At 68.2% G+C, this 226,485-nt stretch carries 212 protein-coding genes, 1 tRNA gene and 2 riboswitches (2 of these 215 running past the window's edge); of the genes, 102 read left to right on the forward strand and 111 right to left on the reverse strand.

The window, feature by feature from the left end; genetic code table 11:
* The 6 genes in view from FIV50_RS04900 to FIV50_RS04925 are tightly spaced (at most 14 nt apart) and all read right to left on the reverse strand, a layout consistent with a single transcriptional unit that may run on beyond the window.
* Nucleotides 1-532, reverse strand: partial view of an HpcH/HpaI aldolase family protein gene (locus tag FIV50_RS04900; protein ID WP_140036457.1) — the 5' portion only. It extends 278 nt beyond the left edge of the window; the window shows 532 of its 810 coding nt (coding positions 1-532); it begins with the start codon at nt 530-532; its stop codon lies off the left edge, out of view.
* Nucleotides 517-1,302 (reverse strand): 2-keto-4-pentenoate hydratase, encoded by a 786-nt coding sequence (locus tag FIV50_RS04905; RefSeq protein ID WP_140036458.1) that lies wholly within the window; start codon nt 1,300-1,302, stop codon nt 517-519. The genes FIV50_RS04900 and FIV50_RS04905 overlap by 16 nt, the downstream gene beginning before the upstream one ends.
* An 11-nt stretch (nt 1,303-1,313) precedes the next feature.
* The gene (gene hpaD / locus FIV50_RS04910; RefSeq protein WP_140036459.1) at nt 1,314-2,477 is read right to left on the reverse strand and encodes a 3,4-dihydroxyphenylacetate 2,3-dioxygenase; all 1,164 of its coding nucleotides are present in this window, start codon (nt 2,475-2,477) and stop codon (nt 1,314-1,316) included.
* A 14-nt stretch (nt 2,478-2,491) separates the two neighbouring features.
* Nucleotides 2,492-3,988, reverse strand: coding sequence for a 5-carboxymethyl-2-hydroxymuconate semialdehyde dehydrogenase (hpaE, locus tag FIV50_RS04915; RefSeq protein WP_140036460.1), 1,497 nt, complete (start codon nt 3,986-3,988; stop codon nt 2,492-2,494).
* Nucleotides 3,985-4,671: a GntR family transcriptional regulator gene (locus FIV50_RS04920; RefSeq protein WP_140036461.1), complete on the reverse strand. Its 687-nt coding sequence runs from the start codon at nt 4,669-4,671 to the stop codon at nt 3,985-3,987. The genes hpaE and FIV50_RS04920 overlap by 4 nt, the downstream gene beginning before the upstream one ends.
* Nucleotides 4,668-6,158, reverse strand: a complete 1,491-nt coding sequence (locus tag FIV50_RS04925) for a fumarylacetoacetate hydrolase family protein (protein WP_140038636.1) — start codon at nt 6,156-6,158, stop codon at nt 4,668-4,670. Before FIV50_RS04925 ends, FIV50_RS04920 begins: the two co-directional genes overlap by 4 nt.
* A 155-nt stretch (nt 6,159-6,313) precedes the next feature.
* Between FIV50_RS04925 and FIV50_RS04930 the strand changes: the two genes are divergently transcribed.
* On the forward strand, nt 6,314-7,693 hold the full coding sequence (locus FIV50_RS04930; protein WP_140036462.1) for an MFS transporter: 1,380 nt from the start codon (nt 6,314-6,316) through the stop codon (nt 7,691-7,693).
* 114 nt (nt 7,694-7,807) lie between these two features.
* On the opposite strand, the gene FIV50_RS04935 is transcribed toward FIV50_RS04930, so the two are convergent.
* Nucleotides 7,808-8,509, reverse strand: a complete 702-nt coding sequence (locus FIV50_RS04935) for an IclR family transcriptional regulator (protein WP_140036463.1) — start codon at nt 8,507-8,509, stop codon at nt 7,808-7,810.
* A gap of 132 nt (nt 8,510-8,641) precedes the next feature.
* Between FIV50_RS04935 and FIV50_RS04940 the strand changes: the two genes are divergently transcribed.
* Both FIV50_RS04940 and FIV50_RS04945 read left to right on the forward strand, forming a co-directional pair.
* Entirely contained in the window at nt 8,642-10,513 is a 1,872-nt protein-coding gene (locus FIV50_RS04940; RefSeq protein ID WP_140036464.1) for an FAD-dependent monooxygenase, read from the forward strand.
* A 162-nt stretch (nt 10,514-10,675) separates the two neighbouring features.
* Nucleotides 10,676-11,056: a VOC family protein gene (locus FIV50_RS04945; protein WP_140036465.1), complete on the forward strand. Its 381-nt coding sequence runs from the start codon at nt 10,676-10,678 to the stop codon at nt 11,054-11,056.
* Between the two features lie 22 nt (nt 11,057-11,078).
* Here the strand turns inward: FIV50_RS04945 and FIV50_RS04950 are convergent, their stop codons facing one another.
* Genes FIV50_RS04950 through FIV50_RS04960 form a run of 3 tightly spaced genes read right to left on the reverse strand, consistent with a single transcriptional unit; the run spans nt 11,079 to nt 14,208 of the window.
* The gene (locus FIV50_RS04950) at nt 11,079-11,513 is read right to left on the reverse strand and encodes an NUDIX hydrolase (protein WP_140036466.1); all 435 of its coding nucleotides are present in this window, start codon (nt 11,511-11,513) and stop codon (nt 11,079-11,081) included.
* A 34-nt stretch (nt 11,514-11,547) separates the two neighbouring features.
* Nucleotides 11,548-12,402, reverse strand: a complete 855-nt coding sequence (locus tag FIV50_RS04955) for a PhzF family phenazine biosynthesis protein (RefSeq protein ID WP_140036467.1) — start codon at nt 12,400-12,402, stop codon at nt 11,548-11,550.
* A 27-nt stretch (nt 12,403-12,429) separates the two neighbouring features.
* Nucleotides 12,430-14,208: a thiamine pyrophosphate-binding protein gene (locus tag FIV50_RS04960; protein WP_140036468.1), complete on the reverse strand. Its 1,779-nt coding sequence runs from the start codon at nt 14,206-14,208 to the stop codon at nt 12,430-12,432.
* A 203-nt stretch (nt 14,209-14,411) separates the two neighbouring features.
* Here FIV50_RS04960 and FIV50_RS04965 point away from each other — a divergent pair, with 203 nt between their 5' ends.
* The 4 genes from FIV50_RS04965 to FIV50_RS04980 are packed head-to-tail and all read left to right on the forward strand — an operon-like array spanning nt 14,412 to nt 18,405.
* Nucleotides 14,412-16,085 carry a circularly permuted type 2 ATP-grasp protein gene (locus FIV50_RS04965; RefSeq protein ID WP_140036469.1) on the forward strand — a complete coding sequence of 558 codons (1,674 nt, stop codon included), beginning with the start codon at nt 14,412-14,414 and terminating at the stop codon, nt 16,083-16,085.
* Nucleotides 16,079-17,005, forward strand: coding sequence for an alpha-E domain-containing protein (locus FIV50_RS04970; RefSeq protein ID WP_042539371.1), 927 nt, complete (start codon nt 16,079-16,081; stop codon nt 17,003-17,005). The genes FIV50_RS04965 and FIV50_RS04970 overlap by 7 nt, the downstream gene beginning before the upstream one ends.
* Entirely contained in the window at nt 17,002-17,847 is an 846-nt protein-coding gene (locus tag FIV50_RS04975; protein ID WP_140036470.1) for a transglutaminase family protein, read from the forward strand. Before FIV50_RS04970 ends, FIV50_RS04975 begins: the two co-directional genes overlap by 4 nt.
* 48 nt (nt 17,848-17,895) lie before the next feature.
* Nucleotides 17,896-18,405 (forward strand): phosphoribosyltransferase, encoded by a 510-nt coding sequence (locus tag FIV50_RS04980; protein WP_140036471.1) that lies wholly within the window; start codon nt 17,896-17,898, stop codon nt 18,403-18,405.
* Nucleotides 18,406-18,412: 7 nt separating this feature from the next.
* Here the strand turns inward: FIV50_RS04980 and FIV50_RS04985 are convergent, their stop codons facing one another.
* From FIV50_RS04985 to FIV50_RS05020, 8 genes are all read right to left on the reverse strand, one after another.
* The gene (locus tag FIV50_RS04985) at nt 18,413-19,936 is read right to left on the reverse strand and encodes an ATP-dependent DNA ligase (protein ID WP_140036472.1); all 1,524 of its coding nucleotides are present in this window, start codon (nt 19,934-19,936) and stop codon (nt 18,413-18,415) included.
* Between the two features lie 79 nt (nt 19,937-20,015).
* Entirely contained in the window at nt 20,016-20,786 is a 771-nt protein-coding gene (locus FIV50_RS04990; protein WP_140036473.1) for an enoyl-CoA hydratase/isomerase family protein, read from the reverse strand.
* 10 nt (nt 20,787-20,796) lie between these two features.
* Nucleotides 20,797-21,978: a 1,2-phenylacetyl-CoA epoxidase subunit PaaE gene (paaE, locus tag FIV50_RS04995; protein WP_140036474.1), complete on the reverse strand. Its 1,182-nt coding sequence runs from the start codon at nt 21,976-21,978 to the stop codon at nt 20,797-20,799.
* On the reverse strand, nt 21,978-22,469 hold the full coding sequence (gene paaD / locus FIV50_RS05000; protein WP_140036475.1) for a 1,2-phenylacetyl-CoA epoxidase subunit PaaD: 492 nt from the start codon (nt 22,467-22,469) through the stop codon (nt 21,978-21,980). Before paaD ends, paaE begins: the two co-directional genes overlap by 1 nt.
* Nucleotides 22,466-23,275, reverse strand: coding sequence for a 1,2-phenylacetyl-CoA epoxidase subunit PaaC (gene paaC, locus FIV50_RS05005; protein WP_375137402.1), 810 nt, complete (start codon nt 23,273-23,275; stop codon nt 22,466-22,468). The genes paaD and paaC overlap by 4 nt, the downstream gene beginning before the upstream one ends.
* A 5-nt stretch (nt 23,276-23,280) precedes the next feature.
* The gene (paaB, locus tag FIV50_RS05010) at nt 23,281-23,586 is read right to left on the reverse strand and encodes a 1,2-phenylacetyl-CoA epoxidase subunit PaaB (RefSeq protein WP_056308954.1); all 306 of its coding nucleotides are present in this window, start codon (nt 23,584-23,586) and stop codon (nt 23,281-23,283) included.
* Nucleotides 23,586-24,587 (reverse strand): 1,2-phenylacetyl-CoA epoxidase subunit PaaA, encoded by a 1,002-nt coding sequence (paaA, locus tag FIV50_RS05015; protein ID WP_140036477.1) that lies wholly within the window; start codon nt 24,585-24,587, stop codon nt 23,586-23,588. The genes paaB and paaA overlap by 1 nt, the downstream gene beginning before the upstream one ends.
* Nucleotides 24,588-24,674: 87 nt before the next feature.
* Nucleotides 24,675-25,094, reverse strand: a complete 420-nt coding sequence (locus FIV50_RS05020) for a pilus assembly protein CpaE (protein ID WP_140036478.1) — start codon at nt 25,092-25,094, stop codon at nt 24,675-24,677.
* A 115-nt stretch (nt 25,095-25,209) separates the two neighbouring features.
* On the opposite strand from FIV50_RS05020, the gene FIV50_RS05025 reads away from it, so the two are divergent.
* Nucleotides 25,210-27,330: a RecQ family ATP-dependent DNA helicase gene (locus FIV50_RS05025; RefSeq protein WP_140036479.1), complete on the forward strand. Its 2,121-nt coding sequence runs from the start codon at nt 25,210-25,212 to the stop codon at nt 27,328-27,330.
* A 27-nt stretch (nt 27,331-27,357) separates the two neighbouring features.
* On the opposite strand, the gene FIV50_RS05030 is transcribed toward FIV50_RS05025, so the two are convergent.
* Genes FIV50_RS05030 through FIV50_RS05065 form a run of 8 tightly spaced genes read right to left on the reverse strand, consistent with a single transcriptional unit; the run spans nt 27,358 to nt 34,881 of the window.
* A complete protein-coding gene (locus FIV50_RS05030; protein ID WP_258184423.1) occupies nt 27,358-27,678 on the reverse strand; it encodes a HepT-like ribonuclease domain-containing protein in 321 nt (106 codons plus the stop codon).
* 34 nt (nt 27,679-27,712) lie between these two features.
* Nucleotides 27,713-28,207 (reverse strand): nucleotidyltransferase domain-containing protein, encoded by a 495-nt coding sequence (locus FIV50_RS05035; protein WP_140036481.1) that lies wholly within the window; start codon nt 28,205-28,207, stop codon nt 27,713-27,715.
* A gap of 52 nt (nt 28,208-28,259) precedes the next feature.
* Nucleotides 28,260-29,555, reverse strand: a complete 1,296-nt coding sequence (gene paaK / locus FIV50_RS05040; RefSeq protein WP_140036482.1) for a phenylacetate--CoA ligase PaaK — start codon at nt 29,553-29,555, stop codon at nt 28,260-28,262.
* A gap of 38 nt (nt 29,556-29,593) precedes the next feature.
* Nucleotides 29,594-29,977, reverse strand: a complete 384-nt coding sequence (gene paaI / locus FIV50_RS05045; protein WP_140036483.1) for a hydroxyphenylacetyl-CoA thioesterase PaaI — start codon at nt 29,975-29,977, stop codon at nt 29,594-29,596.
* A gap of 5 nt (nt 29,978-29,982) precedes the next feature.
* The gene (gene paaZ, locus FIV50_RS05050) at nt 29,983-32,064 is read right to left on the reverse strand and encodes a phenylacetic acid degradation bifunctional protein PaaZ (RefSeq protein ID WP_140036484.1); all 2,082 of its coding nucleotides are present in this window, start codon (nt 32,062-32,064) and stop codon (nt 29,983-29,985) included.
* On the reverse strand, nt 32,061-32,969 hold the full coding sequence (locus FIV50_RS05055) for a 3-hydroxyacyl-CoA dehydrogenase family protein (RefSeq protein ID WP_140036485.1): 909 nt from the start codon (nt 32,967-32,969) through the stop codon (nt 32,061-32,063). Before FIV50_RS05055 ends, paaZ begins: the two co-directional genes overlap by 4 nt.
* Complete coding sequence (locus tag FIV50_RS05060) at nt 32,966-33,697, reverse strand: enoyl-CoA hydratase/isomerase family protein (RefSeq protein WP_140036486.1); 732 nt, start codon at nt 33,695-33,697, stop codon at nt 32,966-32,968. The genes FIV50_RS05055 and FIV50_RS05060 overlap by 4 nt, the downstream gene beginning before the upstream one ends.
* Nucleotides 33,694-34,881 (reverse strand): thiolase family protein, encoded by a 1,188-nt coding sequence (locus FIV50_RS05065; protein WP_140036487.1) that lies wholly within the window; start codon nt 34,879-34,881, stop codon nt 33,694-33,696. The genes FIV50_RS05060 and FIV50_RS05065 overlap by 4 nt, the downstream gene beginning before the upstream one ends.
* A 111-nt stretch (nt 34,882-34,992) precedes the next feature.
* Here FIV50_RS05065 and FIV50_RS05070 point away from each other — a divergent pair, with 111 nt between their 5' ends.
* Complete coding sequence (locus FIV50_RS05070) at nt 34,993-35,613, forward strand: TetR/AcrR family transcriptional regulator (RefSeq protein ID WP_140036488.1); 621 nt, start codon at nt 34,993-34,995, stop codon at nt 35,611-35,613.
* Here the strand turns inward: FIV50_RS05070 and FIV50_RS05075 are convergent.
* Entirely contained in the window at nt 35,610-36,377 is a 768-nt protein-coding gene (locus FIV50_RS05075; protein ID WP_140036489.1) for an IclR family transcriptional regulator, read from the reverse strand. The genes FIV50_RS05070 and FIV50_RS05075 overlap by 4 nt on opposite strands.
* A 160-nt stretch (nt 36,378-36,537) precedes the next feature.
* Between FIV50_RS05075 and dhaK the strand changes: the two genes are divergently transcribed.
* The 4 genes from dhaK to FIV50_RS05095 all read left to right on the forward strand — a co-directional run bounded on the left by dhaK (nt 36,538) and on the right by FIV50_RS05095 (nt 42,085).
* Nucleotides 36,538-37,530, forward strand: a complete 993-nt coding sequence (gene dhaK, locus FIV50_RS05080; RefSeq protein WP_140036490.1) for a dihydroxyacetone kinase subunit DhaK — start codon at nt 36,538-36,540, stop codon at nt 37,528-37,530.
* Nucleotides 37,530-38,171: a dihydroxyacetone kinase subunit DhaL gene (gene dhaL / locus FIV50_RS05085; protein ID WP_140036491.1), complete on the forward strand. Its 642-nt coding sequence runs from the start codon at nt 37,530-37,532 to the stop codon at nt 38,169-38,171. Before dhaK ends, dhaL begins: the two co-directional genes overlap by 1 nt.
* Nucleotides 38,171-40,633: a phosphoenolpyruvate--protein phosphotransferase gene (gene ptsP, locus FIV50_RS05090; protein ID WP_140036492.1), complete on the forward strand. Its 2,463-nt coding sequence runs from the start codon at nt 38,171-38,173 to the stop codon at nt 40,631-40,633. The genes dhaL and ptsP overlap by 1 nt, the downstream gene beginning before the upstream one ends.
* 162 nt (nt 40,634-40,795) lie before the next feature.
* Nucleotides 40,796-42,085 carry a sensor domain-containing protein gene (locus FIV50_RS05095; RefSeq protein ID WP_181164339.1) on the forward strand — a complete coding sequence of 430 codons (1,290 nt, stop codon included), beginning with the start codon at nt 40,796-40,798 and terminating at the stop codon, nt 42,083-42,085.
* 56 nt (nt 42,086-42,141) lie between these two features.
* On the opposite strand, the gene FIV50_RS05100 is transcribed toward FIV50_RS05095, so the two are convergent.
* From FIV50_RS05100 to pdhA, 4 genes are all read right to left on the reverse strand, one after another.
* The gene (locus FIV50_RS05100) at nt 42,142-43,461 is read right to left on the reverse strand and encodes an MFS transporter (protein ID WP_140036494.1); all 1,320 of its coding nucleotides are present in this window, start codon (nt 43,459-43,461) and stop codon (nt 42,142-42,144) included.
* 156 nt (nt 43,462-43,617) lie between these two features.
* Complete coding sequence (locus FIV50_RS05105) at nt 43,618-44,994, reverse strand: dihydrolipoamide acetyltransferase family protein (RefSeq protein ID WP_140036495.1); 1,377 nt, start codon at nt 44,992-44,994, stop codon at nt 43,618-43,620.
* Nucleotides 44,991-46,019, reverse strand: a complete 1,029-nt coding sequence (locus tag FIV50_RS05110) for an alpha-ketoacid dehydrogenase subunit beta (RefSeq protein WP_258184426.1) — start codon at nt 46,017-46,019, stop codon at nt 44,991-44,993. Before FIV50_RS05110 ends, FIV50_RS05105 begins: the two co-directional genes overlap by 4 nt.
* Nucleotides 46,016-47,116, reverse strand: a complete 1,101-nt coding sequence (pdhA, locus tag FIV50_RS05115; RefSeq protein ID WP_140036496.1) for a pyruvate dehydrogenase (acetyl-transferring) E1 component subunit alpha — start codon at nt 47,114-47,116, stop codon at nt 46,016-46,018. The genes FIV50_RS05110 and pdhA overlap by 4 nt, the downstream gene beginning before the upstream one ends.
* A gap of 150 nt (nt 47,117-47,266) precedes the next feature.
* Here pdhA and FIV50_RS05120 point away from each other — a divergent pair, with 150 nt between their 5' ends.
* The 3 genes from FIV50_RS05120 to FIV50_RS05130 all read left to right on the forward strand — a co-directional run bounded on the left by FIV50_RS05120 (nt 47,267) and on the right by FIV50_RS05130 (nt 50,742).
* A complete protein-coding gene (locus tag FIV50_RS05120; RefSeq protein WP_140036497.1) occupies nt 47,267-47,704 on the forward strand; it encodes an Lrp/AsnC family transcriptional regulator in 438 nt (145 codons plus the stop codon).
* A 132-nt stretch (nt 47,705-47,836) separates the two neighbouring features.
* Nucleotides 47,837-49,282, forward strand: coding sequence for an aldehyde dehydrogenase family protein (locus FIV50_RS05125; RefSeq protein ID WP_140036498.1), 1,446 nt, complete (start codon nt 47,837-47,839; stop codon nt 49,280-49,282).
* Entirely contained in the window at nt 49,279-50,742 is a 1,464-nt protein-coding gene (locus FIV50_RS05130) for a GMC family oxidoreductase (protein ID WP_140036499.1), read from the forward strand. The genes FIV50_RS05125 and FIV50_RS05130 overlap by 4 nt, the downstream gene beginning before the upstream one ends.
* 252 nt (nt 50,743-50,994) lie before the next feature.
* Here the strand turns inward: FIV50_RS05130 and FIV50_RS05135 are convergent, their stop codons facing one another.
* From FIV50_RS05135 to FIV50_RS05145, 3 genes are read right to left on the reverse strand one after another with little or no spacing between them, the layout of a single operon-like run.
* The gene (locus tag FIV50_RS05135; RefSeq protein ID WP_140036500.1) at nt 50,995-52,641 is read right to left on the reverse strand and encodes an amidohydrolase; all 1,647 of its coding nucleotides are present in this window, start codon (nt 52,639-52,641) and stop codon (nt 50,995-50,997) included.
* Nucleotide 52,642: 1 nt separating this feature from the next.
* Complete coding sequence (locus FIV50_RS05140) at nt 52,643-53,482, reverse strand: molybdenum cofactor biosynthesis F family protein (protein WP_140036501.1); 840 nt, start codon at nt 53,480-53,482, stop codon at nt 52,643-52,645.
* A 33-nt stretch (nt 53,483-53,515) separates the two neighbouring features.
* The gene (locus tag FIV50_RS05145; protein ID WP_140036502.1) at nt 53,516-54,973 is read right to left on the reverse strand and encodes an APC family permease; all 1,458 of its coding nucleotides are present in this window, start codon (nt 54,971-54,973) and stop codon (nt 53,516-53,518) included.
* A gap of 244 nt (nt 54,974-55,217) precedes the next feature.
* On the opposite strand from FIV50_RS05145, the gene FIV50_RS05150 reads away from it, so the two are divergent.
* The 3 genes from FIV50_RS05150 to FIV50_RS05160 all read left to right on the forward strand — a co-directional run bounded on the left by FIV50_RS05150 (nt 55,218) and on the right by FIV50_RS05160 (nt 58,634).
* Nucleotides 55,218-55,964, forward strand: coding sequence for an SDR family NAD(P)-dependent oxidoreductase (locus FIV50_RS05150; RefSeq protein WP_140036503.1), 747 nt, complete (start codon nt 55,218-55,220; stop codon nt 55,962-55,964).
* Between the two features lie 52 nt (nt 55,965-56,016).
* Nucleotides 56,017-56,832 carry an SDR family NAD(P)-dependent oxidoreductase gene (locus tag FIV50_RS05155; RefSeq protein ID WP_140036504.1) on the forward strand — a complete coding sequence of 272 codons (816 nt, stop codon included), beginning with the start codon at nt 56,017-56,019 and terminating at the stop codon, nt 56,830-56,832.
* Between the two features lie 185 nt (nt 56,833-57,017).
* Nucleotides 57,018-58,634, forward strand: coding sequence for an HNH endonuclease signature motif containing protein (locus tag FIV50_RS05160; RefSeq protein WP_140036505.1), 1,617 nt, complete (start codon nt 57,018-57,020; stop codon nt 58,632-58,634).
* 159 nt (nt 58,635-58,793) lie between these two features.
* Here FIV50_RS05160 and FIV50_RS05165 read toward each other — a convergent pair whose 3' ends face one another.
* The 8 genes from FIV50_RS05165 to FIV50_RS05200 form a co-directional block, all read right to left on the reverse strand.
* The gene (locus tag FIV50_RS05165) at nt 58,794-59,444 is read right to left on the reverse strand and encodes an HAD-IA family hydrolase (RefSeq protein ID WP_140036506.1); all 651 of its coding nucleotides are present in this window, start codon (nt 59,442-59,444) and stop codon (nt 58,794-58,796) included.
* Between the two features lie 46 nt (nt 59,445-59,490).
* Nucleotides 59,491-60,183 carry an ABC transporter ATP-binding protein gene (locus FIV50_RS05170; protein ID WP_140036507.1) on the reverse strand — a complete coding sequence of 231 codons (693 nt, stop codon included), beginning with the start codon at nt 60,181-60,183 and terminating at the stop codon, nt 59,491-59,493.
* Entirely contained in the window at nt 60,180-61,952 is a 1,773-nt protein-coding gene (locus tag FIV50_RS05175; RefSeq protein ID WP_140036508.1) for a branched-chain amino acid ABC transporter ATP-binding protein/permease, read from the reverse strand. Before FIV50_RS05175 ends, FIV50_RS05170 begins: the two co-directional genes overlap by 4 nt.
* The gene (locus FIV50_RS05180; protein ID WP_140036509.1) at nt 61,939-62,799 is read right to left on the reverse strand and encodes a branched-chain amino acid ABC transporter permease; all 861 of its coding nucleotides are present in this window, start codon (nt 62,797-62,799) and stop codon (nt 61,939-61,941) included. Before FIV50_RS05180 ends, FIV50_RS05175 begins: the two co-directional genes overlap by 14 nt.
* 72 nt (nt 62,800-62,871) lie before the next feature.
* Entirely contained in the window at nt 62,872-64,041 is a 1,170-nt protein-coding gene (locus FIV50_RS05185) for an ABC transporter substrate-binding protein (RefSeq protein ID WP_140036510.1), read from the reverse strand.
* 38 nt (nt 64,042-64,079) lie between these two features.
* Complete coding sequence (locus tag FIV50_RS05190; RefSeq protein WP_140036511.1) at nt 64,080-64,469, reverse strand: nuclear transport factor 2 family protein; 390 nt, start codon at nt 64,467-64,469, stop codon at nt 64,080-64,082.
* Between the two features lie 29 nt (nt 64,470-64,498).
* Nucleotides 64,499-65,290, reverse strand: coding sequence for a MoaF C-terminal domain-containing protein (locus tag FIV50_RS05195; RefSeq protein WP_140036512.1), 792 nt, complete (start codon nt 65,288-65,290; stop codon nt 64,499-64,501).
* A gap of 210 nt (nt 65,291-65,500) precedes the next feature.
* Nucleotides 65,501-66,457, reverse strand: coding sequence for a helix-turn-helix domain-containing protein (locus tag FIV50_RS05200; RefSeq protein WP_140036513.1), 957 nt, complete (start codon nt 66,455-66,457; stop codon nt 65,501-65,503).
* Between the two features lie 112 nt (nt 66,458-66,569).
* On the opposite strand from FIV50_RS05200, the gene FIV50_RS05205 reads away from it, so the two are divergent.
* The gene (locus tag FIV50_RS05205; RefSeq protein ID WP_140036514.1) at nt 66,570-67,676 is read left to right on the forward strand and encodes a DUF998 domain-containing protein; all 1,107 of its coding nucleotides are present in this window, start codon (nt 66,570-66,572) and stop codon (nt 67,674-67,676) included.
* Nucleotides 67,677-67,686: 10 nt separating this feature from the next.
* Here FIV50_RS05205 and FIV50_RS05210 read toward each other — a convergent pair whose 3' ends face one another.
* A complete protein-coding gene (locus tag FIV50_RS05210; protein ID WP_140036515.1) occupies nt 67,687-68,541 on the reverse strand; it encodes a MurR/RpiR family transcriptional regulator in 855 nt (284 codons plus the stop codon).
* A 79-nt stretch (nt 68,542-68,620) separates the two neighbouring features.
* Here FIV50_RS05210 and FIV50_RS05215 point away from each other — a divergent pair, with 79 nt between their 5' ends.
* Together FIV50_RS05215 and murQ are read left to right on the forward strand one after the other, a co-directional pair.
* Nucleotides 68,621-69,547 carry an N-acetylglucosamine kinase gene (locus tag FIV50_RS05215; protein ID WP_140036516.1) on the forward strand — a complete coding sequence of 309 codons (927 nt, stop codon included), beginning with the start codon at nt 68,621-68,623 and terminating at the stop codon, nt 69,545-69,547.
* Nucleotides 69,537-70,472 carry an N-acetylmuramic acid 6-phosphate etherase gene (gene murQ / locus FIV50_RS05220; protein WP_140036517.1) on the forward strand — a complete coding sequence of 312 codons (936 nt, stop codon included), beginning with the start codon at nt 69,537-69,539 and terminating at the stop codon, nt 70,470-70,472. Before FIV50_RS05215 ends, murQ begins: the two co-directional genes overlap by 11 nt.
* A 79-nt stretch (nt 70,473-70,551) precedes the next feature.
* Here murQ and FIV50_RS05225 read toward each other — a convergent pair whose 3' ends face one another.
* Both FIV50_RS05225 and FIV50_RS05230 read right to left on the reverse strand, forming a co-directional pair.
* A complete protein-coding gene (locus FIV50_RS05225; RefSeq protein ID WP_181164341.1) occupies nt 70,552-72,531 on the reverse strand; it encodes a primary-amine oxidase in 1,980 nt (659 codons plus the stop codon).
* Nucleotides 72,532-72,684: 153 nt separating this feature from the next.
* Nucleotides 72,685-73,269, reverse strand: coding sequence for a TetR/AcrR family transcriptional regulator (locus FIV50_RS05230; protein WP_140036518.1), 585 nt, complete (start codon nt 73,267-73,269; stop codon nt 72,685-72,687).
* Nucleotides 73,270-73,336: 67 nt separating this feature from the next.
* Between FIV50_RS05230 and FIV50_RS05235 the strand changes: the two genes are divergently transcribed.
* The gene (locus tag FIV50_RS05235) at nt 73,337-73,870 is read left to right on the forward strand and encodes a hypothetical protein (RefSeq protein ID WP_140036519.1); all 534 of its coding nucleotides are present in this window, start codon (nt 73,337-73,339) and stop codon (nt 73,868-73,870) included.
* 63 nt (nt 73,871-73,933) lie between these two features.
* Here the strand turns inward: FIV50_RS05235 and FIV50_RS05240 are convergent, their stop codons facing one another.
* Together FIV50_RS05240 and FIV50_RS05245 are read right to left on the reverse strand one after the other, a co-directional pair.
* Nucleotides 73,934-74,257: a DMT family transporter gene (locus tag FIV50_RS05240; RefSeq protein ID WP_140036520.1), complete on the reverse strand. Its 324-nt coding sequence runs from the start codon at nt 74,255-74,257 to the stop codon at nt 73,934-73,936.
* Nucleotides 74,254-74,625, reverse strand: coding sequence for a DMT family transporter (locus FIV50_RS05245; RefSeq protein WP_140036521.1), 372 nt, complete (start codon nt 74,623-74,625; stop codon nt 74,254-74,256). Before FIV50_RS05245 ends, FIV50_RS05240 begins: the two co-directional genes overlap by 4 nt.
* Nucleotides 74,626-74,829: 204 nt before the next feature.
* Between FIV50_RS05245 and FIV50_RS05250 the strand changes: the two genes are divergently transcribed.
* Both FIV50_RS05250 and FIV50_RS05255 read left to right on the forward strand, forming a co-directional pair.
* Nucleotides 74,830-76,278, forward strand: coding sequence for a glyceraldehyde-3-phosphate dehydrogenase (locus FIV50_RS05250; RefSeq protein ID WP_140036522.1), 1,449 nt, complete (start codon nt 74,830-74,832; stop codon nt 76,276-76,278).
* A gap of 34 nt (nt 76,279-76,312) precedes the next feature.
* Nucleotides 76,313-77,359 carry a winged helix DNA-binding domain-containing protein gene (locus FIV50_RS05255; protein WP_140036523.1) on the forward strand — a complete coding sequence of 349 codons (1,047 nt, stop codon included), beginning with the start codon at nt 76,313-76,315 and terminating at the stop codon, nt 77,357-77,359.
* A gap of 13 nt (nt 77,360-77,372) precedes the next feature.
* On the opposite strand, the gene FIV50_RS05260 is transcribed toward FIV50_RS05255, so the two are convergent.
* Nucleotides 77,373-78,815, reverse strand: a complete 1,443-nt coding sequence (locus FIV50_RS05260) for an XRE family transcriptional regulator (protein ID WP_140036524.1) — start codon at nt 78,813-78,815, stop codon at nt 77,373-77,375.
* A 109-nt stretch (nt 78,816-78,924) separates the two neighbouring features.
* Between FIV50_RS05260 and FIV50_RS05265 the strand changes: the two genes are divergently transcribed.
* Nucleotides 78,925-80,787, forward strand: a complete 1,863-nt coding sequence (locus FIV50_RS05265; protein ID WP_140036525.1) for a phosphoenolpyruvate carboxykinase (GTP) — start codon at nt 78,925-78,927, stop codon at nt 80,785-80,787.
* Nucleotides 80,788-80,939: 152 nt separating this feature from the next.
* Here FIV50_RS05265 and FIV50_RS05270 read toward each other — a convergent pair whose 3' ends face one another.
* The gene (locus tag FIV50_RS05270) at nt 80,940-82,823 is read right to left on the reverse strand and encodes an ABC transporter ATP-binding protein (RefSeq protein ID WP_140036526.1); all 1,884 of its coding nucleotides are present in this window, start codon (nt 82,821-82,823) and stop codon (nt 80,940-80,942) included.
* A gap of 78 nt (nt 82,824-82,901) precedes the next feature.
* On the reverse strand, nt 82,902-83,108 hold the full coding sequence (locus FIV50_RS05275; RefSeq protein ID WP_140036527.1) for an AsnC family protein: 207 nt from the start codon (nt 83,106-83,108) through the stop codon (nt 82,902-82,904).
* 94 nt (nt 83,109-83,202) lie between these two features.
* On the opposite strand from FIV50_RS05275, the gene FIV50_RS05280 reads away from it, so the two are divergent.
* On the forward strand, nt 83,203-84,234 hold the full coding sequence (locus FIV50_RS05280; protein WP_140036528.1) for a S66 family peptidase: 1,032 nt from the start codon (nt 83,203-83,205) through the stop codon (nt 84,232-84,234).
* A 63-nt stretch (nt 84,235-84,297) separates the two neighbouring features.
* Here the strand turns inward: FIV50_RS05280 and FIV50_RS05285 are convergent, their stop codons facing one another.
* Complete coding sequence (locus FIV50_RS05285; RefSeq protein ID WP_140036529.1) at nt 84,298-85,758, reverse strand: MFS transporter; 1,461 nt, start codon at nt 85,756-85,758, stop codon at nt 84,298-84,300.
* Nucleotides 85,759-85,907: 149 nt separating this feature from the next.
* On the opposite strand from FIV50_RS05285, the gene FIV50_RS05290 reads away from it, so the two are divergent.
* Both FIV50_RS05290 and FIV50_RS05295 read left to right on the forward strand, forming a co-directional pair.
* Nucleotides 85,908-86,405: a metallophosphoesterase family protein gene (locus FIV50_RS05290; RefSeq protein WP_140036530.1), complete on the forward strand. Its 498-nt coding sequence runs from the start codon at nt 85,908-85,910 to the stop codon at nt 86,403-86,405.
* Nucleotides 86,402-86,923, forward strand: coding sequence for a GAF domain-containing protein (locus tag FIV50_RS05295; RefSeq protein WP_140036531.1), 522 nt, complete (start codon nt 86,402-86,404; stop codon nt 86,921-86,923). Before FIV50_RS05290 ends, FIV50_RS05295 begins: the two co-directional genes overlap by 4 nt.
* A gap of 9 nt (nt 86,924-86,932) precedes the next feature.
* On the opposite strand, the gene FIV50_RS05300 is transcribed toward FIV50_RS05295, so the two are convergent.
* From FIV50_RS05300 to FIV50_RS05320, 5 genes are all read right to left on the reverse strand, one after another.
* A complete protein-coding gene (locus FIV50_RS05300; RefSeq protein ID WP_308810389.1) occupies nt 86,933-87,226 on the reverse strand; it encodes an HNH endonuclease in 294 nt (97 codons plus the stop codon).
* A 109-nt stretch (nt 87,227-87,335) separates the two neighbouring features.
* The gene (locus FIV50_RS05305) at nt 87,336-89,078 is read right to left on the reverse strand and encodes a glycoside hydrolase family 35 protein (protein WP_140036533.1); all 1,743 of its coding nucleotides are present in this window, start codon (nt 89,076-89,078) and stop codon (nt 87,336-87,338) included.
* A 64-nt stretch (nt 89,079-89,142) separates the two neighbouring features.
* On the reverse strand, nt 89,143-90,498 hold the full coding sequence (locus FIV50_RS05310) for an ABC transporter substrate-binding protein (RefSeq protein WP_140036534.1): 1,356 nt from the start codon (nt 90,496-90,498) through the stop codon (nt 89,143-89,145).
* Nucleotides 90,499-90,566: 68 nt separating this feature from the next.
* The gene (locus FIV50_RS05315) at nt 90,567-91,457 is read right to left on the reverse strand and encodes a carbohydrate ABC transporter permease (RefSeq protein WP_181164342.1); all 891 of its coding nucleotides are present in this window, start codon (nt 91,455-91,457) and stop codon (nt 90,567-90,569) included.
* Nucleotide 91,458: 1 nt separating this feature from the next.
* A complete protein-coding gene (locus FIV50_RS05320; RefSeq protein ID WP_140036535.1) occupies nt 91,459-92,376 on the reverse strand; it encodes a carbohydrate ABC transporter permease in 918 nt (305 codons plus the stop codon).
* Between the two features lie 160 nt (nt 92,377-92,536).
* Here FIV50_RS05320 and FIV50_RS05325 point away from each other — a divergent pair, with 160 nt between their 5' ends.
* Complete coding sequence (locus FIV50_RS05325) at nt 92,537-93,523, forward strand: LacI family DNA-binding transcriptional regulator (protein WP_140038640.1); 987 nt, start codon at nt 92,537-92,539, stop codon at nt 93,521-93,523.
* A gap of 25 nt (nt 93,524-93,548) precedes the next feature.
* Here the strand turns inward: FIV50_RS05325 and FIV50_RS05330 are convergent, their stop codons facing one another.
* The 6 genes from FIV50_RS05330 to FIV50_RS05355 all read right to left on the reverse strand — a co-directional run bounded on the left by FIV50_RS05330 (nt 93,549) and on the right by FIV50_RS05355 (nt 102,581).
* Entirely contained in the window at nt 93,549-95,171 is a 1,623-nt protein-coding gene (locus FIV50_RS05330; protein ID WP_140036536.1) for an MFS transporter, read from the reverse strand.
* The gene (locus FIV50_RS05335; protein WP_258184429.1) at nt 95,168-95,920 is read right to left on the reverse strand and encodes an ion channel; all 753 of its coding nucleotides are present in this window, start codon (nt 95,918-95,920) and stop codon (nt 95,168-95,170) included. The genes FIV50_RS05330 and FIV50_RS05335 overlap by 4 nt, the downstream gene beginning before the upstream one ends.
* A gap of 9 nt (nt 95,921-95,929) precedes the next feature.
* Entirely contained in the window at nt 95,930-97,354 is a 1,425-nt protein-coding gene (locus tag FIV50_RS05340; RefSeq protein WP_140036537.1) for a DUF2252 domain-containing protein, read from the reverse strand.
* The gene (locus FIV50_RS05345; RefSeq protein ID WP_181164343.1) at nt 97,351-98,808 is read right to left on the reverse strand and encodes a hypothetical protein; all 1,458 of its coding nucleotides are present in this window, start codon (nt 98,806-98,808) and stop codon (nt 97,351-97,353) included. Before FIV50_RS05345 ends, FIV50_RS05340 begins: the two co-directional genes overlap by 4 nt.
* Before the next feature lie 14 nt (nt 98,809-98,822).
* Nucleotides 98,823-99,947, reverse strand: a complete 1,125-nt coding sequence (locus tag FIV50_RS05350; protein WP_258184430.1) for an AI-2E family transporter — start codon at nt 99,945-99,947, stop codon at nt 98,823-98,825.
* A gap of 63 nt (nt 99,948-100,010) precedes the next feature.
* Complete coding sequence (locus FIV50_RS05355; protein WP_219846262.1) at nt 100,011-102,581, reverse strand: LuxR C-terminal-related transcriptional regulator; 2,571 nt, start codon at nt 102,579-102,581, stop codon at nt 100,011-100,013.
* Between the two features lie 159 nt (nt 102,582-102,740).
* Here FIV50_RS05355 and FIV50_RS05360 point away from each other — a divergent pair, with 159 nt between their 5' ends.
* Nucleotides 102,741-102,998: a hypothetical protein gene (locus FIV50_RS05360; RefSeq protein ID WP_140036540.1), complete on the forward strand. Its 258-nt coding sequence runs from the start codon at nt 102,741-102,743 to the stop codon at nt 102,996-102,998.
* 44 nt (nt 102,999-103,042) lie between these two features.
* Nucleotides 103,043-103,420: an SHOCT domain-containing protein gene (locus FIV50_RS05365; RefSeq protein WP_140036541.1), complete on the forward strand. Its 378-nt coding sequence runs from the start codon at nt 103,043-103,045 to the stop codon at nt 103,418-103,420.
* 64 nt (nt 103,421-103,484) lie between these two features.
* Here the strand turns inward: FIV50_RS05365 and FIV50_RS05370 are convergent, their stop codons facing one another.
* Complete coding sequence (locus FIV50_RS05370) at nt 103,485-104,537, reverse strand: DUF998 domain-containing protein (RefSeq protein ID WP_140036542.1); 1,053 nt, start codon at nt 104,535-104,537, stop codon at nt 103,485-103,487.
* 108 nt (nt 104,538-104,645) lie between these two features.
* On the opposite strand from FIV50_RS05370, the gene FIV50_RS05375 reads away from it, so the two are divergent.
* Nucleotides 104,646-105,731, forward strand: a complete 1,086-nt coding sequence (locus FIV50_RS05375) for an ATP-binding protein (protein WP_140036543.1) — start codon at nt 104,646-104,648, stop codon at nt 105,729-105,731.
* A 16-nt stretch (nt 105,732-105,747) separates the two neighbouring features.
* Here the strand turns inward: FIV50_RS05375 and FIV50_RS05380 are convergent, their stop codons facing one another.
* The 7 genes from FIV50_RS05380 to FIV50_RS05410 form a co-directional block, all read right to left on the reverse strand.
* Complete coding sequence (locus FIV50_RS05380; RefSeq protein WP_140036544.1) at nt 105,748-106,107, reverse strand: Fe-S protein; 360 nt, start codon at nt 106,105-106,107, stop codon at nt 105,748-105,750.
* Between the two features lie 55 nt (nt 106,108-106,162).
* Entirely contained in the window at nt 106,163-106,636 is a 474-nt protein-coding gene (ribH, locus tag FIV50_RS05385; RefSeq protein ID WP_056376023.1) for a 6,7-dimethyl-8-ribityllumazine synthase, read from the reverse strand.
* Nucleotides 106,633-107,901 (reverse strand): GTP cyclohydrolase II, encoded by a 1,269-nt coding sequence (gene ribA / locus FIV50_RS05390; RefSeq protein ID WP_140036545.1) that lies wholly within the window; start codon nt 107,899-107,901, stop codon nt 106,633-106,635. The genes ribH and ribA overlap by 4 nt, the downstream gene beginning before the upstream one ends.
* The gene (locus FIV50_RS05395) at nt 107,898-108,527 is read right to left on the reverse strand and encodes a riboflavin synthase (RefSeq protein ID WP_140036546.1); all 630 of its coding nucleotides are present in this window, start codon (nt 108,525-108,527) and stop codon (nt 107,898-107,900) included. The genes ribA and FIV50_RS05395 overlap by 4 nt, the downstream gene beginning before the upstream one ends.
* Nucleotides 108,527-109,561, reverse strand: a complete 1,035-nt coding sequence (gene ribD / locus FIV50_RS05400; RefSeq protein WP_140036547.1) for a bifunctional diaminohydroxyphosphoribosylaminopyrimidine deaminase/5-amino-6-(5-phosphoribosylamino)uracil reductase RibD — start codon at nt 109,559-109,561, stop codon at nt 108,527-108,529. Before ribD ends, FIV50_RS05395 begins: the two co-directional genes overlap by 1 nt.
* Nucleotides 109,562-109,633: 72 nt before the next feature.
* Nucleotides 109,634-109,779: riboswitch (FMN riboswitch) on the reverse strand.
* Between the two features lie 54 nt (nt 109,780-109,833).
* Nucleotides 109,834-110,697 (reverse strand): Fpg/Nei family DNA glycosylase, encoded by an 864-nt coding sequence (locus FIV50_RS05405; RefSeq protein ID WP_140036548.1) that lies wholly within the window; start codon nt 110,695-110,697, stop codon nt 109,834-109,836.
* Between the two features lie 46 nt (nt 110,698-110,743).
* On the reverse strand, nt 110,744-111,307 hold the full coding sequence (locus tag FIV50_RS05410; protein ID WP_140036549.1) for a GNAT family N-acetyltransferase: 564 nt from the start codon (nt 111,305-111,307) through the stop codon (nt 110,744-110,746).
* An 80-nt stretch (nt 111,308-111,387) separates the two neighbouring features.
* Here FIV50_RS05410 and mfd point away from each other — a divergent pair, with 80 nt between their 5' ends.
* Entirely contained in the window at nt 111,388-114,951 is a 3,564-nt protein-coding gene (gene mfd, locus FIV50_RS05415) for a transcription-repair coupling factor (RefSeq protein ID WP_181164345.1), read from the forward strand.
* A 10-nt stretch (nt 114,952-114,961) separates the two neighbouring features.
* Here mfd and FIV50_RS05420 read toward each other — a convergent pair whose 3' ends face one another.
* A complete protein-coding gene (locus tag FIV50_RS05420) occupies nt 114,962-115,843 on the reverse strand; it encodes an SDR family oxidoreductase (protein WP_140036550.1) in 882 nt (293 codons plus the stop codon).
* Between the two features lie 153 nt (nt 115,844-115,996).
* On the opposite strand from FIV50_RS05420, the gene FIV50_RS05425 reads away from it, so the two are divergent.
* The 3 genes from FIV50_RS05425 (at nt 115,997) to FIV50_RS05435 (ending at nt 121,318) form a co-directional block, all read left to right on the forward strand.
* Complete coding sequence (locus tag FIV50_RS05425; RefSeq protein ID WP_140036551.1) at nt 115,997-116,623, forward strand: gamma carbonic anhydrase family protein; 627 nt, start codon at nt 115,997-115,999, stop codon at nt 116,621-116,623.
* A complete protein-coding gene (locus tag FIV50_RS05430; RefSeq protein WP_258184431.1) occupies nt 116,620-119,727 on the forward strand; it encodes an aminotransferase in 3,108 nt (1,035 codons plus the stop codon). The genes FIV50_RS05425 and FIV50_RS05430 overlap by 4 nt, the downstream gene beginning before the upstream one ends.
* 157 nt (nt 119,728-119,884) lie before the next feature.
* A complete protein-coding gene (locus FIV50_RS05435; RefSeq protein WP_140036552.1) occupies nt 119,885-121,318 on the forward strand; it encodes an APC family permease in 1,434 nt (477 codons plus the stop codon).
* A gap of 69 nt (nt 121,319-121,387) precedes the next feature.
* Here the strand turns inward: FIV50_RS05435 and gdhA are convergent, their stop codons facing one another.
* Both gdhA and FIV50_RS05445 read right to left on the reverse strand, forming a co-directional pair.
* Complete coding sequence (gdhA, locus tag FIV50_RS05440; RefSeq protein ID WP_140036553.1) at nt 121,388-122,758, reverse strand: NADP-specific glutamate dehydrogenase; 1,371 nt, start codon at nt 122,756-122,758, stop codon at nt 121,388-121,390.
* Between the two features lie 150 nt (nt 122,759-122,908).
* Complete coding sequence (locus FIV50_RS05445) at nt 122,909-125,596, reverse strand: phosphoenolpyruvate carboxylase (protein ID WP_140036554.1); 2,688 nt, start codon at nt 125,594-125,596, stop codon at nt 122,909-122,911.
* A gap of 88 nt (nt 125,597-125,684) precedes the next feature.
* On the opposite strand from FIV50_RS05445, the gene FIV50_RS05450 reads away from it, so the two are divergent.
* The 4 genes from FIV50_RS05450 (at nt 125,685) to FIV50_RS05465 (ending at nt 129,834) form a co-directional block, all read left to right on the forward strand.
* On the forward strand, nt 125,685-126,851 hold the full coding sequence (locus FIV50_RS05450) for a Na+/H+ antiporter NhaA (RefSeq protein WP_140036555.1): 1,167 nt from the start codon (nt 125,685-125,687) through the stop codon (nt 126,849-126,851).
* 85 nt (nt 126,852-126,936) lie between these two features.
* Nucleotides 126,937-127,551, forward strand: coding sequence for a MazG family protein (locus FIV50_RS05455; RefSeq protein WP_140038644.1), 615 nt, complete (start codon nt 126,937-126,939; stop codon nt 127,549-127,551).
* 65 nt (nt 127,552-127,616) lie between these two features.
* The gene (locus FIV50_RS05460; RefSeq protein WP_219846286.1) at nt 127,617-128,867 is read left to right on the forward strand and encodes a histidine--tRNA ligase; all 1,251 of its coding nucleotides are present in this window, start codon (nt 127,617-127,619) and stop codon (nt 128,865-128,867) included.
* Between the two features lie 154 nt (nt 128,868-129,021).
* The gene (locus FIV50_RS05465) at nt 129,022-129,834 is read left to right on the forward strand and encodes an SGNH/GDSL hydrolase family protein (protein ID WP_140036556.1); all 813 of its coding nucleotides are present in this window, start codon (nt 129,022-129,024) and stop codon (nt 129,832-129,834) included.
* Here the strand turns inward: FIV50_RS05465 and FIV50_RS05470 are convergent.
* Nucleotides 129,803-130,327, reverse strand: coding sequence for a VOC family protein (locus tag FIV50_RS05470; protein ID WP_140036557.1), 525 nt, complete (start codon nt 130,325-130,327; stop codon nt 129,803-129,805). The genes FIV50_RS05465 and FIV50_RS05470 overlap by 32 nt on opposite strands.
* A gap of 91 nt (nt 130,328-130,418) precedes the next feature.
* Here FIV50_RS05470 and FIV50_RS05475 point away from each other — a divergent pair, with 91 nt between their 5' ends.
* Nucleotides 130,419-131,225, forward strand: a complete 807-nt coding sequence (locus FIV50_RS05475; RefSeq protein WP_140036558.1) for an AraC family transcriptional regulator — start codon at nt 130,419-130,421, stop codon at nt 131,223-131,225.
* On the opposite strand, the gene FIV50_RS05480 is transcribed toward FIV50_RS05475, so the two are convergent.
* On the reverse strand, nt 131,226-132,452 hold the full coding sequence (locus FIV50_RS05480; RefSeq protein WP_140036559.1) for an APC family permease: 1,227 nt from the start codon (nt 132,450-132,452) through the stop codon (nt 131,226-131,228). It lies immediately after the preceding gene.
* 48 nt (nt 132,453-132,500) lie between these two features.
* Entirely contained in the window at nt 132,501-132,971 is a 471-nt protein-coding gene (locus FIV50_RS05485) for a PaaI family thioesterase (RefSeq protein WP_140036560.1), read from the reverse strand.
* A 98-nt stretch (nt 132,972-133,069) separates the two neighbouring features.
* Here FIV50_RS05485 and FIV50_RS05490 point away from each other — a divergent pair, with 98 nt between their 5' ends.
* The 11 genes from FIV50_RS05490 (at nt 133,070) to FIV50_RS05540 (ending at nt 143,327) form a co-directional block, all read left to right on the forward strand.
* Nucleotides 133,070-133,420 carry a GntR family transcriptional regulator gene (locus tag FIV50_RS05490; protein WP_140036561.1) on the forward strand — a complete coding sequence of 117 codons (351 nt, stop codon included), beginning with the start codon at nt 133,070-133,072 and terminating at the stop codon, nt 133,418-133,420.
* Nucleotides 133,417-134,436, forward strand: coding sequence for a DUF1648 domain-containing protein (locus tag FIV50_RS05495; RefSeq protein ID WP_140036562.1), 1,020 nt, complete (start codon nt 133,417-133,419; stop codon nt 134,434-134,436). Before FIV50_RS05490 ends, FIV50_RS05495 begins: the two co-directional genes overlap by 4 nt.
* A gap of 35 nt (nt 134,437-134,471) precedes the next feature.
* Entirely contained in the window at nt 134,472-135,404 is a 933-nt protein-coding gene (locus FIV50_RS05500; protein WP_258184432.1) for a CPBP family intramembrane glutamic endopeptidase, read from the forward strand.
* Between the two features lie 49 nt (nt 135,405-135,453).
* On the forward strand, nt 135,454-136,113 hold the full coding sequence (locus tag FIV50_RS05505) for an O-methyltransferase (protein ID WP_140036564.1): 660 nt from the start codon (nt 135,454-135,456) through the stop codon (nt 136,111-136,113).
* A gap of 100 nt (nt 136,114-136,213) precedes the next feature.
* Nucleotides 136,214-137,494 (forward strand): phosphopyruvate hydratase, encoded by a 1,281-nt coding sequence (gene eno / locus FIV50_RS05510; protein ID WP_140036565.1) that lies wholly within the window; start codon nt 136,214-136,216, stop codon nt 137,492-137,494.
* Nucleotides 137,495-137,547: 53 nt separating this feature from the next.
* Nucleotides 137,548-138,108, forward strand: a complete 561-nt coding sequence (locus FIV50_RS05515; protein WP_258184434.1) for an FtsB family cell division protein — start codon at nt 137,548-137,550, stop codon at nt 138,106-138,108.
* Between the two features lie 68 nt (nt 138,109-138,176).
* Entirely contained in the window at nt 138,177-138,719 is a 543-nt protein-coding gene (locus tag FIV50_RS05520) for a DUF501 domain-containing protein (protein WP_140036566.1), read from the forward strand.
* Nucleotides 138,720-138,730: 11 nt separating this feature from the next.
* Nucleotides 138,731-140,011: a S8 family peptidase gene (locus tag FIV50_RS05525; protein WP_258184435.1), complete on the forward strand. Its 1,281-nt coding sequence runs from the start codon at nt 138,731-138,733 to the stop codon at nt 140,009-140,011.
* Nucleotides 140,012-140,050: 39 nt separating this feature from the next.
* On the forward strand, nt 140,051-141,520 hold the full coding sequence (locus FIV50_RS05530) for an NAD(P)/FAD-dependent oxidoreductase (RefSeq protein WP_140036568.1): 1,470 nt from the start codon (nt 140,051-140,053) through the stop codon (nt 141,518-141,520).
* 287 nt (nt 141,521-141,807) lie between these two features.
* Nucleotides 141,808-142,623, forward strand: a complete 816-nt coding sequence (locus tag FIV50_RS05535) for a cation-transporting ATPase (RefSeq protein WP_140036569.1) — start codon at nt 141,808-141,810, stop codon at nt 142,621-142,623.
* Entirely contained in the window at nt 142,620-143,327 is a 708-nt protein-coding gene (locus tag FIV50_RS05540; RefSeq protein ID WP_140036570.1) for a DedA family protein, read from the forward strand. Before FIV50_RS05535 ends, FIV50_RS05540 begins: the two co-directional genes overlap by 4 nt.
* Before the next feature lie 13 nt (nt 143,328-143,340).
* Here FIV50_RS05540 and FIV50_RS05545 read toward each other — a convergent pair.
* Nucleotides 143,341-143,413 (reverse strand) — tRNA-Leu (locus FIV50_RS05545).
* Nucleotides 143,414-143,756: 343 nt separating this feature from the next.
* Between FIV50_RS05545 and FIV50_RS05550 the strand changes: the two genes are divergently transcribed.
* From FIV50_RS05550 to FIV50_RS05560, 3 genes are all read left to right on the forward strand, one after another.
* On the forward strand, nt 143,757-145,004 hold the full coding sequence (locus FIV50_RS05550; protein WP_140036571.1) for an alanine racemase: 1,248 nt from the start codon (nt 143,757-143,759) through the stop codon (nt 145,002-145,004).
* Nucleotides 145,001-146,314: a D-arabinono-1,4-lactone oxidase gene (locus tag FIV50_RS05555; RefSeq protein WP_140036572.1), complete on the forward strand. Its 1,314-nt coding sequence runs from the start codon at nt 145,001-145,003 to the stop codon at nt 146,312-146,314. Before FIV50_RS05550 ends, FIV50_RS05555 begins: the two co-directional genes overlap by 4 nt.
* 88 nt (nt 146,315-146,402) lie before the next feature.
* Nucleotides 146,403-146,969, forward strand: coding sequence for a LemA family protein (locus FIV50_RS05560; RefSeq protein WP_056508667.1), 567 nt, complete (start codon nt 146,403-146,405; stop codon nt 146,967-146,969).
* A gap of 72 nt (nt 146,970-147,041) precedes the next feature.
* On the opposite strand, the gene FIV50_RS05565 is transcribed toward FIV50_RS05560, so the two are convergent.
* Together FIV50_RS05565 and FIV50_RS05570 are read right to left on the reverse strand one after the other, a co-directional pair.
* Nucleotides 147,042-147,533, reverse strand: coding sequence for a hypothetical protein (locus tag FIV50_RS05565; protein WP_140036573.1), 492 nt, complete (start codon nt 147,531-147,533; stop codon nt 147,042-147,044).
* Nucleotides 147,530-148,792, reverse strand: a complete 1,263-nt coding sequence (locus FIV50_RS05570) for a winged helix-turn-helix domain-containing protein (protein ID WP_140036574.1) — start codon at nt 148,790-148,792, stop codon at nt 147,530-147,532. Before FIV50_RS05570 ends, FIV50_RS05565 begins: the two co-directional genes overlap by 4 nt.
* An 80-nt stretch (nt 148,793-148,872) precedes the next feature.
* On the opposite strand from FIV50_RS05570, the gene FIV50_RS05575 reads away from it, so the two are divergent.
* Both FIV50_RS05575 and ilvA read left to right on the forward strand, forming a co-directional pair.
* Nucleotides 148,873-150,069 carry an AI-2E family transporter gene (locus FIV50_RS05575; protein WP_140036575.1) on the forward strand — a complete coding sequence of 399 codons (1,197 nt, stop codon included), beginning with the start codon at nt 148,873-148,875 and terminating at the stop codon, nt 150,067-150,069.
* Nucleotides 150,066-151,295: a threonine ammonia-lyase gene (ilvA, locus tag FIV50_RS05580; RefSeq protein WP_140036576.1), complete on the forward strand. Its 1,230-nt coding sequence runs from the start codon at nt 150,066-150,068 to the stop codon at nt 151,293-151,295. The genes FIV50_RS05575 and ilvA overlap by 4 nt, the downstream gene beginning before the upstream one ends.
* 81 nt (nt 151,296-151,376) lie before the next feature.
* On the opposite strand, the gene greA is transcribed toward ilvA, so the two are convergent.
* Nucleotides 151,377-151,865 (reverse strand): transcription elongation factor GreA, encoded by a 489-nt coding sequence (greA, locus tag FIV50_RS05585; RefSeq protein WP_140036577.1) that lies wholly within the window; start codon nt 151,863-151,865, stop codon nt 151,377-151,379.
* A gap of 96 nt (nt 151,866-151,961) precedes the next feature.
* On the reverse strand, nt 151,962-152,348 hold the full coding sequence (locus FIV50_RS05590) for a DUF4307 domain-containing protein (protein ID WP_140036578.1): 387 nt from the start codon (nt 152,346-152,348) through the stop codon (nt 151,962-151,964).
* Between the two features lie 69 nt (nt 152,349-152,417).
* On the opposite strand from FIV50_RS05590, the gene FIV50_RS05595 reads away from it, so the two are divergent.
* Nucleotides 152,418-152,702 carry a hypothetical protein gene (locus FIV50_RS05595; RefSeq protein ID WP_140036579.1) on the forward strand — a complete coding sequence of 95 codons (285 nt, stop codon included), beginning with the start codon at nt 152,418-152,420 and terminating at the stop codon, nt 152,700-152,702.
* Between the two features lie 32 nt (nt 152,703-152,734).
* On the opposite strand, the gene trhA is transcribed toward FIV50_RS05595, so the two are convergent.
* Complete coding sequence (gene trhA, locus FIV50_RS05600) at nt 152,735-153,415, reverse strand: PAQR family membrane homeostasis protein TrhA (RefSeq protein WP_140038647.1); 681 nt, start codon at nt 153,413-153,415, stop codon at nt 152,735-152,737.
* A 145-nt stretch (nt 153,416-153,560) separates the two neighbouring features.
* On the opposite strand from trhA, the gene FIV50_RS05605 reads away from it, so the two are divergent.
* From FIV50_RS05605 to FIV50_RS05620, 4 genes are all read left to right on the forward strand, one after another.
* A complete protein-coding gene (locus FIV50_RS05605) occupies nt 153,561-154,340 on the forward strand; it encodes an isoprenyl transferase (protein ID WP_140038648.1) in 780 nt (259 codons plus the stop codon).
* A 204-nt stretch (nt 154,341-154,544) separates the two neighbouring features.
* Nucleotides 154,545-155,927 carry a PhoH family protein gene (locus FIV50_RS05610; protein WP_140036580.1) on the forward strand — a complete coding sequence of 461 codons (1,383 nt, stop codon included), beginning with the start codon at nt 154,545-154,547 and terminating at the stop codon, nt 155,925-155,927.
* A 142-nt stretch (nt 155,928-156,069) separates the two neighbouring features.
* Nucleotides 156,070-158,301: a carbon starvation CstA family protein gene (locus FIV50_RS05615; protein WP_140036581.1), complete on the forward strand. Its 2,232-nt coding sequence runs from the start codon at nt 156,070-156,072 to the stop codon at nt 158,299-158,301.
* Entirely contained in the window at nt 158,256-158,507 is a 252-nt protein-coding gene (locus FIV50_RS05620) for a YbdD/YjiX family protein (protein WP_258184436.1), read from the forward strand. Before FIV50_RS05615 ends, FIV50_RS05620 begins: the two co-directional genes overlap by 46 nt.
* 214 nt (nt 158,508-158,721) lie before the next feature.
* On the opposite strand, the gene FIV50_RS05625 is transcribed toward FIV50_RS05620, so the two are convergent.
* The 6 genes from FIV50_RS05625 to xseA all read right to left on the reverse strand — a co-directional run bounded on the left by FIV50_RS05625 (nt 158,722) and on the right by xseA (nt 164,073).
* A complete protein-coding gene (locus FIV50_RS05625; protein ID WP_140036582.1) occupies nt 158,722-159,558 on the reverse strand; it encodes a DUF559 domain-containing protein in 837 nt (278 codons plus the stop codon).
* A gap of 209 nt (nt 159,559-159,767) precedes the next feature.
* Nucleotides 159,768-161,186 (reverse strand): class II fumarate hydratase, encoded by a 1,419-nt coding sequence (locus tag FIV50_RS05630; RefSeq protein WP_140036583.1) that lies wholly within the window; start codon nt 161,184-161,186, stop codon nt 159,768-159,770.
* On the reverse strand, nt 161,183-161,872 hold the full coding sequence (locus tag FIV50_RS05635; protein WP_140036584.1) for a carbonic anhydrase: 690 nt from the start codon (nt 161,870-161,872) through the stop codon (nt 161,183-161,185). Before FIV50_RS05635 ends, FIV50_RS05630 begins: the two co-directional genes overlap by 4 nt.
* Before the next feature lie 2 nt (nt 161,873-161,874).
* Nucleotides 161,875-162,513, reverse strand: a complete 639-nt coding sequence (locus FIV50_RS05640) for a DUF4245 family protein (protein WP_140036585.1) — start codon at nt 162,511-162,513, stop codon at nt 161,875-161,877.
* Nucleotides 162,510-162,749 (reverse strand): exodeoxyribonuclease VII small subunit, encoded by a 240-nt coding sequence (locus tag FIV50_RS05645; protein ID WP_140036586.1) that lies wholly within the window; start codon nt 162,747-162,749, stop codon nt 162,510-162,512. The genes FIV50_RS05640 and FIV50_RS05645 overlap by 4 nt, the downstream gene beginning before the upstream one ends.
* Nucleotides 162,750-162,780: 31 nt before the next feature.
* Nucleotides 162,781-164,073, reverse strand: coding sequence for an exodeoxyribonuclease VII large subunit (gene xseA, locus FIV50_RS05650; protein ID WP_140036587.1), 1,293 nt, complete (start codon nt 164,071-164,073; stop codon nt 162,781-162,783).
* Nucleotides 164,074-164,127: 54 nt separating this feature from the next.
* Between xseA and FIV50_RS05655 the strand changes: the two genes are divergently transcribed.
* The 3 genes from FIV50_RS05655 (at nt 164,128) to FIV50_RS05665 (ending at nt 166,810) form a co-directional block, all read left to right on the forward strand.
* Nucleotides 164,128-165,207, forward strand: a complete 1,080-nt coding sequence (locus FIV50_RS05655; RefSeq protein ID WP_181164347.1) for a 4-hydroxy-3-methylbut-2-enyl diphosphate reductase — start codon at nt 164,128-164,130, stop codon at nt 165,205-165,207.
* Nucleotides 165,208-165,209: 2 nt separating this feature from the next.
* Nucleotides 165,210-166,001, forward strand: a complete 792-nt coding sequence (locus tag FIV50_RS05660; protein WP_140036588.1) for an IclR family transcriptional regulator — start codon at nt 165,210-165,212, stop codon at nt 165,999-166,001.
* Nucleotides 166,002-166,279: 278 nt separating this feature from the next.
* Nucleotides 166,280-166,810, forward strand: coding sequence for a DUF6264 family protein (locus tag FIV50_RS05665; RefSeq protein ID WP_140036589.1), 531 nt, complete (start codon nt 166,280-166,282; stop codon nt 166,808-166,810).
* Nucleotides 166,811-166,893: 83 nt separating this feature from the next.
* On the opposite strand, the gene fbaA is transcribed toward FIV50_RS05665, so the two are convergent.
* Nucleotides 166,894-167,922 (reverse strand): class II fructose-bisphosphate aldolase, encoded by a 1,029-nt coding sequence (gene fbaA / locus FIV50_RS05670; RefSeq protein WP_053095529.1) that lies wholly within the window; start codon nt 167,920-167,922, stop codon nt 166,894-166,896.
* A 182-nt stretch (nt 167,923-168,104) separates the two neighbouring features.
* Between fbaA and glpX the strand changes: the two genes are divergently transcribed.
* Both glpX and FIV50_RS05680 read left to right on the forward strand, forming a co-directional pair.
* Entirely contained in the window at nt 168,105-169,091 is a 987-nt protein-coding gene (glpX, locus tag FIV50_RS05675; RefSeq protein ID WP_053095530.1) for a class II fructose-bisphosphatase, read from the forward strand.
* Between the two features lie 157 nt (nt 169,092-169,248).
* Entirely contained in the window at nt 169,249-169,545 is a 297-nt protein-coding gene (locus FIV50_RS05680) for a hypothetical protein (protein WP_140036590.1), read from the forward strand.
* Between the two features lie 2 nt (nt 169,546-169,547).
* Here the strand turns inward: FIV50_RS05680 and FIV50_RS05685 are convergent, their stop codons facing one another.
* Nucleotides 169,548-170,900, reverse strand: a complete 1,353-nt coding sequence (locus FIV50_RS05685; protein WP_140038651.1) for a DNA recombination protein RmuC — start codon at nt 170,898-170,900, stop codon at nt 169,548-169,550.
* A 44-nt stretch (nt 170,901-170,944) separates the two neighbouring features.
* A complete protein-coding gene (locus FIV50_RS05690) occupies nt 170,945-171,538 on the reverse strand; it encodes an exonuclease domain-containing protein (RefSeq protein ID WP_140036591.1) in 594 nt (197 codons plus the stop codon).
* A gap of 59 nt (nt 171,539-171,597) precedes the next feature.
* Between FIV50_RS05690 and FIV50_RS05695 the strand changes: the two genes are divergently transcribed.
* Nucleotides 171,598-172,347 (forward strand): class I SAM-dependent methyltransferase, encoded by a 750-nt coding sequence (locus FIV50_RS05695; protein WP_140036592.1) that lies wholly within the window; start codon nt 171,598-171,600, stop codon nt 172,345-172,347.
* A 49-nt stretch (nt 172,348-172,396) separates the two neighbouring features.
* Complete coding sequence (ychF, locus tag FIV50_RS05700; protein ID WP_056376106.1) at nt 172,397-173,470, forward strand: redox-regulated ATPase YchF; 1,074 nt, start codon at nt 172,397-172,399, stop codon at nt 173,468-173,470.
* A 63-nt stretch (nt 173,471-173,533) separates the two neighbouring features.
* On the opposite strand, the gene FIV50_RS05705 is transcribed toward ychF, so the two are convergent.
* Both FIV50_RS05705 and FIV50_RS05710 read right to left on the reverse strand, forming a co-directional pair.
* Complete coding sequence (locus FIV50_RS05705) at nt 173,534-173,824, reverse strand: hypothetical protein (RefSeq protein WP_258184437.1); 291 nt, start codon at nt 173,822-173,824, stop codon at nt 173,534-173,536.
* Between the two features lie 76 nt (nt 173,825-173,900).
* Nucleotides 173,901-174,680, reverse strand: a complete 780-nt coding sequence (locus tag FIV50_RS05710) for an alpha/beta fold hydrolase (protein ID WP_140036593.1) — start codon at nt 174,678-174,680, stop codon at nt 173,901-173,903.
* Between the two features lie 84 nt (nt 174,681-174,764).
* Here FIV50_RS05710 and FIV50_RS05715 point away from each other — a divergent pair, with 84 nt between their 5' ends.
* Nucleotides 174,765-176,543, forward strand: a complete 1,779-nt coding sequence (locus tag FIV50_RS05715) for a GNAT family N-acetyltransferase (protein ID WP_140036594.1) — start codon at nt 174,765-174,767, stop codon at nt 176,541-176,543.
* Between the two features lie 20 nt (nt 176,544-176,563).
* On the opposite strand, the gene FIV50_RS05720 is transcribed toward FIV50_RS05715, so the two are convergent.
* Entirely contained in the window at nt 176,564-177,670 is a 1,107-nt protein-coding gene (locus FIV50_RS05720; protein ID WP_140038653.1) for a N(5)-(carboxyethyl)ornithine synthase, read from the reverse strand.
* A 236-nt stretch (nt 177,671-177,906) separates the two neighbouring features.
* Here FIV50_RS05720 and FIV50_RS05725 point away from each other — a divergent pair, with 236 nt between their 5' ends.
* The 3 genes from FIV50_RS05725 to FIV50_RS05735 all read left to right on the forward strand — a co-directional run bounded on the left by FIV50_RS05725 (nt 177,907) and on the right by FIV50_RS05735 (nt 180,778).
* Nucleotides 177,907-178,470, forward strand: coding sequence for an alpha/beta fold hydrolase (locus FIV50_RS05725; protein ID WP_140036595.1), 564 nt, complete (start codon nt 177,907-177,909; stop codon nt 178,468-178,470).
* Between the two features lie 5 nt (nt 178,471-178,475).
* Nucleotides 178,476-179,012 carry an isochorismatase family protein gene (locus tag FIV50_RS05730; RefSeq protein WP_140036596.1) on the forward strand — a complete coding sequence of 179 codons (537 nt, stop codon included), beginning with the start codon at nt 178,476-178,478 and terminating at the stop codon, nt 179,010-179,012.
* A gap of 101 nt (nt 179,013-179,113) precedes the next feature.
* Entirely contained in the window at nt 179,114-180,778 is a 1,665-nt protein-coding gene (locus FIV50_RS05735; protein WP_140036597.1) for an ABC-F family ATP-binding cassette domain-containing protein, read from the forward strand.
* 3 nt (nt 180,779-180,781) lie between these two features.
* On the opposite strand, the gene FIV50_RS05740 is transcribed toward FIV50_RS05735, so the two are convergent.
* The 3 genes from FIV50_RS05740 to FIV50_RS05750 all read right to left on the reverse strand — a co-directional run bounded on the left by FIV50_RS05740 (nt 180,782) and on the right by FIV50_RS05750 (nt 182,175).
* A complete protein-coding gene (locus FIV50_RS05740) occupies nt 180,782-181,126 on the reverse strand; it encodes a LysR family transcriptional regulator (protein ID WP_042542034.1) in 345 nt (114 codons plus the stop codon).
* A gap of 132 nt (nt 181,127-181,258) precedes the next feature.
* Nucleotides 181,259-181,558, reverse strand: a complete 300-nt coding sequence (locus tag FIV50_RS05745) for a Fe-S cluster assembly protein HesB (RefSeq protein ID WP_140036598.1) — start codon at nt 181,556-181,558, stop codon at nt 181,259-181,261.
* A 77-nt stretch (nt 181,559-181,635) separates the two neighbouring features.
* Nucleotides 181,636-182,175, reverse strand: a complete 540-nt coding sequence (locus FIV50_RS05750; RefSeq protein ID WP_258184438.1) for a GNAT family N-acetyltransferase — start codon at nt 182,173-182,175, stop codon at nt 181,636-181,638.
* Between the two features lie 97 nt (nt 182,176-182,272).
* Here FIV50_RS05750 and FIV50_RS05755 point away from each other — a divergent pair, with 97 nt between their 5' ends.
* Nucleotides 182,273-182,815, forward strand: a complete 543-nt coding sequence (locus FIV50_RS05755) for a Dps family protein (RefSeq protein ID WP_140036599.1) — start codon at nt 182,273-182,275, stop codon at nt 182,813-182,815.
* Between the two features lie 20 nt (nt 182,816-182,835).
* Here the strand turns inward: FIV50_RS05755 and FIV50_RS05760 are convergent, their stop codons facing one another.
* On the reverse strand, nt 182,836-183,369 hold the full coding sequence (locus tag FIV50_RS05760; protein ID WP_140036600.1) for a DUF6328 family protein: 534 nt from the start codon (nt 183,367-183,369) through the stop codon (nt 182,836-182,838).
* A gap of 69 nt (nt 183,370-183,438) precedes the next feature.
* Between FIV50_RS05760 and FIV50_RS05765 the strand changes: the two genes are divergently transcribed.
* On the forward strand, nt 183,439-183,660 hold the full coding sequence (locus FIV50_RS05765) for a hypothetical protein (protein ID WP_140036601.1): 222 nt from the start codon (nt 183,439-183,441) through the stop codon (nt 183,658-183,660).
* 10 nt (nt 183,661-183,670) lie between these two features.
* On the opposite strand, the gene FIV50_RS05770 is transcribed toward FIV50_RS05765, so the two are convergent.
* Complete coding sequence (locus FIV50_RS05770; RefSeq protein ID WP_140036602.1) at nt 183,671-184,252, reverse strand: 1-acyl-sn-glycerol-3-phosphate acyltransferase; 582 nt, start codon at nt 184,250-184,252, stop codon at nt 183,671-183,673.
* Between the two features lie 93 nt (nt 184,253-184,345).
* On the opposite strand from FIV50_RS05770, the gene FIV50_RS17645 reads away from it, so the two are divergent.
* Nucleotides 184,346-184,489, forward strand: coding sequence for a hypothetical protein (locus FIV50_RS17645; protein ID WP_181164348.1), 144 nt, complete (start codon nt 184,346-184,348; stop codon nt 184,487-184,489).
* Nucleotides 184,490-184,517: 28 nt separating this feature from the next.
* Here FIV50_RS17645 and FIV50_RS05775 read toward each other — a convergent pair whose 3' ends face one another.
* Nucleotides 184,518-185,999: an MDR family MFS transporter gene (locus FIV50_RS05775; RefSeq protein ID WP_140036603.1), complete on the reverse strand. Its 1,482-nt coding sequence runs from the start codon at nt 185,997-185,999 to the stop codon at nt 184,518-184,520.
* Between the two features lie 180 nt (nt 186,000-186,179).
* On the opposite strand from FIV50_RS05775, the gene FIV50_RS05780 reads away from it, so the two are divergent.
* Complete coding sequence (locus tag FIV50_RS05780) at nt 186,180-188,219, forward strand: ABC transporter ATP-binding protein (protein ID WP_181164374.1); 2,040 nt, start codon at nt 186,180-186,182, stop codon at nt 188,217-188,219.
* Nucleotides 188,220-188,226: 7 nt separating this feature from the next.
* Here FIV50_RS05780 and FIV50_RS05785 read toward each other — a convergent pair whose 3' ends face one another.
* From FIV50_RS05785 to FIV50_RS05815, 7 genes are read right to left on the reverse strand one after another with little or no spacing between them, the layout of a single operon-like run.
* Complete coding sequence (locus FIV50_RS05785) at nt 188,227-189,000, reverse strand: SDR family NAD(P)-dependent oxidoreductase (RefSeq protein WP_219846263.1); 774 nt, start codon at nt 188,998-189,000, stop codon at nt 188,227-188,229.
* 20 nt (nt 189,001-189,020) lie between these two features.
* Nucleotides 189,021-189,968, reverse strand: a complete 948-nt coding sequence (locus FIV50_RS05790) for a glycosyltransferase family 2 protein (RefSeq protein ID WP_140036606.1) — start codon at nt 189,966-189,968, stop codon at nt 189,021-189,023.
* Between the two features lie 37 nt (nt 189,969-190,005).
* Nucleotides 190,006-191,145, reverse strand: coding sequence for a cysteine desulfurase family protein (locus FIV50_RS05795; RefSeq protein WP_140036607.1), 1,140 nt, complete (start codon nt 191,143-191,145; stop codon nt 190,006-190,008).
* Between the two features lie 5 nt (nt 191,146-191,150).
* On the reverse strand, nt 191,151-192,002 hold the full coding sequence (gene nadC / locus FIV50_RS05800; RefSeq protein ID WP_140036608.1) for a carboxylating nicotinate-nucleotide diphosphorylase: 852 nt from the start codon (nt 192,000-192,002) through the stop codon (nt 191,151-191,153).
* On the reverse strand, nt 192,002-193,516 hold the full coding sequence (nadB, locus tag FIV50_RS05805) for an L-aspartate oxidase (protein ID WP_140036609.1): 1,515 nt from the start codon (nt 193,514-193,516) through the stop codon (nt 192,002-192,004). The genes nadC and nadB overlap by 1 nt, the downstream gene beginning before the upstream one ends.
* A complete protein-coding gene (gene nadA / locus FIV50_RS05810) occupies nt 193,513-194,850 on the reverse strand; it encodes a quinolinate synthase NadA (RefSeq protein ID WP_140036610.1) in 1,338 nt (445 codons plus the stop codon). The genes nadB and nadA overlap by 4 nt, the downstream gene beginning before the upstream one ends.
* Nucleotides 194,847-195,563, reverse strand: coding sequence for an NUDIX hydrolase (locus FIV50_RS05815; RefSeq protein WP_140036611.1), 717 nt, complete (start codon nt 195,561-195,563; stop codon nt 194,847-194,849). The genes nadA and FIV50_RS05815 overlap by 4 nt, the downstream gene beginning before the upstream one ends.
* Before the next feature lie 245 nt (nt 195,564-195,808).
* Here FIV50_RS05815 and FIV50_RS05820 point away from each other — a divergent pair, with 245 nt between their 5' ends.
* The 13 genes from FIV50_RS05820 to FIV50_RS05880 all read left to right on the forward strand — a co-directional run bounded on the left by FIV50_RS05820 (nt 195,809) and on the right by FIV50_RS05880 (nt 212,174).
* The gene (locus FIV50_RS05820) at nt 195,809-197,500 is read left to right on the forward strand and encodes an ABC transporter substrate-binding protein (RefSeq protein WP_140036612.1); all 1,692 of its coding nucleotides are present in this window, start codon (nt 195,809-195,811) and stop codon (nt 197,498-197,500) included.
* A gap of 39 nt (nt 197,501-197,539) precedes the next feature.
* Nucleotides 197,540-198,535, forward strand: a complete 996-nt coding sequence (locus FIV50_RS05825) for an ABC transporter permease (protein WP_140036613.1) — start codon at nt 197,540-197,542, stop codon at nt 198,533-198,535.
* Complete coding sequence (locus FIV50_RS05830; RefSeq protein WP_140036614.1) at nt 198,528-199,508, forward strand: ABC transporter permease; 981 nt, start codon at nt 198,528-198,530, stop codon at nt 199,506-199,508. Before FIV50_RS05825 ends, FIV50_RS05830 begins: the two co-directional genes overlap by 8 nt.
* Nucleotides 199,505-200,368: an ABC transporter ATP-binding protein gene (locus FIV50_RS05835; protein WP_140036615.1), complete on the forward strand. Its 864-nt coding sequence runs from the start codon at nt 199,505-199,507 to the stop codon at nt 200,366-200,368. Before FIV50_RS05830 ends, FIV50_RS05835 begins: the two co-directional genes overlap by 4 nt.
* Nucleotides 200,365-201,201: an ABC transporter ATP-binding protein gene (locus tag FIV50_RS05840; protein ID WP_140036616.1), complete on the forward strand. Its 837-nt coding sequence runs from the start codon at nt 200,365-200,367 to the stop codon at nt 201,199-201,201. The genes FIV50_RS05835 and FIV50_RS05840 overlap by 4 nt, the downstream gene beginning before the upstream one ends.
* A 125-nt stretch (nt 201,202-201,326) precedes the next feature.
* A riboswitch (glycine riboswitch) is annotated at nt 201,327-201,421 on the forward strand.
* 239 nt (nt 201,422-201,660) lie between these two features.
* Nucleotides 201,661-202,845, forward strand: a complete 1,185-nt coding sequence (locus tag FIV50_RS05845) for a glycine cleavage system aminomethyltransferase GcvT (protein WP_140036617.1) — start codon at nt 201,661-201,663, stop codon at nt 202,843-202,845.
* On the forward strand, nt 202,842-203,219 hold the full coding sequence (gcvH, locus tag FIV50_RS05850; protein ID WP_140036618.1) for a glycine cleavage system protein GcvH: 378 nt from the start codon (nt 202,842-202,844) through the stop codon (nt 203,217-203,219). Before FIV50_RS05845 ends, gcvH begins: the two co-directional genes overlap by 4 nt.
* 61 nt (nt 203,220-203,280) lie before the next feature.
* Nucleotides 203,281-206,112 (forward strand): aminomethyl-transferring glycine dehydrogenase, encoded by a 2,832-nt coding sequence (gcvP, locus tag FIV50_RS05855; RefSeq protein WP_375137396.1) that lies wholly within the window; start codon nt 203,281-203,283, stop codon nt 206,110-206,112.
* A 225-nt stretch (nt 206,113-206,337) separates the two neighbouring features.
* A complete protein-coding gene (locus tag FIV50_RS05860) occupies nt 206,338-207,972 on the forward strand; it encodes a peptide ABC transporter substrate-binding protein (protein WP_140036620.1) in 1,635 nt (544 codons plus the stop codon).
* 102 nt (nt 207,973-208,074) lie between these two features.
* Nucleotides 208,075-209,001, forward strand: coding sequence for an ABC transporter permease (locus FIV50_RS05865; protein ID WP_140036621.1), 927 nt, complete (start codon nt 208,075-208,077; stop codon nt 208,999-209,001).
* Complete coding sequence (locus FIV50_RS05870) at nt 208,994-209,938, forward strand: ABC transporter permease (protein ID WP_140036622.1); 945 nt, start codon at nt 208,994-208,996, stop codon at nt 209,936-209,938. Before FIV50_RS05865 ends, FIV50_RS05870 begins: the two co-directional genes overlap by 8 nt.
* On the forward strand, nt 209,935-211,608 hold the full coding sequence (locus tag FIV50_RS05875; protein ID WP_140036623.1) for a dipeptide ABC transporter ATP-binding protein: 1,674 nt from the start codon (nt 209,935-209,937) through the stop codon (nt 211,606-211,608). The genes FIV50_RS05870 and FIV50_RS05875 overlap by 4 nt, the downstream gene beginning before the upstream one ends.
* A 2-nt stretch (nt 211,609-211,610) precedes the next feature.
* The gene (locus FIV50_RS05880; protein WP_140036624.1) at nt 211,611-212,174 is read left to right on the forward strand and encodes a PH domain-containing protein; all 564 of its coding nucleotides are present in this window, start codon (nt 211,611-211,613) and stop codon (nt 212,172-212,174) included.
* Nucleotides 212,175-212,189: 15 nt separating this feature from the next.
* Here FIV50_RS05880 and FIV50_RS05885 read toward each other — a convergent pair whose 3' ends face one another.
* A complete protein-coding gene (locus FIV50_RS05885) occupies nt 212,190-212,984 on the reverse strand; it encodes a CPBP family intramembrane glutamic endopeptidase (protein WP_140038655.1) in 795 nt (264 codons plus the stop codon).
* A 92-nt stretch (nt 212,985-213,076) separates the two neighbouring features.
* Here FIV50_RS05885 and typA point away from each other — a divergent pair, with 92 nt between their 5' ends.
* From typA to FIV50_RS05905, 4 genes are all read left to right on the forward strand, one after another.
* Complete coding sequence (gene typA, locus FIV50_RS05890) at nt 213,077-214,990, forward strand: translational GTPase TypA (RefSeq protein WP_056508792.1); 1,914 nt, start codon at nt 213,077-213,079, stop codon at nt 214,988-214,990.
* A gap of 165 nt (nt 214,991-215,155) precedes the next feature.
* The gene (locus tag FIV50_RS05895; protein ID WP_140036625.1) at nt 215,156-216,040 is read left to right on the forward strand and encodes a phospholipase; all 885 of its coding nucleotides are present in this window, start codon (nt 215,156-215,158) and stop codon (nt 216,038-216,040) included.
* Between the two features lie 174 nt (nt 216,041-216,214).
* Complete coding sequence (gene glsA, locus FIV50_RS05900) at nt 216,215-217,228, forward strand: glutaminase A (protein ID WP_140036626.1); 1,014 nt, start codon at nt 216,215-216,217, stop codon at nt 217,226-217,228.
* Nucleotides 217,229-217,256: 28 nt separating this feature from the next.
* A complete protein-coding gene (locus tag FIV50_RS05905) occupies nt 217,257-218,894 on the forward strand; it encodes an MFS transporter (RefSeq protein ID WP_140036627.1) in 1,638 nt (545 codons plus the stop codon).
* A gap of 3 nt (nt 218,895-218,897) precedes the next feature.
* Here the strand turns inward: FIV50_RS05905 and FIV50_RS05910 are convergent, their stop codons facing one another.
* On the reverse strand, nt 218,898-219,446 hold the full coding sequence (locus FIV50_RS05910) for a helix-turn-helix domain-containing protein (protein ID WP_140036628.1): 549 nt from the start codon (nt 219,444-219,446) through the stop codon (nt 218,898-218,900).
* A 93-nt stretch (nt 219,447-219,539) separates the two neighbouring features.
* Between FIV50_RS05910 and FIV50_RS05915 the strand changes: the two genes are divergently transcribed.
* From FIV50_RS05915 to FIV50_RS05945, 7 genes are all read left to right on the forward strand, one after another.
* The gene (locus FIV50_RS05915; protein WP_140036629.1) at nt 219,540-220,247 is read left to right on the forward strand and encodes an AzlC family ABC transporter permease; all 708 of its coding nucleotides are present in this window, start codon (nt 219,540-219,542) and stop codon (nt 220,245-220,247) included.
* The gene (locus FIV50_RS05920; RefSeq protein WP_140036630.1) at nt 220,247-220,561 is read left to right on the forward strand and encodes an AzlD domain-containing protein; all 315 of its coding nucleotides are present in this window, start codon (nt 220,247-220,249) and stop codon (nt 220,559-220,561) included. The genes FIV50_RS05915 and FIV50_RS05920 overlap by 1 nt, the downstream gene beginning before the upstream one ends.
* 35 nt (nt 220,562-220,596) lie before the next feature.
* A complete protein-coding gene (locus FIV50_RS05925; protein ID WP_258184440.1) occupies nt 220,597-221,073 on the forward strand; it encodes a histidinol dehydrogenase in 477 nt (158 codons plus the stop codon).
* Between the two features lie 9 nt (nt 221,074-221,082).
* Nucleotides 221,083-221,403, forward strand: coding sequence for a ferredoxin (fdxA, locus tag FIV50_RS05930; protein WP_042542002.1), 321 nt, complete (start codon nt 221,083-221,085; stop codon nt 221,401-221,403).
* Between the two features lie 3 nt (nt 221,404-221,406).
* Nucleotides 221,407-222,519: a succinyldiaminopimelate transaminase gene (gene dapC, locus FIV50_RS05935; protein WP_140036631.1), complete on the forward strand. Its 1,113-nt coding sequence runs from the start codon at nt 221,407-221,409 to the stop codon at nt 222,517-222,519.
* Nucleotides 222,520-222,663: 144 nt separating this feature from the next.
* Complete coding sequence (locus tag FIV50_RS05940) at nt 222,664-223,983, forward strand: citrate synthase (RefSeq protein WP_140036632.1); 1,320 nt, start codon at nt 222,664-222,666, stop codon at nt 223,981-223,983.
* A gap of 11 nt (nt 223,984-223,994) precedes the next feature.
* The gene (locus FIV50_RS05945) at nt 223,995-224,300 is read left to right on the forward strand and encodes a hypothetical protein (protein ID WP_181164349.1); all 306 of its coding nucleotides are present in this window, start codon (nt 223,995-223,997) and stop codon (nt 224,298-224,300) included.
* 100 nt (nt 224,301-224,400) lie between these two features.
* Here the strand turns inward: FIV50_RS05945 and FIV50_RS05950 are convergent, their stop codons facing one another.
* Complete coding sequence (locus FIV50_RS05950; protein WP_140036633.1) at nt 224,401-225,810, reverse strand: DEAD/DEAH box helicase; 1,410 nt, start codon at nt 225,808-225,810, stop codon at nt 224,401-224,403.
* Between the two features lie 229 nt (nt 225,811-226,039).
* On the reverse strand, nt 226,040-226,485 hold the 3' portion of the coding sequence (gene dapD, locus FIV50_RS05955) for a 2,3,4,5-tetrahydropyridine-2,6-dicarboxylate N-succinyltransferase (protein ID WP_140036634.1). Its footprint extends 508 nt past the window's final position; the window shows 446 of its 954 coding nt (coding positions 509-954); its start codon lies beyond the right edge, outside the window; it ends in the stop codon at nt 226,040-226,042.

Consider the following 226,485-nt stretch of genomic DNA (forward strand, 5'->3'; position numbering starts at 1 on the left):
TGAACACCCCGTCGACCCCGTCGACCTCGGCGATCGCGCGGGAGTTGCGCACCGCGGCATCCGTCTCGATCTGCACCGTGAGCGAGGTGATCTCGTGTGCACGCTGCAGGTAGTTCTCGATCCGATTGAACTGCGCGGCGCGAGCCAGCGCGCTGCCGACCCCTCGGGTGCCGAGCGGCGGGTAGCGCGTGGCAGCGACAGCCCTGGATGCCTCTTCTGCGGTGTTCACCATCGGCACCAGCAGATTCTGGGCTCCCAGATCGAGGACCTGCTTGATGAGCACCGGATCATTCGCAGCCAGCCGCACCACCGGGGTGATCGGGTACGGCGCGACGGCCTGCAGCAGCGAGAGGATCGACTCCAGTCCGATCGGGCTGTGCTCGCCGTCGATCAGCGTCCAGTCGAGACCGGAGCCCGCGACGATCTCGGCGACGATCGGACTCCCCGAGCAGATCCATGCGCCGATCAGCGGTCGTTCGGATGCAGCGAGTCGATCGCGGAACGACGGTGAGGGGTTCAGATGAAGCGGCATGCGATCGTTCCCATCGGTCCGTAATCGCACAGCACCTCGTCGCCGCGCGACACCCACATCGGGCGTGTGAACGATCCTGCCAGGATGATCTCGCCAGCCTCGAGACGCGCGCCGTGCTGGTGGAACTTGTTCGCGAGCCATGCGACCCCGGTTGCCGGATGGCCGAGCACGCCGGCTGCGACGCCGGTCTCCTCGATCTCGCCGTTGCGCGACAGCACGCCGGGCACCCAGCGCAGGTCGATCTCGTCCGGCCGCCTGCGCACGGTGCCGAGCACCATCGCGCCATAGGCGGCGTTGTCGCTGATCGTGTCGACGATCGTGCGGCCCTCGAGCTCGATGTGCGAGTTCAGCACCTCGAGCGCCGGAACCGCATAGTCGATCGCCGCGAGGGCGTCGTCGAGCGTGCAGTCGGGACCCTCGAGCGGATGCTTGAGCACGAACGCCAGCTCGACCTCGATGCGCACGTTCGAGAAGTGGTCGACCGGGATCTCGGCGCCCGACTCGTAGACCGTGTCGTCGAACATCACGCCGTAGTCGGGCTCGGTGATGCCGGTGGCCTGCTGCATCGCTTTGGACGTCAGGCCGATCTTGCGGCCGACCAGGCGGCGTCCGGCGGCGATCTGCGAGTCACGCCACACGCCCTGGATCGCGTAGGAGTCCTCGACGGTCGCGTCGGGGTAGCGCGCCGTGATGCGCGGGATCACCGAGTGCGTCCGGTCGGCCTCGGCCAGTTCTGCGGCGATCTGCGTGACGGTGTCTGCTGACAGCATCCGTGCCCTCCTCAGAGCTGGTGGCCGAGCTTGTACTCGCCCTGCTTGTACTCGGGCATGGCCTCGTCGTCGTCGGGACGTGTGTACGAGAAACCGTCGGCGCCGATCGTGACGGCCATCTCCGAGCTGTCGGTGCGCGCGACGACCGGCTGGGGGTTGCCGTCGAGGTCGAGCACGAGCGAGGCCTCGGTGTACCAGGAGGGGACGACCGGGTTGCCCCACCAGTCGCGACGCTGGTTGTCGTGCACGTCCCACGTGATGACGGGGTTGTCGGGGTCGCCCGTGTAGTAGTCCTGCGTGTACACCTCTACGCGATGGCCGTCGGGGTCGCGCAGGTACAGGTAGAAGGCGTTCGAGACGCCGTGGCGGCCGGGGCCGCGCTCGATCGCGTCGGAGCGGCGCAGTGCTCCGAGCTTGTCGCAGATCGCGAGGATGTTGTGCTTCTCGTGGGTCGCGAAGCACACGTGGTGCATGCGCGGCCCGTCTCCGCCGGTCATGGCCGTGTCGTGCACGGTCGGCTTGCGGCGCATCCAGGCCGCGTAGACCGTGCCCTCGTCGTCCTGGATGTCCTCCGTCACACGGAAGCCCAGGTCCTGCATGAACTTCACGGCGCGGGGCACATCGGGGGTGACCTGGTTGAAGTGGTCGAGACGCACGAGCTCGCCGGGGATGTGCAGGTCGTACCGCCACGACATCCGCTCGACGTGGTCGGACTGGTGGAAGAACTCGATCGGGAAGCCGAGCGGATCGACCACGCGCACCGATTCACCCACGCCCTTGACGAAGCCCTCGGGGTTGCGACGCACGTCGCAGCCAAGCTCGGTGTAGAACGCCACCGCGAGATCGAGGTCGGCGGCCGAGCGCACGCGGTACGAGAAGGCCGCCACCGCGGCGATCGGCCCCTTGCGCAGCACGAGGTTGTGGTGGATGAACTCCTCGGTCGAGCGGAGGTAGATCGCCTCGTCGTCCTCCTCCGTGACGTACAGGCCCAGCACGTCGACGTAGAAGACCCGCGACGCGGCCAGGTCGGTGACCACCAGCTCCATGTAGGCGCAGCGCAGCACGTCAGGAGGAGTACTCTCGGGGGTCGGAACGGGGTTGTCGGTCTGGATCGGAGCCTCCTGGCTCACGTAGTAGCCCGAGGAGGTCAGCGTCTTCGCAGTCTTGTCGGTCATTGCAGCGTCCTTGCTCAGTTCTTGCCGAAGGTCGGGTTGTGGGCACCGCCGAGCGTGATGTGCACGCTCTGCTGGTCGGTGTAGAAGTCGATCGAGCGGTAGCCGCCCTCGTGACCGAGACCCGAGGCCTTGACGCCACCGAACGGGGTGCGCAGGTCGCGCACGTTGTTGCTGTTCAGCCACACCATGCCGGCCTCGACGGACTGCGAGAAGTTGTGGGCGCGCTTCAGATCGTTCGTCCAGATGTACGCGGCGAGCCCGTACTTCGTGTTGTTCGCGAGTGCCAGCGCCTCCTCATCGGAGTCGAACGGCGTGATCGCGACGACGGGTCCGAAGATCTCCTCCTGGAAGATGCGGGCGTCGGGGGAGACATCGGCGAACACCGTCGGTGCGACGAAGTTGCCCGTATCGAAACCCTCGGGGCGGCCGCCGCCGGCGACGAGGCGGCCCTCGGTCTTGCCGATCTCGACGTAGCTCATGACCTTGTCGTAGTGCTCGGGGTGCACGAGGGCGCCGACCTCGGTCGCCGGGTCGTGCGGGTAGCCGACCTTGACGCGCTTCGCCTGCGCGGCGTACTTCTCGACGAACTCCTCATAGATCGAGCGCTCGACCAGGATGCGGGATCCCGCTGTGCAGCGCTCGCCGTTGAGGGAGAAGACGCCGAAGATCGTCGCGTCGACCGCGGCCTCGAGGTCGGCGTCGGCGAACACGACGGCGGGCGACTTGCCGCCGAGCTCCATCGAGAGTCCCTTGAGGAACGGGGCGGCGTTGCCGAAGATCAGCTGCCCGGTCGAGCTCTCGCCGGTGAACGAGATGAGCGGCACGTCGGGGTGTTTGACGAGCGCGTCTCCGGCGTCCTCGCCGAGACCGTTGACGAGGTTGAAGACGCCCGCAGGCAACCCGGCCTCCTCGAAGATCCCGGCCCAGAGCGAGGCGGAGAGCGGTGTGAACTCGGCGGGCTTGAGCACCACGGTGTTGCCGGTCGCGAGTGCGGGGCCGAGCTTCCACGACTCGAGCATGAACGGCGTGTTCCACGGCGTGATGAGCCCGGCGACGCCGATCGGCTTGCGGTTGACGTAGTTCATCTGCTTGCCGGGCACCTTGAAGGCGTCATCGGACTGCGCGACGATCAGGTCGGCGAAGAAGCGGAAGTTCTCGGCGGCTCGGCGGGCCTGTCCGAGCGCCTGGGTGATCGGCAGCCCCGAGTCGTACGACTCGAGCTCGGCGAGACGGGCGTCGCGCGATTCGACGATGTCGGCGATCCGGTGCAGCACGCGCGAGCGCTCGCGGGGGAGCATTCGCGGCCAGGGACCCTCGTCGAACGCGCGCTTCGCTGCCGCGACGGCGAGCTCGATGTCGGCCTTCTTGCCGGCGGCCGCCGTGGTGTAGGTCTTGTTCGTCACCGGGTCGAGCACGTCGAAGGTGTCGCCGTCGACCGAGTCGACGAACGCGCCGTCGATGTAGTGCTGGATGTGCTCGGGCAGGTCGGCGGGGATGCGGGAATCGGTCATGACTCGTCTCCTGAGTTGTGGTGAGAACGGGCGTGCAGGGCGTCGAGGAAGGCATCCCTCGTGCGCAGGCGGTGGTTGCGGGCGGCGAGCTCGATCTCGAGCGGGTCGGCACCCGCTCGGATGAGCTCGAGGATCTGTGTGTGCTCCTCGACGGAGTGCTGGGCACGGCCGGGCACATACGCGAACGTCGAGTCGCGGATGCCGGAGAGACGCGCCCATCCTCTGTGCACGAGATCGAGCAGATGCGGGTTCGGGCAGGGCTGGAAGAGCAGGGAGTGGAACTGCCTGTTGAGTTCGGTGAACGCGTGCGCATCGAGGTGACCGAGCATCTGCGTCATCCGCTTGTTGACCGCCTCCGCTGCGTCGAGCGTCGCATCCTCGAGCAGGGGCGCGGACAGGGCCGTGGCGGCGCCCTCGACCAACCCCAGCGTCTCCATGGTGTGGGCGTACTCGCTCTCGTCGACGAGCGTGACACGGGCGCCGACGTTGCGCTCGAAAGTCACGAGACCCTCGGCTTCGAGGCGGCGGATGGCTTCGCGCACCGGCACGACGCTCATGCCCAGCTCTTCCGCCAGCGATCCCAGCACGAGGCGGTAGCCGGGCCCGAAGATGTGGCCGGAGATGCGCGACCGGATCCAGGCATAGGCCTGCTCCGACTTGCTCGCGTTGGACACGGTGGTCATCGGGCAGTCCCGGCGACCGGACTCTGGGTGCCTGAGCCCGTCGAAGGGCCCGTCGCGGCCTCGTACTTCGCGCGCCATTCCGCATTGAGTGGGAACAGTCCGTCGACGGGGTGCCCGGCCGCGACCTGCTCGGCGATCCAGGCGTCCTCGATCTCCTGCGCGAGAGTGTCGTCCGCGACCTGCTCGGCCAGGGCCGGTGGGATCACGACGACACCGTCGCCGTCGCCCACGATGATGTCTCCCGGCTGCACGGTGGCACCGCCGCACGAGATGGTGATGTCGGCATCCCACGGCACGTGCTTGCGCCCGAGCACCGAGGGGTGGGCGCCCTGAGAGAAGACGGGGAGCCCGATCTCCGCTACGGCGTCGAAGTCGCGCACGCCGCCGTCGGTGACGACGCCGGCCGCGCCACGGGCACGAGCACGCAGAGCGAGGATGTCGCCGAGGGTGCCGGTGGTCGCGTCGCCACGGGCCTCGATCACGATGATCTCGCCCTCGTCGACCGAGTCGAAGGCGCGCTTCTGCGCGTTGTAGCCTCCGCCATGGGTCTTGAAGAGGTCCTCACGGAACGGGACGAATCTCAGCGTCTTGGCGGTGCCGACGATCTTGCTGCCGGGGATGTTGGCGGAGACGCCGTCGATGAAGCACGAGTGGTGGCCGCGTCTGCGCAGCTGTGCCGAGAGACCCGCGGTCGGGGCCTCGAGCAGCTTGGCGCGGAGCTCGGGGGAGAGGGCGGGCGCTGCCTCGTCGGCGGGGAGTCCCGCTTCTTCGCGCGAACCCCAGGCCTCGGTGCGCTGCAGGTCGTCGACGGCGGGGAGCGAGCCGATCTCCTCATCGAAGGGAACATCGCCCTGCGTGACGGTGGTGACGAGCCGGCCGGAGGAGGGGGAGCCCTCGGCATCCGGTGCGTCGACCTCGACCTCGACCACGTCGCCGGGAACGATCACGGACGATCCGGCGGGCGTGCCGGTGAGGATGACGTCACCGGGTTCGAGGGTGAAGTGCTGAGAGAGATCCGCGACGAGCTGCGCCAGCGGGAAGATGAGGCCGGCCGTGGTGTCGTCCTGACGCAGCTCGCCGTTGACCCAGGCCCGCACGCGCAGGGCGGTGGGGTCGACGATGCGGGCGTCGATGAGCTCGGGGCCCAGGGGCGTGTAGCCGTCGCCGCCCTTGGAGCGGACGTTGGAGCCCTTGTCGTTGGCGCGCAGGTCGTAGAGCCCGAGGTCGTTCGAGGCGGTGACCCAGCCGACGTGGCTCCAGGCGTCGTCGAGCGAGACACGACGAGCGGCGGTGCCGATCACGAGGGCGATCTCGCCTTCGAAGGCCAGCAGTTCGGTGCCGGCAGGGCGTTCGACCGTGCCGCCAGAGACGCCGACCGAACTGGCCGGCTTGAAGAAGTAGGAGGGAGCTGCGGGCCGACGGCCGCGCTGATCGGCACGGGAGGCGTAGCTCAGATGGATCGCGATGATCTTGCCGGGGCGGGTCATGGATGCCGTCACGGGGGCGCCTCCTCGCGCTGTGGATCGACGCCTTGTGCGTCGTATTCGAAATCATATATCATCGTGTCACCCCTCGGCAAGCAACTCGACACCCCTCGTACGCGAGCCGTGACAATGCGGTCACAATCAAAGGAGACACCCCTATGAGCGGGCAGTCACAGGCTGGGTTCACACCCACCGGAACCATCGCGACACCGGCCGATCGGCGCCGGGTCGTGTTCGCCACAGTCGTCGGCACCACGGTCGAGTGGTACGACTTCTTCATCTACGCCACGGCCGTCGGCCTGGTCTTCGGGCAGCTGTTCTTCGAGCCGCTCGGAGCGAACAGCGCCATCGTCGCGTTCGCCACCGTCGGCGTCAGCTTCCTCTTCCGGCCGCTCGGGGCGTTCCTCGCCGGCCACTACGGCGACAAGCTCGGGCGCAAGACCGTGCTCATGTGGACGCTGATCCTGATGGGCGCGGCCACCGCGCTCATCGGCGTGCTGCCGACCTACGAGGCGATCGGAATCGCCGCACCGATCCTGCTGGTGCTGCTGCGCATCCTGCAGGGCATCTCAGCCGGCGGCGAGTGGGGCGGTGCGGTGCTGATGGCCGTCGAGCACGCTCCGAAGGCGAAGCGCGGGATCTTCGGTGCCTCGCCGCAGATCGGCGTGCCGCTCGGTCTGCTGCTCGCGTCGGGTGTGATGGCGCTGATGACGGTGATCGCTCCGGGCGATCAGTTCCTCGAGTGGGGCTGGCGCATCCCGTTCCTGCTCAGCGTCGTGCTGATCCTCGTGGGCTACTACGTGCGCCGCAAGGTCGAGGAGAGCCCGGTCTTCGTCGAGCTCGCCGAGCGCAAGGAGAAGGCGAGCATGCCGATCGTGCAGCTGTTCCGCAAGCACCTGCTGCTCGTGATCGTCGCTGCGTTCGTCTTCGCCGGCAACAACGCGGTCGGATACATGACGACCGGCGGGTACATCCAGGGATACGCCACCAACCCCGAGGGGCCGATCGGCCTCGAGCGCGGACCCGTGCTGTGGGCGGTCGCCGGCTCTGCCGTGACCTGGTTGATCACGACGCTCCTCGCAGGGTGGCTGTCGGACCGCATCGGTCGGCGCACGACGTACATCATGGGTTGGGTGATGCAGCTCGTCGGCGTGTTCACGCTGTTCCCGCTGGTCAACTCGGGGGAGATCGGGCTGCTCTTCGCGGGCCTCGCGATCCTCACGATCGGTCTCGGGTTCACCTACGGCCCGCAGGCGGCTCTCTACGCGGAGCTCTTCCCCGCGAGCATCCGCTTCTCGGGCGTCTCGATCTCGTACGCGATCGGCGCGATCGCCGGAGGCGCGTTCGCCCCGACCATCGCGACCGCCATCGTGCAGGCGACCGGTTCGACGCAGGCCGTCACCTGGTACCTCGCCGGCATGACGCTGCTCGGCCTCGTGGCGACCCTGCTGCTGCGTGATCGCTCCGGGATCCCCCTGGGGCCGGATCACGAGGAGGAGCAGTCCGTGAGTCCGATCCGTGGGCTGGCCAAGGTCTGATCTCGATCAGCCGTCCACAATTCAGCATCGACGATGGTGCAGGCGATGCGTCGCTCCGGTTCTTCCGGGGCGACGCATCTGCCGTCTCCCGTTCATGCTGAATTGTGAACGACGTCAGCCGTCGAGGGCTTCTCGGATCGCCGACGCGGAGCGCCACAGCCGGGCTGCGATCTCGGCGTCGTCGAGGTCGGTGGCAACGTGCACGACCGCGATCGCCGCTGGGCGCTGACCACGCAGAGCGAGCGGCACTGCGACCGATTGCACGGTGGGGATGACCTCGTCGTGGCTCGTGGCATATCCGCGTACGCGGGCCTCGTCGACCTCTGCGTGCAGTGCTGCCCGCGGGTCATCCGGCCACTGGGAGAACGGAAGCTGCGTGAGGATCGCCTTGCCCGGGGCCCCGACCGTGACGGAGTGCCTGGCGCCCGGCCGCTGAGCGACGCTCGCGATCGCATGACGGGGCTCGATGCTCGCGAGCGTGATGCAGTCGTCTCCGTCGAGCACGCCGAGGAAGCAGGTCATGCCGAGTTCGTTCGCGATCGCGGTCAGTTCCGGGATCGCCTCGGCCTGAAGGTCGTGGGCGACGCCGGCCGCCAACGCCGCCATGCGCGGGCCCAGCGTCACGGCGCCCGCCGAGTCTCTCCCGATGAGCCGGTGGTCTTCCAGCGTACGCAGCAGTCGGTAGGCCACCGAGCGATGCACCTCGAGTCTCGAGGCGATCTCGTCGATCGTCAGCGGGATGCGCGCATCGGCGAGCACCTCGAGGATCCGGATGCCGCGGCTCAGAGTCTGCGAGGCCGGAGTGCCTTCGGGCATGCGTGCGCTCCCTTGCGTTCCGGGACGGCCGTCCCTAAGCTGTGTTCAATAGTAGAACGTTGTGTTCGAATATAGAACACGATTTGTTCGAAGGCAACACCCGACAGTGACGTCCGGAAGGAATCGACGACGATGCAGTTCCACCACCACGGCTATGTCTCTGGAGACCCGCGTGTGAAGGATGCCGAGGGCATCGGCACCGAGCGGCCCGTAGACCTTCCCGACGAGATCGATGTGCTGATCGTCGGCTCCGGTCCCGCCGGCATGCTGCTCGCCGCCCAGATGTCGCAGTACCCCGATGTCTCCACGCGCATCATCGAGAAACGTGAGGGGCGTCTGGTGCTCGGTCAGGCCGACGGCATCCAACCGCGCAGCGTCGAGACGTTCCAGGCCTTCGGGTTCGCCGAGCGCATCATCGCCGAGGCCTACAACATCGGCTGGATGAACTTCTGGGGACCGAACCCCGAGCGTTCGAACGAGATCGTGCGCACCTCGCGGACCGCCGACTACGCCTACGACATCTGCGAGTTCCCGCACCTGATCGTCAACCAGGCACGAGTGCTCGACTACTTCGCCGAGGCGGCGGCGAACGGTCCCGGTCGCATCGTCCCCGACTACGGCATCGAGTTCGCAGGACTCACCGTGCACGAGGAGGGCGAGTATCCGGTAGAGGCCTCGCTGCGCCACGTCGCGGGGGAGCGGGCCGGTGAGGAGCGCACGATCCGCGCGAAGTACGTGGCCGGATGCGATGGTGCGCGCAGCGGCGTGCGCCAGTCGATCGGACGTACGCACGTCGGGGGCAGCGCAGCTCACGCCTGGGGCGTCATGGACGTGCTCGTCAACACCGACTTCCCCGATTGGCGCACCAAGTGCGCGATCAACTCGGAGGCGGGCAACATCCTGCACATCCCTCGCGAGGGCGGCTACCTCAGCCGGATGTACATCGACCTCGGCGAGGTCGCAGAGGACGACGATCATCGCGTGCGCCAGACGCCGATCGAAGACATCATCGCCAAGGCGAATGCGATCCTCAGCCCCTACACGCTCGACGTGAAAGAAGTGGCCTGGCACAGCGTCTACGAGGTCGGGCACCGGGTCACCGACGGGTTCGACGACGTGATCGACGGGTCCGGCCGCACGCCGCGAGTGTTCCTCACGGGTGATGCCTGCCACACGCACAGCGCCAAAGCGGGCCAGGGCATGAATGTGTCGATGCAGGACGGGTTCAACCTCGGATGGAAGCTCGGGTCGGTGCTGACCGGCCGGGCGCCCGAGGCGCTGCTCGCGACGTACGGCGCCGAGCGTCGGCCCGTCGCCCAGCAGCTCATCGACTTCGATCGAGAGTGGTCGACGCTCATGGCGCGCAAGCCCTCGGAGATCACCGACCCGACTGACCTCGCGACGTACTATCTCGCGACGGCCGAGTTCCCGTCCGGGTTCATGACCCAGTACACGTCATCGATGATCACCGGCTCCGACGCGCACCAGGCGCTCGCGGGCGGCTTCCCCTTGGGCAAGCGCTTCAAGTCCGCCGAGGTCGTGCGCGTCGGCGACGGCAACGCGATCCACCTCGGCCACCATGCCAAGGCCGACGGTCGCTGGCGCGTCTACGCCTTCGCGGGCCGCGATGCGGCGACGCTCGACGCATGGGCGGCTGAGGCTGCGCCCGTCTTCGAGCGGTTCACACCCTCGGATGCCGACATCGACGCCGTCTTCGACGTCAAGGCGATCTACCAGCAGCCGCACGAAGAGGTCGAGGTGACCTCGGCGCCGGCTCTCTTCCAGCCGAAGACCGGTCCGCTCGGACTCACCGACTGGGAGAAGGTCTACGCGGCAGGCCCGTCGAAATGGACCGAGACCGACATCTTCGAGGCGCGCGAGCTGTCGCGGGACGGCGTCGTGATCGTGGTGCGCCCCGACCAGTACGTCGCGGCGATCCTCCCTCTGGATGCGACCGACGAGCTGGGTGCGTTCTTCGACGGGGCGTTGCTGCCGGCATCCTGACTCTGTCGGGCGCCCGTCGCGCGCCCGTCCCGAGGGTCGGTGGATGCGGCATGCCAGACCGCGGAGACGTCTTGCGCGCGCGAGGCAGCTCTGGTGGGTGTCGGAGGCCACGCGTACTCTGAGGGCCGATGGGCGAAGTCGCCCCGACAGGAGGAGCGTGTGATGGATTGGAAGATCGAGCTGATCTTCGTCCCGGTCTCGGATGTCGACCGGTCGAAGGAGTTCTACGAGAAGATCGGCTTTCACGCCGATCACGACCAGGTGCCGTATGACGGCCTTCGGTTCGTGCAGATGACGCCTCCCGGCTCAGCCTGCTCGATCGCCTTCGGCACAGGGCTCGAGATCGCACTCGAGCCCGGCCAGCAGAACACCATCCAGGTCGTCGTCCCGAATGCCGATGAGGCGCTCGCCCATCTTCAAGGGCTCGGGGTCGCGGCACAGGGTGTCGATGAGCAGGGGTGGGGTCGGTTCGTCACCTTCGACGACCCGGACGGCAACACATGGACGTTGCAGGAGCTGCCGGACTACAGCGCTCAGGGCTGAGTGCTCGGTGCGGCCGAGGCGCTCAGCGCTGGGTGAGTGCGAACAGCGCCTCGGGCGCACCCGAGGGGAACAGCACGCGTGCGCCGGAACGGATGTCGTCGATCGACACCCACCGCACGGGACTGCCCTCGTCGAGGATGCGGAGTTCGGCGTCGAGAGGCACGGTATCGAGCGCTGCGGAAGACACCGCGAACACATGCGCGATCTCGTGGCAGGGCGCGCCCTCGTACGTGAAGATGCTCTCGAAGACGCCGAGCGGCTCGGCATCCTCGAGTGTGACGCCGAGCTCTTCCATGAACTCACGGCGCAGCGCGTCTGCGGCCGTCTCGCCGAACTCGATGCCTCCGCCGATCGCGCGCAGGAAGTCGATTCCGCGCGTGCGGTCGTGCCCTTCCAGGGCGAGCAGGTGCCCGTCCTTCACGGGCAGGCCGACAGCGATGTTGCGGATGGCAGGCATCCCGGAAGGCTAACGCACCGTGTCGCTGCTCGTGTCAGTCGAGCAGCGTCGCACCGCCCGAGACCTCGATCCCGCCGGTCGGCGGGATCCTGACCGTGAGCAGGCTCGGTCGCCGGACGTGCGCGCCCTGGTGGATGCGCACGGTCGTCTCCGGGTGGACGAGCGCGCGCAGGTACGCCCCGGTGGATGCTGCGGCCGAGCCGGTCGCCGGGTCTTCGGTGATGCGGCCGACGGGGAAGAGGTTGCGAGCGTCGAAGTCGGCTGGACCGACGGAGTGCAGCACGGTGACGGTGCCGAGCCAGCCGTTCTCGCGCATGAGTGCGGCGACCTCGGCAGGGGAGAAGCGGAACTGGTCGAACAGCTCGCGGTCTTCGACGACCAGGATCGGATGCCAGTTGCCGGCGAACGCCTCTTTCGCCGGGAAGCGCTCATCGAGATCCGACCCGGCGAGGCCGAGCGATCCGAGCAGGCGCTCGAGCACGTCGGGATCGAGATCGCGCACCTGCGGTTCGACGCTGGTGAACGATACGGTCACCCCAGCGTTCTCCTTCACGACCGACCGCAGCGCCACCGCACCCGCGTTCGTGTCGAACACGACCTCGCCGGGGCCGTCTCGCTCGGCGAGGGCGACGGCCGTCGCCACGGTCGCATGACCGCAGAACGGCACCTCCGCCGCCGGAGAGAAGTAGCGTGCCCGATATCGCGGCACACCGGCGTCGTCCGTGCGATCGACGAGGAAGGCGGTCTCTGAGAATCCGACGTCCGCAGCGATGCGCTGCATCCTCTCGTCGGTCAATCCGTCGGCGTCGAGCACGACACCTGCGGGGTTGCCGCCGTCTGGGCTCGCCGCGAAGGCGCTGTACCGCAGGACACCGGGATCATCCGTCATGACGAGAAGCCTAGCGATCGTGCATCATCAGGAATTCACGCGGATGATCTCCTGCTGGTACGGCGCGATGACGTCGCCCGAGATGCGCAGATCCAGAAGCAGGAATCGCCGAGCCGTGGGATGCTCCTGCGCCCAGGTGCCGAGCCGATCGAGGTCGGCGAGGGTCTTGACGACGACGCCCTCGGCGCCGACCGCGGCGCCGAACGCCGCGAAGTCGACTTCGGGAATGAGCATCGGTCCTTCGGCGAGGCCCTTCAGTCCGTAGAGGTTGACCTCGGCACCGTAGGCGGCATCGTTCCAGATCACGGCGATGCCGCGGCCCGCCGCCGCTCGGACGGCGGACTCGAGGTCGGCGATCGCCATGAGCCCGCCTCCGTCACCCGAGGTGAGGACGACCGTCGAATCGCGGCGGGCGAGGGCCGCACCGACGACACTCGGCCAGCCCTGACCGATCGACTGGAAAGCGGTGCCGACCATCATCATCCGGTCGGGTGCCTCGACCGGCCAGTACATGTTCGCCCAGCCGATGAAGTGACCGCCGTCGGAGACGACCACGCGGTCGTTCGGCAGCAACTCGGCGATGCGGCGTGCGGCCGAGCGGGGATCGAGTCGACCGTCGGGTGCGAGGTCGTCTCCCCCGTCATAGGCTCGCGCGGCTGCGACATCGACGGTCTCGCGCCACGGCTGCCCGGGCACGGCTTCGGATGCCCGGTGCGACGCGCCGTGCGCGACCCACGGCGTCCCGGCCGGGCGGGACTCTGCTCCGAAGCCGTGCCCGGAAGCGGAAGCGGAGGGGGGAGCGGAGGCGGGGGCGAGAGCAGACCCGAGCGAGCGGACCCGGGTGACCAGCGCCTCTGCCGCGACTCGCGCGTCGGCACGGACGAAGCCGCCGACGTGCGGGTGGCTGGCCGCCGGGGCGATGTCGATCTGGAAGACCCTGGTGCCGGGTGCGAAGAGCTCACCGAACCGCATCGTGAACTGGTTCAGCGAGGCGCCGAAGACGACGGCGACGTCGGCCGTGCGCACGAGTTCCATGGCGCCGTCGGCTCCGAAGCCTCCCGTGACGCCGAGGTCGTACTGGCTCTCGGGAAAGACGCCGCGGCCCAGCGCCGACGACGCGGTGAGTGCGCCGGTCAGAGCTGCCAACTCGCCCAGGGCGGCTCCCGCACCGGCCAGCCAGGCACCACGGCCGGCGAGCATGAACGGGCGGGAAGCGCCGCTCAGGGCCTCGGCGATCTCGTCGAGCGTGCCCTCGGCGAACTCGCCGCGCGGAGCGAGCGGCGCGGGGATGCGGGGCGCCGGCGCCTCGGGCACCGGACCGGCCTCGAGCGATGCCACGTCATACGGGATGGCGAGCACGACGGGCACGCGGTAGCTCAGGGCGTGCTCGATCGCGATCACGGTGGTCGCCGCGGCATCCGCGTGCCCGACGGTATAGGTGCGGGCGCCGACGGCCGAGGCCAGCGCGATCTGGTCGACGTCCCACGGGCGAGGGCCGGAGGTCGGCTCGTCACCCACCACCAGCACGAGCGGCACGTGCGCCTGGACAGCTTCTGCCAGGGCCGTGAGGGTGTTGGTGAAGCCTGCGCCATAGGTCGAGGTGCCCGCGGCGATCCGCCCGGATGCCCGGAAGTGCGCATCGGCGGCGACCACCGCCCCCTGCTCGTGACGGACGGCCGTGAAGACGGCATCCGTCTGGGTCTCGATCGCGTCGAGGAAGTAGGCGTTGCCATTGCCCATCACGCCGAAGACGGCGTCGATGTGCTGGGCGAGAGTGAGTGCGACGTGCGCGGAGACGGAGGGCATGCGAGAGCCTTTCGAGACAGGGACGGAGAACATTCGTATTCCGTATGTGTCTCGCCCCCGCGTCATCGTGGGGAGCTTCGTGCCTCTTTTTCAGGCACCGGCGGCAGAGAGCGCCGGACGGTCGATCTTATCGCGCCCACGCCGACGCGGCGCCGACTTGCGCGCGTAACACCGCCGAAACGGCGACGAGGAAACATGCGGCCATGGAGTCACTGTTCGACGGATACACCTCGCGACGGTCGCCGCAGCGGGCGGGCGCCGCACCGTGGGACGAGATGTTCCCCGCAGACGCGCCGCCCGGCGGTGAGGGTGTGCGCCTGCCCTATCAGGACATGTACCCGGCGCTCGCGGCCATGGATGACGCAGAGCTGAGAGCGCGCACCGACGCCCTCGCCAGCTCGTATCTCGCACAGGGCGTCACGTTCGATTTCGCGGGGGAGGAGCGTCCGTTCCCGCTCGATGTGGTCCCTCGTGTGGTCGCCGCCGATGACTGGCGCTATGTCGAGTCGGGCGTGAAGCAGCGAGTGCGGGCACTCGAGGCTTTCCTCGCCGATGTCTACGGGCCGCAGCTCGCGGTGCAGGACGGTGTGATCCCCGCGTCGCTGATCAGCTCGTCGGCGCACTTCCACCGTCAAGCGGCCGGGATCGTCGGAGCGAACGGGGTGCGCATCCACGTCGCCGGCATCGACGTCATCCGCGACGAGCTCGGAGCCTGGCGCGTGCTCGAAGACAACGTGCGCGTACCGAGCGGCGTGAGCTACGTGCTGGCGAATCGGCGTGTGATGGCGCAGACGCTTCCTGAGCTGTTCACGAGTCTCCGGGTTCGCCCGGTCGTCGACTACCCGGGCCGCCTCCTGCAGGCGCTGCGTGCCGCGGCTCCTGACGGCGTCGACGACCCGACGGTCGTGGTGCTGACCCCCGGCGTCCACAACTCGGCCTACTACGAGCACACGCTGCTCGCGCGCATGATGGGCATCGAGCTCGTCGAGGGGCGCGACCTGTTCTGCTCGGGTGGGCGGGTCTGGATGCACACGACCGCCGGCCCCACGCGGGTGGATGTGATCTACCGGCGGGTCGACGACGAGTTCCTCGATCCGCAGCACTTCCGCCCCGATTCTGTGCTGGGCGCCCCCGGGCTGATGCTCGCTGCTCGCCTCGGCAACGTCACGCTCGCGAACGCCGTGGGCAACGGCGTGGCCGACGACAAGCTGGTCTACACGTATGTCCCCGACCTGATCCGCTACTACCTGGGTGAGGAGCCCGTGATCCCCAACGTCGACACCTGGCGGCTCGAGGATCCGGGTGCGCTCGAGGAGGTGCTCGACAGGCTCGACGAGCTGGTGGTGAAGCCGGTCGACGGCTCCGGGGGAAAGGGGCTGGTCGTCGGACCCGATGCGTCGCGCAAGACGCTGGACGAGCTGCGCACGTCACTGCGGACCGATCCCCGAGGGTGGATCGCCCAACCGGTCGTGCAGCTGTCGACGATTCCGACACTCGTGGAGGACGGATTCCGCCCTCGGCACGTCGACCTGCGTCCTTTCGTCGTGAACGACGGGCACGACATCTGGGTGCTGCCCGGCGGTCTCACCAGGGTCGCTCTGCCCGAGGGACAGCTCGTCGTGAACTCCAGTCAGGGTGGCGGCTCGAAGGACACCTGGGTGCTGGATCCATCGCTGTTCACCGGGCCGACGACGACCGTGGAGGGCGACCCGGACGCCGCGGCGGACGAGGTGTCGCTCGCCACCGGGGCGATCGCCGTCGTGGCGCCGACGCGCGAGGATCCGCACCCGCCGTTCCTCTCGTCGCCGCAGGACGAGGACCTCGAGCTGCGCCAGCAACAGCAACAGCAACAGCAGCAGGGAGGCGCAGGATGCTGAGCCGCATCGCAGAGGCGCTGTTCTGGATCGGCCGCTACGTCGAGCGGGCCGACGGCACCGCGCGCATCCTCGACGTGCACCTGCAGCTGCTGCTCGAAGACCCGTGGGTCGAGGAGGACACAGCCTGCCGTGCACTGCTCTCGGTGATGGGGACGACAGCGGATGCCGACACCGTGCTGAGTCGTGACGACGTGGTGCGGCTTCTCGCGCTCGACCGCGAGCACTCCGCGTCGATCGCCCACTCGATCGCCTCCGCCAGGGAGAACGCGCGCCGTGCGCGGGAGATCATCTCGACGGATCTGTGGGAGACGCTCAACGAGTCGAACGCCCGGATGCCCCGTCGCATCGCCTCAGACAAGACGCATCCGTTCTTCCGATGGGTGCGCGACCGGTCGGCGCTGGCCTTCGGCGTCGTCGACTCCTCGACGAGCCGTGATGAGGCATGGCACTTCTTCGTGCTCGGACGCTCGATCGAGCGCGCCGACATGACCGCGCGTCTGCTGGCGACGCGGTCGCTGACCGAGGCCGGGGGCCCGAGTTGGACGACGCTGCTGCGCAGCTGCGGCGCCTACGAAGCCCATCTGCGCAGCCACCGAGCGGTGCCGACGGGTGCGTCCGCGGTGGAGTTCCTCCTGATCGACCGTCTGTTCCCCCGATCGGTGCTCTCGAGCATCCTGCAGGCCGAGGAGTGCCTGCGCGGCATCGATCCGGCCGGTGCGTTCGGAGTGCCCGACCGGGCTCATCGCGTGCTCGGTCGCATGCGGTCGGAGCTGGAGTACCGACCGATCGGTGACACCGTGCACCGGCTGTCGGAGAGCATGGAGGAGGTCCAGGTGGGGATGTCGGTCGCGAGTGACGCGATCAGGGAGCGGTATTTCCCGTCGATCGCGATGCCGGTGTGGATCGGAGAAGCGCTGTGAGCCGCCTCCAGATCGTGCACCGCACGGGTTTCCGCTACGAGCAGCCGGCGACGGCGTCGTACAACGAGGCGCGCATGCTGCCGCACTCCCGCGAGGGCCAGTTCGTGCTGCAGGCGACGCTCGACATCTCGCCGACCGCGACCCAGCATTCGTACTCCGACTATTGGGACACGCGGGTCTCGACGTTCGAGCTGCTGACCCCGCACCAGATGCTCTCGGTCACGGCGACGAGCGTGGTCGACGTCAGGCCGCTGCCGACGGCGACCGCCGGGATCGACTGGGATGAACTGGAAGCCCGGATCCCGCAGTCGCTCGCGTTGGCCGAATGCGTCGCGCAGACCCCTGCCACCGCTCCGGATGACGAGATGCGCGATCTCGCCCTGCACTTCGAAGCGGAGGGCGGCGGGGTGGACGAGACAGCCCTCGATATCTGCCGCGCGGTCGGGGAGGCCATGGAATACCGCAGCGGCGTCACGGGCGTGAGCTCGACGGCGCGCGACGCCTGGCCTGCGCGATCCGGGGTCTGTCAGGACATCGCTCACGTGGCTCTCGGTGTGCTGCGCGCGGCGGGGATCCCGGCGCGTTACGTGTCGGGGTACCTGCACCCCGATCCGACGGCCGCGATCGGGCAGTCGGTGACGGGGGAATCGCATGCCTGGGTCGAGTGGTACTCCGGTGAGTGGCGCGGGTACGACCCCACCAACCTCGTCGACATCGGCGAATCGCACGTCTACGTCGGCCACGGCCGCGACTATGCCGATGTCGCTCCGCTCCGCGGCGTGTACGCCGGGCCGAGTGCGTCGGAGCTGTTCGTCTCTGTCGAGATCACGCGCCTCGGCTGAGGTGACGACATGGCCGGACGACGAGCGGCAGTGGGGAAGAATGAGACGATGACGGATGCATCGATCGAGCGCGAGACGCTCACCTGGGACGGCTTCGGATCCGCGACGCGAGATCTCGCGCGCAGCATCCTCGAGAGCGGCTTCGTGCCCGAGGCGGTGGTGGCCATCGCCCGCGGCGGTCTGCTGCCCGCAGGTGCCATCGCCTACGGTCTCGGTGCCAAGAACTGCGGCGCGATCAACGTCGAGTTCTACACCGGCATCGGCACCGTGCTCGATGCCCCGGAGGTGCTGCCGCCCGAACTCGACATGGCCTATCTCGACGGTCGTCGCGTGCTGCTCGTCGACGACGTCGCCGACTCGGGCCGCACGCTCGCACTCGCGGTGCAGCTGCTCAAGGACAAGGGCGCAGACGTGCGGTCGGTCACGATCTACACCAAGCCGTCGACGATCATCCAGCCCGACTACGCGTGGAAGGACACCGATCTGTGGATCAACTTCCCGTGGTCGTTCCAGGGCACGGTGCGTGAAGAGGATCTCGGTCTCGCGCCGTCGGCCTGACGCACGCTCATCCTCGCTGCAGTGAGCGCAGAGTCTGGATCGTGTCGGCGTCTGCGACGGTCTTGTCGGGGCGGTAGGCCTTGACTCGCGCGAAGCGCAGCGCGATGCCCCCGGGGTAGCGCGGAGAGCGCTGGACGCCGTCGATCGCGATCTCGACCACGAACTCCGGGCGCAGAAACACCGTCGACTGCGTGCGCCGTGTTTCGAACTCCGGGAAATGCTCGGTCTGCCAGCGCAGCAGCTCGTCGGTCAGACCCTTGAACGTCTTGCCGACCATCACGAGTCCACCCGGCTCGCCGAACTCTCCGCTCGGATCGAGTGCGCCGAGATGGAGGTTCGAAAGCCACCCCTGTCGTCGGCCCGAGCCCCACTCGGCTGCGAGCACCACCAGATCGTAGGTGAGCACGGGCTTGACCTTGACCCAGGACTTGCCGCGACGCCCTGCCGAGTAGGGAGCGTCGATTCCCTTGACGAGCACACCCTCGTGCCCGGCACTCAATGCGTCACGGGACAGCTGCTCGGCGGCTGCGGGATCGTCGGTCACGATGCCCGGCATCCGCCACTCGCCGGCGACACGTTCGAGCTCCGCCAGGCGGGTCGAGAGCGGCTCGTCGAGCAGATCGCGGCCGTCGACGTGCAGCACGTCGAAGAACCAGGGCCGCAGCACGAGCTCTCGCGACACATCAGCGCCGAACCGTGACATCGTCTCCTGGAACGGCCGCGGACCGCCGTCCTCATCGAGCGAGAGGGTCTCGCCGTCGAGAATCAGGTCGTGGGCCGGAAGACGTCGCACGATCTCGACGATCTCGGGCACGCGGTGCGTGATGTCGGCGAGGCTGCGGGTGTACACGCTCACGTCGTCGCCGCTGCGGTGCACCTGGATGCGCGCACCGTCGAGCTTGTACTCGACGGACGCCGTGCCCGTGACCTCGAGGGCCGCAGTCGGCGTGGTTGCGGTCGAGGCGAGCATCGGCAGCACGGCACGGCCGACCACGAGCCCGACCGCGTCGAGCTCGGCCGCCGTGCCTGTGAGGGCGATGACCGCCGTGTCACCCAGGTCGCCCGACAGCATCGCTGCTCGTCGCACGGATGCCGCAGGGCGCTCAGAGGCGCGAGCGATCGCGTCGAGCAGCACGCCGCCGAGCGCACCGGTGCGCAATTCGCCGAGCATCGCGCGCGACAGGAAATCCCATTCGGCGGCCATGGCGCGGCTGGCGAGAGCGGAGAGCAGATCGGTCCGGGCGGCTGCAGACCCCGAGCCCGAAGCGCCGGACAGAGCCTCGAACGCCGCGTCGACGTCACTGATCGACAGCGACGGCTCGTCGGCGTGCGTCACCTCGAGGGCGGAGATCCCGCGCCAGCCCACACCCAGGCGCCCCTGACGCGGTGCCGCGAGGAGCAGCCCGACGAGGGTGGGGACGTCGTCGGCGTCCGCGCGCGCGAGCAACCGTGAGAGTGCATCGATCTTGGCGAGGCGCGATGCGGTGGCGGCGACCTCTTCAGCGGTGGAGACCAGCTCCGAGAGCAACATGGATGCAGTCTGGCACCGGCATCCGACATCGGCGAAACCCTTGCCTTCACCCTCGCAGTCACAGTAGAACGGCGAGATCTCAGCGCCCGCGGAACTCAGGCTTCCGCTTCTGCTGGAACGCGGCGAAGCCCTCGCGGTAGTCGTCGGTGTCGCACAGCGCGGCCTGAGCGGCGTTCTCGAGGTCGATCGATTCCCACAGCGCCAGCCGCTCGTCGCGGATCCGCGTGACGAGCTGCTTGCTCGCCAGGAACGCGGCGGTGGCACCGCGGGCGGCGGTCGCGGCGGCATCCGTCGTCGTCTGCAGCACCTCGTCGTCGGGGAGTACGCGTGAGAAGAGGCCCGAGGCCACGGCTTCGGCGCCGCTCATCAGACGCCCCGTGTAGATGAGGTCGAGCGTCTTGTGGGCGCCGAGGCGCTCGACGAACAGGGCGTGCCCGCCCGAGTCGAGGGTGGCGCCCAGCGCCGCGAACGGCGAGCCGACCTTCGCCGACTCCGCGACATAGACGACGTCCGTGGCGATCAGCAGTCCGAGTCCGACGCCCAGGCACGCACCGTGGGCGACCGCGAACGTCGGAGCGGGAAAACGCGCCATCCGCTGCAGCAGGGGAGTCACGAGCCCGCCGAGGTAGCCCATCACGTCGTCGTCGCGAGGATCCACGGCCGAGATGTCACGACCGGCGCAGAACGCGCGGCCCTCGCCCCGGATCACGAGCGCGCGCACGCCCGCCGCATCGGCCTCGTCGTATGCACGGCCCAGATCGCGCAGCGCCTGCTCGTCGAGCGAGTTGAGCTTGGCCGGCGCGTTCAGGACTATCGTCGCGACGTCGTCGGCGATGGCCAGGTCGATCATCGGATGCTCCTTAGACGTCGTAGTCGACCACGACGCGGTCGCTCGTCGGGTGCGACTGGCAGGTCAGCACATAGCCGCGTTCGAGTTCGTCGGGCTCGAGCGCATAGTTCTCGGTCATCGTCACGCTGCCCTCGATGACCCTGGCGCGGCACGTGCCGCATACGCCGCCTGCGCACGCGAACGGGGCGTCGGGCCGCACCCGCAGAGCCGCGTTCAGCACCGACTCGTGCGCATCGACAGGGCTCTCGACCGTCGACGAGACGCCGTCGAGGTTCACCTCGATGCGGATCGTCTTCGCGCCCGCCCGCACCTCGACCGGCCGTGCGGCGCGCACAGGTTCGTCGCCGGTCGTGAAGAGCTCGAACCGGATGTGCTCGCGGGGCACGCCGACGTCGGCGAGCACCTCGCGGCACAGATCGACGAGCGAGAGCGGACCGCAGAGGAACCACTCGTCGACGTCGCTCGGGTCGATGAGCATCGCGAGGATCGTGCGCAGCTTCTCCTCGTCGATGCGTCCCGACAGAACGGGAGCCGTGCGCTGCTCACGTGAGAGCACGTGGTGCAGTGTCACTCGCGTCGGATAGCGGTCCTTCAGGTCGGCGAGATCTTCGAGGAACATCACGTCGAGTGTCGAGCGGTTCGTGTAGAGCAGGGTGAAGCGCGAGGTGTCGGATCGCGTCAGCACGGTGTGGGCGAGAGCCATCAGTGGCGTGATGCCCGAGCCCGCGGCGATCCCGACGATGTGGCGCTGATCCAGATCGTCGAGCCCGGAGGTGAACGTGCCCTGCGGGCTCATCACATCGATCTCGAACCCGGCATGCAGCCCGGTCTGCGCCCAGGTGGAGAAGAGGCCGCCCTCGTCGCGCTTCACGGCGACGCTGAGCCGGGTGGGCATGCCCGCCGCGATCTGCTCCGCCGTGCGATGCTCGGGCGCGCGGCACAGCGAATACGACCGGCGCACCTCGGTGCCCTCGAGGGTGGTGCGCAGCGCCACGTACTGGCCCGGCAGGTGGTCGTAGTCGTCGGCGAGCTCAGCGGGAACCGTGAAGCTCACCTCGACGGAGTCGTCGGTGAGTGGTCGCACCTCTTCGACGGTGAGGGTGTGGAAGCGGGCGCGCTTCCTCGTGCTCGATGCGGAGGACGGACGGACGGATGCCGGTGAGACGGCACCGGGTGGGGCGAACAGCGACATCAGTGCACCTTGAAGTGGTCGAAGGGCTCGAGGCACGCGCGGCACTCGAACAGCGCCTTGCACGAGGTGGAGCCGAAGCGCGAGACCTCGCGGGTGTCGAGCGACCCGCACCGCGGGCAACGCACGCTGATCGTCAGGCGGATCGGGCCCGACGACAGCGCAGAACGCCCGCTCGGCGGGGCGATGCCGTACTGCGACAGCTTCTGCTTGCCGGCATCCGACATCCAGTCCGTGGTCCAGGCGGGGGAGAGCACGAGGCGCACGTCGACCTGCGCGTAGCCGGCAGCGGTGAGCGCCAGGATGACGTCGTCGCGGATCGTGTCCATCGCGGGGCATCCGCTGTACGTGGGAGTGATGTCGACCCGCACGTTCTCACCGTCGACCACCACGGAGCGGAGGACGCCGAGATCCTCGATCGTGAGCACCGGGACCTCCGGATCCGCGACGGCAGCAGCGATCCGCCATGCGTCGGTCTGCAGGGATTCGGTCACCACGATGCCCCCGGATGCCGCCGCGCGAGCACCTGCATCTCGGCGAGCAGATGACCCATCGGCGTCGCATGCGCACCTCGACGCCCTCCGGCGGAGGACGCAGCGACGGTGGGTCTCTCGAGGTCGGCCTCGGCGAACACCGTGTCGACGACCGCGTCGAAACCGCCGCGAAGCGTGGACGGGCGAACGGCGGCATCGCCGAGGCGATCGATCAGCGGCTCATCGCGGAAAAGCTCGTCGACATACGGCCATACATCTCCGAGCGCGCGGATCATCCGCTGCCGTGATTCGTCGGTGCCTCCCGCGAGGCGCAGCACCCACTGCACTGCGTGGTCGCGGTGGTAGTCGACCTCTTTGAGGGACTTCTCGGCGATCGCCGCGAACGTCTCGTCTGTGCTCGCCCGCAGCGCCGAGTACAGCTCGAACATGTACGTCGACACCACGAACTGCCGCGCGATCGTCTGCGCGAAGTCGCCGTTGGGCTGCTCGACGATCCAGGCGCTGCGGAACTCGGGCTCGTCGCGGAAGTACGCGAGGTCGTCTTCGGAGCGTCCGTCGAACGATCCGGCGAAGTGCAGGAACGAGCGGGCATGGCCGAGCAGATCGAGGGCGATGTTGCCCAGAGCGACGTCCTCTTCGAGCTCGGGCGCACGCGCGATCCAATCGCCGAGCTGCTGAGAGAGGATCAGGGCGTCATCGCCCAGCCACAGCGCGTACTCGGCGATGTCGGCGGATGCCGCGGTCGCGCCCGCACCGGTGAGTTCGTCGCTCAGGCGCAGTTCGTCGACGGAGACGTCTCCGTGGATGTCGTTCACAGGTGCGGCACCCCCTCGGAGGCCGTGTAGTACACCGCATGCCGATAGTTCTTGCCCGCGGGGCTCTCGAAGTAGGCGCCCTTCGCGTCAGGGTCGCTCGTGGTGATCGCATCGGCCGGCACGGCCCAGATCGACACGCCCTCGCCGCGGCGCGTGTAGAGGTCGCGGGCATTGCGGATCGCCATGTCGGCATCCGGAGCGTGCAGGGATCCGACGTGCACGTGGCTCAGTCCGCGGTTCGCGCGGACGAAGACCTCCCAGAGAGGCCAGGGCTCGCGTTCGTCGGCACCGGGCGTCGCCATCACGCCGCTCCCGCCCCGGTCGTTGAGCGAGCCGCAGGCGAGCCGAAACGCTGCTTGCGGGCGTACTCGGCCGCGGCCTCACGCACCCAGGCGCCGTCCTCGTGCGCCGTGCGGCGACGTTCGAGACGTTCGGCGTTGCAAGGGCCGTTGCCGCGCAGCACCTCGAAGAACTCGTCCCAGTCGATCTCGCCGATCACGTACTGGCCCGTCTCGTCGTCGAAGCGCAGATCAGGATCGGGCAGGGTTACACCGAGGATCTCGGCCTGCGGCACCAGCATCCCGACGAAGCGCTGGCGCAGCTCGTCATTCGTGAAGCGCTTGATCTTCCACTTCATCGACTGGGCGGAGTTCGGGGACTGGTCATCCGGCGGCCCGAACATCGCCAGGCTCGGCCAGTACCAGCGGTTCACGGCATCCTGCGCCATCTGCCTCTGCTCTTCGGAGCCCTGCATCAGCGAGAGCAGGATCTCGAAACCCTGGCGCTGGTGGAACGACTCCTCTTTGCACACCCGAACCATCGCCCGGCCGTAGGGGCCGTAGGACGCCCGGCAGAGCGGCACCTGGTTGCAGATCGCGGCTCCGTCGACGAGCCACCCGATCGCGCCCATATCGGCCCAGGTCGGCGTGGGGTAGTTGAAGATCGACGAGTACTTCGCCTTGCCGCTGATGAGCTGGTCCATCATCTCGTCACGCGTGATGCCGAGGGTCTGCGCCGCCGAGTAGAGGTAGAGGCCGTGGCCCGCCTCGTCTTGCACCTTGGCCATCAGGATCGCCTTGCGCTTGAGGCTTGGGGCCCGTGTGATCCAGTTGCCCTCGGGCTGCATGCCGATGATCTCCGAGTGCGCGTGCTGCGAGATCTGACGGATCAGCGTCTTGCGGTAGGCGTCGGGCATCCAGTCGCGGGGCTCGATGCGCTGCTCGTTCGCGATGAGCTCATCGAACAGGCGCTCCTCATCGGAGAGCTCGCCATCGACGAGGGAGAGGTCTGCGGGGCTGGTCATCATCGACTCCTCGGTATCCGATCAGCTTTACTGACCGGTCGTTAGGTAATTCTGACACGGAGGTTCGCTGCGCGCAAGACGCGGCGCTCAGCGGGAGCGCGAGACGAGATCGAGAAGGGCGCGACCGTAGGCCTCGGAGGGATCCGGATGCTCGAATCGCAGCGTCTCTCCGGCGATCTCGACCTCGACCACGAAGGCGTCGGGAAGGCGGGTCAGTGCGCGGAACGTGCCGCGCAGCATCTCGCGCAGCTGGTCTTCGCGCGGCAGCCAGACGGCATCCGCCAGGGTGACGGCGTCGAGCGCCCACTCGGTCGTGCCGTTGAAGGCGAGATCGGTGCCGCTCGGTGTCTGGCGCGCCTCGATCGTCATCTCGCTGACCGTGAAGACGTCGGCCTCGGCTTCGAGTTCGACATCGTTCGGGAGGTCGAGCTGAAAGCGATCTCCTTCGGCGGGATGCCACACGAGCCCGGCGTCGCGCAGGGATACGGCCAGCTCTCGGGTGATCATCTCTCCACGCTAGACGACGTCGTCGGATCGCGGCGCGGATCCCCCTGCGGATGACGATGCCCTCGGTGTCGGCGGCCTCGGGCCCGACGTCGGTGGCATGAGGCACAGTGGACACATGGCTTCCCCCTCCTCTGTCGACACCCGCTCCGCTGCGCTCTCGGCGCTGCGCGAGCTGGTCGGCCGCTCAGATGCCGATTTCCACGACGGTCAGTACGAGGCGATCGAGGCACTGGTCGAGGGGCGCCGTCGCGCGCTCGTCGTGCAGCGCACGGGGTGGGGAAAATCGGCGGTGTACTTCGTCGCGACGCTGCTGCTGCGGCGGCAGGGAGCGGGGCCGACCGTGCTCGTCTCGCCGCTGTTGGCTCTCATGCGCGACCAGATCGCCGCCGCCGAGCGCGCCGGCGTCCGAGCCGTGGCGATCAACTCCACGAACGCGCACGAATGGACGGAGGTGATGGAGCAGCTCGACCGAGACGAGGTCGACGTGCTGCTCGTCTCACCTGAGCGGCTCAACAACCCGGCTTTCCGCGAGCAGCAGCTGCCGGCGCTCGTCCGGCGGATCGGAATGCTGGTGGTCGACGAGGCGCACTGCATCAGCGACTGGGGGCACGACTTCCGACCCGACTACCGTCGGCTGCGCGACCTCATCGAGCAGATGCCGCCAGAGGTTCCGGTGCTCGCGACCACGGCGACCGCCAACAGCCGGGTCGTGGCCGACGTCGCCGAGCAGCTCGGCACGGGAGGCTCATCGGGTGACGGGGCCTCTGAGGTGCTCACGATCCGCGGGCCACTCGCCCGCACGTCGCTGCGGCTCGGAGTGCTGCGCCTGCCGAACTCGGCGAGCCGGCTCGCCTGGCTGCTCAGCCACATCGACGACCTGCCCGGTTCGGGCATCATCTACACGCTCACCGTCGCCGCTGCGGTCGACACCGCCCGGCTGCTGCGCGACCACGGCCACGACGTGCGTGCGTACACCGGGCAGACCGACACCGATGAGCGCACCGAGTCAGAGGGGATGCTGAAGCGCAACGAGGTCAAGGCCCTCGTCGCCACGAGCGCACTCGGTATGGGCTTCGACAAACCCGATCTCGGTTTCGTCCTCCATCTCGGCGCACCATCGTCACCTGTCGCGTACTACCAGCAGGTCGGCCGCGCCGGCCGCGCGAGCGAGAGCGCAGACGTGCTGCTGCTGCCGGGTGTCGAAGATCGCGATATCTGGCACTACTTCGCGACCGCATCGATGCCCGATCGCGAGCGCGCCGAGAGGGTGATCGCCGCACTCGGTGATCAGCCGATCTCGACGCCGGCGCTCGAGGCGATGGTCGACATCCGTCGTACGCCGCTCGAGCTGCTGCTCAAGGTGCTCGATGTCGACGGTGCGGTGCGGCGTGTGCAGGGCGGGTGGGTCGCCACGGGCGAGCCCTGGACCTACGACGCCGAGCGCTACGAGCGCATCGCGGGCGAGCGCCGAGCCGAGCAGCAGCACATGATCGACTACGAGCAGACCGACGGATGCCGCATGGAGTTCCTCCAGCGCTCGCTCGACGACGACACCGCAGCGCCCTGCGGCAGATGCGACAACTGCGCCGGCATCTGGTTCCCGAGCGAGATCGGCGAATCGGCGACGACTCAGGCTGCGGAGTCGCTCGACCGAGTCGGCGTCCCCGTCGAACCGCGCAAGGCGTGGCCGACCGGTGCCGACAAGCTCGACGTGCCCGTCAAGGGGCGCATTCCGGCGGGGGAGCAGGCAGGAGAAGGGCGCGCTCTCGCTCGACTGACCGATCTCGGCTGGGGTGGCACCCTGCGAGAGCTCTTCGCGGCGGGGGCGCCCGATGCCGCCGTGACTCCGCAGGTGCTCGGCGGCTGCGTGCGAGTGCTCGCCGACTGGGGGTGGACGGAGCGACCGGTCGCGGTGGTCGCGATGCCTTCACGGTCGCATCCGCTGCTCGTCGATTCGCTCGCCCGAGGGATCGCCGAGATCGGACGACTGCCGTATCTCGGCGCGCTCGATCCGGTTGGCGGCGGCCCGAGCGGTCAGCCCGGGGGCAACAGTGTCTTCCGTCTCGCGGGCCTATGGGATCGCTTCAGCGCTCAGCACCTCGACATGCCTGCGGGGCCCGTGCTCCTCGTCGACGATATGGCCGACAGTCGCTGGACTCTGACCGTCGCCGCGCGCACACTCCGTCAGGCGGGAGCCACCGACGTGCTGCCGTTCGTCCTCGCGCTGCGCGGCTGACGCCGGGCTCTGGCCCACGGTAGCCCGTCAGCTCGCGGACGAGGCTGACTTCCGAAGCAGCAACCGCTGTTCGGCGGCGGCAAGCTGCGGCACGTCGGAGCGGGCTGTTGTCATGACGACAGCATGCGTCGTATCGAAGTAGCGGTGAGCAAGATAGTCACGCATGCCTGCGATCTCGGCCCAGGGGATGCCCGGCTCTGCCTCTCTCGTTGCCTCGTCGAGATCCTTGACGGCTTCTCCGATCTCGATGAGCCGTGCACGAATCGCGTCGAACACGATCTCGTCATCCGTATCGATTCGTCTTGTGTAACGCGCGACTGCCTCGCAGGCGTTCGCGATGTCGCGCAACCGGTCTGTCGTTCGGCGGCTCACACGCGTCGGGTCACAGGGTGATCGCTTCGTGCTCGATCGCTTCTGCCACCGCCGGTTTGAGGCCGGCGGTGGGGACGAGATCCACGGGTCGACCCAGTATCTTCTCGGCCTCGCGTTGCATCCGCAGGAGATCGAACATTCCCACAGTCGGAGCGACGTCGACGGCCAGATCGATGTCGCTCGACTCGGACTCCTCACCGCGCGCGACGCTGCCGAAGAGACGGATGCGCTGCGCTCCGAGCGGCAGTAGTACGCGTCGGAGTTCGTATGAGAGGGCGATCACTCGATCGCGGGCGCGTTGGCTATCCGGGATTAGCGGCGTGACCTCGACAGCGAGGCCGGTGGCCGAGATCAGTCTGTCCACAGCCTCGAAGGATGGTTCGCGACGGCCGCTCTCATACTCGCTGATGACGCTCTGGGTGGTGTTCGCCAATCGGGCCAGGGCCGATTGCGTCAATCCGCTCTGGTGGCGGGCATAGCGGATCAGCTCTGCGGCTCGACTCATGGTGATACTCTATCGCGCATAAGCGATATCGCTAATATGCGATCGAGATCTTTCACCGCAGGTCGTAGACCCTCTTGTACTTGCCCTCGCTGCGCGGCAGCGTGCCAGGCTCCTCGACCTTGACGTCGACGCTGGTGCCGATGTGCACCTTGATGCGATGCGTCAGCACTGCAGCGGCGGCATCGCACTCCTCGACGCTCAGCGAGGGATGCCGCTCGATGCGCACGGTCATGGTGTCGAGCTGGGCGGCGCGGTGCAGCTCCAGCACGAAGTGCGGCGTCAGCGTCTCGATGCCCATCACGAGCTCCTCGATCTGGGTGGGGAAGAGATTCACGCCGCGCAGGATGATCATGTCGTCGTTGCGCCCGGTGATCTTCTCGATCCGCCGGAGGGCGGGATACGTCGTTCCCGGCAGCAGACGGGTGAGGTCCCGTGTGCGGTAGCGGATCACCGGAAAAGCCTCTTTGGTGAGCGAGGTGAAGACCAGTTCGCCCCGCTCGCCGTCCGGCAGTCGCTCGCCGGTGTCGCCATCGATGATCTCCGGGAGGAAGTGGTCTTCCCAGATGTGGGGGCCGTCTTTCGTGAGCACGCTCTCGCTGGCGACGCCCGGCCCCATGACCTCGCTGAGCCCGTATATGTCGACGGCGTCGATGTTCAGTCGCTGCTCGATCTCGCGGCGCATCTCGTTGGTCCACGGCTCGGCCCCGAGCACCGCCACCCGCAACGAGGTCCGCGTGGGGTCGATGCCTGCCGCCTCCATCGCATCGGCGATCGTGAGCAGGTAGCTCGGCGTGCAGAGGATGGCATCCGGCTCGAAATCGGCGATCAACTGCACCTGTCGTGCGGTCTGACCACCGGAGACCGGGATCACCGTGGCTCCGAGACGCTCGATGCCTGCGTGCGCGCCGAGCCCACCGGTGAAGAGTCCGTAGCCGTAGGCGTTGTGCACCTTCATGCCCGCGCGGATGCCCGCCGCGTGCAGCGACCTCGCGACGAGGTCGCCCCAGCGGTCGAGATCGCCCTCTGTGTAGCCGACGACGGTCGGTCGCCCCGTCGTGCCCGACGACGCATGGATGCGTCGCACCTCGGGCATGGGCACGGCGAACATGCCGAACGGATAGCTCTCGCGCAGGTCTGCCTTCGTGGTGAACGGCAGCCTCTGCACGTCGTCGAGAGTGCGGATGTCGTCGGGATGCACGCCGTGCTCATCGAACTTGCGACGGTACGTCGGCACGTTCTCGTAGGCGTGGCGCACTGTCCACTGCAGGCGCTGCAGCTGCAATCGAGCCAGCGCAGCGGGGGAGTGCAGCTCGATCTCGGTACCGATCTCGGTGCGTTCCTCGTTCATCGTCGACTCCTTCGTCGCGGTCATGGGCATGAGTCCGCTCACCCCTTCTGCGGCCGGTTCGTGGTGAGCGAGCGGCCGCGCACCTCGGCGACGACATCGCCCGACTCGTCGGTCACCGTCACGTCGTAGATGCCGTTGCGACCGCTGACGACGCGGCGAATCGCACGTGCCGTCAGCCGCTGCCCTGCGGTCGTGGACTTGAGGAAGGTGATGTCCGCGCCGCCCGCGACCGTGACTCGCTCGTCCTCGTTGCAGGCGATCGCGAAGGCCGTATCGGCGAGAGTGAACACCAGGCCACCGTGCGTGATCGCGAAGCCGTTCACCATGTCGTCACGCACCGTCATCGACACCACGGCCTCGCCGGGCTCATCGAGCTCGACGGTCATGCCGAGCATCGCCGACGCGGCATCGCGCTGCATCATGGCCCTCATGCGGCCACGACCTCGGGGGTGGGCTGCTTGTTGACCAGCGTGAGCACGTCATAGGTCGCGACGAGCTCCTCCGCCTGGTTGCGGATCACGGCATCCCAGCGCACCTCGCCGTACTCGTCGGTCTCGCGTGGGGTGATCTGCTTGGCGGTGAGCTCGACGCGGATCGTGTCACCGGGAGAGACCGGAGTGATGAACCGCAGGTTCTCGAGCCCGTAGTTCGCGAGCACCGGGCCGGGCTCGGGGTCGACGAAGAGGCCGGCCGCCCACGAGACGAGCAGGTATCCGTGCGCCACTCGTCCGGGGAAGAACGGGTTCGCCGCGGCAGCCGTCTCATCCATGTGCGCGTAGAACGTGTCGCCGGTGAAGTGCGCGAACGTCTCGATGTCGGTGAGCGTCACCTCGCGGGAGGCCGAGACGATCTGGTCGCCGATGCGCAGCTCGGCGAGCGACTTGCGGAACGGATGCCGGCCATCGGTGTGTGAGGCGGCTCCCGCGTGCCACACGCCGGTCAGCGCGGTGAGCATCTCAGGCGAACCCTGTACTGCCGTGCGCTGCATGTGGTGCAGCACCGCGCGGATGCCGCCCAGCTCCTCACCTCCGCCCGCTCGCCCGGGGCCGCCGTGCACGAGGTTGGGCAACGGTGAGCCGTGCCCGGTCGACGAGCGCGCATCGTCGCGGTCGAGCAACAGCATCCGGCCGTTGAAGGGCGCGATGCGTGTGGCCAGCTCCACAGCCTGCACCGGGTCGTGCGTGGCGATGCTGGTGACGAGCGATCCACCGCCTCGCGCGACGAGCGCTGCGGCGTCGGCGGTCGTGTCGTAGGTGAGCAACGACGAGACCGGACCGAATGCTTCGACCGAATGTGCCGCATCGGCCTGAGGGTCGTCGAAGCGCAGCAGCAGAGGTGAGACGAACGCTCCGTCGGGAGAGAGCCCCGCGCTGCCGTCGACGAGTCGCACCTCGGGGGCATCCGTCGTCCCGACGACGATCCGTCCGCCGGCTTCTCGCAGCCTGCCTACCTGCCGCAGCACCTCGTCACGCTGCGCGGTCGAGGCGAGCGGACCCATGGTCACTCCCTCGGCGCGGGGGTCGCCCAGTACGGTCTTCTCGGTGATGCGTGCCTGCACCGCAGCGACCACGGCATCCGCCGATCCGGTCGGCACGATGGCGCGGCGGATGGCCGTGCACTTCTGCCCGGCCTTGGTGGTCATCTCGGTGACGAGCTGGCGCACGTAGGCGTCGAACTCCGGTGTGCCCTCGACGGCGTCGGTGCCGAGCACGGAGGCGTTGATCGAGTCGGTCTCTGCCGTGAACCGCACGCCGCCGGTCTGAACGGCCGCGTGGGCCTTGAGGCTCTCCGCAGTGGAGGCGCTGCCGGTGAAACCGACGATGTCGCCGAGCCGCAGGTTCTCGAAGAGGTCGGGAACGCTGCCGCTCACCAGCTGCAGTGAGCCTGCGGGGAGCAGGCCCGACTCGACGAGGATGCGCACCATCGCCTCAGCCAGGTAGCCGGTGGGCGTCGCGGGCTTGACGAGTGTGGGCATGCCGGCGAGGAACGCCGGAGCGAACTTCTCGAGCGAGCCCCACACCGGGAAGTTGAACGCGTTGATCTGCACGGCCACGCCGGGCAGCGTCGTGTAGACGTGGCGGCCGAGGAACGACCCGTCCTTCGAGAGCGGCTCGACCGGGCCGTCGACGTGCACGCGGCTGTTGGGCAGCTCACGACGGCCCTTTCCCGAGTAGGAGAACAGCACCCCGATGCCGCCGTCGATGTCGACCCATGAGTCGTTCTTCGTCGCACCGGTGCGCGAGGACAGGGCGTACAGCTCGTCCTTGCGGTCGGTGAGGGCGAGAGCGAACTGCTTGAGCAGCACCGCGCGCTGGTGGAACGTGAGCGCGCCGAGGCTCTTCTGGCCCACAGAGCGAGCGTGCTCCAGCGCGCCGGCGAGATCGAGGCCGTCGGTGGAGACGACGGCGACCACATCGCCGGTGGACGCGTCGCGAACCTCCGCGGATCGCGTGGGAGACGAGGGTGTCCACCACTCGCCCTGGACGTAACTCGGCAGATAGTCGGTCATCTCTCCTCGTTCCATGCGTAGAAGCCTTCGCCGCTCTTGCGGCCGAGCTTTCCCTCGGCGACCATCCGTCGCAGCAGATCCGGCGGAGCGAACCGCTCGCCGAGCGTGCGTTCCAGCTCCTCCGCGATGCCGAGTCTGACGTCTAGCCCGACCACGTCGGTGGTGCGCAGCGGACCCATCGGATGCCGGTACCCGAGCGTCATCGCGGCGTCGATGTCCGCAGCCGATGCGACACCCTCCTCGAGCATCCTGATCGCCTCCAGGCCGAGCATCACCCCCAGCCGCGATGACGCGAACCCGGGGGAGTCGCTGACGACGATCGGCGTCTTGCCGAGGGCGTCGACCCATCCGCTCGCGCTCTCGACGACAGCCGCGTCGGTCGCTGCGCCTCGCACGATCTCGACGAGCGCCGAGGCGGGCACGGGATTGAAGAAATGAAGACCGAGGAATCGCTCGGGGCGGAGGCGACCCGCCGCCAGGTCGTCGATCGAGATCGACGAGGTGTTGCTCGCCAGAATCGCATGCTCGGGCATGGCTGCCTCGGCGCGGGCGAGGGCGTCGTCTTTGAGTGCACGGTCCTCGGGCACTGCTTCGATCGAGAGGTCGACCGTGGCGAAGGCGGCGATATCGGTGCCGGTTGCGATGCGGCGAGTGATCTCGACCTCGTTCAGGCCGGGGTCGCGTTCGACGGACCGGCGGATGCTCTCGCGGATCCGCTGCAGTGCGGCATCGGCGCTCGCCGCGTCGCGCTCGACGACCGTGACGCGGGAGCCTGCGAGCAGGAAGGCGTGCGCGATGCCGGCGCCCATTCGCCCTCCGCCGAGCACGCCGACGGTCGCGGGTGCGCGGTCCGGGCCTTTCGTCTCGCGCCGTTCGCTCGACGACACACGGCGGGGGTCGCTCATCGGTTCTTCCTCTCGAGGAACGCCGTCATACGGCGATGCTTCTCCGGCGACTCGAACAGTTCGGCCTGCAGCTCGAGCTCGATCGCGGGATGCTGCGCTCTCGGCGTGCGCAGGGCTCGCTTCGTGTGCTGCGTCGCGAGTGGGTCGTTCGTGGCGATCCGGTCGACGATCGCGTGCGCCGCCGGCAGCAGCTCGTCGGCGGGATGCACCGACGAGATCAGCCCCCACTGGAGAGCCTCGTCGGCGTCCAGGGCTCGCCCGGTGAGCAGCAGCTCGCTCGCGCGTGCGTCGCCGACGATCTCGGGCAGACGCCAGGTCGCGCCGGCCGCCGCGATGATGCCGAGTCCGGTCTCGGGGTTGCCGATGCGCAGTGACGGCGTGGCGATGCGGATGTCGGCGGCGTAGGCGAGCTCGGCTCCGCCCCCGAGCGCGAAGCCGTCGATCGCCGTGATCACCGGCATCGGCAGCTCGTTGAGGCGGATGAACGCCATCGCGTTGATGCCACGTCTGGCATCGTCTGCGGTGCGGTCGCGCAGCTGGGCGATGTCGGCACCCGCGGCGAAGACGCCCGACGAGCCGGTGAGGATCAGGGTGCGCGGGTTCTCTTCGAGCATCGCGCACAGCCTGTGCAGCGCGTCGATCATCTCCTGGTCGATCGCGTTGCGCTTCTCGGGGCGGTCGAGCGTGGCGATCACCCGGTCGTCCTGCTGCTCGATGCGCAGGGTCATGCGAGCCGCTCCACGATCATGGCTGTTCCCTGCCCGACGCCGACGCACATCGTGGCCAGGCCGTAGCGAGCGTCCTCTCGCTCGAGTCGGCCCAGCAGGGTCACGATCAGGCGGGACCCGCTCGAGCCGAGCGGATGCCCGAGGGCGATCGCTCCGCCGTCGGCGTTGACGATCGACGGATCGATCCCCAGCCGGCGGATGCAGGCGAGGGACTGCGAGGCGAAGGCCTCGTTGAGTTCGATCGCACCGAGGTCGCCGACCTGCAGGCCCGCCTTCGCGAGCACCTTCTGCGTCGCGGGCACCGGGCCGAGGCCCATGATCTCGGGAGCGAGTGCGGCCGTCGCTGATGCGACGATGCGCGCGCGCGGACGCAGCCCGTGCCGCTCGACGGCCTCGGCGCTCGCCACGACGATCGCGGAGGCTCCGTCGTTCAGCGAGCTGGAGTTGCCGGCCGTGACGACCTCGCCGCCGGCGACCACGGCGCGCAGCTTCGCGAGTGCGTCGAGGGTGGTGTCTCGCCGTGGTCCCTCGTCGGTGTCGACGATTCCGCGACCCGTCTCGACCCCGACGATCTCATCGGCGAACCGCCCCGCATCGATCGCGGCGACGGCCCGCTGATGGCTCTGCAGTGCGAAGGCGTCGGCATCCACGCGGCTGATCCCGTCGACGCGCGCGACCTCCTCCGCGGTCTCGGGCATCGAATAGGTGGCTTTGTCGCGTGCGGCCAGGCGGGGGTTCGTGAATCGCCAGCCGATCGAGGTGTCGAACGCCGCACCGGGCTTGGCCCACGCCCTCTCGGGCTTGGACTGCACCCAGGGCGCTCGGGTCATGGATTCGACGCCGCCGGCGACGATGAGGTCGGCGTCGCCCGCGCGCACAGCGTTCGCGGCGAGTGCGATGGCCGACATTCCCGAGGCGCAGAGGCGGTTGACGGTCAATCCGGGGATCGAGTCGGGGAGGCCCGCGAGCAGCACGGCCATGCGGGCCACGTTGCGGTTGTCCTCGCCGGCCTGGTTGGCCGCACCGAGGATGACCTCGTCGATCGCCTCAGCGGGGATCCTCGATCGGGTGACGGTCTCACCCACCACGAGGGCTGCCAGATCATCGGGGCGGATGCCGGCGAGTGCGCCTCCGTAGCGCCCGACGGGGGTGCGGACCCCGTCGACAAGATAGGCCTCGGACATCGTCATCCTCTCGACCGCCAACGCTGGCGATAATTTCAGACCGATCGGTCAGGAATACGATCTCAGATCCTCGGGCGGATGGCAACTCATCGGGACTGACAGACTTGGGCCATGGTGCAGCTCGGATTCGACGCGCCGGCCCCCAAGCGCGGCCGGCCAGGTTATGACCGCGAGCAGGTGCTCGCGGTCGCCGTCAAGGTGTTCAACGAGCAGGGCTATGACGCGACCAGCGTCGCCGACCTGAGCGCCACGCTGGGGCTCACCAAGTCGGCGCTCTACCACCACTTCGAGTCCAAGTCGGCGATCCTCGAGCTCGCGCTCGACGATGCCCTCGACGCTCTCGAGGCCGTCGTGGACGACGCGATGGCGCGGCATCCGCTCGCCTCCGATCGCCTGCGGTCGATCATCCGTGGAGCAGTGCGGGTGCTGACCGAGAAACTGCCCTCGGTCACGCTGCTGCTGCGTGTGCGCGGCAATGGCGATGTCGAGACCTCTGCGCTCGTGCGCCGGCGCGCGTTCGACCAGCGGGTGACGGCGATCGTCGCCGAGGCGCAGGCCGAGGGGCTGATCCGTGACGATGTCGACGCGGCGGTCGCGACCAGGCTCATCTTCGGCATGATCAACTCGGTCGTCGAGTGGTATCGCCCTGGCGGGTCCGTCGACCCCGATGAGCTGGGGGAGGACATCCTGCGGGTGAGCCTGGATGGACTGCAGTCGCGTTCGACCGACTAGTCGTCGGCGGGAGCCACCCGGGGTGGCCAGCTGGTCGCTCCGAGCTCCCGTGAGATGTTGCGTGCCGTCTCTCGGAGCGCGTTGAGCACGGCGTCGGAGGCGGGGGCCTGCGATGTCGGCATCACGACCGCGACGGCGGCGACGATGTCATTCGAGGCGTCGGCGACCGGTGCGGCGACGGACGATTCTCCGAGCACCGCCTCGTCGGTCTCCGGCGCGCTGCCGCGTTCGGCGATCGCGGGGAGCTCGAGCATCAGCCTGGCGACGTCGGTGATCGTGTCGCCGGTGAGGCTGGGCAGCGGCCGCTCGAAGACCGTGCGCTGAAAGCCGAGGTCGTACGCGAGCAGGACCTTTCCCATCGCCGAAGCGTGCGCGGGGATGGCGACGCCGGTCTCGAGCATCTGCTGGCTGTCGTCGGGCCGCAGATCGTGGTGGATCACGAGCACCTCGTGGAAGTGCGGAGCGCCGAGCCGCACGGGCAGGCTCGTCCGCCGAGCGAGCTCCTGTGTCCACCGCATCGCCCGAGCCCTGACGTCCAGCGTGTCGAGGTACACGTTGCTCAGCTTCAGCAGCGTGGGGCCGAGCATGTAGCGCTGTCCACCGCGTTCTTTCGCGACCAGCCCGTGCTCCCGAAGCGACTTGACGATGCCGTGCACGGTCGACGGCGGAAGGCTCAGCGCGAGGGAGAGGTCGGTGATGCCGAGGTGACGCGCGCCCTGCAGCAGTTCGAGCACTTTGGCTGCGCGATCGATGGCCTGGATCACGGTGCGTCCTCCCTCCCGGTTCGTCATCGAGCCGGGTAGTCATGTCGATTGTCCGAGTCGATCTTGACAACTCGACTGCGCCCGAGCATATTCGACATTGACGAATAACTTTCCAATATTGCGAAAGATCGCCACCGCAGAGATCAAGGGAGATCGAACGATGAAGAAGCTCATCAACAACCCCGCCGATGTGCTGGTCGAGTCGCTGCGAGGCGTCGCCCTCGCGCATCCCGAGCTGTCGGTCGACCTGGAGACGCACGTGATCACGCGCGCGACGCCGAAGGCGCAGGGCAAGGTCGCGGTCGTCTCCGGTGGCGGGTCAGGACACGAGCCGCTGCACGGCGGATATGTGGGGGTGGGCATGCTGGACGCCGCCGTCGCGGGTGAGGTGTTCACGTCACCGACTCCCGACCGCGTGCAGGCGGCTACCAAGGCGGTGGACCGCGGCGCCGGCGTGCTGCACATCGTCAAGAACTACACCGGTGACGTGCTGAACTTCGAGATGGCCGCAGAGCTCGCGTCGATGGAGGGCATCGAGGTCGGCACCGTGATCGTCGACGACGACGTCGCCGTGCAGGACTCTCTCTACACGGCCGGGCGTCGTGGCGTCGGGCTGACCGTGCTGCTCGAGAAGCTCGTCGGTGCGGCGGCCGAAGAGGGGCAGGATCTCGCCGCGGTCGTCGAGCTCGCGAAGCGCATCAACAGTCAGGGCCGCTCGATGGGGATGGCGCTCACGAGCTGCACGGTTCCTGCTGCCGGCAAGCCCACGTTCGATCTGCCCGAGGACCAGATGGAGATCGGCATCGGCATCCACGGCGAACCCGGTCGGCATCGGGAGCCGCTGGCGCCGGCATCCGAGATCGCCCGTCAGCTCGTGGAGCCGATCCTCGCCGACCTGGATGCTGCCGGACCAGCGATCGTGATGCTCAACGGCATGGGTGGATCGCCGTTGATCGAGCTGTACCTGATGTACGGCGAGGTGCTGTCGCTGCTCGAGAAGGCGGGGGTGCAGATCGCCCGCAACCTGGTCGGCGACTACATCACCTCACTCGACATGGCCGGCTGCTCTCTCACCGTGCTGAAGGCCGACGACGAGCTGCTGCGGCTGTGGGATGCCCCGGTGAACACGCCCGGTCTGCGGTGGGGAGCATGATGGCGGCGATCGACACTGTGGCCCTCACCGATTGGGTCCGACGATTCCGTGATCTGATCGCGGAGAAGCGCGACTGGCTGACAGAGCTCGACTCGGCGATCGGCGACGCGGACCACGGTGCGAACATGGCCCGCGGCATGGACGCGGTCGTGGCGAAGCTCGACGCCGATGTTCCCGAGACGGTCGACGAACTGCTCAAGACGGTCGGCATGACTCTCGTGAGCTCGGTCGGAGGTGCCAGCGGACCGCTCTACGGGACGCTGTTCCTGCGGATGGGCATGGCGGCCGGGCCTGTGCTCGAGCTTGACGGCACCGGTCTCGCAGCCTCGCTGCGAGCGGGCCTCGACGGGATCGTCGCTCGGGGCAAGGCCGAAGCCGGCGACAAGACGATGTTCGATGCGATGGCGCCGGCGGTGGATGCGCTCGACGCGGCGATCGCGGGCGGGGCAGATCTCGCAGCGGCGACGACGTCGGCGGCTGCGGCTGCGGCTGCCGGACGCGACGCCACGGAGCCCCTGGTGGCACGCAAGGGGCGCGCGAGCTACCTCGGCGAGCGCAGTGCCGGCCACCTGGATCCGGGTGCGGCATCGACGACGCTGCTGTTCGAGGCGCTCGCCCAGGCCACCGCGGAATCGTCCTGATGATCGGCATCGTCGCCGTCTCCCACAGCGCTCGACTCGGGGAGGCGGCCCTCGAGCTTGCCCTGCAGATGGTGCGGGGTGGGGGAGTGCGGGTCCTGGTGGCGGCGGGTGCGGGAACGGATGCCGACGGCGCTGCCATCCTGGGAACGGATGCCGTGGCCGTCGCGGCGGCCATCGACGACCTGGCCGCCGACTGCGATGGTGTGCTCGTGCTGATGGACCTGGGGTCGGCGGTGCTGAGCGCTGAGCTCGCGCTCGAACTGCGGATGAGCGACGTCCCCGTTCGCCTCACGCCCGCACCGTTCGTGGAAGGGCTGCTCGCCGCAGTCGTCTCTGCGGCGGCCGGCGGATCGCTCGAGATCGTGGCGGAGGAGGCGTCCGCTGCGCTGAGCGCGAAGAGCGGCCAGCTCGGCGGGCCGGACGAACCCGCCTCCGCCGCCGCGCCGACGCTCGCGCGGAGCGATGCGGTGACGCGCCTGGTCACCGTGCGCAACCCGCTCGGCATCCATGCTCGTCCGGCCGCTCTGATCGCCGAGGCCTCCGCGAGAACGGACGTGCGACTCACACGGCTGCCGGACGGACCCGAGGCCGCGGCCGCCAGCCTGTCACGGCTGCTCATGCTCGGGGCCAGGCAGGGCGACGAGGTGCAGCTCTCCGCGACCGGGGCGGATGCCGAGGCCGCCCTCGATCGAATCGTGGCGCTGTTCGACGACGGGTTCGGCGAAGGAACCGACGCCGCATCGTCTCCGAAGGAGGTCGTGCACACGCGATCGACGGATTCGCCGACGACGCCAGCGCCCGTCGAGTCCGGATCGGTGCTGAGCGGGCGAGGTGTGAGCGCAGGGCGGGTCGCGGCGCAGGCCGTGCTGCTGGCTGCTCCGCTCGACGAGCCCGACCCCCGCATGACGGTCGATGCCGGTGAGCGCGAGAGCGAGGTGTCGGCGATCGAGTGGGCGGCCGTGGCGGTGGCCGACCAGCTGCGCCGCCGCACGTCGAACGCCACCGGAGAGGCGCGGGCGATCCTCGATGCCTCGCGTCTGCTCGCCTCCGACCCCGAACTCGTCGCCGATGCGACGGCACTCGTTCGGTCGAAGGGACGCACCGCCGCGCGCGCCGTGTGGGAGGCGGCCGTCGCGCACGAGAAGGGACTACGGGCACTGGGCGGACGGATGGCCGAGCGCGCCGCCGACATCCGCGACGTCCGAGACCGGATCATCGCCGAGATCCTCGAAGTCGAGATGCCCGGTGTTCCTGAGCGGGATGAGCCTTTCGTGCTCGTGGCCGTCGACCTCGCGCCCGCCGACACTGCCGCCCTGGAGGGCGGCAACTGCGTCGCGCTCGTGACCGAGCAGGGTGGGCCCACGTCTCATACCGCGATCATCGCCCGCTCGCTCGGCATCCCCGCGGTGGTCGGAGCGGCCGGGGCGACGGGCATCGCACCGGGTGCTCACGTGCTCGTCGACGGAGAGCGGGGCACGGTCGAGGTCGACCCGAGCAGTTCCAGAATCGCTGAGGCGAAGGCGGCGGCGATCGTCGTGCCGTTCGACGGAGAGGGCGTGCTCGCCGATGGGCGCCGGATCGCACTGCTCGCCAACGTCGGCGGTGCGGCCGAAGCGGTGACAGCCGCTGCGTCGAAGGCCGAGGGAGTGGGTCTCTTCCGCACCGAGTTCTGCTTCCTCGACCGCGTCGACGCACCGTCGGTGGACGAGCAGGTCGAGGCGTACAGAGGCGTTCTCGCGGCGTTCCCCGGGCGGCGGGTCGTCGTGCGCACGCTCGATGCGGGCAGCGACAAACCGCTGCCGTTCGCCAACGCGGATGCCGAGGAGAATCCGGCTCTCGGAGTCCGCGGTCTGCGGATCGCGCGGCGTTCACCCGGGCTGCTCGACGATCAGCTGCAGGCCCTCGCGCTCGCGGCGGACGCGGAGTCGGCGCTCGTCGAGGTGATGGCTCCCATGGTGGCGACCGTCGACGAGGCGCGAGACTTCGCAGACCGTGCGCGGGCTGCCGGACTCGAGAAGGTGGGAGTGATGGTCGAGACGCCCTCCGCCGCACTCCTCGCCTCCGAGATGCTCGAGATCGTCGACTTCGTCAGCATCGGGACCAACGATCTCGCCCAGTACACGCTCGCGGCGGATCGTCTGCTGGGGGAGCTGGGCGATCTGAACGATCCGTGGCAGCCGGCCGTCCTGCGCCTGATCGGCCAGGCAGGTGCCGCGGGGCGCCGGTGGAACCTGCCGGTGGGCGTATGCGGAGAGGCCGCTGCCGATCCGACTCTCGCTGCGGTGCTCGTGGGCCTCGGGGTCACGTCGCTGTCGATGACGCCCCGAGCGCTGGGGCGCGTCGCGGTGGCGCTGGCCGAGGTCACGGGCGAGCAATGCGAGGCCGCCGCGGAGGCTGTGCTGAGGGCCGCGACGGCGGCCGACGCCCGCGACGCTGCGGCCGCTGTGCTCAGTGGCGACTGAAGGGTTCACGTCGTCTGATCAGGCGGATATATGCGATCTTCGGCATGCTCTTCCTCTCGTTCTGATCTCGACATGCGCGCGCCCCTGGTCGAGGGTGCCGCGGCGCCTTAGGCTCCGGGGAGGGGGCGCCCGCAGCGGCGCATGACGAGTCGGAGGAAGCACATGACTGTCTTCACCACGTGTCGAGCGCGAATGATGCTCGCATCGATCGGGATCGGCGGGCTGGTCGTCCTGAGCGCCTGCGCCCCGACTCCTCAGGCCTCGTCGTCGCCCTCGCCCTCGCCGTCTCCGTCGACCGCATCCCCAGAGCCCTACGCCGGACCGATCGTGTTCGTCGGAGACGAACTCGACGCGTTCGCGCTCACCCCTGAGGAGATCGTGGGGATCGTGCCGGAGGCCACCGACGTCGGTGATCCTTCGCCGGTGCTCGAGCAGGTGTCGGATGGTGGGAGTCTCCCTGCGGATCCGCCGATCTGCGATGCCCTCTACGCCGAGCAGTCGCTCGGCAGCGTGGGGGCGAGAACGGTCGAATGGCAGGTGCCGACGGATCCCGCCAACGGGTTCGGTCGGATGACGATCATACAGTTCGCTGACGAGGCGCAGGCCGAGGGGCGAATGGATCAGCTGCTCCAGGCTGCCGAGCAGTGCGCCGAGTTCGCCAAAGAAGGAACCGTCACTTTCGATGCCGTGATTCCCGAACCCTCCGAGGACGTCCGAGCCTTCGCGGGGTCGTTGGTCGATGCGGGGCTCGACTGGCGGTCTTTCGACGCATTCGCGTCGACCGGCAACGTGATCGTGCAGCTCTGGCAGCCCTTCAGCGGTGATCGCGACTTCGACGCCGAAGCCGCCGCCCTGCTGCTGCAGACCCGCGCCGGTGAGGCGAGGTCGGGACTGATCGCCGAACTCACCGAGAACCCGCCTGTCGCCGAGACCGATCCGTCGGGAGACGCCGGAGCCGTGTGGAGCGAGTGGCAGATCGGTGTCGGCGGGGTGGGTCCGCTCCGCCTCGGCGACTCGGTCGATGCCGCTCTCTCCAAGGCGGGCGAGGACGCGCAGGTCATGGAGCCGGAGTACGACGGCGGACCGTGGAGGCTCGTCGCGCCCGGGGGCGCGGGGTCCATCCTGGTGCAGCCCGTCGAGGCCGGTGACGCGGTGTCGTCGATCACCGTCGGCAGCGATCGCAGCCTCGACGAGTCGGTCGACGACGGAGCGGCGCTGCCGCACCGGGGAGATATCCGCCTCGGTGCTCCGGTGGCGGATGCGATGGCCGCCTACCCCGGGGGCACCGTCTTCGATGTCGTGGCGGCAGGCGATGACTACTACGCCGTCACGACGCGCGACGGTCAGGTCTTCCGTTTCCAGGCCGACCGCGATGTCGCCGAGGAGGGGTCGATCATCGTCGGCATCACGGTCGAGGATGCCACAGCCCGCACGCCGCTCGTGTTCGGCTGACGGCGGGCCGGTCGCGTCACCGACCGACCCGCCGCCTGGCCTTGCCGGGGGCTCCGTCAGGCGTGCAGGTCGACGCCCTTCGTCTCTTTCACCATCGACACTGCGATGAGCGAGATCACTGCCGCGACGGCGATGTAGACGCCGATCGTCCAGGCCGCCTGGAACTGATTTAGCAGCGTCTCGGCGATCATCGGTGCGAAGGCCCCGCCGAGGATGGCGCCCAGCGCATACCCGATCGAGACGCCCGAGTACCGGACGTTGGCGGGGAACATCTCGGCGTAGAGGGCGGCCTGCGGACCGTAGGAGAGCCCGAGTGCGAACGTCATGACGAACAGCGCGACGAAATACCAGAAGATGTTCGCCGTATCGATCAGGAACCACATCGGAACCGCCCAGAGCGCGAGCGCGATGTAGCCGATCTGGAAGGTGCGGACCCGCCCGAGCCGATCGGACAGGTGACCGCCCCAGAGCGTGAAGATGAGCCACCCGAAGGATGCGAGGGTCGTCGCCAGCAGCACAGGAGGACGCTCCATGCCGAGTGCGGTGACGGCGTAGGTGGCGAAGAACGCGATGAGCAGGTAACCGGCGGCGTTGTTTCCGATGAAGATGAGCGCGGTGAGCACGACCTGCTTGGTGTTCTTGCGGAACAGGCGACCCAGCGGTGCCGAGGCCTCCTGCCGACGACGGCGGAGATCCTCGAAGACGGGGCTCTCGTCGACCGCGCGCCTGATCACGTAGCCGACGGCGATCAGCACGATCGACATCAGGAACGGGATGCGCCAGCCCCACTCGAGGAACGCCTCGGGCGACATCGAGCTCGTCAGTACCCAGAGCGTCGCTGTCGCGAGGATCATGCCGATCGGAACGCCGATCTGCGGGAAGGCGCCGAAGAGTCCTCGCCGGCCCGTCGGGGCGTGCTCGACGGCCATCAGTGCCGCCCCGCCCCATTCGCCGCCGGCGGAGAACCCCTGCAGGATGCGGAGCACGATGAGCAGGATCGGAGCGGCGACGCCGATCGCCGCATACGTCGGAAGCACACCGATCAGCGCTGTGGAGAGGCCCATCATGACGAGCGTGAAGACCAGCATCTTCTTGCGGCCCAGCTTGTCTCCGAGGTGGCCGGCGATGATCGCCCCGAGTGGGCGGAAGAGGAAGGAGATGCCGATGGTGGCGAAGGACAGTATCTGTGCGAATCCCGGATTCTCCTGGGCGATCGGAGCCAGGAAGAGTGGGGCGAGCACGAGACCGGCGGCCTGCGCGTAGATGAAGAAGTCGTACCATTCGATCGAGGTGCCGACGAGGGTACCGGCGAGGACCCGGCGTTCCTCGTTGGGCATTCTCGTTCTCGAGGTGCGTGCGGAGACTGTTGACGTCATGCGAACTCCATTGTTCTGCGGTGGGGGAAGAGCGACGCAGTGTCACCCTGAAGCACTTACCGAATGATCGGTCAGTAATTGTCGAGAGTAGCGCACGCGGTCGCGTGGCCCAAGCACTGCGTCCGATGGAGCACGGAATTCCGAAGCGAGCGGCCCTCACACCCTCCCGAACGCACGCAGCGGATGCTCGATGAGCTCCGTCACACGGCGCAGGAAACTCGCCGCGTAGCCGCCGTCGCAGACCCGGTGATCGAACACGAGTGACAGCTGCGCGATGCGGCGGGGCACGATCTGACCGTCGACCACCCAGGGACGCTCGATGATGCGACCGACCCCGAGGATCGCGACGTCGGGGTGATTGATGATGGCGGCCGAACCGTCGACGCCGAGCCCGCCGTAGTTGTTCAGGGTGAACGTCGATCCGCGCAGGCGCTCCGGCGGCATCGACCCGGCGCGCGCAGCGGTCGTCAGCTCACGCAGCGCTGCGTCGAGCTGCTCGACCGTGAGGTCGTGCGCACGGGGGATGACGGGGACCATGAGTCCGCGGTCGGTGTCGGCGGCAACGCCGAGATTGACCCCCGAGAACGTGATCAGCTCCGATGCGTCTTCGCTCAGGCGCGAGGCGAGCACGGGGTGATCCTCGAGAGCGAGCAGCACGAAGCGCGCGATCAGCGCGGTGAGCGAGGGGGCCTTGCCGCCATCCGGAGCCATGCCGGCGCGCAGCGCCCACAGCTCGGTCGCATCCACGTCGACCCATACGGTCGCCTCCGGGATCTCGGAGCGACTGCGGCTGAGCTTCGCGCTCACGGCTCGGCGCAGAGCCGACAGGCGCTCGCGCGAGACCACGGCGAGGCCGTCGAGGTCATGCCCGGTCGTGCTGCGATGCTGCGCCGCTGCGCCGTCGACCGCATCGTCCACGGCCGCGGCCAGAACGTCGGCGCGGGTGATCGAGCCGTCGTGTCCGGTCGGGGTGATGTCATGCAGGTCGAGCCCCAGATCTCGCGCCAGTCGCCGGACGAGAGGTGAGCGCACGGCCACAGGGCGTCGCGGCGTGGCCTCTGCCGGAGAGAGGACCGACACCGCCGAGACCGGCGCCGACGAGACCGGCGCCGACGAGACCGGCGCCGCCCTCGGACGGCGACGGCCCTTCGTCGCTCTCTCCGAGGTGCCGTAGCCGATCAGGACGTTGCCCGACCCTGCTCTCTCCTCTTCTCGGTAGGCCTCGTGCTCTGCGGCATCCGACCTGTTCGATCCGTCCGCCACCGACGCGGGTGCGGAGCTCGCCGCATCGGCGACCTCGAGCACCGGCGCGCCGACGTCGATCGTCTCGCCGGGCGCGCCGTGCAGAGCGGTGATGACTCCCGCGAACGGCGAGGGCAGCTCGACGATGCTCTTGGCCGTCTCGACCTCGGCGATCGCCTGATCGACGACGATCGTGTCGCCGACGGAGACGAGCCACTGCACGAGTCCTGCTTCGGTCAGGCCCTCGCCGAGATCGGGGAGGCGGAACACACGGCCGGTCAGGGCGGTCATGACTCGTCCTCCCAGTGCAGCGAGTCGATCGCGTCGAGGACGCGGTCGACATCGGGCAGGTACCAGTGCTCGAGCTTTGGCGGCGCGTACGGGGTGTCGAATCCTGTGACCCGGCGCACGGGGGCCTCCAGGTATTCGAAGCAGCGCTCGAAGACCCGCGCCTGGATCTCGGATGCCACACTGGCGAAACCAGGGGCTTCGGCGATCACGACCGCGCGTCCGGTCGAACGCACGGCGGCGGTCACCGTCTCGTCGTCGAACGGAGACAGCGAGCGGATGTCGATGACCTGCACGCTGCGCCCCTCGGACGCCGCGACGTCGGCCGTCTCGAGGGCGAGCGGCACGGAGGCGCCGTAGGCGATCAGGGTGACGTCGCTGCCGTCGCGGGCGATGCGTGCGTTGCCGATCTCGGTGATCACCGAGGTGTCGACCTCGCCCTTCGTCCAGTACAGCTTCTTGGGTTCGAGGAAGATCACCGGGTCGGGCGAGACGATCGCCGCGCGGAGCATCGAGTACGCGTCCTGCGGCGTCGACGGACTCACGACCGTGAGCCCGGGGGTGTGCGCGTAGTACGCCTCGGACGAGTCGCAGTGGTGCTCGACGCCGCCGATGCCGCCGCCGAACGGGATGCGGATCACGAGCGGCATCCGCACCCCTCCCCGTGTGCGGTTGCCGAGCTTCGCGACGTGACTGACGATCTGCTCGAACGCCGGCAGCGCGAAGGCGTCGAACTGCAGCTCGACGACGGGCTTCATGCCGTTCATCGCCATGCCCACGGCTGTGCCGACGATGCCGGATTCGGCGAGTGGAGTGTCGAAGCAGCGGTCCTCGCCGAACCGCGCCGTGAGTCCGTCGGTGATCCGGAACACACCTCCGAGCGCGCCGACGTCTTCGCCGAACACCACGACCTCAGGGTCGTTCTCGATCGCATCCGCGAGGGCGAGATTCAGAGCGGCGGCCATGCTCATGGTCGATACGGCCGAGGTGCGCATGTCGACGTGGGCGTCGTCGTGGGCGATGGTCATCGTGCACCTCCGGCTGATTCGTGGGCCCGCTCTATCTCGCCGCTCAGCATCCGCCACTGCTCTTCGCGCTGCGGTGAGCGGGACTCGGTGACGAAGCGGAAGAGGTCCTCGGGGTCGATGTCGGCATCCGTGTTGAGGGCCTCCCGCATCGCCGCGGCCGTCTGCTCGGCCCCGGCGGCGTACTCGGCCTCGATCTCTTCCGTGAGCGCGCCCGTGCTCGTGAGATGTGCGCGCAGGCGCGCCAGTGGATCGCGGGCGACCCACGCCTGCACCTCGGCTCGCTCGCGATAACGGGTGTCGTCGTCGGCGTTCGTGTGCGCCTGCATCCGGTATGTGTGCGCCTCGACGAGCGTCGGTCCGCCGCCCGTGCGCGCCCGATCGACCGCTTCGCCGAGCACCGCCAGCACACCGGCGACGTCGTTGCCGTCGACACGCTGCCCCGGCATCCCGTAGCCGATCGCCTTGTGGGCGAGGGAAGGCGCCGCGGTCTGACGACTGAGCGGCACCGAGATCGCGAACTCGTTGTTCTGCACGAAGAAGACGACGGGCACGTGGAAGACGGCGGCGAAGTTCATGGCCTCGTGGAAGTCGCCCTCGCTGGTGGCACCGTCTCCGCACAGGGCGACGACCACGGTGCTCTCTCCTCGCCTCTTCGCGGCGTACGCGAAGCCGACCGCGTGCAGCAGCTGCGTGGCGAGGGGAGTGGCCTGAGGAGCGACGTGGTGCGCTCGGACGTCGTAGCCCGAGTGCCAGTCGCCCTTGAGAAGCACCATCGCCTCGGCCGGCGCGACGCCTCGAGCGACGACCGCCACCGAGTCGCGGTATGTCGGGAAGAGCCAGTCGTCATCGGCGAGAGCGAGTGCGGCGCCGATCTGACAGGCTTCCTGCCCGTGCGACGACGGGTAGACCGCGAGGCGGCCCTGCCGGACGAGGGCGCTGGCCTGATCGTTGATGCGGCGGCCCTCGACGAGGCCGCGATAGGCGGCGAGCAGGGCATCGGAGTCCGGCAGCACATAGTGCTCGTCGTCGACGACCCTGCCGTCCGGGTCGATGAGCTGAACCGCCGCGTCGCGCGGGAGCAGATCTGCGTGTTCCATCCGTTCGCCCTCCTTGCCGAACCTGATGAAGACAGCATGCGCCGCCGAGGGCATCCGTCCAAGAACAATCGGCACATCGTGGACGATTGCTGTCCGGTTGCCGTGCAGGGCAGCGAAATGTCAGAATTCAGGCACGGACGAAGGGGTTCCATGATCACGCTCGACGAGACCGACCAGGCGATCCTCGCGGAGCTGCGAGCCGATGCGCGCGCGTCCATGACGTCCATCGCGGAGGCCGTGCACATCTCGAGAGCGGGCGCGCACGCGCGGATCAAGCGCCTCACGGATTCGGGCATCATCACCGGATACACCGTGCGCACCGACCCCGTGCTGCTCGGTCATCATGCGAGCGCCTACGTCACCCTCGCGATCGAGCAGGCGACCTGGCAGGAGGTCAGCGCACGGCTGCGCTCCATCCCCGAGATCGAGCACATGGCACTCGTCGGCGGAGACTTCGACGTCATCCTGCTCGTCCGAGCGAGCGATGCTCGCGACCTCCGTCGCATCGTGCTGGAGGACATCCAGGCGATCCCCTCGATCCGCTCCACCCGGACGACTCTCATCTTCGAGGACTTCGCCCTGATCTGAGCCGCGCCGAGGTCATCCCTTCGCACTCGGACATCTGCGGCGCGCTCCTCGACAAGTGGGTCGCGCAACGGCGTTCGACAATGAGAGGACCGCCAGTTCCTTGGCACGCGTTCCGCTCGAAGGAGAGTTCCGATGTCCGAATCCGCCGCATCCGCAGCCACCGCGCTGCTCGACCGCATCCAGGCACCGGAGGGCGCTGGACGAGACATCCCGGATGCCGCCACACGTGATGTGATCGGCCGTGCGCCCGAGCATTCGGTCGCCGACCTCGACGATGCGATCGCGCGGGCACGGGCAGCGCAGCCCGGCTGGGAGTCCCTCGGTCATGCGACGCGCAGTGAGCTGCTGATCGCGGCCGCCGACGCGATCGACGCGAACGCGGAGGCGCTCGCGCACCTGCTCTCGCGGGAACAGGGCAAGCCGCTGAACGGCCCCAACGCGCGCTTCGAGCTGGGTGCGTGCTCGGCATGGCTGCGCACCAACGCGGCGATCCCGATCGAGTCGCAGGTGCTGGTCGACGACGAGACCCTGCACGCCGAGCTCGTCTACAAGGCGGCCGGGGTCGTGGGCGCGATCGGTCCGTGGAACTGGCCTCTCATGATCACCATCTGGCAGATCGGTCCGTCGCTGCGGATGGGCAACACCGTCGTCGCGAAGCCCAGCGAGTACACGCCGCTGAGCGTGCTCGCGATGCTGGCCGTGATGAACGACGTGCTGCCGGCCGACGTGCTGATCGGCGTCTCCGGCGACCGCGAGGTCGGCGCTCGCCTCGCCTCGCACCCTGACATCGACAAGATCATGTTCACCGGGTCGACGGCCACCGGGCGCCGCATCATCGAGAGCTCGGCCGGCAACCTCGCCCGACTCACCCTCGAACTCGGCGGCAACGATGCCGGCATCGTGCTGCCGGGCACCGAGGTGTCGGCGATCGCGCAGGACCTCTTCTGGGGTGCGTTCATCAACACCGGCCAGACGTGCGCCGCCATGAAGCGCCTCTACGTGCACGACTCGGTCTACGACGAGGTCGTCGACGCGCTCGCCGAGATCGCGGCCTCCGTGCCGATGGGCAACGGACTCGATGAGGACAACGTGCTCGGTCCGCTGCAGAATCGCGCCCAGTTCGACATCGTGTCGCGGCTGGTCGAGGAGGCGCGAGGCCGCGGTGCCCGTGTCGTCACAGGCGGCGAGGCGGCGCCCGAACTCGGTGAGCTGTTCTATCGGCCCACGATCGTCGCCGACATCGACAACGACGCGGCGCTCGTGCAGGAGGAGCAGTTCGGGCCTGCGCTTCCGGTGATCAGGTACAGCGACGTCGACGATGCATTCGCCCTCGCCAACGCGGTCGATGTCGGTCTCGGTGCATCGGTCTGGTCGAGCGATCCCGAGGCCGCCCGCGAGGCGGCGACGCGCATGGAGTCGGGCACGGTGTGGATCAACTCTCACGGCGGGCTGCATCCGATGGTGCCGTTCGGCGGTGTCAAGAGCTCCGGCTACGGCCTGGAGTTCGGCGTCGAGGGTCTCAAGTCCGTCGCCGTGACGCAGGTCGTGTCGGGCCCCGGACGCAAGGCGCAGGCGTGAAGACCGCGATCGTCGTCGGCGCGGGCACCTCGGGGGCGATCGTCGCGCGACGGCTGGTCGATGCAGGCGTCCAGGTCACACTCATCGAGGCCGGGGGATACGACTCGAACCCCGCGATCCACGACCCGTCGCGGGCGGGTGAGCTCTGGCACTCCGCCGACGACTGGGACTTCTTCACCGTGCCGCAGGAGCACGCCGGCGGTCGCCGACTGCATCTGCCGCGCGGAAAGGTCACCGGAGGGTCGCACGCGCTCAACGCGATGATCTGGGTGCGTGGCGCGGCCTCGGACTATGACGCGTGGGAGCGTGCGGGCGCGACCGGCTGGGGCTGGAGTACTGTCGAGCCCGTCTTCGCCGCGCTCGAGCACGACGTGCTGCCCGTCACCGACGACTACGAGCTCTCGCCCATCCAGGCGTCGATCATCGATGCGGCGGTCGAGGAGGGGCTGCCCCGCAATCCGAACTACAACGGCGGCACCCTCGACGGCGTCTCGCAGCAGCAGGTGACCATTCGCGACGGACGCCGGGTGAACACGTGGATGGCCTATGCGCAGCCGATCGCCGACAGGCTCACGATCCTCACCGGACGCGAGGTGCACTCCGTGATCGTGGAGGAGGGTCGCGCCGTCGGCGTCCGGCTCGGATCCGGCGCCGACTCCGAGGACGTCTTCGCCGACGAGGTCGTGCTCTCGGCCGGTGCGATCGGATCGCCCGTGATCCTGCTGCGCTCCGGCATCGGCCCTGCCGACGAGCTCGCGGACCTCGGCATCCCCGTCGTGGTCGATGCGCCCGGCGTGGGCAAGAACCTGCACGATCACCTGCTCTCGCCCGTCATCTTCACGACGGAGCGGCCGGTGGGTCCGCCGCAGCCCGGCGTCTCGGTGACGCAGTCGCACCTCTTCTGGCGCAGTCGTGACGACCTCGCAGAGCCCGACACGCAGCCGATCCACTTCTCGGTGCCGATGTGGGGTGACTTGGAGCCCCGAGGAGACGACGGATTCACGCTGATGGCCGGGCTGGTGACGCCACACAGCCGGGGCACGCTGACGCTGTCGGGCCCCGACCTCGACGACCCGCCGCTGATCGACCTCGCCGCGCTCGCGGACGAGAGGGATGTCGCATCGCTCGCGGCATCCGTGCGTCAGTGCCGTCGGATCGGCGGGCAGCCGGCGCTCGCCGACGAGTGGGGAGCGACCGAGGTGTATCCAGGACCGGATGTGCCGGATGACGGGATCGAGGACTGGGTGCGCCGCACCGCCATCACCTACCACCACCAGGTGGGCACCTGCCGGATGGGATCGGATTCCGACGCGGTCGTCGACCCGCTGCTGCGCGTCCGCGGCCTCGAGGGGCTGAGTGTGATCGACGCATCGGTGATCCCGACCGTTCCGACGGGCAACACCAACGCGCCCGCGGCGATGATCGGCGAGTTGGGGGCCAGGTTCCTGCTCGGACGCTGACGGCCGTGCACGCTCGAAGCCCCCTCCTGCGAGTTCGGGAGGGGGCTTCGGCGTCTCATCCCGTGTGCGGGGTCGATAACGCATCTCATCCCGCGTGCGGGGTCGATAACGCATCTCATCCCGCGTGCGGGGTCGATAACGCATCCGAATCGCTCCTGAGCGGTGCGTTTTTGACCACGCACGCGAGCGTCGGGCACGCGAGAGCCGCGCACGGTATGGCCTGCGGCAGGATGCGCGCGGCACGTGCCCTGATCAGCCCGCGGTGTAGACCTCTCGCCCGGCGAACCACGTCGAACGCACCGGGGTGTGCACGATCTCGTCGGCAGGGCCGGCGATCGCATCCCGCGCGAGCACGACGAAGTCCGCGGACTTGCCCGGCGTCAGGGATCCTGTCTCCGACCCGAGCCCCATCGCGGTCGCGGCGTTGATCGTGAAGACCTCGAGCGCCTCGTCGGCGGTGATCGCCTGCTCGGGCCAGAGGACGCCGGGTGCGCGTCCGAGCGGGTCGGCGCGCGTCACGAGACCTTGCAGCCCCTCGAGAGTGTTCGGGGACTCGCTCACCGGCCAGTCCGAACCGCCGGCGACGAGCGCTCCCGCATCGAGCAGGGCACGGTTGGGCTGCGAATGCTCGGCACGGTCGCCGAGCACCTCTGCCAGTGCCTGAGGGATCACACCGGGGAACCAGATGAACGGAGAGATGTCGGCCGACACGTCGAGGGCTCGCAATCGGGGGATGTCGTCATCGGCGAGGAACTGCCCGTGCGCGATCTGAATCGGGGTGGTGAACCCGTCGGCGCGGATGCGTTCGGCGACGTCGAGCACGAGACGCGCCGATCCGTCGCCCGTGCAGTGCACCTTGGCGCCGAGTCCGCGTTCGGCGACCGACCGCAGCCACGTGTGCAGCTCGTCGAAGTTCATCGTCGTCTCGCCGTGGAAGTGGGCGCCGTGCACGGCATCCGCCACATAGGGCTCGAGGAACGACGCCGTCCGCGCTGGTGGCACGCCGTCGAGGAAGATCTTCACGAAGTCCGGCCGATGGTGCGGGGTTCTGAACTGCTCGCCCAGATCGATGAGCGCCGAGCCGATCGGATCGAACCCGAAGATCTCGTCGTTGATCAGCAACGACGAGACGACCCAGGCGCTGAGCTCGTGTGACCGGTCGAGTGCCGCGAGCGCGGCGAGGATGTCGGTCGACACCCCGGCATCCTGGAACGTCGTGATGCCGAAGGAGTTGAGGATCTCGACGCCGCGGCGTGACGCGGCGATGTGCTGCTCCTCCGTCAGTCCACCGCTGCGGTCGTACGCCTCCTGCACCGGGATGCCCGCTGCCTCGAGCAGCACCCCGGTCGGCGTCCCGTCGTCGGGATCGAGCAGAGTGACGCCTCCGGAGGGGATGCCGTCGGCGGTGATGCCGGCGAGCTCCAGTGCCCGGGTGCTCGCCCATCTGTTGTGCCGCGAGTCCTCGACCAACACCACCGGTCGCCCTCCGGCCGCCTCGTCGAGACGCTGTCTGGTCGCGGTGTTCGCGAGTGTGGGCAGCAGAGTGGTCGACACCGAGCCACCCACGATCCACGCGTCCGGTGGCAACGTCTGCGCCCTGTCGCGCACGAGGTCGAGGATGTCGTCGAGGGCGAGCGACGGCGGCAGCGAGAGCTCGAACATCTCCGTGCGGCCGGCCATGGCGTGGTGGTTGTGCACGTCGACGAAACCGGGGTAGACCGCGGCGTCGCCGACATCCAGCATCCGCGTGTCCGGCCCGCGGTGCGCCTGCATCGTGAGCCTGGTCCCGACGTCGAGGATCCGCCCGTCGCGCACGGCGAACGCCTCGACGACCGGATTCCGACGATCCGCCGTGCGGATCACCGAGCCTGTGACGATGAGGTCCGCCGCCGCAGCCATGTCAAAGAGTTCCGAACGAGGCCGGCTCGAGCCCCGAGCCGTGATGCGTGGTCGACAGCAGCCGGCCGTGCGCGCCGAAGGTGAAGTGCGTCGGCACCTCGCCCGATTCGTCGAGTCCGAACAGCACGCCGTGAGAGCGGATGGCGTTCACGTCGCGGTGGTCGGCGATCGTGACAGACGCGCACGGGATGACCTTCTCGCGCCACGCGAAGACATAGATGCCGGGGCGCACCTCCCAGACGCTGTTCTCGTCGGTGTCGGCGAGCCCTCGTTCGGGGCCGGCGAGGCACTGCCACGAGTACCAGCGCTCCGACAGGTAGACATGCTCGTATGCGTGCTCCTCGCTGTAGACCCACTCGACCCGGCGGCCGATGAGCGTCGTGCTCGTCGCGGGCTCGGTGCCCGTCACGGTCGCGCCCTCGATCGTGCTCGGAGCGAAGACGTGCTGCACGCGGGTGCGTCCTTGCTCGGGTGCAGGCAGGATCACCGAGATGACGGCGAGGGCGCGCCCGTGGCGGAGATCGACGACCAGCGACACGGCCTCGTTCGGCAGGTAGCTGTGGTGGAACTGCACGAAGTACAGCTCGTCGTCGACCTCGAAGGCCTCGTAGTCGTCGGTGTCGGATGCCGGTGCTGTGGAGTCCTCGGCACCCGGGCGGTAGTCCCACGTGACCGTGGTGTCGGCGAACCGGTGCGAGATGCGGGTTCCCCCGGCATCCACGACCGTGATCTCCTGGCCGCTCAGCGCGGTCGTATGCGGGGCCTTGTTCGCGTCGAAACCGGGGGCCAGGCCCTCAAGAGGAAGCCAGGTGGAGGTGTCGGCGGGATTCAGGGTCGTCATGTCTCTCCTTGATGGGGTGGGGGTGGGGGAGCGTCAGCGATCGCTGAATCGCTCGAGGTCGGATGCGAGGCCCTCGTACACCGCGGGCCTGGAGCGCTTGAGATAGGCGCCGTAGACGATGCCGCCGATGAGAGCCACCACCAGCAGCAGCGGCATGAGGCGGATGGCGAGCTCTTCGGATCCGGCGACGATGTTGAAGTTCACGATCGCGAGCACCGAGATCGCTGCGATGCCGAGGAATCCGATGCCCGGAGCGATGAACGTGCTCCACCACCGCGGGTCGCCGGAACGACGGAAGTAGACGACGATCGAGATCGCTGCGAGTCCCTGCAGGATCAGCACGCTCAGGGTGCCGAAGCCGAGCATGGCCGGCACCAGGGTGAGGATGGGGTCGGCGCCGGCGATCGCGAAGATGACCGCCACGATCGCTGCGAAAGAGGCCTGCACGATGCCTGCGAGCTGCGGGGCGCCGTTGCGGCGCGTACGGGCGAGAGCATGCGGAAGGATCCGCGAGCGACCGAGAGAGTAGAGGTAGCGCGTCGCGGAGTTGTGGAACGCGAGCATCGCCGCGAACAGGCTGACGAGCAGCAGGATCATCATCACCGTGGTCAGCGGACCGCCGAGGTACTGCTGCGAGAGGGTGAAGATGAGGTCACCCGTCGGCAGGTGCTCGAGAGCCGTGGCCTGTGCCTGCGCGACGCCCGTCGCGCTCACGACGGCCCACGTGGTGACGCCCAGGATCACGCCGATCGCGATGATCGAGGTGTAGGTCGCGCGAGGGATGGTGCGCAGCGGTTGCTTCGCCTCCTCGCTGAACAGGGCAGTCGCCTCGAACCCGAGGAAGCCCGTCGCGGCGAGGAGCAGGCCGATCGGCAGCGAACCCGAGAACACCGCTTCGGGGCTGAACGCGGCCACGTCGTAGCCGGTCTGCACGAGCACCGAGACGTCGAAGACGACGAGCATCAGCACCTCCAGCACGAGGCAGACGCCGAGGATCTTCGACGAGAAGTCCACGCCGACGCGTGCGAGCACGAAGCAGACGATGATCGACAGCAGACCCCAGATCAGCCAGTGCACGTCGAGCCCCGTGAGGTCGCGGATGATGTTCTGCATGAAGAAGCCGCTGGTGCCGATCGTGCCGACCACGAAGAAGTTGTAGCCGAGTGTGGCGATGAGGCCGGCGATGAGACCGCCCGTACGGCCGAGTCCCTTCACGACGAAGGCGTAGAAGCCTCCGGCGTTCACGAGCTGCTTCGACATCTGCGCGTAGCCCACGGCGAAGAGCAGCAGGATCGCGGCGACCAGGAAGAAGGCCATCGGTGTGCCGCCACCGTTTCCGAGGGCGATCGCCAGGGAGGCGACGACCACGATGCCGGTCAGCGGCGCGACAGCCGCGAGGACGAGGAAGACGATTCCGGCGACGCCCAGCGCGCCGGGTCGAAGAGAGGTGTGGTCGTGCTGCGTCGTGGACGCAGATATCGGGTCTGCCACGTCGATTCCTTTGCTCGGTGACTGCTGTGTCGAACGGCATCGACGACGAGGGGGGATCGTCGATAGAGCGAGTCTGCTCGCGCCGGGAGGCCGGCGGTTGACCCTGAGCGAAGGACGATGGTGCCAGCGCGCACAGCCGTCGCGGGAGTGTTTCGGGGCGACGATCGGCAGAGCAGGATGACCGTGATGACACCGCCGTCCTCACCGAGCGCCGCCGGCGCAGCGACGGAGTCTCAGGGAGATCATGGACCTGCAGCTGAGCGGCACCACGGCTCTGATCACGGGAGCAGCGAGCGGCATCGGGCGGGCGACCGCCCTCGCGCTCGCCGCAGAAGGGGTGCGGGTGGCGCTGCTCGATCGGGATGCTGCCGCGCTCGATGAGACGGCACACGAATGCCGTGACGCCGTGGTCCGCGTGGTGGATGTCACCGACGAGGCACAGGTGGCGGATGCGGTCTCGACCTCCGTCGAGGAGCTCGGTGGGCTGGATGCGGTCGTCTGCTGCGCCGGAATCTCGGGCCCGGTCGGGTCGTCGATCGAGGAGATCTCCCTGCTCGACTGGAATGCGGTCTTCGCGGTCAACGTCACGGGGGCTTTCCTGGTCGTCGCGCAGGCGCGTCCCGCACTGCGCGCGTCGGCGGCCGCATCCGTCGTGCTGCTGGCGAGCGACTCCGCGTTCGTGTCGTCGCGGGGCATGGCAGCGTACTGCGCATCGAAGGCGGCCCTCGTGCAGCTGGGGCGGTCATTGTCTGTGGACCTTGCGGGCGAGGGCATCAGGGTGAACTCGGTGGCGCCGTCGATCGTCGACACCCCGATGAGCCGGGGCGACCTGGGTGCCGAGGCGTTCGTCGATCCGTCGTTCGCGGTGCAGACGCCGGAGGATGTCGCCTCGCATGTGCTGTATCTCGTCTCTCCGCGCAGCAGAGCGATCAACGGCACGACGATCCTCAGCGACTTCGGGTACTCGGCCCGGTCAGGATTCCCCGCCTGATGACCTCGGGGCGACCGGATGGCGCGCGAGCGCACCAGGAACAGGAGAAGACATGGGAATAGCAGTCGGATCGACGGTCTCGGGACGCGTCGTCGTCATCACCGGCGGCGGAACCGGCATCGGTGCGGCGATCGCCGAACGGTATGCCGCAGAGGGAGCGCACGTCGTCGTGGTCGGGCGGCGGCCTGAGCCGCTGCGCGCCGTGGCGGATGCGGTGGGCGCTCACCCGATCATCGCGGACGCCGCCGACACGGCATCCGCCCAGGCTGCGGTGGCCGAGGTGCTCGCGACGTTCGGGCGGCTCGACGTGCTGGTCGCGAACGCCGGTGGACACGGCTTCTCACCCGTCGCCGACACCGACGACGACAGCTGGGATGCGGCGATCCGCGCCAACCTCACCACGGCGTTCGTCATGGCGAGAGAGGCATTGCCGTCGTTGATCGAGGCGAAGGGGCAGATCGTGATCGTATCGTCGCTCGCCGGTCTCTTCGCGGGGCCTTCTGTGGCCGGATACACGGTGGGCAAGCACGCTCTGATCGGCCTGACGCGGACCCTCGCCCGCGACTACGGGCGACGCGGTGTGCGGGTCAACGCGGTGTGTCCCGGGTGGGTGCAGACGCCGATGGCGGACGACGAGATGGACGAGTTCGCCACGCAGGCCGGGCTCGGTTCGCGCGAAGAGGCGTATGCGACGGTGACGGCGGATGTGCCGTTGCAGCGGCCGGCTCGGCCGGCCGAGATCGCGTCGGTCGTGCGGTTTCTCGGGTCGGGGGAGTCGTCGTACGTCACGGGTGCCGTGATCGTGGCGGACGGCGGATCCCACGTGGTCGACCTGCCGACGATCGCGTTCGATCGGGCGGGGATGTGAAGGGTCTTCTGTTCGCTCTCGGTCCTGAGGTGCCGTCGCTCTGCTGCCTGACTCGCTGTCTCTCCGCGCCTCGTGCGACGACTCGCGCTGCATAATTCCGGTAGGCCGAGATACTCGCGCTGATCTGGGGTAAAAGCGGCCTGTTTTGGTCCGTGAATGTCGGTGGTCCTGGGTTGACTAGGGGTATGAACAGCACCACGGAGCTTCTGGATCGGGTCATCGCTGACCTGGATGCGGTGCTGTCCGATGATGCGCTGGCGGGGCTGAGCGATGCGGAGCGGGTCGCGGTGTTGCAGGGTGCGGGGGCGGCGTTCCGGCGTGCCGAGGCGGTCATCGTCGAGACGGTTGCGACGGCTGACATGGGTGACTTCGCCCATTCGGCGGGTTGTCGGGGGCTGAATGAGTTGTTGCAGCGGACGCTGTTGGTGGATGTGCGGGGTGCGAGCCGGGTCGACAGGGTGGTCGATCTGGTGCGGCGGCCGTTGAGTCTGGCGGGGGAGAGGATGCCGGCGCGGTGGTCGGAGATGCGGCTGGCGCTGTTGGACGGGGTGATCGGTGTCGCGGGGTTTCTGGCGGCGACGGGTCCGATCGAGCGGGTGTGGGACCGGCTCACGGTCGAGCAGCGGTTGGCGGCCGATGTGGCGTTGGCGGGGTGTGCGCGCGGTCACGGCCTCGATAGGGGGCCCGACGAGGACCCGGATGTCGACGAGGTCCCGGATGCGACCGGTCCGTCACCGACGGTGCAGGACTTGAAGGGCCTGGCGGAGGATCTCGCGTCGATGTTCGATCCGGATGGTGAGGAGCCGAAGGACGAGGACGCGCGGCGTCGTCGGGGGATCACGATCGGCCGGTTGAAAGATGGCATGCATGCGATCCGCGGGTACCTGACCCCGGATGCGGCCGCGCAACTGCAGGTGATCATGGATGCGATGCTCAACCCGAAGGGCGACGGGCCGCCCATGCCGGGAGTGTTCTTCGCCCCGAGCGCCGATGCCGAGGCCGATTCTCCCGATACGGAGTCTCGCGACGCCGACTTTTCGGGTGCTGACGCGGACGTGGACGTGGATGCGGATCCGGAGGAGACTGATCCGTTCAATTCCGATCCGCGGTGTGTGCTCGATGACCGCACCGCGGCGCAGAAGCGCCACGACGCCCTGACCGCAGCTCTCGGGATCGCTGCCCGACACAAGGACATGCCCACCCTCGGTGGCGCATCACCGGTCGTCGTCGTGACCGTCGACGCGAAAGACCTCGCCACCCACACCGCTCATGCCACCGGTGCCGCCTTCGGAGGCGCCGCCTTCGGAGCCGCTGGGGGCGGAGCGAGTGGAGTGAGCGGCAATGGTGGGTGGGCGACGATCCCCGGATCCGGCGCCCATGTGCCCGTCTCGGTGGCGGCGCAGGTCGCGTGCTCGGGAGCGATCCAGCGGGTACTCATGGACGAGGGGCGCATCATCGGGATCATGACCACGGATCGGGTGTTCACGGTGCATCAGCGGCGGGCGATCATCGCCCGTGACAAGGAGTGCCTGATCCCCGGATGCCACGTGCCGGCGCCCTGGTGTGAGATCCACCACGTCACCGAACACGCACGTGGTGGGCCCACGCACACGGACAACGGTGTGCCGTTGTGCTGGTGGCATCACCGATCCCTGGGCACGTCGGGGTGGGAGATCCGCATGAACGGGGGCCTCCCGCAGGTGCGCGGACCGGCATGGTGGGACCCCGAACAGCGATGGCGCACCCCTCGACTCAGCGCAGCGCAAGTGAACCTTCCCGCGCGCCTCGCCCGCACCGGATGACACGGGCGAGATCAACCACATCGTCACGAACAGTTCGCGTGCGCTTCAACGGCACACCGTCGAGCGCTACGCGGAGAGCCACCGATGCGTAGGGCCTCACCGTGTCATCGAAACGACGTCATCACCGCATCCCCGATGTGGCGGGCCCACGCCACCGCGTCACCGAACGGTGAGCTCGAACCCGTCAGCGGTCGGCACCACGCCGACCTGCGTGAGGTCGTCGACGTGGAAGGTCGGCTGATGAGACGTCGCGTGAGAGCCCACGCCGATCACCCGCATCCCTGCGGCATGGGCGGCCTGGATACCCGCGCCCGAGTCCTCGAACACCACGCAGTCGGCAGGGTCGACGCCGAGCAGCTTTGCGCCGAGCAGGAAGCCCTCGGGGTCCGGCTTGGATGCCGACACGTTCTCCGCGGTCACGGTCAGCGACGGCACCGCGAGTCCGGCCTGTCCCATGCGGGCGTTCATCAGCGTCACGTCGGCAGAGGTGACGATCGCATGAGGGTAGGGGAGCAGAGCCTCGAGCAGCACGTCGGCGCCCTCGATCGCGATAACGCCGTCGACGTCCTTGCTCTCGTTCGCCAGCATCACGGCGTTCTCTCGGATGTTGATCTCGTGATCCCGCTCGGGAAGCATGATCGCCATGCTCTGATGTCCCTGGCGACCGTGCACCACGCTCAGCACCGTCGAGGGATCGATTCCGTGCGGCGCGGCCCACGCCAGCCACAGACGCTCCACGACGGCGGTCGAATCGACGAGAGTGCCGTCCATGTCGAGCAGGACGGCGCGGGCGCTGATGGTCTCGGTCATCCCCTCAGGCTACTGCGCAGCATCCGAAGTCCGAGGCGAGACCGTCTCACCCACCGAGGTAGGCGCGATGCAGCAGCTGCGAATCCTCCTTCAACGCCTCGGCCGTACCCTGGAATGAGACACGGCCGCCGGCGACCACCACGGCCTCGCGAGCCAGGCCGAGGGCGAGCTGCGTGAACTGCTCCACGAGCAGCACGCCGACCCCGGACTCGGCGATCGACTTCACGATCGGCATGAGCCGCATGAAGACCACAGGCGCGAGCCCGAGCGACATCTCATCGATCAGCAGGATCCGTGGGTTCGCGGCGAACGCACGGGCGAGCACGACCATCTGCTGCTCGCCACCCGACAGCAGAGCGGTGGGCGAGTCGATGCGCTTCTCCAGCTCAGGGAACTGCGCGAGCGCAGCATCGAGTTCCGCAGGCGTCCGCGCGGTGAGCGAGATGTTCTCGCGCACCGTCAGCGACGGGAACACGGCCCGCCCCTGCTCGATGTGCACGATCCCACGGCGAGCCCTCGACACCCGGGACAGCCTGTCGATCGGCTCGCCGTCGAGCATGAGTGACCCCGCGGAGTGCGGGGTCACGCCCGACACCGATTCGATCAGGCTCGTCTTGCCCGCCCCGTTCGGGCCCACCAGCGCCAGCACTTCGCCACCTCGCACCGTCAATGACACATCCGAGATCACCGGACCCGCACCGCGGCTGACCGTCACCCCTTGCAGCACCAGTTCGCTCACTTCAGCAGCTCCGTCTCTCCCATGTACGCCTTCACGACCGCAGGGTTCGCGAGCACCTCGGCCTGCGGCCCGCTCGCCAGCACCCGGCCGAAGTCGAGCACGGTGAGCGTCGGGCAGACCGAGCGCACCAGATCCAGGTCGTGCTCGATGATGATCAGCGCCACGCCGTAGCGCGCGGGCAGCTCTCGCAGTCGCGCGGCGAGAGCGAGGTGCTCGTCGTGCGACAGGCCGGCCGCCGGTTCGTCGAGGATCAGCAGACGCGGCCGGGAGATCACGTTGGCCGCCACCTCGACCAACCGTCTGGTACCGACATCGACACTCGAGAGACGGGCACCCGCCGAAGGGCACCCGAAGAACTCCAGGACCTCGTCGATGTCGGATGCCGCCAGTCGCCGCCGCGCGACGAACCTCACGTATGCGCCGACGGTGAGCGACGGCGGCACCCTGTCCTGCTGGAAGGTCCGGCGCAGCCCGAGTCGTGCGCGTCGCGTCGGCGAGAGACCGGCCAGGTCGCGATCTCCGAGCAGCACCCGACCGCCGTGCTTCGGCAGGAAGCCGCTGATGGCATCGACGAAGGTCGACTTGCCCGCTCCGTTCGGACCGATGAGCCCCATGATCGACGCCGCGGGCACCTGGAACGACACGTCGTCGAGGGCCTTCAGAGCCCCGAACTGCACCGTGAGTCCCTCGACCGTGAGCACGGGTGCGCCGTCCAGCGCGCGCTCGTCGACGGTCGCGGTGGTCGTGGTCGTGATGGCCACGTCACCTGCATCGGCATCCGCAGGCAACGCCGTCAGTGTCGCCGACGCCGTCTTGCGATCCGCGCGCTTCCAGATGAGAGTGCGGATGCCCTGCCCGAGGTTGGTCCCGCTGGTGATCGCCTGCACACCGAGCACGCCGAAGACGACGAACGCCCAGTCCTGCGGCACGCCCCAGCGCTTGAGCAACTCGGGCACGAGCACCCAGAGGATGCCGCCGAGGAACGCCATGTCGATCAGGTGCGCTCCTGACATGACGGCGAGGACGTACAGGGCGAGTGACTGCAGCGGGGTGAAGCTCGATGCGAACGGCAACTGCACCTGACCGGCGAGCAGCCCACCGGCGATGCCTCCGAGCGCAGCCGAGACGGCGAAAGCGGTGAGCTTCGCGCTCTGCACACTCTGGCCTGCGGCCGCGGTGCCGCGTTCCGAGAAGGCGACGGCCTTCCAGCTCGAGCCCCACCGTCCGCGCTGCAGGAAGAACACGCCCACCGCGCAGACGGCGAGCACCACAACCGACAGGAAGAAGAACTCGCGGTCGTTCGAGAACATCGTGGGGCGCTCGACCGCCGTGCCGTCGGCAGACCCGGGGAACTGGATCTGTACGAGGGTGACATCTGCGGCAGCGGCGAAGCCCAGCGTGACGACCGCGAGGTTGACACCGCGCAGCCGCAGCGCCGGAAGCCCGACGAGGATGCCGACGAGGCCGGCGGCGATGCCACCCAGCACGAGCCAGACGACGAAGCCGCCCGGTGCCTGCATGACGTTCAGCAGAGACACGATCCAGGCACCCACCGCGGCGAACGTGAGCTGGCACAGCGCGATCATGCCGGCCGAGCCGGTGACGATGCCGAGGCCCAGGATGGCGATCGCCGCGACGACCGCGCTGATCGCGAGGAACACGAAGTAACCCGGGAGGGCCGCGCTCAGGATGGCGCCCGCTCCCACCGCGGCGATGGCGACGGCCAGAGGCCAGGACAGACGGAACCAGGGACGGTCAGCGAGCGGCATCCCACACCTCCTTGCGCTGCGTCCACAGGAGCAGGACGACGATGAACAGGAACGGGAGGAAGTTGCGCACCAGCGCGACCTCGTCGATCTGCGCGACGAGACCGCCGAGCACACCGAGCACGACTCCGCCGACGACGGCGAGGTCGAGTCGGCGGAAGCCGCCGAGCAGCGCGGCGGCCGCGGCGGGGACGATGAGCATCGCGAGGCTGGTCGCGTCGTTCGACTGCGACGGCGCGATGATCATGATCGCGATCGCGCTGATCACGCCGGTGACGAACCACACGGCGATCGACAGCGGACGCGATCGGATACCGAGCAGCTCGGCGGTCGTCGGCCGCTCCGACAGTGCGCGCAGCTGCGTGCCGACTCGCGTGCGGCGCAGGACGATCCGCACCGCGACCGCGGTCACGATCGCCATGACGACCGTGGCGATCGTCACCTGACTGATCACGACCCCGCCGAGGGAGAACGCGGGGCCGGCGATGATCGGCGTGAACGGCTGCGGCTTGTTGCCGAACAGGATGAACGACATCGAGATCAGCAGCAGCAGGGGACCGACGGTCATCGCCGATCGGGTGGTGGTGGAGGCCTCGGAGAGCCAGGTCGCGGCGATCCATCCGATCGCGGCGGAGAGGATGCCGCCGACGAGCACGCCGAGCACCGACCCGAGCCAGATCGGCAGCCCCAGTTCGCCGACGAACCATACGGCGCTGAAGGCGCCGAACATCCCGGTCGCGGCCTGAGCGAAGTTGACGACCCGCACGAGGCGGGACATCAGTGTCAAGCACACTCCGAGGACCGCATAGAGACCGCCGGCAGCGAGACCGGCGATGGCGCCTTGCAGCATGAGGCGTCCTTTCTGGTGTGAGGGGAGGAGAACCTGCCGCCGAGAATGCGCTCGGCGGCAGGCGAGGTGCGGCTACTCGCCGATGCGGAGCCAGTCGTCGGCGACCTTCTCCCAGGCATTCGTGCCGGATTCGAGGACGATCGGCCAGCCGGCGGTGTTCTGCGTGCCGAAGGCGTAGGGGGTTCCGACCATCGGGTTCTCGATGGGGTCCATCCCTCGCAGCGCCTCGGTGACCGTCTCGCGTGTGATGTCACCGTCCATGCCCTCGAGCACCTCGATGAAGTAGGTCGCCGCGAGGTATCCGCCCTGGCTGAACGAGGTGAGCGGGATGTCGTTGGCCTCCATCAGCTCGCGCCAGTCGGCGTTGATCTCGTCGTCGTCAGTGAAGGGGTAGAACTCGGCCGGGACGTAGATGCCGGCACCCGCATCGTCGATCGCCTCCGCGAAGTTCTCGCTGTAGACGCTGGTCAGGTAGAGCCAGGTCACGTCGTCCCAGCCCTGGGCGTTGGCGGCCTTGACCTGGCCGATCGCGTCGGGTTCGACGGGGTTGATCGCGAGCGCTTTGCACCCCTGCTCGCGGGCTTTCACGATGTAGGGCGTGTAGTCCGAGGCGCCGTAGGGCACGGTGTCGTCGACGTACTTCGGCTCCTTGCCGGTGATCTCGGTCCACTTGTCGATCGCGGCCTGGTAGGTCGGGCGCGTGGAGCCCGCGATCTCGAGCAGGATACAGATGTCGTCGAGGCCGAGCACCTCCGAGCCGTATTGCAGGGTGAGGGTCATGTCGTTGAACGGACCGACATTCGCCGGCGAGATGTTGTCGCTGGCGAAGCACCCGGTGTCGACCCCGATGCCCGGGAGCGACAGGATCTCCTCCTGCTCGTAGTACTTCGCGTTGATCTCGCACTCGATCAGGCTGGCGGAGCCGACCAGCGCGACGGCACCGTCGCTGCCGACCAGCTCACGGGCGGATGCCGTCGCGGTCGCCGGGTCTCCCTTGTCGTCGAGGGTCTTGTACTCGATGGTGCGTCCGTCCAGGCCTCCGGCCTCGTTGAACGCGTCGAACACGGCGGCCGCTGCGAGGGATGCCTCGGGGAACGTCGCCGGGCCGCTGATCGTATTCACGGAGCCGACGACGATGGGGGCCCCTTCGCCGCCTCCGCTGCCGTCTCCGCCGGCGCAGCCGGCCAGGGTGAGGGCTGCCACGGCGATGAGCGCCGCAGTGCCGGATACTCGCTTGTTCATGTGATTCCTGCCTCTCGTGTGCGTGGTGACTGCTGTGGTCAGTCGCGCAGTGCGCGGTTGACCAGTTCGGTGTCGGTGAACTGCTCGAACGCGACGACCCGGTGCTCGGTCAGGCGCCAGACGTGCGCGACGCGGGCGGCGAAGAATCGGCCGGTCGCTCGGTACGTACCCGAGTAGGTGCCGATGCCCACGACGACGTCTCCGCCGTCGATGACCTCGTCGATCGCGACCGTGTAGTCGTCCCACTCGTCTTGGATGCGCTGGAAGACACCGGCAGCGACCGCATCCGGTCCCAGGTACGTGCCGGCGTAGGGGAAGCCGGCGGCCTCGGTCCAGCTCACGTCGTCGGCGAGGGGCGCCAGCATGCCGTCGAGGTCACCCCGGTCGCTGGCCGCGTAGTGCGCTGTGATGATGTCTGCGTTGCTCATGGGAGTCCTTCCTGAAGGGCGTCGTCGGCTCAGACGGGCTGTGCGTCGGGGTAGTCGACGGACCCGAGCGGATAGATGTGACCGCCGCCGCGCGAGTGCTCGGCGTCGCCGTCGCCGTTGAGGCCGAGGAAGATCCCGGTCGTCATCAGCTGATAGCCGAGGTCGTGCAGCCAGACGCTGGCGACGGCGATGCGGAACTCGCGGAAGCAGAACAGGTAGAGGCCGTCGGCGAACTTCCAGACGGTCGAGAGGTCCATGTCGCCGTGCCCCCGCTGCACACCCTCCAGGCACTGCCACGCATAGCGCTGGCTCGAGACGTAGACGTGCTCGTAGAGGTGGTGCGGGCTGTAGCGGTAGACGTTGCGCTTGCCGATCAGGTCTCGGCTCGGCCCCGGCACCTCGCCCGTCGCGGCGCCGCCGTCGGTGGTCGCCGCCCAGAAGTCCTGGCCGACCTGCGGGGTGCCCTCGACGGACTCGGCCGCGATCCGCGACCGCACGACGGTCGCCCGGTGCGTCGTGGTCGAGTAGACGATCGTGATCGCCTCCCGCTCCCGGCTCTCGAGCGGGATGTTCACGAAGACGACGTCACCGCGCACCGCCACGGCGTCGTACGGGTCGGTGCCGGAAGCCCCTAGCCCCGCCCATGTGACGGCGACGGCATCGAAGTCGAGGGCGAGCGTGGACTCGTCGTCGAGTGTGAGGACGAGCGAGGTGCCGTTCAGAGAAGCGTTCGGCAGCCGGAACGTGTCGATGCCCGCGGCGAACTCGTCGTACGTGCGCCATTCGTCGAGGGCGGAATCGGTCGTGACAGGGGCAGTCATGGGGGTCCTGACGTCGCATCCAGCGGAGCATCCTCGCTCCGGGCATCGCGTCATCGCGGTGCGCTTGCCCCATGCTCCGGCGGCGCACGGCATCCGCTCAAGAGAAGCGACGCCATCGCGCGCCGACAGTCAACCGGCGTGCCCTGCAGAGCAAGGACACATCAGTCGGACCCGCCGGAGACGCCTTGCGGGTGCGAGCTCAGCGCTCGTTCAGTGCGCGGCGCGGTACTCGCTCGGAGAGATCCCGAACGCGGATTTGAATGCGCGGCTGAAGTGCGCTGCGTCGACGAAGCCCCAGCGCGCCGCGATCGCGGCGACGGGACGATCGGCGAGCATCGGGTCGAGCAGATCACGCCGGCACTGCTCGAGGCGGCGCGTGCGGATCCACGTCGAGACGGTGACGCCCTGCTCCTGGAACAGCCCGTGCAGGTGGCGGGTCGAGATGAAGTGCGCCGATGCGATGGTCGCGGGTCCGAGATCGGTCGAGGCGAGGTTGCGGTCGATGTACGAGCGGATGCGCTGCACGAGAGCACGATGAGGGTCGGCCGAGACTCCGTCGAGGCCGAGTTCGCGCGTGAACACCGTCGTGACGAGGTCGAGGGCGCTGTGCGCCAATCGGGCCCCCGTCGTGCCGGCGAGCTGATCGAGGTTGCCGGCGAGCTGGGTGAGATAGGGCACGACCATCCCGCCGAGGCCGCCCTGACCGGAGATGCGCACAGCGGTGAGCTGCCCGATCATGTCGGAGGGGAGGCTGATCAGATGCTTCGGGAACATCACGACCATCGTGCGGAAGTCGTCGTCGAACACCAGGGAGTATGGCCGGTCGGTGTCATAGACCGCGAGGTCTCCGGCCTGGAGCACGGCTTCCCGGTCGTCCTGGATCAGCAGCCCGGTGCCGGCGAGCATGAGGCTGAGCTTGAAGTACGAACGGTCGCTGCGCGCGATGAGCTCGGGCGTCCGCTCCACGACATGGGATGTGGCGCGCACCTCGTTCACGTGCACCTCGTCGACCGACGCCCCGCGGATGATCCCGCGGAAGTGGTCGGGCCCTGCCGTCGACACCTGCAGTGGCACGAAGGATTCCGAGACGGCGGCCCGGAACTCGCTGATGTTGCGCGCGACGAGAGTCGACACCGATTCGGCGGGGGCGGCGGCTGCACCGTTCATGAATGATCACCTCGGGTGGTGGAACGACGACGTTGTATACGATCCGTGCCGTGATGCTATCACCGGCGCGGTCCGGAGGGCGAGGCTTCTATGATGTGGGCGGAGGCCAGCGATGCGATATCTGGGCGAGAAGGTCGTGCAGGTCCTGCGTCAGCTGCGGGGACCCGACACGGCGGATGCGGTGTTCGAGGCCACCGCGCTCATCGTCGGGGCGGTGTTCTTGCTGCTCGGGTTCGCGATCGGGTGGCCGGTCTTCTGGGGCCAGGAGATGGCGATCAGCGGCACCGGCTCGATCGGCGCTTTCGCGGCGTACGGGGGTGCGATCACCGCCGTGCTGGCCTTCGCGCTCGGCCGCCTCGTCGTCAGGCCCGCGACGGTCGCGCCCGACGGCACCCGCGATGGATTCAGCGTTCCGGGTGATCGGCTGCGCTGGTACGACCTGACCGCGATCGCCTTCGCGCATGCGGCGATCGCCTATCTGGGGTGGCTGGGCATCGCCGAGCTGCTCGAGCGCAGTTTCACCGGAGCCCCGGTCTTCGCCTTCCCCGGAGCGATCCTGGTGGCTGTGGCGTTCGCGCTCACCGCCTACGTGACGTTCCTCAGCGCCGTCGCGCTCACGCCGACGGTGCTGTCGCTCGTGCTCGCGGTGTTCCTGGTGGTCGGCGCCTTCGCCGCGATGCTCGCCTCCAGCGACGTGTACTGGTGGCAGGACAACCTCTCGGCCCTCGGCATGAGCACCAACAGCGCTTCGGCCGCTTTCAACGTCAAACTGATCATCGCCGGCGTCATGGTCACGACGATCGCGCGCTACGCCACCGCGGGGCTGCCGGTGGATGACCCGATCGATCGGCGCGGCCGCTTCCTGGTGCGCGGCGGTCTGATCCTGATGGGCATCTTCCTCGCGTGTGTCGGGATCTTCCCGGTCGATGAGTTCTTCCTCGTGCACAACACGGTGGCCACCGGCATGGTCGTCGTGTTCGCGGTCGTCGTGGTGGGTCTGCCCTGGTTCCTGCGCACGATCCCTCGGGTCTTCGTGGCGTTGGGCTGGGCTTACGTGCTGGTGATCATCCTGCTCGCGTCGTTCTTCGCGGTCGGCTACTACAACCTCACGGCGGTCGAGCTGATCGCTGCCGTGCTGATCTTCAGCTGGATCATCGTGTTCCTGCGGACGGCCGGGTCGGTCGATCCTGCACGTCGGCACGAGCCGGTGTCGGCCTGAGATCAGACCTTCAGCGCAGCGGCTGCGTGGCGTCGGCGGTGCGCTGGAGCGCGTGGACGGTGTGCGCATGCCGGCGCTGAGCGACACCGACGAACAGGCAGTCGACGACGGCGAGCTGTGCGATCCGGCTCACCATCGCCCCGGCGCGCAGTCGCGGCTCACGGGCACGAGTGAGCAGGGCGTGGTCACAGCTCTCGGTGACGGGTGACGATGACCCTCCCGTGACGCCGATCGTGACGCCCGCCGCGGCCCGCGCGGTCTGCAGGAAGTGCACGGTCTCACGGGTCGTTCCCGAGTGCGAGAAGCCGATCGCCACGGTCTTCCTGGCTCCGAGCGACGCTGCGGCGCTCGCCTCGTGCGAGTCGGTGAGCACGATCGCCGCATGCCCGATGCGGAGCAGCTTGCGGCCGAGGTCGGCGGCCGCCTGTCCGCTCGCGCCGATGCCGAAGAGCAGCACGCGATCGGCGTCGTCGATCGCCTCGACCGCGGCCGCGAGGCTGTCGTAGTCGAGGTTCGCGATGGTCTCCTCGATGGCCAGCAGCTCGAGCGCGGCGACCTTCGCCGTCGCCTCACGCAGCGTGTCGGCCGCGGAGATCTCGGAGCCGAAACCGGATGCTGCAGGGAACTGCACCGATTCGCGGCCGAGCTCGGTGGCCAGCGCCATTCGCAGCGCGGCGTAGCCGTTCACGCCGATGGCGCGGCAGAAGCGGACGACCGAGGCCACCGACGTGTCGCATCGGGCAGCGATCTCGGTGATCGTGCTGTCGACGACGATGGTCGGATCGTCGGCGATCGTCCGAGCGACGCGTGCCAGCGACGGTGGCAGCTTCTCGGCTGCTGAGGCGATCGTCGTCTGGATGCTCATGGCGCTCCTGGCGTGAGGGCGGGTTTCGGGCGTGTGAACAATTCTTTCATGCACGAGGGCTGATGCGTAGACTATTTCCATGTCTTCTCCGCGCGCCCTCGTCGCCGTCGATCTCGGCAAATCGCGATGCCGTGCGGTGACCTCCAGGCCGCGGGGCGCGGACGATCACGCCGCTCACCGCCGACCCGTGTACGACGGCATCGGGGCGCCCGGCCTCGCGGCCGCAGACGGCGTCGCCGCAGCACTCGCCGCGATCCTTCCGTTGAAGGAACGCCTCGATGAGTCGGTCTCGGCCGTCTCGGTGGGCGCTGCGGGAGCCTGGGCCGCCCCCGAGGCCGCGTCAGAGCTGGCGCACGGCCTCGCCGACGCATTCCAGGCGCCGGTCGCGGTGACCTCTGACGTCGTGTCCGCGCATGCGGGAGCGCTCGACGGCGGGGCAGGAGTGCTCCTGATCGCCGGTACCGGTGCAGCGGCCCTCGGCATCGACGACGAGGTGGCCACCCTCGTCGACGGATGGGGTCCAGAGCTGGGCGACTTCGGCAGCGGATCCTGGTTCGGGCGCGAGGCGCTGCGTGCTGTCCTCCGCGCCTCGGCCGGCCTCGCACCCTCGACAGCACTCACGGATGCGGTGGCCCCGACGATCGGCGGCCCCGCCGCGATCCCCGCCTGGCTCTCGTCCGGCGGTGCCCTGCCTCGGCGCCTCGCGACCCTGGCGCCGCTGGTGCTCGATGCGGCAGAGAGCGGCGATCCCGTCTCGGCGCAGATCGTCGCCGAGGGAGTCGGCCTTCTCATCGCGTCGGCCGTCGCCGCGTCTTCGGGCAGCCATGATGTCGCCCTCCACGGCGGGCTCACGGAACACGTCTGGTTCCGCGCAGCCCTCGACCAGGAGCTGCGTGCCGCCGGCCGCACTGTCGTCGTCTCTGTCGGTGATGCCCTCGACGGAGCGCTCCTGCTCGCGGAGCGCACTGATCTTCCCCATGAAAGGTTCGTGCATCGTGCCGAATGAACACGCCAGACTGACCGCGCTCCTCGACGTCCTCTCGACGCTCGGCACGGAGGCGTCGACGACAGAGCGGGGCGATCTCGACCTGCTCGAGACTGCCGAGCTCGTGCGGCGCATGAACGCAGAGGACCACCGCGTCCCGACCGCCGTCGGCGAGCGGAGCGCGGAGATCGCCTCGGCCGTCGACGGCATCACCGAGCGTTTCCGCGCCGGCGGGCGTCTCATCTACCTCGGAGCGGGCACCGCGGGTCGCGTCGGAGTGCTCGACGCCAGTGAATGCCCGCCGACCTTCGGCACGGACCCCTCGATGGTCGTGGGACTGATCGCCGGGGGCGAGACGGCGATCCGCGCTGCGGTCGAGAACGCCGAGGACGACGGCGAGGCTGCGGCGACCTCGCTGCGGGAACTCACGCTCACCGAGCGCGACACGGTCGTCGGCATCTCGGCGTCGGGTCGCACGCCGTACGTCGTGGGCGGCCTCGAGTTCGCGCGGAGCGTCGGCGCGCTCACCGTCGCGATCGCCTCGAACCCGGCATCCGAGATCGGTGCCGTCGCCGAGATCGCGATCGAGGTCGTCACCGGACCCGAGTTCATCTCGGGGTCGACGCGGCTGAAGTCGGGGACGGCGCAGAAGCTCGTCGTCAACATGCTCACCACCCTGTCGATGATCAAGCTCGGCAAGACGCACCACGGTGTGATGGTCGACCTGCTGGCCACGAACGAGAAGCTGCACGCGCGCTCGATCCGCACGGTCACCGAGCTCACCGGCGCCGGGGTCGACGAGGCCTCCGAGGCTCTGGATGCGGCCGGCGGCTCTGTGAAGCTCGCGATCCTGATGATCTCCACGGGGGCATCCGCAGACGCCGCGGCTCGCGCGCTCGACGAGGCCGACGGAATCCTGCGCGTCGCGATCGCCCGACTCTCTTGAGGGGCACGTTCGCCGCGTGCTTCCGTCAGGGGCTGCCCGATGACGACGACCCGCTCACCTCCGACAGCGACGCCGACACTCAGTGGGCGCAGTTGCAGCCGTTGCCGCCTCCACAGCATCCGGCATCCGCAGAGACGTGCGCCTGCGATGATTCCGGCACGTCCATCGCGGGGTTCTGATCGAGGAAGCCGTTCGGCTTGAACCAGAACCCGGCGTAGTCGACCGGCATGATCGGCCAGTCCTCCGGGCGAGGGAAGTGCGTGAGGCCGAACGTATGCCACAGCACGATGTCCTCGCCGTCGAGCGACCGGTCGCCGGCCGAGTACTCCGGCAGCCCTGCGCCGCCCTGATGGGCGTTCGGGTATCGACCGGCCGGCCATATCTGTCCCTGCTCGTGCCGCGTCGCCCACAGGTGCTTCGTGGCGAAGGTCGCGCGTGCGGCGACCGACGACTCGGGGTCGGCCATCAGCAGTGCGGTGGGCTGGGGGATCAGGTGGTACGCGGTCGGGCGTCCGACGTGGTTGGTGCGCGAGGTGCTCTGCACCTCCCAGGCACGCGCGACAGACGTGTCTGCGTCGCGCTGCGCCTCGCGCTCGGAGAGCAGCTGAGTCTCCGACCAGGTGAACGCGTTGCCGAACGGATTGTCCGGCCCCATCGGGATGCGCTGGGCGTCGATCTCGAACAGGCGGTTCTCGTCGCCGTCGATCGCGACATCGAGCCGGGCGCAGAACAGGTGCTGGTGCACCGGGGCGAACACCCCGGGGGCGAGCTCGGTGGCGTGCTTCTGCCGCACGCCGGGTTCACCGGCGCCGGCGAACACGATTCCGGTGGCCTTGGCCACGACCTCGATCGAGCCGTCGAGGTAGAAGTGCCAGTAGAACCCATAGTCGTAGTTGCCGATCGTCGAGAAGTACGACACCACGAAGCGGCGCGACCGGCGCACATCCGATCGGCCCGCGAGGTCGGTGTGCTTCCAGAGGATGCCGTAATCCTCCTCGTGCATGCAGACGACGTTGGGGATGCGCACCGGGTGGCCGTGGTCATCGGCGACGTAGCCGTCGAGATAGCGGATCACCCCCAGGCAGTCGCAGCCGAGCTCGAGATGGTTCGCGTTCTTGCCGAGCAGGTACTCGCCGGCGTCGAAGTAGCTGATCCAGAAGCGACCCGGCGCTGTGTCGCCATAGGGCACGACCATCTCGGGCACGCTCGCCCTGCTGAGCACCGAGCGTCCGTCGAACGCGACGTCATGCAGCACGAGCCCTTCGCGAGCGTTGAAGCTCACCCTCATCGACCAGTTCTCCCACTCGACGAGCGATCCGGTGACCGCGAAGCTCGGGCCCTCGGGCTGCGTGATCTCGATGGGCTTGAGCGACGTGCGCGCCGCCCCCTGCACCTCGGGGTAGTAGTTGCCGTGGCCCGCGGGCACCGGCACATCGCCCTCGTCGTCGATGCGGATCACGCTGCCTGACGTCAGGTCGATGTGCACGACCAGTCCCTCGACGGGGTGGGCCCAGGGGGAGTCGTTCTCGTCGTACTTCAGGAATGTGAGCGAGCGGATGACGCGGCGCCCCACTTCGTCCGCGCGGCCGGTGTAACCCGGCGCCAGCGGGCCGCAGAAGGCGAGTTCCATGTGGGCTGCGAGTCCGCGGCGGGTCATCGCCGCCTGCCACTCGGGCGAGGCCTTCGCGATCGCCTCGGCGCGCTCGTATTCCTCGAACAGGTACTGAGGCTGGCCGTACGGGGGCGCATCGTTGGGGACCCGTTCGTTGCGCACGACCTCACCGCGCGTGATCGAGACGACGACCTCGGTGGCGACCCCGGTGGCGGTATCGAGCAGGGTCGCATCGACCCGACGGTCGATGGGAGAGCCGGGTACCCATGCGGCGAGTTCTTGCTTGGTGGGTTCGTCCGGCAGGAGCAGCGGCACGCGAACGGTCTCGCCGAGCAGCCCGGCGGACTCGAGCACGGCGCGGGCTGCGGCGATCTCGGTGCCGGTGAGCGGGTCGAGCGGATGCGGGGTGGGGATCCGGTCGATGGAGACGGGCTGGGGGTGGGACATCGGCGTACCTCACTATTTCGAGCGTTCGCTCAATAAACGGATTTGGTCGATGGTACGACGGTGCGGCGGGGTGCACAAGAGTGCACCCGGGATCGTCTCTGCGAGAAGACCGGAGTGGATGCGAGCGCGGGGTGCGGGGTGAGCGCGAGGGGTTCAGGCTCGCCAGGGCGAGAGGATGCTGTCGAGCACCGCGAGGTGGGCTTCGGCGCCTCGGGGCTCGGTGACCTCCAGGACCTGCTGCCCGTAGGTGATCGAGCGCAGCAGTGACATGACCGCCTGCTTCGGTGTGGCGGCCGTCAGCTCGCCGTCGGCGACCGCCTCATCGAGGGCCTCGCTGATGCCGTCCTGCCAGGTTGCGAGAGTGGGTGACCCGGCATCGGGGGAGGAGGCGAGCGTCGCGAGGCGCCCCCAGAATCCGACGACCACGTACGCCTCGGTGCGCGTCTCCGCCTCGACGGGAAGGACCTCGCGCATCAGGGCGTCGAGTCTGTTCAGCCCACGCAGTCCCGTGGTCACCGATCGGATCCGCTCGTCGGTGCGGCGGGTGATCTCGGCCGCGGCCGCGCGGATCACGTCATCGAATCCGTCGAAGTAGTGCCAGAGCGATCCCGTCGCGACGCCGAGCTCTTTCGCCACCGCGCGAGACGACACAGCCTCGTGGCCGTCGCGCGCGGCCACGGCGAGCAGCGCCTCGGCGATCTGCCGGCGGCGCTCATCGTGATCGACGACACGGGGCACCCGCCCATCCTGCCGTATCGCATGCGGGTCTAGCTATTTTGAGCGACTGATCAATATAATCCGAGTCGTGGATCACATCCTCCCTGCAGCATCGTGGCTGATGGCGCTCGCCGCCGTCGTCTCGGCAGCGGCGTGCGTGGCCGCCTGGCCTGCGGTCCCGTGGCAGGGGAGGCAGACGTCGCTGATCATGGCGGCGGCGATGGTCGTGATGGCGGTCACCGATGGAGACGCGCTGAGCGGCCTGGTGCTCGGGATCGTCCTGCTCGTGTCTGCGATGCTCGGCACCGTCGGTGTGCGGGGCACTCCGTCTGCGGCGTCGTGCTGTCACCGCGCTCTGGTGTCTCTCGTGATGGCCGTGTGTGCGTTCGAGAACGCGTCGACGGGCGAAGCGTCGGCGGTCGGTGCTCGCGGGCACGGCGGGCATGGGCTCGACGGGATGCTCTCGGCACTCGTGGTGGTCGGCGTCGTCGGCCTGGTGCTCTGGACGCTCGTCGCCGAGTGCATGCGCGCGCGGAGTCCGCGCTCGCGGACTGCCCGCCTGCTCGCGGTCGAGTCGTGGGCGATGGCTGCCGGGGTCACCGCGATGTGCGTCGGCTTCTGAGGCTGCGGTGGCTGGGCGACGTGCGCGGTGGACAGACGTTCTCGGCGCTATTCCGACCGAGTGTCAGTGCGCGCCACCGAATTCGATCAGCACGACGCCCAGCGCGATCAGGGCGACGCCGATCGCCATCAGCACCGAGAAGTGGTCCTTGAAGATCACGCGGCCGAGGATCGCCGTGATCGCGACACCGGCCGCTGACCACACCCCGTAGGCGACGCCCACGGGCATGCCCATGGCGAGGATCGTCCCGAGCAGGGTGAAGGCGGCGAGGTAGCCGACGACGATCACGGGGATCCACCTCCGGCGACGGAGGCCCTCGGACGCGCGCAGGCTGAGGGTCGCGGTCACCTCGCTCGCGATCGCGAGGGCGAGGAGCAGCCAGGTCATGCTCCGACCTCCGCGGATTGCTCGCGCTTGTGCGACCCGAGCTCGACGAGCAGCACGCCGAGCACGATCGCACCGATACCGACGATCTGCACCGACCCGAGAAGCTCGTCGAACAGCACCGTGCCCATCACGGCGGTGAGAACGACGCCGATCGCCGCCCAGATGCCGTAGGCCACGCCCACCGGCATCCCGCGATCCAGCACGATCGACAGCAGCCAGAGCGAGCCGGTGTATCCGACGACCACCGGAATGAGCCACAGCGGATGAGTGACGCCCTCGGCGGCGCGCAACGACAGCGTGGCCGTGACCTCGAGGGCGATCGCGATCAGCAGCGGTGGCCACGGCGACGGGCGGGAGGGGGCGGTCATCTGGAGCCTTTCGAGGCGGGGAATCCCCGGGGGACAACGCGTCGGATGCTCGCAGGATTCCCTGTCGCGCAGGTGAACGACGGTCGCGAAGCCGCGATTTCAGAACCCCGCAGCGCGACGCGTACCCTGGAGACATCCCCCGAAGCTCACCCGGCAATCTTGCGCGCCGGCGACCTCGGCGCGCTCACACATGCAAGGACGCAGATGAACGTAACCGCCGCACCCCATGACGACTGGACGGCGAGAGAAGAGCTGGCCGAGCGGATGATCCCGCTCATCGGCGCCCTCAAGCGCGAACGCGACGTGGTCACCTCCCTCCACGGCCACCGGCTGCTCGGGCTGTCAGCCACCGGCATCGTCGAGGTGCACGACAGAGTGGCTCAGCTCGGGCACGAACGGCTGGCGGTCGATGAGACCCTCGCGGTGCTCGAGGGGGTTCATGAGCTCGCTCCCGGCGCCTCGTCGCTCGACCTCGCTCGGCTCGCCGCAGGTCACGCCGAGAGTGACCTGCCGCTCGACGCCTATCTGACCGAAGCCCTCGCACCGGCGGTGGGTGCGGTCGCCGCCGCGCCCACCGACGTCGTGCTCTACGGCTTCGGACGCATCGGGCGACTGCTCGCCCGCATCCTCATCGCGCACAACGGCGGTGGCAGCGGTCTGCGGCTGCGGGCCATCGTCGTGCGCCGCGGCTCGGAGAACGACCTCGTCAAGCGCGCGTCGCTGCTGCTGCGCGACTCGGTGCACGGCCGCTTCGCCGGCTCCGTCACGGTCGATGAGGAGGCCGAGCAGATCATCGCGAACGGCACCCGTATCCACGTGATCTACTCCGACGACCCCGCGACGATCGACTACACGGCATACGGCATCCACGACGCGATCGTCGTCGACAACACCGGGCGCTGGCGCGACGAGGCCGGTCTCAGCCGCCACCTCGAATCCACGGGCGCCGCACGCGTGCTGCTCACCGCCCCGGGCAAGGGTGCGCTGAAGAACATCGTGCACGGCATCAACGACAGCACGATCGAGCCCGACGACCGCATCATCACGGCAGCGTCGTGCACCACGAATGCGATCACGCCCGTGCTCAAGGCGATCGACGAGGCCTACGGCATCGTGCGCGGCCACGTCGAGACGGTGCACTCGTTCACCAACGACCAGAACCTGATCGACAACTTCCACAGCGGCGACCGGCGCGGGCGCTCGGCCGTGCTGAACATGGTGATCACCGAGACGGGCGCGGCCAAAGCCGTGGCGCGGGCGCTGCCCGAGCTCGAGGGCAAGCTCACCGGCTCGGCGATCCGCGTGCCGACCCCCGACGTGTCACTGGCCGTGCTGCATCTCAGTCTCGAACGGCCGGCGGTCAAGGACGAACTCAACGACTACCTGCGCCGTGTCTCGTTGCACTCGAAGCTGCGCCAGCAGATCGACTACGTCGAGAGCCCGGAGGTCGTGTCGACGGACTTCGTCGGCTCGCACCGCGCCGGCATCGTCGACGGTCTCGCGACCATCGCGAACGACCGCGATGTCGTGCTGTACGTCTGGTACGACAACGAGTACGGATACTCGTGCCAGGTGATCCGCGTGCTCGAGGTCATGGCCGGCTCGCATCCGATCGTGCTCCCGGTGCGTCGAGAGGTGACGCTGCACGGCTGAGTGCGCTGTCGGTCGCACCGGGCATGATGAGGGCATGAAGCCCGCATCCCTGTTGTCCGAGCGGTTGCGCTCGCATCGGCTCACGGCCCCGGCGCGCTCGGTGGCCGATGCCGCGGCCCACATGCTGGCGGTGCAGAGCCAGGATTTCATCGCGGGACGGTGGGCGCTCGCTGCGCGCACACGCAACGAGCCGGCGCTGCGCCTCATCGATCGTGCCTTCGACAGGGGAGACCTGGTGCGGGCGTGGACCATGCGTGGAACGCTGCACATCATTCCGGCGCGCGATCTGCGCTGGGTGCTGTCGGTGACCGGCGTCCGGCAGCGCCAGCAGGCGGCAGGCAGGCGACGCGATCTCGGCATCGACGGGGCGATGGTCGACGCGGCCGTGGCGGCAGTGGTGCCGCGGCTGCGGGACGGCGGCCTCACGCGCTCCGAGATGTTCGAGGTCTTCTCCGGCATCGGCATCGACCCGGGCGGGCAACGGGGCATCCACCTGCTGAGCGAACTGACCCTCGACGGCCTGATCTGTCAGGGGCCGGTCGTCACGCGAGAGGGGGTGAGCCGCGAGCAGCGCTTCGTCCTCGTCGACCAGCACATCCGTGAGCACGCGGCCCCGCCCGACCCACTCGCCGAGCTCTTCGTCCGCTACGTCGACGGGCACGGTCCGACGGGAGTCACAGACTTCGCCTGGTGGTCGGGTCTCACGCTCGGTCAGTCCCGAGAAGCGCGGGACCGAGCTGTGGGCAGGGTGGTCGAGATCGAGGAGGGCGTGTACGTGTCGGGCGCCCGTCCGCGGCGCTCGTCGTCTGCCGCCGCAGTGCTCGCGCTCGGCGCCTTCGACGAGTACTACATCTCGTATGCCGACCGCACGGCGGTCTGCGCTCCCGAGCATCTCGCTCTGGTCGGGCCGGGCAAGAACGGCATGGTGCGTGCGACGCTCATCGCCGACGGTCGGGTGATCGGATGCTGGACGCACGCGAGCGCCTCGCTCGGGGCAGCCCCCGAACTCTTCGTGCCGGATGCCGACGACGGAGCGGTGCGCAGCGCTCTCGCGCGGTTCACCCGCTTCCTCGACGGCTGAGCGGGCGCCCGGCTCACTCGCTCGCGTGTCGCCCGAGGAAGTTGTAGACCTCGTTGTCGTCGACGCCGGGGAACGCACCGCGGGGGAGCGGCGAGAACATGTGCGTGTGCACGCGGGCGCTCGGCCAGGCCTTTCCGCTCCACCGATCGGTGAGGTCGGCCGAGGGCCGGCGGCAGCATGCCTCATCCGGGCAGGTCGAGACGGCGCGGTCGGCGGTCTCGCGTCCGCGCCACCACCGGGCGTCATCGAAGGGCACGCCCACTGTGATCGAGAACTCGCCGTCGGTCGAGACGCCGGTCTGCGTCGAGCACCAGAACGTGCCGGAGGGCGTGTCGGTGTACTGGTGGTGCTCGTTCGTGCGGTTCTGCTGCGTGAAGGCGGCCCTCGCCTGGAACTTGCGGCACACCCGTTGGCCCTCGACAGCGCCCGTGACATCCATCGGCAGGGGCAGGTCGTCGTTCTCGTAGACGCGCGTGATCGCGCCGGTGGCGTCGACGCGGAGGAAGTGCAGTGACATCCCCACGTGTTGCGTGAGCAGGTTCGTCATGCGCATTCCGGCCGCCTCGTGGGTCACGCCGAACGCATCGCGGAAGTCCTCGACCGCGAGGTTGCGATCCTTCTTCGCTTGCTGCAGGAAGGCGACCGAGGCTGTCTCGGGCATCAGGCACGAGGCGGCGAAGTAGTTGATCTCGAGCCGCTGCTGCAGGAAGTCGGCATAGTCGGTCGGGGGAGTGTGCCCGAGCAGACGGTGCGCCATGGCCTGGAGCGCCATGGATCGCAGGCCGTGCCCTCCGGGGATCGACGCCGGCGGCAGGTAGATCCGCCCGTTCTCGAGGTCGGTGACCGAGCGGGTCGAGTGCGGCAGGTCGTTGACGTAGATCAGCTCGAAACCGAGCTTCTCGGCCATGATGCTCACCGTGCGGTGCGTGAGCGCTCCCTGCACGTGCCCAGCAGACCGCAGCTGCTTCTCGGCGAGTTTCTCGATGTCTGCGAGGTAGTTGTTCTGCGCACGCATCCGCAGGCGCAGCTCGGTGTTCGCCCGCCTGGCCTCTTCGGGGGTCGCGATCGCCTCTCGCTCCCGTCGCTGCAGTTCGCGGTGCAGGCCGAGCATCGACTCGATGGTCTCGTCGCTCATCCCCTTCGTGACGCGCACCGGGGCGATGCCGAGCTGTCGGAACACCGGGCTCTCCTGCGCGCGTTCGAGTTCGATCTCGAGAGCGGCGCGTCGGTTCGGCGGCTCGCCGGAGATGAGATCGGTGACCTCGGTGCCCGTGGCCAGCGCGATGGCCTGCAGCAGCGAGAGCTTCGGCTCGCGCTTGCCGTTCTCGATCAGGCTCAGCTGCGAACCGGCGACGCCGACGAGCGCGCCCAGCTCATCGAGTGTGAAGCCCTTCTCGAGTCGGTGGTGCCTGATGCGGTGGCCGAGGGTCGCGAGGTGGATGCCGGAAGGAGCCATTCCTTGATTATAGCTAAAGAATCCTGATTCTTATCGAACGAAATGGCCGAAAGTCGAGGGGTAACCGGAAGAAGATGGAGGAAACGCCCCTCACTTCAAAGGAGTAGTCATGGCGATCGCCGAAGTCTTCACCCCCCGAGCATCATCAGTCGCACCTGTGCGCACCTTCGGGACGGCTCCGACGTATGACACCCCTGCGATGGCAGAGCTCGCGGCATGGGTCGACGAGATCGCCGCTCTCACGCAGCCGGCGTCGATCCACTGGGTCGACGGCTCGCGCGCCGAGAACGACTGGCTGCTGCGAGGGCTCGTCGACGAGGGCAAGCTCATCAAGCTCAACCCCGAGTGGCGTCCCGGGTCGTACCTCGCCCGCTCGCACCCCAGTGACGTCGCGCGCACAGAGGGGCGCACCTTCATCTCGTCGGAGAACGAGGAGGATGCCGGTCCGACCAACAACTGGGCGCCTCCTGCGCAGATGCGCGAGAAGATGACCGAGATCTTCGAGGGCTCGATGCGGGGCCGCACGATGTTCGTCGTGCCGTTCTCCATGGGGCGGGTCGGCGGACCGCTCTCGCACATCGGCGTCCAGGTCACCGACAGTGCCTACGCCGTGGCATCCATCGGCATCATGACGCGCGTCGGCGATGCGGTCACCCGCCAGATCGCCGAGGGCGCACCCTGGGTCAAGACCGTGCACTCGGTCGGCGCACCGCTCGCCGCCGGAGAGCCCGATGTCGAGTGGCCGTGCAACGACGACAAGTACATCGTGCACTTCCCCGAGACTCTCGAGGTCTACTCGTTCGGCTCCGGGTACGGCGGAAACGCGATCCTCGCGAAGAAGTGCTTCGCGCTGCGCATCGCCTCGGTCATCGCCCGCGACGAGGGCTGGCTGGCCGAGCACATGCTGCTCATCCGCGTGATCGACCCGTCGGGCAAGGCCTACCACGTGGCTGCGGCGTTCCCGTCGGCGTGCGGCAAGACGAACCTCGCGATGCTGCGCCCGACCATTCCGGGGTGGCGGGTCGAGACCCTCGGCGACGACATCGCGTGGATCCGCCCGGGTGAGGACGGTCGCCTCTGGGCGATCAATCCCGAAGCCGGCTTCTTCGGTGTCGCACCCGGCACCGGCGAGTCGACCAACGTCACCGCCGTCGAGACGCTCTGGGGCAACACGATCTTCACGAACGTCGCGCTGCGCCCCGATGGGGACGTGTGGTGGGAGGGCCTGACCGATCAGGCTCCGGCTCACCTCATCGACTGGGAGGGCAACGACTGGACGCCCGATTCCGGTCGCCCCGCCGCGCACCCCAACTCGCGCTTCACGGTCTCGGCCGCCCAGTGCCCGCAGATCTCGGAGGACTGGGAAGAGGCAGTGCCGCTCGACGTCATCCTCTTCGGTGGACGCCGTGCGACCAACGTGCCGCTCGTGGTCGAGGCCACGGACTGGACTCACGGTGTGTTCCTCGGATCCAACATCTCGTCCGAGCGCACGGCTGCAGCCGAGGGCACGGTCGGCGAGCTGCGCCGCGATCCGTTCGCGATGCTCCCGTTCTGCGGCTACAACATGGCCGACTACTTCGGCCACTGGCTGAAGGTCGGACGAGGTCTGCGGTTCGACCGCGCACCCCGCATCTTCCAGGTGAACTGGTTCCGTCGCGGCTCGGACGGGCGGTTCCTGTGGCCCGGATTCGGCGACAACTCGCGTGTCGTCGACTGGATCATCCGTCGCGTCTCCGGCGACGTGTCGACCGTCGACAGCCCGATCGGTCGCCTGCCGCTGGTCGAGGACCTCAATCTCGACGGCATCGACGTGCCGGAGGCCGACCTCGAGGAGCTGTTCTCGGTCGACACCGAAGCCTGGAAGACCGAGGCCGACCTCACCGAGGAGTTCTACGACACGTTCGGAGACAAGGTTCCGGCCGCGCTGCGCGCCGAGCTCGCCTCGCTGCGCTACCGCCTCGACAAGGCCTGACAGACCGGGCGCCGGTTCGGGGGAGCCGGCGCTCTATTTCCCCAGATCCCCCTACCCCCAGACCGCGAAGGCGGGATGGCTGAGGCGAACCCATGGCTGAGTGGTCTCCGACATCCCGCCTTCGCGCATGTCCCTGCGATTGACGATGCTGCTCAGGCGAGCAGCTGGTGCCGTGCCAGATCGCGGTAGAGCGGCGTCGACTCGATCAGCTCGGCATGAGTGCCCTGACCGACGACGGCGCCGTCCTGCAGCACCACGATGAGATCGCTGTCGACGACGGTCGACAGCCGGTGGGCGATCACGATGAGCGTGCGATCGGTCGACACCGCATCGATCGCTTCGCGCATGCGCTGTTCGTTCACACCGTCGAGAGACGACGTCGACTCGTCGAGCAGCAGGATCGGGGCATCGGTGAGCAGCGCGCGGGCGATCGCCAGTCGCTGACGCTCTCCGCCCGAGAGCATCACGCCGTCCTCTCCGACGGGGGCCTCGAGCCCCAGAGGGTCGCGCTCGAGCACGTCGCCCAGGTTCACGGCGCGCAGCACCTGCTCGCACGCAGCGTCAGAGGCGTCGGGCGAGGCGAGACGCAGGTTGTCGCCGAGCGTTCCGGCGAGCGTGGGGGCGTCCTGCTCGACGTAGCCGAACTGCGCGCGCAGCTCGTCACGCGGATAGGTGCGCGAGTCGTGGCCGTACAGGCGGATCGATCCGCCCGTCGGGTCGTAGAAGCGCTCGACGAGGGAGAGGATCGTGCTCTTGCCGGCGCCGCTGGGGCCGACGAGCGCGACGCGTGCGCCGCGGGGCACGGAGAACGAGACTCCGCGGAGGACCTCGCGCTCGGCGGGCGCGGACGAGTCGTCGGTCGGTTCGAGGTGCGCATCGGCGAGCAGCGTCTGCGCCTCCTTCGCGGCGGCCAGTCGCGCGGCGACCACGTTCTCGGGGTAGCGGAAGCGCACGTCGCGGAACTCGATCGCGGGGGCGAGAGGATCCGCCGCGTCGCGTGGGAAGGACGCGGCGATCTCGTCATCGTGCTGGGTCTCGATCGGCAGGTTCAGCACCTCCTGGATGCGACCGAGGGCGCCGAGCGCCTGATTGACCGAGGTGATCGCTCCGAACGTGGTCGCGAGCGGCATCACGAGCATGAACAGGAACAGGATGAACGTGATCAGCGACGCGATCGTGATGGTGCCCGCCGCGACCCTGAGTCCGCCGACGCCGAGCACGACGAGCAGCGAGACCTGCAGCGCGACTCCGGCGATCGGAACCACGAGCGACGAGATCTTGGCGATGCGCACGCCGATGCCGTAGGCCTCGGAGGCCAGCGCCGACACCGTCTCGGTCTCGCGTTCGGTCGCCCCGGAGGCGCGCACGGTGCGGATCGAGCCGACGGCACGCTCGACACCCGAGGCGAGCTCGCCGACCTTCTCCTGCTGGGCGGTCGATGCGGTGCGGATGCGACCGCTGAGCGCGGTGACGACGACGACCGAGGCGCCGATCACGACGACGATGAGCAAGAGCAGCACGGGGTCGATCACGAGCATCGCGATGAGCGCGCCGAGGAAGAGGATCGCGCTGCCGACGGCATCCGCCAGTCCCTGTGTGAGCACGGCGTAGAGCAGCGTGGTGTCGGTGCCGACGCGCGACACCAGGTCGCCGGTGCGTCGCGCGTCGAACTCGCTGATCGGCAGGTGCAGGATGCGCGAGATCAGCTTGCGCCTGCTCGAGTACACGACCGCGGTGCCGGTGCGCTGCAGCAGGTAGTGCTGGTAGCCGGAGATGATCGACGACACGATCACGAGACCGACGAGGATCCAGACCAGGATGCCGAGCCCCTGATCGGACTGCACGGTCTCGATGAGCTGCCCGACCAGCAGTGGTTGGGCGAGTGACGTGGCCGCTCCGAACACGCTGAGCACCGCGACGACGATGAGCGTGCGCTTGTGCTCGAAGAGGAAGGGGAGGAGCTGGCGGAAGGTGGCGCGCGGACCGTCGTGCTGCGCGCCGCGTCCGCGTCGGCGTGATGTCGCCGTGCTGGACATGCGGAACCTCGTTCTGAAAGGGGGTAGTTCGACCGTACTTCGTGCGAGGACGGATTCTGTGGATGGGCTGTACGCGTTTCAGTGCCTGCCGAATCGGCGGTGCGCCGCCTGTTTCGAGACGCCGAGAGAGCTTGCGATGGCCTGCCAGGAGTAGCCGAGATTGCGCGCTCGGCGCACCTGGGTCTCTTCGGCACGGGCCAGCTCGCTGCGCAGGGCGGCCAGGCGGTGGAGTTCTGACAGCGGCTCGCCGCCGTCGTCCTGTCTGATCGCGGTCTTGATGGTCATGATGCACCTCCTGCGTCAATCATTGTTGACGGCACGGAAGATGTCAACTCATGTTGACGCACACGTGAGGCGCGTGCGATGCGAGACTGGGCCGATGCTGTCTGCATCGAAACCAGTACCGGGCGACCGCGTCGCCGTCCTGTCGCCCGCTTTCGCCGCTCCTGCGGTCGCTCCGGAGATCCACGAGCAGGCTCTCCGACGACTCGAGCAGCTGACGGGACTGATCCCGGTCGAGTATCCGACCACTCGGCAGCTCGACGAGAGCCCAGAAGCCCGGGCCGCCGACGTCAATGCGGCCTTCGCCGATCCCGGCATCCGCGCGATCCTCGCGACGATCGGCGGCGACGATCAGATCCTGGTGGTGCCGCACCTCGACGCCGCCCTCGCTCAGGCTGATCCCAAGCCGTTCCTGGGCTACAGCGACAACACCAACATCCTCAACTGGCTGTGGGGCCTCGGCATCCGCGGCTACTACGGCGGGTCCACCGCAGTGCACCTCGGACCGGGCCCGGCGGTCGATGACGTGCATCTGCGCGCGCTGCGCGCGGCGCTGCTCGACGGTGGCACCGTCGAGATCACCGAGCCGGGTGAGTCGGAAGACGTGGGAAAGCGCTGGGAAGACCCGCGAGCCCTCAGCGAATACGGCGACCGCACTCCGACGGAGGAGTGGACCTGGTCGGGGCCGGCATCTCGGGTCGAGGGACGCACCTGGGGTGGATGCCTCGAGGTCATCGATCAGCTCGCGCTCGCAGAACGGCTGCCCACCACCTACGACCTGCGCGGCGGCATCCTGCTGCTCGAGACCAGCGAGGAGCGACCGCCCGCGAGCTGGGTGTCGCGCTGGATGCGTGGGCTGGGGGAGCGCGGCATTCTCGATGCCGTCGCGGGCGTGGTCGTCGCGCGTCCGCCCGTGAGCGATTTCGAGTTCCTGCCGACGCCGGACGAGGCCGATGCGCTGCGTACGGCGCAGCGAGACGCCGTGATCGAGACGGTCTCGCGGTACAACCCCGACGCGGTCGTCTGCGTCGGAGTGCCGTTCGGCCACACGCGGCCGCAGTGGATCGTCCCCTACGGCGGGACGATGATGCTCGACGGTTCGACGCGCACCGTCCACGCCTCCTACTGAGCGCATACGACGAAGGGCGGCACCTCCTGAGGAGGTGCCGCCCTTCGTGTGAGAGATGGCGGGTCAGAGTTCGACGGCCGCCGCGACTCCGAGGTCCTCTTCGTAGTCGTTGTCCTTCGTCTCCTTCGACAGGAGCAGAGCGACGAACGTCAGCACGCCCATCGCCGACAGGTAGAGACCGACGAGCCACGGGGCACCGTCGCCGAGCTCCCAGAGCCACAGGGCGATGAGCGGGGCCACAGCGGCGCCGAGGATCGACGAGACGTTGTACGAGATCGCGGAGCCCGTGTAGCGGACGTTCGTCGGGAACAACTCGGGAAGCAGCGCGCCCATCGGACCGAATGTGGCTCCCATGAGCATGAACCCGAACACGAGGAACGCCTGCGCGAGTGCGCCCGTGAACTTCGGGTCCATCGCGGGCAGCAGGAAGGCGTTGAACGTGAAGCCGAACACGATGATGAGCCCGGTGACCCACAGCAGCAGCTTGCGGCGGCCGATCGAGTCGGCGATCGGCCCGGAGAGCAACGTGAAGATTCCGAAGAACACGACGCCGACGATCTGCATGAGCACGAAGTCGGTGTAGGCGAACCCGAGACCCGGATAGAACTGCGCGGCGAACGCTGAGGCGTCGAAGCTCTTGCCCGTCGCCTCCGCCGCGGCCTGCGCGGCAGCGGATGCCGTCTCGAGCGTGGCCGGCTTGGTGCCGTACGCGAGGGTGAAGTTCGTCATCAGGTAGAAGAGCACATAGGTCGCCAGCATGATGAACGTGCCGAGGATCAGCTGCTTCCAGTGGTGGCGGAACACGGTCGCGAGGGGCAGCTTGCGGATCGCGCCCTTCTTCTCGGCCTTCTTGAAGGTGTCGGACTCGACGAGCTTGAGGCGCACCCAGAGGCCGATGATGACCATGACGGCCGAGAACAGGAACGGGATGCGCCAGCCCCATGACAGGAAGGCCTCGGACTTCAGCGCCGGGTTCTCGGAGTGCGGCAGCAGCCAGTTGATGGCGAGGAAGAGGAAGTTGGCGATGATGAACCCGAGCGGCGCTCCCAGTTGCGGGAACGTGCCGTACCAGGCGCGTTTGCCCTTCGGAGCGTTCTCGGTGGCCACCAGTGCGGCGCCCGACCATTCGCCGCCGAGCGCGAAGCCCTGGGCGAGACGCAGGATGAGCAGCAGCAGAGCCGCCCACCAGCCGATCTGCTGGAACGTGGGCAGAAGTCCGATGATGAACGTCGCGATGCCCATCGTGAGCAGCGACGCGACGAGGGTCGCCTTGCGGCCGAACTTGTCGCCGAAGTGACCGAAGATCACCGCGCCGACGGGGCGAGCCACCATGGCCGCACCGAACACCGCGAACGACGACAGCAGTGAGGTGGTGTCGTTGCCCGTGGGGAAGAAGAGGACGGGGAAGACGAGCACGGCCGCTGTCGCGTAGGCGTAGAAGTCGTAGAACTCGATCGTGGTGCCGACGAGGCTCGCCGTGATGACGCGCGAGCGCGGATTCGCGGGCGCTGTGGTCGTACTCATGCTGCTCCTTAGATCCTGGGCCCGGTATACCAAGGCACCGAGAGATCCTACGCCTTCCTGAACGTTTGCTGGGTGCGTGTGACATTCGGAGCATCCGCGTGCGTAGAGTCGGAGGCGGATGCCGTGACCCACTCGAGGCAGGGAGAACTGTGACCACGAGACTGCTGCTCATCGCAGACACTCATGTTCCGAAGAGAGCGAAGCGTCTTCCCGACGCGGTGCTGCGGGCGGTCGACGACGCCGACATGGTCATCCACGCGGGAGACTGGGTCGACCTCGCGACGCTGGATCTGCTCGAGTCCCGCTCGCGGGTGATGCACGGCGTGTATGGCAACAACGACGGCCCGGATCTGCGTGAACGCCTGCCCGAGATCGCCCGGTTGACGGTCGAGCAGGTCGAGGTGGCCGTCATTCACGAGACGGGGCAGGCGCAGAAGCGCGAGGAGCGGATGGATGCGGCCTTCCCCGGCGTGGATCTGCTGATCTTCGGGCACTCGCACATTCCCTGGGACACCGTCGCCCCCTCGGGGATGCGTCTGCTCAACCCGGGTTCGCCGACCGATCGGCGCCGTCAGCCGGTGTGCACGATGATGTCGGTCACGATCGATGCCCGACGGATCGACGCCACGCTGGTGCCCATCGCATGAGCCCCTCAGCACGCGCGAGCGGCGGCGACGACACGCCCTCGGTCTACCGCGCACCGATGCGGTCGCGCGACGAGGACGTGCCCGACGGGCCGGCCGTCGAGCGGGCGCTCGCGCTCGGCGTGTGCGGAGTGGGCGGCCGGCTCGACGACGCACCGGACTCGATCGCCGAGGCGCTCGCCGCGGTGGACGCGGTCTTCGGAGAGCGGATGGCGCGCCGCCTCGATCGTTTCGCCTCGGTCGCCGAGGGAGCCTTCGTCTGGACTCGCGACTCCGACGGCCTCCTGTGGCTGGGCCGGATCAGCGGACCGTGGCGCTACGATCCCTCGCCCCAGGCACGTGCGGTCGATCTGCCGCACGTGCGGGCGTGCGACTGGCTCGACGGTCCTGTCGAGCCGGCCGCGGTGCCGCCTGGCGTGCACGAGTCCTTCGCACGCGGTGGACGCAATTGGCAGAGCATCAGCCGGGCCGACGCCGCTCGCCTCACTGCAGCCGTCTGGTCGTCCCGACGGGGCCGGTAGCCGGGCCGTTCAGTCCGTCCCGCGCAGGTCGCGGAGGATGGCGTCGTATCGGGTGAGGAAGGTGCGTTCGTCGAGACGTTTGCGACGAAGCCACGACGTGACCTCGTCGTTGCGTTTGCTCGCATTGCACGGTCCGCATGCCGGAACCACGTTCTCCACCGTGTAGCGGCCGCCCCGAGATATCGGCATCACGCAATCGCGCTGCAGAGCGATGTCGCTCGCTCCGCAATATGCGCATCCTCCCCATGCCTCGCGCAGCGCCGCCCACTGCTCGGGGGTGAGGTCGTTGTCGGCCCGCGCCACGCGACCCCGGCGTCGCTTCGCATAGCGGGCGCGCGCAGCGGGCGAGGGGGTGGAGAACCTTCGGCGCGGCACAGACTCACGGTACTGCGCGCACGTCTGCCGCCGAACCCTATTCCTCCGTGTCGCCGAGCGCGAGCGCCGAGACGAATTCGGCCGTCGGTGCGAGCACGTGCTCGAGTTCGAGGACGACGACCGTGTTGGTGCCGGCGTTCGTGGCCGGTGCGGGCACGAACAGAGTGCGCTGAGGCCCGTTGCGCCAGTAGCGGCCCAGGAAGAACCCGTTCACGAACGCGTAGCCCTTGCTCCAGGCATCGGTGCCGAGGAACAGGTCCGACGCGGAGTCGAGGACGAACTCGCCGACCCAGGCCGACGGCGCGCTTCCGGCCGTCATCGACGACCCCGTGGCGCGGGATGCGATCGCTGCCGCGATCTCGGCGACGTCGAGCGGTGTCGAATGCCAGCCCAACAGCGGCGCGCCGTCGAGTGCAGGAGTGCCGATCAGCCCCTTCTGCTCGCCGAGCCGGTGGTCGTAGTTCACGCGACCCTGCTCTTCCACGAGGATGCTGAGCGTCCGGCCCGCCGGAATCCGCAGCGCGCGGTCGTGCCGCGTGCGCGAGAGCGTGCCGACGGCCTGGCCGTCGACGCTGACCCAGGCGAGGTCGCGGACCTCGTCGAGCACCAGCTGACCGCCCCGACCTTCGGGAAGGGAGACGTCGTAGCGGACGAGAGCGCTCAGGTGCTCCAGCTCGTCGAACGTGACGGGTGCTGCCGAGGCCGGAGCGCCCGCCGCGGCATCCGTCCACGGTCCGGCAGAGATGAGCGGCACGGAGAAGACGGGCGCGGGTTCTGCAGCGAGCGGGAGCTCCTCGGGAACGGGCGCGTACTTCGCGATGACATCGCGGAACGCGAAGAACTTCTCCGTCGGGTTCCCGGCTTCGTCGAGGGGCGCATCGTAGTCGTACGACGTGACGATCGGCAGGTAGCGGCCCTTGTGGTTGGCGCCGTTCGTGAGGCCGAAGTTCGTGCCGCCGTGGAACATGTAGATGTTGACCGACGCGCCGGCAGCGAGCAGCTCATCGAGGTCGGCGGCGGCCGCCGCGACGTCGGTCGTGTGGTGCACACCGCCCCACCAGTCGAACCATCCGTCCCAGAACTCCGAGCACATGAGCGGGCCCGTGGGCTGATGACTGCGCAGGGTCGCGAGGCGTTCGGCGCTGCGCGATCCGAACGAACCGGTCTTGTGCAGCTCGGGAAGGCTGCCGTCTGACAGCATCCGATCGGTCGGCTGGTCGACCGTGGTGAGCGGTACCGTGATGCCTGCCTCGCGGGTGAGTGCGACGAGGGCCTCGAGGTAGGCCTTGTCGGAGCCGTAGGCGCCGTACTCGTTCTCGATCTGCACGAGCACGACCGAGCCGCCCCGGTCGATCTGCCGCGGAGCGACGATCTCGTAGACCCGACGGAGGTACTCGCTCACATCGGCCAGGTAAGTGGGCTCGGACGAGCGCAGCTCGCGCTCGCCCGCGGTGAGCCAGTTCGGCAGGCCGCCGTTGTGCCATTCGGCGCAGATGTAGGGGCCTGGGCGGACGATCGCGTCCATGCCCTCGGCCTGGATCAGGTCGAGGAAGCGCCCGAGGTCGTTCCATCCCGTGGCATCCCACTCGCCCCGGCGGGGTTCGTGAGCGTTCCAGGCCACGTACGTCTCGATCGTGTTGAGCCCCATCAGGCGGGCCTTGCGGATGCGGTCCTGCCACTGGTCGGGGTGCACCCGGAAGTAGTGGATGGCGCCGGCGATCACCTGGTGGGGGAGCCCCGCGCGGAGGAAGTCGGTCTCGCCGATGGAGAAGGAAGTCACGATGTGGTGCTTTCGATGGGAGGGCCGGACGGAGATCGGGTCCCCGTCCGGCCCGGACGTGCGATTACTTGTTGACGGCGAAGCCCTGCGAGTTGCCGTACTCGACCAGCGCGTCCTGCCAGGTCACGAGGCCCTCGTTCAGGTCGGTGCCGTTCTGGTACGACTGGCCCACGGTGTCGCCGAAGATGCTGTTGCCGTAGACCTGGTAGGGCAGGTAGCTCCAGCCTTCGACGACCTCGTCGGCCGCAGCGGCGAGGACCTCGTTGATCTTCTGGCCGCCGAAGTACTCGGGGGCGTCGGCGAGGAACTCCTCGCTCGAGAGCTCAGCGGTGGTCGACGGGAAGCCGCCCGACTCGAGGAAGGTCGAGATGCTGTCCTCCGAGTTGTTCAGCCACCACAGGAAGCCGGCAGCGAGTTCCGGGTTCTTGCTCTGCGTCGTGACGGCCTGGCCGCCGCCACCGTTCTCCGCCGTCGCCGGGGTGCCGTCGTAGGTCGGCATCGGCGCGACGCGCCAGTCGCCGGCTCCGTCGGGAGCGCCGGTGATGAGGTTGCCGGGCATCCAGGCGCCGATCACGAGGGTCGCGAGGCTGCCGTCGCCGAGGGCGCGGAACCACTCGTCGCTCCAGCTGCCGTAGGGGGCGAGCAGGTCCTCCTCGACGAGGCGGTTCCAGTTCTCGGTCCACTTCTTCGAGCCGTCGTCCTGCAGGTCGATCGTGACATCCGTGCCCGACGTCTCGAACGGCTTGCCGCCGGCCTGCCAGATCATCGAGGTCGCGAACCCGGCGTCGCCGGTGTCGTTCGTGATGTACGCGTCAGGGTTCGCGGCGTGGATCGCCTTGGCCGCCTCGTAGTACTCGTCCCACGTGGTGGGCACGGCGACGCCTGCGGCGTCGAACACGGCCTTGTTGTAGAACAGCGCCATGGGACCGGAGTCCTGTGGCAGTCCGTAGATCGCGTCGCCGTCGGTGACGGAGTTCCACGTCGAGGCGGTGTAGTCGTCCTCGAAGTCGGAGAAGCCGTACTGCGAGAGGTCGACGAACGCGTCGGTGAGTGCGAACTGGGGGAAGGCGTAGTACTCGATCTGCACGACGTCGGGGGCGCCCGAGCCGGCCTTGATGGCGTTCTGCAGCTTGGTGTACTCCTCGTTGTTGGTGCCCGCGTTGACCACGTTCACCTTGACGTTCGGGTACTCCTTCTCGAATGCCTCGACCTGGGCCTCGGCAGAGGGCGTCCACGACCAGTACGTGATCTCGCCGCCCTTCTCGAGAGCGGCCTCGACGGAGTCGAACGAGCCGTCGCCGGCAGCGCCGCCGGAGCCGGTGTCGCCGGTGCTGCAGCCGGCCAGCGCCAGCGCTGCCACGGTTCCGGCCGCGAGCACCGCGAGGGTGCGCCGTGCGGCGGGTGAGGGAAGGTGCTTCATTGCTGTGTCCTTTCGGGGGTGCGGTCCTTCATCGGACCGACGTGTGCGGTGCGGAGGGATGCCGGAAGCTACTGCTTGACGCTTCCGGCGGTGAGACCTGACTGCCAGAACCTCTGCAGCAGCAGGAAGGCGATGACGATCGGGATGATGGTGAGGAGCGAGCCCATGATCACGAGGTTGTAGATCGGCTGAGACCCTGCACCGATCGCCTGGTTGCTCCACTGGTTCAGGCCGACGGTGAGCGGGTACCAGTCGGGGTCGGACAGCATGATCAGCGGCAGGAAGTAGTTGTTCCACGTCGCCACCACGGTGAAGAGGGTGACCGTCACGATTCCGGGAGCGAGCAGTCGCATCGAGATCGTGAAGAAGGTGCGGAACTCGCCGGCGCCGTCGATGCGGGCCGCCTCGAGCAGCTCGGTCGGCACCGAGTCCGAGGCGAAGGCCCAGATCAGGTACAGGCCGAACGGGCTGATGAGCGAGGGGATGATGACGGCCCACGGGGTGTTGGTGAGTCCCAACTCGCTGAACAGCAGGAAGGTCGGCACGGCGAGCGCGGTGCCGGGCACGGCGACCGCCCCGAGCACGACGGCGAACACCGCGCGGCGGCCGGGGAAGCGGTACTTCGCGAGTCCGTAGCCGGCCATGGTCGCCAGCAGGGTCGCGCCGCCGGCTCCGACGACCACGTACAGCAACGTGTTGCCGAGCCAGCGCAGGAAGATGCCGTCCTGGTACGAGAAAGTCGCGACGAGGTTGTCGACGAACGCGAAGTCGTCGGAGAACCACAGGCCGAACGAGCTGAACAGACCCGCCTGGGTCTTCGTCGAGCTGAACAGCAGCCAGACGAGCGGCACGAGCGTGTACAGCGCGTACATCACCATGACGATCAGCAGGATCTTCGACTTGCGCGGATTCAGCAGATCGTGGCGCTTCTGCGAGGGGCGGGCGAGGGGGAGTGCCATGTCAGCGCACCTCCGACTTCGAGCCGCGCAGCTGCACGACGTAGGCGATCACTGCGGTGATGACGCCCATGATGATGGCGATCGTCGCGGCGTAGTTGAACTGCTGTCCGGCGAACGAGAGGTTGTACGCGTACATGTTGGGTGTGAAGTACGTCGTGATCACGTTCGGTGCCAGGGGTCGCAGGATGTTGGGTTCGTTGAAGAGCTGGAAGCTGCCGATGATCGAGAAGATCGTCGCGATCACGAGGGCGCCGCGCACCGAGGGGATCTTGATCGAGAAGATCGTGCGCCACGCGCCGGCTCCGTCGAGCGATGCCGCCTCGTACATGTCGGTCGGGATCGTCTTCAGCGAGGAGTAGAAGATCAGCATGTTGTAGCCGACGAACTGCCACGTCACGATGTTGCCGATAGAGACCAGGATCCACTCCCGCGCGAAAGGGGTGATGAGGTCGCTGCCGAGCAGGTCGTTGAAGTTGGACGTCAGACCGAACTGGTCGCCGTAGATGTAGCCCCACATGAGCACTGCGACGACGGCGGGCACGGCGTAGGGCAGGAAGATCAGGATGCGGAAGAAGGATGCTCCGCGCAGTCGTGCGCTGTCGAGTGCCAGGGCCGCGGCGAGGGCGAGGATCAGCATGATCGGCACCTGCACGACGAGGAACAGCACGACGCGGCCGAACGCTTCCCAGAACTGCGGGTCGGTGAGAGCGCGCACGTAGTTGTCGAACCCGACGAACGCGGTGCCGCCGATCAGCTTCTCCTGGAAGAAGCTGAGGTACAGCGCGTAGGCGAGCGGTGTGAGGAACACCAGGGCGAACACGACCATGAACGGGCCGACGAAGGCCCATCCCTTCCAGTCGCGCTTTTCACGCCGGCGGATGCCGTGGTCCGCCAGGGCTGCGGAATCTTGAGTCGTCATTGACGAGAACCTTCTTAGAGATCGGGCGCTCACTGCGCCGTGTGTCAACGTCAACATATTCGATGCGCTGCTAGTGTGTCAACGTCAACACATGAATGGATGAGTGCTCGTGACCTCGGAACAGTCGGCAGAGCCGCCGCAGCGGCGGCGAGACCCCTCCATGGAAGACGTGGCCAGAGAGGCCGGAGTCTCCGGACAGACCGTCTCGCGGGTCGTGAACGCGCGCGGCTACGTCGGCGCGGCCACGAGGGAGCGCGTCGAAGACGCCATGCAGCGGCTCGGCTACCGGCCCAACAGCGCCGCCCGCGCACTGCGTTCAGGCCGATTCCGCGCGATCGGCGTGATCATGTTCTCCTTCAGCTCCTACGGCAACCAGCGCACGCTCGACGCGATCGCGGTGCGGGCCTCGCAGATGGGGTACGCGCTGACGCTGATCCCCGTGGAGTCCAGTGCTCGTGACACCGTGGCAGGCGCCTTCCGCCGCCTCGAGGAGCACGCGGTCGACGGCATCATCATCGTGATCGAGGCGCATCAGCTCGATGAGGCCGAAGTGGAGATCCCCGACGGACTGCCCGTCGTGCTGGTCGACTCCAACCGGGGAGCGACTCACCCCTTCGTCGACACAGACCAGGCCCAGGGCGCGCGGCTCGCGACCGAGCATCTGCTCGAACTCGGCCACGAGACCGTCTGGCACGTCGCTGGACCGGCGAAGTCGTACTCCGCCGAGCGCCGTCGCGAGTCCTGGCAGCGGACGCTCGAAGCCCGCGGGGTCGTCGCGCCCGAGCCGCTGCAGGGCGACTGGACGGCCGAATCCGGCTACCAGGCAGGTCTCCGGTTGCGCGACGACGACCGGGTCACCGCGGTCTTCGCCGCGAACGACCAGATGGCGATCGGCGTCGTGCGTGCGTTCCGTGAGGCCGGGCGCGACATTCCGGCCGACGTCAGCGTGGTCGGCTTCGACGGCCTGCCTGATGCCGCGCAGCTGTGGCCGCCGTTGACCACCGTGCAGCAGCATCCTGAGAAGGTCGGCGCACTGGCGGTCGACGCGCTGCTCGTCGAGCTCGACGGCGGAGAGCGCACGCAGACTCCGCTGGTCGGCACCGAGCTCGTCGTGCGCGAGAGCACCGCCCCGCCTCGGGCGATCTGAGTCGGCAGCGCGGGCGAGCCTGCGATCAGGGCTTCGCGGCCGCGTCGGCGCCGTCTCTTCGCCGCATCGACACGTGTGCCGGGATGCCGCGCGAGAACAGGATCGACAACAGGCTGATCAGGATCAGCCCCACGAAGGACACGCGAAGCGACGACAGCTGCGACTCGCGATAGATGTCGGCGAGTTCGCTCGAGTCCTCGTCGCTGAGGCCGGCCGCCTCGCCGATCCCCGCGACGTCCGCTGCGGGCACCACCGTGACCCCGCGGTCTGTCGCGGCACTCACCGTCTCGCGCACGTCGCTCGGAAGATCGCTCACAGCCACTCCTGAGGCGAACGAGGTCGACAGTGCACCGATCAGCAGCGATCCGATCAGCGCCGTTCCGAGCGATGAGCCGAGATTCTGGAAGACCCCCTGCAGTCCGCCTGCCTCGCTCGTGTCCTTCTCGCTCACGCTCGACATGTTGACGTTGCCGAGCTGTGAGGCCAGCAGCCCCAGGGCACTGCCGGCGAGGAACATGCCGACCGCGAACAGGCCGCCGCGGAGATCCTCGGTCACCGAACCGAGCAGCAGCACGGCACTGAGCACCAGGATCGACTGTCCGACCCGCACGATCCGACGCGGGGACCACCGGCGCGACAGCGCGGTGCCGACGATAGAGAAGAGGATCAACGAGACCGAGAGCGGGAAGATCTTGAGACCAGTCTCGAGCGCATCGAATCCGAGCGTCATCTGCAGGTAGACCGGGACCATGAAGAACAGCCCTGCCGTCACGGCATACTGGGCGCCGAGCACCGAGAGGCCGCTGCGCAGAGTCGTGATCGAGAGGAGATCCGGCTGCATGAGAGATGGGCGGCCCAGACGGATCAGTCGTCGCTGCCAGCCGATGAACAGCGCGATCAGAGCGGCTCCGAGCGCGATGTACCAGGTGGTCAGCGAGACGCCGAGGGGCGCGACCGGGACGCCTGCGATCTCGGGTGTGTAGAGGGGCACCACCCATCCCCACGTCTTGCTCTGCAGCATGCCGAAGACGATCAGGACGAGGCCGGCCGAAGAGAGCAGCACGCTGACGATATCGATGCGGATGCGCTGTCGCGCGGTGGAATCGGTGATGATGCGAGCGCACACGACGACGCCCAGCATGATCACGACTTCGGCGACGAAGACGAACCGCCAGCTGGAGTAGGTGGTCACCGCGCCGCCGATCAACGGACCGGCCGCGACCGCCGCACCCGACACGGCGCCGATGACGGCGAAGGCCGTGACGCGCGCTGCGCCCCGGTAGTTGTCGGCGACGAGTGCGGCGATCGCGGGGATGACGAGCACCGCACCCAGCCCCTCGATGATCGACCAGCCCAAGAAGAGGAACCCGACGGACGGGCTCAGCGCGGTGATGAGGGAGCCTGCGGCGTAGACGCACGAACCGATCACGAAGGCGCGGCGTCGCCCCCACACGTCGCCGAGCTTGGCCCCGAGAAGCATGAACGCCGCCATGGTCAGCGTGTAGAACGTGATCGCCGCCTGCATCGCCGTCACGGACGTGTCGAGATCGCTCACGACCGTCGAGATCGACACGTTCATGACCGTGCCGTCGAGCACCATGACGAACTGCGCGGCGCCGAGGACGATGACGACGTTCCACTTCTTCATGAGGTCTCCTCAAATGCGGATGCGGATGCGGATGCGGATGCGGATGCGGTCTCGTGCGCGGGCCGGCGGTTGCCGCGCATGATCCGCGCCACGGCCGTGATCAGGAACAGCTGTCCGGTGATCGCCTCGGCGACGGCGATCCCCTGCACGGCTGGGCTCACCGGCACGATGTTGCCGTAGCCGGTGGTCGTGAGGGTGGTGAACGAGAAGAACAGCTGGCTCGAGAGCGAGTCGACGACTTCCGGGCCGAAGGTCGGAACGACGGTCAGAAGCGCGACGAGGTTGTAGACGAGGGCGAAGAACATGCCCACCAGTGCGTACGCCGAGATCGCGGCGAGCAGAGCCTCGGTGTCCAGGCCCCGACGCCGCACCTGGTGTCGGATGATCGCCACCGGTGCGACGAGGAAAGCGAGCATCGATGCCGCCGACAGCGCGATGTCGAGAGCCTGTCCGCGCAGGTCGAGAACCGCGACGAGGATCGCCGCGATGCCCGCGACCGTGAGCACGATCCAGGCGAGGCGCTGCACCCGCCGATGCGCGTCGGTCACTCGAAGTACGACGGCCACAGTGAACAGCTGCACCACGAACGCCGACGGGCTCGGGTCTGCCGTGTCCTGAGCGGCGCACAGCACATAGGTGAGCACGAGAAGAGCGAGCACGAGCCAGTATCCAGACGGCCATCCCGACGCCGATCTCGCGACGTGGGCCCCGAGAGTCGCGGGTTCACGCATCGTGTCTCCGGATCCCATGGAGGAGCCTCACACGGATCCGTGTTCGTGCGGCAGGCGTCCCGACGCCAGAGCCGCCTGCAGCGCCAGGAAATCGCTGTCGTTCTGGTCCGCGTAGACCGCGGCGAAGTCCGCGATCGCCTCCTCGAACGTGTCGCTGCGCCCCAGATACCCCGCGATCTGCACGCGATCGCCGGATCGGGAGTGGGCTCGCGCCAGCGTCTCCCCGCAGATCCGCGCATACAGGGTCGCACCCCGCACGGTCATCGCGTCCGGGTCGACTGCGCCTTTGCCGTCCTGCAACTGCCGGATGTAGAAGTCGCGGCGCTGCCCGTCGAGGCCGACCATGGAGTGCCATCCGAGGAAGATGTCGCTGGACGCCTGCATCACCCGCTGGCCCCGCACGACCCGCTCCGCGTGGTCGTCGTACTCGCTCGGCCCGAGAAAGCGCTCGAGGACGGATGCCTGAGCCTCCTTCGCCTGGAGGAGCAGAGGGTCGTCGTCGTCGCGTCCGCTGAGGAGGATCACCCAGGCGCGCGTGCCCACGCTTCCGACGCCGACCACCTTTCGAGCCATGTGACGGTACCGGTACTCGGCGATCGGATGCCGTTCGCCGCCGAGCGTCGTGCGATATGCGCCCAGCACCTGATGCATGACATCCGCTTCGTCTGCCGCACGCCCCGCTTCGCGGATGAGGTCCTCGACGGGGACGATCAGCGGCGGCGCCGAGACGATGCGCAAGTGGCCGTCGACGACACGCACCAGCTTCTTGAAGGCCTTACGATGATCGCGTCGTCGCGCCTTGTCGATCGTCGCGTCCAGGCGGCGAACCTCCTCATCGCCCACCCGCTGGTCGAGGTGCGCCTCGCGGATCGACAGCCTCGCGCGCTCCGCGTCGAGTCGGTCGTACCAGGCATCGAGCACGGTCGACTTCGACGCGGCCCTCATCGCCGTGCGATAGCCGTGCGCTGCGGCGACGACGCAGGCACGCACCTCCTCGGCGCTGAAACCGCGCTGTCTGCCGGCCACCGCGAAACTCGCCGCGAGTCGTTTGACATCCCATTCGAACGGGCCCGGAAGCGTCTCATCGAAGTCGTTGATGTCGAAGATCAGGTGGCGCTCGGGGGTGCTGAACAGGCCGAAGTTCGACAGGTGCGCGTCTCCGCAGAGCTGCGCGATGATCCCCGTGTGCGCGGACGAGGCGAGGTCCGAGGCCATGAGCAGGGCCGCCCCGCGGTAGAAGGCGAGCGGCGACGCGGCCATGCGCGCGTAGCGCACCGGTGTGAGCTCCTGGACCCGTGATCGTCCCTGCTCCTCGAGCAGATCGATCGGGTCCGGCCGGTCCGAGGCCGGTGACCATACTCCGAGCTGCGCCCGAGGCATCCGCGATCGAGCGGCACGTCCTTCATCACGTCGCTCGGCGAACGGCTTCGCGACCTCCGATCGCCGGGTCATGAGCTGGCCCGGCCGAGAGGATCGGCGGAGGTGGCATCCGCCTTCTCACCTGCGACGCCCTCGAGCACGTCGTCCTCGGACTCCGCGACGTCGATGGCGTCGACATCGGCATCGGCATCGGCATCGGACGGCGGACGTTCGACCACCTCCAGAACGAGGACGACGAGCAACGACAGCACCAGCGTCCACAGCACGAGCGCGGGGCTGAGCGGCCGGACGAACAGCACGACCGCCGCACCCGCCACGATGATCACGCCCCTCAGGAGAGAGCGTCGCGAGTACAGCCACGTGCCGACGCGACCGCTGCTCAGGCCGCGCCGTTCCAGAGCCTCGCGCACCGAGGCGGCGCCACCGTGGACGACGGCTCGCAGCCGTCGTGGAACATCGAAGGGGCCCGCGAACCACCCGACCACGGCGGTGACGAGCGCGAGTACGAGCACAGCCACGGCCGTGTCGCGCATGGCACCGCCGACCAGTTCGTAAATGGCGCCCCCGGCATCCGCGGGGATGCCGTTGCTGCGCAGAGCGGCGTCGAAGAACACCCTGCCGACTGCGAGGCCCGCGAGCACGATCAGCATCACGAGACCGAGGGAGAGCGCTGCGGTGACGAGCGCGACCGAGCGCCGTCGAGCGGCGACCACCCCGGCGGTGAGGAAGAGGATCGCCACCCAGGGCAACCACAGCCCGGCCGCCACCACCAGCTCGTACGCGAGCTGGACGGAGGCGAGGGAGTCGACCTGCGCGACCGTGATCGTGCGATCGACCGTCGGAATCGACGCCGCGAATCCGACCCCCTGGTCGACGAGCACATCTTTCGCGGCGTCGATGATCGGCGCCAGCTGAATCCCGATGGTGCCGTCGGAGCCCAGGGCGATGGCCGCATCCGGATCGTTCTGCAACGCGGACACCACCTGCGAGTGGCTGACGCGGAGCGCGCTCGCCCAGACGTTCGCGAACGCTTCGGACTCGACGAAGCGCTCGACCACGGTGCCCACGAGCGACTGGAGCCCTTGTGCGGCGGGGCCCTTGAGCAGTTGCAGCGCGCGAGTCGCCGCGGGGCCGGTGCCGAGATCGATGACGCCGTCGATCACGTCCGTGGTGAGGGTCGGTATGTCGACCTGCCCCTCGATCGCCTCGACCACCTGGTCGGTGACCGCGGACTGCACGGCAGGATCGCTCGCGAGCACGCTGTAGCTCGCGACGAATCGGTCGGTGTCGGTGAGCTGCACGTTGGCCCAGGCGGCGACGAGGGCGACGGGGGCGATGAGCGTTCCCAGCACGATCAGGACGGTGGCCGAGAGCGTGCGGCCCCACCCGCGGGACCGGCGGCGCGACACGGCCGGATCAGTCGTCGGCACGGGGGCCGCCGCCGGGGTGCCCCCGCGGAGCGCGCTGTTCTCGGCTTCGAGGGCGGCCAGGCGCCGTTGCAACTCCTGGACTGTGGATCGTGCCATGGGATTCTCCCTCCTCAGACTTTCGCGTTCTGACGCGGGATATGGACCTGCTTGATGACCAGGAGGATCGCTGCGGTGATCGGGATCGACACGAGAGCGCCGAGCAGGCCGAGCAGGGCCCCGCCGATGAGCGCTCCGATGATGACGAGCGACCCCGGCACCGCGATCGCCCTGTTCATGATGCGCGGCGTCAGCAGATATGCCTCGAACTGCATGTAGATCAGATACAGCACCGAGAAGATCAGTGCGAGCAGGGGGTCGGAGAAGAGCGCGACGATCGAGGCGAAGATCCAGTACGTGACCGGGCCGATCAGCGGTATCAGAGTGATCAGGAAGGCGGCCAGCCCCATGAACGCAGGGGCCGGGAGTCCGAGGACCAGATGCAGCAACGTCGCGAACACCGCGTTGCAGGCGGCGAGCACCACCATCCCGATGAGGTATCCGCCCACCGAGTCGGTGATCTGCTCCGTGAGCGATCGGAGTCTTGCTCGGTCGCGTGCCGGCGCGAGGGAGTAGAACGCGGACTTGATCGACGTCAGGGAGGCGAGGAAGTACAGCGTGAGCACGACGACGATGATGACGCCGGAGACCGCGTTGCCGACGGTGAAGCCCACGGCGAGCACCCCGCCTCCGACGGCGAGCAGGTTGCCCGGATCCGCGAAGAACGCCGCGAGTTGATCGAGGGCGGTTCCGAGCACGTCTCCGACCTGCGCTTCGAACGCTCTGTACGCCTCCGAGGTGCGGAAGTCCGCGATGGCCGCGGGTACGGAGCGTGCGAACTCTCCGAGCTGCACCAGAGCGGGTGGCAGGATGAACCCGATCACCACGGCGAGGAAGACGATGAATCCGCCCGAGACGATCAGCAGTCCGCGCGTGCGCGACACCCGGTGTGCCTCCAGCCATCGGATCACCGGGTCGAGGCCGAGCGCGACGAAGATGGCGATGGCGATGTAGATCAGGATCGTGGCGACAGAACTCGCGGCGACGCCGAGTACGAACGCGCCGAGCCCGCCGAGGACCAGCGCGAAGCCGAACAGCAGAGGGCGCGTGACAGTGATCTGGATGCTGCGTGGTCGGGATTCACGCGAGGCGCGCCGAAGCTGAGGGGGTGACTCCTCAGGCACGCTCGCATCGCTCACGGAGCCACTCTCGGGCGCAGGGCGCACGGCCGCGTCACCCTTTCAGGGCGATATACCGCGACGTCAGAGCAGCCCGAGGTCCTGAGCGCGCGCGACCGCGGAGTTGCGGTTGGGCACCGAGAGCTTCCGGTAGATGTGAGCCATGTGGGTCTTGATCGTGTTGGGCGACACATAGCAGCGGGCCGCGAGGTCGATGTTGGTCATTCTGGTGGGCAGGTACGCGAGAATCTCGAGCTCGCGATCCGTGAGCTGCTCGGCGAGTTGGGGCGACGATGCGCGGGCGCGACGCAGCAGGCTCGCCCGTTCCAGCACGCTGGCGCGGAACGTCGTCGACGTGCCGGGAAGATCGGCGATCAGCCGAATGACCTCGGGGCCGGCCCGCACGAAGACGGCGACCAGATCATGCTGTGACGCCAACTCCAGGGCCCTGTGCATGGCCTTCGCGCCCGCGCCGGCGCCCAGCTCGCGGGCGTCGAGCCATGAACGGAGGATGAGCTGCTCCACGCTGGCGCGGGGCATCGACTCGGGCGGCTCCGGGGAGACCGCATCGAGGTGGGCGCGAGCGAGGTCGGGGCGGTTCCGCGTCAGCGCGGCGGCCGTCGCCTCGAAGGACAGAGGAGACCAGCGTCCTGCCGGCGGATGATGCAACCCGCCGTTCGATGCGTGTGCGACGCGGAGTGCGCGAGCCTCCTCGGCTTCGAGCGCCGCCGCGACGATCGGAGGCGGAGTCGACGGCGGCCGATCGGCCTGGTCGACGATGTCTCCCTCGCTGCGAACTCTCACGAGGTGCGCGATCCACATCAGCTGAGTGCGGTGGTTCGCGGCGGCGCGGAGCGCGCCCTCGTGCAGAGACACCGCGGCGGAGGACGGTGTGGCTCGCTCGATCGATGCGAGCGCCGCGGCCAGGAAGGCATCCGCCGGCGACGGATGTGCGAGCAGGTGGGTCGCGGCGGCGAGGTCCAGTGCCTCCTCGGAGGCGGCCGCGGCAAGGCGCAGTCGTCCGGCCCATGCCTCCAGCAGCGCGAGTGAGCCGAGGACATGGACGCGGTACAGGCTGTACCGGGCCCCTGGCACGGTGAGCGCCTCGTCGAATCGTCGTCGCGCAGCGGCGAGATCGCCGGCGAGGAAGAGTGCGCGGCCCGCCGAGGTCAGCGAACTCGCGTGCAGCAGGTGCGGGTGTGTGAGGCCCAGCAGCTCGGGCGGGTGCAGATCAGGATGCTCGCGGAGCAGCGTCGTCGCCGATTCGGCAGCCTCCAGTGCGACGCGCGGATCGGGCCGGAACTGCACCCGCGCCGCGAGATAGGTGTGGATGATCGCCGATCGGGCCGGGGTGAGAGTCGGCCGTTCGGCCTGTTCGCGCAGCACGTCCTCGGCGCGGGCCGCGTCCCCGTTCATCATCAGCAGCATCCCGCGAAGGATCTCGAGATCTGGACGGGTCGTACGGAATTCTGCCGGCAGCGCATCCAGCCACCGGCTGACCGACACGGTGTCGTTGCGTTCAAGCACCTCGCGGCCGCGTCCCGAGATCACGGCCGCCGCTCGCTCCCACGACCCGGCTTCGAGGAGGTAGTCGATGGCAGAAGGCGCGTCGCCCCTCGCGAGATGCCAGTCGGCGGCGGCCGTGCGGATCTCGGTCGCCGCTCCGGGTTGCTCGGCCTTCAAGCGGTAGCGCAGGAGTTCTCGGAACATCGGGTGGAAGCGGAACCACTCCCGATCCCGATCGAGGGCACCGATGAACATCGACTCTCTCTCCAGTGCCTCGAACAGCGAAGTCGCGTCGTCGACGGAGAGGATCGACTCGACGAGTTCTGCGGACATCCGGTCGAGGACCGAGAGGCGCAGCAGCAGCGATCGCCGCTCGGCAGGCTGCTGGGCCAGCGCCTGTTCGCTCAGATACTCGGAGATGAGGCGATCGGTGCCCCGAAGCTCACTCGCGAAGTGCTCCGGGTCGTCTTCGCTGCGCAGACCGAGACCGGTCAGCACGACACCGGCGGCCCATCCTTCGGTCCTTTCCATCACGGCGGCCAGAGTGCGGGCACTGACCGGAGAGCCGATGATCCGTTCGAGCAGCGTCGCGCTCGCGGTCTCGTCGAAGGCGAGGTCGCGCTGTCTCAGCTCGAGCAGCGAGTGGCTGAGTCGATGACGACCCCAGCCGAGGCCGTAGTCGATGCGCGAGGAGAAGATGAGGTGGGTGTGGTCGGGAACGTTGTCGGCGAGCCACCAGAGGTCGGGCAGCAACGGTGATCCGGCGAGATGGTGCAGATCGTCGAGCACGAGGACGACGGGGGGATGCTCGCGGAACACACCGACGAGAGAGTCGAGCACGGGACGCCCGATGGTTCGCGCGTTGAGTGCGTGCGGCCGTCCGAGATCCACTTCTCCGCTGCCATCGGGCCGCACCGCGCTCAGCAGATGATCGAGGAGACGGCGTGGATCACTGTCCGCGGGCTCCAGCCCGATCCACATGACACGCACGTCGGGGTGCGAGGCCGCCCACTGCGACAGCAGCACCGTCTTGCCCGATCCGGCCGGAGCGACGACCACGCTGAGGGGCGCGTTCAGCGTGGCGTCGAGTCGGCTACGCAATCGTGGTCGCTCGACGGCGTGAGCCGGCGGGGGAGGTATGGCTGTCATCGGCGATTCCGGTGTCAGTATGCCAGGGCGTGGTCGCATCATCCAGAGCCACTTCAGATCATCCGCAGAGGATGAGGAACCCCGCGACACGCGCAACCATGATGGGACCGTCGCGCTCGCGCGTCCATGTTGCTCGTGCATTCCAGGGAGGCGGCCGTCATGACACGGGTCTTCGAAGTGCTCATCCGCGGACGGATGAGTCCAGAGCTCTCACAGGCGCTGGGCGGGTTCACAGTGCAGGCCCGTCCCGGCGGACTGACGAGCATCCTCGGACCGGTCGATGATCAGCCGCGTCTGCTGGGCCTTCTCGGAGCGTTCGACGAGCTCCACATCGAGGTCATCTCGGTGAATCCCGTGCCTGCACCCGACCCAGGGTCACCCGGGCAGGGTGACGCGGGCGCATCCGCGCCTGGCTAGCTTCGGATCTGGCACTCACCATCTCCGATCGAAAGGGATCGCGCATGTCCATCTGGGATCTCGTGGCCTGGTTCTTCTGGTCCTTCGTCTTCATCTCCTACCTCATGGTCGTCTTCACGATCATCGGTGACATCTTCCGAGACAGTTCTCTGAACGGGTGGCTGAAGGCGGCGTGGATCATCTTCCTCGTCTTCCTCCCGTTCCTCACCGCACTCGTGTACCTCATCGCGCGCGGGCAGGGCATGGCGCAGCGGCGAGGCGAGCAGATCGCCGAACTGCAGGCGGCTCAGACCGCCTACATCCGGGAGACAGCGGGGTCTTCGCCTGCGGACGACATCACGAAGGCTCGCGGACTTCTCGACTCGGGCGTGATCACCCAGGCCGAGTTCGAGACGCTCAAGGCGAAGGCGCTCGCGTCCTAGCCGAGCGCGGGAGCGGTCGAGAGCCCGAGGGGGATACCCGTCGACTCACTCCGTGACTGTCGGCTCAGGCGACCGCCTCGGTGGCTCCCTCGATGTTCCGGAGGAACAGCAGCAGCCAGGTGAAGATGATGAGGAACGCGACGAGCTCGACAGCCGTGAGCGTGTAGTACCCCGTGGCGAAGAACACGGCGAGCACGACGATGCTCGCCACGAACACGTAGCCCAGGGTCAGGAAGACCTGGGCGGTTCCCGGAACCGTGCGGCGCAGCCCGATGACCATCGCCACGAACACCACCACCATCCCGGTGGCGCACAGATTATGCAGCGCGAGGAACCTGTCGACCGGGAAGAGCCCGACACCCGCGAGCAGCACCCCCATAACGGTCAGCTTGAGTCGGACGATGCGACGCCCTCGCGCCGCGCGGGCAGAGTGTGCGGGGATCGACGCGGTTCCGAAGTGGGCGACCGTCGTCACGATGACTCCAGCGATGATCAGAGTGACGTTGAAGGTGAGGGCAGACACGTCGTCGGTCACTCCGAGGCTGCTGAGATGCAGCTTCCACCACTGGTCGTCCGATGCGCTGAGCATGCTCGCGAAGGTGCCCACCACGAGGAACAGCATGAGCACCACGGAGAGCATTCCGGGGCTCATGTTCGCCGCTGACAGCGCGACGAGGTAGGCGGTGCATGCCATCGCGGCGCCGGCGAGCACGGCACCGGCGAAGGTGAAGACCTCCGCGCCGACGAAGCTGCGTTCCACGATGTCGGCGATCGCGATCCATCCGAGGAGAGCGATGATGCCGTGGGCGATCGCCAGGGCCGCGATGTCGAACCACCGCATCCTCGCGTGCGACACACCCGCTGCGGGCTGGACTCGAGCGAGCGAGCGCGCTGCGACGAACACCACGATCGCGGTGATCGCCGCGCCGATCGCGGCGAACTGACCGATCGAACCGGGGCCGGAGATCGGCATCGTGCGTCCCCAGAAGGCCAGCAGCGCGACGCAGGATCCGATGATCAGCGTGGCCGCGCTGACGAGCAGCGCCGCGGATTCCCGCGACCTGGCGTTCGCGAGCGGGTGTCGCAGTACGGAAGTGAGTGACAGTCGGTCCGTCATGCCGCTCATCCTGACGCCGCCTTCGGCGGGCCGCGTCACCCGAGAAGTGTGATGATCCTGCATGGCGTTCGAGGAACACTGGAGGCAGATGAGGGGCTGGAGGCGGACATGACCGAACTGACCATAGGCACGATGACAGACGATGCGGATGCATCGGTGCACCTGGACGCACGCCGTTTCAACCGGCACACGTTCTGGTGCGGGCAGAGCGGCAGCGGCAAGACGTACGCGCTCGGCGTCGTGCTCGAGCAGCTCCTGCTGCGTACCGAACTGCCGATGCTCATCCACGATCCGAACGCCGACTTCGTGAGGCTGGCGGAGACGAGAGCGGGCGCGTCGACCGAGCATGCGGCCGCCATCGCGCAGACCGACATCCGCGTGTTCCGATCGGGCCACGGAGAGGGCGACAAGTTGCACGCTCGATACGTCGATCTGTCTCCGGCTGCGAAGGCCGCGGTGCTGCAGATCGACCCGATCGCGGATGCTGAGGAGTACAACGCACTGCTGCACTGGTCGGTGAGCACCACGGACTTCGACACCGACGAGATGCTCCGTGACTTCCGGGCGTCCGGCGATCCCGCGTACATCCGGCTCGCGAATCGGATGGAGAACCTGCAGGTGCTCGAGTGGGATCTGTGGTCGCGAGGCGCGGGCTCCGTCGTCGACGTGCTCGATGAGCGGCCGCGGGCGACCGTTCTGGATCTCGGCGGATTCGATCACCCCGCCGAGCCGAAGGTCGCGGCACTCGCGGTGCTCGAGTCGCTGTGGATGCAGCGCGAGAGCCGTCGTCCGCTCCTCATCGTGATCGACGAGGCGCACAACCTCTGCTCGCCCGAGCCGCGCACCGCCGTCGAGAGAGCTCTCACCGAGAGGCTCGTTCAGATCGCGGCGGAGGGACGCAAGTTCGGTCTCTGGCTCTTCCTGTCGACGCAGCGGCCGACCAAGATCCACCCCAACGTGCTGTCGCAGTGCGACAACCTCGGCCTGATGCGCGTGAACGCCCCGCGGGACATCGCCGAGCTGGCCGAGGTGTTCGGCTTCGTCGGGGAGGACGACATCCGCCGGGCCCAGGGGTTCGCTCAGGGGCAGGCGCTGTTCGCCGGTGGGTTCATCGCCCAGCCGACGTTCGCGCAGATGGGGGAGCGGCTGACCGAGGAGGCCGGAGCCGACGTGCGGGTGCCGTTGCGCTTGTGACCGAGTGGTCTGCGGATCAGCGCCAGATCGCCGCGATGCCGGCGTTGAGCGCCGTCAGGATGCCGACGACCCAGAACATCGCGACAGGCACGGACCCGGACTTGCGCTGCTTCGAGGTGCCGATGCCGAGCAGGGCGCCGATCACGAGGAGCACGACGAGCTTCGTGCCGATCTTGGCGTAGTTCATCTCGACGCCCTCGGGGAGTCCCCATGGTGCGGCGAGTGCGAGGCCCGCGATCGCGGCGATCGTCATGCCGATGCTCATCAGACGCGTGAACTCGCGCTTGCCGCCGAAGGCCTGCGCCGCCCAGGCGCCGAAGAGCACCGCGAAGCCGATCAGGTGGACGAACAGAACGACGTGGCGCAGAGTCTCCATGCCCTCACGCTACGAGCACGCGGGGTGCGCGCGCCAGCAAGGGCAGGCTGACCTCTCAGCCGCGCAGCGCGCGCACGAGGAGAGCGGTGCGCAGTGCGGCATCCGCAGCCTCCGCGCCCTTGTCCTCCTTCGAGCCCTCCAGACCGGCACGGTCGAGCCCCTGCTTCTCGTCGTCGAGCGTGAGCACGCCGAAGCCGACAGGCTTGCCCGCATCGAGCGAGACGCGGGTCAGCCCGTCGGTCGTCGCGGCCGAGACGTACTCGAAGTGCGGGGTTCCGCCGCGGATGATCACGCCGAGGGCGACCACGGCATCGGCCCCGCCCGCGAATGCGGCCTGAGCGGCGAGAGCGAGCTCGAACGAACCAGGCACGCGCACGAGCCGATATGCGGCGTCGGCCTCGTCGAGCACGCGCTGCGCACCGGCGATCAGTCCGTCGGTGATGACATCGTGCCACGTGCCGGCCACGATGACGACCTTCAGCCCGCGTCCGTCGATCTTCTCGGTCTTGGGTGCTCCTGCGCCGCTCATACGTCGTCCTTCCGTCCGTCGGCGAGAGCCTCTGCGAGCTCCGCCTCTCCGATGATGTGACCCATCCGGTCACGCTTGGTCTCGAGGTACTGGTGGTTGTTCGGCCCGACGCCGACGATCAGCGGCACCTGCTCGACGACGTCGAGTCCGAGGCCGCGCAGCTGTTTCACCTTGTCGGTGTTGTTCGTCAGCAGGCGCACCTTCGACACTCCGAGGTCGGCGAGGATTCCGGCCGCGGCCGCATAGTCGCGGGCATCGGCCGGCAGCCCCAGCGCGAGGTTGGCGTCGACCGTGTCGAGGCCCTCCTCCTGCAGGCTGTAGGCGCGGAGCTTGTTGATCAGCCCGATGCCCCGGCCCTCATGGCCCCGCATGTAGATGACGACGCCACCGTCCTGCTCGATCGCGTCGAGAGCGGCATCGAGCTGGGGGCCGCACTCGCACTTGAGCGATCCGAAGGCCTCGCCGGTCAGACATTCCGAGTGCACGCGCACGAGAGCCGTCTCGCCCAGCTCACCCGATACGACGGCGATGTGGTCGGTGCCGGTCACCCTGTCTTTGTAGGCCAGGAAGCGAAACGTGCCGTGCGTGGTGGGCACAGTGGCATCCGCACGCAGGCTCACGCGCCGGCTGGCGCGTTCGGGAGACCAGCCGGTGGGGTCGATCTCGTTGAGATGGGCGATGAGCTGCTCGATCGTGATGACCGGCACCCCGTCGCGTGCACCCAGCTCGATGAGCCCGGGAAGCCGCATCATGCTGCCGTCCTCGGCGACGACCTCGGCGATCGCGCCCACCGGGCGGAGACCGGCGAGCTTCATCAGATCGACCGCGGCCTCGGTATGACCGCTTCGCTCGCGCACTCCGCCGTCGACCGCGCGGAGGGGAAGCACGTGTCCCGGGCGGATGATACTCGTCGCCGTCGACTCGGGGTTCGCCAGGACGTTCAGCGTGTGGGCGCGGTCGTGCGCGCTGATGCCGGTGGTCACGCCCTCGGCCGCGTCGACGCTCACCGTGTAGGCGGTCGACCGTGCGTCCTCCGACGCCGCGACCATCGGCTGCAAGTTGAGGTTGTCGGCGAGGTCGGCGGGCATCGGCGCGCAGATGAAGCCGGATGACCAGCGAACCGTCCAGGCGACCCACTCGGGTGTGGCGAGCTCGGCCGAGAGGATGACATCGCCCTCGTTCTCGCGGTTCTCGTCGTCTGCGACGAGCACCGGTCGCCCGGCGCGAAGGGCCTCGAGGGCCTCGGTGATGGTGGAAAGGCTCATCGCGAGCCTCCTTCCGGTGCTGCCCTGAACGCCAGCAGACGTTCGACGTGGCGGGCGAGGATGTCGGTCTCGAGGTTCACGCGGTCGCCGACCGCGCGTGAGCCGAGGGTGGTGGCGGCGAGGGTCTCGGGAATGAGCGAGATCTCGAACCAGTGGGTATCGACGTCGACGGGGCTGACCGCGCTCACGGTGAGCGAGGTGCCGTCGACCGAGATGGAACCCTTGTCGACCACGAGCGGCGCGAGGTCGTCGGGCAGCGCGATGCGCAGCACGCTCCACTGCTCGCCGGGGCGCACCTCGAGCACACTGCCGACACCGTCGACGTGCCCCTGCACGATGTGACCGCCGAGGCGGGCGCCGACGGGCATCGCCTTCTCGATGTTGACGCGGGTGCCGACGGTCGCTCCACCGAGAGCGGCCACGTCGAGGGTCTGCTTCATCACATCGGCGTCGAAGGTGTCGGCCGTCGAGTCGACGACGGTGAGGCAGACGCCGGAGACCGCGATGGATTCGCCGTGCACGGCGTCGGAGACCGCCTTGGGGGCGCGAACAGTCAGGCGCCAGCCGTCTCCGGCGGGCGCGATCGCGGTGATCTCGCCGATCTCCTCGATGATTCCGGTGAACATCAGGCGGCTCCTTCTTCAGTGGTGAGCACGGGGTGTGCGACGGCGAGCAGGTCTGCGCCGAGGGGCAGCCACTCCTCGACCGTCAGGCGTCTGGCGGCGTCCATGGTGCCGACGCCGATGTCGGTGAGTGCCGGCCGGTCACCGCCCAGCAGCACTGGTGCGATGTAGGCGAGCATGCGGTCGGCGAGTCCGGCGGCGATGAAGGCGCTCGCCAGGGTCGGGCCCCCTTCGACGAACACGCTCTGGATGCCGCGCGAGTGCAGCTCGGTGAGCACGGCGCTCAGGTCGTGGGTGTCGAAGAAGAGCGGCGTCTCCGGGTGCCGACGGATCGCCGCGTCGTCGGGGGTCTGGCGAGAGCCGATCACGACGGGGATCGGCTGGTGCTCGTGGAGCGCATCGCCGTCGCGCGCTGTCAGCGAGGGGTCGTCAGAGAGCACGGTGCCGGTGCCGACGACGATCGCGTCTGCAGCGGCTCGACGTCGATGGACGTCGGCCCTGGCCTCCGGCCCGGTGATCCACTGGCTGCTGCCATCGGATGCCGCCGCGCGGCCGTCGAGGGACTGGGCCCATTTCACGGTGACGTGCGGGCGCCCCAGGCGCTGAGCGGTGAGCCAGCCGTCGATGATGCTGCGGGCGACATCGGCCTGTTCGCCCGAATCGACGCTCACGCCCGCAGCGCGGAGACGATCTCCGCCGCCGCCCGAGACGTCGCCGGGGTCGTCGAGGGCGTACACGACGCGCGAGACGCCCGCGTCGATGAGCGCGACGGCGCACGGGCCGGTACGCCCGGTGTGGTTGCAGGGCTCGAGGGTGACGACGGCGGTCGCACCCTCGGCCGCGCCGGGTGCGAGCTTCGAGAGAGCATCGACCTCGGCGTGCGGGGTGCCGGCACCGTGGTGCCAGCCTTCGGAGATGATCTCGCCCTCGGGGGAGAGGATGACGGCTCCGACCTGAGGGTTCACACCTCGAGGGCCGAGTTTGGCGAGCTCGAGCGCACGGGCCATCGCCCGACGTTCCGCCTCGTTCACTGCCATCCGTGGTCCTCTCTGAGGCTCCGGGGGTTCTCCTCGAGAGGAGGCGTCGGCAGAACGCGCGCGCGGCGGCGCACCGTGCTGCCTCCCTTCCGGACTAGCGAGGCTGCGCCTCGCACCACCGTCGGTCCCGGAATTCCACCGGATCGGCATCTCGGAGAACCGAGACGCTCGCGGACTGTCACCGCCGGTTCGGATTCTCACCGACCCCGGAGCACGTTGATGCTCTGAGTGTACTCAACACATCCGACTGCGTTTCATTCCGCGTCGAAGTGCTACTTGAGCAGCCGTGACAGGCGGCGATCAGCGAGCGGCTTGCCCCCGGTCTGACAGGTCGGGCAGTACTCCAGCGAGCGGTCGGCGAAGAAGACGCTGCGCACGGTGTCACCGCACACGGGGCAGGACTCGCCGCGGCGGGCGTGCACCTGCATCCCTCGGCGCTTGGCGTCTTTCAGGTCGGCCGGAGGCTTGCCCGAGGCCTCGGCCACGGCATCCGTCAGCGTCGTCTGCATCGCCGCGAACAGGCGGTCGACCTCGTCATCGTCGAGCTTGTCGGCGATCGCGTACGGCGACATGCGCGCCGCGTGCAGGATCTCGTCGGAGTAGGCGTTGCCGATCCCGGCGATCACACTCTGGTCGCGCAGCAGCCCCTTGATCTGGGTCCGGCGTCCGTCGAGCAGCCCGGCGAACACGTCACGGGTGAACGTCTCCTCGAGTGGATCCGGGCCGAGGCGGGCGATGCCGGGCACCTCGTCGGGGTCGCGCACGACGTAGACGGCGAGCGACTTCTTCGTGCCCGCCTCGGTGAGGTCGAATCCGCTCTCGTCGTCGAGGCCCACCCGCACGGCGATGGGCGACTTGCCCGGCCTGATGAGGGTCGTCGGCAGTGTCTCGTACCATCGCAGCCAGCCCGCCTTGGCGAGATGGAAGACGAGGTGCAGGTCGTCGCCGCACGAGAGCACGATGAACTTGCCGCGGCGCGAGGCCGCGGTGATCTGCGCCCCGTGCAGAGAGATGTTCGGAGGGTCATAGGTCTTCAGGGCCGCGATGGCCCCCACACTCGTGCGGATGATCGTGCGCCCCACCGTGCGTTCGGCGAGGAATGCGGTCAGGCCCTGGACTTCCGGCATCTCAGGCATGCGCTCATCCTGCCACCGACGTCGGACACGCGGCTAGGGAGCCTCGTCAGAGGATCGGCCAGTCCACCGGAGCGCGATCGTCGGTCGCGAGGAGTCCGCCGAACCATCCGTCGTCACGCCCGCGGTCGCTGGTGAGCGCCTGGCGCCCCAGCCCCTCATACCGGAACCCGAGGGCGCGGGCGGCTCGGGCCGACGGGACGTTGCCCGCGACCGCGCGCCAGCCGAGGCGGGCGAGGCCGAGTTCGGCGAACCCCCAGTCGACGACGGCGCGAGCAGCCTCGACGAGGTAGCCGTTGCCGCGGGCGGACGCCGTGACCCAGTAGCCGATCTCGGCGTGCCCGCCGGTCGGGTGCTCGACGATGTGATGCAGACCGATCGAGGCCACCAGCTCGCCGTCGCGATAGGCGCACCAGATCGCCTGACTGCCATCGGCCCACCACTCGCCGATCAGCCGGACGTACCCTTCACCGTGCTCGCGGGTGTAGGGGCTCGGCACGGTGGTCCACCGAGGGATCTCCGGATCCTGGCAGGCCGCGGTGATCGCGTCGATGTCGGACTCGTCCGGCACGTGCAGGACGAGGCGCTCGGTGGTGAGAGTGACCGGTTCCATCCCGGCATCCTACGGCTCGCGCAGCGCGGGTCCAGGTCAGTGCCGATGCCGGTGTCGGTGGTCGCGACTAGGCTTGTGCGGTGACTGTTCCGGGGATTCTGCGCGCCTTGGAAGAGGCGTCTCTTTTTCGTGACGCCCTCAGCTGGGCGCAGACCGACGCCGACCTCGGTCTCGTCGACGGCCTCGATGCTCCGGCGCTCGCCGGTCTGCTCGAGAAGCGCCGAGCAGCGGGGCATCCCGCGGCGCTCCTGACCGTCGTCCCGACGGGCCGACGAGCCGAGAGCCTCGCTGCCGCGCTCGGCGCGTACATCCCCGATGCCGAGGTCGTGACCTTCCCCGCGTGGGAGACGCTGCCGCATGAGCGCCTCAGCCCCAGCACCGACACGGTGGGCCAGAGACTGCAGACGCTGCGTCGCATCGCGGAATGGTCGGGCGATCACCCCCTCGTCGTCGTGGCCTCCGTGCGAGCCGCCCTCCAGCCGATCGCGGGCAACCTCGGTGAGATCGCGCCGCTCGAGCTGCGCACCGCGAGCCGCGGTCACGAACTCGACCACGTCGTCGAGCAGCTCGTCGAGCGTGCTTATTCGCGAGTCGACATGGTGTCGCGCCGCGGCGAGTTCGCCGTCCGAGGCGGCATCCTCGACGTGTTCCCCCCGATCTCGGAGCATCCGTTCCGCGTCGAGTTCTTCGGCGACGAGATCGACCAGATCCGCTCGTTCTCCGTCGCCGATCAGCGCTCGCTCCCGGGCGATGTCGACGGCGTCGATCTTCCGCCGAGCCGCGAGCTGCTGCTCACCCCCGACGTGCGCGATCGTGCGCGAGCGCTGATCGGCGGGTTCCCGGCGATCGCGGGCATGCTCGAGAAGATGGCCGAGGGCATCCCGGTCGAGGGCATGGAGTCTCTCCTTCCGGCGGTCTCCGGTCCGCTCAAATCGCTGGCGGAGTACCTGCCCGAGGGTGTCGCGACGGCTGTCGTCGACCCCGAGCGGTCGAGCGCCCGAGCGATCACGCTGGGCGAGACCAACCGGGAGTTCCTCGATGCGGCGTGGAGTGCGGCGACCTCCGGTGCGTCGGCTCCCATCGATCTCGGTGCCGGCGACTTTCTCACCATCGCCCGGCTGCGCGAGGTCGTGCGCGATCGCGGCGGCGTCTGGTGGCGCCTGAGCCCGTTCTCGATGGGGGGCGAGGATGCCGAGACCATCGACGCCTCGGTCATCCCGTCGTTCCACGGCAACGTCGACGGTGCGATCTCGTTCGTCGAGGCGAAGGTCGCAGACGGCTGGCGGGTCGTCGTGATCGCCGCCGGAGCGGGCCTCGTCGACCGTGCCCGCGACGTGCTCTCCGACCGTGGGATCGCCGCTCGCATCGTGTCCGAGCTGACCGACGCGCCTGACACCGGCGTCGCGACTCTCGTCACCGGCTCCGTCGAGGCCGGATTCCAGATCCCCGAGGCCAAGCTCGCTGTCCTCACCGACAACGAGTTCTACGGGCGCACGATCGGCGGCGACCAGCGCGTCGTCAAGAAGCTCGCGTCGCGCCGCAAGAACGTCGTCGACCCGCTGCAGCTCAAGCAGGGCGACTTCGTCGTGCACAACACGCATGGCATCGGCCGCTTCGTCGAGATGACGCAGCGCGAGGTCTCGACCGGCGGGCGCAACGCGACGAAGTCGGTGCGCGACTATCTCGTGCTCGAGTACGCCCCGTCGAAGCGCGGTTATCCCGGCGACAAGCTCTACGTGCCCACCGATCAGCTCGATCTGCTCTCGAAGTATGTCGGCGGTGAGGGGCCGACCCTCTCGAAGATGGGCGGCAGCGACTGGTCGCAGGCCAAGGGCAAGGCTCGCAAGGCGGTGCGCGACATCGCCGTCGAGCTGGTCAAGCTGTACTCGGCGCGGATGAGCGCCAAGGGCCATGCGTTCGGCCCCGACACGCCCTGGCAGCGCGAGCTCGAAGAGGCCTTCCCGTTCGCCGAGACCCTCGATCAGCTGCAGACCATCGACGAGATCAAGGCCGACATGGAGCGGCCGATCCCGATGGACAGGCTGCTCTCTGGCGATGTCGGCTTCGGCAAGACCGAGGTGGCCGTGCGGGCGGCGTTCAAGGCGATCCAGGACGGCAAGCAGGTCGCGATGCTCGTGCCGACCACGCTGCTCGTCAAGCAGCACCTCGAGACGTTCACCGAGCGCTTCGCGGGTTTCCCCGTCAAGGTGCGTCCGCTGTCGCGCTTCCAGACCGACAAGGAGGCGCGTCTGACCCTCGACGGTCTGCTCGACGGCACGGTCGACATGGTGATCGGCACCCACCGCATCCTCACCGACCAGGTCATGTTCAAAGACCTCGGCCTGATGATCATCGACGAGGAGCAGCGCTTCGGTGTCGAGCACAAGGACACGCTTAAGAAGATGAAGACTAACGTCGACATCCTCGCGATGAGTGCCACCCCGATCCCTCGCACGCTCGAGATGGCCGTCACCGGCATCCGCGAGATGTCGACGCTGGCGACTCCACCGGAGGACCGGCATCCGATCCTCTCGTTCGTCGGCCCCCGCAGCGACAAGCAGATGGCGGCGGCGATCCGTCGAGAGATCCTGCGCGAGGGGCAGGTGTTCTTCGTGCACAACCGCGTGCAGTCGATCCAGCGGGTCGCGGCCCAGCTCGCCGAGCTCGTGCCCGAAGCGCGCATCGCCGTGGCGCACGGTCAGATGGGCGAGCATGCACTCGAGCAGGTCGTCGACGACTTCTGGGAGCGCAAGTTCGACGTGCTCGTCTCGACCACGATCATCGAGACCGGTCTCGACATCGCGAACGCCAACACGATCATCATCGACAGGGCCGACAAATACGGCCTGAGCCAGCTGCATCAGCTGCGCGGCCGTGTCGGTCGTGGTCGCGAGCGCGCCTATGCGTATTTCCTCTACGACGAGATGAAGCCGCTCAGCGAGACGGCGGCCGACCGGCTGCAGACGATCGCGGTGAACAACGACCTCGGATCCGGAATGCAGGTCGCGCTCAAGGACCTCGAACTGCGCGGTGCCGGCAACCTGCTCGGCGGCGAGCAGGCCGGGCACATCGCCGGCGTCGGATTCGACCTCTACCTCCGGATGATCGGCGAGGCCGTCGCCACCTTCCGCGGTGAAGACGTCGAGTCGGGGCAGGAGCTGCGGCTCGAGCTGCCGCTGGACGCGCGCATCCCCGAGTACTACATCGACAGCGAGCGACTTCGGCTCGAGGCCTACCAGAAGCTGTCCGCGGCGTCGACGGCGACGGCGAAGGACGACGCGATCGATCTCGTCATCGACGAGCTCACCGACCGCTACGGCACCCCTCCCGACGAGGTCACCGGCCTGGTCGCCGTCTCGCGCCTGCGCCGTCGCGCGGCCAGAGCCGGGCTCTCCGACGTCGTGGTCATGGGGTCGAACCTGCGCATCGCGCCGGCTCGACTCGAGGATTCGATCAAGGTGCGGCTGCAGCGGCTGTACCCCAAGGCGAAGCTGGTGGGCGGGGGCGAGGCGCTCGTCGTGCCGATGCCGACGGTGCCCGCCGCCGTGGGAGTCGGGCTCGAACCGCTGCAGGCGGCTGAGCTGCTCGCATGGGTCGACCAGCTGTTCACGGCGATCTTCCCCGAGCCGGTGAAGGTCGAATAACGGGAACCGGCTACAGCGAGAATCCGCCGTCGGTGGTCAGCACCTGACCGACCACCCACGACCCGGCGTCCGTGCACAGCCAGCCGATCAGGCGGGCCGGATCATCGGGCCGGCCGACCCGGCCGAAGGGAGTGTCAGCGATCCACTCGTCGACGCCCGACAGATCTCGGTCCGTGGTGTCGGCGTCGAGGTACCCCGTGTTCACCGGGCCCGGATTGACGGTGTTGAGCACGATCCCGACGTCGAGCAGCTCGGCTGCCGTCGATCGCGTGATCCCTGCGAGCGCGGCCTTGCTCGTCGCGTACGAGATCTCGCCGCGCATCGCTCCGTGCCCCTGGCCCGAGGTCATCCAGACGACGTGAGCCGTCGGCTTCTCGAAGGGGCCGAGCGACGGGATGCTGTCGCCGGGGCGGCCGACGGGAGTCTCAGCACCGCCGAGCTCATGGCGTACTCGATTCGCCAGCCCGGCCGTGAGCAGCAGCGAAGCACGGGCGTTGGCCTGCCAGTGCGCGTCGAGTCGGTCGGCGGTCATGTCGAAGATCGTGCCGTCTCCGCCGCTCATCGCCTGGTTGCAGATGACGATGTCGAGCCGACCCGAGAGGGATGATGCTGCATCGAGCAGCGGGTCGATGCTGTCGGGGTCGCGGAGATCCGCCTGGGCGTCGCCCATCACGGCCCCGGCCGAGAGAGCATCGCCGATGCCCGCGCGAACCGCCTCGAGGTCGTCCCCGCCCCAGGGGTGGTCGAGATCATGAGGGCGGAAGTGGTGGAAGAACACGTTCGCTCCGAGAGACGCGAGCGTCGTCGCGGTCGCGAATCCGATGCCGCGCCTGCGGGAGACGCCGGTCACCAGAGCGGTGCGTCCGAACAGGGGAAGGTCGGTGGAGTGCATGACGATGAGCCTTTCGATCGAAGAAGCCGCAGGCACGCCGAATGGCAGCCGGAGGCGGGGGAGGGATCGAGTCACCTGCATTGCATGGGCGCCAGCGTAGCAGGGGCTCGGTCGGCCTTCTCGGTGCCGACCGGTCGGCGCTACGCTGGCGTCATGTTGTACGAGCACCTCGGGGCTCGGCCCCGGATCCATGACACCGCCGTCGTCGCTCCCACCGCCGTGATCTCCGGAGACGTGACGATCGGACCAGACTGCCAAGTGCTGCACGGCGCTGTCATCACCGCAGAGGGAGGACCGATCACGATCGGCGAGCACGTCATCGTGATGGAGAACGCGCTCATCAGGGCCACGGCCGCGAATGCCGTGCACATCGGCTCGCACACGCTCGTCGGAACCCTCGCGAGCATCGCGGGGGCGACGGTCGGCGAAGAGGTCTTCTTCGCGTCCGGCGCGCGCATCTTCAACGGGGCGCTGGTGGGCGATCGATGCGAGGTCCGTGTGAACGCCATCGTGCACCGACGAGCCGTTCTGCCGGCCGGGACGGTCGTGCCGATCGGCTGGGTCGCGGTCGGAGACCCCGTGCAGCTCCTGTCTCCGGACCGGGAGGCGGAGATCTCTGCCGCGCAACCCGAACTCGACTTCCCGGGGCACGTCTTCGGCGTGGATCGCGACACCCCCGACCTCATGGTGCAGCTCACCGAGCGCTACGGCAGCTCGCTGGCCCGACACGCCGACGATGTGCGGCTCGACGCCGACGGCCGCGCGGCGGGTCGAGGGTGAGTGACGGCGCAGGGCTGGTCCGACCGGACATCAGCACGGACGACGCCGCGCTGATCGCTCGCGAATGCTACGGAGTCGAGGCTGTGGCGAGCGAGCTCGGCAGCAATCAAGACCGTAACTTCGTGCTCGTCGAATCGGACGGATCGCGCAGCGTGCTGCGCGTCGACAACCCGATCTTCGGCGACGACGCGAGAGCCGCACAGCACGCAGCGCTCGACGCCTATCGCGCGGCCGGCGTGCGGGTTCCCGCCGTGCTCCCCGGACTCGACGGTCAGCTCACGCAGAGCTGGCGAGGATTCGCGGTGCGGCGCAGCGAGTTCGCCGCGGGGGAGTCGATGGTCGATGCGGGCTATCTGGCACCCGTCGTGCTCGCCGAGTTCGGGGCCCTGGCAGCGGCATCCGTGAATGCGCTCGCCGGTCTCCCACACCCGGGGCTCGAGCGCGACCAGATGTGGGACATGCGCGTAGCGTACGAGCAGATCGACGTGCTCGCCCCGGCGGTGACGGATGCTGAGCTGCGCTCCCGAGTGCGCACGGCGGCGGACGATGCGCAGAAGGCTCTGTCGATCGTCGCCGCCGCGCTGCCGGTTCAGCCGATCCACGGCGACCTCACCGACGACAACGTCACCGGGACGCGCGGGGCTGATTCCCGACTGCACCCGCACACCGTGCTCGACCTGGGCGATCTGGGACTCGGCTGGCGGGTCGCCGAACTGGCGGTGTGCGTCTCCTCGATGCTGCATCACGAGCCCGAGCGTCCGCTTCGAGCGCTCGAGACCGTGGCCGCGTTCCATGCCGACGCACCGCTCACCCGTGATGAGGCGCTCGCCCTATGGCCGCTGGTCGTGCTGCGAGCCGCTCTGCTCGTCGCGAGCGGCTGGAGACAGCTCGCGATCGACGGAGAGAACGACTACGCCCGCGAGCGGATCGCGGGCGAGCAGGCCATCTTCGATGCCGCGACTGCCGTTCCGCTCGCCGAGGCGACCGAGCTGGTGCTCGCCCGGCTCGGATTCGAGTCGGCGGAGTTCGAGACGCCTGCGGGGACTGCCGCGCACCCGGCGGTGACTGAGCCGGAGACTCCGGTGCCCGAGCCGGACGCTCGAGAGCCCGACGCCGCCGGGGAGGCTCCCGAGCCCGAAAAGATCGAGCCCGGGAAGAGCGAGCCCGACGCGTCGCCGCACGATGCCTCTGACGATGCGCACCCCGAGCTGTCGGCCCTTCTGCCGGAGCTCGACGGTCGCGTCATCGTGGTCGACCCGGGTGTCGAGGCCGAGGGGCTGGACGCCGGGCGGTGGGCGCATCCCGATGCCGAGTCGCTGCTCATCGCCGAGGCCCACGCGAAGGGCGCTCGTGCCGCCGTCGTGCCCTACGGTGTGTTCCGGCTCACGCGCACGACGGTCGACACCGCGAGCGCTGCAGCCACCTGGCCGGTCGAGACTGAAGTGCACGTAGCCCCTGGACCGTCGTCGCGGATGATCGCGCCGGCAGAGGGCGAGCTGAAGATCACCGAGGGCGGGGTGCGCATCGCACTCGACGGCGGGTGGGTACTCGAGCTCCGTGGCGCCGACCTCGAGCCGAATCGCAGCGGACGAGTCGAGCGGGGCGAGAGCATCGGCAGGCTCGCCGCATCCTTCGAGAACAGGACCATCGTCATCGGCCTCCGACGAGCCGATGCTCCGCCGCTTCCGGTCCCACGGCCCGATGCGCCTGCTGCCGCGCATCTCGTGACCCCTGATCGTGTCGCGGCGTGGTGCCGCTTCACCGCAGACCCGGCAGTGCTGCTCGGACTCGCCTCGCTCGCGCAGCGCGACGAGGCCGCCCAGGAGCTCGGGCGCCGGGAGCGCATCTTCGCGACCGCGCAGGAGCGCTACTACGACCATCCGCCGCAGATCGAACGCGGCTGGCGGCATCATCTCGTCGACACGACCGGTCGCAGTTACATCGACATGGTGAACAACGTCGCGGGACTCGGACACGGCCACCCCCGGGTGGCGGCAGCCGTGAATCGGCAGCTGAAGACGCTCGCGACGAACTCGAGATTCCTGTTCCGGGGCCTCGCCGAGTACAGCGAGAGGCTGATCGCGCTGATGCCCGAGGGGAGCGGTCTCGACACCGTGCTGCTCGTGAACAGCGGCTCGGAGGCGGTCGATCTCGGCATCCGTCTGGCTCAGGCCGCCACCGGTCGACGCACGGTGGTGGCTCTCCGAGAGGCATACCACGGGTGGACGATGGCGAGCGATGCTGTCACGACCAGCGCCTACGACAACCCGCATGCTCTGGCCACACGGCCTGACTGGGTGCACGTCGCAGACGTGCCCAACCCGTTCCGCGGCACCTATCGCGGCCAGGACACGGCCGGTCGCTACCTCGCCGATCTCGCCGATGACCTCGACGGTCTGGCCGCAGACGGCAGAGACCCCGCCGCGTTCCTGTGCGAGTCCGTGCTCGGAAACGCAGGGGGAGTGCTCCTTCCGGACGGATACCTGGCGGGCGCCTACGAGCTCGTGCGCGCGCGCGGTGGACTCTGCATCGCCGACGAGGTGCAGGTGGGCTTCGGCCGCATGGGGTCGAGCTTCTGGGGGTTCGAGCAGTCCGGTGTGATTCCCGACATCGTCACGATCGCCAAGCCGATGGGCAACGGCTTCCCTATCGGAGGTGTGGTCACGTCGAAGAGGATCGCCGACGCGCTGAGCACCCAGGGGCAGTTCTTCTCGTCGGCCGGTGGCAGCACGCTCAGCACCAGCGTCGGTCTCGCTGTCCTCGATGCGATGGTCGAGGACGACCTGCAGCGCAACGCGCTCGAGGTCGGCCGGCATCTGGCAGGCGCTCTTCGTGGCCTCTCGGATCGGCATCCGCTGATCGGTCCCGTTCACGGCGAGGGGCTCTATCTCGGTGTCGAGCTGGTGCGCGATCGCGAGACGATGGAGCCGGCCGATGCCGAGGCCGCGGCGATCTGCGAGCGGATGCGGGAGCTGGGCGTGATCGTGCTCACGACCTCGGAGCGCTCGAACGTGCTGAAGATCAAACCTCCGCTCTGCCTGACGATCGAGAGCGCCGACCACGTCGTCGCCATGCTCGACCACGTACTCTCCGGAGGATGGTGATCAGCAAAGATCTTCGAATCGAGTTGGTTTTCGGCATGTTAAATGCGTATTTCGAATCAGATCTTCTCTTCCGCTGAGGAATATCTCGGGTACATACTGAGCGTCAGTGTCGGACCGCCCGAAGTCCGACCCATGCGCTGTTCCCGAAGGAGTACTCATGGCCACGCCCCTCAAGACGAAGCCGCTCGCTCAGGGCGGAGGAACCCTCCGCCGCAATCTGGGCCTCTGGGCGATCGTCGGTCTCGGACTCGGCTACATGACGCCGACCGTCGTCTTCGACACGTTCGGCATGGTGGCCCGCGATACGGACAACGTCGTCCCCGCCGCCTACCTCGTCGCCCTCATCGTGATGGTGTTCACCGCCATCAGCTATGGCAAGATCTCGAGCGCCATCCCGAGCGCCGGCTCCGCCTACACCTACGTGCGCGAATCGATCCATCCCAACCTCGGCTTCATGGTGGGCTGGACCTCGCTCATCGACTACGTGCTGCTGCCCATGGTCAACTGTCTCATCATCCGCAGCTACCTCGAGGCGCTGTTCCCCGACATCCCCGGCTGGATCTGGGTCGTGCTGTACTGCATCCTCGTCACGAGCATCATCTACATGACCATGCGCGGCACCTCGAACATGAACATGATCCTGCTCGTGTTCTCGATCGTCGTGATGGTGGTGTTCGTCGTCATGGTCGTCGCCCAGCTGATGCGGGGCGAAGGTGCGGCCACGATCGCGTCGGCGGCCCCGTTCATCCACGACGGGGCGACCATCAGCGCGGTGCTCATGGGAGCGACTATCGTCTGCTTCTCGTTCATCGGCTTCGATGCCGTCACCATGTACGCCGAGGAGGCGAAGGACCCGAAGATCATGCCGAAGGCGATCCTGCTCACGGTGCTGCTCGGCGGTGCGATCTTCCTCATCGCGGGGTACGTCACGCAGCTGCGATTCCCCGACTGGAACGAGTTCGCCCCTGGTGGTGACATGCAGTACGTCGAGGACTCGACGCTGCCGATCATCGGCAACCTCGTCGGCGGCAACGTGCTCATGGCCGTGCTGACGGCCGCAGGATTCTGCGCCACCCTGGCATCGGGGCTCGCCTCGCACGCGTCGGTGTCGCGCATGCTGCTGGTGATGGGGCGCAACAACGTGCTGCCGCAGAAGGCGTTCGGATACATCAACCCCCGCACGCACACGCCGACCTTCAACATCGTGCTGGTGGGTGCCATCTCGCTGCTGGCGATCCCGTTCACCCTCGAGCTGATCGCGGCGTGGATCAACTACGGCGCGCTGATCGCCTTCACCTTCGTGAACATCTCGGTCATCGCGTGGTTCGCGATCCGCAAGGGCCGGCGCCACACGCCGCGCGACATCTTCTCGTACATGGTGATGCCGGGCATCGGCATGCTGCTGACCGGACTCCTGTGGGTCAACCTGCACCCGGACGCCCTCGTGGGCGGTCTGACCTGGACGGCCCTGGGCCTGATCTATCTCGCCGTCATCACCAGGGGCTTCCGCAAGAAGGTCGTCGCGTTCGATGAGAACCAGCCGGTGACCGGGTTCAACAAGGTCGTCAAGGTCCCGGTCGACGAGAGCTGACGCGGGATGCAGAAGAGCCGCCACCCGGGAGGGAGGCGGCTCTTCATCCGTGCACGGGGTGCGAGGGTGTCAGATCACGCCCTGCGCGAGCATCGCGCCGGCGACGCGCTCGAAGCCGGCGATGTTCGCACCCGCGACGTAGTCGCCCGCGACGTCGTAGCGCTCTGCCGCGTCGAACGCGGCAGCGTGGATGTCGGCCATGATCTCGCGCAGCTTGTTCTCACTCGCGTCGAAGCTCCACCGCTGACGCGAGGCGTTCTGGCTCATCTCGAGTGCAGACGTCGCCACGCCACCGGCGTTCGCCGCCTTGCCGGGCGCGAAGAGCACGCCGGCGCCCTGGAAAGCCTCGACGGCCGCAGGCAGGCAGGGCATGTTCGCCCCTTCGGAGACGGCGCGCACGCCGTTCGCGATCAGGGCCTCGGCGGCATCGAGGTCGAGTTCGTTCTGCGTGGCGGAGGGCACGGCGATGTCGACGGGAACCTCCCACACGCTGCCGCCCTCGACGAAGCGCGCGCCGGGGCGCCGGTTCGCATACTCGACGATGCGGGCGCGCTCGACCTCCTTGATCTGACGCAGCAGGTCGACGTCGATGCCGGCATCGTCGACGACGTATCCCGAGGAGTCTGATGCGGTCACGGCGGTCGCGCCGAGCTGCGAAGCCTTCTGGATCGCGTAGATCGCGACGTTGCCCGAGCCCGAGACTCCGACGCGCTTGCCGTCGAGCGAGTCGTTGTGCACGCCGAGCATCTCCTGTGCGAAGAAGACGGCCCCGTATCCGGTGGCCTCGGTGCGCACCTCGGCGCCGCCCCAGCCGGTGCCCTTGCCGGTGAACATGCCCGACTCGTGGCGGTTGGTGATCTTGCGGTACTGGCCGAAGAGGTAGCCGATCTCGCGGCCGCCGACACCGATGTCTCCGGCGGGGACGTCGGTGTGCTCACCCAGGTGGCGGTAGAGCTCACTCATGAACGACTGGCAGAAGCGCATGATCTCGGCATCCGACCGACCGTGCGGGTCGAAGTCGGAGCCGCCTTTGCCGCCGCCGATGCCCTGCCCGGTGAGCGCGTTCTTGAAGATCTGCTCGAACCCGAGGAACTTGATGATCGATAGGTTGACCGAGGGGTGGAAGCGCAGACCGCCCTTGTACGGGCCGAGGACGGAGGAGAACTGGATGCGGTAGCCGCGATTGACCTGCAGGCGGCCGGCGTCGTCGACCCACGGCACCCGGAACAGGATCTGACGCTCGGGCTCGACCAGGCGGTCGAGGATGCCTCCGTCGACGAACTGCGGGTTGCGCTCGAGCACCGGGGCGATCGAGTTCAGCACCTCGTGCACGGCCTGCTGGAATTCGGGCTCGTGCGGGCTGCGGGTGAGCACCGTGTCGAACACGGGCTGCACGGACTCGGCGAGCGGCTGGAAGTCGGCGGATGGCGAAGAGGTCACGCGAAAGAGCTTTCTGATCGGGGGATGGTGCTGCGTGCGATCGTGTCGCGTGAGGGTACGCCGGATCGGGCGGAGTTTTCACTCTAGCGGGCACGTCGATGTGAGGTCTTTCACACCGGAATGCACTCGCTCAGGCGGTGCGGGGGTCGATCACCCGGTGTTCTGCAGGCCGGCCGCGACTCCGCTGACGGAGAGCAGCAGCAGGCGCTTCTGCTCGTCGTCGGCGCCGGAACCAGCCGCTTCAGCGGGGTCTCGCAGTGCGCGCAGAGCCCGCAGCTGCAGCAGCGACAGCGCATCGACGTACGGCGTGCGCAGCTGCACCGCGCGTTGCAGGATCGGCTTGTTCTCGAGCAGCCCGACGCCACCGGTGAGGCGGATGACCCATTCGCGAGTGAGCGCGAGCTCATCCAGCACGAGCTGCGCGAGATCGTCGCGGTCGCCGAGTGCGAGGTACTGGCGGGCGATGCGCTCATCGGTCTTCGCGAGGCTCATCGCCACGTTGTCGATCATGGTGCGCAGCAGCGGCCAGTCGCGGTAGGCCTCGACGAGTCGTTCCTCGTCGCCGACGGCGGCGAGAGCCGTGCCGAGACCGAACCAGCCGGCGAGGTTGATGCGCGCCTGGGTCCAGGCGAACACCCACGGGATGGCACGCAGATCTTCGAGCGACTCGACCGACAGGCCGCGTCGGGCCGGGCGAGAGCCCAGGGCGAGCAGGCCGATCTCCTCGAGAGGAGTCACCGTCGCGAACCAGGGCGCGAAGCCCTCGGCCTTGACGAGCGAGAAGAACCGCTCGCGCGACGAGGTGTCCATGACGGCAGCGATGTCGGCGAAACGCGCCGCCGCGTCGCTCGTGTGCTTCTCGACCGACGGCGAGGACGCGAGCAGGGTCGCTGCGGCGACCTGGTCGATGTGGCGCATCGCGATGGCCGGCTCGCCGTAGCGGGCGAAGATGACCTCACCCTGCTCGGTGAGCTTGAAGCGACCGTCGACAGAGTGCGGCGGCTGAGCCAGGATCGCCGAGTTGGCCGGTCCGCCGCCCCGCCCGAGGGCGCCGCCGCGGCCGTGGAACAGCGTCAGCTCGATGTCCGAGTCCTGCGCCCACTGCGCGATCTTCTCCTGTGCCTCGTACAGCGCGAGGTTGGCGGCGACCGGGCCGACGTCCTTCGACGAGTCCGAGTATCCGAGCATGACCTCGAGCCGGTTGCCCGTCGCTGCGAGTCGCGCCTGGAACTCCGGGAAGGTCACGGCCTCGGCGAGGATGCCGGGGGCGGCCTGGAGGTCGGCGAAGGTCTCGAACAGGGGGACGACGTCGAGCACGGGCGCGTCGTCGCCGAGCGCGTGCTTCGCGAGACGGTGCACGTTCGCGAGGTCGGAGGCCGCCTGCGTGAACGACACGACGTATCGACCGGCGGCGCGGAGGCCCCGATCGCGCTGGATCTCGGCGATCACGCGGAAGACCTCGAGCACCTCTTCGGTCTGCGCGCTGATCGGCTCGCCGCTCTCGAGCTCTGCGAGGGCCTTCGCGTGCACCTGCGAGTGCTGACGCACCTCGAGCTCGGTGAGGTGGAAGCCATACGTCTCCACCTGCCAGATCAGGTGCTGCACACCGCCGAAGGCGTGGCGCTTCGCGCCGGCATCAGACAGCGACGACTGCACCGTGCGGAGGTCTTCGAGCAGCTCCTCCGGGCGGGCGTAGCCCTGCTCGTCGCCGTGCCTGGTGGCGGCGACGCGATGGGCCAGGGCGAGCAGCACCCGTCGGTGGGGCTCGCCGGGGGAGCGGGCGGCCAGTTCGTGGGCGACCCGTGGCTCGGAGGCCGTGAACGACTCCCACAGCGCCGAGACGGCGTCACTCGGGGGAGTGTCCTCGGCGCTGAGCGTGAGCGTGCGGCCGATGCGCTCGAGCGCGCGCTCGAGACCGCGGAGCACATGATCTGAGGCGATCTGCGACGCCTCCCGTGTCACGGATGCCGTCACGAAGGGGTTGCCGTCTCGGTCGCCGCCGACCCAGGAGCCGATGCGCACGAAGGCGGGCACGACAGGTGCGCTCGCGCCGGAGTCGTCGCCGCGCAGTGCGTCGTCGATGCGGCGGTACACGTGAGGCACGGTGGTGAAGAGCGTCTCGTCGAACACGCCCATGACCGTGCGCACCTCGTCGGTCGGCGACGGCTTCTCGGCGCGCAGCGGCGCGGTGCGCCAGAGAGTGTCGATCTCCTCCAGCATCCGACGCCGGGCGCGGTGCTCCTCGGCCCCGCCTTCGCTCGCGGAGTCGTGCTGGGTGAGCAGCTCGGAGAGGCGGCGGATGCTCGACGACACGGCGCGGCGACGAGCCTCGGTCGGGTGTGCGGTGAACACCGGGTGGAAGCGCAGTCCCTCGAGGCGACGACGAGCCTCGTCATCGCCGACCTCGGTCTTCAGGCGCGCGTATGCGGTGGCGACGGTGTCTGCGGCATCCTCGCGTCCCGGCTGGCCGGCCCGCTCGCGCAGGACACGCACCCGCTGGTGCTCCTCGGCGAGATTGACGAGGTGGAAGTAGCAGGTGAACGCCCGGGCGACCTCGTCGGCGCGCGCGATGCTGAACGACTCGGCGATGGCTGCGGCGCGGTCGAAGGCGTCGGACGTCTCCTCGTCGTAGGCCTGGATCGTCGCCAGCCTCAGGCGCTCGACATCCTCGAAGAGGTCGTCTCCGCCCGCTTCGCGCAGAACCTGGCCGAGAAGGGCGCCGAGCATTCGCACATCGGTGCGCATGGCATCCGGAATGCCGCGGCCCGCTTCGAAACGGCCGATGATGCGGATGGCCGAGGTGTCAGTGGGCTCGGGGAAGGCGTGTTCGGGGGTCACCGTTCGAGAGTATCCCGGGTCGGGGCAGTGGTCTGAACGCATGACGATGTGAGACGTCTGAGGCGCCGGGCGAATTAGCATGGACGCGATGCGCATCTCAGCGAACCCCCTCCGCGGGCAGCAGTTTCCGGCCCTGCTCCTTCTCGTCGCGGCCGGACTCGGTCTGCTGCTGGCTAATCTTCCGACGCATGACGCGCTCGCCGCCGGGCTGGACTCCCATATCGCGGTTCCCGGCACGGCCCTCGACCTCTCGGTCGAACACTGGGTCTCCGACGGTCTGCTCGCCGTGTTCTTCCTCGTCGTGGCGATCGAACTGCGCCACGAGCTGACGCACGGTGAGCTCGACTCGCCGCGAAAGGCGCTGCAGCCGGCGATCGCCGCCACAGGGGGAGTGCTGGTGCCCATCGCGGTGTACCTCCTGATCGCCGGCGACTCGGTCACGGTCACCGGCTGGCCCATTCCGACGGCGACGGACATCGCTTTCGCGCTCGGAGTGCTCGCGGTGTTCGGGCGTGGTCTGCCGTCGAACGTGCGAGTGTTCCTGCTGGCCCTGGCGATCCTCGACGACATTATCGGCATCATCTTCATCGCGGTGCTGTTCGCCCGCGACGTGCAGTGGCTGCTGCTGGGGCTCGCGGTCGTCGCGGTCGCGGTCTTCTGGTTCCTGAGCAGGCTGCTGCACGAGAAGGGGCATGCGGCGATCGCCGTCGCGATGATCGTGGTCGGAGTCGTGGCCTGGGGGCTCGTCGCATCCTCCGGCATCCACGCCACGATCGCGGGCGTGCTGCTGGGTCTCGTGATGTCGCCTGTTCCCGCCGCGCGCACCCGGCATGTGCTCGAACCCACGGTCAACGGCGGGATCCTGCCGGTGTTCGCATTCGTCGCCGCGTTCGTGGTGATCCCCGACCTCGCGCCCACCGAGCTCTCGCCCGCGTTCTGGGGCATCGTGGTCGCACTCCCGGTGGGCAAGATCATCGGCATCTCGTTGTTCGGCTGGATCGCCATGCACATCCGCCCTCGCGGCTCGGAGCCCGCGCTGCCGTTCGGCGACATTCTCGCGGCCGGTGCGCTGGGCGGCATCGGCTTCACGGTCTCACTGCTGCTGGCGAACCTCGCCTTCGCGACAGACGCGGGTATCCGCGATCAGGCGATCCTGGGCGTGCTCGTGGGCTCGCTCCTGGCACTCATGCTGTCGGGTGTGATCGTGTCGCTTCGCGCACGGTCGTACCGGCGTGCGGGTGTCGTGACCTCATGACCGTCGGCTAGGAGGACTCGTGTCCGCAGGAGCTTCACCGGCCGACCGGCCGGACCTCGATCCGCTGCGTGCGGCGGCCGAGACCATGCGCGAGGTGCGCGAGCGCTGCGTCTGGTCGCAGCAGATCAGCCACCGCGACCTCGTGCCGTACCTGATCGAGGAGTCGCACGAGGTGATCGACGCCGTCGAGGGAGGCACGCGCGCCGACCTGCGCGAAGAGCTTGGCGACCTGCTCTGGCAGGTGCTGTTCCACGCCGCGATCGCTGCGCAGGACCCTGACGACCCGTTCGACATCGACGATGTCGCGGCCACGCTGACCGAGAAGATGGTGCGGCGGCATCCGCACGTGTTCGCGGGTGAGGTCGCGACGACGCCCGAAGAGGTCCTCGTGCACTGGAACGCCGCGAAGGCGGCGGAGAAACGCACGAGGAGAAGTGTGCTCGACGGGATCCCGCGCGGGATGCCGGCGCTAGCCCTGGCGCAGAAGGTCGTCGGTCGAGCTGCGGGGGCCGGAGTCGTCGACGCCGGGACGGACGCAGCGACGTCTGCTGCGAGACCGACTTCGGAGGCGGAGCTGGGCGACGCGCTGCTGGGCCTCGTCGCGGTCGCCCGCGCCGAAGGGTGGGATGCCGAACGAGCCCTGCGAGAACGGCTCAGAGCGCTCGAGGCTGAAGTCCGCGAGGCTGAATCGGGGTCGTGAGGCCACAGCCCGCCCTGCCGACCTGGAAAGATGGACGTGTGGCTACTGTGAACCCGCCGCGCGGCATGCGCGACATCCTCCCCGCCGACAAGGCCCGCCGCGAGCGCGTCCTCGCCGTCATCCGCGACCGCTACCGCTCGCATGGGTTCGACGAGATCGAGACTCCCGCGCTCGAGGAGTACTCGCGACTGCACGCCGGGATCGGCGGAGACAACGAGAAGCTCGCGTACAACGTGCTGCGACGCGGCCTCGACGCGGAGGCGATCCGCGAAGCCGCCGGTGACCAGAGCGCGCTGGCCGACCTGGGTCTGCGCTACGACCTCACGGTTCCGCTCGCCCGCTTCTACGCGAGCAACCGCGGGCAGCTTCCGGGTGTGTTCCGCGCCATCCAGATCGGGCCGGTCTGGCGCGCCGAGCGCCCCCAGAAGGGCCGCTACCGCCAGTTCGTGCAGTGCGACATCGACATCATCGGCGACGACTCGTCGCGAGCGGAGGCAGAGCTCATGGTCGCCTCGCTCGACGCGGTCGACGCGTTGGGCCTCGAAGCAGCCACGGTCCGCATCAATGATCGGCGCGTGCTCGACTGGATGCTCGACAGCTTCGGTTTCACCGGGGAGGAGCGCCCCGGCGTTCTGATCACGATCGACAAGCTCGACAAGATCGGGCCCGACGGCGTCGCCGCGGAACTGCGCGAGCGCGGCTCGGCAGTGGAGACCGTCGACGCGTTCGAGGCCTTCCTCCTTCGACCGCAGACCATGGAGTACCACCCGTTCGGCGAGAGGCAGATCCGCAAGGCGCTCCCCGACAACGCCCCCGACGAGATCGTCGGGCACCTGGTCGGCATCGGCGAGGCCGTGGCGGCCGGTCGCGGCGTGACCGACATCCCGCTGGTCTTCGACCCGTTCCTCGTGCGCGGCATGGGCTATTACACCGGCACGATCTTCGAGCTCGCGCACCCGTCGGTGTCGTACTCGCTCGGTGGCGGCGGACGCTACGACGGCATGATCGGGCGGTTCCTCGGTCAGCAGGTCCCGGCCGTGGGCTTCTCCCTCGGCTTCGAGCGGCTCGTCGATCTCGTGACGGCGGGGGCGGATGCCGGCGAACGCGCCGTCGTGCTCATCCATGACGCCGATGTGCCGGTCGCCGAGCTCGTCGCCCATAAGGCGGGTCTGGTGGCATCCGGTGCCAGGGTGCGACTGGAGCGGCGCACCAAGAACGTCAAGGCATTGCTCGAGCGCTCGGCCGCCGATGGGTACACCGAGTTCGCGACCGTGTCGACGGGCACCGCCGCGCTGGAGCTCAAGCCGCTGGCCTGAGCTCTGCCCGCGCGTTCCGGCGCCGTCTGCAGGACCGCGGCACGTGTGCCGGGACTGATCGGTCATGTCGTCCTGCAGACGTGCCCGGGTCCTGCAGACGGACGGCGCGGATGCCGTTCACTCGGCGTTCACGACGGTCGGATCGAATCAGGGCATGAGCCGACAGCATCTCGTCGCGGTCGCCGCCGTGGGTGCCGCGTCGGTCTCGGCGGCCGTCGGCATCCGATATCTGCTTAAGCGTCAGGCGGCGATCGCGCGTCGGCGCATCGGCAAGCCGCTCGGCGAGCAGTCGATCGATGCAGACCGGGTGTGGCGCCGTGCGCTCGAGGGTGATCCTGTGCAGCTGCTCGTGCTGGGCGACTCGGTCGCTGCGGGCCTCGGCGCCGAGCGCCGCAAGGAGACGCTCGGCGGGCGACTCGCGAAGGGCATGGCGCGGCGCCTGCGACGGCCCGTCCGTCTGCGCACCGCCGCGGTCGTTGGCGCGGAGTCGCCCGATCTCGCCGACCAGTTGGCGGGTCTTCCCGATGGATACGCACCGCACGTGGCTGTGATCGTGGTCGGCGGCAACGACGTCACGCACCGCCTCCCGATCGTCGTCTCGACGCAGCATCTGCGCGACTCGATCGTTCAGCTGCGCCGCCGGGGCGCTGAGGTCGTCGTCGGCACGTGCCCCGACCTCGGCGCTCTGCGCCCGGTGCCGCAGCCGCTGCGAAGGCTGATCTCGAGCGTGTCGCGCAGGCTGGCCGAAGCCCAGGCCGAGACCGCGCGCTCGGCGGGGGCGACCCCGATCGATCTCCGCCGAGCCGTGGGCCCGATGTTCTTCGACGATCCCGACGCCATGTTCAGCCTGGATCGATTCCATCCGAGCCCGCTCGGCTATCGGCGCACCGCCGAGGTGCTGCTCCCTGCCGTGTGCGTCGCGGCGGAGACGGCGCTCAGCTCGCGTCGTCAGCCGGTGCCGCGCTGAACGACGCAGCCCACTCGGCGACGCGTCGCGAGCTCTCGTCGTCGGAGAGGTCTTCGACGCGGGTCATCACCGACCAGCGCACGCCGAACGGGTCGCGGATGCTCGCGAATCGGTCGCCCGAGACGAAGGCAGACGGCGCTTCGCGCACCGTCGCTCCCGCGGCGACCGCTCGCTCGACCACGGCGTCGACGTCCGAGACGTAGAGGCCCATCGAGTAGCAGTCGTCGTCACCCGACGGCGCGGCGACCAGGTGATAGTCGGGGCTCGGTTCGCCCAGCTGCAGGCGGCCGAGGCCGAAGTCGAGGTCGGCATGGGCGACGACGCCCCCGAACTCCGTGACGTCGATGACCCGAGCGCCGAAGACGTCTCGGTAGAAGTCGATCGCCTCTCCGGCCCCGGCGATCGCGAGGAACGGGGTGAGCGAGGTCGCGCTGTGCGGGCGGCCGTCGGTGGTGTGTTCGCCGGTCACGCCGGTCGTGTTCTCGGTGGTCATGCGTTTCACGGTACGGAGCGCTCGGGGGAGTGCGCTTGAACATGAGCGACAGGGTCGGTGCCGCGGTGACGCTGCGGATTACGCTGGGGCGATGGTCAGTCCAACCCGCGGTGTGCTGTACCCGGCCCGGCTGCCCGAATTCCACCGTCTGCCGCCTGAGGCGGCCGCGCGAGATCTCGCCGTGTGGTTCTGGATCCCGGAGTGGTCGATCGAGCCCGGCCGGTCATCGCGGCAGGAGATCGTCGGCTACCCGGCGCTGAACCTCGTGGTCGAGCAGGGCGTCGTGACGCTGTCGGGTGCGACGACGCGGGCGTCGCACCGTGACCTGCGCGGAACGGGCTGGGCGGTCGGCGCGCTGCTGCGGCCGGCCGCTGTGGCGGCGCTCGTCGACGACCCGGCGATGCTCGTCGACACCGAGCAGACAGTCGACGCGCCCGAGCTCGTCGAGGCGGTGAGCGCTGCGATGGCCAGCGGGGAGGGGCGCCGGGAGCGGGCCGTCGCGGTCTTCTCCGACTGGCTCTTGCGCCGGGTCGGGCCGCTGGACGATGCCGCGCGGCACCCGAACGCCCTGGTCGAGGTGCTCATGGGTGACGACTCCGCAGACACGATCGAGGAGGCGGCGATGCGACTCGCGGTCTCGACGCGCACCCTGCAGCGCTTGTGCCACAGGCATGTCGGCGTCTCTCCGGCCGCGATGATCCGCCGGCGCAGGTTGCAGGAGGCGGCCGAGCGGCTGCGTCTCGATCCCGGTATCGACCTGTCGGGCCTCGCGGCGGAGCTCGGATACGCCGATCACGCGCACCTCACGCGCGACTTCCGCAACATCCTCGGCATGGCCCCTCGCACGTATCGGACCGGTTCGTCCGAGCAGTCTCCAGATGAGAGCGCGCAGACCTGATCATCGCGACAGCCGGAGGCGGGCCATCCGATAGAGCACTCCGAGAAGCACGACCACGGTTCCGATCGCCGACGCCACGACAGGCAGGGTGTTCACGAGCACGAGGCAGCCCAGCGCTCCGACGACCTGGAGGGCACGCGGATAGCGGCGAGCCGCCGCGGACTGGCGGAAGGCGGCCGCATTGGCGATGAGGTAGTAGAGCAGCACTCCGAACGAGGAGAATCCGATCGCGTCGCGAAGGTCGGCGACGACCACGATGCCGACGACGATGAGCGCGATCGCGATCTCTGCGCGACGCGGCACCTGCCAGCGCTCGTCGATCTTCGCGAGGAACCGGGGCAGGTCCTGCTCCCGGGCCATGGCCAGCGTCGTGCGACCGATGCCCGTGAGCAGCGCGAGCAGAGCGCCCAGTGAGGCCGCCGCCGCAGCGACGCGGATGATCGGGGTGAGAGCCTGCCACCCGGTGGCTGCGGCGACATCGGCCAGAGGCGTCGTGGTCGTCGCCGCGTCGCCGCCGAGCACGAGGATGACCGTGATCGCGACGAGCGTGTAGACGACGACCGCACCGCCCAGCGCGAGAGCGATCGCCCGAGGGATCGTCCGGGCGGGGTCGACGACCTCTTCGCCCATCGTCGCGATGCGCGCGTACCCCGCGAACGCGAAGAAGAGCAGTCCGGCGCCCTGCAGCACGCCGTAGGCGCTGGCGTCAGGAAGAGGGGCGGGGGATGCCGCGGCCGACCCGCCGAGTCCGGTCGCGACGACGAGGGCGAGCCCGAGCAGCGAGAACACCACGAGAATCCGGGTGACGAGAGCCGTGCGGGTCACTCCGAAGCAGTTCACGGCTGCGAGCGCGACGACCGCTGCCACTGCCACCGGCACCTGCCAGCCCTCGGGCGTGGCGTAGGCGGCGAAGGTCATGGCCATCGCGGCGCAGCTCGCGATCTTGCCGATCACGAAGCTCCAGCCGGCGACGAAGCCCCACCACGGACCGATCTCTGCTCTGGCGTACGCGTATGTGCCGCCGGCGACGGGGTGTGCGGCGGCGAGCTGCGCCGACGCGGTGGCGTTGCAGTAGGCGACGAGCGCGGCGATGGCCAGAGCGATCAGGATGCCGCTGCCGGCGACACCGATCGCCGGGGCCCACACCGAGAACACGCCAGCGCCGATCATGGAGCCGAGTCCGATGGCGACGGCGTCACCGAGTCTCAGGCGGCGTGCGAGGGGCATCCCCTCATCGTGGCATGCGAGGGTGAACTCCCGGTGACGTCGTAGCGGTCAGGCGCGAGTGGCGGTGACGCGCCTCTTCTCGCGGATGTAGACCTCGCGTCGCACCTTCGCGACAACGTCGCCGTCGCGGTCGGTGATCACGGTCTCGAACCACTCGAGCACCTTCGACCCACCGTGCGCGCGCTCGCGGATCTCCTCAGCCCGCTCCCTGCTGACCTCGAACTCGGCGGTCAGGACTCCGCGACCGGGTTTGACGAACTCGATCTCGCCGCGCGTGTCCCACACCACGTAATCGCGTCCGAGCTGGTGCATCACGAGCATGAAGAAGTACGGGTCGGTCATCGCCGACATCGAACCGCCGAACGCCGTCTTGACGTAGTTGCGCGTGAAGACGTTCACATGAAGCTCGACCGTCGCGTGCGTCCAGTCCTCGCTGAAGCGGCGGACGCGGATGCCGCTGAACAGATTGGGGATCCACAGGCTCATGCCGAGGGCGAGGCGGCGGGGAGTGATGCGCATGAGGTCAGTGTGGACGATGTGATCGTCGCGACGAAGTCGACTGGAGGGTTCGAACAGTTGTTATAGTTCACATAGAACTAGTAGAAATTGAGGCTCCCATGCTGATCCGAATCGATGCCGACAGTGCGCGGCCGCTCTTCGATCAGGTGGCGGCATCCGTCCGCGCCGACGTCCTGACCGGACGCCTCGTGCCCGGCGACCGTCTTCCCGCCGCGCGCGAGCTGGCGGAGGCGCTCGAGATCAATCTGCACACGGTACTTCGCGCCTATCAGCAGTTGCGCGACGAGGGGCTGATCGACCTGCGTCGCGGCAGGGGAGCGGTGGTGTCCTCGTCGGCCGCGCCTCTTGCCGAGCTGTCCCACGACATCGCGGCACTCGTCGCCCGCGCCGCATCGCTCGGCGTCTCTTCCACGACCCTGGCCGCCCTCATCAAGGAGACCGACGCATGACCCCCGAGATCCGCAGAGCCCGCACCGCCTTCTGGTGGGTGGGGGTGATCATTCCGCTGGCTCTCATCGCACTCGCGGGCGTCGTCATGCTCGCGTGGCTGCCCGACCTCCCCGACCCGGTGGCGACCCACTGGGGAGCCGGGGAAGTCGACGGGTACGCACCGAAGTGGATGCCGCCGGTCATGCTGGCAGGGCTCGGCGGAGGGGTCGTCGCGCTGTTCGCCTCGATCGCCCTCCTCTCTCACAGACCTCCTCAGCAGGGTGCGGACACATCGATCCCGCCGGCAGGGTGGTCTGCGACGGCTCGCCTGCTCGGCGCCGTGAGTCTCGGCACCGCGGGCATGATGTCGTTTCTCACTGTCGCCATCGTCGGTGTGCAGCGCGGCCTGTCAGACGCTGCGGATGCGCCCGACATCGCGCCCTGGACCCCGCTCTTCCTTCTGGTCGGCGTCGGCCTCGCCGTCGCAGGCTGGTTCCTGCAGCCGGCAGTGGAACGCCCCGCGGAGGCATCCGGCGCCGCTGCGCAGCCGTTGCCGCTCGCAGACCACGAACGCGCGGTGTGGATGAAGACCGTCACGATCGCGAAGACCGGCCAGGTCGTACTCGTTATCGGTGTGCTCGTCACGACCGCGATGAGTGTGCTGCTGCTTGCCCGGGGAATCGCCGGCGGGTGGATCACCGCCGCGGTCACGCTGCTTCTCATCGTCCTGGTCTTGACCAGTCTGACCTTCCGAGTGCGTGCGAGCGCCGCGGGTCTCCGGGTGCGCTCGGCGGCCGGCTGGCCTCGGCTGGAGATCCCCGCAGCGGAGATCGCGAGCACACGCTCGGTCCGCATCGACCCGTTCGCCGAGTTCGGAGGCTGGGGCTACCGCTTCGGCACGGACGGCCGTCGGGGCTTCGTGCTGCGCGCAGGCGAGGCCCTCGAGGTCACCCGCACGGACGGCCGGGTGTTCGTCGTCACCGTCGATGACGCGACCACCGCGGCATCCGTCCTCGCTGCCGCCGGCCAACGATGACCGCGCCCCCGCACCCCGATACAAGGAGAACCATCGTGACTCGCCTACGCATCGCCGCCATCGTCGTCTTCACGGTCATCGCCTGCGGGGCGGCCTGGCTCGTCGCCCTGCCGCTGTGGCTGGGTGACGGTCTCGCAGAACCGACCACCGGAGTCCTCCTGCCCGCGATGATGCTGACGCCTGCGCTCGCCGCGCTGATCGTCACGTTCACGATGCGCGTACCGGCGCGCGGCGAGCGAGTGCGCTTCCTCGGTCTGTGGCCCCTCCGACCGGCCAAGCGGGTCATCTGGCTCATGGTCCTCGGCTGGCTCGTGCCGCCACTTCTCGTCGGCCTCAGCATCCTGGTCGCCGCGGCCCTCGGCTTCATCCGGCTCGACCTGACCTTCGCAGGCTTCTCGGCCGAAATCGCGACGATGGTTCCGGACGGCACTCCGCTGCCGCCGGTCGAGATCCTGGTGATCTCGCAGCTCGCGATCATTCCGGTGGGCGCGCTCCTCAACAGCGTGTTGGCATTCGGCGAGGAGCTGGGGTGGCGTGGATGGCTCGTGCCGGCGCTGCGGCCCCTCGGCACCTGGCCGACGCTGCTCATCAGCGGCGTGATCTGGGGGTTCTGGCACAGCCCGGTCATCCTGCTGGGATACAACTTCGGGCGCACGGACGTCACCGGCGTGCTCTTCATGATCGGTGGCTGTGTCGCGTGGGGGATCCTGCTCGGGTGGCTGCGACTGCGCTCAGCCTCGATCTGGCCCGCGGTCCTCGCCCACGGATCGCTGAACGCGGCAGGCGGACTCGTCCTGCTCTTCTCCGCGTCGCAGCCCGACCTCGCACTCGCCGGTCCGCTGGGGGTCGCCGCGTGGATCGTGATCGCGGTGGTGATCGCGGTTCTCGCCGTCACCGGACAGTTCCGTGAGCAGCCCGAGCTCGCGGGCGCGCCCGGCCGACTGCTCTCGCAGCCGCGGGCCGAGTAGCGTCTGCAAGCCCCTTGACGCTCCTGGAGCGTCACGATTGGCTGAGGGCATGGATTCCACTCCCGCCGCCTGGTCGAACGCCGATGCCTACCTCGCAGACCTGCTGGTCGGTCACGACCCGCACCTCGAGGCGGCGCTGTCGGCCCAACGAGATGCCGGTCTTCCCGAGATCGAGGTCGCTCCCGTCGGAGGAAAGCTCCTCAACCTCCTCGCGCGCATCAGCGGCGCTCGCCGCGTGCTCGAGATCGGCACGCTGGGTGGGTACTCCACGATCTGGCTCGCCCGGGCCGTCGGGCCGGATGGACGTGTCGTCACGGTCGAGGCCGAAGCCGACAACGCGGCCGTCGCCCGCGCGAGCATCGATGCCGCCGGTGTCGGCGACCGCGTCGACATCCGGATAGGCCGGGGCGCCGATGTGCTCCCTTCTCTCGTCGGTGGTTTCGACCTGGTCTTCATCGATGCCGACAAGGAGTCGAACACCGTCTACCTCGACTGGGCGGCGAAGCTAGGACATCCGGGCACCGTGATCGTGCTCGACAACATCGGACGCGAGGGCGAGATCGTCCGTGAGGATTCGACGGACTCCAAGGTCGTCGGCACGAGGGACGCACTGCGGATGCTGAGCGAAGACGCGCGCTTCGATGCGACCGCCCTGCAGACGGTCGGCGCGAAGGGCTGGGACGGCTTCGCCCTCGCCGTCGTGGTGTGAGCCGTCGGGACGAACCCGGGAGGTCGACCGCGAGCGGGCTAGACTGGGCGCGGATCGACGACGCTCCACACAACCTTTTCTCTGAGCAAGGAGCACATCAGTGGCACTGATCGAGGCTGTAGGCGCACGCGAGATTCTCGACTCGCGCGGTAACCCGACCGTTGAGGTGGAGGTGCTCCTCGACGACGGTGTGGTCCAGCGGGCGGCCGTCCCGTCCGGTGCATCCACCGGCGCATTCGAGGCGTACGAGCTCCGCGACGGCGACAAGAGCCGCTACGGCGGAAAGGGCGTCCTCAAGGCCGTCGACGCCATCATCGACGAGCTCGGCCCGGCGCTCGAGGGTGTCGAGGCGAGCGAGCAGCGCATCGTCGACGCGATCCTGATCGAGACCGACGGCACCGAGAACAAGCAGCGCACGGGCGCCAACGCCATCCTCGGCGTCAGCCTGGCGGTTGCGAAGGCCGCGGCCGACTCCGCCGACCTGCCGCTGTTCCGCTACCTGGGCGGCCCGAACGCGCACCTGCTGCCCGTTCCGCTCTTCAACGTCATCAACGGCGGCGAGCACGCCGACAACGGCATCGACATGCAGGAGTTCTTCCTCGCCCCGATCGGCGCCGAGACGTACTCCGAGGCGCTCCGCTGGGGTGTCGAGACCTACCACGTGCTGCGCGGCGAGCTCAAGGCTGCCGGCTACGCGACGGGTCTGGGCGACGAGGGCGGCTTCGCCCCCGACCTGCCCAGCAACCGCGAGGGTCTCGACTTCCTCGTCAAGGCGATCGAGAAGGCCGGCTTCACGCCGGGCACCGACATCGCGCTCGGTCTCGACGTCGCAGCCACCGAGTTCTTCAAGGATGGCGTCTACCGCCTCGACAACAAGGACTGGAGCGGCCCCGAGCTGATCGAGTACTACGAGGGTCTGGTCAAGGACTTCCCGATCGTCACGATCGAGGATGCACTGGCTGAAGACGACTGGGACAACTGGAAGCTCCTCACTGACGCTCTCGGCTCGAAGGTGCAGCTCGTCGGCGACGATCTGTTCGTCACGAACCCGACCCGTCTGGCCGACGGCATCAAGCGCGGCGTCGCCAACTCGCTGCTGGTCAAGGTCAACCAGATCGGAACGCTCACCGAGACGTTCGACGCGGTCAGCCTCGCGCAGCGTTCGGGCTACACCGCGATGCTGTCGCACCGCTCGGGCGAGACCGAGGACACCACGATCGCCGACCTCGTCGTCGCGACGAACGCGGGTCAGATCAAGGCGGGTGCGCCTGCTCGCAGCGAGCGCGTCGCGAAGTACAATCAGCTTCTGCGCATCGAGGAGGAGCTGGGCGACGCCGCTGTCTTCGCCGGCCGTTCCGCGTTCCCGCGCTACCAGGGCTGAACACAGCAGAGACAGACACACGCCGCCTGAGCGGCACGTACGGAGGAGGAGCCGTGGCACGACGACCGGCTCCTCCTTCGGCGTCTTCGGGCGCGTCCCGCACCGCGCCGACAGCGAAGGCGACCCAGCGTCCGTCCGCTCGCCGGCCGCGGGGCGCGGCGGATCGAGGCCCCGAGGAGCGCCGCGTCGATGTGCGCGAGTGGGCCTCCGGCATCCGCCTCTCCGCATTCTCGGTCATCATGCTCTCGCTCGTCGTCCTCGGGGCGTGGGTGCTGGTGCCGACGCTCGGAACCTTCATCGACCAGAGACAGAAGATCTCGGCTCTCGAGCAGTCGATCCAGGTCTCCGAAGACCAGATCGTCGCGCTCGAGCAGGAGCGTGAACGCTGGAACGACCCGGCCTACATCACCACCCAAGCGCGCGAGCGCCTGTACTACGTCAAGCCCGGCGAGGTCGTGTTCCTGATCGACAACGACCTCGACCCTGCGGCGCTTCCGCAGCAGCAGGGACCGGTCAGCGACACCCTCGAAGAGACGCCTTCCGACTGGATGCCGCAGCTGCTGCGCACGCTCACGTCCGCAGGGCTGAGCGACACGGCGGCAGTCGCCCGCTGACTGTCGGCACCGCCGCGCAAGGTGTGTGCTCCGAGCATCCTCCCGGTCGGCTCCCGTACGCTGGACGAGTGACCACGCCGCCATTCCCCGCCCCCACGACCGCCGAGCTCGCCGTGGTGTCGGCCCAGTTGGGGAGGACCGCCCGCGGCGTCGTCGGCATCGCCGCCCGCTGCGTGTGTGGCAACCCCACGGTCGTCGCCACGACACCCCGGCTCCCCGACGGAACGCCGTTCCCCACGTTCTACTACCTGACGCATCCGGCCGCGACCGCAGCGATGTCGACCCTCGAGGCCACGCAGGTGATGCCCGAGCTCGCCGCGCTGCTCGACGAGGACGAGGACGTCGCAGCCGCGTACCTCGCGGCGCACGAGGCCTATCTCACCGACAGGGCGCAGTTCGGAGACGTCGGCGAGATCGACGGGATCTCCGCCGGCGGCATGCCCTCGCGCGTCAAGTGCCTGCACGCTCTGGCCGGTCACGCTCTCGCAGCGGGTCCCGGCGTGAACCCGATCGGCGACGCGGCTCTCTCGCGCTCGACCTGGTCGCCTGAGCGGTGCCGGTGCGACGACCCCGGTGCGGCCCTGCGCGACGCCGAGGCATCGACCGCATGAGGCGGCCGCGGATGCTGCGCAACGGTGTCGCGGTGGCGACGATCGTGGCATCCGTCCTGCTCCTGGGCGCAGCGACCCCGCCTCCAGGGCCCGTGCCGGACGACCCCGCAGACCCGGATCGCGCAGCCGAGTACTGGCTCGACGGAGCCGGCATCCGCGATGCGTGGCAGACCACGCGCGGCGACGGAGTGACGATCGCCGTCATCGACACCGGGATCGCCAAGGTCCCCGGCGTGTTCGATGGGGCCGTCGTCGGCGGCACCGATGTGTCGGGCACGGGAACCCCCGACGGGCGCACTCCGGTGGGTGCCATCGACGGCAATCACGGATCATGGGTCGCGTCGCTCGCCGCCGGACGCGGCTCCGCAGACGGCAAGGGGATGATCGGAGTCGCTCCCGAGGCCGATCTGCTGTCGATCTCCGTGGGCTTCGGCGCCGCGGCCGCCGTGCCGTTCACCGAGCAGGTCGCGAAGGCCATGCGATGGGCGGTCGATCACGGAGCCGACATCATCAACCTCTCCTTCACCACGAACACGCTGGACTGGGACAGGAGCTGGGACGACGCGTTCCTCTATGCCTTCGAGCACGACGTCGTGGTGGTCGTCGCCGCGGGCAACCGGGGGAGCGGCACCGACATCATCGGCGCTCCCGCGACGATCCCCGGCGTGCTGACCGTCGGCGGAGTCGACCAGACGGGCACGGCGAGCGTCGAGGCATCGACTCAGGGGATCACCATCGGAATCGCGGCGCCCAGCGAGGGTCTCCGAGGCGTCTCTGCAGACGGCACCGTCGTGCCCTGGAGCGGCACGAGCGGTGCGGCACCCATCGTCGCGGGCATCGCCGCCCTCGTCCGGTCTGCGCACCCCGAGCTCGATGCGGCGAACGTCATCAATCGCATCATCAAGACAGCGATCAAGGTCCCGGGCATGGCCGACCTCCCCGATCCTCTCTACGGCTACGGGCTGGTGGATGCCGATGCGGCGATCGCGGCCGACGTTCCGAAGGTCTCCGAGAACCCGATGGGAGATCTCGCCGAGTGGGTTCGCCTGTTCCGACGCGCAGAGAGCGTTCCTCAGCCCGAACCCACCGCCGCACCGGTCGAGGTGCCGCCCCTGCCGGATGCGGACGCACCGTCAGATCCCGGTTCACCGCTGCTTCCCAGCGCTGAATCGCTGCGCTACGGTACCCTGCCGCTCATCGCGCTCACAGTCCCTGGTATCCTGATAGCGCTTGGCGTCACCGCAGCTGCCCGGCGCATCCGATCGGCGCGCGCTCGCACGCCACATCCCTGACTCCCGAGGAGTTGTCCCCCTGTGCCTCAGAACAGCACTGTGCCCAAGATTCTGATCGTCGGTGGAGGCTACGCAGGCTTCTACACGGCGTGGAAGCTGGAGAAGCACCTTCGCAAGGGTGAAGCAGACGTCACCATGGTCGACCCGCTGCCGTACATGACGTACCAGCCGTTCCTTCCCGAGGTTGCTGCCGGGTCGATCGAAGCCCGACACTCGGTGGTCGCACACCGTCGCCACCTGAAGCGGACGAACGTGCTCACCGCCAAGGTGACCGGAATCAACCACGCCGAGAAGGTCGCGACGATCACCCCTCCGGTGGGCGAGCCCTACGAGTTCTCGTACGACCAGATCGTCGTCACGGCAGGTGCGGTCTCCCGTACCTTCCCGATCCCCGGCATCGCGGACAACGCGATCGGTCTGAAGACGATCGAAGAGGCCGTCGCGATCCGTGACCGCCTGATGTCGAACTTCGACAAGGCCGCGTCGCTGCCTGCAGGTCCTGAGCGCGACCGCCTGCTCTCCGTCGTCGTCGTCGGCGGTGGCTTCGCCGGCATCGAGGTCTTCGCCGAGCTGCGCTCGCTGGCCTCGTCGCTCGTGGGCAAGTACCCGCAGCTGACCTTCGACGACACGCACTTCCACCTCATCGAGGCGATGGGGCGCATCATGCCCGAGGTGTCGCTGCAGACGAGCGAGTGGGTACTCAAGGACCTCGCGAAGCGCGGTGCCAACGTGCACCTCGACACGCAGCTCACCAGTGCTGTCGACGGCAACGTCGAGCTGTCGACCGGCGAGATCATCCCGACCGATCTGATCGTGTGGACAGCCGGTGTCATGGCGAACCCGACCGTCGTGCGCGGTGGCGACCTGCCGATCGAGGAGCGCGGCCGCATCCAGACCCGTGCCGACCTCCGTGTCGGCACGCCCGAGGCCTTCGTCCCCGGAGCCTGGGCTGCCGGAGACGTCTCGGCCGTTCCCGACCTGTCGGGTGGCGGCGTCGGCGGCTTCTGCGTGCCGAACGCCCAGCATGCAGTGCGTCAGGCGAAGCTCCTCGCGAAGAACATCGTCGCCGTGCTGCGCGGTGAGGACCCGAAGGAGTACTTCCACAAGAACCTCGGTGCCGTCGCGGGCCTCGGCCTCTACAACGGCGTCTTCCAGTCCGGCAAGATCGCCCTCAAGGGCTTCGTCGCCTGGGTTGCGCACCGCGGCTACCACGGTCTCGCCATGCCCACGTGGGAGCGCAAGTTCCGTGTGGTCTGGGGCTGGTGGAACAACCTGTGGCTCGGTCGCGACCTGGTGAACCTCGAGACGGTGCAGAACCCGCGTTACGTCTTCGAGGAGTTCGCCGCTCGTCCGCGTCCGGCCGCCGATGCTCCGGCTCCCGCGGTCACGGCTCCGGCCGCTCAGGCGACCGCGTCCGACAAGGCCGCCGACGAGAAGCCTGCGGGCCAGAAGACGGCAGCCAAGAAGCCGGCTGCGAAGAAGACCGCTGAGACGGCTGCTGCCAAGTAGCAGTCATCTCCTCGAACGCCCCGACTCCTCCGGAGTCGGGGCGTTCCGCGTATTCGGGGGAGGGGCGTGTCTCGCATCGGTCTCATAGACGCGTTTGCTACCGTCGGCAGGGCAAGGGGAGTACTCCCGTCTGCGGTGGTGTCGTCATTACGGATACGAAGTCGTGTCCCGGCCCACCGGCCCGTGAGGGTGGAGGAGACCTGGCGTCCGTATCCGCGGACGACCATGGACCCCACTGCCCCGCTGTCGAGTCCCGTGGTCGTCCACACCACGAAGGAACCGTCACCATGGGAAAGCTCAACCGACTGCTCGGGATGGCCGCTCGCGCGCTCGATCTCGACGAGACCGGATCCCGCACGGATCACAGCGGTTCGCGCGGTGCGACGCCGCCTTCACAGGTCGGGCGTCAGACCGGTGCCGACCATTACGCGCCTCCGCCTGCACGCCCGGCGGGCCGGGACCCCTACGCGCCGCCGGCAGCCGGCGCGGCCGGTGCTGCCGGTGCTGCCGGTGCGGTGTCGGATGCCGACCGGGCGGCGATCGCGCGGTACGACTACCTTCTCGAGACCGCTGATCCGCACCGTGTCGAGCAGATCCACCGAGAGGCGTTCGCGCGCCTGACTCCCGCCCAGCGGGCGCAGGTGCAGGAGCGGATGAACGCGGAACTCGCTCCGGGCGAGCGCCCGGCATCGGCGTCGCCCGACGATCTCGCCCGTGCGGCGGGTCGCTCCGAGGCAGCGCGTCCGGGGCGCATGCGCGGCATCCTCTCGCGGGTGCGCGGGTTCGGCGCCGCCGGTGCGGTCGGCGGCGCTGCGGTGGGCGCGCTGGGGATCGTCGCGGTGGGCGCCGTCGGCAGTGCCGTAGCCGCTCCGCTCCTCGAGCAGGCCGCCGGTCTCGGCGTCGACTTCGACGCCCTCGCACAGGGCGTCGACATCGAGGCGATCGCGGGCGGCCTCGGTGGCGAGGAGCTCGCGGGGGCTGCGGAGGGCGTGCTCGGGTCGGCCGGTGAGACCGTCTCGGGTCTCGGTGACACGGCGAGCGAATGGGGCCAACGGCTCGGCGACCTCGGAATTCCGGGAATCGGCGATCTGTTCGGCCGATGAGCAGCCTGATCATAGGTGCCGACTCGTCAACGTCGGATCACGGGTTCACCGGCCTCACCGGATTCGCAGCCGACGTCCTCACTCAACTCGGCGACATCGGTGTGGGTGTGCTGGTGTTCCTCGAGGTGCTCATTCCGCCCATTCCCAGCGAGGTGATCCTGCCCTTCGCGGGGTACCTCAGTCAGAGCGGCGACCTCACCCTCGGATGGCTGATCTTCTGGAGCACCCTCGCGTCGTGGATCGGTGCGCTTCTGCTCTATTGGCTCGGGGCGGCCATCGGCGTCGAACGAGCGGTGCGGCTCCTCTCCGCCACCAAACTGGTCAGCCATGCCGACCTTGACCGCGGGGTGGACTGGTTCCGGCGAAGCGGCGCGTGGACGGTGCTCGTCGGTCGGATGGTTCCCGGCGTGCGGAGCCTCATCTCCATTCCCGCGGGCGCGACCCGCATGAACCTCATCCGCTTCAGCGTGTACACGATCGTGGGCAGCGGCCTGTGGAACGCACTGCTCATCGGGTTCGGTGCTCTGCTCGGAACCCAGCATGAGCAACTCGAGCACCTGCTCGGCTACCTCGACTACGCCGTGTACTCCGCGCTTGCCATCGCGCTCGCCGTGCTGATCCTCCGACGCGTCCGCGAGGCGCGTGGGTCCGGGGCGCAGAGCGTGCACACGCGCGGTGCCGCGGATCGACGCGTGGAGGACTGAGCGGAGCCGGACGTGCCCCCGCTGGGACTCGAACCCAGACTGAAGCGATTTTAAGTCGCCTGCCTCTGCCATTGGGCTACGGGGGCTCCATGCCGTGACTGGCTCAGAGTACACGGGGAGTCTCAGATGGCGGCGGCAAGCACGGCGACATGCCTCCGCCGCTCGCCTGGGTGAAGGGAGACGGGCGTCCCAGCGCCCGTCTCCCCGTGATGCTGCTGAGACAGCATCGCTACCCCCCGGCAACCGACCGCGCACGGCCGGTGAACCCGCCACGGATGACGGTCTCAGTGATCAAGACGGCGATTCCTGCGGTTCATTACGACGACGGCCGCTGATGTATCGGGATTTCCAGATTCGGGTCACGACTGGCAGCGCAACTCGATCTCAGAAACGATGAACCCGAGTCCATCCACCCCATAGGGTGGGGGAGTGCTCGACCTCACCGCCGATCTGAGCCCCGATCAGGGACGAAACTCCGTGTCCCCCGAGTGGCGCGACCCATCGCGATACTGGCCGCGCCTGTCTGCGGCGACCGGCCATCTGCCGGCTCCTGTGGCGGTCATCGATCGTGACGCCCTGCGATACAACGCCCTCGACCTGCTGGTCCGCGCGGGAGGGCTACCCATCCGTGTCGCCTCGAAGTCCGTGCGGGTGCGCTCGGTGCTCGACGCCGTGCTGCAGATGCCCGGGTTCAGGGGGATCCTCGCCTTCACGCTGGCTGAGGCGCTGTGGCTCGCCGAGACGCACGACGATATCGTCGTCGGCTATCCGACGGTCGACCGCGCGGGACTCGAGCAGCTCTTCGCGTCCGAGGAGGCGGCGCAGCGGATCACCCTCATGGTCGACGATCCGGCGCACCTCGACATCGTCGACAGTGTGGCCCCTGCCGGCAGCCGACCGGACATCCGGGTCGCGATCGACGCAGATGCCTCGTTGCGATCGATCGCCCTCGGTCACATCGGAGTGCGGCGGTCTGCTCTGTTCACCGCGGGTGAGGTCGCTGCCTTCGCGCGCAAGATCGTGCGCCGCCCCGGCTTCCGGCTCGTCGGGCTGCAGATGTACGAAGCTCAGATCGCGGGCCAGGGAGACAACGCCGGAGCGGATGCGCCGGTGATCCGCCTCATGCAGGCGCGTTCGCGATCCGAGCTGCGCGAGCGTCGGGCCGCGATAGTCAGCGCACTCTCCGAGGTCGCACCGCTCGAGTTCCTCAACGGCGGTGGAACCGGCTCGCTCGAGTTCACCGGCAGCGACGAATCGCTGACCGAGGCGAGTGCGGGCAGCGGACTGCTCGGTGGGCATCTCTTCGACGGATACCGATCGTTCCGGCCCGCACCGGCGTCCGCGTTCGCCTTCGACGTCGTGCGCCGGCCCGCCGCCGACATCGCGACGGTGCTCGGTGGCGGATGGATCGCCTCGGGTCCCGCCCTCGCGTCGCGGCAGCCGCTGCCCGTCTGGCCGCAGGGGCTGCGCACGCTGTCTCGCGAGGCCGCAGGCGAGGTGCAGACACCGCTGCAGGGGCGCGAAGCCGAGGGGCTAGGAGTAGGCGACCGCGTCTGGTTCCGTCACGCGAAGAGCGGCGAGCCGGCCGAGCGCATCGACAGCTACCAGCTCGTCTCGGGAGACGAGATCGTCGACGAGCTTCCGACGTATCGCGGCGAGGGGAAGGCTTTCCTGTGACCCGGATCGGGGGTACCTGGCAGAACTGGGCGAGGTCTGCGCAGGTCACGCCGCTTCGCGTCGAGCGCCCGCGCACCCCCGAAGGCGTCCAGCGCGCCGTCCGCGCGGCGGTCTCGCAGGGGCTCACGGTGAAGGCGGTCGGCGCGGGGCACAGTTTCACGGGCATCGCCGTTGCGCCCGGGGTGCTCCTGGAGCTCGACGACATGCAGGGTCTGGTGTCGGCGGATGCGGCCACGGGGCGAGCTACGCTGCTCGCGGGCACGCGACTGCACCGCATCCCCTCGCTCCTTGCACCGTTCGGCCTCGCGATGGAGAACCTCGGCGACATCGACCGGCAGTCGATCTCGGGGGCGATCTCGACCGGGACGCACGGCACCGGCGCAGGCTACGGCGGTCTCGCGACCCAGATCGTCGGCGCGACCCTGGTCACTGCCGCAGGGGAGTTCCTCCGGGTGGACGAGGGGCAGAACGCCGATCTGCTTCCTGCGGTCGCGCTGGGCCTCGGCGCACTCGGCATCCTTGTCGAGGTGACGCTGCAGTGCGTGCCGATCTACCTCATGGAGGCGGTCGATGAGCCTGCGCCGCTCGAGGACGTGCTCGAGACCCTGCACGACACGGTCGCGGCATCGGATCACTTCGAGTTCTACTGGTTTCCGCACACCGACATCGCGCTGACCAAGAGACAGACGAGGGTGCCCGAGTCGACGAGGCGGCAGCCGCTTCCTGTCCTGGGACGATGGATCGACGAGACGCTGCTCTCGAACGGCGTGTATCGGGCAGTGTGCGCGACCGGACAGGCGGTGCCGGCCATCACTCCGCCCTTCAACAGGCTCGCCGTGAAGCTCACGGGCGACCGGCGGTACACCGAGCTGTCGCACCGCGTCCTGACGCAGAGCCGCACCGTTCGGTTCCGCGAGATGGAGTACGCGGTGCCCGTCGAGAATGTCGTGCCGGCGTTTCGCGCTGTGCGCGACCTCATCGAGCGACGCGGGTGGCGCGTCGAGTTCCCGATCGAGGTGCGCTTCGCAGCGGAGGACGACCGATGGCTCTCGACGGCATACGGCAGGGCGAGCGGATACATCGCGGTGCACCGTTACTGGCGCGCCGACCCGTCCGCGTACTTCGAGGCCGTGGAGCAGATCATGCTCGAGCACGGAGGGCGTCCGCACTGGGGCAAGCTGCACACGCAGACGGCTGAGGAGCTGCGGGAGCGCTATCCCCGCTTCGCTGACTTCACCGCGCTGCGCGACCGGCTCGACCCCGATCGTCGGTTCACCAATCGCTACCTCGATCGGGTTCTCGGTGCATGATCCGGTTCGGCGCCTGACCGCGCGCACCCAGTCGACGCGCAGGCTGCGCCGATAGGATGAGACAAACACGAGGAAGGGTGGGCCTCTGATGGAATGGCTCGTGCCGGTACTGATCGTCGTCGGTGTGATTCTGCTCATCGGAATCTACCTCTGGGCGACCTACAACTCGCTGGTGCAGCTGAACGTCCGCGTCGACGAGGCGTGGAGCGGCATCACGGTTCAACTGAAGCGCAGGGCAGATCTGATACCCAACCTCATCGAGACGGTGAAGGGCTACGCCTCGCACGAGAAGGCGGTCTTCGAGAACGTGACCCGGGCGCGAGCGGAGACGCTCTCGGCCGGCGGCCCCGGTGAGGCGGGAATCGCAGAGGGTCACCTCCAGCAGGCGCTCCGCAGCCTCTTCGCGGTCGCGGAGGCGTATCCGCAGCTGCAGGCGAGCCAGAACTTCCTGCAGGTGCAGCAGGCCCTCGTCGACACCGAAGACAAGATCCAGGCCGCGCGTCGCTTCTACAACGGCGGGGTCCGCGAGCTGAACACCAAGATCAAGGTCTTCCCGAACAATCTCTTCGCGAAGGGGCTCGGGTTCACCGAACGCGAGTTCTTCGAGGTGGCCGACAGCGGAGCGATCTCCGAGCCGCCACGCGTGCAGTTCTGATCTGCGAGAAGGCCCGATGCGCACCGTCGCATCGGGCCTTCTGCGTGGTCGGGCACTGAACCGGGGTAGCGCTCACCACACGTCGAGATCGACGTCGCCGTCCTCGATGGTCACGTCGCCGCGGAGTGTCCATGATTCCGTGCGATAGGTCTCGGTTCTCGGGCTGCCGTCCTGCCCGGTGCCTGACACGGTCACGACGAGGATGCCGCCCTCGGCGATGAATCCGCCATCCGTCAGCTCCAGCACCGGCATCCGATCGATGCGGAAGCGGGCGTCGTCGACCGCGGCGAACTCGGTTCCCCACGGGATCCTGATCCCGCACCCGTCGGGCACGCCGCCCCCGGTGACCCCGGCGGATGTGCAGTCCTCGAGGTGGTCGTCTAGCGCCTGCTGCGCGAGGGCCTGCGGATCGAGATCGGGGTCGGGCGTCGGCGAGCTCGTCGCGGTCGGCGTGGCCGGTGGCGACGGGATGCCGCTCGATGCCTGCCACATCCACACGGCTGCCCCCGCGACCAGGAGCGCGGCGACGATGCCACCGATCACCCATCCGCGGCGGCGATTCACTCGGCGACCTCCCTGGCATGCACGTGGCGACGCACCGATGCGTCTGCGCGCCCGGACAGCGCTGCATGCAGTGCCTCGGCCGCCGTGCCCCAGCGCGAGACGGAGACGTGCGCGAGCCCCTGCCACTCCGCCGCGAGCGAGAGCTCAGCGGCGATCTTCTCGGCATCCGCGTCCGGTCGGGACTGAGGCTCCCACCATGCCGACTGCACCTGGAGCGTAGACGTCGCTCGGTCGGCCTTCAGATCGACACGCGCGACGATGCGGTCACCGACGAGCACGGGCAGCGAGTAGTACCCGTATCGCCGCTTCTCTGCGGGAACGTAGATCTCGATCCGGTAATCGAGCTCGAACGCGCGCAGCGCGCGGTCACGGAACCAGACCACCGGATCGAATGGCGTCAGGAGTGCGGCGGCCTCGATACTGCGCGGCAGCACGGCATCGCGGTGCCGCCAGCTGGGCAGCGGACGACCGCCCCTGTCCCAGCCGCGCACGGAGACCGGCAGTATCTCGCCGGAGTCGACCAGATCCACGATCGACTGCGTGACCGCCGCGCGATCGCGGATGCGGTGGTAGTCAGCGAGGTCCGACTGCGTTGCGACTCCCGACGATCGCGCCGCTCGCCGGATGAGCTCGCGGATCGCGTCGTCACGGGGCACCTGCTGCGACAGTATGGCGTCGGGGATCACCTGCTCGGCGAGCGCGTACGTGCGCTCGAAGCCCTTTCGGCCACTGATCGCCACGTCGCCGGTGCGCCACAGATGCTCGAGGGCGAGCTTCACGTCGTCCCAATCCCACCACGTGCCTCGCTCCCGAGGAGCATCGTCTCGGAGGTCGGCCGGTCGCAGCGGACCCCTGGCGCGGAGTTCGTCCTGCACCCAACGCAGGGTGCGCGTGTTGGTGCTCATCCAGGAGTCGGCTGCCGCCCATCTGGCGCGGAAATGATCCATGCGGAACCGCCAGAGCGGCCAGTCCTCGACGGGGATGAACGTCGCCTCGTGCGCCATGTACTCGACGTAATGGGTCGTGCGCGAATGGAAGACACGATCGAAGAGCGCCGGATCGTAGGCACCCAGGCGCGAGAACAGCGGCATGTAGTGAGACCGTGCGAACACGTTGACCGAGTCGATCTGCAGCACGCCGAGGCGATCCATGACACGGTGGATGTGCCGCGCCGACACCGACGCCGGACGAGCACGTGAGAATCCCTGCGCGGCGAGTGCGATGCGACGGGCCTGGGCAGCGCTGAGGGTGTCGGTCACCACGTCAGGGTATCGCCGGTCTCCGACATACGCGCCCACCCCCGTCAGGACCTGTGGTGACAGCGCCTTAGACTTGGGCGATGAGCGAAGAGCAGCGACCGCGGCTGAGAGATCTCTTCCGACCGCGCCCTGTGTCCCCGGACCGCATTCCGACCGTCGACGTCGATGCGACAGTGCCCTTCGGGCTGCGCGTCGCCGCGGCATACGCATGGCGGCTGCTGCTGCTCGCGGCCGTCGTCGCCGGATTCATCTGGCTCGTCATCGAGCTCAAACTGCTCGTCATCCCGCTGATGGTCGGCATCCTCATCACGGCGCTGCTCTGGCCGGGTTTCCAGTGGATGCTGCGCCACCGCTTCCCGCGCTGGCTGGCCGTCGCCCTCTCGATCATCGGCACGCTGACGATCGTGTCGCTGCTGCTCTGGCTCGTGATCTGGCAGATCCGTGCGCAGCTCCCCGATGTGCAGGAGCGCAGCTCACAAGCCGTCGACGAGTTCCGCACGTTCCTCCTCGACGGCCCGCTGCACCTCAGCGAATCGCAGATCCAGGGCTACATCGATCAGGGTCTCGAGATCATCAACGAGCAGACGCAGGCTCTGCTCAACGGCGCCCTCGCGGTCGGCACCACCGCCGCGCACGTCGTGACCGGAGCGGTGCTCTCGCTGTTCATCCTCATCTGCCTGCTGGCCGACGGGCGCGGGATCTGGAAGTGGACGCTGCGCCTCTTCCCGCGTGCCGCACGCCCTGCCGCCGACGCCGCCGGGAGCAACGGCTTCGCGACGATCGTCAACTACGCACGCACCCAGCTGCTCGTCGCCGCGATCGACGCCGTCGGAATCGGCCTCGGAGCCGCTCTGCTCGGTGTTCCGCTGGCGATCCCCGTCGCCGTGCTCGTTTTCCTCGGTTCGTTCATCCCGATCGTCGGTGCCGTCGTGACCGGCGCGATCGCCGTTCTGCTCGCCCTCGTCTACAACGGCCCCTGGATCGCGCTCGCGATGCTGGCCGTCGTGCTCGGCGTGCAGCAGCTCGAGGGCCACATCCTGCAGCCGATCCTGATGGGCTCGGCTGTCAAGGTCCATCCGCTCGCCGTCGTCCTGGTGGTCGCCGGGGGATCGATGGTCGGCGGCATTCCCGGGGCGCTCTTCGCGGTGCCCCTCGCGGCCTTCGTCAACGTCGCCGCGGTGACAGTCAGCACCGGTGCCTGGCGCACCGGCGATCAACCGGACGCAGACCTGATCTGGAGCACAGTGCCGCGCGAGCGCACACGGAGGAATCGATGAGCGCAGTCCCCAGCCTGACCGAGTTCGAGAACGCCGCTCAGAGTCTGGCTGAGGTGATCACGCACACTCCGACTCTGCCGTCACGCGCGCTGTCCGACGTCCTCGGCGCCCCCGTCCTGCTGAAGATGGAGAATCTGCAGCGCACGGGGTCGTTCAAGATCCGCGGTGCCGCCTACCGGCTCTCTCGCCTGAGTGCCGAAGAGCGATCGCACGGGGTCGTCGCCGCCTCGGCCGGCAATCACGCCCAGGGTGTCGCTCTGGCGGCGCAGGCTCTCGGCATTCCCGCGACGATCTTCATGCCCATCGGCGTGCCGGTGCCGAAGCTGCTCGCCACGCGCGGGTACGGCGCCGAGGTGGTGCTCGAGGGCGAGACCGTCGCGACCTCGCTCCGGCTCGCTGCGGAGTTCTCCGAGCGCACCGGAGCCATGCTCATCCACCCGTTCGACCACCGCGACGTCGTGATCGGCCAGGGCACGCTCGGACTCGAACTGCTCGAGGACGCGCCCGAGGTCGACACGATCGTGCTGGGCATCGGCGGCGGCGGGCTGATCGCGGGGGTCGCTGCCGCGGTCAAGGCCCGAGCGGCTCAGCTCGGTCGATCCGTGCGCATCATCGGCGTGCAGGCTGAGAACGCGGCTGCGATGCCGCCCTCGCTCCACGCCGGACACCCGGTGGACATCGAGACCAGGCCCACCATCGCCGACGGCATCCTCGTCGCGCGCCCCGGCGCCATCCCGTTCGACATCATCAAGGATCTCGTCGATGAGGTCGTCACCGTGTCGGACGACGACCTGGCGCGAGCGATCCTGATCCTGCTCGAGCAGGCCAAAGTGGTCGTCGAGCCCGCCGGCGCTGCCGGTGTCGCGGCAATCCTGGCGGGCAAGGTCTCGGCGACGGGCACCACGATGGCGGTGCTGTCGGGAGGCAACATCGACCCGCTCCTGCTGCAGCGCGTCGTCGCTCACGGGCTCGCGGCGTCGGGTCGATATCTCACGATCCGCATCCCGCTGCCCGATCGCCCTGGTCAGCTCGCGCGCGTGTCCGAGCTGATCGCCGCGGCCGGGGCGAACGTGATCGAGGCGATGCATACGCGCCACGGACACGGCCTGCAGATCAGCGAAGTGTTCCTCGAGCTCAGTGTCGAGACGCGCGGTGCCGAGCACTCCGAGCACACCCTCGACACGCTCCGCCACGCCGGCTTCCATCCGATCGTCGTGCCGGACTGACACGACGTCTCGATATGCAGATGCCCCGTCCGAGTGGACGGGGCATCTGCATATCGGAACGCTGTCGCGATGCGACCGGCGTCAGCCCGTGTAGGTCTCGACCTTCACGATCTCGACCGAGATCGCGCGGCCGTTCGGAGCCTCGTAGGACGACTTCTCGCCGACCTTGAGTCCGAGGATCGCCTGCCCGAGGGGGCTGGCTTCGCTGTACACGTCGAGGTCGCTGCCCACGGCGATCTCGCGGCTGCCGAGCAGGAAGATCTCTTCGCCGCCGGCGACCATCGCGGTGACGACGGTGCCGGGCTCGACGATGCCGCGGCTCGCGGGTGCCTCACCGACCTTGGCCGTCTTGAGGAGGTTCTCGAGGGTGCGGATCCGCGCCTCCTGCTTGCCCTGCTCGTCCTTGGCGGCGTGGTATCCGCCGTTCTCCTTGAGGTCTCCCTCTTCGCGGGCCGCTTCGATGCGCTTGGCGATCTCTTCGCGACCGGTGGTGGAGAGGTGCTCGAGCTCGGCGACGAGCCGGTCATACGCTTCCTGCGTGAGGAAGGGAACCTGAGCGTCAGTAGACATGACGAAGCTCCTTCGGTAGGTACCCGGCGACGTTCCGCGGGGGATATGCCAAGACGCCCCGGCACAGTGCCAGGGCGTCATCTGTCTGGCACGAGTCTAGGCGACCCAGCAGCTGTTCACCAAACCTGTCGTCGCGGCTGAGACGGTGGGAACCGTGGCCGAGAGCGCCTGCGAATGCGTGTCTCCCGCGGGGATCTCGACGACCTTCCATCCGACCACTCCGAACTCCTCGTCGAGCGCCTCGACGACGCAGGCCACGTCCTTGCCCTGCACACCGGTGATCTGGAAGCGCACGGTGACGCTGTGCTCGTCGACCAGGTCGAAGCCGAGGTCGTCGGAGTCGACGGCGTTCATCTGCGACGTGACGATCATCCAGCCGAATGCGCCGACGAGAAGTGCGGCGAGGGTGATGACGACGATCCACGGACCCCGTCGGGTGCGGGTGCGGCCATAGCGGTCGTCGAGCTGTTCTGCGGTCGTCACGGGGTGGGTCTTCCGGTCGTTAGGCTGGTAACTCCAGGTTATGCGACCTGCGCATGAAAGGCAGACTCCATGCTCGCTCTGACCGAGACCCCGATGCCGACGCCCTCGATGACGGTCGACCCGGAGTTGGTCACGCCCGGTTTCGTCGGCTTCGCCGCCGTCGTGATCGTCCTGGTCGCCGTGATCCTGCTGATCCTCGACATGAACCGTCGGATCCGCCGGGTCCGCTACCGCGAAGAGGTCAGGGAAGAGCTCGACGCCGAGGAGGCCGCGCTCGCTGCCGACGAGGCGACCGAGACGGATGCCGATCTGCCGATCGTGCGTGAGGGCGACGACGATCCCGAGAAGCGCTGACCGGGCTCGAGCGGTTCAGGCCCCGAGCGTTCTCAGGCCCCGAGCGACGGGGACAGCGGTTCCAGCGCGATGAGCAGGCACGCGACCCAGTGGCACAGGAACGCGAGCACCGTGCACAGGTGGAAGATCTCGTGGAAGCCGAAGTGGCCGGGCCACGGGTTCGGCTTCTTGAGCGCGTAGACGATCGCGCCGCCGGTGTAGAGCAGACCGCCGACGATGACGAGCGCCATCATGGTCGCGTTCGCGACGAACAGATCGGCGAGGTACATCACCGCCGCCCATCCGAGCAGCAGGTAGAGCGCGACGTACAGCCACCGAGGGGCATTGATCCAGAACACCCGGAACAGGATGCCGATCAGCGCACCTGACCAGACGAAGACGAGGAGCAGCGCGCCCTTGCCCGGGGGGAGCGCCAGCACGGCGAGCGGGGTGTACGTGCCGGCGATCAGGAGCAGGATGTTCGCGTGGTCGATCCTCTTGAGGATCATCTTGACCTTCGGACTCCAGTCGATCCGGTGATAGAGCGCCGAATTGCCGAACAGCAGCAGCGATGACGCCATGAACACCGCGGCGGCCCATTTCGCGGCTCCGCCCTGTGCGACGGCGATCAGCACCACGCCGGCGACGATCGCGATCGGGAAGGTGGCCGCATGCAGCCAGCCTCGCCAGGTGGGCTTGATCTCGACGGCGGCGTCGTGCGCCGCATCCTCCATGAGGGGCAGCTGAGGGACGTCGGGTACCGAGGAGTCGGGTGTGCTCACGCCCTCACTCTATGCGGGCGGCCATGCAGGCGAGCGTACATATCCTGAGCGTCGACCCTCGGCCTCGCGACCGCCGACACGATAGCGTAGGGAGGTGATGTCACGCGATGTTCAGGGGCGAGGGCCGCTGTACCGGCTCTACACCAGCCGGCTTCGCCGACACCTGGACCCCGCGTCGGTTCCGCATCACGTCGCGATGATGATCGACGGCAATCGGCGATGGGCGCGTCAGCTGGGCTATGAGACGCCGGCAGAGGGTCATCGTGCCGGTGCCGCCAAGATGCGGGAGTTCCTCGGATGGTGCGACGAGCTCGGCATCCGTGTGGTGTCGCTCTATCTTCTGTCGAGTGACAACCTGCTCAAGCGCGACTCGGCCGAGCTGGCCGACCTGATCGAGATCATCGCCGAGCTCGCCGAGGCGTTGTCGCGCGAAGGCAACTGGCGAGTGAAGCACGTCGGCCGCTCCGACATCCTCCCTGCCGAACTCGCGAGAGTGCTCGACGACGCGCAGGAGCGCACACGCGACCATACGGGGCTGCACGTCAATCTCGCGGTCGGCTACGGCGGACGCAACGAGATCGTCGACGCCGTGCGCAGCATCGTCACAGCGCACCAGGCGTCCGGGGGAACCATCGAAGATCTCGCCGCGCATCTCACGCCCGAGATGATCGGCGAGCATCTCTACACCGGTGGCCAGCCGGATCCCGATCTCGTCATCCGCACGAGCGGAGAGCAGCGTCTGAGCGACTTCCTGCTGTGGCAGAGCGCCCATAGCGAGTTCTACTTCGTCGAGGCACTCGGGCCGGATCTGCGCCAGGTCGACTTCCTCCGGGCGATCCGCGACTTCGCCGATCGCGATCGGCGCTTCGGTCGCTGAGACCGCGCACGACACGATCGGTCACTATTCGTTAATCAACGCGTAACGAACTGGTGGCGTGTCGAGTTGAGTTAATCCCGGCATCTGGTCGTAGCTTCTAGGCATCGGGCAAAGCGCCCGTCGGGTCGGCCTCAGGTTGACGACTCGTGACCCCCTGGTCGACTCGTTCGAACAAACCGGGATTCCCCGGGTCGGGAGTGGGTCGTGACCTCACGTACAGCGCAGCAGTCCACAGGCACCGCGCAGCAGTCCACCCGTAAGACGACGACGCGAGCGGCGTCCGCTGATCCTGATCAGGATCTCCGGACCTACGTGCTCGACACGTCCGTCCTGCTGAGTGATCCTCAGGCCTTCTTCCGGTTCGCCGAGCATTCGGTGGTCGTGCCGGTCGTGGTCATCACCGAGCTCGAGGGCAAGCGCCACGATCCCGAGATCGGCTACTTCGCGCGCCAGGCGCTGCGTCACCTCGACGACCTGCGCATCGAACACGGGCGTCTGGACTTCCCGGTCGAGGTCGGTGACGGCGGCACGCTCCGCGTCGAGCTGGCCAACACCGATGCCTCGGTGCTCCCCGCCGGGATCCGGTTGAGCGACAACGACACCCGCATTCTCTCCGTCGCCATGAACCTCGCGCAGGACGGTCAGGACGTCACTATCGTCTCGAAGGACCTGCCGATGCGGGTCAAGGCGGCGTCCCTCGGCCTTCGCGCTGAGGAGTACCTCGCCGAGCAGGCCATCGACTCCGGATGGACCGGCATCACCACTCTCGACCTGTCGGGCGATGACATCAGCGACCTCTACGAGAGCGAGGTCGGCATCAGCGAAGACGCCAGGGGCCTGGCTGTCAACACCGGACTCATCATCCACTCCGAGCGCGGGTCGGCTCTCGGCAGAGTGACCGGCGACGGCGAGTACAAGCTCGTGCGCGGCGATCGCGACATCTTCGGCATGCACGGCCGATCCGCCGAGCAGCGGATCGCCATCGACCTGCTCACCGACCCCGACATCGGCATCGTCTCGCTCGGCGGGCGTGCAGGCACGGGTAAGTCGGCGCTGGCGCTCTGCGCGGGTCTCGAGGCGGTGCTCGAGCGGCAGCAGCAGAAGAAGATCATCGTGTTCCGGCCGCTGTTCGCCGTCGGAGGCCAGGAGCTCGGCTACCTGCCCGGCGACCAGGGCGAGAAGATGGGGCCCTGGGGGCAAGCGGTCTTCGACACGCTCGGCTCGGTGGTCTCGGGCAACGTCATGGAAGAGGTCGTCGAACGGGGCATCCTCGAGGTGCTTCCGCTCACGCACATCCGCGGTCGGTCGCTGCACGACGCGTTCGTGATCGTCGACGAGGCGCAATCGCTCGAGCGCAACGTGCTGCTGACGGTGCTCAGCCGCATGGGGCAGAACTCCCGAGTGATCCTGACCCACGACGTCGGTCAGCGCGACAACCTCCGGGTCGGTCGCCACGACGGCATCGCCAGTGTGATCGAGACGCTCAAGGGGCACGATCTCTTCGCCCACGTGACCCTCATGCGTTCCGAGCGCTCCGCCATCGCCGCCCTCGTGACAGAGCTTCTGGAGGGAGGCGAGCTCAGCTGAGCTGGCTCTTCGACAGCGGATGCCGTGGTCTCACGGCATCCGCTGTCGTATGTTCCGCCGGATGCGTCGGCGATTCGCTTCCGTCTGCGAAGACGTCGGCATACGCTCGTGTCACCGAACGCAGACGATGGAGTGATGCGCGATGAGTGACGCGACGAAGACCGTGGAAGATGACCAGCTGCCGCCCGTAGCGGTCGACGAGAAGCCGCGGTGGACGCCGCTGAAGATCGCTCTCTGGGTGGCGATCGCGCTGCTGGGCGGCATCGCCTGGACCATGCTCGCGATCGTGCGCGGTGAGACGGTGAACGCGATCTGGTTCGTGTTCGCGGCGGTCTGCACATACCTCGTGTTCTACCGCTTCTATTCGAAGTTCATCGAGCGCAACCTGGTCAAGCCGAACGACCGGCGAGCGACCCCCGCCGAATACAAGGCGGACGGCAAGGACTACGTCGCGACGGATCGTCGGGTGCTGTTCGGCCACCATTTCGCCGCCATCGCGGGCGCCGGCCCGCTGGTCGGTCCGGTGCTGGCCGCGCAGATGGGCTACCTTCCCGGCACGATCTGGATCATCGTCGGAGTCGTGCTCGCGGGGGCCGTGCAGGACTACCTCGTGATGTTCTTCTCGATGCGACGAGGCGGACGCTCTCTCGGTCAGATGGCCCGCGACGAACTGGGCAGATTCGGTGGAACGGCCGCGATCATCGCCACGCTGCTCATCATGATCATCATCACGGCGATCCTCGCCCTCGTGGTCGTGAACGCCCTGGGTGAGAGCCCGTGGGGCGTGTTCTCCGTGGCGATGACGATCCCGATCGCCCTGTTCATGGGCGCGTACCTCCGATGGATCCGCCCAGGCAAGATCACCGAGGTGTCGATCATCGGCTTCGTCCTGCTGATGGCGGCGATCATCGGCGGCGGCATGGTCGCTGAGACCGACTGGGGCCAGGCGATCTTCACGCTCGACCGGACGACGATCGCGTGGGGCATCATCATCTACGGCTTCATCGCCGCGGTGCTGCCGGTGTGGATGCTGCTGGCTCCGCGAGACTACCTCTCGACCTTCATGAAGATCGGTGTGATCGTGGCGCTCGCCGTCGCGATCCTGTTCGTGCGGCCCGAGATCACCGTCCCGGCCTTCAGCGAGTTCGCCGCGGGGGAGACGGGCCCGGTGTGGGCCGGAGCGCTCTTCCCGTTCCTCTTCGTGACGATCGCGTGCGGGGCGCTGAGCGGATTCCACGCGCTCATCGCCTCGGGCACGACGCCGAAGATGATCGAGAAGGAGAAGCAGACGCGCTTCATCGGCTACGGCGGGATGCTCATGGAGTCGTTCGTGGCGATCATGGCGCTCGTCGCCGCGATCTCGATCGACCGAGGGCTGTACTTCGCCATGAACTCCTCGCCGGCGGCGACGCTCGGCACTGTCGAGGGGGCCGTGGCGTTCGTCAACAGCCTGGGCATGACCGGGGTGAACCTGACACCCGAGATGCTCACGAGCACTGCCGAGGCGGTGGGTGAGGAATCGATCGTCTCCCGCACCGGCGGCGCGCCGACGCTGGCCCTCGGCCTCGCACACATCATGCAGCAGTGGATCGGCGGCACCGGGATGATGGCGTTCTGGTATCACTTCGCGATCATGTTCGAGGCGCTGTTCATCCTGACGGCCGTGGATGCCGGCACCCGCGTCGCGCGCTTCATGCTGCAGGACTCGGTCGGCAACGTCATCCCTCGCTTCAAGGACACCTCGTGGCGGGTGGGTGCGTGGATCTGCACGGCCGTGATGGTCGCGGGGTGGGGAGCGGTGCTGATCATGGGAGTCACGGACCCGCTCGGCGGCATCAACACCCTGTTCCCGCTGTTCGGCATCGCCAACCAGCTGCTGGCGGCCATCGCGCTCTCCGTGGTGCTCACCATCGTGGCGCGCAGGCGCACATTCAAGGTCCTGTGGGTGGTCGCGCTGCCGCTGGCGTTCGTCACCGTCGTGACGGTGACGGCCTCGCTGCAGAAGATCTTCTCGACCGTGCCGCAGGTGGGTTACTTCGCGAACCATGTCGCTTTCCGCGACGCTCTCGCGGCGGGGGAGACGTCCTTCGGCACGGCGACCAGCGTCGCGGCGATGGAAGCGGTCGTCCGCAACACCATGATCCAGGGGATTCTGTCAGTGACGTTCCTCGTGCTGTCGGTGATCGTGATCACGATCTCGATCATCAAGGTCATCCAGGCTGTTCGCCCCGGCCCTGTCGTCGACCACGAGGATCCGGAGGTGCCGTCGCGCCGCTTCGCGCCGGCCGGTCTCGTCGCGTCGTCCGAGGAACGGGCCGTGGAGAAGCAGTGGAACGCACTTCCCTCGTCCGCTCAGCCGACGAGGGGGCACTGATGGCCGCCGTGGTGACCGATCACGTGCGGCGGGCCTGGCAGGCGATCGCCTGGTACGTCAACGGCGTGACGGGGCAGTCCCGGTACGCGGACTACGTGGCCCACGAGACCCAGCGGCATCCCGATCGTGAACCGCTCAGCGAGCGCGAGTTCTGGCGGGCGCACTATGCCCAGCAGGATGCCGACCCGGGGACCCGCTGCTGCTGACCTGCACATAGCCACCCTGCACCAGGTTGTCGCCACCCGGCACCGCGCTGTCGCCACCCGGCGGCCAGCGTGTCCGGAGGCGCCGGTCCTGCCTCTTGGTTCACGTCGGGGCCAACACGCCAGGCGTCGCCCTTCCCAGGCCCATGCACTCGACATCTGGTGTGTCGGCCCCGAAGTGGGCAGCGACGCCGAGGCCGGGGACGCCGACGGGCCGTCAGCCGAGATCCTTCGCGCGGCGGAGAGCCGCCATGACGGCGGCCTGCACGGAGGGCCAAGCATGGATGACCTGTGCATAGTCGAAGCGCAGGGTCTCATACCCCTGTGCCGACGCGCTGGCATCCCGGACCAGATCCTTGTGACGACGATCGTGACCGGCGTGGTTCTCACGCCCGTCGACCTCGAGGATGAGCCGCCCGCCCAGGACGAAGTCGACGCGACCGACGCCGTCGATGGTCACCTGAGCTGCGAGGACGACACCGACCAGGTGAAGCCTCAGGCGGAGGATCGATTCGAGCCCGCTCTCCGAATCGTCGTGCGCGAGGTCGAAGAGCCACCGAGCGGATGCCGGCAGAGCCGCGCGTATTCGGAGTCGCGCCGCGCGTGTCAGGGCTCGACGCTGCAGAGCGGATTCGAAGGATGCGAAGAACGACTCCTCGCCCTCGCAGCGGAACAGATGGATGAGAGCCGTCTCGACGTCGACGACTCCGAGGGGGACGGCCCCTCGGAAGAAGTGGCTGCGGCATCGGCATCCGTCGTGGTCATACGTCCGTCCGCGTCCGCCGATCCAGACGTGAACGCGCTCGGCGTCTGCGAGGACCCACACTCCGTGATGACGCAGCGCCGCGCTGCAGGTGAGGGCGCCGCCGTGCGCGGCGGCACGCCGGAGGGGGTCGGGGAGCGTCGGCGAGGCGAACAGTCCCGGACGGATGCGGTCGATGCGTCCTGCCCGCACAGCTCTCGTGAGGGAGGGGCGGTCGAGGCCGTGGCGCTGGAGGTGCGTTCCGCGAGCGAGGCCGCCGAGACGATCGAGGGTGGTTCGTGGATCGAGCATCCCCGCAGCGTGGCAGCTCCGCATGCGTGATGACGTGACGTGTGGGTGTTCTCACGGCATCGGTGCAGAAGCCGCCGCCGGGCGACCCGCTGCAGGAGCAGTGGCCCGTCACACACTTCGGGGGCCGACGCGCCAGATGCCGAACAGGAAAGCCCCCTGCGCTCGGCGTCTGGTGTGTCGGCCCCCGAAGTGGTGGGACCGGCTCAAGATCAACCGGGGTGGGTCATCGAGAGCAGGTCGAGCTTCTCGTCGAGCTGCTCGAGCGTGAGGTCGCCGCGCTCGACGTACCCGAGGTCGATCACGGCGTCGCGCACCGTGATGCCCTTCGCGACCGAGTGCTTTGCGATCTTCGCCGCAGCCTCGTAGCCGATGAGCTTGTTGAGCGGGGTGACGATCGACGGGCTCATGCCGGCGAATGCCGCCGCACGGTCGAGGTTCGCCTGCAGTCCGTCGACGGTCTTGTCGGCGAGCACGCGAGACGCGTTCGCGAGCAGACGGATCGACTCGAGCACAGCGGTGCCCATGACCGGGATGGCGACGTTCAGCTCGAAGGAGCCGGATGCGCCCGCCCACGCGACGGTAGCGTCGTTGCCGATCACTCGGGCGCAGACCATGAGCACAGCCTCGGGAACGACCGGGTTGACCTTGCCGGGCATGATCGACGACCCGGGCTGGAGGTCGGGGATGTGCAGCTCGCCGAGACCCGTGTTGGGGCCCGAGCCCATCCAGCGGAGGTCGTTGTTGATCTTGGTCAGCGAGACCGCGATCGTGCGCAGCGCGCCCGACGCCTCGACGAGTCCGTCGCGGTTCGCCTGCGCCTCGAAGTGGTCCTTCGCCTCGGTGATCGGCAGCTCGGTCTCGGCGGCGAGCAGCTCGATGACCTTCTGCGGGAACCCGAGTGGCGTGTTGATGCCGGTGCCGGTGGCGGTGCCGCCCAGCGGGACCTCGGCGACGCGGGGAAGCGCAGACTGCACGCGCTCGATGCCGAGGCGCATCTGACGGGCGTAGCCTCCGAACTCCTGGCCGAGCGTGACCGGGGTGGCATCCATGAGGTGCGTGCGACCGGACTTCACTGCGTCCTTCCACAGCTCGGCCTTCGCCTCGAAGGCGACAGCGAGGTGGTCGAGCGCGGGGATCAGAGTGTCGATGAGCGCCTGCGTGACGGCGATGTGCACGGAGGTCGGGAACACGTCGTTCGACGACTGCGAGGCGTTCACGTGGTCGTTCGGGTGCACGTTCGCGCCGAGGATGCGGGTCGCGAGGGTGGCGAGCACCTCGTTCATGTTCATGTTCGACGACGTGCCGGAGCCGGTCTGGTAGGTGTCGACGGGGAACTCGCCGTCGTGGGCGCCCGCGGCGACCTCGTCGGCGGCCTGAGCGATCGCGTCGGCGATGGCGCCGTCGAGGGTTCCCAGCTCTTTGTTCGCGAGCGCAGCAGCCTTCTTGATGCGCGCGAGCGCGGCGATCTGCGTCGATTCGAGGCCCTTGCCCGAGATCGGGAAGTTCTCGACGGCGCGCTGCGTCTGGGCGCCGTAGAGCGCGTTCACAGGGACCCGCACCTCACCCATGGTGTCGTGCTCGATGCGGTACTCCGCTGCATCGCCGCTGCGCTGGTGTGTGTCGGTCATTCCGAACCCTCCTTGGTTGCGGGGCCGTGCCCCTCGGTGTCGATTCCGTCAGTATCGATTCCGACCGTGATGACGGGCACCGCAGTGCCCTCGGCCAGACGGTAGTTGGCGCCCACGATGCCCAGGCGGCCCTCGGAGACGGCGCTAGAGATCACCTCTGACGACTGCAGCAGGTCGCGGACGGTGTTGCGCAGGTGCTCCGCGCCGACGAGATCGGCGTCGATCTCGGCGACGGTGGTGCCACCGCTCTCGGCCAGCACCTTGCGGGCCGCCGGGACGATCGGGGCGATGAGCTTCCAGATGTGCGGCGGCAGGGGAGCGGCGTCGATGGCCGTTCCGTCGATGGCGGCGCGCACGGCGCCGCACGAGTCGTGAGCGAGGACGACGATCAGAGGCACGTTCAGCACGGCCACCGCGTACTCGAGGCTCGCGACGATGGACTCGCCGATCACCTGACCGGCGTTGCGCACGACGAACAGGTCACCGAGTCCGAGGTCGAAGATGATCTCCGCAGCGAGGCGCGAGTCGGAGCAGCCGAACAGCGTGGCGACCGGATGCTGTGCCGCGGCGAGGTGCCTGCGGCGAGCCACGTCCTGATTCGGGTGCTGCGGTGCATCGTCGACGAATCGCTGGTTGCCGTCCTGCATCTGCTTCCAGGCAGCAGCGGGGGTGAGCGCGTGGGTCATGTTCACTCCGAGAGTTCGCGGATCTGGGGGACGAGAGACTCGGCGAGTTCCGCGGTGGAGTCTGCGGAACGCGAACCGTAGAGCAGCAGGTAGTCGTCACCCGCCTGGGTTCCGATGGCGTAGGTGAGGTTCTGCTTCGCGCCGGCATCGCCGAGTGCGTAGACATCCCACTCGAGACCCCCGATCGACGTCGTGTCGGTGGGCGCGGTGCCGTTGAGTCGCTGAGGGGCCCACGAGGAGTCGGCATCGAAGGCCTGGGCGAGCTTGATGAAGCCGCGCTCGTCTTCCGCTGACGGCGCCAGGGTGACATCCCAGACCACGGTCGCGCCGCTCGTGAGCTCGGCGGTGTTGACCCGCCAGAAGTCCGCGAGGTCGGGCACGATCACGGGGCGATCCATGCTGGATTCCACGTCGGCGGCGATGCCGACCACGTCGATCTCTCGCGTGGTCGCGGGTTCCCCGCGGGGGACGGCCAGCACGATCACCGCGACGATGGCCAGCGTGACGATCAGCGCGGCCACCAGGCTGCGAACGGTCTGACTCGACCGGTAGGCCTTGCTCGAGGCGGCCTTGCGTGCCGCTGTCTCCTCCGGGGTCTCCGGACGACCGAGCTCGGCGACGATGGGAGCCGGCTTGTTCATGATTCGTCTCCGTCGGCGGTGCCGGTCGACGTGGCGCGCGCGGCCTCGAGGCGACGCTTCGCGCCGAGCAGCCATTCCTCGCAGCGAGCGGCGAGCGCCTCGCCGCGCTCCCAGAGAGCGAGGGACTGCTCGAGGGTCGGAGCGCCCTGTTCGAGCTCGGAGACGACCTTCACCAGCTCGTCGCGAGCGGCCTCGAATGACAGCGTGTCCACGGGGGTGTCGTTCAGCGCACTCACGCCTCCATCCTACGCCGTGCGCAGGACACGCTCAGTCGGAGCGGGGCACCGGTGCTTCCTCTATCTCGCCCTCCGAGAGTGCCGCGACAGAGCCGCGGTCGACGGTGATCGTCAGCCTGCTGCCCGCCGGAGCATCCGCGGCGTCCCGGAGGATCACCCCGCCGTCGAGGTGAGCGATCGCGTAGCCGCGCGACAGCGTGGCTGCGGGAGAGAGCGCCCGCAGGGATGCTCGCAGCTCGCTGGTCGCCCGGCCGGCCGCATCGTGCTGGCGCGTGATCGTGTCGCGTCCGCGAGACAGCAGCAGCCACACGTCCTGAGAACGCGAGTCGATGATCGGGTCGGGAGACCGCAGCGAGGGGCGCGAGCGCAGCTGCTCGAGTTGCGCGATGTCGTGCGAGAGCCGCTGCGTCAATCTCGTCGTCGCTCTCGAGCGCAGCTGTGCGATCAGCGCCCGCTGCTCGCTGACGTCCGGGACGACGCGCTTCGCGGAATCCGTCGGAGTCGAGGCGCGCAGATCGGCGACGTCGTCGAGCAGGGGGTGATCGTTCTCGTGCCCGATCGCGCTGACGATCGGCGTGGATGCTGCCGCCACAGCCCTCACGAGACGCTCGTCGCTGAACCCGAGAAGCGTCTGCGGATCGCCACCGCCTCGGGCGATGACGATCACGTCGACATCGGGGTCGGCGTCGAGACGCGCCAGCGCTGCGAGCGTCTCCGGCACGCACCGGTCGCCCTGCACGGCCGCGTACTCGGTGCGGAAGCGCACCTGGGGCCAGCGCAGCTCCGCGTTGCGGTGCACGTCCTTCTCGGCGTCGGACTTCTCGCCCGTGATCAGACCGATCACATGCGGGAGGAAGGGCAGTCGCTTCTTGCGCGAGGGATCGAACAGACCCTCCTGGCGCAGCTGCAGTCGGAGCTTCTCGAGCTTCTCGAGCTGATCGCCGAGACCGACGTGCTTCATCGCGGAGACGGCGAAGCTGAAGTCACCGGCCTTCACGAAGTAGTCGGCCTTGACCGCGGCCACGACATGGTCGCCCACTGCCAGATCTCCGGGGATCCTCGGGCGCACACTCGACCAGATGCGGATCGAGATCTGCGCGTCGGAGCGAGTGTCCTTGAGGCGGGCGAAGATGTTGCCGCCGCGCACGTTCCAGGAGGTGATCTCGCCCTCGACCCACACGGTGTTCCAGCGGGCCACGAAGTCGCGGATCGTGGCGTTCAGGCGTGCGACCGACGTGGGAGCATCGGCCGATGAGTCGCGCGGAGCGACCGCATCCGCCGGTGGAGTCTCGCCCGATTTCGTCGAGGCTTCGAAGACCGTCATCCGCTCAGTGCACCTTCCCGCTCCTGCTCAGGTTGTCGACGGTAGAATTCGAGAGTGACCTCGACTGCCGTTCATCTGCCCCTTCCGCGCGTTCCACGAGTACGTGGGGCGGCCGGGCGGCTTCAGGATAACCCGGTCGTCGGGAACAAGCGCGTTCTGCTCGCCGCTCCGCGCGGATACTGCGCCGGCGTCGACCGCGCTGTGGTCGCCGTCGAGAAGGCGCTCGAGCGCTACGGAGCTCCCGTCTACGTGCGCAAGCAGATCGTCCACAACATCCATGTGGTGTCCGAGCTCGAAGAGAAGGGCGCGATCTTCGTCGAGGAGGTCGACGAGGTTCCCGAGGGCGCACATGTCGTCTTCAGCGCGCACGGCGTCTCACCCGCCGTCGTCGAGGCGGCATCGGACCGCGGCCTCCACGCGATCGACGCGACCTGTCCGCTGGTCACGAAGGTGCACCGCGAGGCCGTCCGATTCGCCCGCGACGATTTCGAGATCCTGCTCATCGGCCACGAAGGCCACGAAGAGGTCGAGGGCACTGCCGGGGAAGCCCCCGAGCACGTGACCATCGTGAACTCGCCGGACGAAGCCGACACCGTGCAGGTGAAGGATCCGTCGAAGGTCGTCTGGCTCTCGCAGACCACGCTCTCGGTCGACGAGACCATGGAGACGGTGAACCGCCTGCGGGCTCGGTTCCCCGAGATGCACAGTCCGCCGTCCGATGACATCTGCTACGCGACGCAGAACCGTCAGGTCGCCATCAAGAAGGTGGCGGCGAACGCGGATCTCGTGATCGTCGTCGGATCGGCGAACTCGTCGAACTCGGTGCGTCTGGTCGAGGTCGCACTCGAGTACGGCGCGAAGGCCGCCTATCGCGTGGACTATGCCGAAGAGGTCAAGCAGGAGTGGCTCGACGGCGTAGCCACGGTCGGCGTCACCAGCGGAGCGTCAGTGCCCGAGGTCCTCGTCCGCGAGGTCCTCGATGCGCTCGACGGAGCGGGGTACCGCGATGTCGAAGAGGTCAAGACGGCGGAGGAAGACCTGATCTTCTCGCTGCCCAAGGAGCTTCGCCAGGATTCCCAGGGCCAGCGCGATGCGCGTGCACTGGGAGGTCGTTCCTCCAGCGGGAACGCCTGACGGTGGCCGCCACAGAGGCGGCGCCCACGCTGATCGGCTCAGTGCAACGTGCTCTCCGACTGGTCGACATGGTCGCGAACTCGTCACGGCCGGTGCCGGTCAAGACTCTCGCGGCGCGGACCGGTCTCACCCCGGGTACGACATACAACCTCGTGCGGACGCTGGTGCACGAGGGCTACCTCGTGACCGAACCCGACGGTCTGGTCCTCGGCGAGAACTTCCCGGCTTTTCGGAAGCACTCCGATGCGGGCGGCGTGTTCTTCGCCCACGTCCGCGCCGCGCTGCGCCACGCCACGGAGGAAGTGGGCGCCACCGCGTACCTCTCCCGCTACGAGGATGGCGAGCTGCACCTCGTCGACATCGTGGATGCTGCTCGCAGCACGCGGATCGATCTGTCGGTCGGTCTCGACTCGAGCGCGCACGCGACGGCGCTCGGCAAGCAGATCCTCGCCGATCTGAGTCGCGAGGAGCGGATGGACTATCTCTCGCGTCACCCGCTGGAGCAGCTCACATCTCGCACGATCAGAGACCCGCGTGCTCTGCTGGCGGCGCTCGATCGTTGTCGGGGATTCGCCGTGGATTGCGAGGAATACGCGATCGGCAATGCCTGTGTCGCCGTTCCGGTGATCGCTCCGAACGTCCGGGCGTCACTCGCGGTCTCGCTTCCGGTGGGTCATCCGCGTCTCGAGCACGGCCTCGTCGAGAAGCTCAAGGTGGTGGCGCGGCGGCTCTCGCTGCAGTTGGGTGCGGATGCACTGGGCGGAAGCACATCCCGTCTCGCGACCTCGCTCTGACGATCGCCGCCCCGCCGTGTTGCGGCTCTTCACTATCTGAAGAAGTGCCACTGGTGCTCGGGCACGCGCTTTCCCTAACATGTGAGGTGTAGTCGTCTGTGCAATCGGCGCTACCGGTGGTGGAACGTCCCCAGCGTTCCTCGACCCACTTGGATGACGAGCGTCCCCAGCGTTCCGAGTCCGCGGCCCCGAGGAGTCCCCACTCCTCCGGGGCCGCCATCATGTTCGGCGCTCGCAGTCTGTGAGGACCTCCTAGCCGATCGGACTAGCATGCTGGGATGACGGACCAGCGGCCCCAGTACGGCGAAATCGCGACCCTCGATGAGCAGCGAAGGGCAGCAGGGCTGCCTCCGCTGGATGAGGTTCCCGCCGTCGAGGTGGGTGCAGCGCCGGCACCGGCTGACGGCGCAAGGGTCGATTCGGCCGCTGCGCGTGCGCGCCCGGTCGATCGATTCGTGACGATCGCTCTGCTCGCCTACGGTCTGGTGAACGTGGTCATGACGGGCCTGTCATACCTGGACTTCGCCACTGCGATGAATCAGATGATGAGCGTGCTCGGCGTCGATGGGGATTTCACGAACTACGCCGAGGGCAGGACCTGGGGCACGATCGCCGCGATCGTCCTCGCTGTCGGCTGGTCGCTCACCGCGTATTTCTCCATCCGTCGACTGCGCACTCGCAAACTCTCCTGGTGGGTGCCGCTCGTCGGTGCGGCCATCACCCTGCTCGTGGCGTCGGTCTGCGCGGCCATTCCGCTGATGAACGATCCGGCATTCATCGACTTCGTCGCCAACACCGCCGGGCAGTAGGCGGAAGACAGCCGGGCAGTAGGCGGCTGAACGACAGGTGCCCCCGGCCGATCGGCCGGGGGCACCTCGCTGTCGGAAGGACGTCAGCTCTGGGACTGTCCGTAGGAGCCGAGCTGACGCGTGGACTCGACGACGCGAGCAGCCATGGCCGTCTCGGCGATCTTGCCCCAGGCGCGCGGGTCGTACTGCTTCTTGTTGCCGACCTCGCCGTCGACCTTCAGGACGCCGTCGTAGTTCTTGAACATGTAGTCGGCGATCGCACGGGTGTATGCGTACTGCGTGTCGGTGTCGATGTTCATCTTGATGACGCCGTTGGCGACCGCGAGGGCGATCTCTTCGTCCGTCGAGCCCGAGCCACCGTGGAAGACGAGGTCGAGCGGCTTCGCGCCGGTGTTGTACTTCGCGGCGACCTGCTGCTGGATCTCGCCGAGGAGCTCGGGGCGCAGCTTCACTCCGCCGGGCTTGTACACGCCGTGGACGTTGCCGAACGTGAGAGCGGCGATGTAGCGACCCTGCTCGCCGAGGCCGAGCGCCTGCACGGCCTGGTCGACGTCTGCGAAGGTCGTGTAGAGCGCGTCGTTGGATCCCTCGTGAGCGACACCGTCTTCTTCGCCGCCGACGACGCCGATCTCGACCTCGAGGATCGCGTTGATGTTCTTCATGCGGGGGAGGAGATCCTTGGCGATCTCGATGTTCTCCGCGAGGGGGACGGCCGAGCCATCCCACATGTGCGACTGGAAGATCGGGTTGCGCCCGGCCTTGACCTCGTCTTCGGAGGCGGAGATCAGCGGCTCGACGAAGCCGGCGAGGGCGTCTTTCGGGCAGTGGTCTGTGTGCAGCGCGACGGTGATCGGGTAGTTCTTCGCGACCTCGGTCGCGAAGCGGGCGAAGGCGAGCGCGCCGGTCGCGCGTGCCTTGACCGTGTGGCCGGCGAAGTAATCCGCTCCACCGGTCGTGACCTGGATGATTCCGTCGGAACCTGCCTCGGTCAGGCCCTGGAGGACCGAGTTGATCGTCTGCGAGCTCGAGACGTTGAAAGCCGGGTAGGCGAAGCCGCCGGCCTTCGCGCGGTCGAGCATTTCGGCGTACTGATCCGGGGTGGCGACGGGCATGAGAACTCCTGCGATTTGGGAAGCCGGGACAGCAGTCACTCTATCGGGGCTGACTGTCGGATGCTGTCGGAGCGGACCGTTCGACCACCTCCTCCTGCGCCCACGTTAAGAATCGCATTTCCTTCGTCGTTGCCTGGTCGAAAACAGGCGTTCCAGGCCCGCCAGATGGTTAGGCTGACCGCATGGTTAGTCTTACAGCGGATCTGAGCCCCCTTCGTCCCGATCGAAATCTCGCGATGGAGCTGGTGCGGGCCACTGAGGCAGCCGCCATCCGTGCTGTTCCCTTCATCGGTCGTGGTGCAAAGGAGGCGGCCGACGGTGCAGCCGTCGATGCCATGCGGGCGTTCCTCGGAACTGTTGCCTTCCAGGGCCGAGTCGTGATCGGCGAGGGCGAGAAGGACAACGCGCCGATGCTCTTCAACGGCGAGGAAGTCGGCACCGGCAGCGGCCCGGAGTGCGACATCGCGGTCGACCCGATCGATGGCACGTCTCTGACTGCGGCGGGGCGTCAGAACGCGCTCTCCGTCATCGCGGTGTCCGACCGCGGATCGATGCTCGACGCGTCGAGTGTCTTCTACATGGACAAGCTCGTCACCGGCCCCGCCGGCGTCGGAGTGGTCGACATCCGCCTCCCGATCGGCGAGAACATCCGCAAGCTCGCGGGAGCTCTCGGCAAGCCGGTGGATGAGATCGTCGTCTCGGTGCTGAACCGCCCGCGTCACGAGCAGCTGATCCAGGAGATCCGGGATGCCGGCGCCGGTACGCGACTGATGAGCGACGGCGACGTCGCCGGTGGCATCAACGCGGCCCGTCACGCCGCCCGCACCGACATGTGCGTGGGTGTCGGAGGCAGCCCCGAGGGGATCGTGACGGCGTGTGCGATCAAGGCGCTCGGCGGGCACATCCAGGGGAGGCTCTGGCCCCGCGACGACGACGAGCGCCAGCGCGGCATCGATGCGGGCCTCGACATGGACAAGGTCTACGAGGCCGACGATCTCGTGCGCGGAGACAACACGATCTTCGTCGCAACCGGCGTCACGGATGGTCAGCTCGTGGCCGGCGTGCGGCGAGAGGGCGGATACATCTACACCGAGAGCGTCGTGCTGCGCGGTGCATCGGGAACCCTGCGGAGGATCGCCTCGGAGCACCTCGTCTCGAAGTGGCTCTGATCTCTGCGAGCTGAGCGGAACGGGTCATCGTTACCGACCCGGTACCGCCGTGCTTTGCGCCGAGCCGAGGTTTCTCGCGCGTCCGTGTCACAATTGTCACTGGATTTGTCGCCGTCGACGGAGCCGCCAGGCACCGCAGGCACAGGAGGGCAGACCGATGACAACGCAGCACACGAGTGGTTCCAAGGCCGCGCCGACCAAGATCGTGACGACGCCCACCGGTCGAATCATGCGAATCAACGTCGATGAGGCTGGGGTGCCTCTTCCGACCGGGACGCCGGCGCCGCCTGTGGTCACGACCGCTGTCACCGACCCCGCTCGCCGCGCTGACGTGCTGTTCCGAAAGCGCCTCGATGAGGGGCACGAGATCAGCTCCTGGTGGATGATCGGCGCTTTCGTCGTGACCAGCGGCCTCGTCATCCTCCTGCTCAGCGGCGTGCCGGGCATCGCCTGACGTCAGTTGCGGCTCTCTTCGGGTTCGATCGCCCCGAAGGCTGACCCTGTCTGGGCTGGCTCTGCGCTGCCGAAGCGGGAGCGGACGTCGCCGACGTCGGCCTGAATCGAGGCACCCGGTTCGTCGGATGTCTCGGCATCCGGGTGGTGGATGTCACGGTTCGACTCGCGATCTTGCTCTGAGCCGACCATGAGTTCGGGAGCGGTGAAACGTCGAGTCTGTGCCGTGACCGCGGGCGGAACCGCGTCCAGCGTCGACGCGCTGATGCCGGGGAACTGCCTGGCTGTCACGAGCACGCGGCTCTCGAGGGAGCCGGCGAACCTGTTGTAGCTGTCGACCGTACGCTCGAGCGCACGGCGCAGGTCGTCTGCGTGGCCGGCGAGCACGCCGAGTCGGTCGTACAGCTGCGTTCCCAGGTTCAGCAGTGCTCGTGCTTCGGTCGAGACCTCCTGCTGGGTCCAGCTGTAGGCGACGGTCTTGAGCACCGCCCACAGGTTCACGGGCGACGCGAGCGCCACTCTCTTGCTGAAGGCGTAGTCCAACAGCGTCGGGTCTTCGTCGATGGCCGCAGCGAGGAGCGACTCGCTCGGCAGGAAGCAGATGACGAACTCGGGGCTCGCGTCGAGACCCGACCAGTAGGCCTTCTTCGCGAGTGCGTCGATGTGGGCACGCACAGCCTTCACATGCTTCTGCATGTGCGTGCGCCGCTGAGCTTCGTGGGCGTCTCCGATCGGCAGCGCCGACGCCTCGAGATAGGCGTCGAGCGGCACCTTGGCGTCGACTGCGATCGACGTGCCGCCGGCCAGGCGGATCACCATGTCGGGGCGCCCCTGACCCCGATCAGACGAGATGGTCGACTGCAGGTCGAAGTCGACGTGACGGATCAGCCCCGCGGCCTCGACGACGCGGCGCAGCTGGGTCTCGCCCCAGACGCCGCGTGTGGCTGTCGACCGCAGCGCTCCGGCGAGCGACTCGGTCGTCGAGCGCAGCGCCTCGTCGGACTCCTGCGCGCGCCTGAGCTGCTCTGCGAGGGATCCGAACTGCGCATGCCGTTCCTGCTCGATGGCCGACACTTTCTGCTGCATCTGCTGCAGGCTCTCGCGAACGGGGGCGAGAGCCGTGAGCACCGCATTCTGCTGCTGCACACGCTGCGCCTCAGCGCGCTGCTCGAGTCTCGCGTGCTCGACGGCATCCCGATACAGGTCGTACTGCCGGTCGCGATCGTCTCGGGCGGCGGCGAGCTCTGCCTCGGCACGAGCGAGATCCGCCGCACCGCGGGAGCCACGGAGGAACCATCCCACTGCGGCTCCGGCCACGAGAGCGGCCAGGAGGAGAACGAGAGTGAGAGCATCCATGTGCTCCATGATGCGCTCGGCCACGGACATTCGTCCGGTGCGACTCAGGCGACGGCACGCTCCGGAGTCACGACGACCGGATCGGTCACACGCAGCTTGAGCGCATCGGCCAGGGAGAAGACGTCGGATGCGCCGTTCCTGCGGGCGGCATCGATGATGATGTGCGCGCAGGCGAGCGCGTCAGCGAGCGCGTCATGGTGGGTGAATCCGGTGAATCCGGCAGCCTCGGCAGCTTTCGGGAGCCGATACGACTCGAGCTCGTAGGTCTTGCGTGCAACCTGCAGGCTGCACAGCGAACGATACGGCGGGCAGTCGCCGCCGGTGGCCTCCGACGCGCGCCGGAGCACGTTGAGGTCGAAGCCCGCGTTGTGCGCCACGAGCACGTCTGCACCCGCGAAGGCGCAGAGACGGTCGAACTGATCCGACCAGGTGGCCGCGTCCAGTACATCGTGCGCACGGATGCCGTGGATCTTCGTGTTCCACTCCTGGAACTCGTCGTGCCCCGCCGGCGGGCGGATCAGCCATCCGGCCGTCGCGACGATCCGGCCATCGCGCACACGCACGAGGCCGACGGAGCAGGCTGAGGCGGGGCTGGAATTCGCCGTCTCGAAGTCGATAGCGGTGAAGTCCAGTGGCACATCCCCACTCTCTCCCGGCATCCGAGACGCCCCAGGATGACTCGCCGTAGGCTGGCGACATGAGTACCGACCGAGCGACATCCTTCGGCGCCGAAGCCGCGAACTACGAGGCCGGAAGACCCGACTATCCCTTCGAGGCAGTCACCTGGATGCTCGAGCCGATGCCGCACGGCTCTCGTCGCATCGTCGATGTCGGCGCGGGCACGGGCAAGCTCACGCGCGTGCTCGCTCAGGCACCGGACGCCGAGGTCGTGGCGGTCGACCCCGATGCCACCATGCTCGAGACCCTGCGCCGGAGCGTCCCCGGCGTTCCGACGTTCCAGGGAACCGCCGAGCGGATGCCGCTGCCCGACGCGAGCGTCGACGCCGCCGTGCTCGGTCAGGCGTGGCATTGGGTGGAGCCGTCAGCCGCGTCTGCCGAGCTCGGACGGGTCGTCCGCGCCGGGGGAGTCCTGGGGCTGATCTGGAACATCCGCGACGAGCGCGTGGAGTGGGTGCGCCGTCTGACCGAGATCATGCACAGCAGTGCGGCCGAGAACATGGTCAACGGCCCCGGTTCCGATGGCCCACGCATCGAGGCGCCCTTCACGTATGTCGAGAAGCAGCAGTGGGAGTGGGCCCGCCCGATGAGCAGGGCGAGACTGCACCAGATGGCGCTCTCACGCAGCTACCTCATCACCGCCCCCGCCGACGAGCGCGCGGAGATCACACGGCAGATGGACGACCTGTTCGACGAGCTGGGGCTCGAGGGCGAGGCGACGATCGACCTCCCCTACGTGACGCACGCGTTCCGCGCCGTGCGCGCCTGACCGGCATCCCGCAGGGACTGCGCATCCACGCCAGGTAGACTCGACCCCCGTGGCTCTCACTATCGGAATCGTCGGCCTGCCCAATGTCGGCAAGTCCACCCTCTTCAACGCTCTGACCAAGAACGACGTGCTCGCGGCGAACTATCCGTTCGCGACGATCGAGCCGAACGTCGGGGTGGTGAATCTTCCCGATCCGCGTCTCGACAAGCTCGCCGAGATCTTCGGCAGCGAGCGCATCCTGCCCGCTGCGGTGTCGTTCGTCGACATCGCCGGAATCGTGCGCGGCGCGAGCGAGGGCGAGGGGCTGGGCAACAAGTTCCTCGCGAACATCCGTGAGGCCGATGCGATCGCCCAGGTCGTGCGTGGTTTCGCCGACGACGACGTCGTGCATGTCGACGGCGCCGTGAACCCGGCATCCGACATGGAGACCATCAACGCCGAGCTCATGCTCGCCGACCTCGAGACCGTCGACAAGGCGATCACGCGGTACGAGAAGGAGGTGCGCGGCAAGAAGATCGAGCCCGTCGTCCTCGAGACCGCCAACGCGGCCAAGGATGCTCTCGAGCGCGGCGTGCTGCTGTCCGTCGCCGGCATCGACCTGACCCCGATCCGCGAGCTCGGGCTTCTCACGGCCAAGCCCGTCATCTTCGTCTTCAACGTCGACGAGGGCGTGCTCACGAACGATGCGCGTAAGGCGGAGCTCGCCGCTCTGGTCGCTCCTGCGAAGGCGATCTTCCTCGACGCGAAGATCGAGTCCGAGCTGATCGACCTCGACCCCGAGGACGCCGCGGAGCTGCTCGCGTCGACCGGCCAGGATGAGTCGGGTCTCGACCAGCTCGCCCGCATCGGCTTCGACACCCTCGGTCTGCAGACCTACCTCACGGCCGGGCCCAAGGAGGCGCGCGCGTGGACGATCCCCAAGGGATCCAAGGCCCCACAGGCCGCCGGCGTCATCCACACCGACTTCGAGAAGGGCTTCATCAAGGCCGAGATCGTGTCATTCGACGACCTCGTCGAGACCGGCTCCGTCGTCGAAGCCCGCTCCAAGGGCAAGGCCCGTCTCGAGGGCAAGGACTACGTCATGCAGGACGGCGACGTGGTGGAGTTCCGCTTCAACAACTGAGCGGGGTCCTGCCCGAGTGCTGGCCAGACTGGGGGCGGCTCGTACGAAGCCGCGGGTCGCGAATCAGATCTCGTCGCTACGTCGAGCACGCACGGTCCAGCCGACCTGCACCAATGCCTCCGTGAGGCGGTCGGCGGCGGCGCGCGCGACGTCGACGCTCGCGTCAGAGCAGACGTCGATGGCGATCGGCGGCGGATCGGCGAAGCGTGGAATCTGCACCTCTGCCCAGGCGTCGGGGGAAAGCGGCACCCGAGGGGACGCGGTGCGTGCGTCTCCGATGGCACTGTCCGCCGCGAAAGCGATGACGTCCAGTGCATGGAGCTTGGTGATCGGCATGTCCACGACGATGGTCACGACGAAAGCCGCGTTTGCGGTATCTCGGAACTCTGGCCTCACCGCATGAAGATATCACTCGGCGTGAACAGCAGGTCTAGCCGCGACGGTCGACGTCCTGACGCAAGACCTCGGGCCAGGCTTCGACCTCTCCCGGGGTGCGAGCGACCGTCAGAGTCGCGTTCGGGAGCAGCTCGGCAAGCGATTCCGCGGTCGACAGTGGGTGGCCGGGGTCGTCCACCCACGCCAAGATCGTCGTCGGCACATCGATTCGCGCGACGGACTCAGGGGCAGGCAGGTCGCTGATTGCCGCACCGCGTAGCAGCGACGGCAGGAGAGCGTCGGCGACGTCCGGCCACGTCTCCGGCGCACCGACGGTGGCCGGGGGTGGTGTCGATCCGCGCGTGGCGGCGTGGAACGCTTCGACACCGTCGGATTCGATGAGCGCTGCCGCCGTCCGGTAGATCGCGGCTTGATCGGGCCTGGTCTCCCAGGCGGTGGGCGGCACCATGAGTGTGAGCCCGGTGAAGCGGTCGGGCTCGCGCGACGCAGCATGCAAGAGAGTCGCGGCGCCCATCGAGGGGCCGACCCCGTGGACGGGTTCGCCCGGGAACCAGCGATCGAGCAATCGCAGAAGATCCTCGGCGAGGTTCGGCCAGCGATAGTCCTCCGAGACCTTGCGCCCGGTCGACCGACCATGGCCCCGTGCGTCGTACCGCAGCAATCGAGTTCCGCTGAGGCCTCGACCGAGGTCGAGATTGAGCACCCGATCGCGGGCCCGGCTCGACGTGAGGCCATGCAGTTGGACGACCGGATGTCCGCCTTCATCGCTCAGGGCGACAGCCAACTCGGCTCCGGCTACCTCGAAAGTGGGCATCGGGCTCCTCGATCGGTGACTTGCCGCGTCGGGTCGGGCAGGCGTGTAATTTTCAGGTTATCTGGGGGCGATAAGGTACTGCCCATGCGACTGACCAACGTCACGCACCTCCGCCTCCCGTTCGGACGGCTCTGGGGTTACGACGTCAGCGCGTCTGCGCTCGGACGCCCCCTCCCGGTGTCGTTCGATCAGCGGATCCATGTCGGAGCCGGCGATCGACCGGGATCCTGGATGGCGCTGTCGTTCCGGCTGCCCGCGCCGACTCGGCGAGAGTCGATCGCCGAGGCCTGGCTGGCTGTCATCGCCCGTCACGGCACGTTGCGATCGGCATTCGCGCCCGGTGCTGATGGTGATCCGATGCTGCACGAGATCGAGATCGGCCCCGGAAGCTGGGTCGAGCATGAGGTGGCCCCTGGTCAGGCCGTCAACGACGCGCTGCGGGAGGTTCTCGACGCGGCGTGTTCGCCATACCGGCATCCTTCGCACCGGCTGTGCGTGTTGGAGACTGCGGCGGGACTCACGGTCGTGATCGCTGCGGATCACGCGCACGTCGACATGTGGTCGATGCTGGTGATCGCGCGCGACCTCTTGTCTGCGCTCGACACGGGGACGGCGGGCGCGAAGCCGGTGCCGGTGCCGGAGCCGGCGCCGGCACCGGCGTTCGTCGAGCACACGCAGGCACTGCTGGATCGGGATGCTGCGCCAGACCGCGTGCGTCAGCGGTGGGAAGACATCATCGAGGACAGCGGGGGTGTGATGCCGCAGTTCCCCTTGCCGCTGGGAGCGCCCGAGCAGCACCGCGAGCGCGTGGAAGTGCGTGACGTGTTCGATGTCGACGACGCCGCGGCATTCGCTGCGCAGGCCCGTGACGACGGTGTCTCGACCCTCGCACGCGCAGTGGTCGCGATGACCGCGGTGACGCGCGAGATGGCGGGCACCCCGCTACGAGCCGTGTTCCCCGTGCACAGCCGCTTCGAGGACACGTGGCATGACTCGGTCGGGTGGTTCATCACCAACTCCGTCCTCGAGTCGGATGTCGCCGAACCGCACGCGGCGGCGGCAGCCGTGAAGGAGGCGGTGCAACTCGGTGCGTGGCCGCTCGCAGACGTGCTCGCTCCGTGGGGCGGCATGCCCGTAGCGCCCGGGATGTTCGCGATCTCGTGGCTGGACCTGCGCAGGCTGCCCGTGCGCATCGACTCTGTCGGGCTCGACGCCCAGTACGTCAGCGCAGCGACCGACACCGACGGCGTCATGCTGTGGTTCATCCTGGATGAGTCGGGGCTGCACCTGCGATGCCGCTATCCCGACACCGTCGAGGCTCGCGCCAGCGTCGGCGGATGGCTCGACCTGCTCGTCGCCAGGCTGCAGGCGGACGCGCGGTCGTCTGTTCGTGGACGGCTGCAGGTGGCGGATCGAACCTTCCGGCTCGAGCGTGCGAGCCGCGATGACATCGAGGCGATCGCAGCGCTGCTGTTCGACGATCAGTTCGGATCGGACCGTGAGAGCGTCGAACTCGAGCGATACGAGGCGGCCTTCAGCGCGGTCGCTCGTGACAGTTCCAACTATCTGGGGGTCGTCCGCGACAGTGCCGACCGCATGGTCGCCACGATGCAGCTGACGGTCATCCCGGGCCTTTCCCGTGGTGGTTCGACCCGATTGCAGATCGAGGGACTGCGAGTGGCGCCAGGGGAGCGGTCACGCGGCCTGGGCACGGCGATGCTCGAGTGGGCACACGAATTCGGTCGTGCGCGGGGCGCGCGACTGGCGCAGGTGACCACAGACGAGGCACGGGATCGGACGCGCGCGTTCTATGCCCGACTCGGATACCAGACCGCGCACGTCGGGTTGAAACGGCACATCTAGCGCGCGAGCTCGGATCCCCGCTACGCGACGAGTGCGTGCGGGTATTCCGTTGCTCGGCCCTGGAAGCTCAGGATGCTGGGGTTCTGGATCACTCCATCCCGGATCTCGATCGCGCGTGTGAGCGTCGAGTTCTCGGCCCATGCTTCGGGACCGGAGAGCACGGTGCGGAGGAACGGCAGCAGAGCCTCGCTGATGTCCCAGGTGGCGGAGTTCCACAGGTACGACGGGCTGTGATCGACCGCGTAGTAGTTGAGGCCCTGTCCCACCGTGAACATCGGATCGTCGAACGTCGTCGGTGTCGCCCATTCGAATCCCATGCCCTCGTCGCAGGAGACATCGATGATCAGACTGCCCGATGCGAAGCGGTCGAGGTCCTCGGTGCGCAGATACGTCAACGGCGCTGCGACGTCCTGCAGAGTGCAGTTGACGACGATGTCGTAGGTCGCCAGGAAGTCGGGGAGGAGCACGGGGCCGTCCTCGGTGTCGACCTCGCTGAGGTGCGTGGGTCCGTCGTCGGTGTTGAGCTGAGTGAGGTGGGAGTTGTGGATCGGGGAGCCCACGGCCGCCGCCCCGCGCTGAGTGAGGACTTCGATGTCATGCACTCCGTGCGCGTTCAGTGCCGTCACCGCGCCCCGTGCCGTCGCACCGAAGCCGATGACGACCGCGCGAAGCCGGGGCCCGTAGTCACCGGTCGAACCGACGAGGCTGAGAGCATGGATCACCGAGCAGTAGCCGGCCAGCTCATTGTTCTTGTGGAAGACGTGCAGGCTCATGTCACCCTGCGCGGTCCAATGGTTCATGGCCTCGAAGGCGATCAGCGTCAGGCGGCTGTCGATCGCGGTCTGCGTGAGCGTCACGTCCTGCACGCAGTGTGGCCAGCCCCAGAGGATCCGCCCCTCGGCGATCTCGGCGACGTCTGCGAGCTGCGGCTTCGGAAGCAGCAGCACGTCGGCGGAGGCGAGCACCTCTGCCCGGTCGGCGACGCGTCCCACGCGGGCTTCGATGTAGCCCGGCTCGAGCTGGAAGTCCGTGCCATAGCCGCGCTCGACGATCATGCGAGCGCGAATGTCCGCGTCGATGCGGTCGAGGTGACGGGGATGAATGGGGAGGCGTCGCTCATTCTCCATCGAGGAGTTCGCCAGTACGCCGAGGGTCAGAAGGCCCTGTGCGGAGGTGGAGGGGTGGACGGCGGACGAACGTGTCGTGTCGGACAACGGGTTCCCATCTTCGGGGAACCAGAGTCAGCTCCTGGCCTGACTCTACGCCCCTGGGCGCGCGAGGGGTCGCACAGTCCGATCTCGGCAGACGCGCTCGACTACGCTTGATGTCGATCCCTGACAGCCGAACGAGGAGCCGCGCGCGCATGACCGATACCCAGATCTTCGAGCCAGAGGGCCGCGCCATCCCCTTCGTGGATGAGGGAGACGGGCCGGTCAAGCTGGTTCTGATCCAGGAGCAGGGGCTCGCTGCCGACGTTCTGGGCGTCGCCGCGCACTACCTCGCGGAGGAGGCGGGTTTCCATGTGCTGCGGATCGGACACCGGTCGGACTCCGAGGCGACGCTCGACGAGCGCGTCGATGACGTCATCGCCGTGATCGATCACGTCGGCATCAAAGACACCTGGGTCGGCGGTCACGGCTTCGGCGGCACGATCGCACGTGCGCTGGTGGCGGCGCACAGCGACCGGGCCAACGGTCTGCTTCTGCTCGGTGTCGAGGACGTCGACATCGCGGTCGCGCCGGCGATTCCCGTGCTCATCGTGCAGGGGACCGAAGACACCGACACCCCCGCGGCGAACGCCGAAGCACTGCAGGCGACGATCCCCGACCGATCGAGCATCAAGACGATCGCAGGCGACCACCTGTTCCCGATGCATCACCCGATCGAGACCGGCGTGATCATCGAGGAATACCTGGACTGGGACTGACTTCGATGGCAGCGACCGGCCGCACCGTCGTCCTCGCGATCGATCTGCAGGCCGGCGTGACACCCGGATGCTTCGACGAACTGGGCGTGCTCTCACGCACTGCAGCCCTGGTCGACAGGGCTCGCGCAACCGGAGTGCCCGTCGTCTGGGTGCATCACGACCCCGTCGGCGTGGGCACCCCTGAGTGGGAGCTGGCGGCTCCTCTGCACCGCGCAGAGGGTGAGCCCCTCGTGCGCAAGGACTACCGGGACTCCTTCGCCGACACGACCCTGCGAGCGACGCTCGACGAGCTGGGTGCGACGCGTCTGGTGATCGCCGGCGCGCAGTCCGACTTCTGCGTGCGCACCACCATGCAGCGGGCAGCGGCAGAGGGCTACGACGTCACGCTCGTGAGCGACGCCCACACCACGGCCGACACCGAATGGGATGGCGTGCCGATCTCGGGGGAGCAGATCGTCGCACACACCAACATGTACTTCTCGGGGCTGCGGTATCCCGGGCAGGAGTTCGCGATCGCCACGCACGATCAGGTCGCGCTCTGACAGCGCGCGTCGACTCGGCAGCGAAGGCACCGCGGAACAAGACGATTCCTGAACCGCGACCCGAGTCTGAGATGCCATCGCGCGCCTGAGATGATGGTCTGATGACCGCTACCCTCGTCGCCCAGAACCTGGCAGGCGGCTATGGCCACCGCATTCTCTTCGAGGGGCTCGACCTGACGGTCGCTCCCGGCGATGTGATCGGCGTGGTCGGTGCGAACGGAGCGGGCAAGTCGACACTGCTCCGCCTTCTCGCCGGCGTGGATGCGCCGATGGGAGGGTCGATCTCGCTCGCACCGACTGACGCGTTCGTCGGCTGGCTGCCTCAGGAGCACGAGCGAGTAGAAGGTGAGACGGTCGCGGAGTACATCGCGCGCCGCACCGGCTGCGCGACGGCCACGCGCGAGATGGATGCCGCTGCGGCGGCGCTCGGAGACCCGACGCTCGCGCCGGCGGGCACAGACCCGGCCGATACCTATTCGCAGGCGCTCGACCGGTGGCTCGCCAGCGGCGCGGCCGATCTCGAGGAACGCATCCCCGCGGTGCTCGCCGACCTCGGGCTCCCGAGCGGGAGCGGTGTCGCATCCGATGCGCTCATGACCGGGCTGTCCGGTGGTCAGGCCGCTCGAGTCGGCCTCGCCGCGCTGCTGCTGTCGCGCTTCGACATCGTGTTCCTCGACGAGCCGACCAACGATCTCGACCTCGACGGACTGGACCGACTCGAGTCGTTCGTCCGTGGACTCCGCGGCGGTGTCGTGCTCGTGAGCCACGACCGCGAGTTCCTGGCGCGCAGTGTGACTCGTGTGCTCGAGCTCGATCTCGCTCAGGGATCGAATCGCCTCTACGGGGGCGGATACGACGCGTACATCGAGGAACGAGCCGTCGTGCGCCGGCACCTGCGGGAGAAGTACGACGAGTTCGCCGACAAGAAGGCCGACCTCGTCTCCCGCGCCCGCACGCAGCGAGAGTGGTCGAGCCAGGGTGTGCGCAACGCCATGAAGAAGTCGCCCGACAACGACAAGATCAAACGCAAGGCATCGGCCGAGTCGAGCGAGAAGCAGGCGCAGAAGGTGCGTCAGATGGAGAGCCGGATCGCGCGCCTCGACGAGGTCGAGGAACCTCGCAAGGAGTGGCAGCTGGAGTTCACGATCGGATCGGCGCCTCGATCGAGCACCGTGGTCTCGACACTCAGCGGCGCGGTGTTCCAGCAGGGGACCTTCACCATGGGGCCGCTTTCGCTGCAGATCGATGCCGGCGACCGCATCGGGATCACTGGTCCGAACGGAGCAGGCAAGTCGACGCTGCTCCGCGCTCTCCTCGGGCGGCAGAAGCCGATCGACGGGACCGCAAGTCTCGGAAGCAGCGTGCAGATCGGTGAGATCGATCAGGCCCGCTCGCTGCTCATCGGTGACGCGGCGCTCGCGGACGCGTTCGAGGCTCTCGTTCCCGAACTGTCTTCGGCGGAGGTGCGGACCCTGCTGGCCAAATTCGGCCTGAGAGCCGACCACGTCACTCGTCCCGTCGGCGCCCTGTCTCCGGGCGAGCGCACCCGGGCGGCGCTGGCCCTGCTGCAGTCGCGTGGCGTCAACCTGCTGGTGCTCGACGAACCCACGAACCACCTCGATCTGCCAGCGATCGAGCAGCTCGAGCAGGCGCTCGAGTCGTACGTGGGAACGCTGCTGCTGGTGACGCATGACCGGCGCATGCTGGAGGCCGTGCAGACGAACCGTCGATGGAGCGTCGAGAACGGCCAGGTGAGCGAGCTCTGAGGCTCAGCGCCCCTGACGCTTCTTGTACGGCTTAGGCTGCCCCTTCACGACGGGCGCGCGGCCTTTGCCCTTGGACGCCTTGGCTTTGCCGCCGGCCGGGCCGGCCGTCTTCGGTGCAGGCGGGGGAGCAGCGGCCACCGTCGCCTGAGCTTCGACGAGGAACAACTCGCCGACGCTCGTCAGCCGCGGTGTTCCTTCGCGGTTGATCAGGGTGTGCCCCACCTCGTCCTCGAGCTTGTCGAGAGAGGTGTAGAGCGATGCCAGGGGGATGCCCAGTTGCTTGGCGGCTCGGGGGAAGTGCAGCGTCTCGGCGACGACGACGTAGCGACGGAGCAATGCCAGCTTCATGCGGGTGAACGATCCTTCTCGATCCGCGACGATCGCGGGTCTCTGTCTAACCTACGCGAGGCGGATGCGCGCGTGCCCCAGACGCACGGATGCCGCGGCTCGATGAGCCGCGGCATCCGGTGATTCTCTCGTTCAGGCGACCTGCGGAAGCACCGCGAACGATACGGAGCCTTCGTCGTCGACGCCGGCGTCGAGCACCTTGTCGTCGAGCGCGGCTGCAGCGGTCTCATCGAGGAAGAGTCGGGTGCCCGAGACCTCGACCACCCGGTCATCGGGCTCGGGGTCCGGGGCGACGAGGACCGCGAGGCGTGCGCCTCCGTCCGGTCCGGCAGCAGGCGTGGAGTGGATGCGAAGGCCTGCGTCGGTGGCGTCGGTCTGACGGCTGACGAGGGTGTTCACGATTGCGGTGGCGTTATCGGTGAGGGTGAGCACGAGACTCTCCTTCCGGTTGCTGTCACGCCGCGGGTGCGACGTGTCCGGGCTACGATTCCGCACACCCCGGGGGCGATTCAACCCGACGCGCCCGGTTCGGAGCGGTCTCCCACCTGATGCAGAGGTTTTCTCAGGAACACCTGCTCGGTTCCGTCGCCCTGCGGCACCCGCTCCGCCTCTTCATAGCCGCACGCCTTGTAGAGACGTATGTTCGCCTCGCTCAGGCTGCCGGTGAAGAGCTCGGCCTCACGGGCCGTCGACGAACGCTCGGCTGCGTCCAGCAGAGTGCGTCCGATGCCCTCGCCCTGCGTGTCGGGAGCTATCGCAATCCTGCCGATCAGCAGCACTCCGTCAGCTTCGACGAATCGGATCACTCCCACCAACCGGCCGTTCTGGCGGGCTGTCAGCCCCTTGCTCGAGCGCAGCTCGGCCTCGACCTCGGGCAGGGTCTGGGTCAGCGGGGGCATGTCGGCGCTGCCGTAGATCTGCGCCTCCGAGACGAACGCCGCTCTCTGAAGGGTGAGCACCTCACCCGCATCCGATTCTGAGACGGGCCCGATCACCACGTCTGTCGCGTTCTCGTCGCTGTCGGTCTGGGCTCTTTCTGAATTCGTCACTGCGCCACGATCTGATGCGACCGGGGGGACTGTCAACCCCCTCGATCCGGACGGTGCGCGGAGCTAGCCTCGCAGTTCCGAACCCCAGGAGGACTCCATGGCTGAGAAGACCGCGTCCAAGACCGGCAACGCATCCAAGCGCGGAGCGAAGACGACCAGACGACAGAACGCCGAGAAGGGATTCACGGCATCCGCGACGCTCGCCGCCAATCTGCAGCTGGTGCTCGTCGACCTGATCGAGCTCTCACTGCAGGGCAAGCAGGCGCACTGGAACGTGGTGGGCCGCAACTTCCGCGACACGCATCGTCAGCTCGACGAGATCATCGACGCCGCCCGCTCATTCAGCGACACGGTCGCAGAGCGCATGCGCGCATTGCACGCGGTGCCCGACGGACGTACCGACACGATCGCCGAGTCGACGTCGCTTCCGGCGTTCCCGATGGGTGAGGTCTCGACGACCGACACGATCGATCTCGTGACGGCGCGTCTGGATGCCGTCGTGGCGACGATCCGCGACGTGCACGACGAGGTCGATGAAGAAGACCCCACATCCGCCGACATCCTGCACGCGGTGCTCGAGAGCCTCGAGCAGTTCGCGTGGATGGTCAGCGCCGAGAACCGCACCCCGGCCGGTCGCTGACCTCGGCGGGGAGCCTCGCTTCAGGTCTCGTCGTCCGCCCCGCCTCGCTCGGCCTCGCGCCGCACGAGGCGGGGGAGGACGAGCCACAGCAGGAGCACACCCACGAACGAGGAGACGAGCGCGATGAGTCCCGCGGTTCTGCCGACGGTGAAGTCGATGATGAGTGTCGTGACGCCGATCGTGAGTGCGGCGATCGCCACGAGATCGATCTTGACGATGCGAGCGGCCACCCGCACGAGTTCAGGTTTGCGGCGCCGACCGAACAGCGCCCGGTGCATGCCCACGGGGGCCAGCGCGAGGATCGTGGCCACGGCGGCGAGACCTACGAGCACCACGTACACGTCCCGCTGGAACTCGTCCATGTCCTCGAACCGGGGAGTGAACGCCACGGCGAGCAGGAACCCCGTGAGGATCTGGGTGCCGGTCTGCATCACGCGCAGTTCCTGCAGCAGCTCCTCCCAGTTGCGGTCTGCGCGCTCGTTGCGCGTCTCATCTCGTCCGTCGCGGAGGTCGTCGAGCTCCGCGGGTGGCGCGGGTCGTTCATCGGGATCCATGCCGCCAGTCTTGCGGGATGCCGCGGATCCTGTCCAGATACTTGTGCGTCGACCGAGAAGGAGATCATGATGACGCTTCCCCCGATCCGGGAATGGTGGTCAGAGCTGTCGCTCGAGGCGCGGGTCGATGTGCTCGGGGAGTCGGCGCCGCAGCTGAGCGAGCGGGCCCGAGCCGAGATACGGACGATCACAGGCGCGGTGGTCGGCATGACCGAGATGCTCTCGGACGAAGACCTCGACTACGCCCGCTCGGAGACACGCTCGGAGATCGCGGACGAGGATTCCGACTGACTCGACGCGCTCAGCTGTCTTCGGAAGCCTGCTCCTCGCGCAGTCGGGGTGTCGTCCGGCGTTCCGGGCGCAGGCCGGCCTTGTCGGCGTAGAAGGCGCGGATCCGGTCCATATCAGCCGCGACGTCACCCGTCAGTTCGAGGGTGGGGCCGAGGCCGGTGGTCATCGTCGTGCGGTCGACGAACCCGAGTGTCACCGGCATCCCGGTCTCTCTCGCGATCCGGTAGAAGCCGGACTTCCAGTACTCGTTGCCCCCGCGGGTGCCGTCTGGCGTGATCACGAGACCGAAGACACTGCCGGAGTGCACCTGCGCGACGACGTCGTTGACGACTCGTGCCGGGTCGGCTCGGTCGACGGCGATGCCGCCGATGCTGCGCATGATCGGCCCTCGCCAGCCCCGGAACAGGCTGTTCTTGCCGAGCCAATGCACCTCGATGTCGAGCCGCCATGCGATCGCCAGCATGAGGACGAAGTCCCAGTTCGACGTATGCGGCGCACCGATCAGGATCGTGGGTCGGGTAGGTGTCGTCTCGGCGGTGAGGGTCCAGCGGCTGACTGCCCAGAAGAGGCGGGCGAGGAGTCGTTTGAGCACTCGTCAACCGTAGAGCAGAGCTCCTGTTTATCCGCTGTCGTCCGACGAGCGCCTTTTCGCGCCATCCCGTCGACACAGGCGTACCATCGAATGATGGCCAAGACACAGGACTCCGCCGAGCAGGACGCACCGACCGTGCTTCAGCCGCTGATCGGAACTCCGAACCTGCTTGATGACGACGCCGCCGGATACTGCAGCGGCGGCGTCTGCCACTTCCCTGCGCCGAAGACGCAGTAGCGATCAGACGCCGCCGCAGCGGTGACGGTCAGTGGCCGCCGTGCATGGCATCGGCCACATCGTCTGCAGGCTTGCGGACGAACGCGCTCAGCGCGACGGCGGCGAGCGAGATGATCGCGGCGATGAGGAACGCCATCCGTGCACCCGGTGCTCCGGCGGTGGCGACGTCGAGTCCCTCGGCCTCTCCGGCGTGCAGGATCGCCGAGTAGGTAACCGTGAGGACGGCGACACCGGCTGCCCCGCCGACCTGCTGGAGCGTGTTCAGCACCGCCGAGCCGTGCGAATACAGCGAACGCGGCAGCGACCCGAGTGATGCGGAGAACAGCGGCGTGAAGGACATCGCGAGACCGACCGACATCGCGGCCTGCACGATGATCAGCACCCACCACACGGTGTGCTCCCCGACGGTCGAGTAGTAGAACAGCGCCGCCGAGACGAGGATCGTTCCGGGAATCAGGAGCGGGCGCGTTCCGCGAGCGTCGTAGACGCGCCCCATGAGCGGTCCGAGGAGGCCCATCAGTACCGAACCCGGAAGCAGGATCAGGCCGGACTCGAGCGCGTTGAGGCCCGCGACGTTCTGCAGGTACTGGGGGAGCAGGGTCAGCGTTCCGAACATCGACAGCGCGAGGATCGCCATGATGATCACGGCGAACGTGAAGTTGGCGGAGCGGAACACCCGCAGATCGAGCAGCGCGTCGTCGATCCGCTGCAGCACCAGCTGACGCCACACGAACAGCGCGAGAGCGACGGCACCCACGACGAGTGCGGTGACGCCGGCTGCCTCACCGGAACCACCCTCGCCACCGAACTGGCTGAGGCCGAACACGATGCCGCCGAAGCCGAGCGCCGCGAGCGGGATGGAGAGCACGTCGAGGGGGACCTTGCGTGTCTCGCCGAGGTTCGTCATCCACTTGACCCCGATGAAGAGAGAGACGAGGGCGATCGGCAGGATGATCGCGAACAGCGCGCGCCAGTGGAGCGTCTCGAGCACCGCTCCCGCGAGGGTCGGGCCGATCGCGGGGGCGAGCGAGATGACGAGGCCGACCCGGCCCATCATGCGACCGCGCGACTGCGGCGGTACGACGTTCATGATCGTCGTCATGAGCAGCGGCATCATGATGCCGGTGCCGGCGGCCTGGATGACGCGACCGAGCAGCAGGATCTCGAAACCGGGTGCCACGAGAGCGACGAGGGTGCCGAGGGAGAACGAGGTCATCGCGGCGATGAAGACCTGGCGCGTCGTGAAACGCTGCAGGATGAACCCGGTGGTCGGGATCACGACGGCCATCGTCAGCATGAACGCGCTCGTCAGCCACTGGCCGAGTTCGGGCGGGATGCCCAGATCGGCGTTCAGGTGGGGGATCGCGATCCCCATCGTCGTCTCATTGAGGATGGCGACGAAGGCGGCGACGAGGAGAAGCCAGATCACCCGCATGTCACTGCGGGCGATCCCGCCTCCGGCCGCGGCCGCGGGGGGCGTGGTGATCGAACCGGTGTCGACGACAGACATACGGCCTCCTGGGCACGAGAAAGAGATGGGGGAGGGTCGCGCGAGTGCGCGGGGACCATTCAGCGTAACCACAGCTTGCGACATTCCATTCCGGATCCGGGTGGATCCGATCTCAGAGGATCATCACGGTGTCGATCAGCCCCCGATGTCACCGGCGCTGACTACGCTGGCGAGATGAGCATGGGTGGCGGACGCGGCGGATTCCGCGGCGTGGACGAGAGCGCGCAGCGTCGACTCAATGCTGAGGCCCCGCGGATCAGCGGTCTGGGCGGCAGAGTGGTCGCGCTCTTCCGCCCCTACCGGTGGCGCATCTTCTGGACCGGCGTGCTGGTCGTCATCGGAGCCGGCATCGCGGTGATCCCTCCGCTGATCGTCCAGCGCATCTTCGATGACGCGCTCTTCCCTGTCGACGGAGGTCGCCCGCAGCTGCAGCTCCTCGGCTGGCTGGTCGGCGGGATGGTCGCCCTCTTCCTTCTCTCCGCGGTTCTCGGTGTCGCTCAGACGTGGCTGACGTCGACGGTGGGCAACAACGTCACCGGCGACCTCCGTGTGCGCCTGTTCGAGCATCTGCAGGCGATGGAGCTCGGGTTCTTCACCCGGACGAAGACCGGCGTGATCCAGTCCCGCCTGCAGAACGACGTCGGCGGTGTCTCGGGAGTGCTGACGAACACCGTCACCAGCATCCTGGGCAATGTCGTCACGGTCATCGCCTCGCTTGTCGCGATGATCCTCATCGACTGGCGCCTCACACTGATCGCCGTCGTGCTGATGCCGTTCCTGATCATCGTGCAACGCCGCGTGGGCCAGGTGCGTGCGCGCATCGCCGGAGAGACGCAGGAGTCGCTGTCCGAGCTCACCTCGATCACGCAGGAGACGCTGAGCGTCTCGGGGATGCTGCTCTCCAAAGCGTTCAATCGCCAGCGCACCGAATCCCAGCGCTACCAGGCCGAGAACCGCAACCAGGTGGTCCTGCAGGTGCGGCGGGCGATGAGCGGTCAGGGCTTCTTCGCCGTCGTCCAGGTGCTGATGGCGAGCGTCCCGGCCGTCATCTACCTCGTCTCGGGGTACCTCATCGCCGGCGGCACCGGCGCGATCACCGCCGGTACGGTCGTGGCGTTCACGACCGTCCAGGCTCGTCTGCTGCAACCGCTGATGGGTCTCATGCGGGTGTCGCTCGACCTGCAGACGTCATCCGCGCTGTTCGCCCGCATCTTCGAGTACCTCGACCTCGTGCCTGAGATCCAGGACGCGCCGGATGCGATCGCAGTCTCCGAAGCCCCGGGGCCGCGCGGGCGGATCGAGTTCGCGGATGTCGTCTTCCGCTACCCGGATGCGGCGCCCGACGCTCGTCCCACGCTGCAGGGCGTGTCGTTCGTCGCCGAACCGGGGCAGCATGTGGCATTCGTCGGTCCGTCGGGCGCCGGCAAGACGACAGTGCTGTACCTTGCTCCGAGGCTGTACGAGGCGCATGGCGGCGCTGTGCTCTTCGCGGGAGCCGACGTGAAGACCCTCACGCAGGAGTCGATCATCGATCAGGTCGGCATAGTGTCTCAGGAGACCTACCTGTTCCACGCCACCATCCGCGAGAACCTGCTCTACGCCCGCCCGGAGGCGACGGACGAGGAGATGATCGCTGCCTGCACCGCGGCCAACATCCACCACATCATCAGCGGGTTCGAAGACGGCTACGACACGGTGGTCGGAGAGCGGGGCTACCGCCTCTCGGGTGGCGAGAAGCAGCGCATCGCGATCGCCCGCGTGCTGCTGAAGGATCCACCCGTGCTGCTGCTCGACGAGGCGACCTCCGCCCTCGACACCGTGTCGGAGCGCGTCGTTCAGGAGGCGTTGGACGAAGCGGCGAAGGGGCGCACGACCCTCACGATCGCGCACCGACTCTCGACGATCATGGGTGCGGACGTCATCCACGTGGTGGAGGCCGGGCTGATCGTCGAGTCGGGCACCCATGCCGAACTCCTCGCCCGGGGAGGTCTCTACGCCGAGCTCGCCGCGCAGCAGGTGGCCGCGTCGCGCGTGCTCGACACGGAGATGGTCATCGAGACGGCGGTCTCGGGAGGCATGCGTGCCGCACTCGTCGACCGCCGAGCCGACCGGGCGCCGGAGGACTCGGCCGGAGCGGATGCGGTCGATGCCCTCACCGCGCCGGTTCCGCTGCTCGAGGTGCCTCGCGCGGACGAGCGGGTGTACCCGGCCGAGGGGTGAGACGCGCTCAGTGCACCGACAGGCCGCCGTCGATGAACAATGACTGCCCTGTGACGTAGCTCGAGCCGACACCGGCGAGGAACACGGCTGCCGCCGCGAAGTCTGCGGGCAGCCCGTTGCGGCCGATCATCGTCCGAGCGGCGAGTGCCGCGATCTGCTCCGGATCCTCCTGCAACCGCGCGTTGAGCGGGGTGAGCACGAATCCGGGCACGAGGGTGTTGCTCGTGACTCCGGTTCCACCCCACGCCTCGGCCTCAGAGCGCATCAGCGACTCCACGGCTCCCTTCGACGCCCCGTAGACACCGCTGCCGACGAAGGCACGATGCGCCTGCTGCGAGCTGATCTGGATCAGGCGCCCGAAGCCGCGCTCGGCCATGCCTGTGGCGTAGCGCTGCCCGAGCAGGAAGGGGGCGAGCGCGTTGACGGTCATCGTCGCGTCCCAGTCCTCCTCGGTGATCTCGGCGAACGGCGGGCGGATGTTGATCCCTGCGGAGTTCACGAGGATGTCGGGTTCGCCGAACGGCTCGATGGCAGCCTCGGCGAGAGCCCGGATTCCCTGACGAGAGCTGAGATCCCCGACGACGCCGGCTGCGCGGCATCCCGCGCGAGTGAGCTCGGCGACGGTCTCGGTGATCCGGGCTTCGCCGCGCGCGACGATCACCGTGGACGCACCAGCCCTCGCGAGGGCGGTCGCGATGCCTCGTCCGATGCCCGAGCTCCCGCCGGTGACGACCGCTGTGCGGCCCTCGAGCGAGAAGAGGTCGGCGAGGTACTGGTTCACGGGTCTCCTCATGGCGCGGCTCACCACGCCAGGGCGGCGGTGAGTGCGGGGTCGGGGCGGGCGGCGGAGCGCTCGGGGAGTGCTTCGATCTCGGCGACGAACGCATCGATCTCCGCCGAATATGCGGAATCGTCGTGGGTGCGTGCTATCTCGAGCAGCGGGGGCACGTCCATGGTGAGAATCAGCTCCAGCCTGGCCGTGACGGCGGCGCGGGCGCCCGCCTCATGCAGCACTCGGATTCCGCCCCGCAGCGCGTCCAGGTAGTCGCGCAGCACCGGGAGCTGTGCCCGGCCCTGCGTGATCGAGGTTCCGTCAGCCCGCAGACGCCAGTTCACGACGGTGTCGGGGATGACGTCGAAGCTGCGTGCGCGGGTGTACATCAGCTGCGCGACCACCTGATCCTCATACGCCACGCCCTCGGGAAACCTGAGATCGCTCCAGAAGTCGGTGCGGCTGATCTTCGACCACGCCACGATGTTGGCGCTCGCACGCGGGTGCTCCATGATCGTGGTGCGCAGCCGCGCCGGAGATGTCGCCGCCGACACCCATGGCTGCACCCGCCCAGGGACATAGCGCTCGCCGTCGAAGCGCGATCGCACGTAGGCGCCGGCGACGAAATCGCTGCCGGTCTCGGTGACGGTGCCGAGGAGGCGCTCGAGTGCCGTGGAGGTGAGTTCGTCATCACCGTCGAGAAAACCGACGAAGGGCGTGTCGACCAGGTCGAGACCCACGTTCCGTGCGGCGCCGAGTCCTCGTGACGCCTCGTGCCGCAGGCTTCGGAACCGTGGATCCGACGCGGCCGCTGCGGCGAAGATCTCTGCGGTGTCGTCGACGGAGCCATCGTCGATGAGGAGAGCGCGCCACCGTGTCTCTGACTGCGAGAGCAGCGAGTCGAGTGCGGCGGGAGCGAAGGCGCCGATGTCGCGGCCGGGGACGATCAGGGTCACGATCGGGGCGGATGCGGTCACCAGCCGAGTCTATGGCCGCACGCGCTGCTCACGCCGTTCAGTGATGGGCGACTGCACGCACCGCCTCGGCCACCAGCGCGGCGAGCCGCTCAGGCAGATCGGGGGGAAGCGCCTCGCGTCCGAATGTGAAGCGCACGGAGGTCTGTGCGACAGCAGGGGACACCCCGCACGCGAGGAGCACGTGCGAAGGCTCATCGCTTCCGGCCGCACACGCCGAGCCGCTCGACGACACGACTCCCCGTCGCTCGAGCTCAAGCAGAACTGCCTCGCCGCTCACCCCGGCGAACGCGAAGCTCGCGGTGCCGGGAAGCCGCGCCACCGGGTCACCGGTGAGCGATGCCCGCGGCACGAGCGCCTGCACCGACGCGATGAATCGTCCGGTCGAAGCCCTGAGCCGAGTGTTCACCTCATCGCGCTCGGCGTCGGCGAGTTCCAGCGCTGTGGCGAGGGCCACCGCCCCCGCGACGTTTTCGGTGCCCGAGCGGCGGCCCCGCTCCTGGCCGCCGCCGTGCATGAGGGGTTCGAGCGCGATGCGCCCCCGCACGGCGAGCGCTCCGATGCCCTTGGGCGTCCCGAGCTTGTGTCCGGCCACCGCTATCGCGTCCGCTCCGAGGTCGGCGAGCGGCAGCCACCCCGCCGACTGCACGGCGTCGACATGCAGCGTTACGCCTGCGCTGCGGGCCGCTGCTGCGAGTGCGGGCACGTCCTGGATCGTGCCGATCTCGTTGTTGGCGTGCCCGATGGCGACCAGTGCGGTGTCATCGCGCAGGGACTGCGACAGTGCGGCAGCGGAGATCCTGCCGAGCGCGTCGACCGGAGCCGCCGTGACCTCGACGCCGTGGAAATGACGCAGGTAGTCGGCGGACTCGAGGATCGACTCGTGCTCGATCGGCGAGACGACCAAGTGCCGACGGCCACGGACCAGGGCTCCGAGCACGATCCCCTTCACCGCGAGGTTGTTCGACTCTGTTCCGCCGGAGGTGAAGATCACATCGCCGGAGCGCATCCCGAGAACGCAAGCGACCCGTGAACGTGCCTCGTCGAGCGCGCTCGCCGCAGCCTCGCCGTATGTGTGATGGCTCGACGGGTTGCCGAACACGCCGGTGAGGAAGGGGCGCATCGCGTCGAGCACCTCCGGGCGGACCGGGGCAGTCGCGGCGTGGTCGAGATAGAGCATCCGCGTCAGTCGATCCGCACGTCCAGGCCGAGGTCGAGCGCCCTCGCCGAGTGCGTCAACGCTCCGACCGAGATCACGTCGACCCCGGTCGCCGCGATGCCGGCGACCGTGTCGAGATTCACGCCGCCCGAGGCCTCGACCTGCGCGCGGCCATCGATCAGCGCCACTCCCGCGCGCAGCTCGTCGAGCGAGAAGTTGTCGAGCAGCACGGTGTGTGCGCCGCCGTCGAGCACCACCGGGATCTGATCGAGCCGGTCGACCTCGACGACCACATGGGTGGTGTGCGGCAGGCGCGAGAGCGCATCGCGCAGAGCGGTGGCGAGGTCGACGCCCGAGCGCTTCAGCACCGCGAGGTGGTTGTCCTTGGCCATCACCGCGTCCGACAGTGAGTGGCGGTGGTTGTGTCCGCCTCCCGAGAGCACGGCATGCCGTTCGAAGGCGCGGAGTCCCGGGGTCGTCTTCCGAGTATCCGCAATGCGTGCCGGCGTTCCGTCGATCGCGCGCACGTACGCGGCGGTGACTGTCGCGATGCCGCTCATCCGCTGCGTGAAGTTCAGCGCGATGCGCTCGGCTGTGAGGATCCCTCGGCCGGATCCCGACACCGAGGCGAGCACATCACCCGCAGAGAAGGCGTCACCGTCACCCACGTGCACGTCGATCGCGATCGTCGGATCGGTGAGACGGAACGCGGCCGAGAACACCTCTCCTCCGCTGAAGATCCCCGCTTCACGGGCGACCAGGTCGGCGGTGGCGGTGGCATCCGAGGGCAGCAGCGTGGTGCTGGTGAGGTCGCCCCAGGGAGCGTCCTCCTCGAGCGCTGCGCCGACGACGCGGGTGATGTGGGCGGGGGTGAGCATCAGACGGTCTCCAGGAGAGGTGCGGTGACGGGGTCGCGGAAGTGCGCACCGATCGAGTCGGTGCGGGCGAGAGCTGCGGATGCCGTCGCCTCGCCGAGCAGGAGCAGGTTCGCGTCCTCGCGCTCGGCGACGGTCGTGGGGTCGGGGGCGGCGGCGAGCCAGCGACGCACCGTGATCACGGCATGCCGGAGACCGTCTTCCGAGCGCAGCAGGCCCACGTGGTCCCACATCAAGCGCTGGAGTGCTGCGCGATCGAACGCGGTGCCGTCGGCGTCCACGTCGTCCGAGCCCCGGCCATCGTCGCGCATCGCGTCGTTCACAGGCTCGACACGGGTGTCCGTCTGGGGATGCTGCCAGGGTGCATCGAGCGCCGCTGCCGCTCGTGCGCTGAAGACGGCGCCTTCGAGCAGGGAGTTCGAGGCGAGGCGATTCGCTCCGTGCACGCCCGTCCGCGCGACCTCGCCCACCGCGAACAGGCCATGGATGGACGTGCGGCCGTCGAGGTCGGTGACGACGCCGCCCATAAGGTAGTGCGCGGCCGGTGTCACGGGAATCGGCTCGGACGCCCAGTCGAAACCCCGTTCACGCGTGACCCGATCGATGGTCGGGAACCGATCTGCGAGCCGGGGTCCGCCGATCATCGTCGCGTCGAGATGCACGGGGGAGCCTTGCCGGGCGGTCTGTCGGGCGATCGCCCGGGCGACGACATCGCGCGGGGCGAGTTCGCCGTCGGGGTGGGTGTCGAAGACGAATCGCCGACCGGCCGCGTCGATCAGGGTCGCCCCTTCGCCGCGCACGGCTTCGGAGACGAGGAACGCGGGGCCCTCGGCCAGGATCGTCGGATGGAACTGCACGAACTCGAGGTCCGCGACCGCGGCGCCGATGCGCAGTGCGGCGGCGATGCCGTCTCCTGTGGCGCCCAGGGGGTTCGTGGTGTGCGCGAAGAGGTGACCGGCGCCGCCCGTCGCGAGGATCACTGCATCGGCTGAGAGGTCGGAAGTCACGCCGTCGACCACGACGCGGATGCCACGCGCGGTGCCGTCGTCGACGATCACGTCTGCGAGGAAGGCGCCTTCGACGACGGTGATCTCGGCGCTGCGGACAGCGGCCACCAGCGCCTCGGCGATCGCCGCTCCGGTGGCATCCCCGCCGGCATGGACGATGCGGGCGTGACGGTGAGCAGCCTCGCGTCCGAGCAGGAGCTCGCCGTCCGGCGACCGGTCGAATGCGACGCCTCGGGCGATCAGCTCGGCGATCCGTGCCGCGCCGTCTCGCACGAGAACCTCGACGGCGGCCGCATCCGAGAGCCCTGCCCCCGCATCGATCGTGTCGGCCGCGTGCTGCGCCGCCGAGTCGCCTGCGCCGTAGATCCCGGCGACGCCACCCTGCGCGTACCCCGTGCAGCCGTCGCCGATCGCGCCCTTCGTCACGACGGTGACCGAGTGCCCGGCCTCTCGCGCGTGCAGCGCTGCGGTCAGTCCGGCGATCCCCGATCCGACGACGATGACGTTCATCGTGCGCTCGCCACCACGGGCGGCTTCGCCGCCAGCATCCGCTCGAGAGCGATGCGAGCGGGATCGGCCACATCGGCCGTCACCGTGATCCGGTTCGGGGTGCGACCCGCGACGAGCTCTTCCAGCACCCAGGCGAGGTACCCGGGGTGGATGCGATACATCGTCGAGCAGGGGCACACCACCGGGTCGAGGCAGAAGATCTCGTGCTGCGGGAACTGCGCCGCGAGGCGGCGGACGAGGTTGATCTCGGTGCCGATCGCGAACGTCGTCGGGGTGGTCGCCGCGGCGATCGCTCGGCGGATGTAATCGGTCGAACCCGCCTCATCAGCCGCGTCGACGACGGCCATGGGGCTCTCCGGGTGCACGATCACCCGGACGCCGGGGTGCTCCGCCCGCGCCTGGTCGATCTGGTCTACGGTGAACCGGCGGTGCACCGAACAGAACCCGTGCCACAGGATCACCCGGGAGTCGACGAGCTCCGCCGCGGAAGAGCCGCCGAGCGCCTTGCGAGGGTTCCACATCGGCATCTGCTCGAGAGGCACGCCCATCGCCTTCGCGGTGTTGCGTCCGAGGTGCTGGTCGGGGAAGAACAGAACTCGTCGCCCGCGCTCGAAGGCCCACTCGAGCACGGTCTGCGCGTTCGACGAGGTGCAGACGATCCCGCCGTGTCGGCCGACGAAGCCCTTGATCGCGGCGGAGGAGTTCATGTACGTGACGGGGATCACCGGCACTCGACCGTCCTCGTCCTCCGCGTCGAGGTCGCCGAGCACGTCGGCGAGCTGTTCCCAGCAGTCCTCGACCTGATCGATGTCGGCCATATCGGCCATCGAGCACCCGGCCGCGAGGTTCGGCAGGATCACCGCCTGATCGGGGCCGGAGAGCAGGTCGGCCGTCTCGGCCATGAAGTGCACGCCGCAGAACACGATGGCCTCGGCATCGGGGCGCTCCTTCGCGGCGGTCGCGAGCTGGAACGAGTCGCCCACATAGTCGGCGTGCCGCACCACCTCTTCGCGCTGGTAGAAGTGTCCGAGGACGACGGCACGGTCGCCGAGCGTCGCCTTCGCCGCGCGGATGCGCTCGTCGAGGTCGTCCTCGCTCGCCTCGCGGTACTCGGCAGGGAGCTCTCCCTGACGCGGTGCCCCGGTCGGGATGACGTCACCCATAGACGAACCAGGGCCATAGCCCGGGCGGGAGTCGAAGTCCCAGGGCCCGACGGCGAGATCGGTCGTGCATGTCGCATCTGTCGATGCGCCCGACACGATCGACTGGATCGCGTGGTCGACGGAGGCGTCGATCGGCTGGACGACCGGCGTCGGAACGAAGGTGATGCTCATCGGGTGCTCGTCTCCTCAGGGCCGAGAGGGCCGCGATCGGCCAGCTCGACATCGGTGTTGTAGCGGTACAGGCGGGCGGGGCGGTGACTGCCGGTGCGGAACCGGTCGGTCGGGAGCAGGTTGCCGGCGGACTCGACCTGACGGCGGAAGTTAGCCGGATCCAGGTGCTTTCCGAGGATCGCCTCGTATGCCTCGCGGAGGTCGGCCAGGGTGAACTCCGCAGGGAGGAACCCGTGGGCGACGCGGCTGTAGCCGACCTTGCTGCGCAGACGCCAGAGCGCGTAGTCGACGATCTTTCGGTGATCGAAGGCGAGCGGCGGCAGGTCGCCGAGATCGAACCAGCGCACGTTCTCGGGAGCGAGACCGGATGCTCGATGCGCGGCGCTCTGCGCGTCGACGTCGTCCTGACGCAGCAGCGCCCAGTAGACGATCGAGACCACACGAGTGGGGGAGCGGTCGACGGCTCCGAAGGCGTAGAGCTGCTCGAGGTAGCTGGGCGTGAGCCCCGTCGTTTCGGCGAGCGTGCGGGCGGCGGCGTCGACCGGTGATTCGGTCGGAGTCAGCCATCCGCCGGGCAGAGCCCACTGGTCGGCGAACGGCTCTCGGGTGCGCAGCACCAGCGGCAACGCGAGCACCGCAGCGCCGTCCTCGGTGCGACGCAGCGTGAGGATCACGGTCGACACGGCGACATCGATGCCTCTGGTTTGAGTCATGGGTACCTTATCCTCCGAGATCGATCTTAGTGTCATCGCGACCATTAGTGCGCGCATGTGACGATGCGGCACACCTGAAGCCGAAACGTTATATACCAGCGTTCCGGAGTCTTGTTGCCCTGTTGGCTATTTGTTAGGTTACTGTCCTAACAAATCCCTTTCGGGGGATCTGTCGCGAGTCCCACTCGGGGCTCGGCTCCATCCGGAGATCCCTCCTGCAGTGCAGCACCGAGAGGAAATACAGAATGATCCGTAACGGAAGGCGCAAGATAGCGCTCACCGCTGTGGCGGGGGCATCCGTCCTCGCCCTGGGTTTGACGGCCTGTGGCGCAGGCGGCGGCGACGAGGGGAGCGGCGGCGACAGCGACCGGGCTCTTCGCGTGTGGGCCGGCAGCCAGACCCCCATCACCGCGAACTACAACCCGTTCGCCCCGACCGTGCTCCATGGTGCGCTCGGGCCGATCTTCGAGCCGCTGTTCTTCTTCAACAAGACGGCCGACGCCGAACCGGTCGGCCTGATCGGCGACTCGTTCGAGTACAACGAGGACGGCACGGCGATCACGATCACCATCAAGCCCGACCTCAAGTGGAGCGACGGAGAGCCGCTCACCGCGGCCGACGTCGCATTCTCCTTCTCGTACGAGGCCAATAACCCCGAGGGCAACGGCCTGGTCTCCGCCGAGGCGACCGATGACACCACGGTCGTGCTCACCTACACGACCGCGCAGTACACGACCGAGTTCCAGCGTCTGGGATCGACCTACATCCTTCCCGAGCACGTCTGGTCGGAGGTCGCCGACTTCGCGAACTTCGCCAACGAGGAGCCTGTCGGTTCCGGCGCCTACGTCGTCGACAAGACGACGAGCGAGTCCTACACGCTCGTCGCCAACGAGAACTTCCGCGACGCCGACGAGCTCGGAGTCAAGAAGGTCCAGTACATCGCGGTCGACAACAACCAGACCGCTCAGGACCTGCTCGCCGCGGGCAAGCTCGACTGGACGGGCATGTTCATCCCGAACCCCGACGACGTCACGGGCAACGGCGCGATCGACTGGATCAACACCCCGCAGGACCCGACGGTGCTCTACACCTGCTCGAACGCCGAGCTCGGCTGCACCGGTCCCCAGACGGATGTCGCGGTTCGCCAGGCGCTCAACGTCGCCATCGACCGTGCGGCGATCAAGGACAAGGCGTTCGTCGGTCTGACCGGAGACATCTCGCCCACCTTCGCTCTGCTTCCGCGTGATGAGAAGTGGGTCGCGGACTCCGCCAACGAGGTCAGCCCCCAGGAGGCCGACGCCGCGGAGGCGGGCGAGATCCTCGAGGCTGCCGGCTACACGAAGGACGGCGACTACTACGCGAAGGACGGCGTGCCGCTCGAGCTCAGCCTGATCTCGGTTGACGGCTGGACCGACTACAACGACGCCGCGAAGCTGATCGCCGAGCAGGCAGAGGCGGCCGGCATCAAGGTCACGGCATCCACGGTGCAGTGGCAGGAGTTCTCAGACGCCCGCCAGGGCGGCGACTTCCAGCTGATCGTCGGCGGTGTCATCGGCACGTCTGTGGCCGACCCGTTCCAGATCTACCGCGACTGGTTCGGCGGCACGGCGGTGGAGTCCACCAGCCCGGTCGGCGCCGAGGTGCCTGCCGGCCGCTGGAACTTCAGCCGGTACAGCAACCCCGTGGTCGACACCGCAATCCAGTCCGCTGTCAGCACGAACGACGAGACCGAGAAGAAGGAGCTGTACGCCACGATCCAGACCGAGATCGTGCGCGACCTGCCCTACATCCCGCTCGTGATCAACGCGACGCAGACCTTCTACAACACGAAGGACTTCACGGGCTGGCCGACGGAGGAGGACCTCTACGCCTTCCCGCCGTCCTGGGGAGCGATCGCGGCGGGCTACGTCCTGACGCAGCTCGAGCCGGTCAAGTAACGCAATGGGGTCGGGGGAGCAGGAAGCAAGGTCAGTGACATGAAGTTCTATGCACGAAGAATCGGGTTCTACGCGTTCACGCTGTGGGCTGCGATCTCACTCAACTTCCTGCTTCCCCGGCTCATGCCGGGGAACCCGGCGGACATCATGATCGCCAAGATGCAGCGTGCGGGCGGCGAGGTCTCCGAGACCACGATCCGCAACATCAAGCTGCTTCTCGGCGGCGATGACTCGTCCCTCTGGGAGCAGTACATCGCGTACTGGGGGCGGATGCTCCAGGGCGACCTGGGCATCTCCGTCACCAAGTTCCCCGCGCCGGTGAGCGAGCTGATCGGCCAGGCGCTGCCCTGGACGCTCATCCTCGTCGGCACGGTCACGGTGATCTCCTTCATCCTCGGCGTCGCGCTCGGTGCCTGGGCGGGGTGGAAGCGCGGTACCTGGGTCGACCACCTGATCCCGGCGACCACCGTGCTGCAGTCGATCCCGTACTTCTGGATGGCGCTGCTCCTCGTCTCGGTGTTCGCTGTCGGACTCGGCTGGTTCCCGATCTTCGGCGGCTATGACGTCTTCGAGTTCCCCGACGGCCCCGAACCGACCTGGGCGTTCTTCACGAATGCCCTCTCACACGCACTCCTACCCGCCATCACCATCGTCATCTCGTCGGTCGGCGGCTGGATGTTCGGAATGCGCAACATGATGGTGCAGACCATGGCCGAGGACTACGTGCTCACGGCCGAGGCGAAGGGACTCCGTCCGCGCCGCATCATGACCACCTATGCCGCCCGCAACGCCGCGATCCCCTCGATCGCGGGCTTCTCGATCACTCTCGGCTTCGTCGTGGCCGGATCGATCGTCATGGAGCAGGTGTTCACCTACCCGGGCATCGGCAAGCTGATGTTCCAGGCGGTCACGAACAACGACTACGCGCTGATGCAGGGGCTCTTCCTCGTCATCACCATCACGGTGCTCGCCGCCAACTTCATCATGGACCTCGTCTATGGCTTCATCGACCCGAGGGCTCGCCAGAATGTCTGACACCGAGAACGCAGTGCTGATCACGAAGGATCAGCCCACGACCCAGCCCGCGAGCACCATCTCGCTGGCGACCCAGCGGGGGCGCAAGCGCCGCCGGGTGCTCCCGATCACCTCGCCGAAGTTCGTCGTCGGCGCTGTCATCGTCCTGTCGATCGTGCTCTTCGCGATCATCGCGCCGATCTTCTCGCAGAATCCGCGGAGTACCGACAACCCGGCCCTGCTCCCTCCGTCGCCGGAGCACTGGCTCGGCACCACCAAGCTCGGCAACGACATGTTCGCCCAACTCGCGATCGGCGCTCAGGGTTCACTGCTGGTCGGCGTCGTCGCCGGCGGCATCGCGATCATCCTGTCCCTCCTCTTCGGGGTTCTCGCCGGATACCTCGGCGGATGGCGGGAGGATGCGCTCGCACTGCTGACCAACGTCATGATCGTGATTCCCGGACTGCCGCTGGTCATGGTGATCGCGTCGTTCGTCCCGGAGCGCAACTGGCAGCTCGTCGCCTTCGTGCTCGGAATCACGTCCTGGGCCGGCGCCGCCTATGTGCTGCGTCTGCAGACTCGATCGCTGCGCACCCGTGACTACGTCTACGCGTCGAAGGTCGCGGGGGAGAGGTCCTTCCGGGTCATCCTCGTCGAGATCATGCCGAACCTGCTGCCGCTGCTCACCGCGCAGTTCCTGTTCGCGATCATCTTCGCGATCCTCGGCGAGGCCGGTCTCTCGTACCTCGGTCTCGGCCCCACCTCATCGATCACCTGGGGGACCATCCTCAACGATGCGCAGTCGGGCCAGGCTCTCGGCCGAGGCGCGTGGTGGTGGTTCGTACCGCCGGGAGTGATGATCGCCCTGCTCGGTGCGGGACTCGCTCTCATCAACTTCGCGATCGACGAGGTCATCAACCCCAAGCTCCGCAACGCGCCGGATGCGGCTCGCCGTGTGCGCAAGGCGGCCAAGATGAAGGGACTCGCCGCATGAGCGCTCCGGACGCGGTTCTGACCGCACGCAACGTGTCGATCGAGTACGAGGTCGACCCGCCCGTCAAGGCGGTTCGCGATGTCTCGCTCACGCTCAACCGAGGAGAGATCCTGGGACTGGCCGGCGAATCGGGCTGCGGCAAGACGACGCTCGCCTACGGCATGAACCGGCTGCTCAAGGCGCCGGCGCTCATGACCGGCGGCGAGATCGTGTTCCACGATCGCGATGGCCACGACATCGACATCGTCGCCCTCGACGGAGACGGGCTGCGGGCGTTCCGCTGGGACAAGATCTCGATGGTGTTCCAGGGCGCGATGAACTCGCTCAACCCGGTGATCAGCGTCCGTGCGCAGATCTTCGACATCTTCGACACCCACCGACCGGGCATGTCCAAGAAGGACAAGCAGGCGAGGGCCGAAGAGCTCCTGACTCTCGTCGGCGTCGACCCGTCACGGCTCACGAGCTTCCCTCACGAGCTCTCGGGCGGCATGCGTCAGCGCATGATGATCGCGATGGCGCTGGCTCTGGATCCGCAGGTGATGATCATGGACGAGCCGACCACGGCGCTCGACGTCGTGGTGCAGCGCGGCATCATCCGCGAGATCATGCGGCTACGCGAGCGTCTCGGCTTCGCCGTCATCTTCATCACCCATGATCTGCCGATGCTGATCGAGATCAGCGACCGCATCGCCGTGATGCTGCAGGGGCAGATCGTCGAAGAGGGCACGGCCGAGGAGATCTACCGCACGCCGCAGCACGAGTACACCAAGAAGCTGCTGTCGAGCTTCCCGAGTCTGACCGGTGAGCGCGGCGACTTCGTCCGCACCGGCAACCAGCCCAGCCAGGAGGAGATCCGATGAGCGCTCACACCCTCGAGGCCCGCAACCTGGTGAAGGACTTCACTCTGCGATCAGGGCTGAAGACGTCGGTCCTGCACGCGGTCAAGGATGTGTCCTTCACCATCGAGGCGGGCAAGACGGTCGCCCTCGTCGGGGAGTCGGGCTCGGGCAAGTCGACGATCGCTCGGATGCTGATGAAGCTCGAGACGCCGACGAGCGGTCAGATCCTGCTCGACGGCACAGACTCGGGGATGCGCGGCCGCGCGGTCGAGGACTACCGCTCGCAGGTGCAGATGGTGTTCCAGGACCCGTTCGCCTCGCTGAACCCGTTCCACACGATCATCCATCACCTCGAGCGCCCGATCAGACTCCACCACCCGAAGCTCTCGAGCAAGCAGGTGCGTGAGCGCGCCATCGAGCTGCTCGAACGCGTGCGGCTGTCACCAGGCGAGAGCTTCGCGGAACGTCGTCCGCATGAACTGTCGGGTGGCCAACGACAGCGCGTGGCGATCGCGCGGGCGCTGGCGCCGGGAGCGCGGTTCATCGTCGCGGATGAGCCGGTCTCGATGCTCGACGTGTCGATCCGCTTGGGAGTGCTGAACCTGTTGGCCGATCTGCAGCGTGAGGAGAACCTCGGGGTGCTCTACATCACGCACGACCTTGCCACGGCCCGCCACTTCAGTGACGAGATCATGGTGCTGTACAAGGGCGATGTCGTCGAGCGCGGCCCCGCCGACGACGTCATCCTCAACCCGCAGCACGAGTACACGAAGACGCTTCTGGGCGCCGCGCCCGAACCCGAGAATCTCGGGCGCCTGCGCGACGAGGTCAGGGCCGAACTGGCAGGCCGCTGACGGCATTCTCGCCCTGTGCTCTCCTGTCGCCGTCCGGTCGACGGTCGCAGGAGAGCGCGGCCTTCTGAGGCCTGTGCGGATGGCATCGACCCGCTAGACTGAGGCCACAACTGAAGACAGGCCGAATGACCCACGCGGGAGAGCCCCGGCGAACGCAGCCGGGCACCGAAGGAGCAAGCCTCCCCGCCAATCTCTCAGGTACGCGTACCGCGCGGTTCCGGCCACTCTGAAAAGCGATTTCGAGCGAAGCAAGAAGTCGGGTTGAGCGAGGGCGTCCCCGCCCGAGCCGAAACCCTGGTGAGACGAGTTCCGCGAGTCTCCACCTCTTCTTCCTCGCTCACGTGATCCGCCGACGGTGAAAGCCCAGTCTCTGGGCGAAGCTCTCAGGCCCATGACAGAGGGGGAGTTCCCAGGAGCAGCGTCGTCGCTGTTCCACCCGACCCAGCCCGGGAGAACTCCATGTCCGACCCTCGCTACACCCCTCTGCGTGATCGCCACGAGGCGCTCGGCGCATCGTTCACCGACTTCGGCGGATGGCAGATGCCGGTGCGATACACGTCCGATCTCGCCGAGCACCATGCCGTGCGGCAGGCCGCAGGCATCTTCGACATCTCCCACATGGCGGAGTTCCTCGTCACCGGCGACTTCGCCGGCGACTTCCTCGACTATTCGCTCGCCGGCCGACTCTCGGCGATGGCGGTGGGCAAGGCGAAGTACTCGCTGATGCTGGCCGAGGACGGCGGGATCATCGACGACGTCATCGTCTACCGGCTCGCCGAAGACCGCTTCCTGGTGATCGCGAACGCGGGAAACCGTGGGTTCGTCGACTCGGCGTTCGCCTCACGAGTGCGCTCGTTCCCGTCGAGGATCGAGCGCGAGATGCCCGCCCGTGCCCAGGGCGAAGACCGCAGCTTCGCGGGGTTCATCGGAGACAGAGGAGTCGACGTCGAGGACGTCTCCGACGAGTACGCGCTGCTCGCTGTGCAGGGCCCGGCTTCTGAGGCGATCGTCTCGTCCACGACGGGCATCACCGACCTCGGCACGCCGTGGGCCGAGCAGAAGTACTACGCGTGGGCCGACGCGACGTTCCTCGGTGCGCCGCTGCTCCTGGCCCGCACCGGGTACACCGGCGAAGACGGCTTCGAACTGCTCGTGCGAGTCGCCGATGCTCCCGCTCTGTGGGACGCACTCGCAGAGGCGGGCCAGGAGCACGGGCTCGTCCCCGCGGGTCTCGCGGCGCGCGACACTCTCCGCCTCGAAGCCGGCATGCCGCTGTACGGCCACGAGCTCTCGCGTGAGACGAAACCGTCGCAGGCAGGTCTCGGGCGAGTGGTGGTCTCCGACAAAGACGACTTCATCGGCAAGGGATCGGTGGATGCCGCATCCGATGCTCCCGTGCTGGTCGGTCTCGTCGCCGAGGGGAAGCGCGCCGGACGCGCAGGCTACTCGGTGGTCGACGCAGACGGTGTCGTCCTGGGCGAGATCACGAGTGGCGCCCTGAGCCCGACACTCGGTCATCCGATCGCGATGGCCTACGTCACCCCTTCTTCCGCTGCGGCGGGAACCGCAGTATTCCTTGATGTGCGGGGAACCAGGATCCCCGCGACCGTGACCGCCCTGCCTTTCTATCGGAGGACCAAATGACTGATCTCAACGCACTCAGCTATACCGACGAGCACGAGTGGATCGCCGCTGACGGCGATGCCGTGACCATCGGCATCACCGACTACGCGGCCGACAAGCTCGGCGATGTCGTCTTCGTCGAGCTCCCGGCCGTCGGCACCGACGTCACCGCAGGTTCGGTCGTGGGGGAGATCGAGTCGACCAAGTCGGTCGGCGAGCTCTACGCCCCCGTCACGGGCACGGTCGTCGAGATCAACGACGCCGTCGTCGACGACCCCTCGCTCGTGAACGCCGAGCCGTTCGCCGGAGGCTGGCTCATCAAGGTCTCCGTCGGCGCCGGTGCGCTCGACGGCCTGATGGACCGCGACGCGTACGTCGCTCTCACGGAGGGCTGATCGACCAGTGGTCTCTTTCGCCGATCGTCACATCGGAACCACCGCTGCCGCCCAGCGTCAGATGCTCGATGCCCTGGGCGTCGAGTCGGGGCTCCAGGACTGGAGCCCTGTCGAGGCGCTGATGCGCCAGGCCGTGCCCGCCTCGATCTTCACCCCCGCCTCCGCGGACTCGATCATCCCGCGCGCTGCGAGCGAGACCGAGGCGCTCGCCGAGCTGCGGGCGCTCGCGTCGCGCAACACGGTGAACCGTCCGATGATCGGCCTGGGCTACTACGGCACGGTCACCCCTCAGGTGATCCAGCGCAACGTGCTCGAGAACCCCTCCTGGTACACCGCCTACACGCCGTACCAGCCCGAGATCTCGCAGGGTCGCCTCGAGGCGCTGATCAACTTCCAGACCATGGTCGCAGAGCTCACCGGTCTGACGACGGCGAACGCGTCGATGCTCGATGAATCCACGGCCGTCGTCGAGGGGATGCTGCTGGCACGCCGTGCGTCGAAGAAGGCGTCGAATGTCTTCGCCGTCGACGCGGATGCGTTCCCGCAGACGAAGGCGCTGCTCGAGACCCGTGCAGAAGCAGTGGGCATCGAGCTGGTGTCGGTCGACTTCGCCGCCGGTGAGGAGCTTCCCTCCGAGCTGTTCGGCGTGTTCATCCAGTACCCCGGGGCTTCCGGGCGGGTCTGGAACCCGAGCGCCGTGATCGATGCCGCGCACCTCGCAGGCGGGCTCGCCGTCGTCGCGGCCGACCTGCTCGCGCTCACACTGATCGCCTCGCCCGGCTCGCTCGGCGCCGACGTCGCGGTCGGGACCACGCAGCGCTTCGGCGTGCCCATCGGCTTCGGCGGTCCGCACGCAGGCTACATGGCCGTGCGCGCAGGACTCGAGCGGCAGCTGCCGGGGCGCCTCGTCGGCGTCTCGGTCGATGCAGACGGCAAGCCGGCCTACCGGCTGTCTCTGCAGACCCGCGAGCAGCACATTCGCCGCGAGAAGGCGACCAGCAACATCTGCACCGCTCAGGTGCTGCTCGCCGTGATGGCTTCGATGTACGCGGTCTATCACGGGCCCGATGGCCTGAAGGCGATCGCCCGGGAGGTCGCGGCGAAGACCGCGATGCTGCGCGACTGGCTCGCCGACGCGGGCGCTGACATCGTCCACGACTCGTTCTTCGACACCATCCAGGTGCGGGTTCCGGGGCGCGCGCCGGAGTACGCGGAGCAGGCGCACCACGGTTTCGGCATCCTGCTGCACGCCGCCGACGCCGACACGATCGGCATCTCGGTCGACGAGACCACGACAGTCGCCGAGCTCCACCAGGTGGCACAGGTGTTCGGCGGTACTCGGGAACGGGCGTTCGGGTTCTTCGGCTCAGGGTCTCAGGGCGGCCTTCCCGGCGACCTGCTGCGTCAGGACGAGTACCTCACGCACCCCGTCTTCCACGCGCACCGCAGCGAGACGGCGATGATGCGCTACCTCAAGAGCCTTGCCGACCGCGACTACGCGCTCGACCGCGGCATGATCCCGCTCGGGTCGTGCACGATGAAGCTCAACGCCGCGACCGAGATGGCATCGATCACCTGGCCTGAGTTCGCGGGCATCCACCCGTTCGCACCGGCATCCGATGTCGAGGGGTATCTCGACATGATCACGCAGCTCGAGGCATGGCTCGCCGAGGTCACCGGATACGATGCCGTCTCCCTGCAGCCGAACGCGGGTTCGCAGGGTGAGCTCGCCGGCCTGCTCGCGATCCGCGGCTACCACCTCGCGAACGGCGACACGCAGCGCACCGTGTGCCTGATCCCGTCGTCCGCGCACGGCACGAACGCGGCCTCCGCGGTGCTCGCCGGCATGAAGGTCGTCGTCGTGGCGTGCGACGAGCTCGGCAACGTCGACCTCGACGATCTGCGGGCGAAGATCGCGGCGCACGCCGACGAGCTGTCCGCGCTGATGATCACCTACCCGTCCACGCACGGTGTGTACGAGCAGGACGTGGTCGAGATCACCACCGCGGTGCACGATGCGGGCGGACAGGTGTACGTCGACGGCGCCAACCTCAACGCGCTGCTCGGGTACGCCCGCTTCGGCGACCTGGGCGGCGATGTCTCGCACCTCAACCTGCACAAGACGTTCGCGATCCCGCACGGTGGCGGTGGCCCCGGCGTGGGTCCCGTCGCGGCGAAGGCGCACCTCGCTCCGTACCTGCCGTCGCACCCTCTCGCACAGCGGGCGGAGCACGCGGGCGGATACGTCTTCGAGGGCGGCGCCGTATCCGCGGCGCCCTACGGATCGGCCGGCATCCTTCCGATCTCCTGGTCGTACGTGCGCATGATGGGGGCCGACGGCCTCCGACACGCCACTGCCGCCGCCGTCCTGTCGGCGAACTACATCGCCGCGCGCCTCGGTGAGCACTACCCGGTGCTGTACGCGGGTGAGGACGGCCGCGTCGCGCACGAGTGCATCCTCGACCTGCGTCCGCTCAAAGAGGCGACCGGGATCACCGTCGATGACGTCGCCAAGCGCCTCATCGACTACGGCTTCCACGCGCCGACCATGTCGTTCCCCGTCGCGGGAACGCTCATGGTCGAGCCCACGGAGTCCGAGGACCTCGGCGAGATCGAGCGGTTCATCGAGGCGATGATCATGATCAAGGCTGAGGCGGATGCCGTCGCCGCCGGGCGCTGGCCTGCCGACGACAACCCGCTGGTACACGCACCGCACACCGCGGTCTCGCTGATCGCGGGGGAGTGGAACCACGCCTACACCCGCGAGGACGCCGCCTATCCGGTGCACGCCCTGGTCGCAGGCAAGTATTGGCCGCCGGTGCGCCGCATCGATCAGGCCTACGGCGACCGCAACCTCGTGTGCGCCTGCCCGCCGATCGAGGCTTTCGCCTGAACGAACGATCGCCCTGAAGCGGCGCCGGGTCCGAAAGGACGCGGCGCCGCTTCTCGTTTCCGTGCATTTCCGCGTGTTTCGGGGATGTTTCAGTTGGTCACCACTCAGTAACGGTTCATTAGCCGAGTGCGGCGTGCCCTGAATCGCGGGTTACAGTCAACTATCCCTACGCGTTCGACGATGAGCGCGCAGTCTGATGAATACCCGTCCACAGGAGGACACAAAGTGAAGCGCAACAAGATCGCCCTTGCGGGCACCGCGTTGTTCGCGATCGGCGCCCTGGCGCTCGCGGGCTGCGCGAGCGGTGGAAGCGGCAACGACGGCGGCGACGCCGGCAGCGATGTCAACGCCGATGCCATCATCACGACGAACGGCTCGGAGCCCGAGAACCCGCTGATCCCCACCAACACCAACGAGGTGGGCGGCGGAAAGATCCTCGACGAGATCTTCGCAGGCCTGATCTACTACGACGCAGACGGCAAGCCGGTCAACGACATGGCTGAAGAGATCACGACCGAGGACCCGCAGAACCTCACCGTGAAGCTCAAGGAGGGCATGACCTTCACCGATGGTGAAGAGGTCACCGCCGACAACTTCATCAAGGCATGGAACGAGGGTGCAAAACTCTCGAACGCCCACTACTCCAGCTACTTCTTCGAGGACATCGAGGGCTTCAGCTACGAGACGGACTCCGAGCTCACCGGCCTCAAGCAGGTCGATGACTACACCTTCACGATCGCGCTGAACAAGCCGGCTTCCGACTTCGCTCTGCGTCTCGGGTACTCCGCTTACTACCCGCTGCCCGATGTCGCCTTCGAGGACATGGAGGCGTTCGGACAGAACCCGATCGGCAACGGTCCGTACATGATCGACGGCGAAGACGCGTGGCAGCACGATGTGCAGATCGACCTCGTCCGCAACGACGACTACGAGGGCGGACGCCAGGCGAAGAACGGTGGTCTGACCATCAAGTTCTACGCCACGCAGGAAGCGGCATACGCCGACCTGCTCTCGAACGAGGTCGACGTCATCGACGCGATCCCGACGAACTCGCTCGCGGTCTTCACCGACGAGCTCGGCGACCGCGCTGTGAACCAGCCGTCCGCCGTGTTCCAGTCGTTCACCATCGGTCAGTTCCTCCCGCACTTCAGCGGCGAAGAGGGCCAGCTGCGTCGTCAGGCGCTGTCGATGGCGATCAACCGCGAAGAGATCACCGAGACGATCTTCTCCGGCTCGCGCACCCCTGCCTCCGACTTCACCTCGCCGGTCATCGACGGCTGGTCGGACTCGGTTCCCGGCAGCGAGGTCCTCGACTACGACCCCGAGAAGGCGAAGGAGCTGTGGGCTGAGGCCGACGCCATCGCCCCGTGGGACGGCGAGTTCAAGATCGCCTACAACGCTGACGGCGGGCACGACGCCTGGGTCGACGCGGTGAGCAACAGCATCAAGAACACGCTGGGCATCGAGGCTTCGGGTGACCCGTACCCGACCTTCCAGGACCTGCGCACCAAGGTGAACGATCGTACGATCACCACCGCAGCGCGTTCGGGATGGCAGGCCGACTACCCCGGTCTGTACAACTTCCTCGGACCGCTCTACGCGACCGGTGCCGGATCCAACGACGGTGACTACTCGAACCCCGAGTTCGACGACCTCATCAAGGCCGGCATCAGCAACCCGGACGCCGACGCGCAGATCGAGGACTTCACCAAGGCGCAGGAGATCCTGTTCCAGGACCTGCCCGCGATCCCGCTGTGGTACTCGAACGTGACCGGTGGCTTCAGCGAGAACGTCGACAATGTCACGTTCGGCTGGAACTCGGTTCCGCTGTACTACGAGATCACGAAGGCCGGCGAGTAAAGTCTGACGGCACTTCACCTGTGAGGCGGTGACGATTCTTCGTCACCGCCTCACAGGCTGTGTTCGCCTCACTTTCTTTCCCCTCAAAGAAGGGACAAGCGGATGCTCGGTTACATTCTGAGACGTCTTCTGCAGGTGATCCCGGTCTTCTTCGGAGCCACCCTGCTCATTTACTTCCTGGTGTTCGCCATGCCAGGCGACCCGATCCTCGCGCTGTTCGGCGACAAGACCCCGAACGCTGCGGTTCTCGAGCAACTGCGAGAGCAGTACCACCTGAACGACCCGTTCATCGTGCAGTACTGGTACTACATCACCGGTGTGTTCCAGGGCGACCTGGGCACCACCTACTCAGGTCGGCCCGTGTCCGACGTGCTCGCCGCGACGCTTCCCGTCACGGGACGCCTCGCCGTTATGGCGATCGCGATCGAGTTCGTCCTGGCGATCATCATCGGCACGATCTCCGCACTGCGCAAGGGCAAGCTGTTCGACAACGTGTCGCTCGTCGTCGCACTCGTCGCGATCGCGATCCCGATCTTCGTCGTCGCGTTCCTCGCCCAGTACTTCCTGGCGATCCAACTCGGATGGTTCAAGCCGACCGTGGGAGCAGACAACGACTGGGGCGGCCTGTGGCTCCCGGCGATCGTGCTCGGCTTCAGCCTGTATGCCGTCAGCATGCGCCTCATGCGCAGCTCCGTCATCGACACGCTCAACCAGGATTGGGTGCGCACCGCTTACAGCAAGGGCCTGTCGCGCAACCGCGTGCTACCCGTGCACGTGCTCCGCAACTCGCTGATCCCCGTGATCACGAACTCGGCGACGAACTTCGGTGTCCTGCTCGTAGGTGCGACCGTGACCGAGGGCATCTTCAACGTCCCCGGAGTCGGAAACACCCTGTTCCAGGCGATCCAGCGCGGCGAGGGGCCCACGGTCGTCTCGTTCGTCACGGTGTTCGTCATCCTGTACGTGTTGGTGAACCTTCTCATCGACCTGCTCTACGGTCTGCTCGACCCGAGGATTCGCTATGCCTGATCCCACTTCTCAGAAGCACTACGTCGCCCCGGTCGAGACAGAGTCGATCGCAGTCGATGCCATCCGCATCTCCGACAAGCCCAGCAACCTGTGGCGAGACGCCTGGTTCGACTTGCGTCGTCGTCCGCTGTTCTGGTTCTCGGTCGCGCTCGCGGTCTTCTTCCTGGTGATGGCCCTGTGGCCGACCCTGTTCACCTCGACGCTCCCGAACGACGACTGCCAGCTGTCCAACAGCAACGGTGGCCCGACCGAGGGGCATCCCCTTGGGTTCACCTTCCAGGGCTGCGACATCTACGCACGCATCGTCTGGGGATCCCAGACGTCGCTCGCGGTCGGTCTGATCGCCACGGTGATCTCGTCGCTCCTCGGCCTCATCATGGGTGCCCTCGCGGGCTTCTACGGCGGATGGCTCGACGGCCTGCTGTCGCGTATCGGCGACATCTTCTTCGCGATCCCGTACATCCTCGCGGCTGTGGTCGTGATGACGGTGTTCCGGGATGCTCGTTCCGTATGGACCCTCGCATTCGCGATCGGCGCGTTCGCCTGGGCATCCACAGCCCGAGTCGTGCGAGCCGAAGTGCTTCGTGTGCGCCAGGCCGACTTCGTGATGGCGTCGCAGGCTCTCGGCCAGTCGAAGTTCAAGATCCTGTTGAATCACGTCGTCCCGAACGCCATCGCACCGCTGCTCGTCGTGTCCACCCTCGGTCTCGCCGCGGCGATCGTCGCAGAGGCGACCCTGTCGTTCCTCGGTGTCGGTCTCGGCAGCGACGTAATGTCGTGGGGCAACGACATCGCCAAGGCCCAGGCCTCCCTGCGCGTCGCCCCGATGGCGCTCATCTATCCGTCGATCGCGCTCACCCTCGCGGTGCTGGCGTTCGTCACCCTGGGCGAGCTCATCCGAGACGCCCTCGACCCGAAGGCGAGGGCACGCCGATGAGCGAGCGAATCACCGAACAGGTCCCGCTGCTGAGCATTCGCGACCTCACGGTCGCGTTCCGTACGCAGGAAGGCCTGCGCGAAGTCCTCCACGGAGTCAGCTTCGACATCTTGCCGGGCGAGACCGTCGCGATCGTTGGCGAGTCGGGCTCGGGCAAGTCCACGACGGCCACGGCCATCGTGAACCTGCTTCCCGGCACCGGTCAGGTCACCGCAGGTTCGATCACCCTCGAGGGGCGCGAGCTCACGACACTCAACCGTCGCGAGATCGAGGCCGTGCGCGGTCGGGACATCGGCTTCGTGCCGCAGGACCCGATGTCGAACCTCAACCCTGTCTGGAGCATCGGCTTCCAGGTCAAGGAGGCGATCCGTGCGAACGGCATCGCCCAGGGGCGCGACGCCGCCAAAGCGCGCACCGTCGAGGTGCTGCAGCAGGCGGGCCTGGCTGACGCCGAGAAGCGTCTGCACCAGTTCCCGCACCAGTTCTCTGGTGGCATGCGTCAGCGCGCGCTGATCGGGATGGGCCTCGCGGCCGACCCCAAGCTGCTCATCGCCGACGAGCCGACCTCGGCTCTCGACGTGACGGTGCAGCGCGTGATCCTCGATCACATGGCCTCGCTCACCCGCGACAAGGGCACGTCGGTGCTGCTGATCACGCACGACCTGGGCCTCGCGGCCGAGCGTGCCGACAAGATCATCGTGATGAACGGCGGCAACATCGTCGAGGCCGGTCCGAGCCGCGAGATCCTCGAGAATCCGCAGCATCCGTACACGAAGCGTCTCGTCGCTGCGGCGCCCAGCGTCGCATCGCAGCGCATCCAGGCGGTGGCAGAGGACCGGGGCATCGAGACTCTCGACGACCTCGCTGACATCCCGCCGACGGTGCGTGTGGCGGGACTGACCAAGGATTACAAGATCCGCCAGGGAAACTTCCGCAGCGAAGCGTTCCGTGCGGTCGACAACGTGTCTTTCGAGATCCCTCGCGGCAAGACCCTCGCCCTTGTCGGCGAGTCGGGTTCGGGCAAGTCCACCGTTGCGAAGATGGTGCTGAAGCTCGAGGAGCCGACCAGCGGAACCATCGAGATCGACGGCCAGGATGTGTCGAAGCTCTCGAACGCTCAGGCGTTCGGTCTTCGTAGGCGCATGCAGCCGGTGTTCCAGGACCCGTACGGATCGCTCGATCCGCTGCGCAACATCGGCAACACGATCGCCGAGCCCCTTCAGATTCACGGTGTGGGCGACAGCGCGTCGCGGCGCGAACGCGTCGAGGAGCTGCTGGACCAGGTCTCGCTTCCTCGCGTGCTCGCCACCCGGTATCCGAACGAGCTCTCGGGTGGACAGCGCCAGCGCGTCGCGATCGCGCGTGCACTGGCACTGAAGCCCGACATCATCGTGCTCGACGAGGCCGTCTCGGCGCTCGACGTGCTGGTGCAGGACCAAGTGCTGCAGCTGCTCGCCGAACTGCAGTCCGAGCTCGGGCTCACGTATCTGTTCATCACGCACGACCTCGCCGTCGTCCGCGTGTCGAGCGACCTCGTGTGCGTCATGGAGAAGGGGAAGATCGTCGAGCAGGGCACTGTCGACGAGATCTTCGCCAACCCGCAGCAGGAGTACACCGATCGCCTGCTGAAGGCGATCCCGGGTGCATCGATCACCCTCGGCGGTCACTGAGAGTGAGCACCGAACCTCGACCGGAGGCCGCACGGACATTCCGTGCGGCCTCCGGGTCTGTCTCCCTCGTCTTCTGCTCGCTGCTGGCGATCTTCCTGCTCGGCGATGCCGCGGTGCGCGCCGGCTGGGGGCAGATGCTCCTGCTCGCCCCCTGGGTGCTGCTCGGACTCTGGGTCGTCTACGAGATCGCCTTCGTCTCCGTCGTGCGCGTCGACGGCGATGGGGCCATGGTGCAGAACATGCTGCGCCGCACGTCGTTCGGATGGAGCCGCGTCCGCGACATCGACCTGCGCTGGCAGCTCGTCTTCTCGCTCGAGGACGGCTCGGATGTCTCGAGCTATGGGGGACCGGCGCGAGCGCGTCCGATTCGGCGCCAGGTGCGCGAGGACGACGAGGCCAAAGCGCCCGCCGGACTCCGAGAGCTCACCGAGATCCGTGATCGCTGGCAGGTGGCTCCGTCGACCGCGGATGCTCCTATCCGTCGCACCTGGGACTCTCAGGCGCTCATCACGCTGGGCGTCATCGTGCTCGCGGCCGTGGCGTCGATCGTCATCGCGAACGCCTGATCGCGCGGAACGCCGTCAGCTGGGAAGCCCGAACAGCATCGGCCAGGTCGCCGCCGCCCAGGGGTAGCCGACGAACACCGTCGCGTCGATCAGGAAGTGCGCGACGAGGAAAGGCATGAGTCGACCGCTGCGTTGGAAGAGCCAGCCGAACAGCAGGCCCATCGCAAGGTTTCCGATGAACGCTCCCGGCCCCTGGTAGAGGTGGTAGCTCGCGCGCAGCACGGACGTGGTGAGGATGATCGCCCACGGCCCCCAGCCCAGCTGCCGGAGTCGGGCGAAGAGATAGCCGAGCACGACGAACTCCTCCTGCAGCGATGCGCGGGCGGCCGCGAGCAGAAGGACGGGGATCGTCCACCAGTGCGTGTCGAGCCCTGCGGGGTTGACTGCGACGAAGAGTCCGAGGGCGCGCCCGGCGAGGTACAGACCGAGACCGGGGATGCCGATGGCCGCGACCAGAAGGATCCCGCGACCGACATCCGGTCCGACCCGGGTGCCGTCGAGACCCAGCCTGCCCAGATGCGGTCTGTGCGGCTGCCACAGCAGGAAGCAGACGAGCAGCACCGGGACGAGGGAGAAACCGATCGACAGGACCTGGTAGATCAGGTCGAAGACCTCGCGGTCGCTCCGGGGCGGATTGAGGGTCGCGGTCTGGTCGGCAAGCGGCGTCTCGTCGGTGAGTCGATAGGCCAGCTGAACGATCGCGTAGACCGCGGACTGACCGAGACCGAGTGCGAGGACGATCGCGATCTCCCACCACAGGCGACTGCGAGAAGGGGCAGGAGAGAGGTCGACGGCGGTCACGTTCTTGATCGTACTTCGAGCGCTCAGGAACGACTCACCCGCATACGATAGTCTGGAACGTCGGCTTCTCGGCAAAACCCCACACTCTTTAGGACATCTGCATGGCGCACGCCCTTCGCTCTGACCTCCGCAACGTCGCAATCGTCGCGCACGTCGACCACGGCAAGACCACTCTCGTCGACGCCATGCTGCGTCAGACGGGCTCCTTCGGTGAACACGCCCACGTCGATGAGCGCGCCATGGACTCGAACGATCTCGAGCGTGAGAAGGGCATCACGATCCTCGCCAAGAACACGGCGATCACCTACAAGGGCAAGCACGCTCAGGGCAAGGAGATCACGATCAACGTGATCGACACCCCCGGCCACGCCGACTTCGGCGGCGAGGTCGAGCGCGGCCTGTCGATGGTCGACGGTGTCGTTCTGCTCGTCGACGCCAGCGAGGGCCCGCTCCCGCAGACGCGCTTCGTGCTGCGCAAGGCTCTCGAGTCCAAGCTGCCCGTCATCCTCCTGGTCAACAAGACCGACCGGCCGGACGCTCGCATCGCCGAGGTCGAGGAAGAGGCCCACGACCTGCTGCTGGGCCTCGCGTCCGACCTCGTCGACGATGTGCCCGACCTCGACGTCGACGCTCTGCTCGACGTGCCGGTGGTCTACGCGTCCGGTCGTGCCGGCGCGGCATCGCAGAACCGTCCCGCCGACGGCTCGCTGCCCGACAACGACGACCTCGAGCCGCTCTTCGAGGCGATCCTCGAGCACGTCCCCGCTCCGGCGTACGACGATGAGGCGCCTCTGCAGGCTTGGGTCACGAACCTCGACTCCAGCCCGTTCCTCGGTCGCCTCGCCCTGCTGCGCGTCTTCAACGGCACGCTCAAGAAGGGCCAGACCGTGGCCTGGGTCCGTGCTGACGGCACGCACCAGAACGCGCGTATCACCGAGCTGCTCAAGACGCGTGCGCTCGAGCGCTACCCCGCCGAGTCCGCCGGCCCCGGCGACATCGTCGCCATCGCCGGCTTCGAGAACATCACGATCGGTGAGACCATCGCCGACCCCGAGGATGTCCGCCCGCTTCCCGCGATCACGGTCGACGACCCCGCCATCTCGATGACGATCGGCACGAACACCTCGCCCCTCATGGGCAAGGTCAAGGGGCACAAGCTCACCGCTCGAATGGTCAAGGACCGTCTCGACAAGGAGCTGATCGGTAACGTCTCGCTCAAGGTGGTCGACATCGGACGCCCCGACGCCTGGGAGGTTCAGGGTCGCGGTGAGCTGGCTCTCGCCATCCTGGTCGAGAACATGCGTCGCGAGGGCTTCGAGCTCACCGTCGGCAAGCCGCAGGTGGTCACCAAGAAGATCGACGGCAAGACCTACGAGCCGTTCGAGCACCTCACGATCGACACGCCTGAAGAGCACCTCGGTGCCATCACGCAGCTTCTGGCGAACCGCAAGGGCCGCATGGAGAACATGACGAACCACGGCACCGGCTGGGTACGCATGGAATTCATCGTCCCGTCCCGTGGCCTCATCGGCTTCCGCAGCGAGTTCCTCACCACGACCCGCGGCACCGGAATCGCCAACGCGATCTCGCACGGCTACGAGCCGTGGGCAGGCTCGATCACGACCCGCCAGAACGGCTCGATCGTGGCCGACCGTCAGGGCGTCGTGACTCCGTTCGCGATGATCGCTCTGCAGGAGCGCATGTCGTTCTTCGTGCAGCCCACTCAGGAGGTCTACGAGGGCATGGTCATCGGCGAGAACTCGCGCGCCGACGACATGGACGTCAACATCACGAAGGAGAAGAAGCTCACCAACATGCGTGCGGCGAGCTCCGACACCTTCGAGTCGATGACCCCTCCGCGTCAGCTCACCCTCGAGGAGAGCCTCGAGTTCGCTCGTGACGACGAATGCGTCGAGGTCACTCCCGAGGTCGTCCGCATCCGCAAGGTCAACCTCGACGCCAACACGCGTGCGCGCGAGACGGCTCGCCTGAAGCGCCAGGACGCCAACGTCTGAGAATCGTCTTAGAAGAGGGGCCCTGTACCGCCGGAAACGGCAGTACAGGGCCCCTTTCTCACGAAACGTCCAGGCGCGCCGTTGCAGAATCGTTACCTTGCGCCTGGGGCAATTCTCCCGATGAGTGTCCTGTGACGGGCGTACGACGACCCGAAAGTCGAACCCATGCTTCAGAACACCCGTGCGCTTCGGCGCGCCCACGCCGCGGCATCAGCTCGCAACGCGATCACGGCACGTCGCCCCACACTGATCCTCGGAACGATCGCGGGAGGTGTGCTCGGCATCGCACTCACCGTCGGCCTGGTGTCTGCTCCCGCCGCGGGTGCCGAGGTCCCCGACGCCGTCGCCGACGTCGCGTCCTTCGTCACCGGTGAGCCCGAGACGCTGGCGAAGAGCGCCGACGACTCGGCGCTCATCATGGTCGCCGCTCAGGATGCCGTCGCTGCGGCTGAAGCGCTGAACGCCGAGGCGGCGGCATCGGGACTCGACTTCGGCACCGCGCCCTCTTCGGTCGACACCGCCGACGTCACCGCCTGGGTCGGTCAGCTCGCCGACCGCGCTGAGTTCTCGAACAGGGAGCTCTCGAGCCTCACGGCTTATGCGGTCACCGGGACGGATGAGATCGTTGCTGAGACCGCCGCCCTGCAGGAGTCGTACGTGGCGGCTCAGCAGGCGAAGGCGGCTGCGGATGCCGCTGCGGAGCAGGCTGCGGCCGAAGCCGCAGCACTCGCGCAGACGAACACCGTCGATGGCGCGAAGGCCACGGCCCGCGACATCGCGGCGAGCCAGTACGGATGGGGTGACGACCAGTTCTCCTGCCTGGAATCGCTCTGGACCAAGGAGTCCGGTTGGAACTACCAGGCGTACAACGCCTCGGGTGGCGCGACGGGGATCCCGCAGGCTCTGCCCGGAAGCAAGATGGCAGCCGCCGGATCCGACTGGCAGACCAACGCGGCCACGCAGATCCGCTGGGGTCTCGGGTACATCTCATCGGTGTACGGCACCCCGTGCAGCGCCTGGGGGCACTCGCAGTCCGTGAACTGGTACTGAGTCGCCGCGCGGCTGATCCCTTCCCACCGAGACCCACCCCGCATGCGTGCGGCGGTGGGTCTCGACGTCTCCGGGCGCGCATCGGGACTGGCACTGCGTGCTCTAGGCAGCGCGGCGCATTGCCACTACGGTGATCGGTGACGGCTGGGGGGTCGTGAACTCGGAGGAGAACGCATGGACGTCGCGGCACTGGCAGACATCCCCCAGCAGGTGTCGACAGGAGGGATGCCGGGGTGGGACAGCGTCGACCAGCTCGTGCGCGAAGCCCACGGCCGCTACGTGAATGACCGCAGCGGCGCAGTCGCCGACTACATCCCGGTGCTCGCGGAGGCCGACCCCGAGCTGTTCGGTCTCGCGGTCATCGAGGTCGATGGTGGTCTGCACGATGCCGGAGATGCGCTGCATCCGTTCTCGATCCAGTCGATCTCGAAGATGTTCGTGTACGCGCTGGCCATCCAGGAGCACGGCCATGAGCGGGTGCGCGACATCGTGGGCGTCAACAACACGGGACTCGCCTTCAACTCGCTGATGGCGCTCGAGCTCAACGCCGGGCATCCGATGAACCCGATGGTCAACGCCGGTGCCATCGCCACCACGGCGCTCATGCCGGGGCAGACGGCCGTCGAGCAGTGGGAGCGGGTGCGAGAGGGGCTCTCGGCGTTCGCAGGGCGCCCGCTGAGCCTCGACGGGGTAGTCTATGCGTCCGAGGCGGAGACGAACGAGCGGAACCGTGCGATGGGATGGCTGCTGCGGAGCTACGGACGGCTGACCGGTGACCCCGATGAGGTGGTCGACGTCTACACGCGGCAGTGCGCTCTCAGCGTCACCGCTCATGACCTCGCGGTGATGGGCGCGACGCTCGCCGACGGCGGCGTGAACCCGATCACGGGCAAGCGCGTCGTTTCGGCGGACGTGTGTCGCGACACCCTCGCCGTGGTGGCGTCGACGGGCCTGTACGAGGCTTCCGGGGAGTGGCTGTTCGAGATCGGCCTGCCCGCCAAGTCGGGGGTCGCCGGAGGCATCGTGGCCGTCGCACCCGGCAAGGGGGCAGTCGCCGGATTCTCACCTCGTCTCGACCCGGCCGGAAACTCGGTGCGGTCTCAGCTCGCGATCGGACACCTCTCGCGTGCGCTCGGCCTGAATCTCTTCGCTTCTGCACCCTCGGCGATCACTCGCTCGACGGACTGACCCCATTGACCGTTCGGAGGACCCTGTCATGACACACACTGCTCCGGCGCCCACGAAGACCTCCTGGATGCCGCTCGTCAGCCTCTTCCTCGCCCAAGTGCTCATGTCGTTCAACGTGGCCGCCCTGCCGATCTCGCTCGGTGGCATGGTCAGCGAGTTCGGAGTGCCGCCGACGGTCGCCAGCACGACGATCGTGATGTACGGGCTCGCCGTCGCCGCGTTGGTGATGACCGGTGCGAAGCTCGGCCAGCGCATCGGCTGGGTGCTCATCTTCCGGATCGTGATCGGCCTCTTCGCCGCATCCGCCGTGCTGATGATCGTGTCTCCCAGCGTGGGCTGGGCCATCGCAGGGCAGGCGGTCGCCGGCGCGGCGGCGGCGATCATCGTCCCCTCGATCGTGGCGCTGATCGCTGAGAACTATCGCGGACCGCAACAGGCCACGGCGATCGGTGCGATCGGCTCGGCGAGGGCGATCTCGGGGGTGACGGCCTTCCTGATCGGCGGCACCCTGGGAACGCTCGTCGGGTGGCGTCCGATGTTCTTCATCGTGTTCGGCATCGCGGTGGTCGTGTTCGCATTCAGCTTCACTCTCCGTGGCGATCGCGGCGACGCGTCGATCCGCATCGACCTCGTGGCGTCGCTGCTCATCGGCGGGGCGATCGTCCTCCTCACCCTCGGCTTCAACAATCTCAACGGGTGGGGTGCCGTCGCCGCGACGGAGGCCGCGCCCTTCAGCATCCTCGGGCTCTCGCCTGCTCCCGCCTTCGTCGTGGTGGGGATCGTGCTCGGTCAGTGCTTCTTCGTCTGGACGAGGAAGCGCATGGCCGAGGGCAAGGTGCCGTTGATCGATCTCAGCATCCTGGACTCCTCGAAGGAGCGAGCAGCCGTCTACGCGATGTTCATCGTCGTTGCGCTCGAGGCGTGCGTGAACTTCACCATCCCGCTGTACATCCAGATCGTGCAGGGGAGGACGCCGTTCGACACGTCGCTCGCGATGATGCCGTTCAATCTGACGGTCTTCATCACCGCCACGCTCGTCGTCCGGTTCTACAAGCGATACCCGCCGCGGGTGATCGGCGTCTTCGGGTTCATCCTGACCACGGTCGCGCTCGTCTGGCTGTCTTTCGTCGTGAACAACAACTGGGAGACACTCCCGACGATCCTCGGGCTGGTCGTCTTCGGCATCGGTCAGGGGGCGCTCGTGACACTCGTGTTCAACGTTCTCGTCACCTCGGCGCCCGCTGAGCTCGCGGGGGACGTCGGTTCGCTCCGAGGGACCACGCAGAACCTCGCCTCCGCGGTCGGCACCGCTCTGGCCGGCGCGCTCCTGGTCTCACTACTCGGATTGAGCATCGGTCGCGCGGTCGTCGAGCATCCTGAGCTGCCGCCCTCTCTCGTCGGCCAGGTCGACATGGACAACCTGAATTTCGTCAGCAACGACGACCTCCGGGCGGCCCTCGAGCAGACCGATGCGACCCCCGAGCAGATCGACGCGGCGGTCGCCGTGAACGAGGAATCGCGCCTGGGCACGCTCCGCCTCGGACTGCTGCTGCTCGCCGGTCTCAGTGCTGTGGCGATCCTGCCCGCATCGAGGCTTCCGAAGTACAAGCCCGACGAGATTCCCGACCCGTCTCCGATCTCGGGGGCGGCGCCGGGCAGGGAGTGACGCTCAGCGGAGCTCGGAGATGAGAACGGCGCTGGTTCCGGAGACGATCGCCTCGAAGACGTGCGGTGCGTCTCCGGCATACGAGAGGTAGTCGCCGGGGTTCAGCAGCACAGGCTGGTCCTTCGGGCCGATCCGAGCCTGGCCGGAGATGAGGACCACGTGCTCGGTGGTCCCGGGGTGATGCGGATCGGAGCGGCGCGGATCGCCGGGTTCCGCCTGGATCAGGTAGACGTCCCGACGGGCGCCCGGGGGGCTCGCAGACAGCAGGGTGGCGCTGTACGCCGCCGCTGACGACGGCACACCGGCGAGGTCGTCGGCGCGGATGAGGGTCGGAGCGTTGGTCTGCTGGTCGACGAGCACGGCGAACGGCACTCCGAGTGCGACGCCCAGAGCCCACAGGGTCTCTACGCTGGGGTTGCCCGAGCCCGACTCGAGTTGCGAGACGGTCGCCTTCGAGATTCCCGCCCGTCGTGCCAGCTCGGAGACCGACAGGGCGGCTTTCGCACGCTCCCTGCGCAGGGTGCGGGCGATGCGGGTGCGGAGATCCTCCATCTGTTCAGTATGTCAAACGCTCGTTCGCTTGACTATCCGATTCGTGTTGTTCAGAATGATGATCATGTGTTCAGTGCAGCGAACGGTCCTGCGATGAGCGCCGAGCGTGAAGTCTGGCGCGAGGCGCTGGGGGTGGTCCTCGCGACCAGCGCCTACGGCATCTCGTTCGGCGCGCTCGCCGTGGCATCCGGTCTCGATGTCTGGCAGTCGTGCGTGCTCAGCCTGCTGATGTTCACCGGCGGATCGCAGTTCGCCTTCGTCGGCGTGTTCGCCGCCGGGGGAGTGTCGGCGCTTCCCTCGGCCATCGCCTCGGCGACGCTGCTCGGGGTGCGCAACGTCGCGTACGGCATGCGGATGTCACCGATCGTCGGCACCACGCCCGCGCGCCGCGTCGCGGCAGCGCACTTCACGATCGATGAGTCGACCGCGGTGGCCATCTCGCAGAACGATCCCCGCCTGAGGCAGGTCGGCTTCTGGGTCACCGGAATCGGGATCTTCGTCGGGTGGAACATCACGACCCTGATCGGCGCACTCGTGGGCGACGTGCTCGGGGACCCGAAGACCTGGGGGCTGGATGCTGCCGCTGCCGCAGCCTTCCTCGCCCTGCTCTGGCCGCGCCTCAAGCAACGCCAGGCGATCGCGGTCGGCGCGGCGGCTGCGGTCGTCGCGGCGGCGCTCACTCCGTTCATCATGCCCGGGCTGCCCGTGCTGCTCGCCGCGGTCGTCGCGATCGTCGTCGGGTGGTTCAACTGGTTGGGAAGAATCGACGGCTCGACGGCCGAGACAGGGGAGGAGGGGTGATGAGCGTCTGGAGTGCGATCCTGCTCGCCGCGGTGATCTGCCTGGCGCTCAAGGCCACCGGGTACCTCGTGCCGCCGAGCGTGCTCGAGGCTCCACGACCGGCGCGCATCTCCGACCTTCTGACCGTGGCGCTCCTTGCCGCACTCGTGGCGGTGCAGACCCTCGGAGCCGGGCAGGCTGTGGTCGTCGATGCCCGGGTTCCCGCCCTGTTCGTCGCGGCCGGTCTGCTGTGGCTGCGTCAGTCGTTCCTCATCGTGGTGTTCGCCGCTGCGCTCGTGGCCGCTCTCCTGCGGCTTCTCGGTCTCGCTGCCTGAGCTGGGCAGATCATCGGCGCGCGTAGGATCGACTCGTGCGTAACGGATGGATCTCCCGGGTGCTCTCATGGATCGCCGCGGCTCTCGTCGGCGGCGTCTTCGGCGTCGCAGGGACGATCGGCCACAGCCTGATGTGGGGGCCGGTGCCTGTGGGGCTCCTGGTGGGAGCGATCGCGTGCGGCTCGATCCTCGTCGCGATCCGCGCACTCACCCACGACCGAGGCGCGACTCTCGCCGCGGGGCTCGGCATGCTGGGCATGCTGGTGCTCATCTCCGGTGTGGGCCCAGGCGGATCGGTCGTGGTCGAAGACACGCTCAGCGGTCGCATCTGGACCTATCTCGTGGCTGGGCTCGTACTGCTCGCCGTGGCGTGGCCGTCGTTCTCCCGGCTACCCGCACGCACCGAGGCGCAGGCGTCCGTGCCCGCAGTGCCGTCCGAGGCCTCCGATGCCGACGCGACGGGTGCCCGGCGTGCCCCTGTCCTGGGCGATCGGACGGGCAGCGAGTCGTAGACTGGGGGAGTGACGTATGTGATCGCTCTCCCGTGCGTCGATGTCAAGGATCGCGCCTGCATCGACGAGTGCCCCGTTGACTGTATCTACGAGGGCGAACGCTCGCTGTACATCCACCCCGACGAATGTGTCGACTGCGGGGCGTGCGAGCCGGTGTGCCCCGTCGAGGCGATCTACTACGAAGACGATCTGCCCGACGAGTGGCAGGACTACTACAAGGCCAACGTCGAGTTCTTCGACGAGGTCGGCTCTCCGGGTGGTGCCGCCAAGGTCGGCGTCATCGCGCACGATCACCCGATCATCGCCGCTCTTCCGCCACAGGGCGAGTAGTCCGTGAGCGTTCGCGATCTCGCCGACTATCCGTGGGACGCGGTCGTTCCCTACCGCCAGCGCGCCGCCCTGCATCCGCGGGGCATAGTCGACCTGTCCGTCGGTTCGCCGGTCGACCCGACGCCCGAACTGATCCGCAGAGCGCTGTCCGACGCGACGGACGCGCACGCATACCCGCAGACCGTCGGCACGCCCGCTCTGCGTGAGGCGATCATCGCGTGGTACGCCCGCCGCAGGCGAGTGGCCGACCTCACGGTCGACAATGTCCTGCCCACGATCGGCTCGAAGGAGCTCGTGGCCCTGCTGCCGACCCTGCTGGGTCTCGGCGCCGGTGACATCGTCGTGCATCCGCGGATCGCGTACCCGACCTACGAGGTGGGTGCCCGCGTCGTCGGGGCCACACCGCTGCCTTCCGACGATCCTGCCGACTGGCCTCAGGGCACCAAGCTCATCTGGATCAACACACCGGGCAACCCCGACGGCCGCACCTGGACGGTGGAGGAGCTGTCAGCCGCGGTGCTGCGGGCCCGTGAGTTGGGGGCCGTGCTCGCGAGTGACGAGTGCTACGCCGAGCTCGGGTGGGAGGGCCAGTGGGCGACCGAGTCGATCCCCTCGATCCTCGACCCGCGCGTCACGGGCGGCAGCAGGGCGAACCTGCTCAGCGTCTATTCGCTGAGCAAGCAGTCGAATCTCGCAGGCTACCGGGCGGCCTTCGTCGCGGGGTGCGCGCGCATCGTCGGCGAGTTGCTCACCGCGCGCAAGCACCTGGGGCTGATGCCGCCGGAGCCGGTGCAGCACGCGATGGCTTTGGCCCTGGGCGACGATGAGCACGTCGCGGTCCAGAAGGAGCTCTACCGTGCGCGGCGCGACATGCTGCGACCGGCGCTCGAAGCCGCGGGGTTCCGGATCGACGGCTCGGAAGCAGGTCTCTACCTGTGGGCGACCGAGGGGCAGGATGCCTGGGCGAGCATCGAGAGGCTGGCCGATCTCGGCATCCTCGCGGGCCCCGGCCCGTTCTACGGTGCCTCCTCGAGTCAGCACGTACGGCTGGCGCTGACGGCACCTTCCGAACGGATCGCCGAGGGCGCGCGGCGCCTGCGCGAACAGGCCGTGTAGGTTCTCGCCTCAGACCGATGGTTCTTTTGTCGGTTGTCACAGTAGGCCTGTGCGCCTACTAGGCTGTAAAGGCGATTCGGTCATGTATCGATGATCTCGAACAGACCTGGTGCACAGCGCCGTGACATCGCCACATCCGACTTGATGAAGATCCATGAGGAGGCCCGCGTGAGCGCAGCGGCAGAGCAGCAGGCGACAGCGAAGCTGACGATCGGCGATACGACCGCTGAGTTCCCACTCGTGCGAGGCACGGCGGGCAATGACAGCATCGACTTCTCGACGCTGACGCGACAGACCGGCTACACGGGGCTCGACTACGGTTTCGTCAACACCGCATCGACCAAGTCCGCGATCACATTCATCGACGGAGACAAGGGCATCCTGCGCTACCGCGGATATCCGATCGAGCAGCTCGCCGGATCGACGAGCTACCTCGAGGTCGCATGGCTCCTCATCTACGGCGAGCTGCCCTCCGCCGCCGAGCTCGCCGAGTTCGACGAGAAGATCCGTCGGCACACGCTGCTGCACGAAGACCTGAAGCGCTTCTTCTCGGCCCTTCCGCACACCGCGCACCCGATGTCGGTGCTGTCGTCGGCCGTCGCCGCGCTCTCGACCTACTACGAGGGCCAGACCGACCCGCACAACCCCGAGCACGTCGAGCTGAACATGATCCGGATGCTGGCGAAGCTGCCGGTCATCGCCGCCTACGCGCACAAGAAGAGCGTCGGCCAGGCGTTCCTCTACCCCGACAACTCCCTCGGCTTCGTCGAGAACTTCCTCAAGCTCAACTTCGGCGTGCATTCCGAGGAGTACGAGGTCAACCCGGTCATGTCGAAGGCTCTCGAGCTGCTGCTCATCCTGCACGAAGACCACGAGCAGAACGCGTCGACCTCGACCGTGCGTCTCGTCGGCTCGACCGGCGCCAATCAGTTCGCGTCGATCTCCGCGGGCATCCAGGCCCTTTCCGGGCCGCTGCACGGTGGTGCGAACGAGGCCGTCCTCACCATGCTCGGGCAGATCCGTGACTCGGGTCAGAGCGTCTCTCGCTTCGTCGAGCGGGTGAAGAACAAAGAAGAGGGCGTCAAGCTCATGGGCTTCGGGCACCGGGTCTACAAGAACTACGACCCCCGCGCCAAGCTCGTCAAGGAGGCCGCGGGTGAGGTGCTCGCCGAACTCGGCGTCACCGACCCGCTGCTCGACCTCGCTCAGGAGCTCGAAGAGCTCGCTCTCGCTGACGACTACTTCAAGGAGCGTCGTCTCTACCCGAACGTCGACTTCTACACCGGCGTCATCTACAAGGCGATGGGCTTCCCGACGCGCATGTTCACCGTGCTGTTCGCGATCGGTCGTCTGCCCGGGTGGCTCGCGCAGTGGCGTGAGCTGCAGCTCGACCCGCAGACCAAGATCGGCCGCCCGCAGCAGCTCTACACGGGATCTCCCGAGCGCACCTTCCAGACCCGCTGACATCGAGCACGATGCCTGTCGTCAGCGCTGAGGCAGTCGTGCCGGTAGACCTGGCGATCGCCTTCGCGGTGTCTCAGACGACGGGAGCGGTGCGCCGACGCTGGGACCGCTTCATCAGCGAGCAGCATCTCATGGACGACGCGGATGCCCCTGCGAAGGGCGTGCGCACCTTCACCCGGCAGCGGTTCGGTCTCTCGATGGTCAGCCGCTACGTGTCGTACGCCCCGCCCACGAACGTGGGCATGGTGATGGAGCGCGGGCCCTGGTTCGTCCGCGGATGCTCGGATCCGCAGGCTCTGGCGGCGGTGAGGCGCTGACCACGGCGCTCTCCGTACTCTCGAGCTTCAATACGGGGCGCAGAAAAGCGGGTGCGTCGATGCCTGAGCATCGGCGCACCCGCCTCTATGACAGCTGGGGTCAGCGGCCCTGCGAGCTCCAGCCGCGGCCGCCCTGGCTGCGAGACTGACCGCCCTGGCGGGATCCGCCCTGACGTGAACCGGCCTGCGCTGCCGGTGCACCCTGGCCGCCCTGGCCCGAGCGGGGACGACGGCTGCGACGCGACGGCGGGTTGGCTGCCGAGTTGCGCTCACCGCCCGCCGGGCGCTGCTTGGGTGCCTGGCGCTGCTGCTGCTGCTGGATGGGAGCAGGACGCACGTGTGCGGCGCGCTCGGGAACCAGCTCGCTGACGGCGGCCGTGGTGACGGGCTCGAGAGCGGCGCTGATCGCTGCCTTGCGCAGCAGGTCCTTCACATCGCGGCGCTGCTCGGGGAGCACCACCGTGACGACCGTTCCTGCGGCCCCGGCGCGAGCAGTGCGACCAGAGCGGTGCAGGTACGCCTTGTGCTCCATCGGCGGGTCGACGTGGACGACGAGATCGACGTTGTCGACGTGCACACCGCGTGCGGCGACGTCGGTGGCGACGAGGACGCGGACACCGCCGTCTTCGGGGGCTGCCGAGAAGGCTCCGAGGTTGCGCTCACGCGCATTCTGCGACAGGTTGCCGTGGAGGTCGACGGCCGGGATGCCGGCCGCGGTGAGCTGCTTCGCGAGCTTCTTGGCCTGGTGCTTCGTGCGGGTGAAGAGGATGCGCCGGCCGGTGCCGGACGCGAGCTCGCGCACGAGCTCGGTCTTGTTGTCGGTCGAGTCGACGACCAGCACGCGGTGGGTCATCTCTCCGACGGGGACGCTCTCTTCGTCCACCTCGTGGCTGACGGCGTTCGAGAGGAAGCGGCGGGCGAGCGTGTCGATGCCGCGGTCGAGGGTCGCGCTGAAGAGCAGACGCTGGCCTCCGGCCGGCGTGGCGGTGAGGATGCGGGTGACGCCCGGGAGGAACCCGAGGTCGGCCATGTGATCGGCCTCGTCGAGGACAGTGACCTCGACGGCGTCGAGCTGCACGACCCGCTGCTTCATCAGGTCTTCCAGGCGGCCGGGGCACGCGACGACGATGTCGACGCCGTTGCGCATCGCCTGCTCCTGCGGGCGCTGGCTGACGCCGCCGAAGACGGTCGTGACGCGCAGGCCCTTGGCCTCGGCGAGCGGTGCGATGGTCGCTGCGATCTGGGTGGCGAGCTCCCTGGTCGGGGCGAGCACGAGACCACGCGGGTGGCCGGGGCGGCTGCTGCGCGAAGACGCGGAAAGGCGGGCGACGAGAGGAAGGGCGAACGCGATCGTCTTGCCGCTGCCGGTGCGGCCGCGGCCGAGGAGGTCACGACCGGCGAGGGAGTCGGGAAGCGTGTCGCGCTGAATCGCGAACGCCTCGGTCTTGCCGTCCTTGGTGAGGACGGCGGCGAGGTCGGCGGGCACGCCGAGATCGAGGAAGGAAGTCATAGGGGTGTGTCTCCGTGAAAATGCACGCACGTACCAACGGGCCGGGTGCGGAAGGGTGGGCGACGGCGCGGGATCGCGCATCGTTTCGCCGTTCGAAATGGCCAGAACCAGGCAAGTGGCGCGGGAGCGTGTCGACGACGCAGACGTCTCGCACTGCGAGGATCGTCGATTCGACACTATCACGCGTCAGGGGGAGAAGCCTGGGACGCGCTCTCGCTCAGCGCGTCGCTCAGGCGTGCAGCGCCTCGTTGAGCGTGACGCCGACACCCGCGCGCCGCACGGCCTCGACTGCTCCGCTCAGCGAGTTGCGGCGGAACAGCAGCCCATCCTGACCCGACAGCTCGGCACCCTTGACCGTCTTCCTGCCGCCGTCGGGAGTCGACGGGCCGTCGAGGAGCACGATTTTGGTGCCCGCCGTCACGTAGAGCCCGGCTTCCACGATGCAGTCGTCGCCGAGCGAGATGCCGATGCCCGCGTTGGCGCCCAACAGTGTGCGGGCTCCGATGGAGACCCGGTGCGAGCCGCCGCCCGAGAGCGTGCCCATGATCGACGAGCCACCGCCGATGTCACTGCCGTCGCCGACCACGACTCCCTGAGAGATGCGTCCTTCGACCATCGACGCACCCAACGTGCCCGCGTTGAAGTTCACGAAGCCCTCGTGCATCACGGTCGTGC

Source organism: Microbacterium foliorum, assembly GCF_006385575.1.
Lineage (GTDB): Bacteria > Actinomycetota > Actinomycetes > Actinomycetales > Microbacteriaceae > Microbacterium > Microbacterium foliorum_B.

Bases quoted from the DNA above. Each gene is read 5' to 3' on its own strand.
- FIV50_RS04905 (WP_140036458.1), bottom strand. From the start codon at position 1,302: ATGCTGTCAGCAGACACCGTCACGCAGATCGCCGCAGAACTGGCCGAG.
- hpaD (WP_140036459.1), bottom strand. From the start codon at position 2,477: ATGACCGACAAGACTGCGAAGACGCTGACCTCCTCGGGCTACTACGTG.
- hpaE (WP_140036460.1), bottom strand. From the start codon at position 3,988: ATGACCGATTCCCGCATCCCCGCCGACCTGCCCGAGCACATCCAGCAC.
- FIV50_RS04920 (WP_140036461.1), bottom strand. From the start codon at position 4,671: ATGACCACCGTGTCCAACGCGAGCAAGTCGGAGCAGGCCTATGCCTGG.
- FIV50_RS04925 (WP_140038636.1), bottom strand. From the start codon at position 6,158: ATGACCCGCCCCGGCAAGATCATCGCGATCCATCTGAGCTACGCCTCC.
- FIV50_RS04930 (WP_140036462.1), top strand. From the start codon at position 6,314: ATGAGCGGGCAGTCACAGGCTGGGTTCACACCCACCGGAACCATCGCG.
- FIV50_RS04935 (WP_140036463.1), bottom strand. From the start codon at position 8,509: ATGCCCGAAGGCACTCCGGCCTCGCAGACTCTGAGCCGCGGCATCCGG.
- FIV50_RS04940 (WP_140036464.1), top strand. From the start codon at position 8,642: ATGCAGTTCCACCACCACGGCTATGTCTCTGGAGACCCGCGTGTGAAG.
- FIV50_RS04945 (WP_140036465.1), top strand. From the start codon at position 10,676: ATGGATTGGAAGATCGAGCTGATCTTCGTCCCGGTCTCGGATGTCGAC.
- FIV50_RS04950 (WP_140036466.1), bottom strand. From the start codon at position 11,513: ATGCCTGCCATCCGCAACATCGCTGTCGGCCTGCCCGTGAAGGACGGG.
- FIV50_RS04955 (WP_140036467.1), bottom strand. From the start codon at position 12,402: ATGACGGATGATCCCGGTGTCCTGCGGTACAGCGCCTTCGCGGCGAGC.
- FIV50_RS04960 (WP_140036468.1), bottom strand. From the start codon at position 14,208: ATGCCCTCCGTCTCCGCGCACGTCGCACTCACTCTCGCCCAGCACATC.
- FIV50_RS04965 (WP_140036469.1), top strand. From the start codon at position 14,412: ATGGAGTCACTGTTCGACGGATACACCTCGCGACGGTCGCCGCAGCGG.
- FIV50_RS04970 (WP_042539371.1), top strand. From the start codon at position 16,079: ATGCTGAGCCGCATCGCAGAGGCGCTGTTCTGGATCGGCCGCTACGTC.
- FIV50_RS04980 (WP_140036471.1), top strand. From the start codon at position 17,896: ATGACGGATGCATCGATCGAGCGCGAGACGCTCACCTGGGACGGCTTC.
- FIV50_RS04985 (WP_140036472.1), bottom strand. From the start codon at position 19,936: ATGTTGCTCTCGGAGCTGGTCTCCACCGCTGAAGAGGTCGCCGCCACC.
- FIV50_RS04990 (WP_140036473.1), bottom strand. From the start codon at position 20,786: ATGATCGACCTGGCCATCGCCGACGACGTCGCGACGATAGTCCTGAAC.
- paaE (WP_140036474.1), bottom strand. From the start codon at position 21,978: ATGTCGCTGTTCGCCCCACCCGGTGCCGTCTCACCGGCATCCGTCCGT.
- paaB (WP_056308954.1), bottom strand. From the start codon at position 23,586: ATGGCGACGCCCGGTGCCGACGAACGCGAGCCCTGGCCTCTCTGGGAG.
- paaA (WP_140036477.1), bottom strand. From the start codon at position 24,587: ATGACCAGCCCCGCAGACCTCTCCCTCGTCGATGGCGAGCTCTCCGAT.
- FIV50_RS05020 (WP_140036478.1), bottom strand. From the start codon at position 25,094: ATGATCACCCGAGAGCTGGCCGTATCCCTGCGCGACGCCGGGCTCGTG.
- FIV50_RS05025 (WP_140036479.1), top strand. From the start codon at position 25,210: ATGGCTTCCCCCTCCTCTGTCGACACCCGCTCCGCTGCGCTCTCGGCG.
- FIV50_RS05035 (WP_140036481.1), bottom strand. From the start codon at position 28,207: ATGAGTCGAGCCGCAGAGCTGATCCGCTATGCCCGCCACCAGAGCGGA.
- paaK (WP_140036482.1), bottom strand. From the start codon at position 29,555: ATGAACGAGGAACGCACCGAGATCGGTACCGAGATCGAGCTGCACTCC.
- paaI (WP_140036483.1), bottom strand. From the start codon at position 29,977: ATGATGCAGCGCGATGCCGCGTCGGCGATGCTCGGCATGACCGTCGAG.
- paaZ (WP_140036484.1), bottom strand. From the start codon at position 32,064: ATGACCGACTATCTGCCGAGTTACGTCCAGGGCGAGTGGTGGACACCC.
- FIV50_RS05055 (WP_140036485.1), bottom strand. From the start codon at position 32,969: ATGAGCGACCCCCGCCGTGTGTCGTCGAGCGAACGGCGCGAGACGAAA.
- FIV50_RS05060 (WP_140036486.1), bottom strand. From the start codon at position 33,697: ATGACCCTGCGCATCGAGCAGCAGGACGACCGGGTGATCGCCACGCTC.
- FIV50_RS05065 (WP_140036487.1), bottom strand. From the start codon at position 34,881: ATGTCCGAGGCCTATCTTGTCGACGGGGTCCGCACCCCCGTCGGGCGC.
- FIV50_RS05070 (WP_140036488.1), top strand. From the start codon at position 34,993: ATGGTGCAGCTCGGATTCGACGCGCCGGCCCCCAAGCGCGGCCGGCCA.
- dhaK (WP_140036490.1), top strand. From the start codon at position 36,538: ATGAAGAAGCTCATCAACAACCCCGCCGATGTGCTGGTCGAGTCGCTG.
- dhaL (WP_140036491.1), top strand. From the start codon at position 37,530: ATGGCGGCGATCGACACTGTGGCCCTCACCGATTGGGTCCGACGATTC.
- ptsP (WP_140036492.1), top strand. From the start codon at position 38,171: ATGATCGGCATCGTCGCCGTCTCCCACAGCGCTCGACTCGGGGAGGCG.
- FIV50_RS05095 (WP_181164339.1), top strand. From the start codon at position 40,796: ATGACTGTCTTCACCACGTGTCGAGCGCGAATGATGCTCGCATCGATC.
- FIV50_RS05100 (WP_140036494.1), bottom strand. From the start codon at position 43,461: ATGACGTCAACAGTCTCCGCACGCACCTCGAGAACGAGAATGCCCAAC.
- FIV50_RS05105 (WP_140036495.1), bottom strand. From the start codon at position 44,994: ATGACCGCCCTGACCGGCCGTGTGTTCCGCCTCCCCGATCTCGGCGAG.
- FIV50_RS05110 (WP_258184426.1), bottom strand. From the start codon at position 46,019: ATGACCATCGCCCACGACGACGCCCACGTCGACATGCGCACCTCGGCC.
- pdhA (WP_140036496.1), bottom strand. From the start codon at position 47,116: ATGGAACACGCAGATCTGCTCCCGCGCGACGCGGCGGTTCAGCTCATC.
- FIV50_RS05120 (WP_140036497.1), top strand. From the start codon at position 47,267: ATGATCACGCTCGACGAGACCGACCAGGCGATCCTCGCGGAGCTGCGA.
- FIV50_RS05125 (WP_140036498.1), top strand. From the start codon at position 47,837: ATGTCCGAATCCGCCGCATCCGCAGCCACCGCGCTGCTCGACCGCATC.
- FIV50_RS05135 (WP_140036500.1), bottom strand. From the start codon at position 52,641: ATGGCTGCGGCGGCGGACCTCATCGTCACAGGCTCGGTGATCCGCACG.
- FIV50_RS05140 (WP_140036501.1), bottom strand. From the start codon at position 53,482: ATGACGACCCTGAATCCCGCCGACACCTCCACCTGGCTTCCTCTTGAG.
- FIV50_RS05150 (WP_140036503.1), top strand. From the start codon at position 55,218: ATGGACCTGCAGCTGAGCGGCACCACGGCTCTGATCACGGGAGCAGCG.
- FIV50_RS05155 (WP_140036504.1), top strand. From the start codon at position 56,017: ATGGGAATAGCAGTCGGATCGACGGTCTCGGGACGCGTCGTCGTCATC.
- FIV50_RS05160 (WP_140036505.1), top strand. From the start codon at position 57,018: ATGAACAGCACCACGGAGCTTCTGGATCGGGTCATCGCTGACCTGGAT.
- FIV50_RS05165 (WP_140036506.1), bottom strand. From the start codon at position 59,444: ATGACCGAGACCATCAGCGCCCGCGCCGTCCTGCTCGACATGGACGGC.
- FIV50_RS05175 (WP_140036508.1), bottom strand. From the start codon at position 61,952: ATGCCGCTCGCTGACCGTCCCTGGTTCCGTCTGTCCTGGCCTCTGGCC.
- FIV50_RS05180 (WP_140036509.1), bottom strand. From the start codon at position 62,799: ATGCTGCAAGGCGCCATCGCCGGTCTCGCTGCCGGCGGTCTCTATGCG.
- FIV50_RS05185 (WP_140036510.1), bottom strand. From the start codon at position 64,041: ATGAACAAGCGAGTATCCGGCACTGCGGCGCTCATCGCCGTGGCAGCC.
- FIV50_RS05190 (WP_140036511.1), bottom strand. From the start codon at position 64,469: ATGAGCAACGCAGACATCATCACAGCGCACTACGCGGCCAGCGACCGG.
- FIV50_RS05195 (WP_140036512.1), bottom strand. From the start codon at position 65,290: ATGACTGCCCCTGTCACGACCGATTCCGCCCTCGACGAATGGCGCACG.
- FIV50_RS05200 (WP_140036513.1), bottom strand. From the start codon at position 66,457: ATGAACGGTGCAGCCGCCGCCCCCGCCGAATCGGTGTCGACTCTCGTC.
- FIV50_RS05205 (WP_140036514.1), top strand. From the start codon at position 66,570: ATGCGATATCTGGGCGAGAAGGTCGTGCAGGTCCTGCGTCAGCTGCGG.
- FIV50_RS05210 (WP_140036515.1), bottom strand. From the start codon at position 68,541: ATGAGCATCCAGACGACGATCGCCTCAGCAGCCGAGAAGCTGCCACCG.
- FIV50_RS05215 (WP_140036516.1), top strand. From the start codon at position 68,621: ATGTCTTCTCCGCGCGCCCTCGTCGCCGTCGATCTCGGCAAATCGCGA.
- FIV50_RS05225 (WP_181164341.1), bottom strand. From the start codon at position 72,531: ATGTCCCACCCCCAGCCCGTCTCCATCGACCGGATCCCCACCCCGCAT.
- FIV50_RS05240 (WP_140036520.1), bottom strand. From the start codon at position 74,257: ATGACCTGGCTGCTCCTCGCCCTCGCGATCGCGAGCGAGGTGACCGCG.
- FIV50_RS05245 (WP_140036521.1), bottom strand. From the start codon at position 74,625: ATGACCGCCCCCTCCCGCCCGTCGCCGTGGCCACCGCTGCTGATCGCG.
- FIV50_RS05250 (WP_140036522.1), top strand. From the start codon at position 74,830: ATGAACGTAACCGCCGCACCCCATGACGACTGGACGGCGAGAGAAGAG.
- FIV50_RS05255 (WP_140036523.1), top strand. From the start codon at position 76,313: ATGAAGCCCGCATCCCTGTTGTCCGAGCGGTTGCGCTCGCATCGGCTC.
- FIV50_RS05260 (WP_140036524.1), bottom strand. From the start codon at position 78,815: ATGGCTCCTTCCGGCATCCACCTCGCGACCCTCGGCCACCGCATCAGG.
- FIV50_RS05265 (WP_140036525.1), top strand. From the start codon at position 78,925: ATGGCGATCGCCGAAGTCTTCACCCCCCGAGCATCATCAGTCGCACCT.
- FIV50_RS05270 (WP_140036526.1), bottom strand. From the start codon at position 82,823: ATGTCCAGCACGGCGACATCACGCCGACGCGGACGCGGCGCGCAGCAC.
- FIV50_RS05275 (WP_140036527.1), bottom strand. From the start codon at position 83,108: ATGACCATCAAGACCGCGATCAGACAGGACGACGGCGGCGAGCCGCTG.
- FIV50_RS05280 (WP_140036528.1), top strand. From the start codon at position 83,203: ATGCTGTCTGCATCGAAACCAGTACCGGGCGACCGCGTCGCCGTCCTG.
- FIV50_RS05285 (WP_140036529.1), bottom strand. From the start codon at position 85,758: ATGAGTACGACCACAGCGCCCGCGAATCCGCGCTCGCGCGTCATCACG.
- FIV50_RS05295 (WP_140036531.1), top strand. From the start codon at position 86,402: ATGAGCCCCTCAGCACGCGCGAGCGGCGGCGACGACACGCCCTCGGTC.
- FIV50_RS05310 (WP_140036534.1), bottom strand. From the start codon at position 90,498: ATGAAGCACCTTCCCTCACCCGCCGCACGGCGCACCCTCGCGGTGCTC.
- FIV50_RS05315 (WP_181164342.1), bottom strand. From the start codon at position 91,457: ATGGCACTCCCCCTCGCCCGCCCCTCGCAGAAGCGCCACGATCTGCTG.
- FIV50_RS05320 (WP_140036535.1), bottom strand. From the start codon at position 92,376: ATGACGACTCAAGATTCCGCAGCCCTGGCGGACCACGGCATCCGCCGG.
- FIV50_RS05325 (WP_140038640.1), top strand. From the start codon at position 92,537: ATGGAAGACGTGGCCAGAGAGGCCGGAGTCTCCGGACAGACCGTCTCG.
- FIV50_RS05330 (WP_140036536.1), bottom strand. From the start codon at position 95,171: ATGAAGAAGTGGAACGTCGTCATCGTCCTCGGCGCCGCGCAGTTCGTC.
- FIV50_RS05335 (WP_258184429.1), bottom strand. From the start codon at position 95,920: ATGGGATCCGGAGACACGATGCGTGAACCCGCGACTCTCGGGGCCCAC.
- FIV50_RS05340 (WP_140036537.1), bottom strand. From the start codon at position 97,354: ATGACCCGGCGATCGGAGGTCGCGAAGCCGTTCGCCGAGCGACGTGAT.
- FIV50_RS05345 (WP_181164343.1), bottom strand. From the start codon at position 98,808: ATGGCACGATCCACAGTCCAGGAGTTGCAACGGCGCCTGGCCGCCCTC.
- FIV50_RS05355 (WP_219846262.1), bottom strand. From the start codon at position 102,581: ATGACAGCCATACCTCCCCCGCCGGCTCACGCCGTCGAGCGACCACGA.
- FIV50_RS05360 (WP_140036540.1), top strand. From the start codon at position 102,741: ATGACACGGGTCTTCGAAGTGCTCATCCGCGGACGGATGAGTCCAGAG.
- FIV50_RS05365 (WP_140036541.1), top strand. From the start codon at position 103,043: ATGTCCATCTGGGATCTCGTGGCCTGGTTCTTCTGGTCCTTCGTCTTC.
- FIV50_RS05370 (WP_140036542.1), bottom strand. From the start codon at position 104,537: ATGACGGACCGACTGTCACTCACTTCCGTACTGCGACACCCGCTCGCG.
- FIV50_RS05375 (WP_140036543.1), top strand. From the start codon at position 104,646: ATGACCGAACTGACCATAGGCACGATGACAGACGATGCGGATGCATCG.
- FIV50_RS05380 (WP_140036544.1), bottom strand. From the start codon at position 106,107: ATGGAGACTCTGCGCCACGTCGTTCTGTTCGTCCACCTGATCGGCTTC.
- ribH (WP_056376023.1), bottom strand. From the start codon at position 106,636: ATGAGCGGCGCAGGAGCACCCAAGACCGAGAAGATCGACGGACGCGGG.
- ribA (WP_140036545.1), bottom strand. From the start codon at position 107,901: ATGAGCCTTTCCACCATCACCGAGGCCCTCGAGGCCCTTCGCGCCGGG.
- FIV50_RS05395 (WP_140036546.1), bottom strand. From the start codon at position 108,527: ATGTTCACCGGAATCATCGAGGAGATCGGCGAGATCACCGCGATCGCG.
- ribD (WP_140036547.1), bottom strand. From the start codon at position 109,561: ATGGCAGTGAACGAGGCGGAACGTCGGGCGATGGCCCGTGCGCTCGAG.
- FIV50_RS05405 (WP_140036548.1), bottom strand. From the start codon at position 110,697: ATGCCTGAGATGCCGGAAGTCCAGGGCCTGACCGCATTCCTCGCCGAA.
- FIV50_RS05410 (WP_140036549.1), bottom strand. From the start codon at position 111,307: ATGGAACCGGTCACTCTCACCACCGAGCGCCTCGTCCTGCACGTGCCG.
- FIV50_RS05420 (WP_140036550.1), bottom strand. From the start codon at position 115,843: ATGCACTCCACCGACCTTCCCCTGTTCGGACGCACCGCTCTGGTGACC.
- FIV50_RS05425 (WP_140036551.1), top strand. From the start codon at position 115,997: ATGTTGTACGAGCACCTCGGGGCTCGGCCCCGGATCCATGACACCGCC.
- FIV50_RS05435 (WP_140036552.1), top strand. From the start codon at position 119,885: ATGGCCACGCCCCTCAAGACGAAGCCGCTCGCTCAGGGCGGAGGAACC.
- FIV50_RS05450 (WP_140036555.1), top strand. From the start codon at position 125,685: ATGCGCATCTCAGCGAACCCCCTCCGCGGGCAGCAGTTTCCGGCCCTG.
- FIV50_RS05455 (WP_140038644.1), top strand. From the start codon at position 126,937: ATGCGCGAGGTGCGCGAGCGCTGCGTCTGGTCGCAGCAGATCAGCCAC.
- FIV50_RS05460 (WP_219846286.1), top strand. From the start codon at position 127,617: ATGCGCGACATCCTCCCCGCCGACAAGGCCCGCCGCGAGCGCGTCCTC.
- FIV50_RS05465 (WP_140036556.1), top strand. From the start codon at position 129,022: ATGAGCCGACAGCATCTCGTCGCGGTCGCCGCCGTGGGTGCCGCGTCG.
- FIV50_RS05470 (WP_140036557.1), bottom strand. From the start codon at position 130,327: ATGACCACCGAGAACACGACCGGCGTGACCGGCGAACACACCACCGAC.
- FIV50_RS05475 (WP_140036558.1), top strand. From the start codon at position 130,419: ATGGTCAGTCCAACCCGCGGTGTGCTGTACCCGGCCCGGCTGCCCGAA.
- FIV50_RS05480 (WP_140036559.1), bottom strand. From the start codon at position 132,452: ATGCCCCTCGCACGCCGCCTGAGACTCGGTGACGCCGTCGCCATCGGA.
- FIV50_RS05485 (WP_140036560.1), bottom strand. From the start codon at position 132,971: ATGCGCATCACTCCCCGCCGCCTCGCCCTCGGCATGAGCCTGTGGATC.
- FIV50_RS05490 (WP_140036561.1), top strand. From the start codon at position 133,070: ATGCTGATCCGAATCGATGCCGACAGTGCGCGGCCGCTCTTCGATCAG.
- FIV50_RS05495 (WP_140036562.1), top strand. From the start codon at position 133,417: ATGACCCCCGAGATCCGCAGAGCCCGCACCGCCTTCTGGTGGGTGGGG.
- FIV50_RS05505 (WP_140036564.1), top strand. From the start codon at position 135,454: ATGGATTCCACTCCCGCCGCCTGGTCGAACGCCGATGCCTACCTCGCA.
- FIV50_RS05525 (WP_258184435.1), top strand. From the start codon at position 138,731: ATGCTGCGCAACGGTGTCGCGGTGGCGACGATCGTGGCATCCGTCCTG.
- FIV50_RS05535 (WP_140036569.1), top strand. From the start codon at position 141,808: ATGGGAAAGCTCAACCGACTGCTCGGGATGGCCGCTCGCGCGCTCGAT.
- FIV50_RS05540 (WP_140036570.1), top strand. From the start codon at position 142,620: ATGAGCAGCCTGATCATAGGTGCCGACTCGTCAACGTCGGATCACGGG.
- FIV50_RS05560 (WP_056508667.1), top strand. From the start codon at position 146,403: ATGGAATGGCTCGTGCCGGTACTGATCGTCGTCGGTGTGATTCTGCTC.
- FIV50_RS05575 (WP_140036575.1), top strand. From the start codon at position 148,873: ATGAGCGAAGAGCAGCGACCGCGGCTGAGAGATCTCTTCCGACCGCGC.
- ilvA (WP_140036576.1), top strand. From the start codon at position 150,066: ATGAGCGCAGTCCCCAGCCTGACCGAGTTCGAGAACGCCGCTCAGAGT.
- greA (WP_140036577.1), bottom strand. From the start codon at position 151,865: ATGTCTACTGACGCTCAGGTTCCCTTCCTCACGCAGGAAGCGTATGAC.
- FIV50_RS05595 (WP_140036579.1), top strand. From the start codon at position 152,418: ATGCTCGCTCTGACCGAGACCCCGATGCCGACGCCCTCGATGACGGTC.
- trhA (WP_140038647.1), bottom strand. From the start codon at position 153,415: ATGGAGGATGCGGCGCACGACGCCGCCGTCGAGATCAAGCCCACCTGG.
- FIV50_RS05605 (WP_140038648.1), top strand. From the start codon at position 153,561: ATGTCACGCGATGTTCAGGGGCGAGGGCCGCTGTACCGGCTCTACACC.
- FIV50_RS05615 (WP_140036581.1), top strand. From the start codon at position 156,070: ATGAGTGACGCGACGAAGACCGTGGAAGATGACCAGCTGCCGCCCGTA.
- FIV50_RS05625 (WP_140036582.1), bottom strand. From the start codon at position 159,558: ATGCTCGATCCACGAACCACCCTCGATCGTCTCGGCGGCCTCGCTCGC.
- FIV50_RS05630 (WP_140036583.1), bottom strand. From the start codon at position 161,186: ATGACCGACACACACCAGCGCAGCGGCGATGCAGCGGAGTACCGCATC.
- FIV50_RS05635 (WP_140036584.1), bottom strand. From the start codon at position 161,872: ATGACCCACGCGCTCACCCCCGCTGCTGCCTGGAAGCAGATGCAGGAC.
- FIV50_RS05640 (WP_140036585.1), bottom strand. From the start codon at position 162,513: ATGAACAAGCCGGCTCCCATCGTCGCCGAGCTCGGTCGTCCGGAGACC.
- xseA (WP_140036587.1), bottom strand. From the start codon at position 164,073: ATGACGGTCTTCGAAGCCTCGACGAAATCGGGCGAGACTCCACCGGCG.
- FIV50_RS05665 (WP_140036589.1), top strand. From the start codon at position 166,280: ATGACGGACCAGCGGCCCCAGTACGGCGAAATCGCGACCCTCGATGAG.
- fbaA (WP_053095529.1), bottom strand. From the start codon at position 167,922: ATGCCCGTCGCCACCCCGGATCAGTACGCCGAAATGCTCGACCGCGCG.
- glpX (WP_053095530.1), top strand. From the start codon at position 168,105: ATGGTTAGTCTTACAGCGGATCTGAGCCCCCTTCGTCCCGATCGAAAT.
- FIV50_RS05680 (WP_140036590.1), top strand. From the start codon at position 169,249: ATGACAACGCAGCACACGAGTGGTTCCAAGGCCGCGCCGACCAAGATC.
- FIV50_RS05685 (WP_140038651.1), bottom strand. From the start codon at position 170,900: ATGGATGCTCTCACTCTCGTTCTCCTCCTGGCCGCTCTCGTGGCCGGA.
- FIV50_RS05695 (WP_140036592.1), top strand. From the start codon at position 171,598: ATGAGTACCGACCGAGCGACATCCTTCGGCGCCGAAGCCGCGAACTAC.
- FIV50_RS05710 (WP_140036593.1), bottom strand. From the start codon at position 174,680: ATGCCCACTTTCGAGGTAGCCGGAGCCGAGTTGGCTGTCGCCCTGAGC.
- FIV50_RS05715 (WP_140036594.1), top strand. From the start codon at position 174,765: ATGCGACTGACCAACGTCACGCACCTCCGCCTCCCGTTCGGACGGCTC.
- FIV50_RS05720 (WP_140038653.1), bottom strand. From the start codon at position 177,670: ATGGAGAATGAGCGACGCCTCCCCATTCATCCCCGTCACCTCGACCGC.
- FIV50_RS05725 (WP_140036595.1), top strand. From the start codon at position 177,907: ATGACCGATACCCAGATCTTCGAGCCAGAGGGCCGCGCCATCCCCTTC.
- FIV50_RS05730 (WP_140036596.1), top strand. From the start codon at position 178,476: ATGGCAGCGACCGGCCGCACCGTCGTCCTCGCGATCGATCTGCAGGCC.
- FIV50_RS05735 (WP_140036597.1), top strand. From the start codon at position 179,114: ATGACCGCTACCCTCGTCGCCCAGAACCTGGCAGGCGGCTATGGCCAC.
- FIV50_RS05740 (WP_042542034.1), bottom strand. From the start codon at position 181,126: ATGAAGCTGGCATTGCTCCGTCGCTACGTCGTCGTCGCCGAGACGCTG.
- FIV50_RS05755 (WP_140036599.1), top strand. From the start codon at position 182,273: ATGGCTGAGAAGACCGCGTCCAAGACCGGCAACGCATCCAAGCGCGGA.
- FIV50_RS05760 (WP_140036600.1), bottom strand. From the start codon at position 183,369: ATGGATCCCGATGAACGACCCGCGCCACCCGCGGAGCTCGACGACCTC.
- FIV50_RS05765 (WP_140036601.1), top strand. From the start codon at position 183,439: ATGACGCTTCCCCCGATCCGGGAATGGTGGTCAGAGCTGTCGCTCGAG.
- FIV50_RS17645 (WP_181164348.1), top strand. From the start codon at position 184,346: ATGGCCAAGACACAGGACTCCGCCGAGCAGGACGCACCGACCGTGCTT.
- FIV50_RS05775 (WP_140036603.1), bottom strand. From the start codon at position 185,999: ATGTCTGTCGTCGACACCGGTTCGATCACCACGCCCCCCGCGGCCGCG.
- FIV50_RS05780 (WP_181164374.1), top strand. From the start codon at position 186,180: ATGGGTGGCGGACGCGGCGGATTCCGCGGCGTGGACGAGAGCGCGCAG.
- FIV50_RS05795 (WP_140036607.1), bottom strand. From the start codon at position 191,145: ATGCTCTATCTCGACCACGCCGCGACTGCCCCGGTCCGCCCGGAGGTG.
- nadC (WP_140036608.1), bottom strand. From the start codon at position 192,002: ATGCTCACCCCCGCCCACATCACCCGCGTCGTCGGCGCAGCGCTCGAG.
- nadB (WP_140036609.1), bottom strand. From the start codon at position 193,516: ATGAACGTCATCGTCGTCGGATCGGGGATCGCCGGACTGACCGCAGCG.
- nadA (WP_140036610.1), bottom strand. From the start codon at position 194,850: ATGAGCATCACCTTCGTTCCGACGCCGGTCGTCCAGCCGATCGACGCC.
- FIV50_RS05815 (WP_140036611.1), bottom strand. From the start codon at position 195,563: ATGACTCAAACCAGAGGCATCGATGTCGCCGTGTCGACCGTGATCCTC.
- FIV50_RS05820 (WP_140036612.1), top strand. From the start codon at position 195,809: ATGATCCGTAACGGAAGGCGCAAGATAGCGCTCACCGCTGTGGCGGGG.
- FIV50_RS05825 (WP_140036613.1), top strand. From the start codon at position 197,540: ATGAAGTTCTATGCACGAAGAATCGGGTTCTACGCGTTCACGCTGTGG.
- FIV50_RS05830 (WP_140036614.1), top strand. From the start codon at position 198,528: ATGTCTGACACCGAGAACGCAGTGCTGATCACGAAGGATCAGCCCACG.
- FIV50_RS05835 (WP_140036615.1), top strand. From the start codon at position 199,505: ATGAGCGCTCCGGACGCGGTTCTGACCGCACGCAACGTGTCGATCGAG.
- FIV50_RS05840 (WP_140036616.1), top strand. From the start codon at position 200,365: ATGAGCGCTCACACCCTCGAGGCCCGCAACCTGGTGAAGGACTTCACT.
- FIV50_RS05845 (WP_140036617.1), top strand. From the start codon at position 201,661: ATGTCCGACCCTCGCTACACCCCTCTGCGTGATCGCCACGAGGCGCTC.
- gcvH (WP_140036618.1), top strand. From the start codon at position 202,842: ATGACTGATCTCAACGCACTCAGCTATACCGACGAGCACGAGTGGATC.
- gcvP (WP_375137396.1), top strand. From the start codon at position 203,281: ATGCTCGATGCCCTGGGCGTCGAGTCGGGGCTCCAGGACTGGAGCCCT.
- FIV50_RS05865 (WP_140036621.1), top strand. From the start codon at position 208,075: ATGCTCGGTTACATTCTGAGACGTCTTCTGCAGGTGATCCCGGTCTTC.
- FIV50_RS05870 (WP_140036622.1), top strand. From the start codon at position 208,994: ATGCCTGATCCCACTTCTCAGAAGCACTACGTCGCCCCGGTCGAGACA.
- FIV50_RS05875 (WP_140036623.1), top strand. From the start codon at position 209,935: ATGAGCGAGCGAATCACCGAACAGGTCCCGCTGCTGAGCATTCGCGAC.
- typA (WP_056508792.1), top strand. From the start codon at position 213,077: ATGGCGCACGCCCTTCGCTCTGACCTCCGCAACGTCGCAATCGTCGCG.
- FIV50_RS05895 (WP_140036625.1), top strand. From the start codon at position 215,156: ATGCTTCAGAACACCCGTGCGCTTCGGCGCGCCCACGCCGCGGCATCA.
- glsA (WP_140036626.1), top strand. From the start codon at position 216,215: ATGGACGTCGCGGCACTGGCAGACATCCCCCAGCAGGTGTCGACAGGA.
- FIV50_RS05905 (WP_140036627.1), top strand. From the start codon at position 217,257: ATGACACACACTGCTCCGGCGCCCACGAAGACCTCCTGGATGCCGCTC.
- FIV50_RS05910 (WP_140036628.1), bottom strand. From the start codon at position 219,446: ATGGAGGATCTCCGCACCCGCATCGCCCGCACCCTGCGCAGGGAGCGT.
- FIV50_RS05915 (WP_140036629.1), top strand. From the start codon at position 219,540: ATGAGCGCCGAGCGTGAAGTCTGGCGCGAGGCGCTGGGGGTGGTCCTC.
- FIV50_RS05920 (WP_140036630.1), top strand. From the start codon at position 220,247: ATGAGCGTCTGGAGTGCGATCCTGCTCGCCGCGGTGATCTGCCTGGCG.
- FIV50_RS05940 (WP_140036632.1), top strand. From the start codon at position 222,664: ATGAAGATCCATGAGGAGGCCCGCGTGAGCGCAGCGGCAGAGCAGCAG.
- FIV50_RS05945 (WP_181164349.1), top strand. From the start codon at position 223,995: ATGCCTGTCGTCAGCGCTGAGGCAGTCGTGCCGGTAGACCTGGCGATC.
- FIV50_RS05950 (WP_140036633.1), bottom strand. From the start codon at position 225,810: ATGACTTCCTTCCTCGATCTCGGCGTGCCCGCCGACCTCGCCGCCGTC.